Below are 230686 nucleotides of genomic sequence, written 5' to 3' on the forward strand. Positions count from 1 at the left end.
CCGACGCCTGGCCATCCGGTGGGAACGTCGCACCGACATCCACTACGGCCTCCTGAATCTCGGTGCGGCACTGATCTGTTGGCGACGACTCAGCAACCGAACCCGATAGGAGCTCATAGCCACAGGTCGATCGCCGATGCCTACCCGAACTGAAATGCCATGTGCGAGAAGCGCAGAATGTGCAATGATGGCCCGGTCACAACATCCGGTGCGAGGGAGGGAGCGGGATCGTGGAATCGGCCACCGTATACCGCTGGAATATTCGCAACGGCACTGGCGTACTGACTCGACCTGACGGCCCGCCCATCTGGTTCCACATGTCCAGCGTGGAACAGGGCGACGTGCTCGAGATCGCCGAAGGCGACCAGGTCGATGTAGAAATCGAGAACGTTCCTCAGGGGGGATACGAATGCCGCGCGCTATCGGTAAGAAGGCACGTCGAGTAGCCACCGTCCTAACCGCACTCTCAGCTGTCAGCGCAGCTCTACTGGCTTCAGCACCGGGAGCGGCGGCCCAGCCGGGCCACTACGACTTCCATCCGAATGACACCCGCTATCGGTACGAGGGCAAACACGGCACCTTCACCGGCGATGCCGTCTACGCCAGGCAAGACCCTCGCGGTGGCAACCGCCTGATTTGGTCGCTGCGGCTGTCGCCCTACGTCCAGAACATGGTGCAAGGGCCGATGTCATGCGGGGCCGCCGTGGTCGGGAAATCCGGCTACCACGATTCGCACCCGTCGATTCCGGCCGACTACTTTTGGCACTCCACCATCACAGGGTTGCAGCTCGACCGCACCTACACACTGGCCGCGCGCTGCGACTTCACCGCCAACAACGGACACACGACCGCACCCGGCAACGTCCAGTACACCGTGAAGTTCACACTGCATTCGTCCTGATCATGAAAGCCCAGCGAGCAGGAGCGGTGCGAACCGCACGACCAGGGGCAGGCCACCAAATTCGACCGTCTGGCCTGCCGAACAGCTACCGGGCCCGGTATGCCCACATCACCCTGTCCAGGCCCGCTCTCGCCTGGCTCGCTGCCACGAAAGCAACTGCTACAAAAGGGGATACCTCAACTCGATGAAGGCATGATCGCACTCACGGTACCCGAGATCCGCTGCCTCCTCGTCGCGCCGGTCCTGCCCGCTCGGCACGACGCCCGTACCCGGGCCTGGCCTCGATGCGCCGCCGCCGACAACACCGGCCACGAAGGTGGTGACACGCTCGCCGAGGGCCATCACACGGAGTCTCTCGACGCCGCGGTCGAATCGGCCGTGCGGAATCTGGAGAACGGGATCGTCCCGACGTTCGACGAACTGTGCGACTGCGAGCAGTAGGACCCACCGCCAAGAGTCCGAGCGCGGCCCTCGGAAGTCACGGTCGCGACACCGCGCCAACTGTCGATGGCTCCACCGGCTGAGCGCGGGGCGATGGCGTACTCGCCGACCGCCGCGACGCCGATTCCCTCGCCAATGGGGTCGAGCCTGCCGCGGAGAATCTCCGACTGGTAGTTCCCCGGCTTCGGGTCTCCCCGAATCGCTACGCAACTCCCTACCTACCGCTCGGATTACACTGTTGCGGCGGGGCTCTGTGGTCGACTGCGATCGTGGTTTACGCCCTTCGACTCAATCGTCTTCGACCTCGATGTCGTCGGTGGGGAGTTCGGGGACGGGCTTGCCGGCGAAGTGATCGAGGATCCGCTGCCTCGACGATGCGGGCGGTATCAGACTCGGCGTCGGCATATTGTGTGGGTGGGACCACCATCGTCCGGGATGTAGCTCGTCCCATGGTGGACGTCGTCCGTCCTTCCGACGAGCCGCTCCTGGGTCGTGGTTGCCGAATCCGTCGACGACGGAATTCCATACGGGTCGGGAGTCGTTGATCATGACCCCCTCGGCCAGGGCGACGAAGACCTCGATCGCCACCAGGTACCGGACGGTGAAGTCCTTGACCTCCAGGTCGACCGCCTGTTCGATGGACTGCCTGTGCTCGGCGAGCCTGTCCCACAAGGGGCAGCCGTCGTCGAGGGGATCGACATTCCCTTTTCGCGTGCCCTTGGGTCTGGCCTGGCCGACGTAGATCGGTGTCTCGGTGCCGCTGATCGCCTGGTATAGCGAATGGTCGCCGTCGTAGTAGAGCGCGTAGACACCGGCACCGAGCATCAACTCGACGGACCCGAGCTCTTCGGTGTCCCGCAGGAGCAGTTCCCGCTCGACACTCCGTCCGAGGTTGACCAGGTCGAGTGGGTTGTACGGCTGCGGCTTCGTCGCCTTGGCCCGCCAGCCCCTGGGCTTGCGCGGCTTCTTGGGCTTCGGCGGCGGCAGCGGTGGCGTTGTCATCGCGGCTTGGTCTCCCCCGTCGACTGCGATGTTCGTGGCCGGGCGTCCACTCCCGATGAGCGACTCGCCTTTCCGCTGTCGAGGCCACCCGGGCTCGGGGACAACTGGTATACGACGTGGCTCATTCGTCGAAGTCCAGGACGTCCTCGGCGGTGATCTCCTCGGGGCTGGACTCGGGGATCGCCTCGATGACTTCACCGGCTCGGTAGTAGCGCCACGCGCTCTTGTAGTCCAGGTTCTCCTGATACATGATCACGTAGCCCATGAGCGCGGTGATCTGCCAATCCGGGGGCAACACCGCCGAGATCAACCGCAGTGCCTCGTGCGCGGTGAGGTCCGCCGCCGGGATGTCGATGACCACCGACTTCGACCGTGGCGGGAGCGCGAAGCGGAAGACGAAGGGCAGGCCGGCCTTCAGCGTCTTGAGGAAGGAGTCGAGGGAGACCCTCCCGGGACGGACGCCCAGGACCGATACGTCGAGATCGATCGGGAACTCGACGTCGAAGTGCCTCGCCTTGAGGATCGTGGTGTCCCGGCGGCGACCAGGGTCCTTGTTGCCGAAGCCGTTGTTGTTCCACGGCACACCGCCTTCGCCCTTGTGATGGCTGATGAGCAGCTGTTCGGGCGCCAGCGCGGAGAAGTCCTCGGCCACGTACAGGCATGAGAAGGTCACTCGGGTGAGATCGATGTTACGGCGACCGGAGATCTTGCGTAGGTGGTTGCCCAGCCGATCGCGGAGCGACTTGTCGGCTTTGCCGACATAGACGAACTGGCCGTCGAGGTAGAGCTGGTAGACGCCGGGGCGTTCGTCGACACCGACCAGGTTCACCTCGGTGAGCGCGATCGGGACGAGCGCCTCGAGAGCGACGGCGAGTTGATCGCCCAGCGCTTTGGTGATGCTCAACCGGAAATCGCTGTGGTGTGTTCCCCCGCCGCCGATCGCGTTCCGCCTCATCTCGGTCCCCCTTCGGTCACGCCCACGAGAGAACTCTATTGGCTCGATTCGTCTCAGTCGACTCGCCCCGACCGGAACCATTCGTGTCAGATCCCCGCGGTATGGTTCGCGCATGGATGACCAGCCCGGGAACGCGAACAGGACACGGACCAGCGTCGAGTTGTTCGCCGGTGGGGGCGGACTCGCGATGGCCGTGCACCAGGCCGGTTTCCGACCCCTGCTGTTCAACGAGTTCAACAAGCGCGCCTGCGAGACCCTCGTAGCCAGCGCCCGCAAGACGTTGGGCACCGACGGCCTGACCGTGATCGAGGATGTCCGTCCCGAACCGCCGGATGAGGGACAGCCCGCGCCGCTCTACCCAGCCGATGTCCAGGACCTCGACCTCACCGCCTTCGCCGGACGTGTCGACGTGCTCGCCGGGGGGCCGCCCTGTCAACCGTTCAGCGCCGGCGGGGTCGCCAAGGGCGACGAGGACAAGCGCAACATGTTCCCGGCCATGTTCAAGGCCATCCGCGACATGCGCCCGAAGGCGGTCATCTGCGAGAACGTCCGCGGACTCCTCCGGCCGTCGTTCGCTGACTACTTCCAATACATCGTCAACGAGTTGCGACTCCCCCACCAGGAACGCAAGGACTCCTCCCGCTGGCAGGACCACGACGCCCAATTGCGGGACATCCTCGCCGCGCTGCCCGACAACGACAGTGACAGCGATCACTACAAGGTCGTCGTGGTACCGGTCAACGCCGCCGACTACGGCGTCCCCCAAGTGCGCAACCGTGTCGTCATCGTCGCGTTCAGAGCCGACCTCGGCGTGGACGTCGAGGCCTTCGAGAAGCAGGTCAAGACACCCAGGTACTCCGAGGCCGCCCTGTTCCGCTCGATCAGGAACGGCGACTACTGGCGACGACACCCCGATGTCCCCGATCACGTCAAAGCCCGCGTCGAGGCGCGCGTTCCGAAGTTCGTGAAGGAGGACGACTGCCTCCCGTGGCGGACACTGCGCGACGCCATCGCCGGGTACGGCACCGACGCCACACTCCCGAAGCTGCCTCCGGTGAAACTCGATCGGCTCGAGGAGAAGTTCGACTTCGGTGACGAGATCGGCGTCGAACATCACATCGGATGGCCCGGAGCGCGAATCTACAAGGGCCACACCCCCAACGAACTCGACCGCCCCGCCAAGACGGTCAAGGCCGGAGTCCACGGCGTGCCGGGTGGCGAGTCGGTCATGCTGCTCGACGACCGCGTCGCCGACCCCGAATCCCCCGACGGTTGGCGATACCTGCATAGGTACATGACCGTGCGAGAGACCGCGCGTGTGATGACGTTCCCCGACGAATGGCTGGGGTCCGGCCCCAGGGGAGAGCAGATGCGCCAGCTCGGCAACGCCGTACCCGTGGTGCTCGGTGAGTTCTTCGCCTCGGCAGTCGCCAATGCCCTCGCCGCGGCGGAAGCGTCGGAAGCGGCCGCCGGTGACGTGCTCGTCGCAGCACGCTGACGATGATCGCGCGATCCGGGGAACACCGATGGAACGAGCGACTGCCATCCGCGCGGGCTTACAGGCGGACGGAGGGCGCCGTCGCTCCAGCGGTCGAGCAGGATCGCGCGGCCGGTGGGCGGAACCACCGGAACGTGGATCTCGGCGACGGACGATTCGCGCGAGGGTCTGTCTCCTTGCGCGTGTATCGACGCACTCGCCGGATCCGCGCCTACTTGCGTTGGTCGCGTGACGGCAAATCCGAGGAACGCTACATCTGCGAAGTCACACACGACTCGCGCAAGGACAACCTGATCCAGGCGTGGCGCGAGGCCCACTCCCAGAAGTTGGCGGGCGACCTCCCGCTACCTCTCGCGTCGACGGCGTCATCCGCCGCGGTGCGCGCGGTCATGCGCGCGAACCGTAGGCGCGACACCGGCCCGGAGATGGCGTTGCGAAGGGCTCTGTACCGCCGTGGCCTGCGGTACAGGGTTGACGCTCGACCGGTCGCGAAGCTTCGCCGTACCGCCGACATCGTCTTCACAACCGATCGCGTAGCCGTCTTCGTGGACGGGTGCTTCTGGCACGGCTGTCCATCACACCACCGACCCGCGATCAAGAACTCGAAGTTCTGGAACACGAAGATCGCGGCTAACCAGGACCGCGACCGCGATACATCCACAAGGCTCGCAGAGGCCGGTTGGCTCGTGATCCGAGTGTGGGAGCACGAGGATCCTGACGAGGCCGCCGAACGCATCCAAGCCGCGCTCCTCAGCCACCGTCGACCATCCCGTCGCTAATCGGGCGGCGGGAATCGTCGTAATTACGGCCCACCCACGCACGCTCGGGAGATTCCCATCGCTCCGACGGCGAGATCGCGGCGTCCCTCCGTTCGAACCTGCTGGCGATCATTCTGCCGCGCAACCTGATTCGGCGAGATCAGCTGGTCGGCACCGGGCGCCCCGGCTGACCCAGGACCACGGCGGCATGTCGGTGGCGCGAGCTACCCTGTGGCGGCAAGCCACGCCGGGCGGGCAGAAGGGGAGACCTGTGACAGAGCAGTTCGTCAACATCGAGCCGCATCCGCGAATTCTGACCGTCCTAGGGGACATCGAGTTCAGCCCGCTGCAATGCCTGTCAGAACTCGTCGACAACGCGTTCGACGAGTTCCTGTCGAGTCCGGCCGTCGATGGTGAGCGCCCCACCGTGAACGTGAACCTGCCAGGCAAGGAGGGGAACGCGCGTACCGCTGAAGTCTGGGTCACCGACAACGGCCGAGGTATGGACCTCCCGACCCTGAACAACGCCGTACGGGCGGGCTGGTCCGGCAATGCCCGCTACGGTGCGCTCGGCCTCTACGGGATGGGCTTCAACATCGCCACGGCTCGCCTCGGTCGTCTCACGACCATACGGACGACGCGAGCCGGCGACCCGTCTTGGACCGTGCTGGACCTCGACCTCGACGCGTTGGTCAAGGGCGGCAGCTATAACGTGCCAGCCCGTCAGGAACCCAAGGCCTCCCCCGAAGAGCACGGTACTCAGATCATCATCAAGAACCTGAAGACCGACCAGTGGCAGGAACTCGTGCGCCGCGGTGACAAACTGAGGGAACAGTTGGGGGACGTCTATTCCTACCTGCTCCGGGAGCGCGGCTTCCTGATCACCGTGAACGGCAAGAAGACCCAGCCAAGGCTGCCGTGCGTCTGGGATGCCTCGCGGACCGTGACCCGCAAGGGCAACACCATCCCCGCCGTCATCGAGTTCGACGAACGCCTGCTCCCCGCTATGGCTTGCTTCAACTGCGGCTGGTGGAGCCCCAGCGGGGCCGACAAGTGCGACGACTGCGAGAGCACCAACATCCAGGAGCGTGAACGACGGATCTGGGGCTGGGTCGGCATCCAGCGGTATCACCACGCGAACGACTACGGCCTCGATTTCCTGCGCAACGGACGAAAGATCCTCACCCGCGACAAGAAGCTCTTCTCGTGGGAAGACCCCGATGGCATCGAAGGCCCCGACCTCGAATACCCCATCGACAGTATCCGTGGGGGCAAGGGGCGCATCGTCGGGGAGATCCACTGCGATCACGTGCCGGTGTACTACACCAAAACCCGGTTCATCGAGGAAAGCCCCGAATGGATCAAGCTGGTGCGCACGATCCGCGGCACTGTCCCCATGAAGGAGAAGAAAGCACAACAGCTCTACCGGCGAACCAATGACAGCTACCTCGGTCGGCTCTACACGGGATTCCGCCGGGACGACGCCGGCCTGAACTACCTGCTCCCAGGAGCCGGGGGCAAGGTCCTGTTCGACAAGGCCATCGAGTGGGCAGAGAAGTTCCGCAAGGGCGACCCCGACTACCAAACCGACGAAAAGTGGTATGAGGCGGCCTATCTCAATGATCATCCGGTGACGGTCGACCCCGGCGACGTTGATGCGGATCCGTTCGCGGCCATGGGCCTCGGTCAGGGGCCGACCGCTGCGCCCACCAGCGTCTCGCCCTCCCCTGCTCCCGCGACCCCCATTCCCGCTGCCAAGACACTCGATGATCGATTGGCGGACTACCGAGCGGCCGGGTCGCAAGTCGTCGACTTGTCGGGCGAATACGAGGTCAAGGGCCACGGTTCGGTGTCGTTGACCGTATGGGCGGTCAAGGGCGTCGTACTCGCGGACCAGAAGGGGACGAACGTGCCGCTGTTCGCCCACCTTCGCAAAGCTCCCGACGTCGAGATCTTCGTCGACATCACGCATTCCCTGTTCACCGAGTACGGTGTCGATTTCCGCGACATGGCGATGGTGGAACTGGCCGAATGGATCCGAGTCGCGCGTGGCGCGACCAAACCACTCTCGACCGTTCTGATGGACCTGAAGAGCCGCGCCACCGACCAGAAGGTCACCGCCGAAGCGTTGACCGGCCGCGCCACTCGCCTGCTCGACCGTGTCAAGGACGCGATGCAGCGTGAGATCAAGGGTGGGGCGCCCACCGGTTACTGGGACATGCTTCAAGAATCCGAGAAGGTCCGCGCCCAGCAACGATTCGTCGTCGAGGGCGGGAACGGCGGGTGGGAATCCGCCATCGAGGCCGGCGACTTCGTCCCCTTCTTGCCTCCCAATGCCGTCGTGCGACTGCTCGAACTGCGCCCGGACGCGTTTCTCGACGGAAAGGTGTTCCACCGCCCCTACGCCAACCTGACCGACCAGGAATCGCGTGCCTTGGTGCTCACGCGTCTGACCGGCTTGGTGAGCGACCTCGCTGTGATGGCCGAGCACCAGCCGAAACTCGACCTCGACGAACTCGCGCGGATCCGGCTCAGTTGCCTGCTGGTCGAACGCGACCTCGCCGACACCGAATGAGGGCCATCCACCATGACTGACGGATTCCTCGGACCTGGCTTTCTGCGGGAGCTGGGACCCAACCAGTTCCCTCGTCAGATCGAGAGATTGCTGTGGCACATGGGATTCACCGAGGTCGCCAACATCGACGGCTCCGGAGATCAGGGCGGCGACATCCTCGCGAGCGCCTCGGGGCAGGACTGGGTCCTCCAGTGCAAGTGGCGCAAACAAGGCCCGATCTCCGCTGATGGCGTCGACGAGGTCGCCCGGGCCCGCGAACACTACCGTCGAGACAAAGCCGCCGTGGTCACCAACACCGTCCTCGGCGTGGACGCCGAGCGCCGCATCGACCGACTCGCGCTGATCGGCCCGCAGATCCACGAATGGCCCGGCGATACCCTCCGAAGGGCCTGGGCCAAAGTACCTGAACGCTTCGGTGCCGTCACCCCGCGCGATTATCAGCGGATCGCGATCGACAACGCCGTCGGCGGACTGAACGCCACCGGCCGGGCGTTGGTTATCCTGGCCACCGGCTTGGGTAAGACCATTGTCGGAGCGGAGGTTATCGACGAGCACCTTCGTCGGCAGCCGAACGACCTGGTCCTGGTTGTCGCCCACACCAAGGATCTCGTCGATCAACTCGAACGCGCTCTCTGGCGTCACCTGCCCAAGACCGTAAAAACCCGGCTGGTCACAGGAGAGGAACGTTCCGACGATCTGTCCGGCGTCGCCTGCGCCACCCTCGGTAGCGCGCTCTACATGGTTCGGCGGGGGTACCGCCCCGCGCTGGTGGTGGTGGACGAGGCTCACCACGTCGGGGAAGACGGCCAGTACGGCGAGCTGCTCGATCTCCTTACCGACGCCCGACAAATGGGCCTCACCGCGACGCCCTGGCGCGGCGACGAATACGACATCACGCATCGGTTCGGCGAACCTGTCGTGAAGATCGGCATCGAGGAAGGCATGCGCCGGGGCTACCTCGCCCAGGTGGACTACCGCCTCTTCGTCGACAATATCGACTGGGACATGGTCCGGTCGGCCAGCCAGCACGATTACAGCTTGGGCGAACTCAACGCCCGACTGTTCCTCCCCCAACGCGATGAGGCTGTCCGCGACGAACTAGCCGCCGTATGGGGAACCACACCCAATCCCCGGGCTCTGGTCTTCTGCCGCACCATCGACCACGCCGAACGCCTCGCCGACCTCCTGCGCCGCACCCCGAATTGGTCTGGCGCCCTAGCCATCCACGCAGACCTCTCCAAACGCGAACGCCAATCCCGTCTCTTGGCGTTCCGCTCCGGCGAGGTCCCCATCCTCACCTCTGTGGACATCCTCAACGAAGGTGTCGACGTGCCGGATGTCAACATCCTGTGTTTCGCGCGAGTCACCCACAGCCGCCGCATCTTCATCCAGCAGCTCGGCCGCGGCCTACGCCTTCGTGAGGGCAAGGAGCGGGTCGCCGTCCTCGACTTCGTCAGCGACCTCCGGCGCGTGGCGGCGGCACTGAACATAAAGCGCGCGGTCGCCGACTCTGCGGATACCGAGGAGCTCCAGGGCATCACCCCATCCCGTGTCGAGTTCACCGACCAGCGAGTGGCTTCCCTCATGGAAGAATGGATCAAGGACGCCGCCAGCCTCGAGACAGCCTACGACGAGGTCCGGCTCCAGTTCCCAGACCAGACCATGACCAGTCAGCGGTGATCAATGCCCCCGAAAGTGCCCAAGAACATCCAGGTCCAAGTCGCCACCGAGCTCTACCAGCGAGCCGAGGACATCGACTGGGATCTGCTCACCGATCGTGAACGCGCCAACTACTACGCGAGGTGGGTAGATGATGAGAGGATCGGCGGCGTCCTCGTCGCGTACCTCCCTGTTGGCGATGTCCGTGTCTGGATCAAGGATGGGCCGATGAAGGAATACGTCCGAGCGCTGGAAGGGATCGGCACATACGCGTCGTGCGCCACGAAGCGGTTCCCCCCGCACGACACCCTCGTGAAGCAAGGGCTTGGCTCTTCTTGGGATCTGGTGCCAAAGTCTGTGAAGGAAAAGCCCATGCACTGCATGGCTACCGACGGAGAGCACGAGCGCTATGTGTGTTGGGGTGCGCCCCATACTTTCAAGGATCTGATCTGGGCCGCGCTCGGTGCGGCTGTCAGCTCGTCGGAACCGCCTCTGATCATTGTTACGACGCGCACTGGCCATCCGCAGATGACACAGGAAGAGGACTTCCAGAAGTCCGTCGCCAAGCGTTGCGGTCTGCCGATTGCCCACATCAATCGCAAACTGACCCCTACATCCCCCGCAAGCTAGACGGGAGTCACCGTCCCAGCAACGCGGTGAGACTACCGCGACAGTCTCACCGGTAACCCGAGACGACAAATTCTGTTGAGCTTGCCGGTCCCCGACAACGAGCATCGCTGGACCGTGTTCATACCCTCACGATACGAGGAATTCACAAGTGCGCGTTCGGCTACGGAAGACTAAGGTTGAGTTGCTGTGCTAGCTCACGGGCGAATCGGGAGTATCCACGCTCGATCTGATCGCCGCGGTTGTCGACGCCGGACTCGGTGGTGTGCAGTAGGACCGAGCCACGGCTACGTGTGAGTGCTACATAGAAGCTGCGGCGCTCTTCACGGACTTTCGTCTCCGCTGGCGGAACAGGACAACCGTAGTTCCGACCCCAAGGTGGGACGACTCCTTCTGTCAGGGCAGGGAGCAGCACTGCTGTGAACGTTCTCCCCTTTGCCCCGTGATAGGTACCGATTGTCACACGGCCGGTTGACTCAAGGTCATTCGCGATTTCATCAAGCGGTTGTCCATCCTCAGCAGACAAAAGAGTTGCGAGTTCCTCGCGATTGCGGTTGTCGCCGAGTCGGATCGCCAAAGGTTCGAGATCGCAGTCCGCTGCGACGCGTGCGGTCCACGTCGCGACGTCGTATCGGGTTGACCCTGGTTCGACGTCGGTGAGGGTCTTGTGCAGTGCAAGCATCCGCCTGAGAACTGGCATGGTGCTATGTGCGTAGCCAGCCTGGGATCGGAGATGTTCCAGTTCACCGAGCAACACGTCAGCACCTGCTGGAGAGAGCTCCAACGGTGCACTCCCTTGATACGGCTCGGCCACCCGGGTTACGTAAAGTGCACACGACGCCAACCACTTACCGATAGCGCTCTGCAGCGATGCAGATGTGCCTTCGAGACGTGCCTGTATCCCAGCCACGCTAAGCTCCTCGTGAATGAGCGGCCCGAGTGGCGCGCGAAATCGTAAGAGGACCGCGACCTCATTGGGCGCTACGCCCGCCGCAAGAAACCCCCGGACCGCAGTGACAGCTTGCCGTGCCTGCGTTCGCGAATCACCACTCGAGATTCGTATTTCAATTACGCCTGGGTCGTTTCGGGCCGGGTCGGCCTGCCAGCCGCGCGATTCGGCTAACGCGACTTCGGCGGCGGCGATCACTGCGGATCCGCACCGATAGTTCGTCTCAAGACGCGTTTCCGCGAAATCCTCACGCTGGCTCAGTGCGTGCATGTATCGAGGATCACCGCCGGTAAATCCGAAGATGCTCTGGTCCGCGTCACCGACGGCAGTCACAGACACGCCAGAGTCGACAAGCAGTTCAACGAGGCTGTGCAACGCAGCACCGAGGTCCTGGTATTCGTCAATCAGGATCGTCGGGTACTTCGCTTTGACGACTGCCGCCACCACGGGGAATTCGCGCATTAACGCGACTGACTTGAATACGACTGCGTCGAAGTCCCAGATCGACAGCCTGTCACACTCGTACTCATACCGCTGAATGGCGGCCACGTTGGCGGGGTTCTCGTCGCTCACATCCTCCCCCGCTGCCATCCTGCGCCTAAGAGGTGCGAAGACTTCCCGAAGCGCCCACCGATTCGCTCCCGCGACCTCAGCGCATTCGTCACGCAGTTCGTTGATGTCGCGGGACGACATCAACGCATCCCGCCCCGGGAGACTGACGTCCATCAACTCGGCATACGGCAGTACCTGGCTGAGACAGAAGGTGTGGAGGGTGCCTGCAAACAGGCGATGGGGTTCAGAAATGCCGAGACGCGCGAGGCGCTGATGTAGTTCGAGTGCGGCCTGGTTGGTATACGTGATCGCGGCCAGACCACGCAGCGGACTGATGTCGCTGCACAGCAGGTAGCCTGCCCGCGCGACGAGCGTTCGTGTTTTGCCGCTGCCGGGACCGGCGATGACGACGAGATTGCCGACCGTAGTCACCGCAGCCTGTTGATCGTCGTCAAGATCGCGGATGTCATCAGCCAGCATGCGTGGCAGCCGCACAGTCGGTCGCGCATTGTTTCCAGTCACGGACGCACCATCAGCACTCGGCGCCAAACAGGGGATGCTCACGCACGGTTTCGCTTGCCCAGTCGAGAATGCGCAGACAGGCCCGCGCAGTACCTGTTTCACTTAGAAGCTCGGCATCAATCGCCTCCCCGTCCTCGACGCCCAGTTCGACATCTACTTCCAGGGCATCGAGCAATTGCAGAGTGCGTTCTCGCATATCAATCCCGGCGACATGGTCAGCGAGGCGTTGCGCGAGGCGCCCCTTACCGACTCGCTCAATCCGGCCGAGCACCCGACCGATGCGTCCCGCCGAAGTGACTTCTTTCCCCTCTCTGGCTGCGCCCGCTACGAGAGCAGTAGCCGTCGCTTCGAGAAGCGACTCAAGACCGTCCTCGGCCATCAATACCTGAACATCACTGGCCATATTCGCCGAACTGTTGGCCGACGGGGCCAACTCGCTGTAGGCGCTGACCAACTCATTTCCGACCAATGGCAAGAGATCGATTTCGAGAGTCTCGTCACCCACGAAGATCATGTGGCTCGCACAGATGTCCTGCAACGACTGACGAAGATCGAACCCAGCATCTCGATCCTTCTTTTCGAGTTCGATCAGCTGCTTCACACCCTCGGTCACTTGCGTGCGGGCAGGCCCATCACTCAGGAGTTCGGCGGCACGAGCCAAGCCCTGCTCAGGTCGTTTGCTTGTTCGAAGCGGGTCACCGTCGGTGAGGATCGCGTATGGGATCGCGAGTCCGTCCTTGCCCAAGAGTTTGACGTACGGCTTGAAGTCAGTCCCTGCGACGTTGACGATGACGATTCCGTACTCGTCGAGATCGAATCCCGCCGCCGCAGCGATAGCAGGTAGCAGAAAGACCTCTGCGACTCCTTCGACCAATAGCACGACGCGTGCGAACAACAGTTCCGCTCTCGTGACGTCGAGATACCTGCTGATGTCACGGCGCTCCCGAGCATCGAGCCTGGCCTGCAACGCGGTCACTGCCACCGATTCGCCGTCCACAGTGCGCAGCAGTAGCAACGAGTCCAGCGGCGCGACGGCGGCGATATGTGGGCTGTGAGTCGTTAGCAGCAACGAGGGCTCGGTCTCGAGCAGGTGACGGAACAGTCGGCGCTGTAAGCCGACATGCAGGTGGGCCTCCGGCTCCTCAACCCCGATCACGGTAGTTACGAAGGCACTGGCAGCACGCCTCACAGCCAACGCTTCCATCAACAGGCCCAAGTAGAGGACGTTTGCCGCACCAAGGCTGGCATCGGCGACGCTACGAGTCCGAGCGGCATCAATGAACAGCCGCAAACCCCGGAGAAGCGAATCTGGCCTGCTTGAGACGACGCCGATGGTCGGTTCCACGGGCAAACGCGGTCCGACCAGGTCATGCAGCCGCGTCGCTAACCGCTGCTGTAGTCCATCGATCTCAGGCTCGAGAGCCAAGTTTTTCGCTACGACGTCAATATCCGCAGCAACCGCAGCGAGCTTGACAGGGTCGAAATCAAGGTCCTCGAGCAACGTACGCAAGGGGCTGCGATTCCAGCGAGAGAGGTCTGTTTCGGCATCGCGCAGGGCGGGTAGTACCCGGAGACTCACCAGTCGGCGGATGCGGGAGGCATCCGTCGTCGGGTCGTCTTTCTTCATTACCCGGAAGTCATAATCGTTGGGGTTGTATCCCCGTTCTACCTCATAGCCACGATCTGCGAGCACAGTGTCACCGGACAGTTCCAGTATTGCTCGGGGCGCGAACCGGTAGGTCAGTGTGGCGCGCATCGGTCGCTCAAGACGTGTCAATGCACCGGACAACGCTGCGACGGCTTCATCGTCGTCATCGAAGCCGCTGAACTCGACTTCGACCATGACCTCGGCGCCACCACTCAGACCAGGCCCCAGAGGTCCGGTCGCGCCGTCGTGAATGTCCTCGGCCTTCAGCCGTCGCGCCGAGTCAGGAAGATCTGGGTCGAGCACCAACTGCAGCGCGTACAGGAAGTTGCTCTTCCCGACGCCGTTCTCGCCCACGATTACCGCCGGAGCCGGGAACGGGTCGATGTCCAGGTCAGCGAAATTGCGGAAGTTCACTATGTGAACCCGGCTTATGTGCAGTGTCATCGCAGTCCCGCCGCATCAGTGATCGTCTGTGTCGCCGCCAGCGAGGGAGTGCGGCAAAATGATGACCGGCGAACGTTGACCGATGATGCCGCATAGCCTGGCACGGCACGCAATCCTCGAATCATCAAACGCTCCTCCCCTCGCAGTCTGCGCGACGTTAGCTCGGCGACTGCAAATACTGGAAATCCAAGACTGGTTGGTCGACCAAGATGCGGTGACAACTTGTCTGAACCCTCGGCCTGTCTGATGGGACGGTTGCGTGGTCCGGGCTCAGCTGCCCCGTAGCGTGCCGCAGGAGATCGGGCGGGCTGACTCGAGAACCGCCTGTCCACCTGGGGGGGTGACTTGCCCGTGATGTGTCCACCCACTGAGGTTCCCCGCTTTGTCGGAGGGGCTCTGACTGAGGAGAAGGGCGATGGCGACGCAGTCGGCCCTGACACGCCAACCGTCAATCCGACACACGTCCATCGCGGTTCCAACATCCACCACCGCGTGCCTCACGAGAGCCCAAAGGCCAATCGGTCAGCTAGAGCCGCAAGCCATTTCCGCTGTTCCGTGCTCCTCGGTGGGGCAAGTCAGTGGCTACGTCGTCTGCCTGGGATGCCACCGCGCAACGCCCGGATGCTCTGTCCGCCGGTGTCGACGCGGCGAACTATCGATGCTTGCTGTGGCGCAGGCGAGGTGATGTCATCGAGGCGCTGCGGAACGTCGCCGCCTTCCGGCGCTAGTGCAGCCGTCGCGGACTTCTCGCACAACCTCGTCGACGACGGGACGTTGTGCGAGTAGATCATTCCGGTGCGCCGGTTCACACGTGTCCGGCGACCACAGCTCGGACAGGCATGTGCAACGGCATCCACGTAGTCGGCCATATCGCATTCTGGCATTCTTCTTCGGCAGGCACCCGCCCAACGGCGCTGGCCGCATGACGTCACAGGCGCACGACCGGCGAGCGATGTCCAGCGCCCGCGCAACCGTCGGAGCAGGCACGCTGATGACGTCTACTCCAACGACTCCGACACGATGACCCGCGTCGTGCGGTGGCTGCGTAGATCGGCCTCGTGCACTGCGTAAGCGAGCCTTCGACGCCGCGCCGCGATCGAAGCACCAGCTCATCGGCATATCGCACGGGCGCTGGTCCGGCCCTAAGGGGTAGGGCCGGACCAGCATGCGCCTGGGTATTCAGCCTGAGGCATGGCACATCCTCGCCCAGTACGAGGGCTCGGCTAGCGTAGCGGCTCGAGCCGACATGCGGAATGCAGGCAGGTCCTTCTCACCAGATCCGCTAGGGGCGTAGGCGTGGACTCGTCACGAGGTCGAAACCGCGCTTGCTGATAGGGGCCCGACCGATCACTCGTTGCCGTGACACTGTGCGTTCGGATCGGTGGGCACCACCGAACGCACACGTGTCTCTCTTGCAGACGACTACGTATAGCCCGCCGATGCACTCCGACTACGAGCATTGACCGCAGACCAGAAGTCGGTCCACCACACACACAATGCGATCGACTAGCATCCGAGCCCGCGGGTGTCGATAACACGAGTGGGGGATCAGGATGGCTAGTCTCACAACCGGTTTCGTGTACGTACTGACCAATTCAAGGATGCCGGGGCTGGTCAAGATCGGTAAGACGGACCGGCTGATCGGAGACCGCGCCCGAGAGCTGTTCACCACCAGCGTCCCCGTGCCGTTCGACGTTGAGTTCGGCCTGACGACCTCCCACCCGAAAGACGTCGAAGATGCCGCACATAGTCTCCTGGCGGCGTACCGGCTGTCTCGTCGAGAGTTCTTTGAAGTACCCGTTGATCAGGCCGTCGACGCCGTTCGGGCAGCGGCGAGTGAAGTAGCCGGCCAAGCCCGCTGGGCGGGTTCAGGACACGAGCACATGGTAGGCGCAGGTGATCGAATTGCGCTGGCGACTGAAGCAGGTCAGTTGTTCTTGCATGTGCACTATCCAGACTTCCGAGCCGTGCTGAACAACCGCCCCGAGATCGCCGATTGCTGGCAGGCTCACTCCGATGGCGACAGCCTGGAACTGATGGGTACCGACGACGGCGCCCATGTCCTCAGCTTAGGTGACGACGATCCGGACAACAGCTGGACCGACCCGGTGCCCTACATCGACCGGGCGGCGACATTCCCCAACGCGCTGATCAACGGCAAAGAGCGTGCCATGCCGGGGGATCGGATCGTCTGGCTGGGAACCGCTCAGCCAGCAGCGGTGTTCCAATTCACAGATTACTGCCAGGTAATCAGCCGCACCCGGGACTTGAAATCGCTGCCCACCAGCGCTGGAGCCTTCCCGCTGCTGCTGAACCACGTCACCTATGACCGGCCACCCACGGACTTGTTCCTATCCGGCCAGGCCGCGATCGCCGACATGTCTTATCCCGACTGCTGGGCGCCACGAGGCCCTGAAAACACCGACATTCATGGCAGTGCTCCACAGCCGCCCGAGTACTGGATGCCTCCGCTGGCCAAACGCCAACGTCGCCTACGCTAGCCGAGCGGGAGGCACGTCGAATGGCTGCGCCGGTGGATGCAATGCGCAGCCACCACCATCCGCAGATCGGACAGATGAAGGTGGACACGGAATGCGCTGCAATGCAAGGTAAGTCACCTGCCCTTGCCCCCATTGACACTCCCACCATCTAGGTTCTAGCCTCGATGTCAGCTGCGAACCTAAGTCAAATCACACATCCTGAGCTAAAGACATAAGACATCCGGGCATGAAAGCCCCATGACGTAGCCAAAGAACCTTCTTTATTACCACTTGCGAACGCGCAGCCCATCAGGTCTTCCTGCGCCCGCCGGAAGACCCTCCGCCGTTCGACAAGAGGTTCTCCACCATGGGCTCCACCCAACTGCTTACAGTCGCGCTCGATGTCACACAGGGGACATACGTTCGCGCACCTGACAACTCCCGTGATCCGCGCGTGCCTGAGCTTCGCAGCATGGGCTACAGCGGAGATCAGACGTTGGTATGCGCGCTGTGCTACGCCGAAAAGAACGAACTGGTGCCGCTCATCGTCCGGAGCAGACTCGGCGGATCCCGGCGACCGCACTTCGCTCACCCCGCCGGGTCGGGCCCGCCCAGCGGGCGGCACAGCGCCGAATCAGTGTGGCACCTGACCAGCAAGGCTGTTCTCGCGGAGTGGGCGGGGCTGCAGCCGGGCGTCATCGATGTTCGTAACGAAGCGTGGCTGCCCAACCATCAACGTCGCGCAGATGTGCGCATCGTGTTCGACGACGGCCAACAACTCGCCCTAGAGGTCCAAGCCTCCCCGTTGACCGATCAGGAATGGCTACGGCGGCACAACGACTACCGCGGCAACGGCATCACCGACCTCTGGATTTGGCACCCAGACGTCCCGCCGCATTGGGCAGCGCTCACCGCCCCGGACGGCGCCCAACAGTTGTGGACGATGGATCCCGAGCACAGATCCCTCAGCTTGATGGTCGCCAAGCCACACACATCTACGCCCAGCCAGGCAGCACCCGAGAACGACGTTATCCACCGCGTACGACACCTCCCCCCCTGCATCGAGGACGAGCTCGTGCCACATGTGCTTCCGCTCGACGAACTCGACCTCACCTCTCACGGCATCTCGAATCCCGTTGCGTTGCAGCGGGCGTTGGCACTAGACCTACAACATGAGCGTGAACGTATGGCCCGCATGCAGCATCCTCAACCGAAACCAACCCGGCCTCCGACACCATCCCCAATGATCGCAGCGTCCACACCCCAAACCTCTTCTACTCCGACGCAATCGGTGTCACCGCCGCCTCCAGTGGATTCGGCAGCACGATCTCAATCGGCATGGCTTCGACTACAAAACGCCTTCATGGCAGCCGGACACTCGTTCGAGTACGGAGACGCGCCGCGGCTTCAACTCCCCCGTGCACGACGAACCGTGCCCTGCCTCGCCTGTGGCCTCATCCTGTCACCGACCACCAAGCTCGACGACGTCTCGCCCTGCAGTCCTTACGAACACAGCGATCGACCCACAGGACCACGATCGTCGCGTACAAGCAGTTCGTACTACAGCGATCCCGATCATGACCAACTTCCGCTCTTCTAGTGCCTCGCGGCTGCTGCAGGGTGGGTGACACTGTCACCCGATCCTGCAGCAGCCCCCACCGTTCACGACCAGGACCTCGTTCATGGCTGAGTTTTCTGCTTCTTGGTCCTTCCTCGCAAGCCGCCGAGGTTGAGCTGTTGCTTGATGCCGCTGTCGAGTTTGAGCTGATCTGGAGTGCCATTGAAGGCACGGACGGCATCGAGCAATGCCCGATCACGCCGACCGGTCAATTTCGGTGTGATGAGCTCAAGGAGTTCGGCCCACTTTGTCCGCGGTAGCTCATGCTGCAGTCGGCTGGCGATCTTGCTGTCGTCAAAAACGCGCAACGCAATCGCTGCCTGTCCGCCATCGAACTTGCCGATAAGCTCCTTGTAGATGGGATCAGCACTCCACGCCGTGCCGCTGCCGTTGGTGAGGAAGACGTAGACGAGCTGGCGAACATAGGTCGAGCTGATGCGTGCGGGAACCTGACCGTACTTGCCGACCAGATTCAACAGTCTTTGAGCGACGGGCGGTTCCTGATAAAAGTTGTTCCAGCCTTCGTGGGCATTGGTCAGGTCATCGAGGGCCTGGGCGAGCTCGGCCTCCCGGTCAGACTCTGGCAGGTAGGCAGTTCCATCGACGAGGTCGAGCAGATCTCGGGCACGCTGGGCTCGGTCGGCGTCACCGTTGGCGCGGAACCGCGCGAGCTTGATCCCGCACTCGTTGCGCTGGTCTTCCCCGATATAGGGCCAAAGATCGGGCCACAGGTTACGTACATTGTCGAGCGTGTCCGGGGGCGAGCCAGGTGTGTTGAAAATGCCGAATAGACCGGCTCCCAGGTTGTCAGCCTGGTCGGGCGGCAGATTGTCGAAGAACGCCGCGGCGCTGGTCAGTTCGGTCGTGGTCAGGCGCTGTGTCCTGACGTTACTAAGAAGGCGGCCGATCTCAGCGACAACGTTGTCGCGTGGGAGCGTGATGACCTCGCGGATGCAAGTCTCCAGCCATTCCGCCAGCTTCAAGCCTGTCAGCGAAACCTGGTTGGGATGCGCAGCGCTGGCATTGTTGCGCATGTAGCGGATGTGGTCGAGTTGCTTGTAGCCGACGTCGCTGATCAGCTTGATGCGGTTGGCCGCCTCGATTAGCTTGGCGTCGTCGATCTTGGACAGGTCCTCGGGTGTGCGGAGGGTGCTGCGGCGTGTTGGATCCGGCTCAGCGATCTCAAAGAAGTATGCAACGTCGAAGGAGACGACCCGCGCCCGCAGCTCGTTGATCGTCTCGTTCCAGAGGTAGTTCAACGCGGCATCAAACAAGCCCACCGAGGCGGCCAGGATCATCTTCGCGACGTAAGAGGCTCGTGCTCGCTGTGTGCTGTCGAGCCCTTCGAGAGCATCAGGCGTGTTCCGGAGCAGCTTCTCCCGTTCCCGAACGTTGATAATGATGTCCTCGGTCGGCAGGCCCCACTGATGTATCAGGTTGAGCATTAGATCCTCGAACGCCTGCAGGTCCTTGCCCGCCGCGGCGGCGGGCACGGCGGCGGCCGGGTCCGGCCTGACAACCTGGGCGGAATTGCCCTGATTCGGGTCATTGCCGATTCCGTCGCTCATAGATTCCTCTCCCTTTCGATCATTCTCATCAAAGCCAGTCGGTCCAGGTCAGAGGTTCGTTAGCGCCTCGCAGGTCTGAGGACCAGATCGTGATACCACCGTGTCGTGCTGGGAGGGCGCACGTTCTTCGACAACCCTCGGTACGCACGCGCTGCGACGGTCGCGCGCCTGTTGGACAGAGGTTGAACTTGTGGCGGACGATCAACCGCGGGCCATGTCCACAAACCGGCTCAAGTGCATCTGGTGTGCGACGGTGATCGTCGCGGTCGGGCCGTGGCGATGTTTGGCGACGATGACGTCGGCTTCGCCGCCGCGCGGATCGTCTCGTTCCCATGCATCAGGGCGATGAAGCAACACGACTGTGTCGGCAACGTGCGCGATCGTTCCCGAGTCACGCAGATCGGCCAGCGCGGGGAGACGCGGCAGTTGGCGTGGGCCGGGGTTGGAGGACAGTTGGCTCGTCACCACGACCGCGATCTCAAGATCATGTGCCAGCGCCTTCAGTCGGCGAACCACCTCGGAAACCTCACGCTCGCGGTTCTCGTACGGCAGGTCTGTTCGGGCGGTCAGCAGTTGCAACGAATCGATGACGACGAGACGGAGTCCGGTGCGCGCTGCGTCGGTTTCGCTGCGTTCGGCCACCTCGGTGATCAGCTCGACAATGGCGCTGATGTCGCGATCGATCGGTCGATCCACGATCAGTGGCGCCTCTGAGATCTCCGACATGCGTCTGGCCAGTTTGGTCCAGTCGTCGTCGGACATCCTGCCCGAGTGAAGGTCGGCTATTCTGATCTTTGCTTCGGCGCTGAGCAGCCGCTTGACCACGCTCATCGGCTGAGTTTCCAGAGTCAGGAACAGCGTCTCCATTCCGTGCTTCACGGCGCATGAGCGTGCGATGTCGAGCACCAGAGTGCTCGCGCCGACCCCGGGATGAGCCCCCACCACCGTCAGGGTTCCCATTTGTAGACCGTTGGTGAGTTCATCGAGTTCGTTGAAGCCGGTGGGGATACCGAGGGAGATGCCACCGCGGGAAGCGATGGTGTCGGCCTCTTCTATGGCCGGTTGCAGCCAGTCTTCCAAGAAGCGCAGAGCCTCAGGGCTATTGGGGTTCGTCACCGCCTCGTTATACGCCCTCGATCGCACACAGGTCGTCGTTGCTGGATACGGGAGGCCGATGGCCCGCTCGACGACCCAGGTTTGACGTCACTGGGGCCACCGATCCCAGTACGAGGTGGTTGCTGTGGCCGAACTCGTTGTGGCGGGCCTGATATGGCTGGCGAAGCCGATTCTGCTGGTGCTGATGCTGGCGACGTGGGCTGGTGGTTGCGCGAGCCGATCTACCAGCCCGCAGTCATCGTAGGCTGTCGACCAGGCAACCGCAGCTAGGAGGACCTGATGTCAGGCAAGTCTGAGGGATTCGACGAATCCAGCTCGAGCGCAGGCAGCTTGCTGCAACCCGAAGAACGAAGATTCGTTCAGCGACTACGAGCAGTCGAACCGAGATACAGAGCATCCATCGACAGGGTGTTGATGAATGCCGGGATATCAGAACTTTCGGATACCAGCACCGTTGCCTTGCTGCAGGATTCGGTCGCCAAGCTCGACGAACTTATCGGCGACCTCGCCAGCGAGCTCGACAGCTCTGGTCCCGGCGTGCGTTTGTCACGCCCAGCACCTCACCTTGAGGATGTCCCGGTCTCGGACGCAGTTCGCTACATGAAGCAGCTGCGGACTTCGATGGTGCGACGTATCGCCTCCCTCCAACGTCAGGAGCAGATGGAGGAAATCAAGGACGCCGTCGAGGAAAAGGTGGTTGATCCCGACATCCGACGAGAGCTGTCCGAGATGGTCGAGCGAATCTCACAACAGCAAGCGGAGTTGGCCGCGAAGGTTCAGGCACAAGACGAAATCGGCGTCGGTGAGATCAAGCGCCTCAACATCATGAAGCAGCGTTGGGAAGTCCGTAAGGCGATGCTGGAGCGCGAGCCAGCGGCCGTCTTGGTCGGCGCCGTACTACTGATCCTCCTGGCGATTTCACTCATCGTCGCGATGTTCATCCACACCGATGTCCCAGAGATCGTGGCGAGCGGGTTCCTACTGATCCTAGGCTTCTTCTTTGGGCAGAACAGCTCACGCGGCGGATCGTCGAACTGACGCGCGGCTAGCTGGTTGCGCCCGAACATGGGGATCGTCGCGGTCGTAGCCTGCCTCGATCAGCGCTTCGCGGTCTTCGGGAGTCAGATCGGGTTGGACGAACTGTGTTAGCGTCGGGCTCCCGGCAATTCGGACGACTTCCTGCAGATCGCTGCTGCTCATAGGGTACATAGTGCAGATAGGCGGCTTGGTAGCCGATCAGCGTCGAGGCCGGTGCGGGCAGCACCGACAAGGCCCGAGGAACATCGCATCTTCTCTCAGCTCAGGGAGAAATCCGCCTCGACAACCAGTCGGCCAGGACAAATTCCCGGGTCGCCCGCGTTCCCTTCTTCGATGTGCCCCGCCAAGGAATCGAACCTGCGACTACCCGACTGGACCGGCGCCATATCCAGGATCTTCAACCAGTCGGGCTACAGGCCGTCGCGCGCACGGATTTCGAGGGACCGCACGAGCCGTTCGGCTCTCGCGAGGGTGGAATGAAGGCCCTCCGAAAGTGTGCCGAAAGCGCTCTGACCAGGCTCGACTACGGAGCACCAGCCTTTCCGAACTCCTCCCGTTCGGCGACTGCGCTGGTGTATGCAGCCATCAGCGCATCTCGTACTTCCTCCTCCGGTCGGAGTTCGTAGACGAAGTTCAGTAGTTGCTGCCGATTTGGCATCGTCACAGCAGCCATCCAGCCGGGCAGGCCGGTACGTGTCAACTCAGATTGGAACATCTCCGGGGTAACGCCCGCGCTGTGCAGGCACGACCAAATGCGGTGCGCGAGTTGCAGACGCATGTTGTAGTGGGCGGCAGACACACCCATGCTGTCGAGACTGGCTATGAGGTGGTCGTAGGGCTTCTGAGGTGGCTCACCGCCCGTATCGCCCTCTGCCGCCGCAGCAGCGCGAGCCCGATCCAGCTTCGTGGATCGGGCCGGCTGGCGGAGGGGAAGCTCAGTCTGAGGACTACTCACGCGGATGGGCTGTTCCTCAGCGATGAGAGGTTCCTCGTGTAGGTTGCGCTCTTCATGAACACCGAGGCTCCACAGCCTCATCACCTTGTCCACCTCGGACTGGCACGCAAGTGCACCGACAAGCGCCTCGGTCATCGCACGCGCAGGCATCCGTGGGCCGGTCAGCGCCTTGTATACGGTCTGGTGGGAGTATCCGGCCATCCGCCCCAGCTCAGTGGTGGACTTGTCGCCACACTCGGTTATCAGCCGCTGCAAGTACAGGAAGAACGACAACCGGGCACCCGAGGGCACACCCGGCTTCCGGAGACGGCGCTTCGCCATTGACGACCCCTTGGCAACATCTTTTCAACCTGACATCTACTTCACATCAGCGGTGTCTCACCAGTTCAGCAGAGCACCTGAGAAGAGTTTGCCCGGGAAATCCGTTGCTGCCAACCTTGTTTCAGCACGACCACCGAACGCCTATCCGGCACTAAGCACCGTAAACAGACTCAAAGTACGAAAACAGGAGGTAGCAGTGCCACGCCGTTCCCCCCGGGCCGTCCAGCCGCAGCCCGGTGTCGTCAAGAGGGGTACCCAGAGTCCCCCTGTGCCAGTCCCGATGTCGTGGCCCGGCGCGGCCGTCGATCTTCTCGCGCTGACACTGATACTGACCGCATTGGTTGCCCTCGTCGTGTTCGGCAACGCCAATGCCGCGGTTATTGCCGCCGTGGGTGCCGCCACAGCCATCGCGATTCGGGCTTGGCACGGCAGACGTAGCGCCTAACCCATCGCGAGCGGCAGCGGTCAGGCTGACGCCAGACCGACTCCGGACAAGATCTTGTGGCGACTAGTGCCGATTTCGATCCGTCGCAGTGCATCGAACCACGACAAGTTCGGACGGGCCGAATCAATCAGACATACAGCCAAAGCGGGGGGTAACCGGGGGCTGAACCGCAAAAAACAGGTCAGGCCCGGTCTATGACCTGGCCTGACCTGCTATTTCTGTGGAGCTAAGGGGACTCGAACCCCTGACCCCCACACTGCCAGTGTGGTGCGCTACCAGCTGCGCCATAGCCCCGTGTTCTGTTGTTTCAGCCGCTCTCGCTGCTGCCTGAATGAAGTTACACCATCGTTCTCGGCGACTACAAATCGGCTGGTAGACGGCGGAAAGGCAGGGAATCGGGGGTGGGTGGAGTGGTGGGCGGGGCCTGCGGGGGCGGTGAGGGCGGAGTAGAATGTGCCGAACCTCACGCGGGGTCAGGGGGCGAGGGTGATGACCCAGTTCTCGTCGCGCCAGTCGATGGCGTTGGTGCCGTCGAAGATGGCGGGGGTGGCCGATTTGTTGTCGGTGCGGGCATCGAGGTCGGCGAGGTTCTTACTCGCGGCGGTGCGGGCCGGGGCGAGCTGGGCGCCGCCGGTGATGCAGGAGGCGACGGACTCCGGGGCGCCGGATTCGGTGGCCAGGGTGGCAAGGGCGGGGTTGCTCAGGTCCTCGCCGCCCTCGTCGGGCTGCTTTGTGGTGAACAGCGACTCGTGGAACTTGCCGAAGGTGGGACCGGAGCCGGTCTGGGCGACGCAGAGGCTCGCGGCGATGGCGCGGGTGGAGTAGTCCTTGCTCTTGGAGCGGTCGTCGAGGAAGGCGACGAGGTGGTAGTTCACCGCCAGTTTGCCCTCGTCGACCTTCTGGGCGATCTCCTGGCCGAAAGTGGTCTCCATCGTGCCGCAGGCGGGACACAGCGGGTCCTCGAAGATGTCGACGGTCTCGGCGGCCTCGGGGCGGCCAAGCCGGATGACGCCCTCGGGTGTGGCCGTGACCTGCACCGCGGTGTCGCGTACGGCGCCGTAGCCGTCGTTGCGGACCTCGGTGGGTGTCGGCTTGTTCCACTTGAACGCGGCGAACACGAGGAGCCCGATCACGACGAGGGCCACCGCGGCCAGGGCATAGGTGGTGTTGCTGGACACGGGGCGCGGGGTGTGCTTGGAACCGGCGTTGCTCACCTGTCCACTGTGCCTCGAGCGGACGAGGCCGTGCCGCCTGGGCCGCGCAAATCCTGCTCGACCTGCTTGTCCAGCGGGTCGGCGTCGACCGGCCGCGGCGCCATTCCGGTGCGCACCATCGGCACGCCGTCGGGGCAGCCGTCGCCCGTGCATTGCGGGTCGATGCCGTCACCGGCGTGATCGGGGTGTTCCGGATCCTCCGGGTGTTCGATCGTCGACGGCTCCGGGGTGACCAGCCAGGCGGCCGCCGACACCACCAGCACACCGCCGGTTACCGCCATTCCGACGCCGAACGAGGTGCGCTCGGCGATCCAGCCGATCACCACCGGGCCGAGCACGGTGCCGAGATCTGCGGCCATCTGGAACGCGGCAAGCACCGGGCCGCCGCGGGCGCGGGCGCCGATCACATCGGCCAGCGCGGCCTGCTGGGCCGGGCTGAACATGCCGGAACCGAGACCGGCGACGAACGAGGCGACCAGGAACCAGGGCAGCGAGGGCGCGAACCCGAGCACGCCGGTGCCGATCGCGCAGATCGCCGACCCGGCGATCAGGAACGGCTTGCGGCCGAAGCGGTCGGACAACCTGCCCGAGACGAACAGCACCGCGGCATTGCCCGCGGCGAACACGGTGAGCGCGACACCGGCCATCCCCGATTCCTGGTGCAGGGTCTCCACCACCAGCAGCGGCACGAACGCCATCCGCACGCCGAACACCGCAATACCGCCCGCGAAGCTGGACAGCAGCACCGCGCGATAGGCCGGTTCGGTCCATGCCTGCCGGAAGGTGAACGCCGGCGCCGCCGAGCCCTCCTCGGTCCGCAGCACGGGCGATTCGCGCAGCCCGGCGAACACGATGACGCACACGATCAGCAGGGCGACGGCATAGATGACGAACGGCGCGCGCAACCCGAGCCCGGCCAGGCCGCCACCGACCAGCGGCCCGAGCAGCGACCCGATCAGGAAGCTGGTGGAGTAGATGCCGGAGACCCTGCCGCGCGCGGCAGGCGGGGACACCCGGATGATCAGCGCCATCGACGACACCGTGAACATCGTCGACCCGACACCGCCGAGCGAACGCAGCACCAGCAGTTGCCAATACGTCTGCGCCAGCGCGCACGCACCGGTCGACAGCGCGACGATGAGAATCCCGGCCAGATACACCCACCGCTCGCCCAGCTTCTGCACGAGCCTGCCGCTGGCCGGCGCGAACAGCAGCCGCATCAACGCGAACGCGCTGACGATCGCCGAGGCGGCCGCGATGCCGACACCGAACTCGCGCGCGTATTGCGGCAGCACCGGCGCGACCAGACCGAAGCCGAGCGCGATGACGAAGGCCGCCGCGATCAGGACCCAGATCTCGGCCGGTAGCCGGACCTTCGCCTGCGTGCTCACTCGCTCAACGCCTGATTCACCATCTCCTCGGCGGCCGACTGCACTTGGGCCAGGTGCTCGGCGCCGAGGAACGACTCGGCGTAGATCTTGTATTTGTCCTCTGTGCCGGATGGGCGGGCGGCGAACCAGGCGTTCTCGGTGGTCACCTTCAGCCCACCGAGCGCGGCGCCGTTGCCACGTGCGGTGGTGAGGATGCCGGTGATCTCCTCGCCCGCGATCTCGGTGCCGGTGATGGCCTCCGGCGTGAGCGCGGCGAGCTTGGCCTTCTGTGCGCCGGTCGCCGCGGCGTCGATGCGCGCGTAGGCGGGGCTGCCGTATTGGCGTTCCAGCTCGCCGTAGCGGGCCGATGGGGTCTGGCCGGTGACGGCGGCGATCTCGGCGGCGAGCAGCGCGAGCAGGATGCCGTCCTTGTCGGTGGTCCACACGGTGCCGTCCATCCGCAGAAACGACGCGCCCGCGCTCTCCTCGCCGCCGAAAGCCAGGCTGCCGCTGAACAATCCGGGCACGAACCACTTGAATCCGACCGGCACCTCGTAGACGTCACGCCCGAGCACATTGACCACGCGATCGATCATCGACGAGCTGACCACCGTCTTGCCGATCTTGGTGAGCGCGTCCCACCACATCCGGTTGGCGACCAGGTATTCGATCGCGACGGCAAGGAAGTGGTTGGGGTTCATCAGCCCGCCGTCGGGCGTGACGATGCCGTGCCGGTCGGCGTCCGCGTCGTTGCCGGTGGAGATGTCGTAGTCGTCCTTGATCCCGACCAGGGCGGCCATGGCGTGCCGCGAGGACGGGTCCATCCTGATCTTGCCGTCGCTGTCGAGGGTCATGAACCGCCAGGTCGGGTCGACGAACGGGTTGACCACCTCGAGTTCGAGATCGAAGCGCTGGCCGATCTCCTCCCAGTAGTCCACCGAGGCGCCGCCCATCGGATCGGCGCCCATCCTGATGCCCGCACCGCGAATCGCGTCCAGGTTCAGCGCGTTCGGCAGGTCGGCGACGTAGTGGTCGAGATAGTCGTAGCGCTCGACGTGGGTGCGCAGCGCCTGGGCCAGCGGCACCCGCTTGACCGCGGCCAGGCCGCCGCGCAGCAGCTCGTTGGCGCGTTCGGCGATGGCGTCGGTGGCCTTGGTGTCGGCCGGGCCACCGTGCGGTGGGTTGTATTTGAAGCCGCCGTCGCGGGGTGGATTGTGCGAGGGAGTGACCACGATGCCGTCGGCCTGGTGCTTGGTGCCGCCCCGATTGTGGCGCAGCACAGCGTGACTCAGTGCCGGGGTGGGGGTGTAGCCGTCGCGCGCGTCGATCACCGCGGTGACGTCGTTGCCCGCGAGCACCTCGAGCGCGGTGGTCCAGGCGGGCTCGGACAGCGCGTGGGTGTCGCGCGCCAGATAGACCGGTCCGGTGATGCCGCGGGTGGCACGGTACTCGACGATCGCCTGGGTGATCGCCATGATGTGCGCCTCGTTGAACGCGCAATCCTCGCTGGAGCCACGATGACCGGAGGTACCGAACACCACCCGCTGCGCCGGTTCGGCCGGATCGGGAACCCGGCTGTAGTAGGCGGTGACCAGGTGCGCGATGTCGACCAGGTCGGTGGGGCGTGCGGGACGTCCGGCGCGATCGTGGGCCATGGTGGGGATTCCCTTCCGTGTCGGCTGCGCGCGGCTGGTCATGAGGATCATGCGAACAACCAGTGGGTAAGGGACGCCGCGGCGTACACCGCGGTCAGGCTCGCCGCCACACTGAGCACGACATTGCCAACGGCGTACACGTAGGCGCCCTCGGTCACCAGACGAACCGTCTCGTAACCGAACGTGCTGAACGTGGTCAGCGCTCCGCAGAGACCGATTCCGGCGAACGCCAGCAGCGCACTGCCCGCGCTCGCGCCGATCAGGCCACCGAGCAACGCCGAACCGACAATGTTAACGGTTAGCGTCCCCCACGGCAGCCCGGACGGAAAGCGCGAGGTGACCGCCCGGTCGAGCAGGTAACGGGCAGGGGCGCCGAGCATTCCACCCGCGAGCACCAGCGCCGCCGTCATCGCCGCCCTCCCCACCACTCGACCATCCGATGGCACCCTTCCGTCATAGGTTTCCCCTCGGCCGCCCGCGCGCGCCCGCCACCCATCGGGTCGCGAACACTGCGGTGGCCACGGCGCTCAGCCCGGCCAGCACCGACAGGCCGAGGTAGCTCAGCGCCGCGACGACCGCACCGCTGTCGAACAGTGTACGAAGCTCGGCGCTGTAGGTGGAGAAGGTCGTGAAGCCGCCGAGCACACCGATTCCCAGGAACGGCCGGACCAGCCGCGGCGCCTGCCACAGCTCGGTGACCGCCACCATGAGCACCCCGATCGCGAAGCAACCGAGCACATTGACCGTGAACGTCGACCACGGGAAGTCCCCCGGCCGCACCGGCCACAAGTGGCCCGCGCCGAAACGGGCACTCGCGCCGAGCCCACCACCCATCGAGATCGCCGCGAGGACGGCCGGATCCAGCGCCGCGGGCCGCGTTGCCATAGCGCTGCCCTCCCCTGCTGGTCCGACGGTGGTCGTTGCTCATGGTATCGAGACGCACCGACAAGCGGGGAGCCGGGCAAACCTTCAGCATGTGGCGCGGTGCCCCATCCACGACGACGGCCCGGACCGACGATTCGGTCCGGGCCGCTACGGTCTCGGGTCAGTGCGCGAGCACCGGTTCCCCTTCGGCGGGGGCAGGCACCTTGTTCGGCATCAGCACACCGATCACGATCGCGCCGAGGACGAATGTGGCGCTCGCCCACCAGAAGCTGGTGGTGTAACTCTCGATCGCACCCTGGGCCATGGTGAGCGGGCCCGGCTGATGCGAGGACACGTAGTCGGTCATCGCCGAGGCCGCGATAGTGCTCAGGAGCGCGGTCCCGATCGAGCCACCGACCTGCTGGCTGGTGTTGACCATCGCCGAGGCGACGCCGGCGTCCTCGTGCTGCACCCCGGCGGTCGCGCCCTGGAAGGCGACCGACATGGCGCCACCGAGACCGAGGCCGAGCAGGATCAGCGCGGGCAGGATGTGGGTGACGTAGCCGGTGTCGAGCCCGATCCTGGTCAGCCACAACATCCCGGCCGCGGCGACGAGGAACCCGCCGCTGATCACGACCTTGGGACCGACGCGGGGCAGCAGCAGCGACGGCGCGGTGGTCGAGGAGGCCACCATGCCCGCCACCATCGGCAGGAACGCGACGCCGGTCACGATCGGCGAGTACTGCAGCGTCAGCTGCATGTAGTAGGTGAGGAACAGGAAGATCGCGAACATGCCGATGCCCATGATGAACACGGTCAGGTAGGCGCCGCCGCGGGTGCGGTCGGCGACGATACGCAGCGGCAGCAGCGGATGCGCGACCCTGGTCTCGATCCAGGCGAACGCGGCGAGCAGCACCGCACCGCCGATCAGGAACGCCAGCGTCGACGGCGCGGTCCAGCCCTCGGTCTCGGCCTGGGAGAACCCGTAGACGATGCCGAACAGCGCAGCGGTGACGGTGACCGTGCCCGGCCAGTCCAGCTTCGGTCGTGCGCCCATGGTGGTGTGCTTGGCCAGCAGCAGCACCGCGCCGACCAGGGCGACGGCGGCGAAGATCAGGTTCACATACATCGCCCAGCGCCACGAGGCCCACTCGGTGAGCGCGCCGCCGAGCAGCAGGCCGATCGCGCCACCGGCACCGGCGACGGCGCCGAAGATGCCGAACGCCTTGGCCCGCTCACCGGGTTCGGTGAAGGTGACCGTGAGCAGCGACAGCGCGGCGGGCGCGAGCAACGCGCCGAAGACACCCTGACCGACCCTGGCCGCGACGAGCATCTCGAAGGTCGTCGCCGCGCCGCCGACCGCCGAAGCGACGGCGAAGCCGATCAGACCGATGATGAAGGTGTTGCGGCGCCCGAACAGGTCGGAGAGCCTGCCGCCGAGCAGCAGCAGGCTGCCGAAGGCGAGCGCGTAACCGGTGATGACCCACTGGCGATCGGCATCGCCGAAGCCGAGGTCGGCTTGGGCGGCGGGTAGCGCGATGTTCACGATCGTCGCGTCGAGCACGACCATCAGCTGGGCTATGCCGAGCACGGCAAGCACCCACCAGCGCAGGGCGTGCGACCCGCGGCGGCCGGTGCCGCCTGCCGCGGGACGCTGCGTCCCGGTCTCGAGTGTGGCGGTCATAACTCCCCTTGCGTGTCGACGGTCTCGGAATGAGTGGGACAATCGGAGGAAAAGCCTCCGCTTTCCTCGAAGCTACCAGAGTAACGGAGTAACCACCTCCACTTAATCCTCGGATTGATAGGATGTACTTGTGAATCACGCCACGACGACTGCCGCACCACCCCGCCGCTTGCGCGCCGACGCCGCGCGGAATCAGGCACGCATCGTCGCGGCCGCCCGCGAACTCTTCGCCGAACACGGCCTGGAAATCACGCTCGACGATGTCGCCGAGCGCGCCGGTGTCGGCGTCGGCACGGTCTATCGCCGCTTCGCCAACAAGAAGGAGCTCATCGCCGAGGTCTTCGAGCAGCACATCGCCGACTTCGCCGATGTGGCCGATGTGGCGATGCGCAATCCGGACCCCTGGCTCGGTCTGGTCGAGTTCTTCGAGCAGGCATGCAAGCACCTGTCGACCAACCGTGGCTTCGGCGAAGTGATGCTCGAGCTCGAAGAGGACCCGGCCCGCTTCGCCGAGTTACGCGACCGGATCCGGCCGACGGTCGCCGCGATCGTCGAGCGCGCGCGGGCCGCGGGCGCGGTCCACCCCGATGTGACCACCACCGATTTCTTCGCGCTGATCCATATGGTGAACTCCTTCGCCGAGTTCGCCGCACCGGTGAATGCCGAAGTCTGGCAACGCTATATGGCCATCACCCTCAACGGCGTCCGCACCGATTCGGTGCCACGCAGACCCCTGCTCGTCGACCCGCTCACCGACGACGAAGTCGAGCGCGCCAAGTCTGCGGGATGCCTCGGCCGACGGCGCTGAGCAGGAACTCTCCCCTGGTTCAGTAGTGCGGATCACACCCATCCGCTACATTTGGACACATGACCAAGAGCACCTGGGTGAACTGGGCAGGCGAGCAGCGCTGCACACCCGCCGTCGTCGCCGCACCGCGCGGCGTCGAAGAACTGGCCGAGATCGTCACCGCGTCCGCCGCGGCGGGCCGCACCGTGCGCGTCGCCGGATCTGGCCATTCGTTCACCGACGCCGTGCTCACCGACGGCACCCTGATCGACCTCGGCGGCCTGGACAGAGTGCTCGAGATCGACACCGCGACCAACCGGGTCCGGGTCGAGGCCGGGCTCACCCTGCACGCGGCCAGCCCCCTGCTGCACGGCCACGGCCTCGCCTTCCCCAATCTGGGCGATATCGACACCCAGTCCATCGCGGGCGCCACGGCCACCGGCACGCACGGCACCGGGGCCAGGCTGCGCAATATCTCCGCCGCCCTGCATTCGGTGGAGGTCATGCGCGCCGACGGCAACCGGGTGGAACTGAACGAGCAGACCGATCCCGACGGCTGGCGCGCGGCGCGGGTGAGCATCGGCGCCCTCGGTGTCGTCACCGCGGTGACGCTGCAACTGGAGCCGTCGTTCGTGCTCGACCTCGTCGAACGACCGGTACCGCTGGTGGACGTGCTGGCGAATCTCGACGAATTCGTCGACGGCAACGATCATTTCGAGTTCTTCGCCTTCGCCCACAGCGGTGTGGCGATGACGAAGGCGGGCAACCGGACCACGAAACCGGAGCAGCCGCGTAGCGCCCTCAACGCCTGGCTCAACGACGTGCTCCTGTCGAATCACGCGTTCACCGGGATGTGCAAAGTGGGCAGGCGGATCCCCGCCGCCATTCCGGCCATCCACCGCATCGCCACGCAGGCGGGCAGTCACAACCGCAAGATCGACCGGTCCTACCGGGTGTTCGCGACCCCGCGGCTGGTGAAGTTCACCGAGATGGAATACGCGATCCCACGCGAGCACGCGGTCGCGGCGGTCCGCCGGATCGTGGAGCTCACCCAGCGCTTCCGCACACCGATGCCCATCGAGGTCCGCTGGGTGGCACCCGACGACGCGTTCCTCTCCCCCGCGAGCGGCCGCGACACCTGCTATATCGCCGTGCACCAGTACCAGGGCATGGAATGGGAGCCGTACTTCCGCGCCTGCGAAGCGGTGTTCGACGAGTACGCGGGCAGGCCGCACTGGGGCAAACGCCACTTCCAGACGGCCGAGACTCTGCCCACCCGCTACCCGGACTTCGACCGGTTCACCGCCGTCCGCCGCCGCTTCGACCCCACCGGCGTCTTCGCCAACGACTACGTGAACCGGGTGCTCGGGCCCGTCGGCTGAAGGCGAACGGGGCGGACATCGCGGACAACGGTGCCGCCGGTTGTCCCGCACCCGGCACACGCGCGGCGGTGCGGATGGAATGATGGTGACGATAACCCGAAGCGCCACAAGCACTTCGACCCTGCGCCGAAAGGGCGACCATGGCCCACACTCCCAGCGTTCTGTTCGTCTGCGTCCACAATGCGGGCAGATCACAGATGGCGGCCGGCCTGCTCAGGGCCATGGCCGGTGACCGGATCGAGGTGCGCACCGCGGGCAGCGATCCGGCGCCCCAGCTGAACCCCGCCGCCGTCGCGGCGATGGCGGAGATCGGGATCGATATCTCCGGCGAGCAGCCCAAGGCGCTCACCGACGACGCGGTCGGGCTGTCCGATGTGGTGGTCACCATGGGGTGCGGTGAGGTGTGCCCGTACTTTCCCGGCATCAGCTATCGCGACTGGGTACTCGCCGACCCCGCCGGACAGCCGATCGAGGTTGTTCGCGGCATCCGCGACCACCTGCGCATCCTGATCGGCAATCTCATCGCGGAGTTGGTTCCGGTCCCCGCCCGCTGAGGTCCGATTTCTTCAAGACCGCGCCGCGCGGGGCCGCCTACGCTGCGGATATGACTCCACAGCTCGATGTGATCTCGATCGTCGTCTCCGATATGGCCGCCTCGCTGGCCTTCTACCGCAAGCTGGGGCTGGTGTTCGGCGAAGGCGCCGAGACCAGCGGCCACGCCGAGGCCCCGCTCGGCGGTGGTCTACGGCTGGCGCTGGACACCGAGCAGGTCGTCTCGTCGTTCTCGCCCGGCTGGCAGCCGCCGACCGGGCCGGGGCGCAGCGGTCTCGCCTTCCGCTGCGCCGATCCGGCCGCGGTCGACAAGCTCTGGCACGAACTGGTCGACTCCGGCTATCACGGGGAACTGCCGCCCTGGGACGCCGTGTGGGGCCAGCGCTACGCCACGCTCGCCGACCCCGACGGCCAGGGCATCGATCTCTACGCGCCGTTGCCCGGCGAATAGGCCGACCAGGAGCGCGGATCGCGCTGCCGCCGGTCGAAGCGGCCGAGCAGGTCGCGGACCTCGTCGCTGACCGGCGGTTCACCGCTGCGCCTTGCCCACAGGTGGGTGTCGTGTTCGGTCAGCGTCACCGGGCCGGTCGCGGCGACGTCGACGACGAAGGTGAACTGCCTGGTGCGGGCGCCGCTGCCGGACAGATAGTCGAAATCGCCCAGATAGTCCCGGATTCCGGTGACCTGCAAACCGGTTTCCGCCGCCACTTCGCGGATCACCGCGTCGTCGAGCGCCTCGCCCGGTTCGACGACCCCGCTCGGCAACTCCCACCGGCCACTCAACGAATCCGATCGTCGGCGCCGGAGAATGAGGACCCGGTCGTGCCGGACGACGACGGCGCCGACGACAAGTCGACGAACTTCGTCTCGTTCGGCCTCGATGCGGAGCGCGGAGTACACGGATACGTCGATCATGGGGGTCACATCCTCTCGTCGGTGGTGCGGATTTGCCTTACGACGGGGCGTGCCCAGTGAGCATAACTTTTTACCGCGGTGTTGCCGAATGCGACTTTCCGGGCGCCGAGCGGCGGCTCAGCCGGTTTGCAGGCTGCGGACCGAGCATCCGGCCAGGTCACGTAACTCCCTGGACAGGTGAGCCTGGTCGGCGTACCCGGTGACGGCCGCGGTCTCCGCCGCGGGCAGGCCGGTGCGCAAGGCCGCGAGCGCTCGCTGGAAACGCAGAACTCGAGCCAACATCTTGGGGCCGTAGCCGAAGGCCGACAGCGACCGACGGTGCAGCATCCGGGTCGAAATTCCCACGCGCGCAGCGGTTTCCGCCACGGTCGCGCCGGCAGCGATGAAGTCGGCGATGGCCGTGGGCACCGGATCGGCGCGACCCGCGTCGGCGGCGAGCCGCATCGCGAGCGTTTCCAGCGCGTGTTCGCGGTCGGGCGCGTCGTCGATCCGGGCGGCCAGTTCGCGAGCCTGGCGCGACGGCAGCACATCGGCCAGCGGAACACGCTGGTCCAGCAGTTCGCTCGCCGGGAGGCCGAGCAGCCGGGGCGCGGCGCCGGGGGCGAATCGGATGCCGACGTACTCCGAGCCCCCGGACACGGTGTGGAAGGGGCGGCTGTCGGGACCGGCCACCAGCAGGGTGCCCTCGGTCCAGATCAGGTCCATACACCCGTCGGGGAACACGGTGACCGGGCCCGGCGGCGATTCTCGCGTCCAGATCACGGCCCGGTCGAGCCGCGCTATGTGTTCCCGATAGTCCACCACGCCCTCGACGGTAGCGCCGCCTACCGACAGGTAGACCGAAGCCGTCCGGAGCCGCGAGGGCCGCCGCTACTCTTGGATCACCCGTCCAGCTGGACGGGGATTGCGTGCCGGGACAGCGCTGTCCCGTTCTGCGAAGGGAACGACACCGGATGTCCGAGGACGACAATTCGCTGGTCGACATGGTCAACATGGCGATCGAAGCCACGATCCCGGCGGCCGCCTCGATGGGAGTACGCGCGGTCGAGGTGGGGCGCGGGCACGCGGTGACCACGGTGCCGATCGAGGGCAACGGCAACCATTTCGGCGCCATCTACGCCGGTGTGCAGTTCACCGTCGCCGAGGTGCTCGGCGGTGCGATCACCGCCGGCACCTTCGACACCTCGGCGTTCTATCCGCTGGTGAAGTCGTTCGATATCGCCTTCCGCGCGATGGCGCGCACCGATCTGCGCGCCGAGGCCACCCTCGCCGAGGACGAGATCGTCAGGGTCGGCGCCGAGGCCGCCGAACGCGGCAAGGCCGATTTCGTGCTGGAGGCGGTGGTCACCGACACCGACGGCACCACCATCGCCACCACCCGCGGCGTGTACCAACTGCGGGCGTTCGGACGCTGACGTCCTAGGGTCTGCCGGCATGACCGTGTTGCGTTCGATCGTGCTGTTCCTGCTCGCCGCCACCGCCGAAATCGGCGGCGCCTGGCTGGTCTGGCAGGGTGTGCGCGAGCAGCGCGGTCTGCTGTGGATCGGGGCAGGCGTGCTGGCGCTCGGGGCATACGGGTTCGTGGCCACCCTGCAACCGGACGCGAACTTCGGTCGCATCCTCGCCGCCTACGGCGGGGTGTTCGTCGCGGGTTCGCTGGCGTGGGGGATGGTCGTCGACGGGTTCCGGCCGGACCGCTTCGACGTCATCGGCGCGGCGGTATGCCTGGTCGGCGTCGGCATCATCATGTACGCACCGCGCGTCGTGAGCTGACCGGGCAGTCGTAAGATCGGCGCCCACAACGATTCGCACTCGGCGACAGGGGTGGCTCCATGCAACCGGCAGGTTCGGCGCGGCGGCCGCGAGTCACGGGTTTTCCCGGCCTCGATATCGACGACGAACCCGACGTGTGGTCGGGTGCGGCACTCGACGACGACCGGATCGCCGCGTTGGCCGTCGGCGCCTACTACGGCCGCAGTTGGGGCGCGTACTGCGACGGGGTCGCCTTCCTGCCCGAGGAAGACGACAGCCCGGCCACCCGGCGCGAGACCGCCATCGAAGGACTGCACGAATCGTGGGGTGTCGACAACGCCGAGGACGCGCGCGACACCATCCGCAGGCTGCTGGTCGGCATGCACGCGCCGCTGTTCGAGCTCGTCCACCCGCTGGCGGTGGCGGCGGCGACCGAGGCCGGTCGGGTCGACCGGGCGGGACTCGCCGAGGAGCATCGCGAATTCCTGCACACCGTCTCCGGTTTCCGCGGCTACCGCGGACCGGCGGGAATCGACCGCGACTACGACGCGTGGTTACAGGCCATCAAGCTCGGTATCACCGACACCCTGCCGCTCCCGCTGCAAGCCGACGCCACCGCCTGGGACCTGGCCCGGTTGGTGTTCATCGCCCGCGCGGCCAACACCGCGGGCTACCTCACCGAGGACGAGGCCTGGGAGCACCTGCTGAGCGGCCTCGACCGGGCGCGTCAGCACTATCGCAACTGGCGGCAATTCGGTGACGGCTTCCTCACCGGTGCCATCTTCTGGACGGCGACGCAGGACCTGTCCTCGGCGAGCACGCAGATCGCCGAGCGCAGGCGAATGCTGGCCGGCCTGCATCTGCGCCCGTCGAGTCCTTGGCGGCGGGTGGCACTGCATCCTGGCGCGCCGGTGTTCAGCCCGGCAGCGCCAGCATGATGCCGACGGCCTGCCGCCGGAACAGCTCGTCGGCGACCATGCCCAGCTTCCGGCGCTCCACCAGCAGCTGCCATTCGCCGAACAGCTCGGCCGAGGTGGGGGTGGCGGGCGCGATCGATCCGTCGGCGTGCTCGATCTCGCAGGCCAGCCGCAATGCCTCGCCGACCCGGCCGACCTCGCCTGGCGCCCAGTCCAGGAAGTCCAGCTCCGTGCCCGCTCCCCACACGTGCAGGGCCATCGGATTCCCCGGTGCGCCACGCACCTCCGCGCCGGTGACGACCGCCAGCGGCAGCTCGTAGACCGCCGACACCGCCATGAACAGCAGCCGCAGCGTGGTGACCGCGACCAGCCCCCGCACACCCCCGTGCGCGGCCCGGCCCACGTCGAGCACGTACTCGTCCGTGTGGACGCACCCGTGCAGGATCTCGATCTCGAGCCCGGCAGCGTCGCTGCGCCGTGCCGCCATCGTGACATCGGGTCGCAGCGGGCCGACCGGGCCCGGAACCGGTGCTGGGGGAACGAGATCCGGTCGCGGCGGGAACATCCGGCGCAACCCGATCAGATCCCGTTCCACCGCGCGGACCAGCACCTGCGCTTCGGCCCGAACCCCGGTCTCCAAGAACACCGGCACCGGATGGCGATCCGCCGGCACCCCGTCCTCGCCTGCCCGCGCGGACCGCAGGAACAGCAGCAGCGCCAGCTGGTCACCGTCGGTGGCCGCGAGCGCGATCCGCGACAGTTCGGCCACACCGATATCGATTGCCGCCTCGTCATCGGCCCGCAGCGGCGTCGTCACCAGCCGCCCGTCCGAATACCGCACCGCGACCCGCGCACCCCACACCTCGATCACAGCCACCTCCCGGCCAGCCCCCGCTCGGCAGGATCCTACTGACGCCCTCGCACCCGCCCGCGCTCAGGCGGTCCAGTCGACGCGGGCGGCGGCAGCGAGGAGCTTGGCGCGGCGGGTGGGGCTGGTTTCGCCGATCCAGGCGATCCGGCCGTAGACGTGGGCGCGGAAATCGGGGTGGGCGGCGTGGTTCTGGGCGGCCGGGCCGGTGCGCAGGCAGTTGTGCAGCAGGGCGCGCAGGGCGTCGTACTGGTCGCGGGGCGCGGCGGGTCTGGTGTTGACGACCAGGCCCGCGAGGGTCTGACGCTGGTGGGCGCGACGGACGAGCGTCTTGTCGGGGCCGACGGTGAAGCCCTCCGCGCGCGCGATCCGGGTGACCGTCCACACCAGGCGGTCGACATCGGTGCTCGCCGGGCCGGAGAACGCCAGGTCGTCGGCGTAGCGGGTGTAGGTGAGCCCGTGTCTGCCGGCGTAGCCGGTGAGCCTGCGGTCGAGGCCGCGGGCGACGAGATTGGCCAGCCGCGGTGAGGTCGGCGCGCCCTGTGGGAGGTGGCGGGCGGTGAGCAGAGCGCGCTGCGTCGGGGTGAGGCGTCGCAGTTCAAGGTGGCGGCGCTACAGCCCTTTTCGAATCCGTGACAAGCCGGGTGCGCGGGAATGCCGTCGAGACAGTGCCGCAGGACGCGGCGCTGGATCTCGCGCAGCCGCACCTTCGGCGCCTCGACCAAGCGCACCCCGCGCGCCTTCGGCAGCAGCCGATACCGATAGTGCGACAACGGTTGCGACGCGCGACGCAACCACTGTCCGCGGTCGGCGAACCATTCCAGCTCGGCCGGCGTCAGATTCAGCGAAACCGCACGCCAACTCGGCCGCCTGGTCGGCCGACAGCAGTCTCATCGGGACGCGACGGATGCGAGGCGACCGAAATCCTTCGTCCACGGTGCCACGAAGCACGCGTAGCGTGCCGCCTGGCCCCAGACGCTGTGCCCAGCTGACCGTGCACACCCAGGGGTTACCCCTGAGCCGGGTCGTACCGACCCCTCCTCGCCCCGCACCCGCCGCATCGCGTCACTGTCGCACACCGGCCGCCGCCGTCGCCACCGGGACGGGCCGGTAGTTCGCGGCACTGTTGCCGACCGGTGCTTCGGAGTACATTCAGAGGCGCTGATCGGTGCGTTTCCCCCGAGGGAAGGATCGCCGTCATGAGCGCAGCGGGCCGGGTGTGCGTGACCGTCGCGCTGCTGCTCGGCCTGGTCGCCGCCTGCGGTTCCGACGACGACACGCGATCCACGGCCCCGGTGAATCCCGAAGCGGGGCCGATCACCGAGATCGTGCGCACGCGGGTGGCCGAGCAGGACCTCACGTCCGCCGTTTACGGTGTGTGGCGCGGCGGCGAGCAGATCGCGCTCGGCGCGCTCGGCGAATCACCCGTCGGGGTGTCGGCCACGCCCGATATGCGAGTGCGGGTGGGTCAGCCGATGGAACCGATGCTGTCCACGGTGCTGTGGCGGCTCGACGGCGAGGGCGTCGTGGATCTCGACGAGCCCATCGCGCGCTGGCTGCCCGATTTCCCCCGCGCCGACGTCATCACCCCGCGCATGCTCGCCAACAGCACCTCCGGTATCGCCGACTACGTCACCGAGCCGGAGTTCCTGAAGATCTTCGAGGAGAACCCGATTCGGGCGTGGACGGCCGCGCAACTCCTCGACCGCGCCACCGCGCGCCCACCGGTGTTCGAGCCGGGCACCGATTGGGCCTACGCGCACAGCGACCTCGTCGTTCTCGGCGAGGTACTGCAGAACGCCACCGGGAAACCGTTGGGCGCCTTGCTCGCCGAGCACATCTTCGACCCACTCGGCATGCGCGCCAGCGAAGTGGTCCTCGACCCGGTGATCGACGCACCGTACCTGCACGGCTACACCAACGAGCGAAACCTGTTCGAGGACTCCACCTTCTGGAATCCCACCGCCTTCCTGCACAGCGGCAACATGAACGCCCCCGTCGCCGACATCGGCCGCTGGGTACGCGCCCTCGCCACCGGCGAACTCCTCACCCCCGAGCAGTTCGACCAGATGATGGCCCCTTCCACCGCGGGGCTTGGCCCGCTCACCCCCGACCGGTATTTCGCCTTCGGCGTCCTTCATCTCGCCGACTGGATCTACATGAACCCGTCCTACGGCGGCTACTTCGGCGTCGCCCTGCACGACACCCGCACCACCACCACGATCATCGTCTACACCACCCCCGGCCCCACCTCCCCCAGCGACAACACCGCCATCCCCATCGGCACCGCGCTGGCCGGCCTGCTCGTCCCCGACCGCCCACCGGCCGTTCCGGGTGGGTGAGGACCGACATCCTGCGCACCGCGTCCATTGCCGTAACCGACCACGGTTGGCAGGATGACACCGGTATGCAACATCGACCCGATCCAGCTCAGGACAGCCTCGACGGCCTGTCCGTGGGCGACGCACTCGGCGCCCAATTCTTCGTTCCCGGCAGCTCTGTTCCCGATCTTCTCGCCGGACGACCACCCGCAGGCCCGTGGCCGTGGACCGACGACACCGAAATGGCCTGCTCTGTGCACGCCGAGATCCGCACCCACGGCAGTATCGACCGAAGCGCACTCGCCGCGGCCTTCGCCGACCGGTGCGAGCCCTATCGCGGCTACGGCGCGGGAACCGTCGTCGTCCTGCATCAGATCCGTGATGGACGACCATGGGCCGAAGCGGCCGGGGACGTGTTCGACGGACACGGCTCGTGGGGCAACGGCGCGGCCATGCGTGTCGCTCCGCTCGGCGCCCACTTCGCCGGAAAACCCGACCTTGCCGCCGTTCAAGCCGCCAGGTCCGCCGAGATCACCCACCGGCATCCCGAGGCGATACTCGGCGCCATGGCCGTGGCCGTCGCGGCCGCGCACGCCGCAGCAACCCGCGAAACCGGCAGCACACCAGCAGAACTACTAGCCGCCGTCGACCCCTACCTGATCGACGGGCGCACCTCCTCGGGGATTCGCCGTGCCCGAGAGCTGCTCGGACACAGTGTCGCCGAGGCGGCGTACGAACTCGGCAACGGTGCCCGCGTCAGCGCGCAGGACACCGTCCCGTTCGCCCTCTGGGCGGCGGCCGGCTACCTGCACGACTACCCGGCCGCCATCACCGCGTGCGTCGAAGCGGGCGGGGACGCGGATACCACCGCAGCGATAGTCGGCGGAATCGTGGCCGCGCACACCGGCATCGGAAACCGCGCCGATGTCAAGGGCATACCCGGTGATTGGCTCGCCGCCCGAGAACCCCTCCCGTCCTGGGCGATCCGCTGACCAGATAGCCACCGGTTCGTCATCGCCGCTCGACTCAGGCCGCCATGGGTACCGGAACACGTCCGCCCTTCGCCCGATACCTCGGCGATGAGGTCCGAACCCGCCCATCAAGAACTGGACCGATGAGCCACACACGCTGGAAGACCCTCCGGGAACGCAAACTCACCGAGGGCTACACCGAACCTGAAGTTATCGCCGAGACCCGCCGCGCGATCCAGCTCTCCATGGCACTGGCCGAAGCCGTCTACGACCGCCGCACCGAACTCGGACTCACCCAATCCGGCCTCGCCGAACGCGTCGGCCTGACCCAGGCCAAGATCTCGCGTATCGAAGGCTCCGACACCGTGCCGACACTTCCCCTGCTCGCCAGACTCGCCGACGCACTCGCCGCCACCCTCGACATCTCCCTTGACGCCGACTACACCCGAACGTCGACATGGGCAGCGCCGACCTACTCTGGCGGACGCTGGTAAGTGTCGAGCGTGGCCTTGCTGGTGCTCGGGTTCTGCAACACCAGTTCCCACGGACCGGAGTTGATCTCGAAGTCCTTACCGAAGCCGAGCCACTTCCCGGCCAGCCGGTTGCCGGTCGGGTCGGCGAGCAACTGAAGGGCACCGTGGTAGCGGGCGCCGCGGTAGTAGCCGTCCACGGCGGTGCGTTCGGCCCAGGTGCCCGTGGCGACGCTGCCGTCAAGGGAGAGGTCCAGCTCAATCGTCGACGGCGACGATCCGGGCAGGCTACGGACGGTCACCTGGCTCCCATGCTGGAGCACGACGGCGTAGTGCGCCACGGTGAACGATGAGTCGCGCCCACTGGAGTAGTACTCGTACCGCGACAGCCACACGCCGGAGTAGTCCCCGACCGCGCGGGCGGCGGTAACCGCGGCCGAGGACGTCACGCCGATCGGTGATTCGACGTCGTGACTTCGGTCGAGGCTGCCACCCACTTCGCGGCCTGCGCGCACGATGCCGAACCCAAGGGTTTCGATCGGCAGGCCCATAACTTGCTCGAGCGCACGCGCGTGGCTCGGCCTCGGCTGTGTGGTGGCGCCGGATTCCCACCGCTGCACAAGGCGTTTGGTGGCGCTGACGCATCCTGCGTCGCGCAGTGCGCGGGCAAGGTCGTCTTGGCTCATGATCCGGGCGGTACGTGCGGCGCGCAGAGCCGTGTTCGGTGTGCTCCCCATGCCTGCAACGGTAACGCGAATGACGCCGAAATGTCGCCCCGAATAGGGGCCGATTGACGCCGTGGTCGTCGTCGCGCACGCACATCGCCACCCGGCAGTGTTGGCAGTGCTCCCCGGCGTCGGACGCCGCGAAATCTCCGGCGCCGGGTCGAGCATCCAGCCACGGCAGAGAGGTTCGTCATGTGGGGGCAGAAATCGCAGCAGCCGACCGTGTGGGACATCTTGGCGCGGTTGGCCGCCGAAGCAGAGCAGCAGGGCGGCCCGTCGCCGGTGCTCGATCACACCACGCCGGGCGAGCCGCTGACTCACGAGCTGGCGCACCGGGTGCTACAAGATGCACCGGACGTGCGAGCGCTGGTAGTGCCCGCGCAAGGCCGCAGCGTGGGACACGCTCGTTGAAGCCGGCCGGATCGTGCCGCGCCCGACGAACGGGTCGATGTGAGCGGCGAGCAGACCGCGCGAACTCGCTGAGCTCGACGCCGATGCGCTCGCCGCGCTCGCCGCTGTGGCGCCTGAGCCATGCGAACAACCGGCACCGGGTGCCGACATGGCGACAGCCCAGCGTGACCGGCACGCCCACAGCTCGGGGTGGCCCGATCGATCAGCCCGCCCAACACTCGAGTTGGCCGACGGTGTCGGTACTGGCCGACTCGAGCGATTCCCGATCAGTCGTCAGGGCGTGAGAAAAGCCCCCGACCTGTAACTATCAGGTCGGGGGCCTCGAGTGGAGCTGCCGGGAATCGAACCCGGGTCCTCCGCCGCGTCTTCAGGGCTTCTCCGTGTGCAGTTCGCTGTGTCTCTACTTGGATCTCCGGGTCTCGCGAACAAGCTCGGATGACGATCCCAGTCGCTGTTGCATGTTCCGCCGTGACCCGCGACCGGCCCTAGCGGTAAGTCCCCCTAGCTGATGCCAGGATCCGGGTCGAGGGACGAACCCGGTCTGACAGAGACGCCTGCTACTTAGGCAGCGAGGGCGTACTCGCGCTGATTGGAATCGGCGCTTAATTGGTTGCAACGACGCTTACGGTGGTCTCTTGCCTGCACCGACACGCTTCCCCTGAATCAACGTACGCAGTCGAAACCGTTCAGCCCCGTACGTGCCCGCACCTTGCGGGCTAGTCATGTTAACACTCCCGATGCCGGGATTCTTCCCATTATTTTGCCAGCTCCCGGTGGCGTTGTTGTGACACCGCAGCGAACCACACGGTACGGAGTTGTGAGATCGGCGCAACAGGGCCGGTGCGGGCGGGTACTGTTCTCGTTCGGCCGGTTCGGGACGAGCGTGATCCCTGGTGCGGCTGGAACAAGGAGTTACCTGATGGCATTCAGCAGTCGGCTGCGGCGCGCCGCGGCGATTCCCGTCGCCGCCGGTCTGGTCCTCACCGCGGCCTGCTCCTCGGATGGGCCGGGCGAGGCTCCCGGCGTGACCAGCGCCCCCTGTCCCGGCGCGGTCGACAAAGACCGGGGATGCATCTATCTAGGGGTGCTGTCGGATCTGGCGAACGGTCCGTTCACCGCGCTCGGCGCCTCGATGAACGAGGGGCAGCTGGCGTTCTGGAACGCGGTGAACGAGGCGGGCGGCATCGGCGGCTACGACATCGACATCACCACCTACACCCGCAACACCTCGCTCGATCCGCGCACCCACCGCACCGCCTACACCGAGATCGAGCCGCACGTGCTGGCGCTGGCGATGAGTTTCGGCACCGGCCAGACCATCGCCATGCTCAACCAGATGGACGACGACGACATGGTGAGCGTGGCCGCCACCCAGTGGTCGGGCTGGAACTACCGCAGCGCCGACCGCAACCTGGTGCTCAGCGCGGGCTACTCCTACTGCACCGAGGCGGTGACCGGACTGGACTGGTTCGCCGGCACCCACTACGCACCGCGCAATATCGCGGTGGTCGCCTACCGCGGCAACTACGGCGGTGACTACGCCAGCGGCGCGCTGAAGTGGGCGATCGCCAACGGCGCCACCATCGCCGACCGCATCGACACCGGACCCAACGGGGAAGTCGGCAATCAGGACGGACCGGTCGAGGAGATCCTGGCCGCCGACCCGGATCTGGTGATGCTGGCGACCGGACCGGCGGAGACGGCCGAGATCGTCGGCAAGCTGGTGAAATCGGGCTACACCGGCCGGTTCCTCGGCTCCCTGCCCACCTGGAACGCCGCGCTGCTGCAGACCGCGGCGGCGCCCGCGCTCACCGCGCTCTACAACTACACCACCCCGGTCGACAGCTGGAGCGGCAACAGTCTCGGCGCCCAGCACGCCCGCGCGGCCATCGACGGTGAACCGGCCAACTTCGGCTATTCGCTCGGCTGGGCGATCTCCTACCCGCTCGAGGCCCTGCTCACCGCGGCCGCCGACGACGGCGAGCTCACCCGCGCCGGATTGCGCCGCACGATCGTCGGCCTCGAGCCGGACGGCGAGGGGATGGTCGCGATCCATCCCGCGGGCGCGGCCGGACCCGACCCGGCAGTGGAGTGGTCGTCGGTGTTCGAGCCGGACGCGCAGGCGCCGATGGGCGCCAGAGCGCTCGAAGTCGGCTATCAGGGTGACACGCTGGACAAACTGAATCTGAACGAGCCCTGCACGCGGCTGTAACTCAGTTCGCGGCGATCAGTCCGACCGCCGCGAGCGCGAGCACCATCCCCACCTTCTGGGTGGCGCCGATCCGCTCACCGAGCAGAACCATCGCCAGCAGCACGGTCGCCGCCGGATACAGCGAACCGATCACGCTCACGACCGACAGCATGGAGCCGTGGAAGGCGTAGAGAAGGGCGGCGTTGGCGATCACATCGAGCACGCCGACCCACAGGGCGAGCCGCAGCGGTTCGCCGTGCAGGCCACGGAACTCGCCTGCGGCCAGCGCGGAGATCCACACCACGGCGGTCGCGGCGGCACGCTGTCCGAGCAGCGGCCAGAGCCCGGCGCCGGGCTCGGTCTCGTGCAGGAAGAAGAACGCGAAGCCGAAGGCGGCACCGGATCCGACGGTGAGCAGCGCGACCCGGCGGCTGAACCGCAGCCTGCGCCCACCGATGATCTCCTCGGTGGTCTCGTCGGGTGCCTCCCTGCTCACCAGCACCACCGCCACCAGCGCCAGCGCGATTCCGACCACCGCCGCCGGACCCGGCCGTTCGCCGAGGAAGAACCCGGCGACCACCGGGATCCCGGCGACGAGCACCGCCGTCACCGGCGACACCACCGACATCGGGCCGTCGGCGAGCGCGGCGTAGAACCACCACACCGCAAGGCCACTGGCCACCCCGGCGGCCAGCCCCCACAGCATCGACGCCGGATCGGGATCGCCGCCGACCAGCGGCGCGATCAGCACAACGAGCAGTACCGAGAACGGGTACGAGACGACGACCACCCGCAGCGCGGTGACCCGCCGTGCCGCGATGCCGCCGAAGAAGTCACTGACTCCGTACCCCGTCGCCGCCACGAGGGCGAGCAGAACGGAGATCAACGCATGCCTTTGACCCGCCGACCGATCTCACGCGTGACCTCACGCTCGGCCTGCCTGCGGGCCAGGTCCTGCCGCTTGTCGTAGTCCTGCTTGCCCTTGGCCAGGGCCAGTTCCACCTTCACCTTGCCGTCGGAGAAGTACATAGACAGCGGCACCAGCGTCTGGTTGCCCTCGCGCGACTTGCCGACCAGATGCTCGATCTCGCGCCGGTGCAGCAGCAACTTGCGGGTGCGCCGCGGCGCGTGGTTGGTCCAGGTGCCGTGGCTGAACTCGGGAATGTGCAGGCCGCGCAGCCAGACCTCGCCGTTGTCGACGGTCGCGAAGGCGTCGACCAGTGAGGCCTTGCCCTCGCGCAGGCTCTTCACCTCGGTACCGACCAGCGCGATCCCCGCCTCATAGGTGTCGAGGATCGTGTAGTTGTGCCGCGCGCGGCGGTTGGTCGCGATGACCTTCCTGCCCTTTTCCTTCATAACGGTCAACTCTAAGTGACCGCGCCACCGGTTTATTCCGAGGCCACCGCGCCCTCAGCTCGCACGGGCAGCGGCGCGGGCCAGTGCCCGATCCCGCTGCTCCTCGAAGCGGGACGCCTTGATCTCGAGTTCGGTCAGATAGACGTGCAGTTCGTCACGGGCGCGTTCGCCCTCGGCGCCGAAATCGGAGCGCTCGAAGATCCGCCAGGTCCGCAGGACCGGCGCGAGCACCACGTCCAGATGCTGCCGCAGGTCGTAGACGCCATGCTTGGCCAGCAGGACCGCGTTGCGGCGGAAGTTGGGCTGGTTGAGGCCCGGCATCTGGAAACGCAGGATCACGTCGGTGATCGCGCGCATGCTCGCGTCGGGGGTGAGGTCGAGGGCGGCCGAGCACAGTTTGCGATAGAAGACCATGTGCAGGTTCTCGTCGGTGGCGATGCGGGCCAGCATGCGGTCGGCGATCGGGTCCTCGCACAGTCTGCCGGTATTGCGGTGGCTGATCCTGGTCGCCAATTCCTGGAAGGTGACGTAGGCGACGCCTTTGAGGAACTGCGAGCCCTTCTCCGGCTTGGCGATGCCCGCGGTCATGTGCGTCATCCTGGCCTGCTCCAGCGCCACCGGGTCGACGGCCCTGGTCACCACCAGGTAGTCGCGCATGACGATGCCGTGCCGGTTCTCCTCGGCGGTCCAGCGCCCGACCCAGGTGCCCCAGGCGTTGTCGAGGCCGAAGGTGTCGGCCAGTTCCCGATGGTAGGAGGGCAGGTTGTCCTCGGTGAGCAGGTTGGTGATCATCGCGGCCTTGGCGACCTCGCTGAGCCGGGACTGGGTGGGGTCCCAGTCGATGCCGCCCATGGCGGCGAAGTTGCGGCCCTCGTCCCACGGCACGTAGTCGTGCGGGTGCCAGTCCTTGGCCTTGGTCAGGTGGTCGTCGAGATTGGCCTCGGCGACGGGCTCGAGCTCGGCCAGGATGTCGCGGTCGGACAGCTGCAGCGTCATGGATGTTCACCTCGGTGTTGCGGACGGGTCCCCTGCGCCAACCATGAGCGCTCGACCCGGTGGCGGTCGCGCACATGACGAAAACTTGTGTGCGCTCACAGCTCAGTGCCGACGCGGCTATGCCGGGGGCAGACCCGGACCGAACTGATCGATCCGCAGCGGCAGCGCAGGCCACGGGGTGCGGTCGGGCGTGAGCTCGCCCGCGATGGTGACCCCGGCATCGAGGAACGCGGCCCTGGCCCGGTCGATGTGGTCGCTTGAGGTGACCAGAACCGCGTCCGCCAGCTCGTGTTCGGCCATCAGGACCGCGGTGTTGCGGGCATTGGCGACCGTCGACTCCGCGTGCGGCTCACGCAGGATCCGGGCCGGGTCGAGTCCGGCCGACACCAGCCAGTCGGCCATCGCGTCGGCCTCGCTCAGTCCAGCGCGCGGATTGCCGCCGGTGACGATGACCGGCGACCACGGCGCGAACATCGCCTGCACGAGACCGGCCCGCAGGCGCCGGACCAGTTCCGTGCGCAGGGTGCCCTCCGGGGTGAGCCCGTAGCCGAGGATCACCACGGCGGTGTCGGCGCCGTAGGTGGCGGGCAGATCCGGGGTGATGACCCGCTGCAGATCCCGCACCGCGGGCGGTATCGACGGTTCGGCGTTGCCGGTTTGTGGTGCGGCACAGACGAATCCCGCCGCGGCCAGCACCCCGCACACCCCTCGCATCGCCCACTTCTCCCACACCATCGCGTCGCCTCCCGGAAACTGGACCGATCGGCTCGATCGGTCGCCAGGAGGCCAAGGGTGCGCGGGGAGTCACACCGCGGGAAGGGCTTTGACCTGCGGTTACGACAGCTCACATGTGGGCAGCGCCGGTGCTGGGGCGCGGCATCGCAAAGTTTCCGCCTGTCGCGGGGTCAGCCGCCAGGGCGCAGGAACAGATACAGCGCCAGGGCCGAGGCGAACAGCAGGATCAACGCGATCGTGGACCAGCGTGGGCGTCCGCGATGGACCACGCCACGTCTGCTGCCGAGCAGTGCAGGGGCGACGACGGGGTCGATGTGCCGGTGCGGCAACGGCGCTCGCGGCTCGTCACCGCCAGCAGCACTTCCCCCACCCGACGCCTCGCCGTCGGAGTCTTCGCCGTTAGCCATGCCTCGACAGTATCGCGCTACCGCACGATTGGTCGCGGGTTCCTTTTCGTGTGTGCCGGTGGCTATTCCCCCGACAGGGTGGACAGCACCCCCTCCCCGTACTTGGCCAGCTTGTTCTCACCGACGCCGCCGACGGAACCCAGCTCGGCGAGCGAACCCGGCTTGCGCGCGGCGATCTCGCGCAGCGTCGCGTCGTGGAACACCACATAGGCGGGCACGCCCTGCTCCTTCGCGGTGGCCGCGCGCCAGGCCCGCAACCGTTCGAACAGCGGCAGGTCGGCGGCGGGCAGATCCGCGGCGGCCTTGGCGCTCTTCGGGGCGCGGGACGGGCGCGCGGCGCGCTCCGGCTCGCGACGCATGGGGACCTTGCGGCCCTCGAACAGCACCTCGTTGCTCGCCTCGGTCAGCGCGAGCACGCCGTACTCGCCCTGCACCGCGAGCAGTCCGCCGGCGAGCAGCTGGCGCACCACCCCGCGCCATTCGGTGTCGCGCAGGTCGGTGCCGATGCCGAAGACCGACAGCTCGTCGTGCCGGTGCTGGGTGACCTTCGGATTCGATTTGCCGAGCAGGATGTCGACGAGATGACCGGCGCCGAACGACTGCCCCCGTTCACGTTTGAGCCGCAATACCGTCGACAGCAGCTTCTGCGCGGCGATGGTGCCGTCCCACGTCTGCGGCGGATTCAGGCACACATCGCAGTTGCCGCAGGCCTGCCCGGACTGGCCGAAGTAGTTCAGCAGCTGCACCCGACGGCACCCGACCGTCTCGCACAGGGCCAGCATCGCGTCCAGGTGCAGCTGGAGCTGACGGCGGTGCGCGGCGTCGCCCTCGCTGGAGTCGATCATCTTGCGCTGCTGCACGACATCGGCGAGCCCGTAGACCATCCACGCGGTGGAGGCCAGCCCGTCGCGGCCCGCGCGGCCGGTCTCCTGGTAGTAGCCCTCCACCGATTTCGGCAGATCGAGGTGGGCCACGAAACGTACATCGGGCTTGTCGATACCCATGCCGAAGGCGATGGTGGCCACCACGATCAGGCCGTCCTCGCGCAGGAACCTGGCCTGGTTCTCGGCGCGGGTACGGTTGTCGAGGCCCGCGTGATACGGCACGGCGCGCACGCCGTTCTCGTTGAGCATCGCGGCGGTCTTCTCCACCGAGTTGCGGGACAGGCAGTAGACGATGCCCGCGTCGCCGGAGTGCTCGGTGCGGATGAAATCGAGCAGCTGACGATCGGCCCGGTTCTTCGACTCGATCCGGTACTGGATGTTGGGCCGGTCGAAGCTGGAGACGAACTGCTTCGCACCGCCGAGATCGAGCCGCTCGACGATCTCGGCGCGAGTCTTCTCGGTGGCGGTCGCGGTGAGCGCGATGCGCGGGACCTGCGGCCAGCGTTCGTGCAGCAGCGACAGCGCCAGATAGTCGGGGCGGAAATCGTGGCCCCACTGCGACACACAGTGCGCTTCGTCGATCGCGAACAGGGCGACCGTGCCGCGATCCAGCAGGCGCAGCGTGGATTCCAGGCGCAGTCTTTCCGGCGCGAGGTAGAGCAGGTCGAGTTCGCCTGCCACGAACTGTGCTTCGACGGTGCGGCGCTGATCCGGCGACTGGGTGGAGTTGAGGAAACCGGCGCGCACGCCGAGCGCGCTCAGCGCGTCGACCTGGTCCTGCATGAGCGCGATCAGCGGGGAGACGACCACGCCGACGCCGGGGCGAACCAGGGCGGGCACCTGGTAGCACAGCGACTTGCCGCCGCCGGTCGGCATCAGGACCAGGGCGTCGCCTCCGCTGACCACCTGGTCGACGATGGCTGCCTGATCGCCGCGGAAGCTGTCGTAGCCGAAGACCCGGCGCAGCACCTCCTCGGCGGTTTCCGGCCGCGAAGGGGCGGCCACCCGGCCCGGGGTGGCGGGGGCGAGATCGTCGAAGTGGAAGCCGCCGGTGTCGTCGAAATCGTGCTCGGAGACGTAGCCACCGTCGGACGGGTACGCGTCGTCGGGTGGGAAGTCCTCGGGTGGGAAGTCCTCGACATCGGGTGCTGTGGCGCCGGAATTGCTCACCGGGCCATCCTACGAGCGAGCGCCGGTCGCGCGGCCCCCTCCGCCGGGCCCGACGGCGGCGTTCACCGGAATTCCCTCACATGTGGACAACTCGATTTCAGGCGCGCAACCTGGCCAGGACCTCGTCGTGGAGCAGGCCGTTGCTGGCCACCGCGTCGCCACCGTGCGGACCGGATCGCCCGTCCAGGGAGGTGAACGTGCCACCGGCCTCACGGACCAGGATGTCGAGGGCGGCCAGGTCCCACAGCGACACTTCCGGCTCGGCCGCGATATCGACCGCGCCCTCCGCGACCAGGCAGTAGTTGTAGAAATCGCCGTATCCACGGACCCGCCACACCGCGTCGGTGAGGTCGACGAACTTCTCCCGCAGCCCCCGCTCGCGCCAGCCGGACAGGCTGGAGAACGCCAGGCTCGCCGAATCCAGGCCACCCACCGCAGACACCGAGATCGGCTTCGGCGCTCCCGGATGCACCTGCGCCCAGGCTCCCGACCCGGCGGCCGCCCACCACCGCCTGCCCAGCGCGGGCGCGCTGACCACGCCGACCACCGGGACACCGTCCTCGAGCAGGGCGATCAGGCTGGCCCACACCGGGACCCCACGGACGAAATTCTTGGTGCCGTCGATCGGGTCGACCACCCACTGCCGCCCGGTGAACTCCGCGTCCCCACCGAACTCCTCGCCGAGCACCGCGTCGGTGGGTCGTTCCGCGCCGAGCACCCGCCGGATCATCTGTTCCACCGCCAGGTCGGCATCCGAGACCGGGGTCAGGTCCGGCTTCGCATCGACCTTCAGGTCGACGGCGCCGAAACGCACCTTCGAGATCGCGTCGGCCTCGTCGGCCAGTCGCAGGGCAAGGTCCAGGTCAGCGGAGTATGCGGCCACGAAGGGAAGTGTATGGGCACGGCAGGCCCTTGGCCCGAGCGCCCAGCCTCCACCGCGAGCATCGGCGCCGGATCGAATCAGCACCCGCCGCCGCGAGGCCCACGCCACCGCTCCGCTTCCCACTCCGTCCTGCCTCCTCCGTCTGCCGCCCGCACGGCACACACGGCCTTGCGCAGAGCGCGTCCCGCGGCGCACCCGACCAGTCGCTGGATGTCCTGCTCCCCGCCGACGAGGCGAGCGCGTCCGCGCTGGATCGCCTGCTCGGGCGCCGTCCCGGCAGGCTGCGCGCCATCGCGAGCTGAGGCGGGTGTTTCGTGGTGTCGGAGCCGACCGGTAACCTTGGACATCGTGCATCCTGACGTTATCGCCGACCTCGCCGAACTCGACACCACGCTCAAGACGGTCGAGTCGGTCCTCGATGTCGAGGAGCTGCGCCGCCGCATCGACGAGCTGGAGCACCAGGCGGCCGATCCCGAGCTCTGGAACAACCAGGAGCACGCCCAGCAGGTGACCAGCGAGCTCTCGCACGCGCAGAGCGAACTGCGCCGCGTGGAGGATCTGCGCCAGCGGCTCGAGGACATGCCGGTGCTCTACGAGCTGGCCGAGGCCGAGGAGGGCGCCGCCGCGACGGAGGCCGTCGCCGACGCCGACGCCGAGCGCGCCACCCTGCGCGAGGACATCGAGGCGATGGAGGTGCGCACCCTGCTCTCCGGCGAATACGACAAGCGTGACGCGCTGGTCAATATTCGTTCCGGTGCCGGTGGCGTCGACGCCGCCGACTGGGCGCAGATGCTGATGCGCATGTACATCCGCTGGGCCGAGCGGCACAAGTACTCCGTCGAGGTCTACGACACCTCCTACGCCGAGGAAGCGGGCATCAAGAGCGCGACCTTCGCGGTGAAGGCGCCCTATGCCTACGGCACGCTCTCGGTGGAGATGGGCACGCACCGGCTGGTGCGGATCAGTCCGTTCGACAACCAGGGCCGCCGCCAGACCTCCTTCGCCGAGGTCGAGGTGCTGCCGGTGGTGGAGACCACCGACCACATCGAGATCCCCGACGGCGATGTCCGCGTCGACGTGTACCGCTCCTCCGGTCCGGGTGGTCAGAGCGTCAACACCACCGACTCGGCGGTGCGCCTGACCCACATCCCCACCGGCATCGTGGTGACCTGCCAGAACGAGAAGTCGCAGCTGCAGAACAAGATCTCGGCCATGCGGGTGCTGCAGGCCAAGCTGCTGGAGCGCAAGCGGCAGGAGGAGCGGGCCCAGATGGACGCGCTCAAGACCAACGAAGGCGCGTCGTGGGGCAACCAGATGCGCTCCTATGTTCTGCACCCGTATCAGATGGTGAAGGACCTGCGCACCAACTATGAGGTGAACAACCCGTCGGCCGTGCTCGACGGTGACATCGACACCTTCATCGAGTCCGGAATCCGTTGGCGCATGCGGGAACAGGCCGACGCGTAGCCATCTGTTCGCTCGCCCGGTGTGACGATCCTCGCGTTTGACCGGGCACCGTGACCGCGCTGTAACCTTTCTGGTGTGTGTTCGAGCGATCCGGAACTGTGCCAGTGTCCGCCCCGCCCCTGCCCGGCCGGGTCGGCGCGGTGAGCGGCGTCCTCGCGATCGATACCGCACCGACGATCACCGCCTGGTTGCGTTCCAGCGGGCTCGAGATCGTGCTGCTCGTGGTCGGCGCGGTACTGTTCGGCCGCTTCGCCGCGTTCCTGCGCGACCGGGTGACCACCAGGATCGACGCGGGATTCCGGTCGAGCGACGCCCTGGTCCGCACCGAGGCGGCCAAGCATCGGCACGCCCTGGCCCAGGTGATCACCTGGGTGGTGCTGACCATCGTGTACGTGCTGGTCGGCATGGAGGTGCTGCGCAGACTCGGCTTCGCGGTGACCGGCCTGGTCGCCCCTGCGGCGGTGCTCGGCGCCGCGCTCGGCTTCGGTGCGCAGCGCATCGTGCAGGACATCCTGGCCGGGTTCTTCATCATCACCGAACGCCAGTACGGCTTCGGTGACGTGGTGCAGATCGCGGTCCTCGGTTCGCCGGACCCCGCCGAAGGCACGGTGGAGGACGTGACATTGCGCATCACCACCCTGCGCAATTCCGACGGCGAGGTCATCACCGTCCCCAACGGGCAGATTGTGAAAGTGACCAACCTGTCCAAGGATTGGGCGCGCGCCGCCATCGACGTTCCGGTGTCCGCCAAGGCCGATATCAACAAGATCAACGAGATCCTGCACGAGGTGTGCGCCAAGGCCTTCCAGGACCGGCGCCTGAAGCCGCTGCTGCTCGACGAGCCGTCGGTGATGGGCGTGGAGGATCTCTCACTCGATGTGATGAACATCCGGCTGGTTGCCCGCACATTGCCGGGCAAGCAATTCGATGTGCGGCGCGAGCTGCGCGCGCGTGTGGCGGCAGCCCTGCGCAGGGAAGGAATCAGTGAAACTCCACAGTCCGATCAAGCTGCGCACGTCGGTGAAACTTCGTAAGTCGACGGCCGTTCTGCTCGCCGTCTGGATGTCGACGTTCGTGCTGTACGTGTTCGCCAAGCCCGCCGACCCGAAGGATGCCGGTCCGGTGTCGCTGCTCGATGCCGTCCCGACCATGGTCCGCCCGGCGCCGTAGCCTCGCCCGCGCCTCGCCGACGCCGTCACCGGCCAGGTCACGGGCATGGTAGCTGGCTAGACTGGCTCCCCGTGATCACCATGCGCAACGTCACCAAGTCGTACAAGACCTCGACGCGGCCGGCGCTGGACAATGTCTCCGTCGAGGTGGACAAAGGCGAATTCGTCTTCATCATCGGCCCGTCCGGTTCGGGGAAGTCGACCTTCATGCGGTTGCTGTTGAAGGAGGAGACGCCGACCACCGGCGAGATACGGGTCGCCGACTTCCGGGTGGACCGGTTGCCGGGGCGCAAGATCCCGAAGTTGCGGCAGCGCATCGGTTGCGTGTTCCAGGACTTCCGGCTGTTGCAGCAGAAGACGGTGGAGCAGAATGTGGCGTTCGCGCTGGAGGTGATCGGCAAGCGGCGCCAATTCATCGAGCGCACCGTGCCCGAGGTGCTCGACATGGTCGGGCTCGGCGGCAAGGGCACCCGGTTGCCCTCGGAACTGTCCGGTGGTGAGCAGCAGCGGGTGGCGATCGCGCGCGCGTTCGTGAATCGGCCGCTGGTGCTGCTGGCCGACGAGCCGACCGGCAACCTCGACCCCGACACCAGCGCCGACATCATGTCGCTGCTGGAGCGGATCAATCGCACCGGCACCACGGTGCTGATGGCCACCCACGACAACCACATCGTCGACTCGATGCGCAGACGGGTGGTGGAACTCGACCACGGCAGACTCGTGCGCGACGAGGCGACCGGCGTCTACGGGGTGGGGCGATAATGCGACTGAGTTTCCTGTTCACCGAGATCGTCGACGGTCTGCGCCGCAATCTGACGATGACCATCGCGATGATCCTGACCACCGCGGTGTCGCTGATGATGCTCGGCGGCGGCATGCTGTCGGTGCGGATGGCCGACAAGACCGAGAACTTCTTCATCGGCAGACTCGAGGTGCGCTTCTACCTCGACGACGCCGTGTCCGAGACCGACCCCGACTGCGCGGCCGAGCCGTGCAAGTCGCTGCTCGCCGACCTGAAGGCCACCTCCGGGGTGGAAAGTGTGCAGTTCCTCAATCGCGCCGACGCGCTCGAGGAGGCCAAGGAGCTGTTCGCCGACCAGCCGGAGATGGTGCAGTACATCGCCGACTCGCCGCTGCCTGCCTCGCTGCGGGTGAAGATGACCGACGCCGAGCAGTATCAGCACATCTACGACAGCTTCGCGACCAGGCAGGGCGTGCGGATCGTCGCCAACGACAAGGAGTTCGTCGACCGCCTGGTGAGCCTGTTCGACGGGTTGCGCAACGCCGCGTTCGGGTTGGCGCTGGTGATGGCGCTGGCGGCGATGCTGTTGGTGCTGAACATGGTGCAGATCGCCGCGTATACGCGGCGCACCGAGGTCGGCATCATGCGGTTGGTCGGCGCGACCCGCTGGTATACCCAGCTGCCGTTCCTGCTGGAGGCGGTGGTCGCGGCGTTCGCCGGTTCGGTGCTGGCGGTTCTCGGCTTGGTGATCGCGCGACCGCTGGTGATCGATCGCGCGCTCGGCCCGCTGTTCGACAGCAATGTGTTCCCGCGCATCACCGGTGACGACATCGCGGTGGTCGCGTTGACGATCGCGCCCATCGGCATCGTCTTCGCTGGGGTGACCGCCTACCTCACCCTGCGCTTCTACGTCCGCGAGTAGGCCGAAAGACCACCCTGGACAGTTGATCATCAGGCGCTCAGGGATTTTCCTTCTCGGCCGACGCCGCCAGGAAAGCCTGGTGATCGACGGTCCAGTTGGATCATCCCAGCGTGCGCAGGTGTGGCCACAGCTGTGACCAGGGCTGAAGGGGATCGCGGCACAGGGCGAGGGGTTGGCCTTGTTCGTCGTTGTCGATGCCGAGGCCGTTGTCGATGGTGCCGAGGGGTTCCACCGTGGCGCACAGTGCGACGAGCCGATCGTGCGGAATGCCGACGGTGAGGACTTCGGTGGCCGTATCCGGCGGCGGGCCCCACCACCAGTAGGCGTTGTGACCCGAATACGGAGTCGGCAGACCGTATTCGGCGCCGTAGCGCTCGATCGCACCCGCCTCGCCGTAGTTGGCGGTGAGGATGTCGGCGCCGGGCGGGCGGGCCGCCGCGACCTGAGCCACGAACCGGGGCCAGCCGATGGTCTCGCCCGCGTCGTAGTTCACCGCGAGGACCGGGGTTTCCGGGAGATCGGCGACCGGGAACACCGGCAGGAACAGCACCGCCGACATGGCCGCGTTCACCGCGAGCAGCGCGCCGACCGCGACCCAGCGCACGCGGTGCTCGCCCAGCACCGCGGCGAGCCCGACCGACCCGGCGGCCAGCAGCACCGGATACATCCCGCCCAGGTAGTACGCCTTGCCGCCGACGACGCCGAACAGCACGAACAGCACGACGTAGGCCAGCGCGAAGGCCCGGTACGGTGAGCGCCACAACCGCCAGAGCCCGTAGACCCACAGCGGTACCAGCAACGGACTGAACAGCCCGAACTGTAAGAGCACGAACATGATCGGCGAATCGGAGGTTCCCGAGGAACCGCCCGCGATCGCCCGGCTCAGTGTCCACTGCGGCCAGCCGTTGCTCGCCTGCCACCACAGGTAGGGCGCCGTCAGCGCCGCTGCGATACCGATCGCCGCCGGGAAGTACTTGGTGGCGAAGACTTCTCGCCGCCCGGTCAGCAGCAGCGCCAGGGCGAGCACGACCACCGGCACCACGATCAGCACCTTGTTCTGCACCCCGAGTCCGGCCACCACACCGACCGCGAGCCACCACCGCGGGTCGGCGCCGCGCAGCAACTTCAGCACCAACAGACAGATCAGCGACCAGGCGGCCAGATCGAACACGGTGGTCCCGAACAGATGACCCGCCGTCTGCGTCAGCGCCGCGGCCGCCACCGCACCCGCCGCCAGCGCCCGCGCGCCCCTGCCACCACCCAGTTCCCCGGCCAGCAGCCCGGCACACACCACGACAAAGGTGGCCGCCGCGATCGCGGGCAGCCGCAATACCCACAGCGCATCGGGGTCGACGGCCGACATCAGGCGGGCCAGTGCCGGGGTCAGCGGTGGTTGATCGGGGTACCCCCAGTCCAGGTGCCGACCGGCGGTGAGGAAATACAACTCGTCGCGGTGGTATCCGTAGCGCGACGAAGTGATCAACAGAACCAGGGCGAAAACCGACGCGATCACGGTCACTCGTCCAGACTGACACGGATCCCGGGATTTCGCGGACATCGACGAGCTTCTTACTCTGGAGTAAGATAGTCTTACCGAGGAGTAAGATAGCTGGGGTCACAAGCACCCCGGACAGCCGAGGAAATCAGGTGATGATGAGCACTCGAGACAGCGCGACGAAGCGACGTCCGAACGACACGTCCGCGGTCGGCCTCAGCCAGCCCAAGCGGGACTGGATGGGCGCCGCGATGCGCGCTTTGACGACCATTACCGGGTCGGAGCTCGCCGAGAAGTACAACCTGCGCAAGCCCATCGAACGCGTCACCTACGAGGGCACCAAGACCGGGTTCCGTACCCTCGGCGCCGCCACCCGCACCTTCGCCAAGGTCACCGGCGGCGGCCAGCCCAAGCGGCTACCCGACAACGAGGCCAAGACCAAGGACTACTTCGACCTCACTCCGTCCGACGAGCAGCAGATGATCGTCGAGACCGTGCGCGAGTTCGCCGGTGAGATCCTGCGCCCGGCCGCCTACGACGCCGACAACGCGGCCAAGGCACCGCGCGATCTGCTCGAGCGGGCCGCCGAACTCGGTATCACCCTGATCAATGTCCCCGAGGAGCTCGAGGGCGCGGCCGCCGAGCGCGGCGCCGTCACCAACTCCCTGGTGGCCGAGGCCCTCGCGCACGGTGACATGGGACTGGCGCTGCCGATCCTCGCGCCGAGCGGCGTGGCCGTCGCGCTCTCGCAGTGGGGCACCGACGCGCAGCAGCAGACCTACCTGCCCGCCTTCACCGGCGAGAACGTGCCGCAGGCCTCGGTGGTCATCGCCGAGCCGCGCGCGCTGTTCGACCCGTTCGCGCTGCAGACCAAGGCCACCCGCTCCCCCAGCGGCTTCCGGCTCACCGGCGTGAAGAGCCTGGTCCCGGCCGCCGCCGACGCCGAGCTGTTCATCGTTGCCGCCGAACTGGACGGGCGCCCCGCGCTGTTCGTCGTCGAATCCGACACCGCGGGCCTTTCGGTCGAGGCCGATCCGAGCATGGGGCTGCGCGCCGCCGGGCTCGGCAGGCTGATCCTGGACAACGTGGCCGTCGGCGCCGACGCCGTACTCGGCGACGGTGACGCCAAGGCCCGCGCCGAGGAATACGCCGACGCCGTGCAGCTGGCTCGCCTGGGCTGGTCGTCGCTGGCCATCGGCACCGGCCAGGCCGTGCTCGACTACGTGGTCCCCTACGTGAACGAGCGCGAGGCGTTCGGCGAGCCCATCTCGCACCGCCAGGCGGTCGCGTTCATGGTGGCCAATATGGCGATCGAGCTCGACGGTCTGCGGCTGGTGACGCTGCGCGGCGCCTCGCGCGCCGAGCAGGGCCTGTCGTTCGCCCGCGAGGCCGCGCTGGCCCGCAAGCTGGCCACCGACAAGGGCATGCAGATCGGTCTGGACGGCGTGCAGCTGCTCGGCGGCCACGGCTTCACCAAGGAACACCCGGTCGAGCGCTGGTACCGGGACCTGCGAGCCGTCGGCGTCGCCGAGGGCGTGGTGCTCGTGTAGTTGGCGCGCTGGCGCGCGCGGGTTCGCGGCCCTTCAGGCCTCGATTCTTCCCTCCTCCGCTCAGTCGCTTCGCTCCATCGCTCCGTCAGTCCAGAATCAAGGCGGGCCGCGAACGGCCAACTCCCCCCAGGAGACTTGAACATGATCAACCTCGAACTCCCCAAGAAGCTGAAGGCGAGCGCGAACCAGGCCCACCAGGTCGCCGCGCAGATCTTCCGCCCCATCTCCCGCAAGTACGACCTCGCCGAGCACGAGTACCCGGTCGAGCTCGACACCATGGCCGCCATGGTGGAGGGCCTGGCCGACTCCGGTACCCAGAAGATCGGCGGCGCCGCAGGCGGCCGCAACGACGAGGCCGGCGACACCGATATCCTCGCCAATGCCAACGGCGGCAATATGTCCGCGCTGCTCAACGCGCTGGAGACCTCGTGGGGCGATGTCGGCCTGATGCTGACCATCCCCTACCAGGGCCTCGGTAACGCAGCGATCGCCGCGGTCGCCACCGACGAGCAGCTGGCCCGGTTCGGCAAGGTGTGGGCGTCGATGGCCATCACCGAGCCCTCCTTCGGGTCCGACTCGGCGGCCGTCACCACCACCGCCGTGCTCGACGGCGACGAGTGGGTGCTCAACGGCGAGAAGATCTTCGTCACCGCCGGTGAGCGCTCCACCCATATCGTGGTGTGGGCGACCGTCGACAAGAGCCTCGGCCGCGCGGCGATCAAGTCGTTCGTCGTTCCCCGCGACGCTCCCGGCCTTTCGGTGGCGCGGCTCGAGCACAAGCTCGGCATCAAGGCCTCCGACACCGCCGTGCTGCTACTGCAGGACTGCCGCATCCCGGCCGACAACATCCTCGGCTCGCCGGAAGTCAACGTGGAGAAGGGTTTCGCCGGGGTCATGCAGACCTTCGACAACACCCGCCCACTGGTGGCCGCGATGGCGGTCGGCGTCGCGCGTGCCGCGCTCGAGGAACTGCGCACCATCCTCACCGAGGCCGGTGTCGAGATCTCCTACGACACCCCCGCGATGAACCAGAGCGCCGCCGCCGCCGAATTCCTGCGCCTGGAAGCCGATTACGAGTCGGCCTACCTGCTGTCGCTGCGTGCGGCCTGGATGGCCGACAACAAGAAGCCCAACTCGCTCGAGGCTTCCATGTCCAAGGCCAAGGCGGGCCGCACCGGCACCGACGTCACCCTCAAGGCCGTCGAGCTGGCAGGCACCGTCGGCTACTCCCAGCGCCTGCTTCTGGAGAAGTGGGGCCGCGACTCGAAGATCCTCGACATCTTCGAAGGCACCCAGCAGATCCAGCAGCTGATCGTGGCTCGCCGGGTCCTCGGCAAGACCAGCGCCGAGCTGAAGTGAGCTGAGACCTGTTCGGCAGAACCGGTGCGAGCCATCCTGGCTCGCACCGGTTTTCGCGTCTTCGGCCTACAGCGTCGTGGTGTTGTCGGTGTGGAGGTGGCGGTCGAGGCGGTGGGGGTCGATGTCGAGGAGGGGGCGGTCCCAGTTCGCGAGGTCGGCGGCCGCGGCGTAGGTGGTGTCGAGGAAGTGCAGGAGGGTGGCGTCGGGGTCGGCGCTCTCGCGGACGACCTCGTAGGGGAGGACGAATTCGCCGAGGGCGGGGTCCCAGTGGGCGCCGTCGGGGCCCGCGGGGCGGTCGGGGTAACCATCGGGGGCGGGGTAGGTGTAGGCGTAGAACATGCCTTCGGTGCCGCCGGGCCAGAAGCCCGCGCTGGCGCACTCGCGCGAATACCCTTCCTCCATAACCCAGTCCGCGCAGTTCGGGGCACCGCCGGGGTGGAGCGGGGCGGTGCGGCCGGAGAAGCGGGTGCAGGCGAGGTCGAGCGCGCCCCAGAAGACGTGGACGGGGCTGGTCTTGCCCGCGAAGCCGGCGCGCCAGAGCTGGAAGACCCGCTCGATCTGGACCAGCTGGCGCCAGAACGTGGTGACGGCGGTGCCGTCGTAGGACCGGTGGGTGGTGTCCTCGGCGAACGGGATCGCCGGGTCGACCTCGTTCGGTGATGCGTCGATATCGAGGGCGATATCGAGCCGGCCGAGCACCTGACCCACCTCGGCGAAGAAGTCGGCGACCGTGCGCGGGCGCAGGGCGACACTCGCGCGCCGGGCATCACTGGTACGCAGGACGAGTTCGTGGTCGACGAAGTCGAACTCGACGTCGAGCAGGCGCCCGTCGACCGGGATGGCACCCGTGCTCAGCCCACGCGCGTTCACCGCGAAGGTGACGTTCCACCAGTGGTTCACCAGCGGTGTGCCCGCCAGCTTCAGCTTGCCGACGATCTGGGTCCACATATGCAGCGTGTCACGGGTCTCGGACCACGAATCGACGCGCAGGGCAGGCCATTCGGCCTTGGCGGGGGTCAAGCGGGCCATCGGATTCCTCGCTCTCTCGGTGCGCGACCGCGGTGGGTCCGCCCGTTCACAGCCAGGTGCGCTGGCTGACTGGTCAACCGTCCGGCACTTCTCGCGACATCCCATGGTACGTCGGCGCAGGCCGGGCCCCGGCAGGTACCGATCGCGGCACACCCTGTTGCATGGGACTCAGAGTCCCATATAAAGTGAGACCTGCGCCACCACGAAGGAGACATCACCGATGCTGTCAACCGCCCCCAAGAACACCGCGACCGATCCCGAGTACCACGAGATCCTGCGCAACCTGTCCGACGGTTCGGTGAACCGGCATTTCGATCCGTATGTCGATATCGATTGGGATTCGCCGGAGTTCGCGGTGCATTCCGATGATCCGCGCTGGATCATGCCCGATGAGGACCCGCTGGGCCGCCACCCCTGGTACAAGGCGCAGCCGGTGGAGAAGCGGATCGCGATGGGGATGTGGCGTCAGGCCGGGATCGCGAAGGTCGGGCTGGATTTCGAGCAGCTGCTGATCCGGGGGTTGATGCAGTATCTGATCTCGGTGCCCAACGGTGATCCGGAGTTCCGGTATGTCACCCACGAGGCGGCCGAAGAGTGCAATCACACGATGATGTTCCAGGAGATGATCAACCGGATCGGGTATCGCGATGTGGTGGGGATGGGTTCCATCGATCGCAAGCTGACGATGGCCATCTGGCCTGCGGTGAAGTATTTCCCCGAGTTGTTCTTCACGATGATCCTCGGTGGGGAGGAGCCGATCGATCATCTGCAGAAGTCGCTGTTGCGCGGGGGTGTGGATCTGCATCCGATGGTGAACCGGGTGATGCAGATCCATGTGGCCGAGGAAGCGCGGCACATCTCCTTCGCCCACGAATACCTGCGCCGCAATGTCCCCGGCATGAACCCGGTGACGAAAGCCGTTCTGTCGGTGGCCTTCCCGATCGCCATGCGGGTCATGCTCGACATGATCATGACTCCGCCGAAGGAATTCGTGGACAAGTTCGGCATTCCGGCCGAGGTGATGCGCGAGGCGTACTGGAGCGGTGCGGAATCGCAGACCACCATGCGCAATATCTTCGGCGACGTGCGGGCGCTGGCCACCAACAGCGGCCTGATGAACCCGGTCGCCAAGCTCACCTGGCGGCTGCTCGGCATCGACGGGCCGGTCACCCGCTACCGCAGCGAGCCCGCCCGCAAGGCCGCCTGACCCCTCCCCGCGGTGTACACCCCGATGTACAGTGGGATATGGCCGATTACGAGACGGTGCCGCTGACCGAATTACGAGGTCAGCTCGGCAGTGTGCTGGACGGGGTGTCCGCGAGCGGACGGCCGGTGATCGTGACGCGGGAGGGGAAGGAGCTGGTCGCGGTGGTACCCGCGGAGGTATTGCGGCATGGGGCGTTGCCCCCGGCGTACTTCAACGACGATCTGCGTCAGCAGATCCTCGGCGGACTCGACGACCGGATCAAGACGCACACCGCCGCCGAGATCGCCGACGCGGAAGCCAAGCTGGACAAACTCATGAGCGCACTGGACGGCTCGGGCGCGAGCGGCCGGTGAGCGTCGCCGACCACACCGCCCTCACCTCGCTGGCCATGTCCCCGCTGTTCGGGCAGGTGATCATGCGCCAGTTCACCCAGCAGCGCCGGATCATGGTGGTGCCGACGGTGAGCCTGATGGCCGCCATGCGCGCGGTCGACAACATCGACGAACTCGGGCGGCTGCTCGACAATCGCGTCGCCGTGCGCTGGGCCGAGCTGGACGCCGCCACCGCGATCCGCACCGGCACCTCCATCCCGATGGCCGACGACCACACCGAGTGGCCGCTGATCGCGCCCGTCGTCTTCACCGCGCAGAACCTCGATATGCCGGTGCTCACCGCCAAGCCGGAGCTGTATCGCGGCTACAAAGTGCAGGTCGCGCCGATGCCGTGAGGCCGGTGGGTTACCGTGCACAGCAGGCCGACGGCCATGCGATCGATCTTCGCGGCGCCGACCGGCCGGTTCCGGAGCGAACGAATCACCAGGGAAAAGCAGTACCAGGAACACTCGAGGAGAGCTGGTTATGCATCATCTGAGTTTCACGCGTCGCCTCACCACCGCGGTAGCCGCCACCTCGGCCGCCGTCGCCATCGTCTTCGCGGCCCCCGCTGTCGCCGACCCGGCACCGCAGACCACGGTCGACGTGGCCGCCGCCGTCTCGCAGCTGCGCACCACGGTCGCCGACAACCCGGGGGCGTTGGCCGCCCTCGACCAGCTGGTCGAGCAGGGCACGGTCGATGTGGCGCTGCCCGCCCAGCCGTTCCAGATCCCGGCGACCTCCGATATCGGCCAGAACGGCGGCGGCCCCGGCGTCTACGGCTCCGGCATCGCGCTCGACATCGACGGCTTCCGGATGGGCTTCTTCGGCGGGCCTGGCACCATCTCCCCGAACCAGGGCGAGGCCAAGCTCGAGGTCATGTGGCTGAACCTGTCCAACGGCCAGAGCGGCACCGCTGTACTGAACGAGCACCAGGACGTCCCGGTCGACACCACCATCCGGTCCGCGCCGCTGAACACCGGCGGTGGCCTGATCGTGGCCGCGGTCTACGGCAGCCTGTGGCACCGCTGGCAGGTGCCGGTCTCCGAACAGCACCCCGACGGCTACGCCTACCAGCTCGGCCGCATCCAGCAGCCGTCCTTCGGCGCCGTCACGCGCTAGGCGTACCTCCGCCTTCGCTCCGGCCATGCGCGGTCTGATGAGTGCTACGCACGCAGCACTATCAGGCACACCGTTCGCCGCGTCCCGGAATCACTCCGATTCCGGGACGCGCGTTCGTTTCCGGCCCGCCGTGCCGCCACACCAAGGGGCCGCCGTGGCGTAGGTTGGCCGCGTGGATCTGGTCGACCGACTCGAAGAATTGGAACGGCGGGTTGCCGCCCTGGAGGACTCCCGCGCCGACGGTGCTGACGGGCAGCAACTGCCCTGGGCGGTGGCGCGGCTACGGCAGGAGTTCGACGATGCCGCGGTGCGCAACGGCGGAGTACTGATGGCGGGGGCGCTACACCTGCCGACCGGCGAGCGGTTCGATTGGCAGGCCCAGTTCCCGATCGACACCATCGTCGGCGAGGAGTGGACCACCGAGGTCGCCAATTGTCTTGCCGCCCTCGCCGATCCGGTCCGCCTGCGGCTGCTGCGCGAGATCGTCTACGGGCGCCGTACCGCCGCCGATCTGGCCGCCATCTCCGAGCTCGGCTCCTCGGCCGACATCTACCAGCACCTGCGCCAGCTGGCGGCGGTCGGCTGGCTGCAGACCGCGGGCCGCGGCCGGTTCGAGGTGCCGGAGAACCGGCTCATCCCGTTGCTCGCCGCCCTGGCCAGCGCGCAGCGATAGGGCATTTGCCCGAATTTGCCGCTTCAATACTGTGATGTAGTGCACACCTACTGCTACCGTTGGCGTCAGATATCACTGCGCTGGAGGTAGCCGAGTGAACGTGTCTCATCTGCTCGAAACCGTGAAGGCACTCGGGGTGCTGCGTTCGCGCGGGGTCACCGATCCCACCAAGCCGCTCGAAACCCTGCGGACGATGAAGGAATCCAAGATCTACGGCCCGCAGGCCACCCTGGTCCGGCATTCCGCCCGCGTCGCCCCCGAGCAGGTCGCCCTGGCCGACGAGCGCGGCGAACTCACCTATCGCGAACTCGACGAGCAGTCCACCGCGATCGCCCGCGGCCTGCACGACGCGGGCATCGGCGAGGGCATGGTGATCGCCGTGCTGGCCCGCGACCATCGCGGGCTCATCATGTCGATGATCGCGGCGGGCAAGCTGGGTGCGCGGATCGCGCTGATGAACACCGGCTTCGCCAAGCCACAGTTCGCCGAGGTGTGCCAGCGCGAGAAGGTGCGCGCCGTGCTGCACGACAGCGAGTTCATCGGACTGCTCGACGCGCTGCCCGCCGACCTGCCGCGTTTCCTCACCTGGGTCGACGAGGGGGCCGAATTGCCCGAGGGCGCGACGACCTTCGACGATCTCATCGCGGGCAACTCCACCGAGCCGCTGCCCGCGCCGAGCAAGCCGGGCGGCTTCATCATCCTCACCAGCGGCACCACCGGGCTGCCCAAGGGCGCGCCGCGCACCAAGGTGACTCCGATGGCGACCGCCCAGTTCGTCGACCGGGTGCCCTTCCCGAAGCGCGGCACCATGATGATCGTCTCGCCGATCTTCCACAGCACCGGCCTCGGCACCTGGCTGGTCGGCACCATCCTGTCGAACAAGATCGTGATGCGTCGCCGCTTCGACGCCGAGGCCACCTTGGCCGCCATCGCCGAGCACAAAGTGGAGATGCTCGTGTGCGTGCCGACCATGCTGCACCGGCTCACCGAACTCCCCGATGAGGTGCGCGCCAAATACGACACCTCCTCGCTGAAGGTGATCCTGTTCGCCGGTTCGGCGCTCTCGCCGGAGCTGTGCGTGCGCGCCACCGAGGTCTTCGGGCCGGTGCTCTACAACCTCTACGGCTCCACCGAGGTGGCCATCGCGACCATCGCGAATCCGGCCGAGCTGGCCGAAGCGCCGGGCACCTGCGGCCGCTCCCCGATCACCTGCGAGGTCCGCCTCTATGACGACAACGACCAGCGGGTGCAGACACCGGAGACCCCCGGCCGGATCTTCGTGCGCAGCGGCGCGCCGTTCGAGGGGTACACCGACGGCAGGAACAAGCAGATCATCGACGGTTTCATGTCCAGTGGCGACATGGGGCACTTCACCGCGTCGGGACTGCTCATGGTCGACGGGCGCGACGACGACATGATCGTCTCCGGCGGTGAGAACGTGTTCCCGCAGGAAGTGGAGAACCTGCTGGTGGAGCGGCCCGATGTCTTCGATGTGGCCGTCGTCGGCGTCGACGATGTGGAATTCGGCAAACGGCTGCGCGCCTTCGTGGTGCTCGAAGCGGGACACAGCACCGACGCCGCCACGATCCAGGCTCACGTCAAGGAGAATCTGGCCAGGTACAAGGTGCCGCGCGAGGTGGTGTTCCTCGAGGAGCTGCCGCGCAACGCGACCGGCAAGATCCTGCGCCGCGTGCTCGTGGACTATGAGGTTTCACAGTGATCACCGACACCGATGCTTGCTATTGTTAGCACCAGCACTGGATCTCGATGACGCGGTCCGGCCCCGCGCCTCGCCGTGGGATCGGTCTGCCGGAAGGCTGTTCGATGTCTCTTTCCCTGCCCGCGATCGGTGGCACGGCCCGGCGCGCCGGTGATTTCGCGCTCGGCGTCAAGGTGATGATGGATCGCAAGCTGTTCAATCCGCTGCGCCTCGATCACGCCGCCCGCTCGTTCCGCAATGTGTCGAAATTCGGTCCGTTCGCCGGCGTGGTCATGCACGCCGCACAGACCAGGCCCGACGCGGGCGCGATCGTCGACGAGCGGGGCGAGCTGACCTTCGGGATGCTCGACGAACAGTCCACCGCGCTGGCCCGTGGCCTGCGGGCGAACGGGATCGCCGAGGGGGATGTGATCGCCGTGCTGGCCCGCGATCACCGTGGCATGGTGCTGAGCCTGCTGGCCGCCGGCAAGCTGGGGGTGCGCGCGGTCCTGATGAACACCGGCTTCGCCAAGCCGCAGTTCGCCGACGTGGCCGCGCGCGAGCAGGTCAAGGCAGTGCTGCACGACAGCGAGTTCGTCGACCTGATGAGCGCCATCCCCGCCGAGATCCCGCGGGTGCTCACCTGGGTCGATGCCGCCGACGACGTCGACCCGTCGATCCCGACCGTAGACTCGCTGATCGCGGGCCGTTCGGTGGCGCCGCTGACCCCGCCCGCCAAGCCGGGCGGCATGGTGATCCTCACCAGCGGCACCACCGGAACCCCGAAGGGCGCCCCGCGCGACAAGGTGAGCCCGTTCGCCTCGGCCCAGTTCGTCGACCGGGTGCCGCTGCCCAACAACGGCACCATGATCATGGCCGCGCCGATCTTCCACGGCACCGGACTTTCGCAGTTCACCCTCGGCCTCGCCCTCGGCAATCGGGTGATCTTCCAGCAGCGGCGCTTCGACCCGGAGCGCACCCTCGCCAATATCGCCGAGTACCAGGCGGATTCGCTGGTGGTGGTACCGACGATGCTGCAACGCATCCTCGATCTCGACGCGGGAATCCTGGCGAAGTACGACCCGAAGACCATCAAGGTGATCTTCGCGGCGGGCTCGGCCATCGCGCCCGACGTGGTGACCCGCACGCTGGACTACTTCGGCGACAGCCTCTACAACCTGTACGGCTCCACCGAATGCGCCGTGATGACGGTGGCGACCCCGGCGGATCTGCGCAAGGCGCCGACGACGGCGGGAAAACCGCCGGTCGGCATCAGGATCGTGCTGCTCGACGCCGACCGCAAGCCGATCACGGAACCGAACGTCACCGGAACCATCTTCGTCGACAACGGTTTCGCGTTCACCGGCTACACCGACGGCCGGACCAAGGAGATGGTCGACGGCATGATGTCCAGCGGTGACGTCGGCCATTTCGATGCCGACGGGCTGCTCTACATCGACGGCCGCGACGACGACATGATCGTCTCCGGTGGCGAGAACGTCTTCCCGCTCGAGGTGGAGAACCTGATCGCGGGCAGGCCCGACGTGTTCGAGGCGGCCGTGGTCGGCGTGGACGATCGCGACTACGGCAAGCGACTGCGTGCCATCGTCGTGCCAGGTCCCGACTCGGCGCGCGACGCGCAGGAGATCAAGGACTTCGTGCGGGAGAACCTGGCCAGGTACAAGGTGCCGCGCGAGGTGATCTTCCTCGACGAGCTGCCGCGCAACGCCACCGGCAAGCTGCTGCGCAAGCCACTGATGGAGATGGACGTCCAGGAGGGTTGATGCCGGACGGGCGTTCCGTACGGTCGTCTATCATCAGCCGGTGATCATCGAGTTCGCCGCGGCGCCCGCGCCGTCCCGTGCCATCGGCGCGCGACTGCGTGGCGCCTGCGCGGGCTCGATGTCGGGGGCGCTGTCGTTGGCCGCGCACGGGCTGGCTTCCGGCGGCGCGCTGCCGGGCAGCACCACGGTGGCCCTGCTCGGTGTGGTGTCGGCGGCGGTCGGTGCGCTGGTGGCCGGGATCGGCCCGCTGCGCTCGGGTGCGGTCGGCCTGGTTGCGGTCCTGCTCGGCGGGCAGTTGCTCGGGCACACCACAATGAGCTGGTCCGGGCACGCCCATCACGCGGCCGACTCGCTCGGCCTCGGCATGCTCTGCGCCCACCTCGTCGCCGCGGTCGTCGCCGCCGTGCTCATCGTCGGTGTCGAGGCGGCCTACCGGATCGGTGCCGCCGCACTCGGGCGGATGCTGCCGCTGCGCTATCGCGCACCGCGCATACCCGATCCGGCGCCATTGCGCCTGGCCCACCGTGACCGCGTCATCCTGCGGATCCTCGCCGCGTGGTCGCCACGCACCAGGGGCCCGCCGCTCGCGATACCGTTCCGACCCTTTCCCACCCGGTGCACCAATCGTTGTGCACCCGTTCCTCCGTACCACGTCACGGGCTGATCTGCCCACGCAGTGCGGTCGGATGACCGCCGCGCGCACTCGTGCTCGCGGCGGCATCGCCGGTCGCGGCGGGCTGCACGGCACCGTCGTCAGTCGGCGCGAGTGTCAGCTGTACGGCACGAGTCGGCACGACGCCACTGCGCCAGGCCAATCGCTCGACCAGCCGCGGCGCACAGCGCCGTCGGCCGGGAGTTCGTCGGCAAGGCTGCGGTGACGTCCGTCCGTCACGTGCTGGACAGAGCGCCCACCGACCGTGGCTGCAGCCGCTGAGGGCCGGTATCCGGCAGGGCACCATCGCCCAACGGCGGCCTGCAAGCGTTGGCACTGCGGCGGGCACAGCGCCCGGCTCGGTGGTTCGCTGACCCGGCGCACACTGCTCGCCGCACTGGTCACGACGCTCGGCCAGGCACCGCGCCCGGCAAGGCACGGCGCTCGCCAGGCACCGCGCCAGCCAAGGCACGGCACCCGCGCCCGGCAACGCACGGCACCAGCAGGCACCGCGCCAGCCGAGGCACGGCACCCGCCAAGCCACCGCGCTCGCCAACGGACGGCGCTAGCCGAGGCACGGCGCCCGCCTAGGCACGGCGCCCGCCAACGCACCGCGCCCGCCACCACACTGCGCCCGCCGAGGCACGTCGCTCGACTAGCCAAGGCGCGCGGCCACTCGGCTCGCGGTTCGGCACGGCTGGCATGGTCGGCACGCCTGGCACGCCAGCACGGCCGGCACGCCTGGCACGCCTGGCACGCCTGGCACGCCTGGCACGCCTGGCACGCCTGGCACGCCTGGCACGGAGGACGGTGTAGACGATCGCCCGCGCATTCGCGCGCACCGGGGTTCCGATCTGCAGAAACGAATCATCATGAGCATCACGGAAACCCGTTCCGCCGAGGAACCGATCTCGGCATCCACCGATCCCGGGGACCGTCCCCGGCCCGCCGCGCGCCGAGGTGCGCGGCTCTACCCGCTGGCCATGCGCCTGCATTTCTACGCGGGGATCTTCGTCGCCCCGTTCATCCTGATCGCCGCGCTCACCGGCGCGCTGTACGCGATGGCACCGACCATCGAGGGCTTCGTCTCCCGCGACCTGCTCCGGGTGGACACCAGCGGGCCGGAGCAGACGCTGAAGGCGCAGGTCGACGCCGCTGTCGCCACCAAGCCCGAGCTCACCCTCGTCGCGGTCGCGCCCGCCGGCAGCGACGGGGAGACCACCCGGGTGCTGTTCAACGACCCGGTACTCGGCGATTCCGAGCGCCTTTCGGTGTTCGTCGACCCGCACACCGCCCAGCCCGTCGGCGAAGCGGTGGTCTACGGCAGCGGCGGCGCCCTGCCGCTGCGCGCCTGGATCAGCGAGTTCCATCGCAGCCTGCACCTGGGTGACTTCGGCAGGCTCTACAGCGAGCTCGCGGCCTCCTGGCTGTGGGTGATCGCGCTGTTCGGCCTGGTCCTGTGGGTGCATCGGGTGCGCAAGCGCCGGGCCAAGCGGTCGGCGCAGTGGCTGCTGCGGCCCGACCTGTCCGAGCCGAAGCGGCGCAAGCTGAACTGGCACGGTGCGATCGGCGTCTGGATCCTGCCGGTGGCGCTGCTGCTGTCGGTGACCGGCGCCACCTGGTCGACCTACGCGGGCGAGAACATCTCCGCGGTCCGCAAGGAACTGAACTGGACGACACCCTCGGTGAGCGTCACCCTGCCCGGTGCGGCCGAACCCGCACAGGCGGCGGGCAGCGACCACCACAGCGCCGGTCACGTGGCACCGGCGCCGGTCGACCAGGACGCCCGCATCGCCCAGCTCGACGGCGTCTGGGAGACCGCGCGGGCCAACGGCATCACCCAGGCCGCCGAGATCGCGATCCCCGCGACGCCGGAGCAGGCGTTCGGCGTCAAGGAGCTGCGCAAGCCGGGCACATACTCGATCGACTCGGTCGCGATCGACGGTGCGAGCGCCACGGTCACCGATTCGCTCGCCTTCGCCGACTGGCCGCTGATGGCCAAGCTCACCAACTGGGGCATCGCCTTCCACATGGGCCTGATGTTCGGGCTGCCGAACCAGCTGCTGCTGCTCGCGGTGGCACTCGGCCTGTGTGCGCTGATCGTGCTCGGGTACCTGATGTGGTGGCAGCGGCGGCCGACCCGCAAGAACAGCGGGTTCGCGGTCGGCGCCCCGCCGCGGCGCGGCGTGCTGCGGCGGACCTCGCCGTGGATCACCGTTCCGCTGGTGGCCGCGGCGCTGCTGGTCGGCTGGTTCCTGCCGCTGCTCGGGCTGAGTCTGCTCGGCTTCCTGCTCGTGGATGTGGCGCTCGGGTTGGCGGCGCGCGCGAAGAATCCGGTCTAATGCACTCATGACGCTGTCCCGTCGGCAACTCCTGCGCTACAGCCTGACCGGAACGGTCGCGGCGGCGGTCGGAGTGTCGGCGGCGAGCAGCGCGCGCTTCGCCGCGCCGCGCACGCTCGGCGAACCGTTCTCCCTCGGCGTGGCTTCCGGGGAACCGACCGCCGACGGTGTGGTGCTGTGGACCAGGCTGGCACCCGATCCGCTGGCACCCGACGGCTACGGCGGCATGCCGATCGACCCGGTGACTGTCGACTACCAGGTCGCCGAAGACGAACGGTTCACCGAGGTCGTCGCCAGGGGGTCGGCGCTCGCGACGCGGGCGCTCGGGCACAGCGTGCACCCCGAGGTATCCGGGCTGGCACCGGACCGGTGGTACTACTACCGGTTCCGGGCCGGCTCGGCGCTCTCACCCGTCGGCCGCACCCGCACCGCGCCCGCCGCGGGCAGCCCGACCGCGCGGATGCGGTTCGCCTTCGCGTCCTGCCAGTCCTGGAGTTCGGGCTACTACACCGCCTATGAGCATCTGAGCGCCGAGGACCTCGACCTGGTGGTGCATCTGGGCGACTACATCTACGAATCGTCCTGGGTGCTCGCCCGCAGGGGCGCGGCCCCGCCACCGCCGCCCTTCGACTCCGAGGCGGTCGACCTGGCAGGTTACCGGCTGCGCTATGCCCAGGCCAAGGGTGAGGCGCCGTTACAGGCCGCGCATGCCGGGTTCCCCTGGCTGGTCACCTTCGACGATCACGAGCTCGACAACAACTGGGCGGGCGAACAACCGGGACTCGGCTTCGACGTGTACCGGCTGCCACCGCTGTTCCGGCGCCGCAAAGCCGCTGCCTTCCAGGCCATGTACGAACATCAACCGATGCGCCTTGCTCAGCTGCCGGTCGGCCCATCGGTGCACCTGCACCGTCGCTACCGGTTCGGCGACCTGGCCGAGTTCACCATGATCGACACCAGGCAGTACCGCTCGCCACAGGCCTGTTCCGACGGCAGCGCGGTCACCGACTGCGCCGAGCGCTACGCCACCGATCGCACGATCCTCGGTGCGGCGCAACGGGACTGGCTCGTCGACGGCCTCGCCGGCTCGCCCGCGCGCTGGCAGGTACTCGGCAATCAGGTCGCGATGGCGGAGTCCGACTACGACCCGAGTCCCGGGCAGCTGCTCGGCACCGACGCCTGGGACGGCTACATCGCCGACCGCAACACGGTGCTCGGCGCCACCGCCGAGCGCGCGGCGGGCAATCTGGTGGTGATCACCGGCGACCGGCACGAGAACTGCGTGGCCGATCTGCGCCGCGACTACCAGGACCCCGAGTCACCGGTGGTAGCAACAGAATTCATCGGCACATCGATCTCGACAGGCGGCGACGGCGCCGACCTCACCGACACCGGACGCACTCTGCTCGCCGCCAACCCCGACCTGAAGTTCTACAACCGCCAACGCGGCTACGCCAGGGTGGAACTCGATCACGAACAGTGGCGCAACGACTTTCGCGTCGTCCCCTATGTGACCAGGCCCGGCGCGCCGATCAGTACCCGCGCGAGTTTCGTCGTGCGGGATGGTATTCCGGGCGCCGCCGAGGACTAGCGACGCCGATCACCGCGGCGAGACCGCCGCACCGTGCGGGCCATCCCCACCCGAGCCGACGCTCACCTGCGTCGATGCCTCGGATCGCCACGAGTCCGACGGCCGCGATCCCGGTGGCGTGTGGTGACGACCCCGCGCGCAAGACATAGACCGATGACGCCGAGACCGCAGTGCAACGGACCGTAGCGGGCGAAGGCGGTAGCACTGCGTCGGCCGGGCGGAAGTCGCTGGATCCCGGTGCCCGACACAGGCGCGGGCGCGTCGCGCGGCTCCGACGGTCCTCGGTCAGCGCAATCGCCGCGCTCCGGCCGCCGGTTCGACGGTGAAGATCCGCGGCCTCGCGTGTCCGGCGGCCGCGAACCTTCGCTCGATCCGCGCGGTCACCGCAGCGGTGTCGGCGCGGTCGACCAGCGCGAGCACGCTGCCGCCGAAACCGCCGCCGACCATCCGCGCCCCGTGCGCGCCCGCGTCGAGCGCGGCATCGACCGCGAGATCGAGCGCGGGTGCCGAGACCTCGAACTCGGTGCGAAGAGAGCGGTGTGAGGCGGAGAGCAGCGCCCCGAGGGTGCGGGGGTCGGCGCCGGAGCGCAGCAGGTCGGCGGCCGCGACGACCCTGGCGTTCTCGGTGACCACGTGGGTGGCGCGGCGGCGCAGTACCGGATCGGCGAGCCGTGGCAGGTCGGTGTCGGTGACATCACGCAGCGCGGCCACATCCAGTGCGCGCGCCGCTGCCTCGCACTGTGCCCTGCGCTCGGCGTAGCCGCCGTCGGCCAGATCGTGCGGATGACCGGTATCGGCGACGAGTAGCGCGAGTCCCGCCGCGGCGGGGTCGAACGGAATCTGCTCGGCGGCACCGGGTTCCGGTCCACCCGGGGCGGTGTAGGCGCGCACGTCCAGGAATAGTGCGTGCCCGGCCGTACACCGGATGGACGCCGACTGATCGAGGACACCGGTGGGCACCCCGGCGAATCCGTTCTCCGCCGCCCAGGCGATCCCGACCAGGTCGTCGGGGGTGAGCGTGGGCGCGCACAGGTCGCGCAGCGCCACCGTCACCGCGCAACACAGCGCAGCCGACGAGGACAGACCCGCGCCGAGCGGCACCGCACCGTCGATCGCGAGCCGCAGCCCGTCGACCGGATGGCCGCCACGCACGAACTCGTGCACCACCCCCAGCGGATAGCGCGCCCACCGCGGCACCGTGGCTCGCCGCGCGGCGAGCTCACCGACGGCTACCTCGACCGGTTCGCCGGGCCGCTGCGCCGAGCGCAGCCGCACCAGCCCGTCACCGGTACGCTCGGCGGCGCACACCACGCCGAGCGACAGGGCGATAGGCAGCACGAATCCGGCGTTGTAGTCGGTGTGCTCGCCGATGAGGTTCACCCGGCCCGGCGCGATCCACCTGTCCACCGCTACCTCCTTTCGCTGTGTCGATCCCAGCACAGCCGGTGCGCGTGAAAGGTATCGAATCGGTATCCGGAAATTGCCCCGAGCGCACGACACCGCGCCACCGAACGTGTCATGATCGACTGAGTTGTAAAGGGTTTGAGCGTCTCCACGTTCGATCGGCGCTCGGCGCGAGCGCAGCGGATCGAGGGGGACGATGACCACCGACCAGACACGACACCGGAACCGCCACTGGTTCGCGGTGCTGCTCGGCGCCGCCGCTGCCGTCCTGGTCGCACCGCTGTTCGGAGTGCGGTCGCTGTCGTTGCTGCTGCTGATCGTGATCGTCGCGGGCAGCCTGGCAATGATCGGGTACGGGCTGTACCGGTACCGCCCCGCGCATCGGCTGCCTTGGTATCTGCTGTCCACTTCGGTCCCCCTGTTCGCCGCGGGCACGGCGATGCGCGAGCTCGGTCCGCATCCGGCCTGGCACCCGGTCGACGACGCGTGCACCCTCGCGGCCTACCTGTGCCTCGGCCTGGCCGCGGTGTGCTGGCTGCGGCCGCGCAGACTCGGCGGCGGTCGTGACCTGTGGCTGGACTCCACGCTGATCGGGCTCAGCGCGCTGCTGGCCGCCTGGACCTTCCTCATCTCGCCGATCCTGCGCGGCCACCTCGGCATGGACATCATGCCCGCGGCGACCTACCCGGTGATCGACGCGCTCCTGCTGACCGTGCTCGCGCACTCGCTGGCCACCGTGGTCCGCACCGAGGTCGCCTTGCGCCTGCTGCAGGCGGCACTGACCCTGGTGCTGATCGGGGCTGTGCTCGAAAGTCTCACCGCCACGGGAACTCTCAGCATCGGCCAGTTCGCGCTGGTGCCGCAACAGTTGGCGTATCTGCTGGCAGGCGCCGCCGCGCTGCATCCGACGATGGCCGCGCTGCACGAGACCGGCGATGTACACCCGCACCGTTCCCGGCGCCGGGCCGGAGTGATCGCGGTGGCGCTGGTGGCGGCCTCACTGGCCAGCGCGGTCGGCGCCGATCTAGGCACCGGCGACCGGATCGTGATCTGTTTGCTGCTGACGCTGCTGCTGGTCGGCGTGCTCGTGCGCAGCGAGCGCGCCATCGCCCGCAGCCTGCGCAGCGAACGCCGCGCCAAATACCAGGCCGACCACGATCTGCTCACCGGCCTGTACAACCGCTCGGCACTGCTGCGCGCACCACACCGGCACCGGCACGAGTGGGCGGGAAAACCGTTGTGCCTGTTGTTCATCGACCTCGACGGTTTCAAGATGGTGAACGACAGCTACGGCCACGCCGTCGGTGACGAACTCATCGCCGCCGCCGCGGCCCGCATCCGCCGCGCCACCCGCCGCACCGAGATCACGGCCCGCTACGGCGGCGACGAATTCGTCGTGCTCGCCGCCAGATCCCGCCCGGAGGCCGCGATCCTCGCCCAGCAACTGCTCGGCGCGTTCATCCGCCCCTTCGACCTGAGCTGCGGCGAAATCCCGATCACCGCGAGCATCGGCGTCGCATGTCTGAGCACGAGGCCGACGAACTCCACCGTCTACGACCTGCTCCGCGACGCCGACGCGGCGATGTATCACGCGAAGGAATACCGCCTCGGCCTCGCCTTCCACGACGAGCTGCGGCAGAGCACCCGCCGCGGGCTGCGCAGCACCGGCGAACCGACGAGCACGGCGGTATGAGCGCTACTCCCCCAGTTCGGCTAACAGCCTTTTGGCCGCCTCCAGTTCGGCCTGCAACTGGGCCACCTTGGCCTGTTGCACACCACGCGCCGCCTCCAGGATTCCGGCGACGACCTCCTCGACCTCCGGGTGCAGGATCTTGGCGGCCTGGGCGACCGCGCCGCTGCTCACCGCGAGCCCCTTCACACTGCGCTTCTTGCCGTTGACCACGTCGACGGTCCATTCGCCGTCGGCGGTGCCGGTGAGCGTGACGGTGACCTCCGGCGCCTTCGGCTTGCGGGCCGCCGTGGTCTTGGCCGGACGCGGTGACGCGGGTTTGGGCGCGGCGGCCTGCTCGTCGGGAACGGGCGCGGGCGACCGCGGCGCCGGCGGCGGGGTCGCCGCGCTCGGCTGGGTCGACGGCTGGGTCACGGTGTGGTCCTTTCGTTTGCTCGGCTCTGGCACTGGCTCGGGGCGGGTCCGCGTGGAACCGCCCGGCGCTACGGTAGTCGCGCGGGCGGGCTTGGTGAGGGTCACCTCACTCGGACCGAACGACAGCACGTCCTTGGACCCGGTGGGCCGGACCTGCAGGAAGTCGCCGTCGGCCGGGTCGCCGATGGCGACGACCTTGCCCGACTTGCCTTCGGCGACACCGACGGCAGCGGCGGTGAACCAGACCATCGGCGGTTTGCCCGCGGCGAGCTCGTCGGCGATGCGCGCGAGCTCGGCCTCGGACAGTTCCGGCGTTGCTGATCGGCGGGATGCGGACTTGGTGCTCGGCGAGGACATCGTGAACTCCGAAGGGTTGGTGCGTGTGCGGCGTGCTGTGCCTGCGATGATGCCGCACGCCACCGACACGTTCGGAGTCGAGCCCACCGGAGCGGCCCGAAAACCCGTTCGGTGACGGGTTTCCCGGCCCCCGCCGATCAGTGCGTAGTGGCGTTGCCGCGGGTGGTCGGCCGGATGTTGGCGCGTACCGCGGCCACGTCGGGATAGCCGTTGACCGCCATCAGCAGATCGGCTTCGGCCGCGTAGCTGCGCAGCACGTGCACCAGCCCGCGCACTCCGCCAAGGGCCAGCCCGTACACGTACGGCCTGCCGAGCCCGACCATGCTCGCGCCGAGCCCGAGCGCCTTCACCACATCGGCACCGGAGCGCACCCCGGAGTCGAACAGCACAGGTACTCGATCGTCACAGGCGGCCACGACTGCGGGCAGCGTCTCCAGCGCGCTGAGCCCACCGTTGGCCTGACGCCCACCGTGGTTGGAGCAGTAGATGCCGTCGGCGCCGTAGTCGATCGCCTTGCGCGCATCCTCCGGATGGGAGATGCCCTTCAGGATGATCGGCAGATCGGTCAGCGAACGGAGCCAGGTGAGATCGTCCCAGGTCAGGGAGTTGCCGAAGGTCGCGATCCAATGCAGGACGATCAGCTTCGGATCGTCGGAACCGACCATCGCCTGGAAGACCGGGTCGCTGGTGTAGTTCTTCAGCACATGTCCGCGCAGCTGCGGGAAGTTGCCGGAGGCCAGGTCGCGGGGACGCCAGCCGGGGACCCAGGTGTCGAGGGTGACGGTGATGCCTGCGTAACCCGCCGCCTCGGCCCGGCGCACCAGGCTCTCGGCCAGCTCCCGGTTCTTCGGGGTGTAGAGCTGGAAGAACGCCGGGGTGTCGCCCGCGTGCGGGCGCACGTCCTCGAGCGGGTCCTCCATCAGCGTCGAGAACATCGCGGGCACACCGGTTTTCGCCGATGCCTGCGCCACCGCGATATCGCCGTGCCCGTTCTCGCCGACCAGCCCGATCACCCCGACCGGAGCCAGGAACAACGGGCTGGCGAAGGTGTGCCCGAAGGCGGTGACGGTGAGGTCGCGCTCGGTGGCGCCGACCAGCATCCTCGGCACCAGCCCCCAGTCGGCGAAGGCCTCGACGTTGCGGCGCTGGGTGAGCTCGTCGCCCGCCCCACCGGCGATGTAGTTCAGCAGCGAGTCCGGCAGTGCCGCGGTGGCCTTGCGCTCCAGCGCGGCGTAGTCCATGGGAAACTCGGGCTGCACGCCACCCAGTGCGGCCAGGTAGATCTCGTTCTGATAGTCGGCGAACTGACTCATGGCTGAACTCTCGCACGCGCGGTTGGGCCGACTCGCCGCAGGGGCGATGTAAGGTGCGTCATACTACGGAGTAGACAGCGTTCCCTCCCAGCACGTTCCGAGATTGTGAGTGCCCCTGTCGTGACCCTCGTCGAACACTCGGCCGCACCCGCCGACCCGGACGTGCTTCTCGCGCAGCGCATCACCTGCGCGGCCGTCCGCTATCTCACGCTGCTCGCCTGCGGCCTTTCGCAGGATTCGATGGATCTGCTCACCTCGGTCACCGACCGACTACGGGCCGCCGAGGGCGCGCTGCGCGATCCACTCACCGCCGACCTGGGCACCGACTGATCCGGCTCTGATCACCCCTATTCCGGGCGCCGTCGTCGACGGCGTCCGCTTTCGCGTGTCCGCGGTCCATAGTCGACGACAACGATTGTGACTCGGCTCACGAAAACCCATTGACAAACCAACACGAACGGGCATAAAACAACATAAATAAAGATTCCGTGGAGCCGGAGGACCGATGTACGCCGAGGAACGTCAGCAGGCCATCGCCACGATGGTGGGGCATCGCGGGCGCGTGTCCGTCACCGAACTGGCCGACCGGTACGGCGTCACCACCGAGACCGTGCGGCGCGATCTCGCGGTGCTCGACCGCCTCGGGCTGATCCGGCGGGTGCACGGCGGCGCGGTCGGTTCCGGCGCGCTCACCACGATCGAACTCGGCACCGCCGAGCGCGACAACACCCGCGCCGCCGAGAAGGACCGCATCGCCGCGCAAGGCCTGCGCTTCCTGCCGCGCGCAGGCGGCAGCGTGCTGTTCGACGCAGGCACCACCACCGCCAGGATGGTCGCGGCACTGCCGACCGAGCTCGAACTCGTCGCCGTCACCCATTCGCTGCCCATCGCCACCAGGCTCACCGGCTTGGCCGGGGTGCGGGTGCACCTGCTCGGCGGCCGGGTCCGCGGCGTCACCCAGGCCGCCGTCGGTGCCGAAACGTTGCGGCTGCTCGGCGAACTACGGGTCGATGTCGCGTTCATCGGCACCAACGCGCTGACCGTCCGGCACGGCCTGTCGACGCCTGACCCGGAAGAGGCGGCCGTCAAGCGCGCGATGATCGCCGCCGCCGACCGCGTGGTCGTCGTCGCCGACTCCGACAAGATCGGCCGCGAGGACTTCGTCCGCTTCGGCAGCACCGGCGACATCGATGTCCTGGTCACCGATACCGACATTCCGGCCTCCGCCCGCGCGGACCTGGCCGCCACAGGAATCGAGGTCGTGCTCGCATGATCGTCACACTGACCGCCAATCCGAGCGTGGACCGCACGGTCACCCTCACCGAACCGTTGCGCCGCGGACAGGTGCACCGTGCCTCCGGGGTCACGTCCCATCCGGGCGGCAAGGGCGTGAACGTCGCCCGCGTCGTGGCCGCGGGCGGATCACCGACGCTGGCTGTGCTGCCAGGCGCCGAGGACGACCCGGTGGTGGGCGGGCTGCGCGCGGCCAGGATCGAGTATCGGTCGGTGCCGGTGCCTGGCACGCCGCGGACCAATCTCACCATCGCCGAAACCGACGGCACCACAACGAAGATCAACGAGCCGGGCCGTCCGCTCACCGGGCGCGATCTGACCGAGCTCACCGCACTGCTGGTGGAACTCGCGGCGGAGGCGTCGTGGATCGTGCTGTCCGGGTCGCTGCCGCCGGGGGCGCCGGTCGACTGGTACGCCCAGCTCGTCGCCACCCTGGTACCACTCGGCGCCGCGGCGAACGGCGAGCGCCGCACCCGCATCGCGGTCGACACCTCCGACGCGCCACTGCTGGCACTGTTCGCCGAGAGCGACAGCGCCGCACCGGATCTCATCAAACCGAACTCCGACGAACTCGCCCAGCTCACCGGCTCGGACCCGGTCACGCTGGCGGAACCCGGCGCCGCGGCCGCCGCGGCGGCGACGCTGCTCGACCGCGGGGTCGGCGCGGTGCTGGCCACCCTCGGCGCCGCGGGTGCGGTACTGGTGACCGCCGAGGACGCCTGGTTCGCCGCGGCACCACCGATCGTGCCGCGCAGCACGGTGGGCGCGGGCGATTCGGCGCTGGCGGGCTACCTCCTCGCCGACCTCGCAGGCGCCGCGCCCGCCGACCGTCTGCGCACCGCGGTCGCCTACGGCAGCGCCGCCACCGCACTCCCCGGCACCGGTCTGCCCGGCCCGGCCGATCTCGCACTCGACGCGGTGCACGCCCACCCACTGCGTCCAGCCGTCGACCGACCATCGGCTCCGGCATGAGTGTCAGTGCCCGCAAAGGGCATATCGCCGAGCACGGCCCGCGTCTGCCGCTCCCCGCCCGGAATTCCACCGAACCGGGCAGCCGCCGCGGCCCTACCGTGCGTACCACCGATCCACGCCGCACACCGAGGTCCGCATCGTCGACACCGAGGTGGGGCGACCGCGCCACCCAACTCGGCAGGACCGCCACCGATCCGCATGCAAACGCCAAGCCACCCGTGCCGACGAACTGACTTCCCCTCCGCCCGCTCCACCCCCTCTCCCGAAAGACACCACGATGGCCGATTCGATCATCACCACCGACCTGATCACCCTCGACGCCGACCTCGGCGCCGACAAGGACGCCGTGATCACCGCGCTCGCGGGCACTCTCGCGACCGCGGGACGCGCGTCCGACGCCGCCGGGGTGACCAGGGCCGCGCTCGACCGCGAAGCCCAGTCGGCCACCGGGCTGCCCGGTGGTATCGCCATCCCGCACTGCCGATCCGCCGCCGTCACCTCGGCCTCGCTGGCCTTCGCCCGGCTCGCTCCCAAGGTCGACTTCGGCGCTCCCGACGGGCCCGCCGACCTGGTATTCCTCATCGCCGCGCCGGAGGGGGCCGGTGCCGAGCACATGAAGCTGCTCTCCTCGCTCGCCAGGGCGCTGGTGCGACCGGCCTTCGTCGGCGACCTGCGCTCGGCCGCCACACCCGCCGAGGTCGTCGCGCTGGTCGACGGGGTGATCAATCCGCCCGCTGCGGGTGCGGGTGGCTCGGCGGCGGGATCCGCAGGCACTTCGGGTGGTGCAGGTACAGCAGGTGCCCCCACCGGTACCGCAGATACAGCAGGTGCCGCTACGGGTGACGCGGGCACAGCAGGTGCGGCTGGTGTCAGCAGTGCGGGCGCCGGTACTGGTGCCGCTGAATCAACAGCGCGCGAGGGCGCAGCGGGCGTGAGCGCAGCGGGGACTGCTGGTGCGAACGCCGCCGCACCAGGTGGCGTGAGTGCAGCGGCAGCGGGCGCGAGCGGCCTGGGAGCCGGCGCGGCGAGTCAGGCGGCCGGTGCCGGGATGGGGGCGTCGGCCGACGCCGCGACTGCCACCGACAGCGGGACCGAAGCAGGTACCGCCAGCGGCGCGGCGACCACCGGTGCCCCCGCGGCCGACCGGACACAACCCGCCGAGCCCGGCCGACGCAAGATCGTCGCCGTCACGGCCTGCCCCACCGGCATCGCCCACACCTACATGGCCGCCGACTCCCTGGTCGCCGCCGGTGAACGCGCCGGCGTCGAGGTGGCCGTCGAGACCCAGGGCTCCAGCGGTGGCGACACGCTCGATCCGGCCGTGATCGCCGCCGCCGACGCGGTCATCTTCGCCACCGATGTCGGGGTGAAGGACCGGGGCAGATTCGCCGGGAAACCGGTTGTCGAGTCCGGGGTGAAGCGGGCGATCAGCGAGCCCGACACCATGATCGCCGAAGCGGTCACCGCGAGCACCACCCCGGGCGCTGCCACGGTCGGCGGCGCGGCACCGGCGCCGTCGCAGGCCACGACCAAGGGCATCGGCTGGGGCACGCGGCTGCGCCAGATCCTGCTCACCGGCGTGAGCTACATGATCCCGTTCGTCGCGGCGGGCGGTCTGCTGATCGCACTGAGCTTCCTGCTCGGCGGTTACGAGATCGCCGACAGCGCGAAGGACATCGTGCTGAACAACTCGATCACCGACCTGCCCGACGGCGGGCTGGCCACCTACTTCGGCGCGGTGCTGTTCCAGATCGGTTCGCTCGCCTTCAGCTTCCTCGTCCCGGCGCTGGCCGGATATATCGCCTTCGCGATCGCCGACCGGCCCGGTCTGGCACCGGGCTTCACGGCCGGTGCGATCGCGGTGTTCGTCGGTGCAGGCTTCCTCGGCGGCCTGGTCGGCGGTCTGGTCGGCGGGTTCGCGGCACTGTGGGTGTCGCGGCTGCCGGTGCCGGTGTGGGCGCGCGGACTGATGCCGGTGGTCGTGATCCCGCTGCTGGCCTCGCTGATCGTCGGCGTGGCGATGTTCGTGCTGCTCGGCAAGCCGCTCGCCGCCGTGACCAGCGGACTCACCAACTGGCTCAACGGCCTGTCCGGCACCTCCGCGATCGCGCTCGGTGTCATCCTCGGGGTGATGATGTGCTTCGACCTCGGTGGTCCGGTCAACAAGGCCGCGTACTCCTTCGCCGCGGCAGGCCTGTCGGTGACCGATATCGCGACGCTGCGGATCATGGCCGCGGTCATGGCGGCGGGGATGGTGCCGCCGCTGGCCATGGCACTGTCGACGATGCTGCGCCCGCGCCTCTACACCGAGGCCGAACGGGAGAATGGCAAGGCCGCCTGGCTGCTCGGCGCCTCGTTCATCTCCGAGGGCGCGATCCCGTTCGCCGCTGCCGACCCACTGCGGGTGCTGCCGTCGATGATGCTCGGCGGTGCGGTGACCGGCGGTCTGGTGATGGCCACCGATGTCACCCTGAGCGCACCGCACGGCGGGTTCTTCGTCTTCTTCGCGATCGGGCACTTCGCCTGGTTCTTCCTGTCCCTGCTGGCAGGCACCGTGGTCGCCGCGCTCAGCGTCACCCTCGCCAAGGAGTTCACCCGCAAGCAGACCGAAGCCCTCGTCCTGACCACCGCGTAATCGCCCGCACAACAAGGAGAGATCCCATGCCAAGCACCACCGTCACCGTCGGCTCCTCGGTCGGCCTGCATGCCCGCCCCGCCGCCCTGATCGCCGAAGCGGTCGGCGCCGCAGGCGTCCCCGTCACCATCGCGCTCAGCGGCGGCGACCCCGTCGACGCCGGCTCGGCCCTGATGATCATGACCCTCGGCGCGGGCCAGGGCACCGAAGTCGTCATCGCCAGCGACGACCAGCCCACCCTGGACAAGATCGCCGAAATGGTCGCCAGCGACCTCGACGCCTGAGCTCCAGCCGCTCGACGGGTCGGTGAACCTCTGGTTCACCGACCCGTCGGCGCGCAGCGAGCCGGAACCCGCACGAGGTACCTCGCGAACGGTCCGCGCCGCACAACGAGAACGCGCCTGCGGCCCAACGACCGAGCAGACGACCGCGGGGCGCGCACCCGACCGGACACGGCGCCGACGAGCACCGCGTCGACACCGACGGCTGGTACCGTTCCCTCGTTCCGCGCCGGTCGCGCGTCTTCCCTCGCCTCGACCCCCGCCGAGCATGCTCGTGCCGACGGGGTGTGTTCACCCGTCGACCTCGCCGACCAGACACCGGAACTGTGGTGGTGGACGGCGCGTTTCGGGTCGCCGATCTGGCTCGACCCGACCGGCAGCCAGGTCAGGCCCGCGTCGCGGGCGTGGAGCCTGTCCTGGCTCGACCCGGAGTACGTGGAGCTGACCCGTTCCAGCAGCAAGGGTTCTGGACCGATTCGGCAGGCAAGCAGCAGCAGGTAGGCGGCGCGGGCGTCACCACGGTGTACGTGCTCTAGCCCGAGGGCGACCGGATCGTCATCCTCGACCCCTGGCTGCCCGGCAGCGATCCACTGCGCGCGAACAACCCGGATTCGCCGACGACTACAGCTACGAGCTGCCCGGTCCGCTCGACGGGCGATTCCAGGCGATCAATCTGAGCGCGTCGGGGTAGACGACGTTCCTGATCAACGAATTCGGCGACATGTACACCCGGCTGTGGGATTTCGACATCTCCGGCGCCGACACCCTGTTCTTCTCCTACACCTACGGCGAGGACACCGAGCTGGCCGAGGCACCGACGAACTTCGACGCCTGGGTGGGCCAGTTCGAGTTCCTCCGCCCGTTCTTCCCGCAGTACACCGGCATCCACCTGCCGCCGCCGTCGTGGGTTCGCCAGCCCAAGGTTCCCGGGGAGATCACGTCCACCATCAGCATCCACACCACCGGTGGCCGGTCCGACCGGCGCGAACTGCGGATCGAGGGCCGCGAAGACGGCCGGACCAGCTTCTGGCACAAGCCCGTCGACGCGGGCGAGTGGTCGTTCACCGCCATGGACCGCCCGCTGACGACCGATCTTCTGGACAACCGTCCCGACGACATGCCGACCTCGACGATGGTCGGCCCGACCGGCGTGCACTACGACTACCGCGATCAGGCGGGCTCGACGATGGCCCTGCGCGACTACGACTACGCCGACGATTCGATGCCGGTGCGCGTGTGTACAGCCGGTGGTTCCTGCACCGAGCTGTCACTGTTCCTGGCGAGCACCCCGCGTTTCGGCTGGCAACCCGAGGGCTTGTCCGACACACCACGCACCTATCACGGTCTGCTGCACGCCACGCAGGAGCAGTGGGACGCGCTCTCCCCCGGCCTGCGGACCGTGGTCGAGCGCATCACCGGCGCCGACCGCGGCGCCAATGTGGTCGCGACATCGAACACCGGTGAGTTCACCCTGCGCACCACCGAGGGCTTCGAGGCGGTGCTCCGGCGCAGCGCTGGGTGAGCATCGACGCCACCGGTGCCGGGTCATGGGCATGCGGTGGGCGCCGTGACACCCGCGAAGCGCGCGGCCATCAGGATGCCGGAGGCGACGCTGCCGTTGAAGCGCCGGGCAATGGCGGGGTAGTCACTGATCAATCCGCCCATGGCGACACCGGCGACGGCATCGGCGAGATCGGGCGCGTACTCGGGTTGCAGCACAGCGGCGCCGTAGGCGGCGATCGCGCCGCCCGAATAGCCCGCGACGGCGAAGCGGCTGCGCCCGAACATATCCGGGTCGAGGTCGCGCACCGCCCTGATGCCGTCGAGCACTGCATGTCCGGCGACCGTCGGTTCCGCGTACGCCATGAACGGCCCTTCGTGATCGGGCACGAGTACCGCGTGTCCCCGGCTCAGCGCCCATGCGGTCGTCAGCGGGAACAGGTCACCGGAGTTGAACTTCGGGTGTGGCCCGTGCGCCAGGGCGTAGCCGGGCGTGCAGGTGGCGCCGAGCGAGTTGATCGGCAGCCCGCTCGATCCGGGCCATCGATCTCGACGTTTCTGGACACTGCCCAGCCGAACCCGCCGGCAGCCGTAGACCCGGCACAGAACCAGTCCGACGCAGGCGACATCGCGCCACCCATCATCGATGGTCAGTGCAGGACTGCTACCCCAGGCATGCGAAAGGCCCCCGGAGAGTTCTCCGGGGGCCTTTGCCTTTGTAGCGGGGACAGGATTTGAACCTGCGACCTCTGGGTTATGAGCCCAGCGAGCTACCGAGCTGCTCCACCCCGCGTCGGTGAATACAACATTACACACCGGTTAGCGCGGATGCCAAATCGTGAGGTCAGCGGCGGTTTTCGAGCACCGGACCGCAATCTTCGACGGAGCGAGGGGAGTTCGCGGGAGCACGAATGTGACCGGCGTCACCTGGGGCCACACCCTGCGGGCCGCCGGGTCGGTTCTCGGAAAATCCCGTGACCGGCATCACTATCACCGCGTGATCTCACCCACATAACTACCAGATAACAGATCGATTGGAATTGAGGTATTCCCTGGCGCTATCCAGCGTAAACATCGAAAAGGGCGCTATTCCAATCAGAGAATCCCGCCGTTATCAAGATGTGATCGTCATGGATTTCTTGGTTAGCGTCTCCCCCATGACTGAAACCCGGAAATTCCGCACCCGTGCCCTCGGCGCCGCCGCCATCACGGGCGCCCTGGTTGCCGTTCCGTTCAGCCTCGCCACCGGCACCGCCGCCGCCGCGACCCACAACTGGGACGGCGTCGCCCAGTGCGAGAGCGGTGGCAACTGGTCGATCAACACCGGCAACGGCTACTACGGTGGCCTGCAGTTCTCGCAGAGCACCTGGGCCGCGCACGGCGGCCAGGGCATGGCGCACAACGCCAGTAAGGAAGAGCAGATCCGCGTCGCGGAGAACGTGCTCGCCAACCAGGGCATCGGCGCCTGGCCGCACTGCGGCCGGTACCTGCAGGCCGGTGCCTCCGAGCCGGAGCCCACGCCCGCGCCCGAGGTCGTCGAGACCGAGCCCGCCATCGAGCTGCCCGCCGCGGCCCCGACCGATATCCAGGTCGCCGTCGATCAGGCCACCGCCGCCGGCCAGGCCCTGGCCGAGCAGTACGGCTACGCCGACCAGTACCGGGCCCTGCTCGAGGCCAACGCCCCGCTGCTCGCCACCCTCGGCGGCTGATCCTCCCGACCCACTGCACGAGTAGGGCCCCGCCGGTTGGCGGGGCCCTACTTCGTTCATCGCTGAGCGTCTACCGGCCGCCTGCGTCCTGGTACGCCTGCACCGCGGCGTCCAGCTCCTCGAGCGCCTTGCCGAAGTCGGTGAAGTTGCCCGACCGCATCGCCGTGCGCACCGCCTCGATCTTGCGATCCAGTTCGGCGGCCGCGGCCTGCTGGGCGGACGAACCCGTCGGCGGCGTCGTCTCCGGCGGCGGGGTCGTACCGTCGGTCGGTGGCGTGGTGCCCTGGTCGACCGGCGGGGTGACCCCCGGCTTCGGCTTGAGCGCCGGATCGCCGCCGAACGGAGTCGCCAGCGCGCCGGCACCCGGGATCACCTGGTTCAGCGCCCCTGCCAGCGTCGAGTCGTAGCCCACCTTCACACTGCCTGCCGCGTCGCGGTAGCTCACCAGCACGCGCAACAGCTGCGGGAAGGTCGACGATCCGGTGTTGCGTTCGTTGTAGAACGGCTCCACGTAGAGGATCCCGCCGTCGGCCACCGGCAGGGTGAGCAGGTTGCCGTAGCGGATCTTGTTCGAGTTCGACAGCAGGGTCTTCTCCCGCGACACCGCGTCGGCGGTGGTCATCGAGTTCTGGGTCTGCTGCGGGCCCTGCGTCTGGGAGTCCGTCGGCAATTGCAGCACGGTGAACTTGCCGTACCCGTCGGGGTCGGAGCGCACCGAGATGTAGGACGAGAGGAATTGACGGTTGTAGCCGACCATCGCCGAGGTCAGGTTGAACACCGGCTTGTTGGTCTCCGGGTCACCGAGCAGCACGTAGTACGGCGGCTGGTTGAAGGTGCCGCCCTCGATCGTCGGATCGCTCGGCACCGACCAGAAGGCGTTGTTGGTGAAGAACTCACGCGGGTTGTCCACGTGGTACTTGGTGAGCATGTCGCGCTGGACCTTGAACAGGTCCTCCGGGTAGCGGAAGTGGGCCCGCAACTCCGGGGAGATCTCGCTCTCCGGCTTCACCGCGTCCGGGAACACCCCTCGCCACGCCTGGAGCACCGGGTCGTTCGCATCGGTCTCGTACAGGGTGACGGTGCCGTCGTAGGCGTCGACGGTGGCCTTCACCGAGTTGCGGATGTAGCTGACCTCCTTGCGGGGGATCACCCGCCCGGTCCGCTTGTCGATGCTGTCCTCGACCGCGCCGTCCAGTGAGGTGCGCTGAGCGTAGGGGTACTTGTCCAGGGTGGTGTAGGCATCGACGATCCAGACGATGCGTTCGCCGACCACCGCCGGGTAGGCGTTGCCGTCGGCGGTCAGCCACGGCGCGACCTTCTGCACTCGCTCGCGCGGGTTGCGGTTGTACAGAATCTTGGAGTTGTCACCGATGGCCGAGGAGAACAGGATGTTGCGCTCGGCGTACTTGGCCGCGAACGCCAGCCGATTGAACCAGTTGCCGATCGGCACGCCGCCCGCGCCCTCGTAGGTGTAGGAGGCGGTGTCGGAGTCGTACTCGCGCGGGGCCTGACCCTCGGTGGCGCCGACGATGGCGTAGTCGGGGTCGGACTGGGAGATCAGCTCGCCGTAGTAGATCCGCGGCTGGTCGACCTTGAACTGCTGGTCCTCCGGCTTGGTGAACAAGTCGCTCACCATGAACAGTGGGTAGCCGGAGTCGCTGCCGCCCGCGGCGCTCTGCGCGTCGGACTGCGGCTTGTTCACCCGGTTGGCAGGCGCGGCGACGAAACCGTTGCCGTGGGTGTAGACGGTGTGCCGGTTGATCCAGTCGCGCTGGTTGCCAGACAGCGCCTCCGGGTGCAGCTCGCGCGCGGCGACGATGTAGTCCTGGGTCGAGCCGTTGAGCGTGTAGCGGTCGATGTCGAGCGACTCGGGGAACCCGTAGAAGTTCTTCAGCTGCCGCAGCTGGGTGAAGGTGGGCGAGAGAATGTTCGGGTCGAGCAGGCGGGCGTTGCCGATAGTCGCGGCATCGGCCGGGACCTCGAGCGGGCTCTTCGGGCTCTGCCCGCGATAGTCCCGGTACTCGACCTTGTCGTCGGTGATGCCGTACGCCTGGCGGGTGGCCATGATGTTGCGCTCGATGTACGGGCTCTCCTTGTCGGCCGCGTTCGGGCGCACCGAGAACTGCTCGACCACCATCGGCCACACCGCGCCGACCAGGATCGAGGAGAGCACGAGCAGCGCGGCCGCCATCGCGGGCACCCGCAGATCGCGCAGCACGATCCCGGCGAAGAACGCCACCGCGCAGATCACCGCGATCGAGAGCAGGATCAGCTTCGCGGGCAGTACCGCGTTGATATCGGTGAACGACGGACCGCCGAAGGTCGGTTCCTTGCGGGTACTCGACAACAGGTCGTAGCGGTCGAACCAGTAGGCGACCGCCTTGAGCAGTACGAAGATTCCGGCCAGCACGGCCAGCTGCACGCGCGCAGCCCTGGTGAGCGTGCCCTCGCGCCCGGTCAGCCGCAGGCCGCCGAACACATAGTGGGTCACCAGATTCGCGAAGAACGCGATGACGACGGCGACGAACAGCCAGTTCAGCACCATGCGGTAGAACGGCAGGTCGAAGGCGTAGAAGCCGACGTCGAGATGGAACTGCGGGTCCTGCTCACCGAACTCGCCGCCGTTGAGGAACAGCTGCACGGTGGCCCAATTCGATTGCGCCACCAGCCCGGACAGCAAGCCGAGCAGCACCGGGATACCGATGCCGAACACCCGCAACCGGCCCATCACAGTGGTGCGGTAGCGCGCGATCGGGTCGTTGGGTCCGGCCACCGGCACGAAGACCGGCCGCGACCGGTACGCCAGCAGCAGCGCGGCGAACACCACCAGCCCGACGAACACGGCGACGACCGCGAACAGCGCGATCCGGGTGAGCAGGATGCCGAGATAGACGCTGCGATAGCCGACCTCGCCGAACCACAACCAGTTGGTGTAGGTGTCGGTCAGTCGTGGCCCGAGCAGCAGCAGCGCCGCGAGCACGACTGCCGTCACCAGCAGCACCCGGCTGCGTCGGGACAGTGTTGGTAATCCGGTGGGGGGCCGCATGCCCACGGTGCCACTCTCCAAGGGTCCGGCGGTACTCGCGCCGGGTAGATCGGCGCAGACACCGCAGTCCGATGTTGCGGGTGGTCCGTTGCCGGACCGTTGGCGCCCACTCTACGGAAATCGGACACCGTGCAAGTGGCCGGGCCGAAAATGATTGGATGGGCGGGTGACCGATGACCAGCACGCCGAAGTCGTCCTCGCCCGTTGTGTGCGCGAGGTCGTCGAGTTCGCCGACGCCGAGGGCTGGGGAAATCCGCCGCAGATGTTCGCACTGGTGCCCACCGCCGACCTGGTCGCGGCGGAGCCGGCGCTGGAGGACCAGCTCGCCGACGGCAGCGAGCTGACCCCCGTCGCGCAGGAGGCCTTCCCCGACGACATCACCGGCGGATCGATGGCGCTCGACGAATTCCTCGCCACCACCACCTGGCCGCCCGCGGTCGAGGGCTGCGTGCTGGTGCAGGAGATCGTGATGCTGCCGCCCGACGCCGAGAGCGACCTCGACGATGCGCTGGTGCCGCTGCTCGCCGACGCCGACGCCGCCGATGCGGCCGGGCGCGCCGCGGCCCACGCGCACCCGGATCGCCGCGACGCCAGACTCATCGCGGGCGTCCTGCGCCATGGTGCCTCGCTGTGCCTGCTGCAGATCCGGCCCATCGACGACGACGGCTTCGGCGACCTGGACCTGCGCACCTATCCGAACCTGGCGCCCGGCCTCGTCCAGGCGCTGCACCACACGCTGGAGTGATCAGCCGCAGCTGATCGCCTCGCGGCCGGCGTCGATGTCGGCCAGCGAGGTGACGGCGCCGTCGAGGGTGTCCACCTTCACCAGGCGCAGCCCCTCGGGCGCGCGCTGCCGTGCTTCGTTGCAGTTGGCGGCCGGAACGAGGAAGGTCTCGGCCCCGGCCTCGCGGGCGGCGATCATCTTGTACTGGATGCCGCCGATCGGGCCGACCTTGCCCTCCTGGTCGATGGTGCCGGTCCCGGCGACGAACCGGCCGCCGTTGAGTTCACCGGGCGAGAGTTTGTCGATCAGGGCGAGACTGAACATCAGCCCGGCCGACGGTCCACCGATGTCGGCGAGATTGAACTCGACCCGCAGCGGCGGCCTGCCGCCCTCGCCCGGAGTGAGGCCGAGGTAACCCTTCGCTTCGTCGTCGGGGCGCGCGGCGAGGGTGACGGGCGCGGTCTGCTCGGCATCGCCGCGGCGGTAACGGAGGGTGATCGTATCGCCGGGCGCCCTGGTGCCGACGATGTCGACCACGTCCTGCGGGCTGGTGAGCGGGATGTCGTCGACGCTGATCAGCTCGTCGCCGACCTCGAGCACCCGCGCGGCGGGCCCGTCTTCGGTGAGCCCACGCACCAGGACGACCGTCGGCAGGTCGAGGTAGTGCAGCGCGGCGACCTCGGCATCGCTCTCCGAATCCTTGAAGTCCTGCTCGTTGGACTTGTCGATCTCTTCTCTCGACACCCCCGGCGGATACACCTCGGCGCGCGGGACCAGGCCGTGGTCGCCGCTGGCCCAGAAGCCGAACGCCTCGAACAGGTTGAGCCCGTCGCGCACCGAGACGGTCGTCATATTGAGCCTGCCGGTCGTCGGATCCAGCGGTGCGCCCGTGACGTCGACAACCGGCTTGCCGTCGACCTCGCCGAGGGTATCGAAGGTGGGGCCGGGGCCGAGCGCGACGAACGGCACGGTGACCACACTGCCGACCACACCGAGCACGAGCACGGGGACCAGGGCCACGATCAGGGTGAGGATCCGACGATTCACTCCGCCCACAGTAGTGATCACCGATCGGCGCCGACGGCAGTGGCACGCAATTACCCGGTAACCCGGCGCACGCGATTTCGCGAAGCGCGAACACCGAGGGCCCGGTGGTCCCGCGTAACGTTAGAGGTATGAGCGATCTCCCCTTCGGCTTCTCGAACCGCGACGACGACGAGTCGGGCAAGCGTCGCGACGAGACCAACGGTCCCGGCGGTAACGATCCGTTCGGTTTCGGGGCGGCGGGCGCCGGCGGCTTCGATCCGTCACAGCTGGGTCAGATGCTGACCCAGCTCGGTCAGATGCTCAGCGGCATGGGCCAGGGCATGGCGCCCGGCGGCCAGGGCGGCCCGGTGAACTACGACGTGGCCAAGCGCCTGGCCCGCCAGCAGCTGGGCACCACCGTGGCGCCGGTGACGGCCAAGACGGCGTCGGCGGTGTCCGACGCCGCGCACCTGGCCGAACTGTGGCTCGACGGCGCGACAGTGCTGCCCGCGGGCGCCACCAAGACCGTCACGTGGACCGCCAACGACTGGATCGAGGAGACGGTGCCCACCTGGAAGCGGCTGTGCGATCCGGTGGCCGAGCAGATCTCGGGCATGTGGACCGCCCAGCTGCCGGAGGAGGCCAAGCAGTTCGCCGGGCCGATGGTCGGGATGCTCGGGCAGATGGGCGGGCTCGCGTTCGGTTCCCAGCTCGGGCAGGCACTCGGGCAGCTGGCCAAGGAGGTGCTGACCTCCACCGATATCGGCCTGCCGCTCGGCCCTGCGGGCACGGCGGCGCTGCTGCCCACGGCGATCTCCACCTTCAGCGCGGGTCTGGAACAGCCCGAAAGCGAGATCATGGTGTTTCTCGCGGCGCGCGAGGCCGCGCACCAGCGGCTGTTCGCGCATGTGCCGTGGCTGCGCCAGCAGGTGCTCGGCGCGGTGGAGGACTACGCGCGCGGCATCAAGATGGACTTCTCCGCCCTGGAGGAGGCCGCGCAGAACATCGATCCGATGTCGCTGAGCGATCCGGCCAAGCTGGAGGAACTGCTCGCCCAGGGCACCTTCGAACCGCAGACCACCCCGGAGCAGAAGCAAGCGCTGGAGCGGCTGGAAACGCTGCTGGCCCTGATCGAGGGCTGGGTCGACGTTGTGGTGTCCGACGCGGTCGGTGAGCGGCTGCCCGGCGCGAGCGCGCTGTCGGAGACGCTGCGCCGCCGCCGCGCGACCGGCGGGCCCGCCGAGCAGACCTTCGCCACCCTGGTCGGCCTGGAACTGCGGCCGCGCAAGGTGCGTGAGGCCTCGGCATTGTGGCGGCGCCTGACCACCGATGCCGGCATGGAGCGCCGCGACGGCGTGTGGGCGCATCCCGATCTACTGCCCGATTCCAGCGACCTCGACTCCCCCGCCGGGTTCATCGACTCGGTGATCGGCGGCGGCACCGGCGCTTTCGACGATCCGCTGGCCCAGCTGGCCGAGACCGAGGCGCGCGAACGCGACGCCGCCGAGCGCGGCGAGACCGGCGAGGACTCCGGCACCGACAAGTCCTGACCCGGTATGCCGTGGTGCGCGAGAAAATCTGCGCACCGCGGCGGCGCGACACGGTTGTGTACCGAGCACCGACCAGAACACACCGCGCCGACCGGCCGGATCCGAATTGTCCACAGGTCTGCCCAATGATCCCGACACGCCGAAAGCCTGTGGATAACACGGCTTTCGGCGGCGTGACCGCCAGGCAGCGCCGCCGATACTCGGGGCATGACGACCACGACGCCACTGCGCGGACCGATGCTCGACCCCAGGGTGACCACGCTGGTTCGCCCGTCGGGAACGGTGCAGCTCGGCTGGGATCCCGAGCGCGCCCTGCTGCTGGAGACCACCGAACTCGACACCGGGACGGTGCTCGCGTTCCTCGAGTTGCTCGACGGTTTGCAGTCCCGGCCACAGATCATCTGGCGAGCCGGGAAATTCGGCATCACGCCCGAACTCACCGGCGCGCTGCTCACCGCGATCGAGCGGGCCGGGCTGCTGCTGCACCCCGAACGCAAACAGGGCAGGGTGCGCGCCGTCACGGTGCACGGCCTCGGGCCGCTCACGGACGCGGTGACGATCGGTATACGGCGAATGGGGTTGCGGCCTGCCAGATCACGCCCTGACCGACGTGACACCCCGGTGGGCACCGGTGCCGACCTCGTGGTTCTCACCGACGCGCTGATGGTCGATCCGCGGCTGTCGGTGGATCTGGTGCTGCGCCGGATCCCGCACCTGCAGGTCCGGGTCCGCGACGGCGTCGGCATCGTGGGCCCGCTGGTCCTGCCCGGCGAAACGAGCTGTCTGCGCTGCGCCGACCTGATCCGCACCGGTTTCGACGCCGACTGGCCGCACCTGGCGGCGCAACTGCTCGGCCGGACCGGCCACGCCTCCCCGGCTGGGATCGCGGCAACCACCGCGCTGGCCATGGGCGAGCTGGAGGCGATCGTCGCCTGCTCGCCGCGCACCAGGCCGGGAACCCTCGACGCCACCGTCGAACTGGATCTGGATTCCCACGAAGTGCGACAACGCCCGTGGCCACCGCATCCCGACTGCGGCTGCCGGACCCTCGCCGCGGCCGGTTCGGGAACGGGGCGGTGAGCGGTGTGAGCATTCCCATGGCACACCGTCGGCTGGTTCAGCCATGATGGGTAACGTGTCGGAGATCGTGCGCCGCGGTTCCAGCCGCAATGCCAAGTTGGCCAGAATTCCCCTCGGTATCGCGGGCAGGGCCGCCGTCGGGTTCGGGAAGAAGCTCGTCGGCGGTGACAAGCAGCAGATCAACGCCACGCTCAACCAGAAGGCCGCCGAACAGCTGTTCACCGTGCTCGGCGAGCTCAAGGGCGGCGCGATGAAGTTCGGGCAGGCGCTGAGTGTGATGGAGGCCGCGGTTCCCGAGGAGTTCGGCGAGCACTATCGCGAGGCCCTCACCAAACTGCAGGCCGCGGCGCCGCCGATGCCTGCCGAGACCGTGCACCGGGTGCTCGACCAGCAACTCGGCACCAAATGGCGGGACCGGTTCGCGTCATTCGACGACACCCCGGCAGCCTCGGCCAGCATCGGCCAGGTGCACCGGGCGGTGTGGGCCGACGGGCGCGCGGTCGCGGTGAAGGTGCAGTATCCGGGTGCCGACGAGGCCCTGCGCGCCGACCTGAAGACGCTGTCCCGGATGACCGGGCTGCTGTCGTCGGTGATTCCCGGCGCCGATGTGAAGCCGCTGCTGGCCGAGATCACCGAGCGCACCGAGGAAGAACTCGACTATCGCATCGAGGCGGCCAACCAGCGCCGCTTCGCCGCCGCGTTCGACGGGCATCCGCAGATCGTGGTGCCGCGGGTGGTCGCGGGGGCGCCGAAGGTGATCGTCACCGAATGGCTCGACGGCACCCCCGTCTCGGCACTCATCGCCGCAGGCGCGCAGGACCCGGAAGGCACACGGGCGCAACGCAACCGGATCGCCGAGCTGATGGGCACCTTCCACTTCTCCTCCCCGGAGAAGGCGGGCCTGCTGCACGGCGACCCGCATCCGGGCAACTTCATGATCCTGTCCGACGGCAAACTGGCTGTACTCGATTTCGGTGCCTGCGCGCCGATGCCGGACGGCTTCCCCGAGGTCCTCGGCCGGATGCTCGCGCTGGCCGTCGCCGAGGATCACGCCACGCTCACCGAACTGCTCTACGAACACGGCTGGGTGATCCCGGGCCGCACCGTCACCCACGAGGAGATCGCGGCCTACCTGCGCCCGTTCAGCGACCCGATCCGCACCGACACGTTCCACTTCACCCGTACCTGGATGCAGCGGGTGGCGGGCAAGGCCTCGGAGTTCTCCAGCCCGGAGATGAAAACCGCACGGGCGCTGCAACTCCCGCCCGAGTACCTGATGATCTTCCGGGTGCTCGGCGGTTCCGTCGGTATCCTCGCCCAGCTCGACGCCGAACTCGGCTTCATGAATCTGGTCCGTACCTGGGTGCCCGGCTTCCGGGCCGAACAGGCTTCCTGAGGCCAACTACCGGACCAAGCAAAACGAACCGCTCACCGGGACTCGGTGAGCGGTTCGTTTGCGGTACAGCATGCTCGGGCAGCCTACGTGGTTACGCTTCGGCCGCTGCCCACTCATGCCGGGATCGCGACCTTGCGCGGGCGGCCACGGGGGCGCTTGCGGGCGATCACGACACCCTGGTCGAAGATCTCACCGCCCCAGACGCCCCACGGCTCACCGCGGTCGATGGCGGCGGTCAGGCAGCCCTTGCGGATCGGGCAGGCGGCGCACAGTTGCTTGGCCTGCTCGAGGTCGTTCGGGCTCTCGGCGAACCACAGATCGGGGTTGCCTGCCCGGCAGGGCAGAGTCGCCACGGTTCGGCATGTCACGTCAGTAGTGGCCGACGGCCAGTCCTGGGCGGTGAACACGTCGTTCTCCTTCAGCTCGTTGCAGCGGTTGTTCGTTCGGTGTGCGAAACCGGTGCCGACGGCTGAGGAGCCGAATGAAAATGGCCACGGATTTCGCTTCTCGCGATCCGTGGCCAGGAGGTCTGGGAGGAGTTCCCTACCTAGTTCGACATCTCTGTCGAGACCTGATCACGGTCGCTGGGTGGACACGGAGGCGGGTTGCGCCATCGAATGCGGGGACTTTCCCGTAATCGATGGCCGTCGGGGCTGCCGATGCTTCGACAGCGATCGGCTGCCAACCCACGCTGGGCTTGCCCTGGAGACGAATCGGGGTGTGCTGATGGACGACAGTCATCGGCACAGCGGTGGTATCGACGCCGGACAGACCGGTCCCCTGCAGAGCGAGGACCCCCCGGGAGGCCGACACGACGGACACGTTCACCAGAGCGAGATTGCCCATCTCGGTGTAGGTGGTATTGCTGTTCATCTGACTGACCTCCCTCCTGAACTCGTGTGCTGATAGAAACCCGCGCCGAGATAGCTCTCGGTGCGTGTTCTCCACCATAGGCAATGATCGAGAACCGAACAACCTATTTTCTACCTGCGGTTTTGTGTCGTAGCCCGCATTCGCGACGCGACGATCGCGAGCACGTCGGCGCCGTACTGCTCGATCTTCTTCGGGCCGATACCCGCGATCGCCCCCAGCGCCACGTCATCGGTGGGCAGTTGTTCGGCGATCGCGGTGAGCGTGGTGTCGGTGAAGACGACGAAGTCGCGCACGCGCAGCGTCTCGGCCTTCTCGGCCCGCCATTCCCGCAGCGCCTCGAGCAACTGTGGGTCGAGTTCGGCCGGACACCGGCGGCAGCGGCCGAGCATGGTGGCGTAGGTACCGATCAGCGGTTTGGCGCAGACCCGGCACAGCGGGCGCTTGCCGTCGGCGTCCTTGGAGCCGGTGGTGGCGGCTGCGATGCGTGAGGCGGGTGAGTCGTCGGGGACGAGCCCGTTGAGGAAGCGGGAGCGGCGCCGCCCGCGCCTGCCGCCCTCGGTGCGGGCCAGCGCCCACGACACCGCCAGGTGTTCGCGGGCCCTGGTGACCCCGACGTAGAGCAGCCTGCGTTCCTCTTCCAGCGCGGCCTGATCGGACGGGCTGCCGTCGTCGCCGAGAACGTGCTGGATGGGCAGGGTGCCGTCGCTGACTCCGACGAGGAACACCGCGTCCCATTCCAGGCCCTTGGCCGCGTGCAGCGAGGCCAGCGTGACACCGTCGACAGTGGGCGGGTGTTTGGCCTCGGCCCTGGTGATCAGCTCGCGCAGCAGCCCCGTGAGGTCGATCTCCGCGTCATGGCCGACGAGCTCCTCGGTGAGCTGGACCAGCGCGAGCAGCGAAGACCAGCGTTCCTTTGCCTGCGCGCCCGCCGGTTCCTCCGCGGTGAGCCCGACCGGGGCCAGCGCGGCCCTGACCAAGGTGATCAGTTCGGCGCCGCTGCGCGCCTCGTCGGGTAGATCGTCGCGGGCCGCTACCTGGCGCAGTGCCCCGATCGCCTGGCGCACCTCGGGCCGCTGGAAGAACCCTTCGCCGCCGCGCACCTGGAACGGGATGCCGCGGTCGCTCAGTGCCTGCTCGAAGGGTTCGGATTGGGCGTTGATGCGGTACAGCACCGCGATCTCGGCGGCGGGCGTGCCCGCGGCGATGAGTTTTTTGATCTCGGCCGCGACCGCGGCGGCCTCGGCCGGCACATCGGGGTACTCGGCGAACTCGGGTTCGGGGCCGTCGGCTCGCTGCCCGATCAGCGCGAGCCTGGTCCCGGCGATTCGCCCGCGCGCCGCCCCGATCACCCGGTTGGCCAGCGACACCACCTGCGGGGTGGACCGGTAGTCGCGTTCGAGCCGGATGACGGTGGCGTCGGGGAAGCGGCGGGAGAAGTCGAGCAGATAGTTCGGGGTGGCGCCGGTGAAGGAGTAGATGGTCTGGTTGGCGTCGCCGACGACGGTGAGATCGTCGCGTTCGCCGAGCCAGGCGTTGAGCACCCGCTGTTGCAGCGGGGTGACGTCCTGGTATTCGTCGACGACGAAACTGCGGTAGCGGCCGCGGAATTCGTCGGCGACGGCCGGATAGTCCTCCAGCGCGGCGGCGGTGTGCAGCAGCAGATCGTCGAAGTCGAGCAGCAGGCCGTCGGCGGAGGTCTTCATCGATTCGTAGGCCGCGTAGACCTGGGCGACCCGGGTGACCTCGGCCGGCACGTCGCGATGGTGTCTGGCCGCCGCGGCCGGATAGTCCTCCGGCGCGATCAGCGAGGCCTTGGCCCATTCGATCTCGCTGAGCAGGTCGCGGATCAGCTCGGTTGAGGTGCCGAGCCCGGCCCGGTGCGCGGCCTGGGTGACCACCGGGAACCTGCTGTCGAGCAGCCGCCACGGCACGTCGCCGACCACCTGTGGCCAGAAGTAGCGCAGCTGCCGCAGCGCCGCGGCGTGGAAGGTGCGGGCCTGCACCTGCCCGGCTTCGCCGCCGAGCCCCATCGCGCGCAGCCTGCCGCGCATCTCCCCCGCCGCCCGCGCGGTGAAGGTGACGGCGAGCACCTGATCGGCTTTGACGTGCCCGCCTGCGATGAGGTGCGCGATGCGATGGGTGATGGTCCTGGTCTTGCCGGTGCCCGCCCCGGCCAGCACACACACCGGCCCTCGTGGCGCCCGCACCGCGGCGGCCTGTTCCGGGTCGAGGGCGGCGAGATCGAGTGCTGGCACGCGCACCATCATGACAGCGCCCACCGACAACCGGGCCGACGCCCACGGAACACCACGCGCGTGCGCGACGTTGCACCTCCCGTGACTGAAGCAACCACTGATCTGACGATGTACTCGACCACCTGGTGCGGCTACTGCCGTCGCCTCAAGACCCAGCTCGACGAGGCGGGCATCACCTACACGGTGATCGACATCGAGGACGACCCAGCTTCGGCCGAGTTCGTCGGCAGCGTCAACAACGGCAACCACGTGGTGCCGACGATCAAGTACCGCGACGGCTCGACGGCGACCAACCCGAGCCTGTCCCAGGTCAAGGCGGCCCTGGCAGCCCAAGCCTGACCGAACCCACAGGTCGGACCGTCACGCCGATGCCGCATCGAACCGCCCTCTCAGCCACCACGACCCGACCTCGAGGAGGGTCCGCCGCGTCAGCGGCGGTCGCGGCCCGTCCCAGGGGGCCGCGACTCGAGCGCGCCAGCGCTCAAACAGACCCAGCCCAGCTCTCGATGATCGTTCTGGCGATCGAGATCGACCCGGGTACGAGCAGGCGCGCGCCGGTGTCCCTGGCCGACCAGTCACCGGCGTGCAGTGCCGCGCGGACCTCCGCGCGGGTGAACCAGTGCGCCTCGGCGATCTCACCGTCGGAGAACACCAGTTGCTGGGCCGGGTCGCCGACCGCGGCGAAGCCGACCATGAGCGAGCGCGGGAACGGCCACGGCTGGCTGCCGAGATAGCTGATCTCGCGCACGTCGACGCCGACCTCTTCACGGATCTCACGTTCGACGCAGTGCTCGAGCGATTCGCCCGCCTCGACGAACCCGGCCAGCAGCGAGAACATCGTCGCGGGCCAGCTGTGCTGGCGGGCGAGCAGCACCCGGTCGGCGCCGTCGTGCACCAGGCAGATGATGGCGGGGTCGATGCGCGGGAATTCCTCGTCGCCGGTGTCGGTGAGCCGGGACCAACCGCCGCGCGAGACGGTGGTCGCGGTGCCGTCGCCGCCGTGGTATCCGGCGCGGTCATGCCAGTTGAGCAGGGCGTAGGCGGTGGCGAGCAGGTCTGCGGTGAAGTCGTCGACGGCGCCGAGGGCCCGTAGGTCCTTGAGGGTTCCGTCGAGTTCGGGTGTGCGGACCGCCCACAGGTGCGCGCCGTCGGCGACGCCGAGGAATACCGCGCCGGGTCCTGGCTCGGCGGCGACGGCGGTCGCCGCGTCGAGCACGACCCCGGCGTCCTCGACCCGCACCCGGCCACGCACATCGACGCGCAGGACCTTGGCCTTCGCCCAGCCGGTGCGCAGGGCCTCCGGGTCGAGGCGGACCCGCTCGGCCCGGTCGATGATGGAACGCGACAGCAGTGGAACGTCTTTCAGCCGGAACGACACGATCCGAGCCTAGTCCCTGCCGGCTTGGCTCACTTGCGCCGGATGTAGAGCAGTTTGTCGCCGGCCTCGAGCGCGTCCACCGCCGGCTCACCGACCCGGATCAGCTCTCCGGCCCTGACCACGCCGAGCACGATATCGCTGAGGTGCCGCGGCGACCCGCCGATCTCGGCCGGTTCCACCTCCCGCTCGGCCACGGCGAAGCCCTGCTCCGGGGTCAGCAGGTCCTCCATCATCTCCACGACCGTCGGGGTGGTGGTGGCGATGCCGAGCAGCCTGCCCGCGGTCTCCGAGGACACCACCACCGAGTCGGCACCGGATTGGCGCACCAGGTGGGTGTTCTCGGCTTCGCGGATGGCGACGACGATCTTGGCCGTCTTGTTCAGCTCACGCGCGGTGAGGGTGACCAGGACGGCGGTGTCGTCGCGGTTGGCGGCAACGATCACCGAGGAGGCGCGCTGGACGCCGGTCAGCCGCAGCACATCCGATTTGGTGGCCGAGCCGTGCACGGTGACCAGGCCCGCATTGGCCGCGGCTTCCAGCGCGTCGGCGTCGGTGTCGACGACCACGATGTCGGAGGCGGCGATCCCGTCACCGAGCATGGCGTCGATCGCGGTGCGTCCCTTGGTGCCGTAACCGACGACGACGGTGTGATTGCGCACGGTGTGCCTCCATCGCTGGATCTTCAACGCCTGCCTCGACCGTTCGGTGAGCACGCTGAGGGTGGTGCCGACGAGCACGATCAGGAACAGAACGCGCAGGGGGGTGATGACGATCGTGTTGATCAACCGGGCAGACGGGCTCACCGGGGAGATGTCGCCGTAGCCGGTGGTCGAGAGTGAGACGGTGGCGTAGTACATAGCGTCGAGAAACGACAGGTCCCCGCCTGCGCTGTCGCGATAGCCCGCGCGCCCGAGGTAGACCACGGTTCCCGCGGTGAACAGCAGCAGGATCGCGAACAGCACCCGCCGGGTGAGCGAGACCCACGGGCTGATCTGCACCGCGGGGATCCGCAGCAGACCGACCAGCGCGTAGTCCGGGCTGGCGCTGAGCCCGATCGGGCTCCGGTTACCCCCGAACATCGCCAGCTCCTCTCGCTCGGCCCGGCACCGATTGGTCAGGCTCCGGCACAACCGGGGAGCCTACTTCGTCCGGCCGCGGTGGGCTCATCCGACATCCGGGGCCGGAGCGGCGTCGCGGATGAGCTGCGCGAGTTCGGCGGGCCCGGCGAGCTCGGCGGGCGCGATGGTGCGCCCCGACCGCACGTAATGGAATGCGGCGCCGACGCGTTGCAGCATCTGTGCCTCGTCGGCGCCGGTGCGCGCGGCCATCAACCGCGCCCACGCCACCCGGTAGACGGCCAGCTGCATGGCCACCGCGGCTTCGTCGGCGGGGCCTGGTTCGGCGCCGGTCTTCCAGTCGACCACGATCCAGCGTCCGCCCGGTTCGGCGAAGACGGCGTCCATCCGCCCGCGGATGACGGTGCCCGCGATGCTGGTCTCGAACGGCACCTCGACGTCGATGGGGTTGCGGTGCGCCCACGGCGAGCGCCGGAACGCGGCCTGCATGGCGGCGAGTTCGCGGTCGGCGCGGCCGAGTTCGGTGCTGTCGGCGGCACCGGGCAATTCGTCGAGTCCGAGCAGTTGTTCGGTGCCGAACCAGGATTGCACCCAGGCGTGGAAGGCGGTGCCGCGCCGGGCCATCGGATTCGGCGGGTACGGCAGCGGGCGGCGCAGCCTGGCGGCGAGGCGGGTGGGGTCGGCGCGCAGTTCGACCAGCGCGGTGGCTGGCAGCTGGCCGGGCAGTTCCACCTGCTGGTCGGCGAGTTCGGCCGCGGTGAATTCGGCGAGCAGGGCGTCGACGTCGGTGCTCCAGCCGTCGGGATCGTCGGGATCGGCGGAGTCGGCGTAGTCGGCGGGCTCGGATCGCATCCGCTCCAGCGCCGCGCGCACCAGGGCGGCGCCCTGTTCGATGGAGTCGCGGCGGTCGCCGAGCGGGTCGCGCGGCCACTGCGCGGTCGGTGGGTTGTCGGCGAAGGGGTTGACCGCGTCGGGCGGCGGCTGCTCGTCCCAGCGGGCGATGGTCGCGACGCCGAACGCGGGGCTGTCGTGGTCCTCGTTGGCCTGTTTCAGCTCGAGCAGGAACTCCGACGGCCCCTTCTGCGCGGTCCCGGTCTCCGGCCAGTAGTAGGCCGACACCAGCAGTACCCGTTCGGTTCTGGTGAGGGCCACATAGAACAGGCGCCGTTCCTCGTCGAGCCTGCGGCGTTTGAGCGCTTCCTTGTGCTCGGCGATGGTGCGTTCCAGTTCGGCACGGTCGCCGATACCGCTGAGGTCGAGCACCGGCACGCCCTCGGCCGCGTCGGGTTGGGCGCGGTCGCCGCGCAGTGCGGTGGGGAGTTCGGTGAGCGCGCCGAGCCAGGTGCTCAGCGCGGTGGTCGACGGGAACACCGACGCGCTCACGTGCGGCACCGCGACAACCTCCCACTCCAGGCCCTTGGCAGCGTGCACGGTGAGTACCTGCACCCGGTCGCGCGCGACCTCCACTTCGCCCGGCTCCAAACCGTTCTCGACCGATTCGGCGGCGGTGAAGAAGGCGAGCAGACCACTGAGCGACGCGCGCGAATCTGCCGCGTAGCCCGCCACCACCTCGGCGAACGCGTCGAGGTGCTCACGACCGGCGCCACCACCGGCGATCGCGCGCCTGGTCTGGGTTTCCACCCCGACCCCGATGGTGCGCTCGACATCGGCGACGAGTTCGACCAACGGCGCTCCGCTGCGCTCGCGCAGTGCGGCCAGCTCCGCCCCGAGCGCGATGATGCGCTCGTATCCGGCCGCCGAATACTGGTCCGGCGCACCGGGGTCGGCGATGGCGTCGGCGAGCCCGGCCTGCTCGGTGGGTTCGGGGGCCACCTCGCGTAGCGCGCTCGCCAGTCCGGCCGCGTCGGTGATGGCGTTCGCCGTCTCGCCGGACAGGCTGCCGATCGAGAGCATTCTGGCCCGGCGCGCGAGGGCGGCCAGGTCTTTCACCCCGAGCCGCCAGCGCGCACCGGTGAGAATGCGGACAGCCGCGCTGCCGGTCCCCGGCTCGGCGATCAACCGCAGGGTGGCGACGATATCGGCGACCTCCGGCGTGGCCAGCAGCCCACCGAGACCGACGATCTCGACCGGAAGCCCCTGCGCGCGCAACGCCTCGGCCAGCGGCGCGGCATCGGCGTTGCGCCGGATCAGCACCGCCGAGGTCGGCGGGGGACGTTCGGCTTCGCGCGCAGCCGACCATTCGCGGGCGATCCGCTCGGCGATCCAGTCTCGTTCCTGCGCGACGGTTTCGGTGAGCGCGAGCTCCACCGTTCCCGCCGATGCCGCCGGTTTGGCCCGCAGCGCGTCGACCGTGGCGCCACCGGCGGCCCTGGCCCGCCCCCGGAGCGGGTCGGCGACGAGGTTCGCCAACGCCAGCGCCTCCGGCGGGTTCCGCCAACTGGTCAGCAGCGGCAGAATTGGTGCGGGAACGCCTGGTGCCGTGGGGAAATCGGTGGCGAAGCGAGGGAGGTTGGCCGCCGACGCGCCGCGCCAGCCGTAGATGGATTGCATCGGGTCACCGACCGCGGTGACCGCCAATGTCCGGTGCACGCCATGGCGCCGCGCGGCATGGGAGGATCCGTCATCGGCGAACTCGGCGCGCGGTTCGGGCGGGTCGCTCTCGTGCTCCCACAGCGTGTTCTCGGTCCGCACGTCGGCCGCCTTGCCCTGCACCCGGACCGGGCGTCGGCGGTCCTGTCGTACCGCGGCGGCATTGCCGAACAAGGCCGACAGCAGGACCCGCTGAGCATGTCCGGTGTCCTGGTACTCGTCGAGCAGGACCAGCTTGAACCGGCCGCGTTCGGCCGCGGCGACCTCAGGATGGTCGACGGCAAGTTGCGCGGCCAGCGACATCTGCGAACCGAAATCCAAGGCGCCCCTGCGGTTCAACGCCTCGGCGAGCCTGCCGACCAGCGGCAGCAACTCCACCCGTTCCCGCTGCGCGTCGATCACGCCGGTGAGCGCCTTGCTCGGCCCGCCGCGCTGCCGCGGTCCCGCGGGCAGGGTGTAGACCAGTTTCTCCAGCTCCGCGTGCGCTTCGGCGAGCTGCTCCGGTGCCACCAGGTGTTCGGCGAGCTGGCCGGACAGCGCGAGCACCGCCTCGGTGACCGACACCGGGGTGCGTTCGGTGTCGAGGTCACCGTCCCAGGACCGCACCACCTCGTGCGCGAGCTGCCAGAGCTGGGTCTGGGTGAGCAGCGCCGCCGACGGTTCGACCGGGAGCAGCAGGCCGTGCGCGGTGAGCAGCCTGCCCGCGTACGAGTGATAGGTGCTGATCTCCGGTTCGGCGCCGGAGATGCGGGTGCGCAGCCCCCCGCTCGGGTCGAGCTCACGGATCAGCGGTGCGCCGGCCAGCCGGGCGAGGCGGGTGCGGATCCGGGAGGTGAGCTGCTGGGCGGCCTTGCGGGTGAAGGTGAGACCGAGTACCTCGTCGGGCGCCACCAGCTGGTTGGCGACCATCCACACCACCCGCGCCGCCATGGTCTCGGTCTTGCCCGCGCCCGCGCCTGCCACCACCAGTGTCGGGCCGGGCGGCGCGGCGATCACCGCCGCCTGCTCGTCGGTCGGTGGGGGCAGGCCGAGCGCGTCGGCCAACCGCTGCGGGGTGACGCGCACGCCGCTCACTCGTCGGTCACCTGCCGTCCGGTGTCCTGCACCGGGCAACTGCCCACCACCGGGCAGTGCCTGCAGCCGTCGTTGCGCACGGCGAGATAGCCCGGCCCCCTGGTGGCCTCGGCGGCATCGTGGATGGTGTCGCGCCAGGTATCGAGCCCGTCGCCGTCGAGCGCCTCCTGCCCGCGTTCGGCGGCGCCGGTCTTGCGATTCGGTTTCGCCACATAGACCAGCCGCGCCCCTCCCGGTTCGGTCGGGCCCGCGTCCTCGTCGAGCGCGCCGTGCGCGGCCGCCACCTGGTAGGTCGCCAGCTGGGCGTGCTCGGCAGCGGCCTTCTCGCTGACCGGAGTCTTGCCGGTCTTCACGTCGACGATCACGAAGCGCCCCAGCGCATCCCGTTCCAGCCGATCGATGCGCCCCCGGATGCGCACGGCGCGTTCGCTCTCGCCGCGCGCGGGCAGCACACAGTCCACCGGAACCTCGACCCCGGCCTGGGTCAGTTCGCCGCGGGTGGTGCGGATCCAGGCGAGGAAGGTCTCCAGCATGGCTTCGGTGCGGCGCAGCTCCTGCCGGGAATGCCAGCCGGTGGCCGGATCGACGGTCTGCCATGCCTGTTCGAGTGCGGCCTTGACCTGCGCCTGCGGCACCTGACCCGCCAGCGCCTGCACGAGCGTGTGCACGAGATTGCCTTTCACGGCGTGCGGGTTGTCGCCGTCGGTGCCGCCGTGGCGTTCCAGCGCCCAGCGCAGCGGACAGGTGCGCAGCAGTTCGACCGTCGACGGCGACAGTCCGATCGGGGTGTCGTCGTCGTCCCACAGCTCCCGGTTCGAGCTGAGTTCGGCAGTGCCGTACCAGTCGCCGGGATCGGTACCAGGCACGCCGGCGTCGGCGAGCCGGGCCAGTTGCCGCGCGGCCCGCTCCCGCCGCGCCGGATCGCCACCGGGATCACAGACCACACCGCGTAATTCGGCGACGAGGGCGTGCATCACCAGGGCCCGGCCCGGATCGACGACCGGCAGGGCGCCCGGTTCGCCGGTGTCGTCGTCGCCGAGCAGTTCGGTGAGGAACCGCGATGGCACCAGATCCTGGTCACCCGAGGCGGATTCGACGGCCGTGACGAGCAGCGAGGTCTTGGCCCGGCTGCACGCGACCAGCAGCAACCGCCGTTCCTCGGCGAGGATCGGCGCGACTCGGCTCGTCGTGGCGCCGGGGTCGACACCGGCGACGAGGTCGACCAGGTCCTCGGTGTGCAGCAGCGTGCCCCTGGCCCGCGGGTTCGGCCAGATCCCCTCCTGCACGGCGGCCACCGCGACCACTTCCCACTCGCGGCCTGCCGCGGCGTGCGCACTGAGCAGCGACACCGCCTCACCCTCGGTGGCCAGTGGCCTGCCCTGCTGCGGAATCTGCTGGTGCAGCAGATATTCGACGAATCCATCGATGCTGGCTCGTGGCAGCCGGTCGACGTAACCCGCTGCGGCATCGAACAATTCGACCGCGGCGTCGAGATCGCGGTCGGCCTGCATTCCGGCGGCACCGCCACGGCGGGACTGACGGAACCAGCGGCGCTCGAGCCGGGAACTGGTCCACAGCGTCCACAGCACGTCTTCCAGCCCCTGACCGCGTGCCCTGGTCTCGGCGGCTTTGCGCACCGCGCGCAACACCCGCCGCAGCGGCGCGGCCTCTACCTCGGTGAGCCCGTCGAGCAGCCGTTCCTCGCCGACACCGACGATCAGATCGCGCAGCACCTCCGCCGAGGACTGGTCGATCAGCGGCACCGCCGCCGGTTCGGGTTCCGGTCGCGGCGGACCGGCCACGACCGGTGCCACGGCGGGCGCCGGTTCGGCGTCGACGACGTCGATATCGTCCGGGAGGCGTTCGGCGATGTCCCAGTCGGGTTCGGGTTCGGGGCGCAGCGGGTCGTCGGGGTCGGGTGGCAGCCACTCGGCGTCGAGCGGATCCGGTTCGGGCTCAGGCGCTTCCGGCGGCGGTTCGCCCCACAGCAAGAACTGGTCGGCGGAGGCCGGGGACGACTCGGCCAGCGCGCCGGAACGTTCCAGGTCGAGGACCGTGCGCCGGATGCCGCGGCGCAGGCGGCGCAGGGCGATCTGGTCGGCGCCGCCGAGCGGACCGGTCAGCAGGTCCATGGCGTCCTCCGGCGAGAACACCGCGTCGATCGCCCGGCGCGAGCCAGGACGGGACGGGTCACCGGCCAGCAGCACCCGAAGGGCGAGCACCAGCCACGCCGCCCCGCGCCTGCGCGCCAGCGGTTCGGCCACCGCGGGCCTGCGCACCGGCACTCCCGCCGCCAGCAAGGCGCGCCGCAATGGCGCCAGCGACAACGGCACCGACCGCACGATCACCGCCATCGACGACCAGGGCACCCCGTCGGTCAGATGCGCCCGGCGCAGATGATCCGCGATCAGGGCGGCTTCCTTCGCAGGCGTCGCGAGCACCCGCACCCGGACACTCGCCTCCGGCGCGGAGTCCGGCGCACCAGGAGCGCGGTCGTCGGCGTCGCTTCCGGCCGCCACGCCTTCCCCTTCACCTCCGCCACGGGCGAGCTCGGCCTGGTCGTTCTCCTGACCGGGCAGCACGCGATGACGCGAGGTTCCAGGTAGCCGCGCCGCGATCCGTGCCGTGGCCAACCGAATGGGCGCACCACTGCGGTAGTTGTGCCGCAGGGTGATCCGACGCTGCGGCACGGTCTCGAGCTCGGTCAGGAAGGTCGCGTCGGCGCCACGGAAGGTGAATACCGCCTGGTCCGGGTCACCGGTGATCACCGTGCTCGCGGTGCCGCTGCCGATGGCGCGCACCAGGGTCGCCGCCTGTGGGTCGAGGTGCTGGGCATCGTCGACCAGCAGGTATCTGGTGCGATCGCGTTCGGCGGCGAGGAGATTGCGATCGCCCGCGAGCGCGTCGAGGGCCGCACCGACCAGTTCGGCGGCGTCCAGGGCGGGCGCGGTGGCCTCCGGCGCTGTCACGCCGACGGACCAGCGCAGCATCGACGCCTGCTCGTAGCGCTGGAAGAACCGCCCGGCCGCGACCCAGGCGTCGTTGTCGTGCGCCCGCCCGAGCGCCATCAGATCCTCCGGCCCGAGCCCACGTTCGGTCGCCCGCAGGATCAGGTCGCGCAACTGTTCGGCGAAGCCACCGAGCGCCAGCGCAGGCTGGAGCCGGGGCGGCCACAACCCACGGGCCCCCGCCTCGATGTCGTCGAGGTCGCCGCGCAGCATCTCCCGCAGCACGGCGTCCTGCTCGGCGCCGGTGAGCAGCCGCGGCGGCGGATTGCCGTGCAGGTCGGCGTGCCTGCGCAGGACGGAGAACGCGTAGGAGTGCAGGGTGCGCACCATCGGCTCGCGGCTCGCGCCGGGGATTCCCGCGCGCGGGCCGAGCTGGGCGGTGATCGCGTCGCGCAGCGCGGCGGCGGCCTGCTTGGTGTGGGTGAGGACCAGGATCGAGGCGGGGTCGGCGCCGTCGGCGATCCTGGCGGTGACCAGGTCGACGATCAGCGCGGTCTTGCCGGTGCCGGGCCCACCGAGCACCTGCCACGGCCGCCAGCCCGGCCGCGCCGGTGCGGACTCGGCCTGCTCGGCGAACAGCGCGCGCACAGCGGCGCCCCAGGCCCGCGGCCGGGGCGCCCGCGTTGTCCGGCGCACGAGTCGCACCGAGCTATCCGATCGCACCACATCGGCTATTGCAACAGACCAGTCCGACACACCGGCACGGCACCGCCTGGAGGACACGCTGCGGCACCCCTCGCGACCGGCCAGAATGGCAGTCGTGTCTCCGCTACATGTGCACCGCTTCGGCCCCGCCGACGGACCCGTCGTGCTCGCCCTGCACGGCCTCACCGGCCATGGCAACCGCTGGGAAACCCTCGCCACCGAACATCTCCCGCACGCCCGCGTGATCGCTCCTGACCTGCGTGGACACGGCCGATCCAGCTCATTGCCACCGTGGGATTTCGAGACGATCGTGGCCGATCTGGCCGCGCTGGTGCGCGCCGAGGCCGCGGGCCGAGTGGTGGTGGCCGGGCATTCCTTCGGCGGCGCGGTCGGCATCCATCTGGCGCGGCGTCATCCCGAGCTGGTGCGTGCGCTCGTCCTGCTCGACCCGGCGATCGGCATCGACCCGAAGCTCATCGAGCAGATCGCGGTCGCCAATCTGGCCTCCCCCGACTACACCGATATCGCCGAGGCCAGATCGGACAAGCAGCACAGCGCGTGGGCACCCGACGAGGTCGACCCCGCCCTGCTCGAACGGGAACTGGCCGAGCATCTGGTGCCGACCGGGGGCGGCCGGGTGGGCTGGCGGATCGCGCTACCCGCCATCACCTCGTACTGGGGCCAGCTGGCTCGCCCGTTCGTGCTGCCGCCCGCCGACCTTCCCACCGTCGTGGTGCGTGCCGCCAAGGTGGCGCCCCCGTACGTGACGGCGGACTTCCTCGCGGCCATGCGGCGGCATCTCGGCGACCGGCTCACGGTCGAGGTCTGGGAGTGCGACCACATGGTGGCCCAGGCGCGTCCCGCCGAGTCCGCCGCCCTGATCACGGCCTTCCTGTAATGGCGGCGACCACGGAGGAACAGGTGGAACGGGTGCGCGCGCTGGTCGCCGCGATCCCGGTCGGTCGGGTCACCACCTATGGCGACCTGGCCGAGGCGGCCGGGCTGTCCTCGGCCCGCACGGTCGGCTGGATCATGCGTACCGACTCCGCCGACCTCCCGTGGCATCGCGTCATCGGCGCCTCCGGCCGCCCCTCCCCGCACCTGGCCGCCCGCCAGCTCCGGCTGCTCGCCGAGGAGGGCGTCCCCATCGCCGACGGCCGCGTAGACCTCCGCACCGCCCGCCTCTGAGCCCACCTGGACGGCCGATCACCAGGAGCGCCGCCGGGAATCGCCGCGGCGCGGCCGCCACCAACGCCTGATGATCAGCTGTCCAGTGGCGGTTCGTCCGAGTGCGGTTGCCGGATGGTGGGGTCGGAGGGGGCGATCGGGCGACTCGTCGGCGCCGGCCCGCGACCACGGGCGGTGACCGTCGGATCCGCAGGACCGACCGGCCGAGGGCCGGGGACAGCCGGGTGTGGGCCGGGACCAACCGGGCGCGCCGATGGTGTGACGGGAGGCCGAATCATGCTGTCCGCCTGCGTTTCCGCCGAGGGAGACGCGGCGGGCACAGGCGCTCGCCCCGGCACGGAATACCCGGTATTCACCGGGTGACCGGAAGACGTCACGGTGGGGTCCCCTGGACCCACCGGACGAACGCCGGGCCTCGGATCAGACGGTGCCACCGGGCGGGCGGGCGGAGTGACGGGTGGCCGGACCAGACTGTCCACCTGTGTCTGCGCCGACGGCGGAGTTCGTGGCCCGACCCCACGTGGGGACGGCGCCGACACGGGGCGCGACTCGGAGCCTGGCGGGAGTCCAGCCGAGCTCGGCCTATCAGGGGCGTCGGCACGTCCCCCCGAACCCGCGCCACTCCGTGCCGCATTCCGGGCATCCGTCGAAGCGGCCGAGTCCACCGCAGGCTCATCCCGCGGCCTGCGCGAGCCGGCCGGACCGACCGAATCTCGGACACGCGGCGCCACCGGAACAGCACCATGAACCAGCGGCGAACCCGAACCATCCACCTCGGCACCCGGTGACACGTGCGCTCGCGGGGTTCCCCCGACCGCATTCCGCGCGTGCGGAACAACTCCGGGCACCGCCGTTGCGGGCCCGGACACAGGGCGGGCCCGTCCAGCCTGACGCGCCCCGGCCTCGGCCGGACCACCGACCGCGAATCCCGGCGGAACACCGGCCTGCCCATCGGGTCCACCCCGAGCGAGCCGCTGCGGCGCGAAGGGCGTAATCCCGTGTCCACCAGATGGACTCACCCACCGCCGACGCGGCGTCCGCGAGGACTTGATCCACAGGAACACCAGCCCGCCGAGAATCGCGAACACCAGCGACCACACCACGTACACCCCGAGCAGAGCCATCTCCCGCTCGACGAGGCCGACCACCACCCCGGCCGCGCCGAACAGCCCACCCAGCGTGACGAGCACGACCAGAATCCCGCGGACGACGTCCCCGATCAACGTCGGCTGTCCCGATCCACGACCTGCCCCGGACATCCACACCCCTCGCCGACCACGATCACCCGCCGACATCGCCGTCCGAGGCTCGAACCGCGATGCCATACCCCGCTAGCATGACATTCGTGCCGACAACCCTACGCCGAATCCGATGACCTCCGCCGACGCGATCGTGCTCGCCGGTGGCCGCGCCAGCCGGATGGGCGGGGTGGACAAACCCGCGATCGTGATCGGCGGGCGTTCGATGCTCGACGCGGCGCTGGCCGCGGTGCGCGGCTGCGGCGAGATCGTGGTGGTCGGCCCGCACCGCCCGGAGCTCGACACCGGGATAAAGCAGGTGCGTGAGGTCCCGCCGGGTTCGGGCCCGGTGGCCGCGATCGGTACCGGCATGAGCGCGCTCGGCGCGGGTGCTGCGCCGTGGATCGTCGTTCTCGCCGCCGATCTCCCCTTCCTCACCGCCGACACCGTCACCGAATTGCTCCGCCGGGCAAACGAATCCACCACCGAGGCGGTTTTCGCGATCGACGGTTCCGGTCGTCCGCAGTATCTGGTCGGGGTGTGGCGCCGCGATGCGCTCGCGGCCACGCTCGCCAGGCTCGACGCGCTGGTGAATCAGCCGATGAAGGCGATCGTGCCCACCGAGACGACCCTGGTGGAGCTTCCTGGCACCGCCGACTGCGATACCGAGGAGGCGGTCCGCCGCGCCCGCGAGCACCTCGCCTCGGCCCCGCTGACGCTCACCGAGGCCAGGCAGGCGATCGGCGCCGCGCTGTCTCCGCTCGTCCCGTACGAGGCAGCGCTGGGTGAGGTCCCCGGTGCCGCGCTCGCCGCCCCCATCGTCGCCGCGGGCGCGCTGCCCCGGTTCGACGTGTCGGCTATGGACGGCTACGCCGTGTGCGGTGACGGCCCGTGGCGGCTGCGCCGCGATATCGGATTCGCCGGTGGCGCGAGGCCGGTCGGCCTGCTCCCAGGCGAGGCGGTGCGCATCGCCACCGGCGCGCACGTCCCCGACGGCACCAGCAGTGTCCTGCGCGACGAGTTCGCCGCGATCACCGGCGACGAACTGGCCCGCACGCCCGATACCCCGATCCGCGCGGACATCCGCCGCCGCGGCGAGGACCAGCACGTCGGCGACCTACTCGCCCCCGAGGGCACCCCGGTTACCACCGCGCTCCGTTCGGCCGCAGCCTCGGTGGAAATCACCTCCGCGCTGGTCCGCGGCCCGGTGCGGGCCCGCATCGTGATGACCGGCGACGAGATCCGCAGCACCGGCCCGTTGCAGGCCGGCCAGACCCGCGACTCGATCGGCCCGGTACTGCCCGATCTTCTCGCCGGGCTCGGCGTGCACACGGTCGACCGCGTCCATCTGCGCGACACCGCCCACGGTTTCGACGAGATGCTCACCGCCACCGCGGGTTTCGATTTCCTGTTGGTGGTCGGCGCGACCGGCGGTGGCGCCGCCGACCAGCTGCGTGCCGCCCTCACCCGCGCCGGGGCACGGCTGGTCGTCCCGCGCCTCGCCATGCGCCCCGGCGGTTCCACCGTGGTAGCCGAACTCCCCAGCGGCCCCACCGTTCTCGGCCTGCCCGGCAATCCTTTCGCCGCGGTCGCCGTCCTGCTCGCCCTCACACCCACCATCGTCGCCGCCCGCACCGCCGCCCCCACGCCTCGCGGTATCCACGGTCCACTGCACAACGCCGCCGCCATCACGGGCCCCGTCCAGCGGGTCGCCCCTGCCCGCTACACCCCCGAAGGCGGCTGGCTCGGCGACGGCACCGTCCGCACCGCCCACCTGGCCGGCCTGATCAACCGCGACGGCCTCGTCATCGTCCCCCCGAACGCCCCCGACGGAACCACCGTCGAATTCCTGCCACTCCCCCGCTGAACTCGAGCACCAGCCAACTTCGACCAGCGGAAATCACATCCACCTCCCCGATGGATGTCGCCCGCGGTGGCGGAGAATGCCGGCCGGAGGGGACGGAGATTTGGCCTGATCAGGGCATCTGGAGGTCCGGTATAGTGACCGGCCAGAACCCTGGTTCGGGGTCGAGGCGGTCTGGGGACGGGCCGGGATCAGGACGGTGGGAGGGGGAAGTGATTCCGAACATCGACCCCGTCGAGTGGAAGAATCTCGAAGGCCGGGCGACGGCGGGACAATTGACGATCGATCCGGCAGTCGGGGCGAATCTCGCGCGAGTCTGCGACGATCACCTGGACGCGCTCGAGGACGTGCGCGCCATGATTCGGCAGGTGGACCAGGTCGCCGGGTTCGGGTCGTTCAACTCGAGCAAGATCCTGGAGAAGAAGTTCTCCCGCACCGCGTCCGGTGGTGACCGATCCCTCGAGGAGACCATCGACAAGCACATCGAGGCCGTTACGACAGCCAAAGAAGTTGTCCTCGAGGCGATTGCCAACTTCCAGGCCCAAGACACCTACAACGCTGGACAGTTGGACGGTCTCGGGGGGAACTGATGACCTACGAAAGCTACCGAGCAAGAGTTGTTGCCGCGCAGGAACTATGGAATCAGGAGCGGAGCGGGATCTATCTCGCCCAGTTCTTTACGATCTTCGCCGGTGAGACTCAACCGAACCATCTCACCGGAACCGACGACAGTTTCGACCATTTGACGTTGGCCGAGATGCAGAGCGCGGTCGCCGCGATGAAGCCGAGCACGGTCCAGAGCGCGTCCGAGGTGTGGTCGAAGATCAGTAGTGATCTCTCGACGACGCTGCAGACGTTCAACACCGCGTTCGAGGCCGTCAGCACCGGGCCCGACGGGTGGGGTGGGCAGGCGGCGAGTGCGGCCGTGGCCGCGGTGGGGAACTACGTGAAGCAGTCGGCGTCGCTGCCCGCGGCAGCCCTGGCCGTCGGTCTCAAGCTCGCGGAGATGAAAACGGGGCTGGAACAGACCCAGACGTTGATGCCAGGGCTCACCGAGCGTCCGACGCTGACCGACAAGACCCTGCCTGCCGATGGCGAGACGAAACTCGGGGACTACCAAGGGGACGAGGCGGAGCAAGAAGCTCGGCGCATTCTGCGAACTGTCTACGGACAGGCCGCAATGCAGTCCGACACCGGGGTCCCCTTCATGCCGACAGCGCCGAAGATCGTCGATGACAGTGGAGATTCGTCCACTTCCGGCGGAACGACGGGCACGCCGAACCACAGCGAGACTGCCGACACCGGTGGTGCCGCGAGTCGGTAGCCGTCGCCCGCGACGCCCGCGTGCGGCAACGGAAGCCAACTCGAGAATGAGCGGTGGATGACTTCTATGGCCGCAACTTTGCCACAGTCCTGCAGGTGAACGAACCAGTGAGTAATGACAGGAATGCCGAAGACACGCAACACCTGCGTCAGCAATTGCCGACTTCTGGGGTCGCGTCAGCGGAAGAGATCGTGGGATGTTCGGTCAGTGAGCTGGAAGAGATATCGTCCGGCGCCGGCTCCTTTCGCCTACCAGACCAGGACAACGGCGAGCTGCCGACCGGGATCGGCGAGATCACCGGTGGTGCCACGGGTGATCGGTGCCGGGGACGACCCTCCGCGGCGACAACTCGCGGCCACGATGCTCCCGTGGTAGGGCGGATCGGCCTTCCACCTCGTACGGCGACCGATTTCCACGTTTCATGCTTCGTCAAATATTGTTCGGGAATCGAATTCCCGAACAATGAACACGCCGAATTCCGGCCGGTCGGAACATCATTTTCCGCACGCCTCTATCGCACCGCATTTCCGCTGGTTATCGTATCCGCGTTAGGCGAAACACTATCCCTCGGAAAGGACCGTGTGGAGATGGCTGACAAGTCGAAGAAGGCGCCTAAGAAAATGCCCAAGCAGATGTCGCGGCAGCAGCAGCAACAGCGACAGGAGCAGATGGGCGACGAACCACAAGGCATGACGCGAGCGGGCCAGGAAGATCGGCGCGAGCAGCGCCGCCCCGGCCAGCACTGATCCACCCGCACCGACGAGCCGCCGGAGGACCTCCGGCGGCTCGTCCGCGTTTCGGCCCCGGCGCGACGGTCCTCGGCTTCATCGGCTGCTCTGGGTCCTGCGCAGGTAGACGGCCATCCCCGGACCGGGAATTGCGGCTCGGACCTGGTCGGATACCGTTACCGGGCACGACTGGATCGCAGATAGGACGCCGATGGACGACAGCTCGCTCACCTGGGACGAGGACGACGGGGTGCTCGTCACCATCGACCAGCGCGGGTTGCCGCACGAGGTGCGCGAGCTGCGGCTCGGCACCGTGAACGACGTGATCGGCGCGATCGCCACGCTGGCGATCCGTGGGGCTCCGGCGATCGGGATCGCCGGCGCGTTCGGGGTGGCGCTCGCCGCACGGGCGAACCCCGGCGACGTGGGCTCGGTGTGGCTCGAGGCCGATCGGCTCGCCGCGGCACGGCCGACCGCGGTCAATCTGGCCTGGGCGGTCGAGCGGGTGCGGAGCCGGATTCTCGACGGCGCCGACGCGATGCTGGCCGAGGCGCTCGACTTGCTGGCCGAGGACGGCCGGGTGAACCTGGCCGCCGCCACCAACGCCGCCGACCTGGTGCAGCAACTGTGCGGTGAGCAGCCGCTGCGGCTGCTCACCCACTGCAACACCGGACGGCTGGCCACCAGCGCCTTCGGCACGGCGATCGGCGCGCTGCGGATCCTGCACCAGCGCGGCGCGGTCGCCGACGTGCTCGTCGGCGAGACAAGGCCGCTGCTGCAGGGCGCTCGGCTCACCGCATGGGAACTCGCCGAGGCGGGCATCCCGCACCGGCTCACCATCGATTCCGCGGCCGCATGGGCCATGGCGACCGGGCAGGTGGACGCGGTGCTGGTCGGCGCCGACCGGATCACCGCCAACGGCGATGTCGCCAACAAGATCGGCACCTTCGCCCTCGCGCTGGCGGCACGGCACCACGACATCCCGTTCGTGGTGGTCGCGCCGGAATCGACCCGCGACACCACCATGGCCACCGGGGCGCGGGTCATTGTCGAGGAGCGGATCGGGTCCGAGGTCACCAGGTTCGGCGGGGTCGCCACCGCGCCCGCTGGTACCAAGGTGTTCAACCCGGCCTTCGACGTGACTCCCGCCGATCTGATCACCGCGGTGATCACCGAAAACGGTGTGATCTACCAGAATTCGGAGGTGTCAGCGGCGGCAGTGGCAACCGAACCAGCCCCGGCACAGCGCGCCCCGGCTTCGCCCCGCGACCCGAATACCGGGGACGATCGTCCTGCCGGTGCCGACGCGGCCGCGCCTGCCGGTGCCGACGCGGGCGCGCCTGCCGGTGCCGACGCGGGCGCGCCTGCCGGTGCCGACGCGGGCGCGCCTGCCGGTGCCGACGCGGGCGCGCCTGCCCCCACCTCCGGTTCGGGCTACCGGCGGGTGACCGGCACGATGGCGCGGGAGATCCGAGGCAAGGGCGCGGCGATCGCCACCATCGCCCGTCAGCTCCACCACCGTGGCTGGATGCCGGGCACCGCGGGCAATATCTCCGTGCGGATCGGTGACGACGCCCTCATCACCGGCAGCGGGCTGTCCAAAGGCGCGCTGCGCGAAGACGATACGGTGCTCGTCACGGTGGCCGACACCATGCCATGGCCCGGTCAGCGCCGGAAGCCCTCCGCGGAGACCAGCATTCACACGGCGGTCTACCGGACCAGGGCGGCCGGTGCGGTGGTGCATGTGCATTCACCGTTCGCGACCGCGCTGGCGACCACCGCCACCACCCCCGGTGACGCCGTGACCACCCTGCCGATCAGCGGATACGAGCTGCTCAAGGGGTTCGGGCTGGCCGATCCGTCCGAGGTGGCCGTTCCGGTGTTCCCGAACTGGACCGAGGTAGCGCGTATCGGCGCCGACATCGAGACCTACCTGCGGGAAAACCCTTCCGCCCCACCGGTTCTGTGTATTCACGGGCACGGGATCACCGCCTGGGGCGACACTCTCACCCAGGCGCGGGATCGCGCCGAATGTCTGGAAGCCCTGTGCGAGTTGATCACCCGCACCGGGCGCACCGCTGCCACGCCACTCGAGATCGGATAGTTCATGACCCTGCTGCAAGTGATGGCCGCCGACAACGCCGCCGAGATCCGGGTGCGCACCAGCGATTTCGACGAGATCGACGCCGAGCTGGAGAAGCACAGTGTCGGGTTCACCCGCTGGGAGACCCGCGACGACGCGGCGAGTGTCGATTCCGACCTGCTCCTGGCCTCTTACGCACCGTGCATCGCGTCGGTGAACCAATCGGGCCGGTTCCAGCACATCGATATCGTCCGCATCCACCCCGACGACGACAACCCGGAATGGCAGGCCACCGCGGCGAACGCGCGGGCCAAGTTCCTCGACGAGCACCGGCACGCCGAGGCCGAGGTGCGCTGCTTCGCCGCCGGGCGCGGCTGCTTCTACCTGCATGTCGGCGACGAGGTCCTGGCCATCGTGTGCGAGGCGGGCGACGTGCTCGCCGTGCCTGCCGGAACCCTGCACTGGTTCGATATGGGCACCCGTCCCGACTTCGTCGCCATCCGCTTCTTCGAGGAGGCCGACGGCTGGATCGGTGACTTCACCGGCGACAAGATCAGTGCCAGGTTCCCCACCCTCGACGAACTGCTCGCCGCGCCGTGACCGAGGCCGTCGTCCTCGACATCGAGGGCACCACCAGCCCCACCGACTCGGTGCGCGACGACCTCTACGGCTACACCGAGCAGCGGTTGCCCACCTGGCTGACCGAACACGCCGCCGGCGCGGCCGCGCCGGTGCTGACGCAGACCGGCGAGCTGGCGGGCGAGCCCACCGCAGGCCCGGCCAGGGTCGCCGAGCTCCTCATCGGCTGGCTGCGTTCGGATGTGAAGGCCGAACCGCTCAAAGCCGCCCAGGGCGCCATCTGCGCCGAAGGGTTCCGGGCGGGCGAACTGCACGGCCGCTTCTTCCCCGATGTGGTCCCCGCGCTCACGGCCTGGCACGCGGCGGGCATCCCGCTCTACGTCTACTCCTCGGGATCCGAACGCAATCAACGAGATTGGTTCGCCTTCGCCGACTCCGGTGATCTATCCGGTCTCGTCACCGCGCATTTCGACCTGGTCACGGCCGGCCCCAAGCGGGAGCCGGACTCGTATCGGACGATCGCCGAGCGCATCGCCCGTCCCGCTGCCGACATCCTGTTCCTGTCCGATCACGCCGATGAACTCGATGCCGCCTGCGCGGCAGGCTGGCGGGTGGTCGGTGTTCACCGTCCTGGCGAGCCCAACGCGCCGCGGGCACCCCATCGGTGGGTCGGCTCGTTCGCCGAGATCGACCCACTCGGCTGACCACGGGCAGACGACGGCCCGGCTACCTCGGGTAGCCGGGCCGATCGCATCGCCGGGTCAGGACTTGGCCGTGGCCTTGGTCCGCTCTGCCTCCGGTTCGTAGGTCTCCCAGAAGGTGGCGTTCTTGATGTCGAGCGCCACCGGGTCGAAGACGGGGTTCTTGCCCTCGCGTTTCTGGCGTTCGAAATCGCGCAGTGCCTTGTAGGCGGGCTGCTGCAGGATCAGGATGCCGATGATGTTGAGCCAGGCCATCAGGCCGACACCGATGTCACCGAGGGTCCACGCTTCGCTGGCCGTCGACACCGCGCCCGCCGCGACCGACACCAGGATCAGCGCCTGCAGCACCAGGGTGGTGTTGCTGCCGAGGGTGCCGCGCAGCACCGGGATCGGTGTTGTCGCGTACTTGCCGACAAGGAACCGCAGGTTGGTGTCGGCCATGTAGTAGTAGGCGATGATCGTGGTGATGCAGAAGAACGCCAGCGACACCGCGACGAAGGTCGAGCCGAAACCGCCCCACAGGGTGTCGACGGCGTTCTGCGCGTACGCGGGACCGACAGCCACGTCCGAGGGCAGGATGCCGCCGTCGGCCAGCACCTTGCCATCGGCCGATTCGCCCTCGAAGACCCGGTAGGCACCGGTCGACAGGATCAGGAAGCCGGTGGCCGTGCAGATGAACAGGGTGTCGATGTACACGGCGAACGCCTGCACCAGACCCTGCTTGGCCGGGTGCGAGACCTCGGCCGCCGCTGCGGCGTGCGGGCCGGTGCCCTGGCCTGCCTCGTTGGAGTACACCCCGCGCTTGACGCCCCACATCACGGCGGCACCGACGATCGCGCCGAAGGCCGCGTCGGCACCGAACGCGCTGCGCAGGATCAGGGTCAGCACATCGGGCAGCTCGCTCGCGTTGGCGAACACGATGACGATGGCGAGCAGGATGTAGGCGACCGCCATGAACGGCACGACCACCGAGGCGAAGGCCGCGATCCGCTTGACGCCGCCGATGATGACGAACGCGAGCACGATCACCGCGCCCACCGCGACCACCCACTCCGACACGCCCCAGGCCTGGTTCATGGCAGCGGCCATCGAGTTGGACTGCACGCTCGGCAGCAGCAGACCGCAGGCCAGCACCGTCACCGCGGCGAAGATGAAGCCGTAGATCTTGAACGCGGGCGCGGCCTTGGTGTGCGCCATCGCCCTGCTGAAGTAATACGCGGGCCCGCCGCGGTACTCACCGGTCAGCGGGTCGCGCGTCTTGTAGATCTGGCCGAGGGTGCACTCGACGAACGACGTGGAGGCACCGAGGAAGGCCACCGCCCACATCCAGAACAGCGCACCGGGGCCACCGAACGCGATGGCCGTGGCGACACCGGCGATATTGCCGGTGCCGACCCGGCCCGACAGCGACATGGCCAGCGCCTGGAACGACGAGACACCCGCCGCGGACTTCTCCCCGTGCAGCAGCAACCGGATCATCTCCGGGATCTGCCTGACCTGAACGAAGCGCGACCGGATGGAGAAATAGACACCGGCGGCCAAACACAGATAGATCAGCGAGTTACTCCAGATGTACCCGTTGACCGTGGTCAAGAATTCAGCCAATGTTTGCTGCTCCTCATAGCCGTGATTACCGCCAGCTATGGTCGCATACCATGTAACGAGACAGTTGCTAAGTACGTAAAGTTCGCGTAAGTAATCGGTGAGGTCAGCCCACCTGGGCCCGTACCGCACCTAATTTCCCGCGCGAGACGGTGGCGAACACCCGCCGGGCGTGCGCCGCGACCGGACTCGTCGACCACGGCGCGAGGGTGGTGGTGAACATCAGCTCGCACCACGACAGCGCCGGAATCTCGCCTGCCGCCAGCGTGGCGATGAGCGAGAGTTCGGTGTCGTGCCCGAGCCAGGAAGCCACCAGCCAGGAGGCGTCGAAACGGCCGAGGAATTCCTCGGCGTCGACGGGCGGGCCGAGCGGCACGTCGACGGTGAGGTGCACGACGGCGGCGATCGCGTGCCGCATCTTGGCGTCCAGCCCGACCGCGTCGTGCAGCAACAATCCCTCCAGCGCCGCGCGGAGTTCGGTGTAGGGATCGAGTTCCGGATTCGGCATTGCTGCCCCTTCCTGTGCTTCGGTCTGCTGGTCGAGGCCACCGGTGATCGACCGCAGCGCCGGGGTCGGAGTCGGCTCGGCGGGATCGACGAGGTCGGTGAGCGGGCCCGCAGTCCAGTCGAGCCTGCCGAACGCGTGGCACCAGTCCAGGGCCGGGTTGTCGTCGGTGACGACGAGGTCGAGGGCGAGACCGGCCATCGAGGCGGTGCAGGCCAGCGTGACAGCGTCGAGGTCGGTGCTGACCGACAGGTGCAGTGTGGCCTTCTCGACGCCTGCGTCCTCGCGGGCGCGGCCCGCCAGCCAGATCGCGCGCCCCGCCGCGCTCATCCGCGCCGTGGCGCCGTCGCCACGCGGATGGTCGACGTCGGCGTCGAGGAAGGGGCCGTACCAGAGCGCCCTGCCTTCCGCGCCGCACACTGCGAATGTGTCGGAGACGCCGTCGCCCGCGGCGGCCAGCCAGATATGCCTGTCGTCACCGAATTCCGTCACCCTCATCAGTTCTCCCCGAAATGTGCTGATCGAGCCGTGCGTTCCCCTTCCGATCCAAACGGTCGTGAACAGCCGTGTCCACCGGTCGGGGTAATTCGTGACTTCCCCGTGAGGTACATACACTCACCAGGGCAGTCACCACACCGACGGCACACGGAATGGGCGCTACCAGAAATGCCCGTCGGGCGCCCGGAAAACCCTGCCACGCTTATATGTTGCGTTTATGCCCTACGTGTATTCCGATTCGGTGAACATTCATTTCCGCACCGGCACGGGGTCCGGCCCCACCGTGTTGCTCGCGCACGGATTCCTGATGGACGAATCGATGTTCGATCCGGTCCGGAAACTCCTGGCGCACACCGACATCAACGTCGTCGCCTGGGATGCGCGCGGGCACGGGCGCACCGGCTACGGGCGGTCGCCCGCTTTCGACTACTGGGATCTGGCCGAGGACGGGCTGCGGGTGCTCGACGCGATCGGCGCCGAGACCGCGGTGGTCGGCGGAATGAGCCAGGGCGGATACGCGGCATTGCGCATGGCATTGCTGGCACCGGAGCGCGTCAGCGCGCTCGCCCTGCTCGATACCGAAGCCGGGGCCTGCACCAGGACCGAGGAAATCCGGTACGAGGAATTCTTCGACGAATGGTGCGGAACGGGGGAATTGGTGCCGCTGGCCGAACGACTGGCCCCGCAGCTGATCGGTGGGGACCGGCCGGAGATCTGGCGGTGGTGGATCACCCGCTGGCTCACCCACGATCGCGCGGCCATCCACCCGGCCGCCCGTTGCCTGATCGCTCGCGATTCGGTGCTCGGGCGCCTCGGTGAGATCGGGGCGCCCGCGCTCGTACTGCGCGGCGAACACGATCTGACCAGTACCGCGGAGAAGTCGGCCAGGCTGGCGGCGGGGCTGCCGGGTGCGGGCGCGGTGCGCACGGTGCCCGGCGCCGGTCACGGCTGTGCGGTCACCCACCCCGAGCAGGTCGCCGCCGCGCTGCTCGAGCTGGTGGGAACGAGCACCTCGCGCCGGGCGGAGCCGATCGTCGCCGCCGGGATCTAGCCGGCCGGCGGTGCGGCGGGGCCGCGGACGCCGAGGTAGTACTGGATGCGGCCGGGGTGGGCGACGGAGTCGAGGCGGAACATCTGCACCTCGACGGTGTAGTGCTCGCCGGTGTCCAGATCACACAGTCGCATGGCGGTGTGCTCGCGGCCGTAGACGGTGTCGCCGTCGTCCCAGATCCGCCGGAAGTCCGGGTACTCGGCCAGCTCCTCGAGCAGCTCGGCGGACCAGTCGCCACCGCCCTGCTGCCCGATCAGGCCGCGCAGCCAATGCACTGTCAGGCTGGATTCGAGTTCCCACTCGACCATCACCTTGCGGGAGAGCGGATTGCCGAAGAACCAGCGCAGGATATTGGCATCGGAGACCAGACCGGGGAAGGCGCGGTGATAGGACTCGTTGCCCGCCAGTACATTCCAGCGCGTGTCGACGTATGCCGCCAGGTTCGGCTCCTGCAGGGCGAGGGTGCGGCGCATCTCGTCGTTGATCTCGGCCCGCAACTCCTCGACCGACGGGTTGTCGGCGGGGACGAGCCCGGCCAGATCGAACAGATGCCTGCGCTCGACATCGGTCACCGGCTCGATCCGATCCAGGTACCGCACCAGTGCCTCGACCACGACCTGCGTCGGCCGGGCCCGGTCGCCGCTCTCCAAGTGGGTGATGTAACTCGAGCTGACGCCCGCCGCGAAGGCCAGCTTCTCTCGGGAGATCCGGCGGTCGTCGCGCAGCCGCCGCAGCAATCCGCCGAGTGTCGGCGGCTTCGGTGATCCGGCCGGACCGTCGGACGGTGATTTCGGTAGCACGGCAACCCTCCCTGTCTGCACAGGAATCATCCTGGATGACGTTTCAACCACGAACCAATCGCCGAACGGGAAAGTTGCCGTTTCTTTATCTTGACGCGTCGACGATCCTGTGGCTACCGACCGGCAAATCCGATCGGCTCCCTGCGCCACGGACCCGCGGCCGCCGCGAAACGACGCCGCCATTCTGTGCGTGCCGTCACATCCGCGCTGTTCAGTGGGGCTTCCGCATGTGTAAACAAATGTAAACCGCCCGAGAAGCGGCGGTTTCGTAAGCATCACCGCGGCGGCCCCGACACACCACGCGCGAGCCGGTTCGCGCCTGTTCGGCCCGCGTTCACCCTGGTCGGCACCGATTCGCCGGGCGGCTTCCGATCGCGGTCCGTGACCACGAGATTTCGCCGACCTCACAGCTCACAGCGGGCTCGACAAGGATGTGAAAAGTCTGTTTTGCCGATGCTCTTCGCCTCTTTACAGTGGCCGCTATCAGCCCGAATGTACAGCTCGAAGGGGGCGTCGTGGTTAATTCGCGCACTCATGGTCCGTCGCCCACCGATTTCGGCGACACGTTGCTGAATGTCGGTAAGTACTTTCAGCGCGGCGAGGTCTCGCCCGACCACCGGTCGGTGTACAAGGTCGGCGGCCGCGACGCCGACGCCTTCTACCGGGACCGCTGGTCGCACGACAAGGTGGTGCGGTCCACGCACGGCGTGAACTGCACCGGCTCGTGCTCCTGGAAGATCTACGTCAAGGACGGCGTGATCACCTGGGAGTCCCAGCAGACCGACTACCCGTCGGTGGGGTCGGACAAGCCGGAGTACGAACCGCGCGGCTGCCCCCGCGGCGCCTCCTTCTCCTGGTACACCTACTCCCCCGCACGGGTGCGCTACCCGTACGTGCGCGGCACCCTGCTCGACCTGTACCGCAGCGCCAAGGCCGAACTCAAGGACCCGGTGCTGGCCTGGGAGTCGATCGTCGAGGACCCGGCCAAGGCGAAGGCCTACAAGGCCGCGCGCGGCAAGGGCGGGTTCGTGCGCGCCGAATGGTGGGAGGCCGCCGAGATCGCCGCGGCCGCGCACGTCTACACGATCAAGCAGTACGGACCGGACCGGGTGGCCGGGTTCTCGCCGATCCCGGCGATGTCGATGGTCAGCCATGCCACCGGCGCGCGGTTCGTCTCCCTGCTCGGCGGGTACATGCTCTCGTTCTACGACTGGTACGCCGACCTGCCGGTGGCATCGCCGCAGGTCTTCGGCGATCAGACCGACGTGCCCGAGTCGGCCGACTGGTTCGACGCGGGCTACCTGATCATGTGGGGTTCCAATGTCCCGGTGACCCGCACGCCCGACGCGCACTACATGACCGAGGCGCGCTATCGCGGCCAGAAGGTCGTCGTGGTCTCCCCCGACTACGCCGACAACACCAAGTTCGCCGACGAGTGGGTGGCCGCGAGGCCCGGCACCGACGCCGCACTGGCGATGGCCATGGGACACGTGGTGCTCAAGGAGTTCTTCCTGCAGAAGCAGACTCCGATGTTCCTCGACTACATCAAGTCCTACACCGACCTGCCGTTCCTGATCTGCCTCGACGAGGCGGCGGATCAGGGCGGCGCTCTGCCGGGCAAGTTCCTCACCGCTGCCGACCTCGGCCACACCGGCGACGGCGTCGAACACAAGCCGGTGCTGCTGGATCAGGCCGGAAACCCGGTGGTGCCCGGCGGTTCCCTCGGACACCGCTTCAATGAAGCCGACGCGGGCAAGTGGAACCTGAACCTCGACGGCGTCGACCCGCTGCTCACTCTGCTCGGCCATTCCACCGAGGCGCCCGCCACCATTGCCCTGCCCCGGTTCGACACCGACAAGGCAGGCACGATCCTGCGTGGCGTGCCGACGAAAACCATTGCGGGAAAGCGGGTCACAACCGTGTTCGACCTGCTGCTCGCCCAGTACGGTCTCGGCCGCGACGGACTGCCAGGCGAGTGGGCCAAGGGCTACGACGACGCCGAATCGCCGTACACTCCGGCCTGGCAGGAGGCGATCACCGGCGTGCCCGCCGTGCAGGCCGCCCGGATCGGGCGTGAGTTCGCCGACAACGCCGAACGTTCCGGTGGCCGGTCGATGATCCTGATGGGCGCAGGCACCAACCACTGGTTCCACTCCGACCAGATCTACCGCGCGTTCTTCACCCTGACGCTGCTCACCGGCTGCCAGGGCAAGAACGGCGGCGGCTGGGCACACTATGTGGGCCAGGAGAAGTGCCGCCCGGTGACCGGGTGGGCCACGCTGGCCTCGGCCTCGGACTGGCAGCGGCCGCCGCGCCAGATGCAGGGCACGGTGTTCTGGTACCTGACCAACGACCAGTGGCGCTACGACCCGTTCACCTCCGAGTCGTTCGCCTCGCCGCTGGGCAAGGGTAAGTTCGCCGGGCGCACCGCCGCCGACAACATCGCCTTGGCGAGCCGGCTCGGCTGGATGCCGAGCTATCCCACCTTCAACCGCAATCCGCTCGACCTCAGCGACGAGGCGGCAGCGGCGGGTGAGAGTGCGGCGAATCATGTGGTGTCCCAGCTGAAGTCCGGTGACCTGCGATTCGCCTGCGAGGACCCCGACGCGCCGGAGAACTTCCCCCGCGTGCTCACCGTCTGGCGGGCCAACCTGCTCGGCTCCTCCGGCAAGGGCAACGAGTACTTCCAGAAACACCTGCTCGGCTGCGGCTCCAATCTGCAGACCACCGATGCCACCGGGGTGCGCCCGCAGGAGCTGGAGTGGCGCGAAGAGGGCGCCGAAGGCAAGCTGGATCTGCTGCTGGCGCTGGACTTCCGCATGACCAGCACCACGCTGTTCGCCGATATCGTGCTACCCGCCGCCACCTGGTACGAGAAGCACGACCTGTCCTCCACCGACATGCACCCGTTCGTGCACGCCTTCTCTCCCGCGATCTCCCCGCCATGGGAAGCCAAGACCGACTTCGAGGCGTTCCACCGGATCGCCCGCGGGTTCTCCTGGCTCGCCGAGAAGCATCTGGGCACCCGCAAAGACATCGTCGCGGTCCCGCTCCAGCACGATTCCCCGGACGCGCTGGCCCAGGCAGGCGGGCGGGTGCTGGACTGGAAAGCCGGTGAGTGCGAGCCGATTCCGGGCAAGACCATGCCGAAGCTGGTGGAGGTCGAACGCGACTACACCAAGATCGCCGAGAAGCTGGCCGCGCTCGGCCCACTGGTCGACACCCTCGGCGTGACCACCAAGGGCGTCACCACCCATCCCGACGCCGAAGTCGAGTACCTGGCCGGGCAGAACGGCACCATCGTCTCCGGCATCGCCGCGGGCCGGCCCTCGCTGGCCAAGGACACCCACGCCGCCGAGGCGATCCTCGCCTTGTCGGGCACCACCAACGGCAGGCTGGCGGTGGAAGGCTTCGAGGCGCTGGAGCGGCGCACCGGCACCGAGCTGGCCGACCTCGCCAAAGAAGCGGAAGGCAAACGGATCTCGTTCGCCGACACGCAGGCCAGGCCGGTGCCGGTGATCACCTCGCCGGAATGGTCGGGCAGCGAGAGCGGCGGGCGCCGGTACTCGCCGTTCACCATCAACGTCGAGCGGCGCAAACCGTGGCACACCCTCACCGGCCGCCAGCACTTCTACCTCGACCACGACTGGATGATCGAGCTCGGTGAGCAACTGCCCATCTTCCGGCCGCCGCTGGACATGACCGCGCTGTTCGCCGAGCCGTCCATCGGCAACGTGACCGGTGGCGGGGTGACGGTGCGGTACCTGACGCCGCACTCGAAGTGGTCGATCCACTCGGCCTACCAGGACAACCTGCACATGCTCACGCTCTCGCGCGGCGGGCAGACGATCTGGATGTCGGATCGCGACGCGGCCAAGATCGGGGTGGCCGACAACGACTGGATCGAGGCGGTCAACCGCAACGGCATCGTCGTCGCCCGCGCCATCGTCTCGCACCGCATGCCGGAGGGCACGGTCTTCATGTACCACGCGCAGGACCGCGCGGTGGACGTGCCGCGCATCGAGGGCACCGAGCAGACCACCAAGGAAGCCAAGGGCAAGCGCGGCGGTATCCACAACGCGCTCACCCGCGTGCTGATCAAACCGTCGCACCTGATCGGCGGCTACGCCCAGCAGTCCTTCGCCCTGAACTACCACGGGCCGACCGGAAACCAGCGCGATGAGGTCACGACCATTCGCCGCCGCAACCAGAACGTGGAGTACTAATCATGCGCGTAATGGCTCAGCTCGCCATGGTCATGAACCTGGACAAGTGCATCGGCTGCCACACCTGCTCGGTGACCTGCAAGCAGGCGTGGACCAATCGCGGTGGCACCGAGTACGTCTGGTTCAACAATGTGGAAACCCGTCCCGGCCAGGGGTATCCGCGCCAGTACCAGGATCAGGAGAAGTGGAAGGGCGGCTGGACGCTGAACAAGCGCGGCAAGCTCACCCTGAAGTCGGGCTCGCGGTTCAAGCGCCTGATGAACATCTTCGCCAACCCGGACCTGCCCACGGTCGCCGACTACTACGAACCGTGGAGCTACGACTACGACAACCTGCTGGCCTCCCCGCCGTCGGACACCACCCCGGTGGCGCGGCCCAAGTCGCTGATCACCGGCGAGGACACCAAGGTCACCTGGGGCGCGAACTGGGACGACGACCTGGGTTCCGGGCCGGAGCAGGTGGGCAAGGACCCGCTGCTCGGCAAGCTGGAAGACAAGGTGAAACTGGAGTTCGAAGAGACCTTCATGTTCTACCTGCCGCGCATCTGCGAGCACTGCCTCAACCCCTCGTGCGCGGCGTCGTGCCCGTCCGGCGCGATCTACAAGCGCGAGGAGGACGGCATCGTCCTGGTCGACCAGGACAAGTGCCGCGGCTGGCGCCAGTGCATCACCGGCTGCCCGTACAAGAAGATCTACTTCAATCACAAGACGGGCAAGGCGGAGAAGTGCACCTTCTGCTACCCGCGCGTTGAGGTCGGCATCCCGACCGTGTGCTCGGAGACCTGTGTCGGCAGGCTGCGTTACATCGGCGTGATGCTCTACGACGCCGACGCGGTCCAGGAAGCGGCCTCGGTCACCGACGACAAGGACCTCTACCCGTCACAGCTCGGTGTGTTCCTGAACCCGCACGATCCGCGCGTGATCGCCGAGGCCGAGAAGGCCGGCATCTCGCCGGAATGGATTCAGGCCGCGCAGGATTCGCCGGTCTACAAACTGATCGTGGACTACCAGCTGGCGCTGCCGCTGCACCCGGAGTACCGCACCATGCCGATGGTCTGGTATGTGCCGCCGCTGTCGCCGGTGGTGGATGTGCTCACCGAGACCGGCCACGACGGCGAGGACGCGGGAAACCTGTTCGGCGCCATCGACGCGCTGCGCATCCCGATCGAATACCTGGCCGAGCTGTTCACGGCCGGGGAGATCGGGCCGGTGCGCGCCGCTCTGCAACGGCTGGCCGGGATGCGCGCGTTCATGCGCTCGGTCAACCTCGGAGAGGAACCCGAGCCCGGCATCGCGCCATCGATCGGGCTCGAGCCCGAGGAGATCGAGGCCATGTACCGGCTGCTGGCCATCGCCAAGTACGAGCACCGCTACGTGATCCCCTCCGGCGCGACATCCCGCGCGCACGAACTGGATTCGCTGGCCACCGGATGCAGCCTGGACACCGACGGCGGGCCGGGCATGACCGCGTTCGACCAGGTTGTCGAGAAGTTCTCACTGGCCGACACGAATCAGGCCGCGCCCGAAGAGAAGTCGGGCCGGATCAATCTGCTCAACTGGGACGGACGCTCCACCAGCGGCCTGGTACCGACAGCAGCCACGAACGGAAACGGCAATGGGCACAACGGCAACGGCGCCGGCCCCGGTGGTGGCGGCAACGGCGCCGCCACCACCGATTCCGCCGTCAGCGGAGTCACGCCATGAGTCACCGACAACCGGCCCACCCCGCCTGCACCGCCACGTCGTACGACACCGCCGATCGAGGTAACCGGTCCGCCGGACCACACCGGAGCACGGTGCGCGACCATCGCGGATGCGCCGGCCTGCGGCCCCTGGATGCGGCAGCGCCATCAGCCACCGACGCCGACATGCTGCGATCGGCCGCTGTGGCAGCGGCGTCGAGCGTGGGAGGAGCGCGATGAACCTGCTCACGATTCGCAAGCGGCCGCAGCCGGTGCTCGCCTTGGCCGAGCACGACCGTCGCGTCGTCTGGCGGCTGGCGGCGCTACTGCTCGATTACCCGGGCGAGCGGACGTTGTCGCTGCTCGACCAGATCTCGGGAGCGGCGGCAGAGCTGCCCGAGCATGTCCGCACGCACTTCGACGCCGTGCTCGCCTACCTGCGCGACACTCCGTCGATCGAGGTGGCTCAGTCCTATGTCGAGACCTTCGATATGCGGCGCAGAGCCAGCTTGCACCTGACGTTCTACGCCTACGGCGACACCCGCAAACGCGGCATGGCGCTGCTGCGTTTCAAGCACGCCTACCGCCAGGCCGGTGTGGAACTCGGCGACGAGGAACTGCCCGACCATCTGCCGGTGCTGCTGGAATTCGCCGCCACCGTCGACCCGATCGGCGGCGAACGCCTGCTCGGCGAGCACGTGCCGGTACTCGAGCTACTGCGACTGTCTCTGGGCGACAACGACTCTCCCTACAGCGACGTGCTGGCGGCGGTACTGGCCACGCTGCCGCCGGTGACCACCGCCGACCGGCGGCGCATCGCCGAACTCGCCGCGCAGGGCCCGCCCGAGGAGGAGGTCGGGCTCGAGCCCTTCGCCATGGACCCCTCCCTGTTCGACGCCACGGAAGGCCGCCGATGAACGCCACCATCCCACTCCCCGAGGGGCTCTGGCTGATCCTGCCCTATATCGCCGCGACCTCGTTCGTGCTCGGCCACGTGTGGCGGTACCGATTCGACCAGTTCGGGTGGACCACCCGGTCCTCGCAGATCTACGAGTCGCGGATGCTGCGGCTGGGTAGCCCGCTGTTCCATTTCGGCATGCTCGGGGTGTTCGGCGGGCACGTGATGGGTCTGCTGATCCCGCAGTCGTGGACGAGCGCGGTCGGGATCTCCGAACACGCCTACCATCTGCTCGCCGTCGGCGCCGGATCGATCGCGGGCCTGATGGTCGTGGCCGGGGTGGCGATCCTGTGCTATCGGCGCATCGTGGTGCCGTCGGTGCGCAAGGCCACCAGCCGCAACGACGTGCTGATGTACACGCTGCTGACCCTGGCCCTGGTGACCGGCCTGCTCAACACCTGGGGCTCGAACCTGCTCTGGGGCACCTACAACTACCGCACCACCGTGTCGCCGTGGTTCCGCAGCCTGTTCACCATCAGCCCGGAACCCGGCCTGATGGTCGGCGTGCCGTGGACCTTCCAGTTGCACGGTCTGGTGGTGCTGGTGCTGGTGGCGGCCTGGCCGTACACCCGCCTCGTGCACATGTTCAGCGCTCCCATCGGCTACCTGACCCGGCCCTACATCGTCTACCGCCGCAAGGAAGTCGATCTCAAGGACAAGACCCGCTTCGCCAAGGCGTGGGACGCCCCTGTCACGCCTGACCGCTGGTAGTCGCTGATACCCAGCTGAACGCGGGTGCCGAGTCTCGGCTCGGCCCAAGGTCGAGCCCATCTCCGCTCCCGGGGCCGGAGTCACGGGCCAGGCGACGCCGCAGTCGTCCGGCGGACCAGCCGTAGTTCCTGTGCCGAGCCAGGACCGCGCCCCTCGGCGTAGCCGGGTCGCCGGCGCGAGCCGAACCCGACCGCACTCTCGCGCACGTACCGCCTGCCCGGCCCTGGTCATGGCCGAGCCAGGCCATTGCCGTCCAGCCGACCCAGGCCGACTTCCCGATGCCCGGCGGCGGGCCGATGGTATGGCCATCAGCGCACCAACCTGGTCAGCTGATCACCACGCTCCCAGGTAAGGATCCGCGCCGGAGTACCGCCATAGCGGCGTGGTGATCAGGTGCCCAGTTGCTTGCGGAGGGTGGCGAACCAGGTTTGGGTGTCGGGGAGGCCCTTTTCGTTGTCTTTGCGGCCTGCGGTGAAGCCGAAGAGGTCGGCGGCGGTGCGGGACAGGACGGTGGCCTCGGTTTCCTCCAGGTCGGTGAGGACGTCGGTGTCGTTCAGGAGGTAGGCGACCACCGCGACTCGGCCGACCGGCCAGGTATCGCGAAAGTCGGCCCAGCCGTTGGCGCGCACCGCTTTCGCCTTGGCGAGCAGGTCCGCGCGCAGGGCGTCGCGGTCGGCGTCTTTGGGGCGGCGCGGTTTGCCCCAGGTGATCTCCTTCGGGTCCGGCATGGCGTTCCTCTCCGGCAAGCGGCGGTCCGGTGACCGCCGGGGACATAGACGAGCCTGGCAGACGGATCCGCGAGTAGTGCGCACCGGCCTGTGCCCAGCTAGCACACACAGCACCGTGCCCGGCTACTACGCAGCACCGCACCCGACTCGCGCACGGCACCTCGCCACTCAGCCCGCACCCAGCACCGTGCCCGGCTACTACGCAGCACCGCACCCGACTCGCGCACGGCACCTCGCCACCCAGCCCGCACTCAGCACCGTGCCCAGGTCCCGCGTGCAGCACCACTCCCCAATTCGCACACAACACCGCGCCCAGGTCTGCCGCGCAGCACCACGCGCCAGTTCGCACACGGGCATCTCGCCACCAGGCTCACGCCCAGCACCGTCGTCGGCTCCGGTGCAGGGGCCGTGGTCAGCTCGCGCGCAAGAAGCTGCCGACCCGTTCGGTGCCGAGTGCCGGGTCCGCCTTGCCGGCACCGAAGACGTAGCGGCCGTTGACGAAGACGGCGGTGACGGTGTCGTCGTTGCGGTTGACCATCCGTGACAGGTTGCCGAACACCTCGATCGGGTGCTCGGCGTAGGCATCGAGGGATTCGTCCAGGTAGGCCGGATCGATGACCGCGACGTCGGCGCGGTCGCCGACCCGAAGGTGGCCGGTGTCGAGGCCGTACCAGTCGGCGAGTTCTCCGGTGAGCCGGTGCACCGCCCGCTCGACGGTGAGGAACGGCCGATCCTCGCGCTGCGCGTCGTTGACCCGGCGCAGCAACCGCAGCCCGAAATTGTAGAAGGCCATATTGCGCAGGTGCGCGCCCGCGTCGGAGAAACCGACCTGCACCGACGGATCGGCGGCGAGGACGTCGGCGACTTCGGGCCGGTGATTGGAGATGGTGGTGCGCCAGCGCAGCTTGTCGCCGTGCTCGACGACGAGGTCGAGGAACGCATCGACCGGGTGCAGGCCGCCGCGATCCACACCGACCTGGCCGAAGGTCTTGCCGATGACCGACTCGTCTGGGCAGGCCACGATATCGGCGTCGAAGAAGTCGCGGTGCCAGGCGCGTGGGCCGTACTTGTTGTCGTAGTCCTTGCGGAAGGAACGCCGGTACTCCTCGTCCTGCAACAGGTGACGCTGCTGCTCGATCTGATCGGACAGGTGCAAAGCGGCGGCGCCGGAACCGAATTCCTCGAACACCGGTAGGGCGATGCCGTCGGAGTACACCTCGAACGGGACGGGCAGATGCTGCCAGCGGAAGTTGCCGCGCAGCCCGTTGATGATCTTGCCGACAGCGGGGAACATCTTGGCCGCGCCCGGCACCGCCTTCACATCAGCCGCCGACAGCAAGCTCACCTTGAGCGGTTTGCGGAACAGGCCGGTGCTGGAGAGCGCCATGGAAACCAGACTTGTCGGGCTGCCGATGTCGGGGCCGCCCTGGAGCGCCCGGTTTCGGTTGCGCAGGAGGGTGTTGAGCCGGTGGCGTTCTTTGCTTTTCGCGTAGGTGGAGGGCAGGGTGCGCGACCGGCAGACCACGCCGTCGAGCTTGTCGAACATCAGCTGCTGGGAGGACATGCCGACGAAACCGGCGTCGAGTGCCTCGACGAGCATGCGTTCGATCTCGGCGAGTTCGGCCGCGGTCGGCTTCACCTCCTTGCGGGTGGCGCGATCCAGGCCCATTACCGCGGAGCGGATATCGGAGTGCCCGATGAAGGCGGCCAGGTTGGGTCCGAGCGGCAGCTGTTCGAGCGCGTCGACGTACTCGGCGGCATTGGTCCACGACTTCTTCGTCTCCACCGCGCTCACCACGTACTCGCGCGGAATCGCCTCGACCCGGCCGAACAGATCGCCCGCCACCTCGCCGTCGACGTGCACGGTCGACAGCGAGCACGAGCCGAACAGCACCGTGGTGACACCGTGGCGCACCGACTCCGACAGCGCCGGGTCGAGCAGGACCTCCACGTCGTAGTGGGTGTGGATGTCGATCATGCCGGGCATGACCCACTTGCCGGTCGCGTCGATCACCCTGGGGCAGCCGGTTTCGTCGAGCGGGGTCTGCGAGACCTCAGCGACCCTGCCGTCGCGCAGGCCGAGGTGACGGATCGCGGATGGGGCGCCGGTGCCGTCGAACCACCGGCCGCCCTTGATGATGCTGTCGAACATAGCTTTCCGACCCCTCTTACAGCGCGAGCTCGCGTCGCGTGACTTTACCTGTCGCGTTGCGCGGCAGCATGTCCGAAGTGATCCGCCAGCGGGCGGGCACCTTGAAGTGAGCGAGGCGGGCGGCGAGATAGGCGCGCAGCTCCTCGGCGTCCACCGTGCCCGGGTAGTCGGCGACGACCACCGCCGCCACCTCCTGACCGAGATCCGGGTGGTCGACACCGAACACCGCGCATTCGAGAACACCGGGATGCTCGGTGAGCACGTTCTCGATCTCGGTGGGATACACGTTCTCACCGCCGCGCAGGATCAGGTCGGTGCGCCTGCCGGAAACGGTGAGCCTGCCGTCGCGCAACGTGCCGAAATCGCCTGAGCGCAACCAGCGTTCGTCGTCGATGACCGCCTTGGTCGCGGTCTCGTCGTGCCAGTAGCCGAGCATCACGTAGGGGCTGCGGATGCAGATCTCGCCTTCCTCACCGTCGGGGACGACGGTGCCGTCGATGTCGCGGATCCGGATCTCGACACCGAAGATGGCCCTGCCGACGGAGGCATCGTCGGCGGCCAGGTCGAGCGGGGTCGCGACCGTGGCCGCGGTGCCGCTCTCGGTGAGCCCGTAGCTGGTGGTGAGCGAGAACTGCAGCGCCGGGATCTTGGCGCGCAGGGCGGCGAGCAGCGCCGGCGCGGTGGGCGCGGAGTTCAGCGACAGCGCCGTCAGCGAGGACAGATCGTGCTCGGCGACATCGTATTCCAGTAGCCGCGAGGCCATGGTCGGCACGGCCGCCCAGTTGGTGACCCGCTCACGTTCGATCAGGCTCAGCACCCGGCCCACGTCGAACGCGCCGTGCGGGAACACCGCGGCGGCGCCGGTGCGCAGGCGCGGCACCACGAGATTGTGCAGGCTGGCGATGTGGAACAGCGGCGCGGTGACCAGGTAGCGGCGATCGCTCGGAGCATCACTCGGCTGCTGACCAGTGAAGGCGGCGAGCATGGCATCGGTGAACCGGTGATAGTCGCTGACCGCCACCATGTTCCGCTGCGAATGCACCACACCTTTGGGCCTGCCGCTGGTGCCGCTGGTGTAGAGGATGACGGCCGGATCGTCTTCGGCTACCGGGGTGCTCGGGATGGGGCCGCCGTCGAATTCGGCGATCAGCGCGGGCAGGTCACCGTCCATGGTGAGCACCGGGATGTCGGTGTCGGCCGGCAGCCCGGCACGCTTCGCGTCGGCGACGACGACTTTGGGGGTGGTGTGTTCGAGTCCGTAGGCGATTTCCGGTGCCGCCCACCAGGCGTTGTAGCCCACCGGGATCGCACCGAGGCACTGCGCGGCCCAGAAAGTGATGACCCAGTCCGGGCCGTTGGCGGCGAGGATGCCGACCCGGTCGCCCTTGCCGACGCCGTAGCGAGCCGCCAGCGCGGTGGCCAGCGCACCCGCTGCGGCAGCGTGCTCGGTGAAGGAGATGCGCCGGTCCTCGGTGACCAGGTAGTCGCGGTCGCCCCAGCGCAGTGAGTGCTCGAGCAGCTCACGCAGGCTGCGGTAGCGGTCGGCCAGCACCGGGATCGGCACGCCGAGCACCGGTTCCACGGTGAGTTCGAACGGCGCGCCGGGCGCGGTGAGTCCGGCGGCTACCTGGGCCACGAAGTCCTGCGGGTCGGTCATGTTCTGCTCCATCAGGGGATGAGGACGGCGCGGCCACGGATCGCGCCGGAGTCGAGTCGGTCGAAGGCGGTGCGGGCGTCGGCGAGGTCGAAGCATTCGATCTCGGCGCGCACCCGGCCCGCGGTAGCCAGCGCCACCGCATCGATCAGGTTGGTTCTGGTGCCGCCGTACGACTTTCGGACGGTCGCGCCCCACGGCAGGCCAGGCCCGCCTGCCGGGCCGGAGTCGATGCCCGGCACCCCGCCCGCTAGGCCGACCATCCGGTAGGCACCATTGGGCGCGACGCTCTGGACGGCGAGGGTCGCGGTGGCGTCGGAGCCGACGAAGTCGAACACCGCTTCGGCACCGCGCCCACCGGTGTGGTCCAGGATCGCGGCGGCGGTGCCGTCGTCGGCGGCCAGGGTCAGGTCGGCGCCGCACGCGGTGGCCAGCGCGAGTTTGGCCGGGTCCACGTCGACCGCGATGACCGTGGTCTCGGTGAGCGCCTTCAGCAGCTGGACCGCGACATGCCCGAGACCGCCGATGCCGATGGCGACGGCGGTCGCACCCGGCCACAGCTGTTCCATGGCGCCACGGATGGCGTGCATCGGGGTGAGCGCGGCGTCGGCCAGCGGTGCGGCCTGCGCGAAGTCCAGCTCACCGATCGGGACGAAGGAGCGCGCGGGAATCCGCACATACTCGGCCATCCCGCCGTCGGGACCGAGACCGGGACACGGCGGCATGGCGGTGCGCCCGGCGGCCAGGCATACATTCTCGTTGCCGCGCAGGCATTCCCGGCAGGACCCGCACGACCAGCACAGGTACACGATGCCGCGCTCGCCGGGCCGCAGGTCACCGGCCTCGGCGCCGACCGCCTCGATGGTGCCCGCGATCTCGTGGCCGAGGGTGAGGGGGCGCTCGCTCACCGGGAAGGGCAAACCGAGGACATAGGAGTCCGAATGGCAGATGCCCGCCGCGCCGACCCGGAGCAACAGCTCGCCGGGCCCGATCTCGGGGACAGGCACGGTGCGCAGTTCCAGGGTGCCGGGGGCGGTCAGTTGCACGGCGCGCATCATCGGCGCACCCCCTCGAAGGTGGCCCTGAGGTAGGAGTCGCAGCGGTCGGAGCCGATCAGGCCGGTGGCCATGCGATTCATGGTGTAGGCGAAGGTGATCCGGCGATCCAGGTCGTTGACCACCATCGCGCCGCCGTAGCCCGCCCACCAGCAGACCCGGCCGTCGGGGATGTGCGGGAAGGTCTGCGGCCGTGGCAGGCCGTAGCCGATGCCGAAGCGCAGCGGGGAGAGCAGCGCGAGATCGATCCCGTCGGCCTGCTCGCGGAAGATGAGCTCGATCGTGCTGGGCGAAAGGAACTTCCGGCCACCGAGTTCACCGCCGTTGGCGATCACCGACTGGACACGCGCCACCGACCTGGCATTGCCGTGACCGTTGGTGCCGCCGATCTCGGCCGCCCGCCACTGGGGCGTCGCGGTCTCGGCGACATCGAGCCACGGGCTGGTCAGGGTCTTGATCAGCACGCTGTCCTGGTCGAGGGCGCCGAGGTCGAATTCGGGCAGTTCCGGCGGGACGAGGGTGGCGATCCGGTCGGCGTGCTCGGGGCCGGTGCCGATGTGGAAGTCGGCGCCGAGTGGGACGGCCAGCTCCTCGGCGAAGAAGCGGCCGAGCGAGCGGCCGTCGATCCGGCGCACCAGTTCACCGACGAGGTGACCGTAGTTGATGGCGTGATAGCCCGAGGCGGTGCCGGGTTCCCACCACGGGGCCTGGGTCGCCAGCCGGGCCGCCGCCGCCTCGGCGTCGTAGATGTCGGCGAGTTCGATCGGCTTCTCCCAGCCCGAGACCCCGGAGGTGTGCGCGAGCAAATGGCGGACCTCGATGGCGTCCTTGCCGTTGGCGGCGAATTCGGGCCAGTAGTGGGCCACCCGCTGGTCGACGTCGAGGTCGCCGCGCTCGACCAGCAGCAGCGCGCACAGCGCTGTCATCGTCTTGGTCACCGAGAAGACATCGACCAGGGTGTCGGCCCGCCACGGTACGCTCCGGGCCGGATCGGCGTAGCCACCCCACAGGTCGACCACGGGATCACCGTCGACCGTGACACACAGTGCCGCACCGAGTTCCGCGCCGGAGCCGAGGTGTTGGTCGAACGCCGCGCGCACGGCCGCGAAGTCGTCGTGGCACAGGCCCGAGGAAACGCTCATGCCGTCACCTCGCCTGTGCTCGGCCACGGCATGCGCGATGCACGCCCGCACCTGATTCGCTCGCTCATCGCGACACCCCCTCCGCCGCGCGGGCGGGCACCGGCAAGCTGTTGCCCGCGGCAGCGGCACGTTTCGCGCCTCGCGCCATTTCCTTGGTCAGTGCCCGCACGTACGGCTCGAACTCGGTCTGGATGGTGTGGCGGGGCGAATCGTAGTAGCGCCCAGCGCGTTTGGCTTCCTGCGCGGCGAGCACCTCGTCGATCCGGTCGCGCGGCGGCAAGTGGTAGCGGCCGGTGAGATAGGCGGCGACCAGCTTGCTCTGCTGCTCGGCGAAATTGACCAGCGTCGGCATCGGCTGGGCCAGACCGAGATAGAACAGATTGTCCACGCCCGGCTTGTGCATCAGCTGGAACAGCGGGAACCGGTTGTTCGCGTCGGGTGCCAGCTCCGGGTCGGTGAAGAACGGGAAGCTGATGTGGTAGCCGGTGGCGCAGACGATCACGTCGATCTGTTCGCTGCTGCCGTCGGCGAAATGCACGGTGTCACCGTCGAGCCGGGCGATCGCCGGTTTGCATGCCACGTCGCCACAGCCCGCGCGGTGCAGGAATTCCTCGCTCGCCGACGGGTGGGCCTCGAACGGCTCATGATCGGGGGTCGGCAGCCCGTAGTTCGACATCTCGCCACGGTTCTTGCGAACGAAACGCTGCTTGAGTTTGAGCGCGACCTTCGGCGGAATCCACCGCGGGACCGAGGCCCGGTCCCCGACGCGACCCTGCACGTACTTGGGCAGCACCCACACCCCGCGGCGCGCGGAGACGAACAGTTTCGACGCGAGGAAACGCTGCGACAGCTCCGAGGCGATATCGAGGCCGGAATTGCCCATGCCGACCACGACGACCCGCTTGCCGCGCATGTCGATCGGGTCGAAGGGGTCGTTGTAGGCGTGGCTGTGCATCAGTATGCCGTCGAATTCGCCTGGGTAGTCCGGGAATCGGGGGTTCCAGTGGTGGCCGTTGCACACGATCAGCGCGTCGTAGGTCTCGGTGCCGGTCGCGGTGCTCACCCGCCACAGCCCGTCGTCGTCGCGCTCGGCGGCGGTGACCAGGCTGTTGAACCGGATCCGGTCACGCAGGCCGAAATGGTCGACGTAGTCCTTGAAGTACTGCAGCAGTTGGGCGTGGTGCGGGAAGTCGGGCCAGTCCGCGGGTGCGGGGAAGTCCTCGAATTGCAGGCGGTACTTGGAGGTGTCGATGTGCAGGCTCTGGTAGCACGCCGACATGCCGTTGGGGTTCTTGTAGTACCAGTTGCCGCCCACCTCGTCGGAGGCTTCGTAGCAGTCGAACGGGATCCCGTATTCGGCCAGCCTTTTGGCGACGGTGATTCCCGATGGTCCGGCGCCGATGACGCAGACGCGGGGTAGCTCGCGTGAATTCATGCACAACTCCTGAATGTCCCAGGATCATCGATGACCCGTGGTGACCTGGAACACAGGATAGCGACTCGCTGGACATGGTGTCTAGTGAATAGTCGAATCATCTAAGATGAGTTTCATGACGTCCGAACCGACCCGCCGTGGCTCGCTGCGCGAAGAACAGAAGCGCCTCACCAGGGCCAGGATCGTCGAGACCGCGCGCACCCTGTTCGAGACGCAGGGCTACTCCGATGTCCGGGTCGACGACATCGCCGCCGCCGTCGGCTGCAGCCGCGCCACCTTCTACCTGCACTTCACCAGCAAGGGCGAGGTGCTGCGGGCCATCGCCAACGAGGGCACCCTCACCAGCGTGCGCGAGTTCTACGCCGACCTGGACCGGGTGCTCACCACCGGCTCGCGGGAAGCGTTCGCGGAGTGGATGTCCCGCGCGATCGATTGGTTCTTCACCAACAAGGACATGCTGCCCGCCTGGGACGAGGCGACCGCGCTCGAGCCGGAGTTCCGCGCCGTCGCCCGCGAGGGCATCATGACCCTCGCCGATACCATGCCCGCCTACCTCGCCCGCTGGCCCGAACACCGCCGCGACGAGGCCCGCCTGCGCATCGAACTGCTCGTCGCCCAGCTCGAACGGTTCTTCACCCGCTGGGCCATGCAGGGCACCATCGACGTCTCGGCCGAACAGGCCGCCGCCGTGCTCACCGACGTCTGGTTCCCCGCGCTGCAGGCGCCGTGATCAGCGGGTCGGCCAGCCGCCGTTGCGTTTGCGCTGGTCGATCTTGTCGTCGTCGGCGAGACGTTCGATGCCGAGCTTCTCGGCGAACAGGTGCCGCTGGGTGATCCAGCCGAGGACCGAGAGCCCGACCCACGCCAGCGTCGAGGTGACCTGCTGCACACCAGGTTCCGGGTCGCGCAGGAAATGCAGCGAATCGCCCATCCGGCCGAGACCGCTGAGCACCATGCTGGCGCCGCCGATGGAGGTGAGCCACAACAGGGCGCGGGCGCGGAACTTCTGTGCCAGGAAGGCGCCCGCCACGCACACCGCGAGCGCGACGATCATGCTCAGCGCGATGTTCTTGTCGCCCGGCTGGAGCACGGTAGCCAGCTTGGTGCCGATCATGGCGCCGGTGAGGCCGCCGATGAAATAGGACGCGAAGCGGAACACCAGCGAGGTCACCACCCACGACGAGATCGCGCCGATCAGGCCGATCAGCAGCAGCCACCAGAACGAGGCGTTGAACAGGTCGGCGATCAGCCAGCCGAGGCCGAAGCCGATCGCCAGGATGCCGAGATGGACCGAGCGAATGCCGTAGAAGCACAGCAGGACTCCGACCACCGCGACGATGATGCCGTTCATGGCACTCCTTTCCAGGGTCGAGCGTGATCAGGGTTGGGCGGGCAGGTCGGCGGTGGCGGCGGCCACGGTCGGGTAGACACCGATCGGGGTGGCACCCTCGACGGCGGATCCGAGTTCGTCCCCGAACTGGGCCACCGAGCGAGCGATCCGGAAGTCGATGCGGCGGTGCGCAAGGTCCTTGCGCAGGGCGAGCAGGGCCGAGGCGGCGGTGACATCGATCGTCGGTGAGGTCTCGGCGTCGAGGACGACCACGCGGGTCGCGTCGGTGCACAGTTCCTCGATCCGTTCGCGCACGTAGTCGGCGTTGGCGAAGAACAGCCCGGATTCGACACGCACCACAAGCAGGTCCGGTCGGGCGGGCAGGTCGGGGTGCCTGGTCCGGTCCACCCAGAGCGGGCCGCTCTTGGCCAGTGCCGCGACATGCGGCTGGGAGGCGCGATAGACCAGCAGCAGGATCGCCACCCCGATACCGATCAGCAGACCGGGCAGGGTATCGAACAGCAGGACACCGAACATGGCGGCCATCGCGCCGAGGAAGTCGGCGCGCGCGGCGGCACCGTAGATACTGCCGAGCAGTTGGGACCAGACGCGGTAGAGCCGACGCAACGCAGTGAAGTCCACCAGTTCGATGACCGCGGCGATGACCACGGCGGCGAGCGTGGCTTCGGGAAGTTTCTCGAACAGGCCGGTCAGGAACAGCAGGGTGAGTAGGGTCAGCGCGGCCACCACCAGGCCGCTGACCTGGGTCTTTGCGCCCGCACCACCATTGACGGCGGTCTTGGACAGGCTGCCGTTGACGACCATGCCCGACCCGAGTCCCGCCCCCAGATTGGCGGCGCCGAGCCCGATCAGCTCCCGGTTGGGGTCGATGCGGTAACCCGCCTTCGCCGCATAGGTCTTCGCCGCACCGAGCCCCTCGGCGAAGCCGATCAGCAGCACGCCGCACGCCGGGCCGAGCAGGTCCAGGTAGTCGTGGAAGCCGACGCCGGACGGCAGCCCGACGGCGGGCAGCCCGGCGTCGATGTGCCCCACGATCGCGACGCCCTTGTCGTCGAGGCCGAAGATCTGCACGGCCAGGATACCGAGCACCACGGCCAGTAGCGACCCCGGTACCAACGGCAGCCAGCGTTTCACCGCGAGCACGACGGCCAGGCTCACCACGCCGATCAGCAGGGTTCGCCAGTGGGCGTCGCCGAGTTCGCCGAGCACACCCCAGGCCTGGTCGAAGAAATCGCCCTCGTGCTTGTCGACGCCGAGCAGCTTGGGTACCTGCCCGATGATGATGGTCAAGGCCAGGCCGACAATGAATCCCTTGAGCACCGGCTCGGAGATGAACGACGCGGCGAAGCCGAGCCGGATCAGGCCGGCCACCAGCCCGGCGATCCCGGTGGCGACCGCCAAGGCGGTGGACAGTGCGAGGTATTTGCCGCCGTCCGCACCGGCCAGCGGCGCGATGATCGCCGCGGACAGCGCCGCCGTCGCCGACATGGGCGCGACGATCAGATGCCGCGAACTGCCCGCCAGCGCGTAGAGCACCAGCGATGGCACCGCCGCGTAGAGGCCGACGACCGGCGGCACCCCGGCGATCGAGGCGTAGGCCAGGCCCTCCGGCACCAGCACCGCCCATACCGTCAGGCCGGCGAGCACATCCGGCCTGATCCAGCCGCGCTGGTAGCCGCGCAGGGATTCGAAGATCGGGACCGCCATCGTCGTGCTCCTCCTACAGTCCGCCGATCCCCTTGCCGAGCACCACCGCACCCATCACCACCAGCACGATCGCCATCACCGCGTGGTTGTTGTCCTGCAGCCACGTGCGCAGTGAGTTCAGCGCCGGGCCGAGCCGGTCGGCGGCGACGAGATAGCCGAGCACCACCGCGAGCACGGTGAGCGAGGCGAGCAGGGTGAACACCACGATCGCGGTGATCGCGCCGCCCGCGCCGAGCCCGGCCCCGCCGATCGTCAGGCCCGCCGACACACACAGCAGGAGGTTCTTCGGGTTCACCCCCGACAGCAGCGCGCCGAGCCCGGTCGCCTTCACCGTGGTGAGCGTGTCGACCGCCCGCATCCAGGGCGGGATCTCGGTGTCGGAACGCGCACTCCACTGTGTGGCCGCGAGCACGATCAGCCCGGCCCCGACCACGATTTTGATCCACGACACCGCCGCCGACGGCTCCTTGTCGTCGCCGCCGCTCAGTGATCCGGCGATCAGCGTCACCACCACGGTCACCGCCAGGATGCCCGCGACCCACCCCGCGGCGAATCCCTTCGCCGCGCCGCCCGCGTTCTTGGACAGGATCATCAGAATCGCCGCCACGATCGGTATCGGCGAGATCGCCACACCGACCGCGAGCGGAAGCAGATCGCCGAGCACGGGTCCCATGCCATGACGGTAGAAACAGCGGACCGTCCGTACCTCACACCTTCTGGATGAGATCGACGTGCCCGACGGCGGCTGCCTCCGGATTCATCCCATTCGGATGAGGTGCGAATCTCCGAAGGAGCGGATCGTTCTCGTCGCAGTGTCCGCCAGTCTTTCGCCCGGCAACGCGGGCATGCGGGGTCTCGATCATCTCCTGCGTGTGGCCCGACCTGTCGTGCGGATGCGACAGCCGGCACCGAGGCGCCCGTCATCGACCGCGCCGGTGTCCCGAACCCGCATCAGCTCACCGGGTTGACGATGCCACGCACCGCGAACAGGGTGCCGAAACCGAGCAGCACCCCCAGGGTCAAGGCGCGGCTGTGGCCGAGCATCCAGGTCTCCAGTGCCACGAGCCTGCGTTCGGCACGCGCGCCGAAGACGACGAAAAGCCCGATGGGGATCAGGAAGTCGGCAATGGCCGCGATCAGCAGTACGAGGATGGCGAGCAGGGCCGCGCCGACGCTGACCGCCGAACTCGAGATCACGCTCATCCCGGCCAGCATGATGAACAGGTTCGGGTTGAGCACGCCGAGCACCACGCCGAGCGCGAAGGCCTTGCGCGGGCCCGCCGATTCGAGTTCGGCCAGCAGCCCACCCATGTCAGCTCCTCCGCTCGTCGACGCGGATCTCGGCGTCGGCGTAGGCCGACAGGGTCGACTCGCCGACGGTGCTCGACGCCGGGAAGAACTCGATCTTGATGCCCTGACTCTCGAGCAGCTCATCTGTCCATACCGAGCGGATCTGCGGGGCGACCCCGCTGAGGTAGAGGCGCCCGCCCACCGCGTCCAGCCTGCGTGCGTAATCGGCGACGATGTGCAGGAAGGTGGAACTGGCGGTGGTGCGGCCGCGCAGCCGCAGGATGACGACGCAGTTGGTGGCGCCGGTGGGGTCGGGCAGCTGGGACTGCAGCGTGCGCGCGCCCGCGTAGAACAGGCTGCCGTACACGTCCAGGATGACGATCTCGTTGTCGGTCAGCCGTTTCGGGGCAGGCGATTCGACCAGATACTCCCCCTGCACCCGCAATCGCACCACCCGCAGATCCATCGCCTCCTGGTTCATCTGCATCAGCAGCGACACCCCGACACCCACCCCGACCGCCGAGGTCACCGGCAGCACCAGGGTCGCGACGAAGGTGACCCCGAGCGCGACACGGGAGATGTTGCCGCTGCTCCAGATGGCGACGATCTGGTCGATATTCATCGAGCCGACGGCGGCGACGATGAGGATCGCCGCGAGCGTCGGCATCGGCACCCGGCCGACCACCCCGCTGAGCAGAACCAGGATCACCAGGATCCACAATCCCGACCACATCGCCGCCCACCGGGTGCGCGCACCGGAGGTCACATTGATCGCGGTCTGGCCCAGCGAGCCGCCCACCGGCATGCCACGGAACAGGGCGGAGAAGACATTGCCGATGCCCTGAGCCCGGAAGTCACGGTCGGTCTTCGCCCGGAATCCGTCCGGATTGGGCGAGGACTCGGCCACGCCCGCACCCTGCACCAGCACGATGACGGTCACCGCGAGCGCCCCGGCGATCAGCGACGGCGACAGCAGACTGAGCTCCGGCATCTGGGGCACCGGGAAGCCCCTGGGGATCTCTCCCGCGTCCGAGACCGTCGCCACCTGATCCCAGCCGAGCCCGATCACCACCGCCGCGGGCACGATGAGCCCGGCCAGCGAGGCGACGGTCCGGAACCTGGTGCGCGCGACGACCAGGAGCAGGACCACGGCGAGCGCACCGACCAGCGCCGATGGCCAGTGGATCTGCCGTGGATGCGTGATCACGTGCAGCGCCTTCAGCGCCGCCACCGAGCCTTCCGACGGCGCCCCGACCAGCACCGGCAGCTGCCCGAACACGATGTTCGCCGCGACACCGAGCAGGAATCCGGTCATCACCGAATGGGAGACGAACCGGGTGTACCGGCCGAGCCGCAGCGCGCCTGCGACGAGCATGGCGATGCCGGCGAGCAGGGTGAGCACCACCATCGCCGCCGACCGCTGCTCGGGCGCGACCTCGGTGAGCACCGACCCCGCCGCCAGTGCCGACGCGGAGGTCGTGGTGATCACCATCAACCGGGTGCTCGTACCGATGCCGCCGAAGAAGCGCCCGGCCAGACTCGCGTAGAGCCCGTGCACGGGACTCACCCCCGCCAGCAGGCCCGCCGCCATCCCATCGGGGACTCCGCCGATCGCGCCGGGAACCCCGGCTACCACATCTGCTTTGGTCATGCGCTGGCCCGCGAATGGGTTACGCATGCACGCTCCTTCGGGCCGGTGGAAGGGTCCGGGTCCGGCGATCATCGCAATCCGGTGGGACGCCGCGCATCATCCGAACCGGGTGAGGTCGATGCCCCGCGACGGGCGTTCCGGTCACGCGGCCGCCGGAAGCCCGCGACCGATCCGCCGACGGGCGCGCACACTCGACGCGGCCCCGATGGCGCCGTCGCCGCCCGGCGCGCGGAACCGGGAGCGCGGGCTCGGATGATCGCCGGCCTCGGTCTTCACCCGAATCGGATGAGGCGGCGCGCGGGAGATCAGCGCACCATCACCCCATGGGATCAACACCTGTACTCGGCCCGGTCGAATTCGTCGTCCTCGCCTTCCCCGGCACCTCCATCGACGTGTCCGTCACCGACGCGATCGCCGAGATCGTCGGCAACGGGCTGGTGACCTTGCTCGACATGGTGGTACTCACGATGGACGAGGCGGGCAATGTCACCGAGTCCGAGATCGATGACGACGTGACCGAGGTCGGTCACACCGGGCTCACCGCCGCCGATATCGACCTCGTCAGCGACTCCGATGTCGAGGTCGTGCGCGCATCGCTGGTGCCGGGCAGTAGTGCCCTGATCCTGGCGTTCGAGCAGACCTGGGCGGTGCGCCTGGCCTCGGCGGTGCGCGGGGTCGAGGGCGAGGTCGCCATGCAGGTGGCGGTGCCGCGAGATGTCGTCGAGGCCGCGGTGTCCGCCGCGGCGACGGCCTAGGAAGGAGCAGACATGCCGCTACGACGGGGCCGCATCGGGCGGCCGGGACTCCTCGGGACGGTGGCGCGGACGGCGGTGGTCGCCGGCACCGCGACCGCGACCTCCAACGCGATCAACAATCGGGCCGCCCGCCACTCGGCGCAGCAGCAGGCCTATGCCGACCAGCAGGCGGCCCAGCAGCAGGCCTACGCGCAGCAAGCGGCCCAGCAAGCCGCGCAACAGCAGGCCGCGTACGCGCAGCCGCCCGCTGCCACACCGCAGGCCGCCGCGCCGGTGGACATGGTCGAGAAGCTGAAGCAGCTGAGCGAATTGCACTCGGCCGGTGCGCTTTCCGATGCGGAGTTCGCGGCGGCGAAGGCGCAGTTGCTCGGCTGAGCCGGTTACGAAAACGCAGCGCGCCGCCGGACCTGTCCGGCGGCGCGCTGCGTTGCGGCACTACTCACCCTGAAGTCTGGCTCCGACCGTGTGCACGACGACCACCCTCGGGTCGAACGGCACGACATCGTTCACGGCTCGCTGCAACTCGTCCACCGGTGGCAGCTGCTGCGGGCCGAGCACCGAGATCGTGGCCGTGTCGCTGTGCAGCGAGACATCGATGACCTGCGCGCCCGGCGCGTCACCCAACCAGTCCTCGGTCACATCGGCGATCTGCCTGGCCCACAGGCTCGACAGCGAGTTGATCACCATCGGGATCGCCACCAGCACGAGCGCGATGCCGAGCACCAGGTACGCGCGACCCCGCCGGGCACCCGACGCCTCGGCCTCCCGCGCGTAGCCCGCGATGAGCAGCACCGCGGTCACCGTGATGATCATCGCCACCACATTGGAGGCGAACAGCACGAAGGCGCCGAGCGCGAGCGAGGGCGCACCCGAACCGAGACACACCCCGACCACGCCGAGCGGCGGCACCAACGAGATAGCGATCGCCACGCCGGGCAGTACGTCACCGACGTCGCGGCGGGTGATGGCCACCGCCGCAACGAGCCCCGTGGCCAGCGCCGCGGTGAGATCCATCAGTTTCGGTGAGGTGCGGCCGAGGACCTGCCCGTTCGATAACACATTGACCGGATTCGGCAGCACCTGCGCGAAGACGAAGCCGAGTGCGACGACGACCAGAATGCCTGCCAGCACCAAGATCAGGCTGCGTCCGACCAGCGGTGCCCGGCCGGTGACCACACCGAGCGCGACACCGAGGATCGGCACCGACAGCGGCGCGACGATCATCGCGCCGATCACGGTGGCGGTGGAGTCGCCGACGACGCCGGAGATCGCGATGACCGCCGAGAGCACCAGCATGATCCAGAACGCGGAGCGTTTCGCCGTCACATCACCGACGGACAGGTCCAGCTTGTCGGTGAGCTCGTCTAGCGTGCGACGCTGCTGGTCGGGAACCAGGAATCCGAGCATCGGGTGTCCTTCCGGAGAGCGGGCTCGCGAACGCGGTACCGGCCGCCCGACGATCGGACGGCCGGTACCGTGCGTCGCTCATGGCGTGACGATCGAGAAGTCCGGGTCGGGTTCATCGAGGTAGCCGACGAGTTCGGTGAGCTTGCTCGCGTCACCGTCGACGGTGACGCGGCCCGCCGCGATCAGGTCCGGCAGCGATTCGCCGCCGAGCAGGGCCGCGTGCAGATCTTCCGTGGAGAGGGTGAACGTCGCGTCGGCGGGCGGGAACTCACCGTCGAGGTCGAAATGGACGAGCAGCCCGTTGCGCAGCTGGGTCCGATGCACCGGACCGCCCTCGACCCGCCAGTCGATGACGATCGACGCCCCCCACGCCTTGGGACCGTCGACACGAAGGGCGATGGCGTCGAACAGCTGCTCGACGGACAGGGCCGCCGCGATATCGGGGGCGGCGGCCACCGTCGGCGTCCCGACCTTGCCGTTGCGCAGTTCGTAGGCGCCCATCAGGAAGAAGTTGCGCCAGGTGCCGTTCTCCGCGCCGTAGCCGAGCTGTTCGAGCGTATTGGCTTGCAGCGCTTTCGCTTCCGCGTTGTCGGGGTCGGCGAAGATGACGTAGTTGAGTACCTGGGCGGCCCAGCGGAAGTCGCCCTCGTCGTAGGCCTTGCGTGCCTTGGTGAGAACTTCGTCCGCACCGCCCATGAAGTCCACGTGGCGGCGGGCCGACGCGACCGGCGGGTGCTGCCACAGGGTGGCCGGATTGCCGTCGAACCAGCCCATATAGCGCTGGTAGATCGCTTTGACATTGTGGCTCACCGAGCCGTAGTAGCCATGGGTGGACCACGAGGTCTCGATCGCCGGCGGCAGCTGGATGTCCTCGGCGATCTCGATGCCGGTGGCGCCCTTGTTCAATGCCCGCACGGTCTGGTCGTGCAGATAGCCGTAGAGGTCGCGCTGGATCGACAGGTATTCGGTGAGCCGTTCGGTGCCCCAGGTCGGCCAGTGGTGCGAGGCGAACACGACATCGGACCGGCTCGCGTACCTGTTGATCGCCTCGGTCAGATACTTCGACCACACATGCGGGTCGCGCACCAGCGCGCCACGCAGGGTCAGCAGATTGTGCAGGGTATGGGTGGCGTTCTCGGCCATGCACAGCGCTCGCCGGTCCGGGAAGTAGAAGTTCATCTCCGAGGGTGCCTCGGTTCCCGGGGTCATCTGGAACTCGATGGTGACCCCGTCGACGGTCACGGTCTGGCCGGTGTGATCGATGGAGACCGTGGGCAGGATCAGCGTCGGCGTTCCGGTCGAGGTGGTCGGTCCGAGTCCGGCGCCGACCGCGCCGAGCGGCCCGGCGGGCAGGGCCGCGCCGTACATGTAGGCCGCGCGGCGGGCCATCGCGGTACCCGCGTAGACGTTCTCCTCCACCGCGTGTTCGGTGAACCCCACCGGCGCGATGACCGGGCATTTCCCCGCATCCACCGCGTCCTGGGTGGTGACACCTTTGACGCCGCCGAAATGGTCGATGTGGGAGTGCGAATAGATCACCCCGGTCACCGGGCGATCCCCGCGCTGCTCGCGATACAGCGCGAGCCCCGCCGCAGCGGTTTCCTCGGAGATCAACGGATCGATCACGATGACCCCGGTATCGCCTTCGATCAGCGACATGTTCGACAGGTCGAGCCCGCGGATCTGATAGATACCGGCACTCACCTCGTACAGCCCCTGCATCACCACGAGTTTCGACTGCCGCCACAGGCTCGGGTTGACCGTCGGCGGGCACTCGTCGTCGAGGAAGGAGAACGCCCCGCTGTCCCACACCACCGCACCGTCGTCATTGCGCACCACCCCCGGCGACAGCGCGGCGACGAACCCGCGCCCGGCGTCGTCGAAGTCCCGGGTGTCGCCGAACGGTAGTGTGCGCGCGGCCTTCTCGTTGCCCGCTTCGATACTGGCCGAGGCTTCCTGCTGACTGGTCATCAGTTCCCTTCCCACGACAGTTGAGCGACCGCGTCGACCCCGCTCCGAGTCGGCCGCCCCCGCAGCGTGCCATCGCAAGACGGACGGAACTTCACCCAAAGCGGGTGAAGTTGGGGCGGTGGCTATGGGTCGAAGTCGCCCCGCTTCCCACGACGGAGTCGTGATAGATCGCCTCGGCCCGAGATACCACCGCTCGTCTCCGGTCCGGCGAGGACCGCCGTATTACTCGCTGCGTCGCGCATCGCCGACGGCGATGGTGAAACGGACGAAGGCAATACCCCGCCGCGACGCCAGCGCGTTCACCTCCGGGTCAGATCACGCCGAGCCCACGGGCCCTGACGATGGCGTCGGCACGCGAGTTGACGCCGAGTTTCTGATAGATGCCGCGCAGATGGGTTTTCACGGTGTTCACCGACACGCCCATCCCCGCCGCGATCGTCACCGCGGTCATCCCGGACGGCAACTGGCGCAGCACCGCCAGCTCGGTATCGGTGAGTGGTGGCGCATCGGTCGCGGGACCGCGGTGGGCCCGGACGCGGTCGGCGAAAGTGTCGTACCGGCCGAAACTGCCGCCGAGCCGGTCGAGCAACTCGACCGCGCCGGGCACATCGAGGAACGGGCGGATCAGCTGATCGCCGCCGGCGACGGCGAGGGCGTGCGCGAACGCGTCGTCGACCTTGCGCGGCCGGTCGAGCCGGTCGGCGGCGACCGCGACCAGCAGCCAGGCCGTCACCGCGTGGCCGGAGTGCCATCGCGGCGGACCGGCCAGCATCGGCTCCAGCACTCCCAGCGCCGCCGCCGGACGCTGGGTGGCCAGCGCGAGGCCTGCCATCGCGACCAGTATCTCCGGCGTCTCACCGAGCGCACGGGCCGCATGCTCGACCAGTTGCTGTGCGTCGGTCTTCGCCTGCACCCGCAGCAGCGGCCACAGCACGTCGGGCACGAGCGCGTCGGTGCCGGGCAGGACCGGGGATTCATCGATCAGCCGATGCAGTTGCCTGCCGAGGGCGGTCGCCGCCACGGCCCGGTCGGGTGCGGTGTCGAAGGCCACGATGCCCGCGATGATCGCGGCCTGCCGCACCGGCGCCGGGGTGGCGATCTCGAATTCGGCGTCGCCGGGCAGCGCGCCGAGCGGCCGGGTGGTCGCCATGCCCTGCTGGTGGGCGGCGTGCGCGCCGATCACCCCGGCGAACACCGCCTCGGCCGCGCCGGTGAGGCCGTAGCGGTCGGCGCAGTCCAGCGCCGCGTCGGCGAGCGCGCGCTGCTCGCCCACCCGGCCGGCGTAGCCCGCCGCGACGGCGAGGGCGGTTCTGGCGCGCACCGCCGTGCGGCCGAGTCCGGCTTCCTCCGCGTGTACGAGGGCGTGTCGCAGCGTCGCGACCCCGCCGTCGGCCTCCGTGCGCGCGACCTCGGCATAGCCACATTGCAGCGCGGCGTAGCAGTCCAGATCGGGTTGCCCGGTAGCGGCGGGCAGCGGCCACCGCGTCGAGGCCGAATCACCCACCAGCACGGCGACTCCCGCGCTGACCGCGTGGTCGAGCGCCGCCGTCCAACCCGGCGGGACGAGCCGGGAGGTCTGCTCGGCACCGACGTGCGCGGTCTCGAGATACACCTCGGCGGCGGCGATCTCGCCCGCCTCCACCGCCACCGCCGCGCGCAGCAGCCGCACGTAGGTGTCGTCGGCCAGCTCGGGCAGGTGTTCCACCGCGGCGAGCAACCGATGACCGCCGCCGTCGAGGACCAGGCGCATCCCCCAATCCCGCAGGAACGTACCGAGGTGCGGGGTGCCCGGTTCGGCGAGCACGTGGTCGAGCGCCCGGCCCGGCTGCGCGGCGGCGCCGAACCAGGCGGCGACCCTGCGGTGCAGCGCGGGCAGCCGGTCGGCCCTGCTGTGCGCGGCCTCGGCCAGCAGGTAGGCGCGCAGCAGCGGATGGTAGGTGTGCCAGAGCTCGCCGCCGTCGGCGACGGTGTGGATGGGGAAGTTGGCGCGCAGCAGTTCGTCGACGATCCGGGCCGCGTGCTCGCCCGCCAGCTCCTCGGCCAGCGGCAGGCAGAACCGCTCGGGGATCGCGGTGACCAGCAGGAAGTCCAGTGTCCGGGCAGGCAGCGCGGCCATCAGCTCGGCGACGAGGAAGTCCGCCACGGCGTGCGACGGCCTGGCCAGTGCGGTGAACGCGGTGTCGCGGTCGTCGGTATGGGCGGCCAGGTAGATCGCGGCGATCCGCACCAGCGCGGCCCAGCCGCGGGTGAGGGTGTGGACGACGGCGAGTTCGGCGTCGTCGAGCCGGCAGCCGTGCTGGGCGAACAGCCGCGCGATCCGTTCCGGCGAGAGCGCCAGATCGGGGGCACCGAGCCGGGTGAGCCTGCCGTCCAGGTCGAGCGCGTGCCAGCGCAGCGGCGGATCGAACCTGGCCGCGATCAGCGCGGTCACGGTGGCGGGCAGGTGGGTGAGCAGGTGTTCCAGACCCGCGAGTTGCAGCGGGTCGGTGATCAGGTGGGCGTCGTCGAGGACGAGGACTGTCGGCTCGGCGTCGGTCAGCGCCGCGACGAGGTCGGCCGCTTGGTCGACCGGAGTGCACAGGGCTCCGTCGGCGACCAGATCGGCCGGTCGGCCGAGCGCGCGGGCGATCGCGGGCAGCAGGGCCCCGGCGGCAACCTGTTCGGTGACGGTGAGCCAGCCGAGAGCAGCCGCGCGGGTGCGACGCGACCGCGTGACCCAGTCGACCAGCGCGACGGTCTTGCCGATGCCCGCGGGCCCGCACAGCAGCACGGTCTGTCCGGCACCGACCCGGTCCAGGCACGCGGTCAGCTCGCCGGAGCGGATCGAGGTGAAGGACAACTCCGGGATCTGAGCTGACGCGGCACGCTCAGCTATCGCACGGTACGAGGTAGCCACCACCCACACTCCTGCGCTCGTCGGCTGCTCTCCTGGTCGATCCGTTCGCAGGTACGACGGTAGGCCAATCCTGAACTACGCGTTTGCCGGTGAGCCCGCGGCGGGGTGCTCGTTATCAGATCGACGTCATCGTGACCACAACCCACGATCCAGCTAATTCACGGCTATCAGTCGGGTAGTCGGGACATGCCGAGCAGGGTGAGCCCGAGGGCGTCGATCTTGGCCAGCACGCTCCGCATGGCGGTGTTGTCGGCGAGCTCGCCGTAGAGGGTGGTGGTTCCGGTCGCCGAATGCGCGCTGCGCCGCAGCTCAGGGAAGGCCGCGACGGCACGCTCGGTGAGTTCGCCCTCGATGACGAACTGGTAGCGAACCTGACCCGGCGTCGGCATGTCCCCAGTGTCCGCCGACCGCGCGGGCCGCCGCCTCACCCGCTCCGGGTGAAGCTGCGCGCGGTGGCGGACCTGGACCGCTCAGGCCTGGTCGTAGGCTCGCCGCAGCGCGGCGATATCCAGCTTGGACATCGCGCGCAGGGCCGTGCCGACTGCGATCACCCGGTCCGGTTCGCCACCGAGCAGCGTGGGCAGGGCCGCGGGCACGATCTGCCAGGAAACCCCGAACCGGTCGGTGAGCCAGCCGCATTCGCCGGGCTTGCCGCCGTCGGCGGTGAGCGCCTCCCACAGCGCGTCGACCTCGGCCTGGGTCTCGACGATCACCTGCAGCGAGGCGGCATCGGTCTGCGGGTGGCCCGGTCCGCCGTTCATCAGGGTGACGGCATGCCCGTCGAGCTCGATGGTGACGATGAACGCCGACCCGTCACCCTGCCGGGTGACCTCGACGATCCGGGAGTTCGGCACGGTCGCGGCGTAGAGCTCGGCCGCGGCCTCGGCCTCGGTGTCGAACCAGAGGAAGGTGTTGACGGACATGATGTGCTCCTCGAGGAGTGGTTACTACTGCTGACACCACACGGTCGGAGCCGGGATCGCCGTCTCGACACACTTCTCCTACTTTCTCGCGCCGGATTTCTTCGGCGGCAGGGTGCCCGCGAAGCCGACACCACGTTCGACCCAGGAGCGCAGGGCCGCGTCCTCGGCCACCGCGGCCGTGCTGACGCGCAGCCAACCGCGCATCTCCCGTCCGCCCATCACCATGGGTGCCACCGCGTCACCGTCGACCAGCTCGGCGGAGTCGGCCGGGTCGACGCGGACCATCAGCCCACCCTTGCCGCTGGCGGCGACCGCCATATTGCCGCCGATCAGGAAGGCGAGGCCACCGAACATCCGCTGCTCGGTGACCGCTTGCCCGGGGTAGACGATCTCCCGGATGCGCTCGGCGAGTTCTTCGTCATAGGCCATAGCGACAGTGTGCGCCGTGGTACCGACAGATTCAGACGCCGAGGGCGGCGGCGAACATGGGCCACGAGTCGTGCACGTCGTCCTGCCAGTACGGCCAGGCGTGGGTGCCCGCCGCGCGGAAACGCACGTCGGCGGGAATGCCCAGCTGGGACAGGCGGGCGGCCATCGGTGCGGTGCAACTGCCTGCCACCGCCTCCATGGTGCCGCCGACCAGCAGCCGGTCCACCAGCACGGCGAGATCGCCCGCGATGCTCGGATCGTGGAAGGCTTCGTGCTGACCCGGCAGGCCGTTGCCCGCGGACAGGTAGATGGCCGTGCCGCGCAGCCGTTCGGCGTGCACGAGCGGATCGTTGGCCGCCCACGCCGGATCGCCAGGTAGGCCCCACATATTGGTGGCATCGGCGGCGAACAGCGCGAGCTGGGCTCGGACCAGGGCCTGGGCCAGCGGATTCGCCGTCTGGGTGCAGCCGCTGAACGCGCCGACCGCACGGTAGCGCCCCGGCGCGGCGATGGCGAGATTGAGCGCTGAGGTGGCCGACATCGACAGACCGGCGATGGCATTGGCGCCGGTCATCCCGAAGCGGGCGTCGAGCAGCGGCGGGAGTTCCGCGGTGAGGAAGGTGGTCCACTTGTTGCGACCGAGCACCGCGTCCTCGCGCTGCCAGTCGGTGTACATGCTGGCCCGGCCGCCGATCGGCACGATCACGTTCACCGGTTTGTCGGCGAAGAAACCGGCCACATCGGTGCGCCGCATCCACGGCCCGCCGCTCTCCCCACCGTCGACGGCGTTGAGCAGGTACAGCGCGGGCGCGCCGGCGCCGGGATGCGACATCCACAGGGTGATCGGGCGGTCCATCGCCGCCGAATACACCACGACTTCCAGCTGCCTGCCGCCGAGCGGCCGCACCGTGACGATCCCCGGCTCCGCCGACACCGCGGGCGCCGCGAGGAACCCACAGCCGAGCACCACGAGCACACAGCACAGGAGCTGACGCATCCTGTCAGCATGCCGCACCAGACCGTGGATATCCGGCATTTATCCGCCCGTCCGGGTGTCTGGCAAACCAGGGGCATCCGTCAGATCCGCGCCGCCCGCTCGGGCAGTACGCCGGCGAACACCTCGTCGATGGACGAGGCGGTGACCCCGAAGGTGGTACGCAGGGCCGAATCGTCGACCACGAATTCGCGGTGCGACATGTGCTCGGTCTCGAACAGCTCGGCCCAGAACGGATCGTCGGCGGCCAGCGCGGTGATCTCGGCGTCCGAGAGTACCGCCAGCTCCGGGACCGGGGCACCGGCCAGCTCCGCCAGCCGGTTCGCGACCGCGCGGACGGTGGTGGTGAGCATCGGGGCATGCCAGGCGCGGCCCCACGCCCGATCGTCACCGGCGACCGCGACCAGGGCGGCGGCGGCGTCCCCGATCGCGGTGAACGAATGCGCGAGGTCGAGTTCCTGCGGCACCCGCGCCGGTCGGCCCGCGAGGACGGCGGGCTGGACCAGCAGTGAGAAGATCGACACCGCACCCGCCCCGAGGAACTGTCCGGCCCGCACCTCGGTGACCCGCAGCCTGCCCGACTCGTGCGCGGACAGCGCCTCGCGCCACATCCTCGCCCGCACCTCGCCTTTGCGGCCGGTGGCGGCCAGCGGCATCGTCTCGTCGAGGACGCCGTCGACCGGGCCGTAGCCGTACAGGTTGCCCAGCATCACCAGGTTCGCGCCGACCGCCTCGGCGGCGGCCAGAATCGAACCGAACAGCGGCGGAACGGTTTCCGGCCAGGTGTGGTACGGCGGCATGGCCAGGTTGAAGACCGTCGCCGCGCCGGTGGAGTGCGCGATCACGGCGGCGGTGTCGAGGGCGTCCACGGCGACCCGATGGATGCCGGGATGGTCGGGGCCGAGGCCGCTGCGGCTGATCATCGTCACCCGATCACCGGCTTCGGCGAGTGCAAGGGCGGTGGCCGACGCGGTGCCACCGCGGCCGATCACGACATGGGAATCCATATGAATCACCTTTTCCGGCAAGATATTTCGTGGCGACCGCGCATTGCGGCCGCATATCGAGACTGCCGTGGCGACCCCGACTACACTAGTGGCCGGATTGCCAGCTATCCCAAGGATCAGGCCATGAAGACCGTTGCCGTCGTCGCCGTCCCGCCGGTGAAATCATTCGATCTGGCCATGCCGGGCACCCTGCTCGAATCGGCGGTGGTCGACGGCGCGCCCGGCTACCGCGTGCTCGTGTGCACCGCGGAACCCGGCGTGGTTGCGGCGAATGCGGGTGGCTTCGACGTAGTCGTCCCGCGTGGGCTGGAGGTGCTCGAGGCCGCCGATATCGTGATCGTGCCGAGTACCGGCAGCCGCGGTGACGCCGACGCGGCCACTCTGGCAGCGCTGCGCGCGGCGGTCGAGCGCGGCACCCTGGTCACCTCGATCTGCACCGGCGCGTTCGTCCTCGCTCAGGCCGGGCTGCTCGACGGCCGCACCGCCACCACCCACTGGGCACTGGCCGACGAGCTGGCCGCGGCCTTTCCCACGGTCACGGTGCGCGCCGACGCGCTGTTCATCGAGGACGGCCCGGTGACCACCTCGGCGGGCGCCGCGGCCGGAATCGACCTGTGCCTGCACCTGATTCGCACCGACTACGGCGCCGCCGTGGCGAACGCGGCGGCGCGGGCCGCGGTGGTGACACCGGTGCGGCCCGGCGGCCAGGCCCAGTTCGTCGACACCGCGCTGCCGCCCGACGACGACCTCTCGCTCTCGGCCACCCGCACCTGGGCGCTGCAACGCCTCGACACTCCGCTGTCGCTGCGCGAACTGGCCGGGCACGCCAACACCAGCGTGCGCACCCTGACCCGCCGCTTCCACGCCGAGACCGGGCTCAGTCCGCAGAAATGGCTGCTGCATCAGCGGTTGCAGCGGGCGAGAGACCTGCTGGAATCGACCTCGCTGCCGATCGAGCAGGTGGCGCGGCACAGCGGGATCGGATCGGCGGAATCGTTGCGCCAGCACATGATCCGGCACCTCGGCGTACCGCCGAGCACCTACCGGGCGAACTTCACCACTGCCCGGTAGGCGCGAAGGGCTGGTATCCGGCGGGTGGCGCCGGGGCGAAGAACGGTGCCGAGCGCGGCTGCCACAGCAGGATCACCACGGCCAAGCCGATCAGGAACGTCACGCCGGTGAAGATCAGCGACTGCCAGTCGCTCCCCCCGGTGCCGAGGCTGGGGGCGAACACGACGCCGAGCACACCGATCAGCGAGAACAGCACATTGACGCCGAAGAACACGGTGCCGGTGATCCTGGCCCAGTTCTTGCCCGCCCGGCAGGCGAACGCCATCCACACCCACAGCCCCGCCGTGACCGCCGTGGTGAACAGCCCACCGGCGATCCCGGCGTACACCACCATGTCCAGATCGTCCCCGCGCAGCACCCCACCCGAGGCGTCGAGCGCCTCCGACCGGATCTGATCGATGGTGGTGAGCATGTACGCGGCGCTGAGCACGGTGACCACGGCACCGGCGAGCATCAGGAAGAACGCCATCCGCACGCTCTCGGGCAGCACCCTCGGCCCGGCGTCAACCGCCATGGCCTGCGGCTGCCCGGGAGCAGGAGCGCCACCGCTGTACGGCTGAGCAGGAACAGGAGCACCGCCGGGATACGGCTGACCGGGAACCGCCACGCCACCGGGATACGGCGGTTGTCCCGGGACCGGAGGCTGCGGTCCGCCCGCCCCCGGCGGCGGCCCCCAGACCGCCGCCGGATTCTGCCCGGTGCCGGGCACCGGAGAAACGGGCGGCTGACCCAGCCCTGGAAACGGCTGCCCACCGGGCGCACTCGCGACCGGCGGCAGCGCCGAGATCGACGGCTGGCTGGGCGCCTGTTGCGGCTGTCCGCCGGGAGCAGCAGGCGCAGCACCTGCCTCCGCACTCATCGGCTGACCCCAAGCCGCGACAGGGCCCGATGCGGGCTCGGCTGCCGGCACCGGTGATGTACCCGCGGTCGACTCCGGCGCCCCTGGGTCCGAGGTCGCGGGCTGCGGGTGTCCCGCATCGGCGCCCTGGCTCGACGAGGGTGGGATCGGCTGCTGACCGGGCACCGGATCCGACGCCCCAGCGGGAACCGGTGGCTGACCGGGTACCGGGTACGGCTGCCCAGCGGGGACTCCCGAATACGGCGGCCGGCTTGGTGCCTCTAGCTGCTGTCCGCCGGGTACCGGCGACGAACCAGGTGCCGGATAGGCACCGGGTACCGGCGGCGGACCGGGTGTCGGGTGGGGCTGGGCACCGGGTACCGACGGCGAACCGGGTATCGGGTACGCCTGTCCGCCGGTGACCGGCGGGTACGGCCCGGAGGCGGCAGGCGGCGCGGGGAACGGCGGGTGGGCGACCTCGTCGGGATACGACGTCAGCTCGTCACGGTGTTCCCGCGGATGTTCGTGCTCTGCGGACGAATCTGGCACGGTGCCTGCCCCCTCCATGTGAAAGTCAGGCCAACTCTAGTCGCCGGACCCACGGCGAGCCGACCGGCGACAAGCGGCCGTGACCCAGCCCATCCACGCCTACCGACGTGACGGTCGCCGCACGCGACCGCGCTGATGACGTTCGGCACAAGCACGTCACCGAACTCGACGGGGCCGGACAACGAACTGTCTCCCCGATTACCGACGCGCGGACGATCCGGATTCAGCGCGCGCGGACGAGCTCCACGGCCGCGGTGCGGTAGCGGTCGGCGATGAGGCGGACGACGGCGGGATGAACGCCGATCGGTTCGGCGACGCCGTCGGCGCCCGCGTCGTGCAGGCGCTGGTGGAACAGGCCGTGGGCGAGCAGGTACGAGGCGACGAACACCCGCCCCGAACCCGAGGCGCGCAGGTCGGCTACCACGTCGGGGACTCTGGGGGCGCCGGTCGCGACATAGGCGATGCGGACCGGGGTGCCGAGCTGTTCGGCCAGCATGCCCGCAGCGCGGCGCACGTCCTGGCGGGCGCGGGCGTCGGAGGAACCCGCGGCGGCGAAAACCACCGCGTCACCGCGACGCCAGCCCGCGGCCCGCAGCCGGACCGCCATGATCCGGGTGAGGGCCGGGTCGGGGCCCATGGCCGCGGTCACCGCGACCGAGGGATGACCGCTCTCGGCGACCTCCCGCGGCACATCCTGATACACGTGATACCCGGACGCGAGGAACGCCGGCACCACCACGGCCGGGCCGTCGAGATCGCGCAGTACCTCCGACGGGGACGGGCCGAGCACGTCGACGAACGCGGTACGCAGCGCCGGATTCGGCGCCGCCCCCGCGGTTTCCGCCGCGGACACCGTGGCGCCGAGCTCGGCGGCCACCGCATCGGCGAGCGCGGCGATCATCTCCACCCCGCGTGCACTGCGGGTGCCGTGCGCGACGAGTACCAGAGCCGGCTCACCCGGCCGCGCGGCACTCACCAGACCCCGATCGTCTGCGCGGGCCGCGGCGACCGGGCCGGTGTGCCGATCCCGGCCTGATGCGGCGGCTGCACCGGCGGACGTCCCGGCGGCGGGTCGGCGCAATCGGCGGCGTCGAGCGCGAGCCGGTAGCCACGCTTGACCACGGTCTGGATCGCCTTCGGCGTGCCGAGCCCGGCCCGCAGCCGCGCGATCGCGGTCTCCACCGCGTGGGTGTCGTCACCGCCACCGGGCAGCGCGGAGAGTAGGTCTTCCCTGGAGACGACCCGGCCCGGCTGACGTGCCAGCGACCGCATCAACGCCATCGGCGCCGGCGCCAGCTGGCGCACCTCACCGTCGACGACGACGCACCCGCCACGCACGCTGATCAGGTGCCCGGCCGCGTAGATCCGGCTGGCCCTGCGCGGCAGTTCCTCGGCGACATGCCGTGCCAGCGCACCGAGACGTGCCCGCCCCGGCATGGTGGTCGGCACGCCGAGCTCTTCCAGCGGCGCCGCGGTGATCGGGCCGACGCAGGCCGCCAGCACTCGCCCGCGCAGGGCGTGCAGCAGCGACTCCAGCAGACCGGTTTCCTTGGCGCGCATCAGCATCGACGCCACAGCGGGCGCGCTGGTGAAGGTGACGCAGTCGAGACTGCCGGAGATGACCGCCTCGATCATGGTGTCCATCGGGCCGCGGTCGGCGGGCGGCTCCCACCGGTAGACCGGCACCGGAACCACGTCGGCGCCCGCGCAGCGCAGCACCTCGCAGAAGTCGGGAACCGGCTCCCATTCGGTGGTGGCGCCGTGCAGCTGCACCGCGATCCGCACGCCTTCGACACCCTCGGCGAGCAGATGGTCGAGGACCTCGGCCGAGGACTCCGAGGCGGGCGACCATTCCTCCCGCAGTTCGGCGGCGCGGATCGCGCCCTTGGCCTTGGGGCCGCGGGCCAGCATCCTGGTCGAGGCGAGGGTGTCGCGCAGCGACTCGGCCAGGCCCCAGCCCTCGGCCGCCTCCATCCAGCCACGGAAACCGATGCCGGTGGTAGCCACGGTGATCTGCGGCGGATCGGCGATCAGCTGTTCGGTGACGCGAGCGAGCTCGGTGTCGTCGGCCAGCGGGATGATCCTGATGGCGGGCGCCGAGACGACGGTCGCGCCCTTCCGGGTGAGCAGGGTGCCGAATTCCTCGGCGCGACGGGCGGCGGTGACTCCGATGGTGAAGCCGGCCAGCGCGGGGCCGACGTCGGTGGGCAGCGTCATGGACTCACCGGTTCGTTCGAGACGGCGACCACGCCACCGTCGAGGCGAACGGCGTACACCGGCAGCGACTGGGTGGCGTCGTCGAGGCAGCGACCGTCGATCAGGGAGAACGCCTGCTTGAGCAGCGGCGAGGCGACGACGGGCACCCCGCCGCGGTCACCGACGATGCCGCGCGACATCACCGCGGCCCGGCCGATCGGGTCGATATTGCCGACCGCGGCCAGCGTTCCGTCGGCGAGCAGGAACAGCGCGGCTTGCTTGCCGCCGGCTAGCAGCACGGCGACGCCGCGTCCGGGGATCAGGAAGTCGAGTCGGCACGCCTGCGTCCAGGTCGTGGTCTCGGTGGTGCTGGATGGTGTGTCGATAACGGTCATCGGGTTCCTCCTCCGAACGCCTTACCTATTGGTACAGGCGCCCTGTTTCCGCAGCGTTAAGTGCCTATTTCCCGGCCGCGGCTGTGTCCGAGCCAACACCGGCGGGCATCGGAGGCAAGCCGAGAAGCACCGGTACCTTGCGCTCGCCGCTGTCGTCGAACGAGATGGTCGGGTCGGCGGCGTCAGGGGCATTGACGAAGGAGACGAACCGCGACAGCTTGTTCTCGTCCTCGAGCACCGCGGCCCACTCGTCCTTGTAGCCCTCGACGTGCTTGGCCATGGCGGCCTCCAGGTCGGCCGCGATGCCGAGACTGTCGTCACAGACGACGGCCTTGAGGTAGTCCATGCCGCCTTCGAGCGCCTCCTGCCACGGCGCGGTGCGCTGCAGCCGGTCGGCGGTGCGGATGTAGAACATCAGGTAGCGGTCGATGTAGCGGATCAGGGTCTCGTCGTCGAGCTCACCGGCGAGCAGCACGGCGTGCTTGGGGGTGAGGCCGCCGTTGCCGCCGACGTAGAGGTTCCAGCCGTTCTCGGTCGCGATCACGCCGACGTCCTTGCCGCGGGCCTCGGCGCACTCACGGGCGCAGCCCGACACCGCCAGCTTCAGCTTGTGCGGCGAGCGCAGACCCCGGTAGCGCTTCTCCAGCAGCACGGCCATGCCGACCGAGTCCTGCTGGCCGTAGCGGCACCAGGTGGACCCGACGCAGCTCTTCACGGTGCGCAGCGACTTGCCGTAGGCGTGGCCGGACTCCATGCCGGCGTCGACGAGGCGCTGCCAGATCAGCGGCAGCTGCTCGACCCGCGCGCCGAACAGGTCGATGCGCTGACCACCGGTGACCTTGACGTAGAGCCCGAACTCCTTGGCCACCTCACCGATGACGATCAGCTGCTCGGCGGTGACCTCACCACCGGGCATCCGCGGCACCACCGAGTAGGTGCCGTTCTTCTGCAGGTTGGCCAGGAAGTGGTCGTTGGTGTCCTGCAGCGCGGCCTGCTCGCCCTCGAGGATGTGATCGCTCGAGGTGGAGGCGAGGATGGAGGCGACGGTCGGCTTGCAGATATCGCAACCGGTGCCGGTGCCGTGCTTGGCGATCAGCTCGGAGAAGGTGCGGATGCCGGTGACGGCGACGATGTCGAACAGTTCGGCGCGCGACTGCGCGAAGTGCTCGCACAGGGCCTTGGACATCTCCACGCCCGACTGCTCGAGCAGCTTCTTGATCATCGGCACACAGCCACCGCAGGAGGTACCGGCGTTGGTGCAGCTCTTGACGCCGGGGATGTCGCAGGCGCCCTCGGCGATGGCGCCGCAGATGGCGCCCTTGCTCACGTTGTTGCAGGAGCAGATCTGCGCGTCGTCGGGCAGCGCGTCGGCGCCGAGTTCGGCACCGGCGGGCGAGATGAGCGCGGCGGCGTCGGCGGGCAGCGGACGGCCGACCAGCGGGCGCAGCGCCGCGTACTGGCTGGCGTCGCCGACGAGGATGCCGCCGAGCAGGGTCTGCGCGTCGTCGGAGACGACGAGCTTGGCGTAGGTGCCCTTGGCGGCGTCGTGCAGCACTACCGACAGCGCGCCTTCGGTGCTGCCGTGCGCGTCGCCGAAGGACGCCACGTCGACACCCATCAGCTTGAGCTTGGTCGACATGTCGGCGCCGGGGAACTCGCCCGCGCCCCCGAGCAGCCGGTCGGCCACGATCTCGGCGGTGGTGTAGCCCGGCGCGACCAGGCCGTAGCAGACACCCTCGACCGCGGCGCACTCACCGATCGCCCAGATGCTGGGGTCGGAGGTCTGCAGCGAGATGTCGGTCAGGATGCCGCCGCGCGGGCCGAGCTCGAGCCCGGCGTCCTTGGCGACGGCGTCGTGCGGCCGGATGCCCGCGGAGAACACGACCAGCGAGGCGTGGATCTCGGACTCGTCGGACAGGTGCAGCCGCACCCCGCCCGCTTCCTCCTCGATGGATTCGATCTTGGCGGTGCCGACACCGGTGTGCACGTTCAGGCCGATATCGCTGACCAGCTTCTCCAGGATCGCGCCGCCGCCGGCGTCGACCTGGGCGGGCATCAGCCGGTCGTTGTATTCGATGACGTGCGGGGTCATCCCCATCAGCCGCAGCGCGTTGGCGGCTTCGAGGCCGAGCAGACCGCCGCCGATCACCACGCCGTGCGCGCCGGGGCCTGCGGCCTCGGCGGCCGCGCGGATCCCGTCGAGGTCATCGATCGTGCGGTACACGAAGCACTCGGGCAGATCGTGGCCCGGCACCGGCGGGACGAAGGCGTAGGACCCGGTCGCCATGACCAGCGCGTCGTAGGCGATGACCTCGCCACCGGAGGTGGTGACGGTCTTGGCCGCACGGTCGATGGTCTCGCCGCGCTGGCCGAGCCGCAGCTCCACCAGTTCGTCGCCGTCGTAGGTGTTGCCCGACAGCGCCAGCTCGTCGGGGTTCCAATTGCCGACGTAGTAGGACAGGCCGACCCGGTCGTAGGCGGGCAGCTTCTCCTCGGACAGGACGATTACGCGCCACTGCCCGGCATCGTCACGGGAGCGCAGGGCTTCGACGAAGCGGTGCCCGACCATGCCGTGGCCGACCACGACCACTGTCTTACGCGTGCTGTTCATGAGGGTGGCCTCCTTGGTGCTGGTCGCCGCGTCAGCCGCGAGCCGACGAGGTGGTGGACTGTTCGGCCGCGAGGACCAGGTTCTCCGCCTCGACCACGACGTCGGAGTCGGACAGGGTGGTGCTGGGGCGGCGCAGGAACACCAGGTAGGTGACCGCCGCGCAGATCACGTAGAAGACCAGGAAGGCCCAGAACGCGGTGGTGGCCGACTGGGTCGCCGAGTACGACGACTTCAGCGCGATATTGATGCCGACGCCGCCGAGGGTGCCGATCGCGCCGACGAAGCCGATCAGGGCGCCGGAGGTGTTGCGCGACCACGCGGCCCGCTCCCCCGCGCTGCCCGGCCTGCTCTGCGACTTGGCCTCGAACACCGACGGGATGATCTTGGTGACGGCACCGTTGCCGAAACCGGACAGGATGAACAGGGCGATGAAGCCGACCACAAGCACCGCCATCACGGCACCGTCGGCGACTCCGCCGTTGCGGTCGCTCAGCGTGCTGGCCACGATCACCAGCGCGGTGGCGCCCATCATGGCGAAGAAGGTGCCGATGGCGACCTTGCTGCCACCGATCCGGTCGGCGAGCTTGCCGCCGTAGGGACGCGAGAGCGAGCCGAGCAGCGGGCCGATGAAGGCGATCTGCGCCGCGTGCAGCGAGGCCTGCACCGCGGAGTCACCACCGGCGGCGAAGTTGATCTGCAGGACCTGGCCGAACGCGAAGCTGTAGCCGATGAACGAGCCGAAGGTACCGATGTAGAGGAAGGCGATCGCCCAGGACTGCGGCACCCGCAGCGCCTCGACCATGGACGACATATCGGCCTTCTGGCTCTTCAGGTTGTCCATGTAGAGCGCGGCGCCGATACCCGTCATCGCGATCAGGACCAGATAGACCAGGCAGACCACCGAGGCGTATTCGGCGCCGAGGGTCGCCAGCACCAGCAGGCCGAGCAGCTGGATCACCGGGACGCCGATATTGCCGCCACCGGCGTTGATGCCGAGCGCCCAGCCCTTGAGCCGCTGCGGGTAGAAGGCGTTGATATTGGTCATCGACGAGGCGAAGTTGCCACCGCCGATACCGGCGAACGCCGCGATGATCAGGAACGTCGTGTACGACGTGCCGGGCTGGTTGATGAAGTACAGCGCCAGCAGGGTCGGCACCAGCAGCATGCCCGCGCTGATCATGGTCCAGTTGCGGCCGCCGAACTTCGCGGTCGCGACGGTGTAGGGGATGCGCAGGAAGGCGCCGGTGAGGGTGGAGACCGCGACCAGGAAGAACTTGCCGCCCGCGTCGATCTGGAACTGGTCGTAGGGCATGAACAGCACCATGACCGACCAGATCGACCACACCGAGAACCCGACATGCTCGGCGATCACCGACCAGATCAGGTTGCGCTTGGCGATGTCCTTGCCGCCGGCCTCCCAGGCCGCGACATCTTCGGCATCCCAGTGCTCGATGTCGTGGTTACGCTTCAGCGTCGTCAAGTTGGGCCTCCCAGATATGCGATGGCCCAACGGTAGGAAATGGGTATTGCCGGAATGCTGCGGGAAATGTCGCCTGAATCAACGGTTTCTCACGATTCCCCGGTCAGGGACGTGAGATCGACTCGTTTGTTACCGCCAGGTAACGCAACGGTTTCCATGGGTAAGAAGGCGGCGAGAAATCGGCGTAAACGCCGGTGAGGTGTGACCTGGGACGCCCCACAGAGACTTTATGCCAAACTCACCCCGGTCGCATCTCGACGGTGAGGAATTCGCCGCGGCAGACGATTACCAGGTGTCCTCGAGCATGCGCGGCTTGCACGCCTGCCAGGCACCGGCCAGCAGCACGCCGAGCGCGACGAGCAGCATGGCGAACGGGACCGCCCAGCCACCGGTCCAGGTGTGCAGCATGCCGAACAGCAGGGGGCCGACACAGGCCACCGCGTAGCCGACGCCCTGGGTGAACCCCGACAGCGCGGCCGAACCACGCGGGGTGCGGGTGCGCAGGTTGATCAGGGTGAGCGCCATCGGGAAGGTGCTCGGGCCGAGGCCGAGCAGCACCACCCACAACACGGGCGCGCTCATCGGCGCGAGCAGCAGTCCGGCGAAGGCGATGACGAACAGCACCATGCAGCCCACGACGACCGGGAACGGATTGCGCATGCGCGAGACCACGGTGGGCGCGGCCAGCGCGGGGATCAGCCCCATCAGCGCGAACAGCCCGACCATGCTGCCGCCGAAGCCGGCACTCGCGCCCGCGTCGGACAGGATCTTGGGCAGCCAGGCGAACATGGCGTAGGTGGTCAGCGAGGTCATGCCGAACATGGCCGCCATGCCCCAGGCCAGCGGCGAGCGCCATGGCCGACCGACGGCCGGAGCGGGCTCGGCGGGCAGCGCGCTGACATCGACGAGGTCGCGCCCCTTGCGATCGCGCAGGACGAACAGCCACGGCACCGCGGCCGCGAAGCCGACCAGCGCCCACACGCCCATCGAGATCCGCCACCCGTGTTCGTCGGCGAGCGGCACCGCGACGAACGCGGGCACGACCGTGCTGAGCTGCACCATGACGATGTAGAGGGAGCTGATCGCGGCCAGCCGGTCGGCGAAATACCGCTTCACCAGCGGCGGGATGACCACATTGCCGATGCCCATGCCGAGCAGGACCACCCCGGAATAGGCGAGCAGCTCGCCGGTGCTGTGGGCGAACACGCGGGTCAGCGACCCCACGCCGGCCAGCAGCATGGCGACGAGCACCGTGCGCTCGAGCCCGTACCGGCGCACCAGCAGCGGCGTGACCAGCCCGGCGACGGCGAACATGGCGGTCGGCAGCATGCCGAACACCCCGACGATCGCCGTCCCGTACCCGATATCGGCGCCGATCTCCTCCGCGAGCGGACTGAACGCCGTCACCGCCGCCCGCAGGGTGAGCGCCGACATGACGATGGCCGCCAAGACGAGCAGGCGGCCCTCGAGCAGCGCGCGGGCACGACGGCGCGTGCCGACCTCGGGCAGGGATCGGGTTTCGGGGAGGGTCGCGGTCACCCACGAATCATAGGATGACCCGATGACTGAAGCCAAGTGTTTGTGAGCCATCTCCACACGGATGAGTACGCTTGCTGCGTGCAACCCGTCCGGCGAACCAGCCTCATCGCTCAGGTCACCGAACAGCTTCGGGCCGAAATCCGTTCCGGCCGTTGGCCAGTCGGCCAGCGGATCCCCACCGAACCGGAGCTGACCGAACTCACCGGGACCGGGCGCAATACCGTCCGCGAAGGCGTGCAGGCCCTCGTGCACGCGGGCATGCTCGAACGCCGGCAAGGCTCGGGGACCTATGTGATCGCCACCTCGGAGGTCGGCGGCACCCTGGCCAAATACTTCGCCGACGCCGAGGAGCGCGACATCCTCGAACTCCGGCAGGCCCTCGACACGACCGCCGCGGGCCTGGCCGCGCGCCGCCGCGACGACACCGATATCGCCAATCTGCGCAGGCTGCTGGCCGAACGCAGCAACCGCAGCTGGAACGAGCCGGATCCGGTGGCCATCGCCGCCGACGTGGAGTTGCACCGCGCGATCGTCGTCGCCAGCCACAACGCGGTATACCTGGAGTTCTACGATTCGCTGCTGCCGATCATCGAACAGGTGATCCACGCGCGCACGTCCCGCTCCGACGACGCCTACGACACCGAGCACGCCGAACTCGTGCAAGCCGTCATCGACGGCGACGCCGACAAGGCGATGCAGGCCACCCGCTGTTTCCTGGCCTCGCTCATCGCCGACTATCCCGACCGCTGATATCCGAACAGCCGCCTCTTCTACATCCAGGTAACCGGACAGTCACCGGCGGCCGATCGCGGCGGTGAGCCCGAATTGGCTGGAACGTCACCTGAGGCCATTGGTACGCAACAACGGCTTTCTACGGTTGTCTCGACCCCGCACCATGTGCTCGATCGAGAGGAAGCCGATGACCGCGATTGCCGCCACCGGCCAGCAGACGGAAACTCCGTCCTTCGAATTTCAGAAAAAGGGTCGCTGGTTGACCCACTGGGAACCGGACAATCCGGAATTCTGGGCATCAGGCGGTGAGCGCACCGCCAAGAAGAACCTGTGGTTCTCGGTGTTCGCCGAGAATCTCGGCTTCAGTGTGTGGGTCCTGTGGGGCTCCATCGTCACCGCCATGGGCGCCGCGGGCTTCACCTTCCTCGAGGGCCTCGGCAAAGGCAACCCGACAGCGGTGGCCAACGCGCTGCTGCTGACCTCGGTCCCCAGCCTGGTCGGCGCCACCCTGCGCATCCCGTACACCTTCGCCATCCCCCGCTTCGGCGGGCGGGCGTTCACCGCCTTCAGCGCCGGCCTGCTGCTGGCACCGACGCTGGGCATGGCGTTCTTCGTCAACCAGCCGGACACCCCGATGTGGGTCTTCGTGCTGCTCGCCGCACTGGCAGGCGTCGGTGGCGGTAACTTCTCGTCCTCGATGGCCAACATCTCGTTCTTCTTCCCCGAGGGCAAGAAGGGCGCCGCGCTCGGCATCAACGCCGCAGGCGGCAACCTGGGTGTCGCCCAGACCCAGCTGGCGGCGCCGCTGCTGGTCACCCTCGGCACCCACCTGCTGGCCAAGGACGCCGCCGGCTACCGGCTCGGCATCACTCTCGCGATCCTGCTCTGGGTGCCGTTCATCGTGGTGGCCGTGGTCGGCGCGCTGCGCTACATGGACTCGATCGTCTCGGCCAAGGCCGACGGCAAGTCTTACAAGCTGGCGCTGACCAACCGCAACACCTGGATCATGGCGTTCCTCTACATCGGCACGTTCGGTTCGTTCATCGGCTTCTCGTTCGCCTTCCCGACCCTGATCAAGGCCAACTTCCCGCACCTGGCCCAGATCGGCTGGATCACCATGGTCGGCAACCTGGCCTTCCTCGGCGCGTTCGTCGGTTCCTTCAGCCGCCCGGTCGGCGGCTGGATCGCCGACAAGGTCGGTGGCGCCAGGATCACCGTGTACGTCTTCACCGGCATGGCGGTCTCGGTCGCGCTGATCATGGCCGCGCTGTCGATGAAGAGCTTCCCGCTCTACCTCACCGCGTTCCTGCTGCTGTTCGTGCTCACCGGCATCGGTAACGGCTCGACCTACCGGATGATCCCCTCGATCTTCGGCGCCACCACCAAGCAGTACGCGGCCGAGAACGGCCTCGACGCGGCCGAGACCGCGGCCACCGCCCGCCGCCAGGCCGGTGCCGCGATCGGCGTGATCGGCGCGGTCGGCGCCTTCGGTGGCTTCATCCTGCAGCAGGCGCTTCGCCTGTCCAACATCAACTTCGGCTCCATGGCCCCCGCGTTCTGGGGCTACGCCGTCGCCTTCCTGGTGATGGCCGCCGTGACCTGGTGGTGCTACCTGCGCACCTCGTTCGCCGTCGAGCGGATGCCGTCGCTGGCCTACGCCAACGTGTAACGACACGGTCCAACTCCGCAGCCACGCCCGGGTTCTCTTGCCCGGGCGTGGCTGTTACAGCACCAGCCGCACCATGTCGGCCGTGCGGGCGAGGCCAGGGAAGGCCTCCGGGGTGGAGCGTGGGTGCAGGGCGTGTACGGCCAGGCGGAAGATCAAGGCGCGCAACAGCATCTGTGGCCATTCGGGCAGTGTCGACCAGCGTTCGAGCAGTCCGTCGTCACCGCCGCCCCAGGCGAGAGCGTCGACGACGACCACGCCGGCGGCCCAGGTGGCGGGTCGCCAATAGGGGGTGATGTCGGTGAGCCCCGGGGTGTGCGCGCCGGCGAACAGGACGGTCCCGAACAGATCGCCGTGGACCAGCTGATCCGGGCTGCGCACCGGCTTGCGCAGGGTGGCGAGCTGGCCGATCAGTTCCAGGCTGCGCTGCCCGTCGGGAGTCGGGGCGATGGGCACTCCGCCCGCGCGCAGGCTGCGCAGTGGCACCGATTCCCAGGCCGCGCGATCGGCGGCGACGAACACGTCGACGTCCACCCACGGCGCGACCGGTGGTTGCACGAGGAACCGCGGCCGCTCCAACTGCGAAGTGGCCTTGTGCAACCGCAGCGACACCGAGACCACCTCGTCGTGACGCGGCTCCGGCGCACCGTCGATATAGGTGTCGGCGCGCCAGCCGGAAACCACGTATCTGCCGTCGGTGGCACGCACAGGGCGGGCCAAACGCACCCCGTCGACGGCGAGCGTTTCCCTGACCTTCGCCGACCAGGCGGCCCGCGCGTGATCGGCCACCGGGCTCAGCACCACCTCACCCAGCCGCCAGCCACCGTCCCAGTCCCCGAGGGACACCGGTGTCACTTCGCGAAGCCCGAATGTGGCTCGCACATGTTCGGGAGGTTCGACTGAGGTCACGGCCGTACCGTAACCCCGCAGCCACCGCCGAAGCCCGCAGGCACGCTGGCACACAGGCACTTCGCGACCTCGCCGCAATCTTCGGCGAGGTCGGCAACAGCGCAGTTACCGGGTCAGTAGACCGGCAGCGACGGATCGACCTGCTTGGCCCAGGCCACCACGCCACCCTGCAGGTGAGTGGCGTCGGCGAAACCGGCGCGCTTGAGCGCGGCCAGCGCCTCGGCCGACCGGATCCCGGTCTTGCAGTGCAGCACGATCGGCTTGTGCTGCGGCAGTTCCGAGAGCGCCTCGCCGGAGAGGATGCGGTCCTTGGGGATCAGTGTCGCGCCCTCGATGTGCACGATCTCCCACTCGACCGGTTCGCGCACGTCGACCAGCTCGATCTTGTCGGCGTCGAGCAGATCCTTCAGCTCGGCGGCGGTGATCGTGGACCCGGCCGCGGCGGCCATGCCTTCGTCCGAGACCACACCGCAGAACGCCTCGTAGTCGATCAGTTCGGTGATCGGTTGGCGCTCGGGATCACGGCGCAGCTTGATGGTGCGGTAGTTCATGTCCAGTGCGTCGTAGACCATCAGGCGGCCGAGCAGCGTCTCACCGATCCCGGTGATCAGCTTGATCGCCTCGGTCACCATCACCGAACCGATCGAGGCGCACAGCACGCCGAGCACGCCGCCCTCGGCGCACGACGGCACCATGCCCGGCGGCGGAGCCTCCGGGTACAGGTCGCGGTAGTTGATGCCTCGGCCGTCGGGGGCGTCCTCCCAGAACACCGACACCTGGCCCTCGAAGCGGTAGATCGAACCCCACACGTACGGCTTGCCCGCGAGCACGGCGGCGTCGTTGACCAGGTAGCGGGTGGCGAAATTGTCGGTGCCGTCGACGATCAGGTCGTATTCACCGAACAGTTCGACGGCGTTGTCCGGCTCCAGCCGGATCTTGTGCAGCCGCACATCGATCCCGGAGTTGATCTCCAGGATGGAATCGCGGGCGCTGTCGGCCTTGGAACGGCCGATATCGGATTCGCCGTGGATGACCTGGCGCTGCAGGTTCGACATGTCGACCTCGTCGAACTCGACGATGCCGAGCGTGCCGACCCCGGCCGCGGCCAGGTAGAGCAGCGCGGGCGAACCGAGCCCGCCGGCGCCGATCACGAGCACCTTGGCGTTCTTCAACCGCTTCTGACCGTCCACGCCCAGATCGGGAATGATCAGGTGCCTGCTGTAGCGAGCGACCTCGTCCTTGGTCAGTTCCGCGGCCGGCTCCACGAGCGGCGGCAGAGACCCGTTGAATGACACGTCAGAGCTCCTGTATCTATGGCGGCTGGCGCCGCGGGTTTTCGGCCTCGTGACCTCGCCGCCCAGGGGCGATTCTCCGGCTTCGCCGTTACGCCTCGCCCCTCGGCGGCGAGGCGGCCGAAAACCGTGCGGGTTGGCACCGTTGACAACGTCGCCCGTCGCGTGGTTCTTCCCGTCCATGGTCGCGCATCGCTCGTGGCCTCAGCCCCTCGGGTACGGCCAGGGGTTGAAACGGCAGGTCTTGCCGTCGGCGGGCACCACGCCGTGCGGGTCGAGCGCGGCGATGTCGTTGTTCCTGGTGCCGAAGGTCTGCTGCATCATGATCGGGGCCAGGCCGCCGTCACTCTCGCACGGCTGGTGACTGTGGTAGCCGATGGCGTGGCCGACCTCGTGATTGATCAGATATTGCCGGTAGGAGCCGATGTCGCCGTCGAAGGCCAGCGCACCGCGCACCCAGCGCACCTCCGACAGCACCACCCGGTCGATACCGGCGTTGTAGCAGGACGAGTCGATCGGGATCTCGAAGCCACAGGCGGCACGGGTACTGTCGCGCGAGGTGAGCGAGAGCCGGAAATCCGGCTCGCCCGTATCGATCCGCTGGAAGCCGAACTTGGGGTCGTTGGTCCAGCTCTTCGGGTTGGCCAGAGTGGTCTCGATCATCGTCGCCACCGCGGCGTCGCCGCCGAACGGGGTGGTGTCGACGCCGTCCTCCACCTCGACGGTGTAGCGGAACACCCGCTCGGTGCCCGCGCCGACCTGAGGGCCCGTCCCCGGCACCACATGCCAGGTGCCCGCGCCGCGCTCGGCGAATTCGCCACCGTCGGGCAGCGCGCCGAGCGGCAGATCGGCGGGGAACTTCCCGTCACCGGGCGGTGCGCCGATGATGCCGGCCTCCGCGGTCCCCGGACTGAGCGCGCCGAAGCCGGGATCGGCGGCGGGCGGCGCCGGTCTGGTGCGCATGGCGTCGACGACAACGAACACAGTGACCGCGAGCAGCACCGGCAGCGCGTAGGCCCGCCAGCCGTAGCGGGAGACGAAACGGCCGAGCGCGCTCTGCTTCTTGGCGTCACGCTGCGGGCTGCGCGGGCGGCCGTTGTCGGTCTCGGTGGGATTCCAGCGGGCACGCAGCGGCTGACGGGAGCGGTCGGCGGGCTGGTACAGCCCCAGCGGGTCGTAGACCTCGAGTTTTCGCCCTGCTGGCGCCGACGTCACGGAACCTGACTCGGTGGGTGGAATGGGGCGAGCGGCATCGCGCCCGCCGCCGGAGGGTCGTTCCGGGCGGTCGGTCACTCCACCAGATTCTCACAGTGAGCCTCCGGGCACACGCGGCGGCCGCGTGCGATCGGCCGGTTACGGCCCGACGAACCCCGCGGCCTGGTACTACAGTTCCAGGGCGAAACTTATCCGGAACACCAGGCGGGTATCGTTCGTGGCACACCGGTGAAGCGCCAAGGCCCGGACATAATCGACAAAGAGAGCCGAGATGACAGACCTCGTGGACCGCATGACCTCGCGCCGATCGGTGCCGGAAACGGTCCCGGCCAAGCGCGGCACCCGGCTACCCCGCGACGAGCGGCGTCAGCAACTGCTGCTCGCGGCCAGCGAGGTGTTCGTGCAGCGCGGCTATCACGCCGCCGGGATGGACGAGATCTCCCAGGTGGCCGGGGTCAGCAAGCCGGTGCTCTACCAGCACTTCACCTCCAAGCTCGAGCTGTACCTGGCCGTGCTGCAGAACTACGTCGACATCCTGGTGTCGAGTGTGCGGCAGGCGCTGCGCTCCACCACCGACAACAAGCAGCGCGTGCGCGCCGCGGTGGCGGCCTACTTCGATTTCGTCGACAACGAGATGCAGGGCTTCCGTCTGGTCTTCGAATCCGACCTCACCTCGGAGCCGCAGGTGCAGCGCCGGGTCGAGCAGGCCACCGAGGCGTGCGTCGACGCGGTCTTCGATCTGGTCGCGCACGACTCCGGTCTCGATCCCTACCGCGCCCGCATCCTGGCCGTCGGCCTGGTCGGCGCGAGCCAGTTCACCGCCCGTTACTGGCTCGAGGCCGACCGCCCCATCCCCAAGGACGAGGCCGTCGACACCACGGTCGCCCTCGCCTGGGGCGGCCTCAAGCACGTGCCGATCCGCCTCTCCGCGTCTTGAGGCCAGACCCGAGCGCGGGGCGGGTCGCGTGGGCGGTCGGCCCCCCGTGCTGGCCCGGTTAGCCGGTACCCGGCGAGTTACCCATGTCGATACGAGCTCAGGTGTCTCGTCGCCATGCCGAACGCCCCACGATCAATTGATCGTGGGGCGTTCGATGTTTCGGGGTTCTATCAGACCGTGGCGAAGCCGACGCGGCCGACGGCGGGCGAGCCGATCTCGACGTAGGCGACCTTGGCGGATTGGATCAGGAACTTGCGCCCCTTCTCGTCGGTGAGCGCGACGACGCCGCTCGCGCCGCTGAGCGCCTCGGTCACCAGCGCCTCGATCTCCTCAGGGCTCTGCGCGCTGTTGATGACGAGCTCACGCGGGCTATCCGAAATACCGATCTTGACCTCCACGGCCAACCTCCGAACGTAAGAGTCCTGTGTTGTCGGTTCCAGGCTAGTCGAGGCCGACGACACCGGTACCACTCCGCCCTGCGCTGTGAGCGAACGTCAAGCGGGCTCGATCAGCTCGATCTCGAGTTCGATCTTCACCGCGTCCGACAGCATGCCGGGCATCGGGCCGCCGACGCCGAAGTCGGTGCGCTTGATCGAGCCGGTGGCGGAGAAGCCCGCGTGCCTTGTGCCGTCCATGAAGGGGGCGACGCCTCCCCATTCGGCCTCGAGGGTCACCGGCTTGGTGACGGCGCCGAGGGTGACCTCGCCGGTGACGGTGAACGATTCGGCGATCGTCACCGGTCCGCTGGCACGGAAGGTGAGGGTCGGGCGGTTGGCGACATCGAGGAAGTCGGCGTTGCGGATGTGGGCGTCGCGGTCGGCGTTGCCGGTGTCGAAGGAGTCGAGGTCGATGGTGGCGCCGATGGTCGCCGCCCCGTTCTCGTCGACGACGAACTCGGTCTCGAAGCGGGTGAAACCGCCGCGGACCTTGGCGATGCCGAGGTGACGCACGGTGAAGGCCACCGTGGAGTGGCTGGCGTCGAGCGCCCAGGATCCGGCCTTCAGCTGCTGGGTCTGTGTCGAGGAAGTCATGCCACCACCCTGACCGGACCGTGGTCCGGTAACCAGACCGCCCCTATCCTGGACCCGGCAGGGCGTGGCTGGCGGGGCGGGGAACGGGAACGATCGAGACATGGCAGGTGCAGGAATGACGGACAAACCGGGTGCGCGATCGGCCTTCGCCGAAGTGCTCGTCGCCCGCCGCGCCGAGCTGCGTCCCGAGGACGTCGGCCTGCCCGCGGGCGGGCGGCGCCGCACGCCGGGACTGCGCCGCGAAGAGGTCGCGGTACTCGCCGGGGTCAGCGCCGACTATCTGGCCCGGCTCGAACAGGGCCGCGACACCAATCCCTCGATGGCGGTGGTCGACGCACTGGCCACCGCGCTGCGCTTCAACGACACCGAGCGCTCCCACTTCGGTTGGCTCGCGCTCACCTCCAGCGCGGAATCCCGGTGCCCGAGTACCGCTTTCGACCCCGCACTGGACCAGGTTCCGGCGGGGCTGCGCGGCGTCATCGACGCCATCGCACCCACCCCGGCCTTCGCGCTCGGTCCCCGCGCGAATGTGCTGGCGTTCAACGACGCCTGGGAGGACCTGGTCGCGCCGCTCGGCCTGCTCGACGACCGCGAGGAGGTGAACCTGGCCGTGTGGGCGTTCCGGCATCCACTGGCCCGCAGCACCGTCACCGACTGGCCCCAGTTCGCCGATCTGCTCGCCGACCAGCTCGCCCGCACCAGGTTGCGCCGCCCCGACGACGAACGGGTCGCGGCGATCATCGCCTTCCTGTGCGGCGAACCCGAGTTCGCCCGCCGCTGGCAGCCGCACCGCCTGGCCGAGGACATCCCCACCCTGCTCGGGATCGAGCACCCCACCCGCGGCACCCTCACCTTCACCGTGCAGACCCTGACCGCCGAACGCGATCAGCAGGTGACGATCTGGCTGCCGCGCGAGACCGCGGCCCGAGCACCGGAGTTGCGGCTGGTGCAGGGCAGGGCCGCGGGCGAGTAGGGCTACAGCCCGAGTTCGGCCATCCGGGCCGCGTGCCGCTCCTGCATGCGGTCGAACAGGGTGGCGATGCCGTTGAGGTCGCCGGTGGCGGCCAGCACCAGTTCGGCGAGTTCGTCGCGCTGGGCCATCACGTACTGCGCCTGGGTGATGGCCTCGCCGAGCAGCCGCCTGCCCCACAGGGTCAGCCGATCGCGCTCGGAACGGCTGGCCGCGACCGCGCGACGGACCTCGTCGACGACGAACTGCGAGTGCCCGGTCTCGGCGAGCACCTCACGCACGATCCCCGCGACCTCGGTGGGCAGCACCCCGACGATCTCGGAGTAGAAGTCGGCGGCGAGCCCGTCGCCGACGTAGAACTTCACCATCGACTCGAGCCAGGTCGAGGGATCGGTGGAGGCGTGGTAAGAGTCGAGCGCGCCCTGGTACTGCGCCATCGCGGCCTCGGCATCGGTCCCCCGCGCACGCAGGGCCTCCGCCAACACCTCGAAGTGGGACAGCTCGGCGGCGGCCATCTTGGCCACCGCCACCCGCCCGTGCAGCGAAGGAGCCAGCTTGGCCTCTTCGGCCAGGCGGTAGAACGCGGAGACCTCACCGTAGGCGAGGACCGCGAAGAGTTCGGTCACCCCGGAATGATCCGCGGCGAGCGGTTCGGTCGAGACAACATCCGGCCCGGCAGAGGTCTGTGCTCCCATGGGTACCAACTCTAATCCCGATCGGCGTTCAGTCGCGCTCCGCCAGGAACTTGTCGAGATAGGTCCAGGTGGTGTGGCGCGCGTCGGGTCCGGCCAGGATGCCGAGATGACTGCCCGGCGCCACCTCGTAGGTGACCGACGGCGACCCGGTGAGCGTGCGCAGGCCCGCCTCGACGGCGGCCTTGGGCGTGATCACGTCGGCGGTCCCGCCGACCAGCAGCACCGGCACCCGCACGTCGGCCAGTTCGACGGTGCGATCACGCAGCCGCAGCCTGCCCTTGCCGATGTCGTTGGCGAGAATGAACCTGCCCCAGATCTGGCCGTAGAAACGACCGGGATATCCCGGCATGGCCGCCTGGAAACGGTCGATGGATTCCATTCTGGCCAGCGTTTCGGTGCGCGCGATATTGCTCGCGACGAACAGCGGCCGCGCGATTTCCCGGTCGATCGCGGCGACCCGGTACGCGAGTTTGGTCAGCGGCGCCGGAATACCGCCCGCGGCGCGCACGAACGTGGTCATGGCCCGGCCGCCGGTCAGGCTCGCGACCGCGCGCACCTGCGGCATCCCGAGCATCTTGTCGTAGTCGAGCGGGGCGCCGACACCGGTGACCGAGCGGATCGGCAATTCCGGATTCGCGGCCGCGGTGAGCAAGGCGAACACGCCGCCGATGGACCAGCCGACGAGATCGACCGGCGCGCCGCCCCGATCGGCGCTGGTGCGCAGGATGGCCTCGGGCAGGATGTTGGTGACCCAGTCCTCGAAGCCCATCGCGCGGTCGGCGAAGGAGATGTCGCCGTAGTCGACCAGATAGGTCGGGCGGCCCGCGGCGACGAGATGACGGGCAAGGCTCTGGTCGGAGCTCAGGTCGAAACAGGTGGCGGGCGCGGCCAGCGGCGGCACCAGAAGTACCGCGGCATCCGTTGTAGCCGAAGCACTTTCGTGCTCGTAGCGACGCAACAGCCGATGCGGTTCGTCCCACAGCACGGTCGACGGGGCCGGGTCGGGCGGCGCGATGCCCGCGCCGAAGCTCAGCGCCCACGCGTTGCGCGCTGCGGTGGTGACGGTCTCCGCGATGCTCATGACAAGAATGTCTCATACCCGGTACCGGCGGTACCAAGTGAGTTCTGTTACATCGCCGGACACGCGCGGTAATCCGGGCCGCCGAATTGTGCTGTGACACAGCATCCGAACGACGAAAGCGAAGGTCACGCCAGATTTCGCGAGGTCGCCCGCCGGGGCGGAATTCGGGCTGCGCACATTATCACGCTACAATCACCGTGGACAACGCTAGTTTCCTCGCCCCGGCAGACTCTGCGGGCGCGGCAGGCGTTGCCTCCACCGGCGCTACCGCGCGGGCGGACGGCGGCAGCGAAGTCCACGGAAAATGTGCGCGCACCGAATCCGCATCGCCGATGTGCCGCGCCGATGACGCGTCAGCGCTCGGTGCAGGCCCGGTGAATATCACAGGCGGATATGTGGTCGTCGCGGGCCGTCCGGCCCGCCCCACCTCGTGCGTGCGTAATGCGATGACGAGGAAGGCACGAACCCTGAGCAAGATCACTGTCGAACAGGAACCCGGTTTGACCGACACCCTGCTGACGGCCGAACTGGACAACACCCACACCCCCCCGAGCTTCGCCGAATTGGGGGTTCGCGACGAAATCGTGCGCGCGCTCGGCGAGATCGGTATCGAACGCACTTTCGCGATCCAGGAACTCACCCTGCCGCTGGCGCTGGCGGGCGAGGACCTCATCGGTCAGGCCCGCACCGGAATGGGCAAGACCTTCGGCTTCGGTGTGCCGCTGCTGCACCGGATCGCCACCGCCGACACCGGAACCACCCCGCTCGACGGCACCCCGCGCGCACTTGTCATCGTGCCGACGCGCGAGCTGTGCATCCAGGTCACCAAGGATCTGGAGAACGCGAGCAAGTACCTCACCAACCACCAGGGCGCGCTGAAGGTCGCCGCCATCTACGGCGGCCGCCCGTACGACACCCAGATCGCCGCGCTGCGCGACGGTGTCGACGTGGTCGTCGGCACGCCGGGCCGGCTGCTCGACCTGGCCAACCAGAACCACCTGATCCTCGGCAAGATCGGCGTGCTCGTCCTCGACGAGGCCGACGAGATGCTCGACCTCGGCTTCCTGCCCGATATCGAGCGCATCCTGTCGATGGTGCCCGACGCGCGCCAGACGATGCTGTTCTCGGCCACCATGCCGGGCCCGATCATCACCCTGGCCCGCACCTTCCTCACCCGGCCGACCCACATCCGCGCCGAGGAAGCGAGCGATTCTGCGGTGCACGACCGCACCGAGCAGTTCGTCTACCGCGCGCACGCGCTGGACAAGAGCGAACTGGTCGCGCGGGTGCTGCAGGCGGAAAGCCGTGGCGCCACCATGATCTTCACCCGCACCAAGCGCACCGCGCAGAAGGTGGCCGACGACCTGGCCGAGCGCGGATTCGCCGTCGGCGCCGTGCACGGCGACCTCGGCCAGATCGCGCGTGAGAAGGCGCTGACCAAGTTCCGCAAGGGCACCATCGACGTGCTCGTCGCCACCGACGTGGCCGCGCGCGGTATCGATATCGACGACGTCACCCACGTCGTCAACTACCAGTGCCCCGAGGACGAGAAGACCTACGTGCACCGGATCGGCCGCACCGGCCGCGCCGGGCGCACCGGCGTCGCGATCACCCTGATCGACTGGGACGAGCTGCACCGCTGGGAGTCCATCGACAAGGCGCTCGGGCTCGGCATCCCCGACCCGGCCGAGACCTACTCCCGATCACCGCACCTCTACACCGATCTCGGCATCCCGGAGGGCGTCACCGGCGTCATCCGCAAGCCGAAGCCGGCCCGCGAGGAGGGCGACGTGGTCGAGGAGCGGCCGGAGCGGCCCAAGTCGACCCGGACCCGCCGTCGCACCAGGGGTGGCAGGGCGGCCGAGCCGACGACCGCCGATGGCGCGGCAGCACCGGCCGATGGCACCCCGGAAGAGGGTGAGGCCGGTGCCGACGCGGACAAGCCCGCCCGCCGCAGGCGGCGCCGCCGCAAGCCCGCCGACGGCGCCGAGTCCACCACGACCGAGTCCACCGACTCACCAGCCGACGCCGACGCCGGCGAGGCCAAGCCTGCCCGCCGTCGCCGCAGGCGCAGGCCCGCCACGTCCGACAGCCCGGCGAGCCCGGTCAGCGTCGACGCCTGATTCCCCTCGGCCACGCCGACGTGGCGGTGGACACCCGCTGTGGCACCACAAATCGCGTCAATGGTCTCGTTTGCGACCGAAACGCGTGATTGTGTGCGCTCAGCGTGGTGTTGCAGCCAGGATCGTGGACACCAGGGGGCCGCGACTCGAGCGCGCCAGCACTCGAAATACACTGCTGCCGTGCTCGCACCCGAGCGGCGCACGCGCGCCGATATCCTTGCCGCAGCAGCGATCGCCGTCACCCTGGTGGTGGCGGCGGTCGTGGTGTGGGCGCGGTCCGATGCCACCGGGACCGATTCTGTCACCGCGGGCTCGCCCGCACCGACGATCACCGCGGCAACCCAGCTGCCCGCCTCGCTGCACGAGCTGTGGCATGCCGCGGACGCGGCGAGCTCGAGGGCGCTCATCTCCGGCAATGTGGTGGTGACCGGCGATGCCGGGACCGTCAGCGGCCGGGATCCGGTGAGCGGAGAGCAGCTGTGGTGGTATCGCAGGGACATGCCGCTGTGCGCGGTGGAGTCCCAGTACGGCACCGTGATCGCCACCTATCGCGATCAGCGCGGATGCAGTCAGACGACGATGCTCGACGCCGCCACCGGGGAGCGGGAGGCCGCGCGCAGCAGCTATATGGACGACGCCATCCGGGTCAGCGGCGACGGCACCTACCTGCTCGCCATGGGCACCGACCGGTTGGAGATGTGGCGCTCCGATCTGGTGCGCACGCTCGAGTACGGATACGTCGACGCGCCGATCAACCCGAACTACCAGCCACGCAGCGGGTGTTCGTTCGCCTCGGCCGCGTCGAGTTCGTCGCGGCTCGCGGTGCTGGAACACTGCCCGGACGATCCGTCCGCCCGGCTCACGGTGCTCGATCCGGCGCCGAAGGAGGCCACCAAACCCGAGGAGCACGGTTCGCGGGTGCTCACCGCGGCCGGAGCCGAGTCGCCCGGGGTGCGCGTGCTCGCGGTATCGGACGACAAGGTCGCGGTGTACTACCCGCCGACCACCGCCACCGCCACCCAGCCGGGCAGGGGGCCGCGGATCGCCGTGCACGACGGCACCGGCAACGAGATCGCCGTGCATCAGCTCGCCGCGCCGTGGGGCGAACACGCCACCGTCACCCGGCTCGGCTCGGCCGTCTACGTCTTCACCGGCGAGAGCCTGATCGCCTTGAGCGCGGCCACTTTCCAGCCGGTCTGGACCGTGCCCGATGCCATCGGCACCCCGGCCCTGATGGCGGGCAGACTGCTCGTCCCGGTCGCCGACGGCCTGGTGGCGGTGGACACCGGCAGCGGCGCGACGGTCGCCACGATCCCGGTCCAGCGCACCGACCACAGCGGCGGCACCGTCTCCACCGCGGTCCTCGGCGATACGGTGCTGGAACGCCGCGACGGTAGGCTCTACGCCCTCGGCTGAGCGGGCGCGCCTGCCATGATGGACCCATGTCCACACCCGATGCCCGAGTGGTTCTGCTGCGCCACGGCGAAACCACCTGGTCCATGCAGCGACGGCACACCAGTCACACCGACCTGCCGCTGACCCCGCGTGGCGAGGCGCAGGCCCGCTCGGCAGGGGTCCTGCTGAAGGCGCTGGCCCTGCGTGATCCGCTCGTCGTCAGCAGCCCGCGCCTGCGTGCCCGCCACACCGCCGAGCTGGCCGGGCTCGGGCCCGCCGAGATCGATCCCGACCTGGCCGAATGGGACTACGGCGACTACGAGGGCATCACCACCACCCAGATCCGCGAGACCGTCCCCGGCTGGACGGTGTGGACCGCCCCCACTCCCGGCGGCGAGACCGCCGAGCAGGTGGGTGCTCGCGCCGACCGGGTGCTGGGCCGGGTGGAGCCACTGCTGGCCGAGCGTGACGTGGTGCTCGTCGGCCACGGCCATTTCTCCCGAGTGCTCATCGCCCGCTGGGCCGAACTGCCGGTGGCCGAGGGCCGCCGCTTCGCCATGACCACCGGCGCGCTCAGCGAGCTCGGCTACGACCACGGCGCCCACACCATCTGGGGCCACAACCTCACCACCCGCACCGAACCGGCCGAAGGAGCGACGCGATGAGCGCCCGGATCCGCCGTGCCACGCCCGCGGATGTGCCCGCGCTGGTGGAGTTGGTGCACGAGCTGGCCGACTACGAGAAGGCGCCGGAGGAGTGCACGCTCACCACCGAGCAGCTCGGTGCTGCGCTGTTCGCAACGGCACCCGCCCTGTTCGCGCATGTCGCCGAGCTCGACGGCGAGGTGGCCGGTTGTGCGATCTGGTTCCTGAACTATTCGACCTGGGACGGGGTGCACGGGATCTATCTGGAGGATCTGTACGTGCGGCCGCGCACGCGCGGAACCGGGCTCGGTAAGGCACTGGTGGCCGCGCTGGCCGCGGAGGCGGTCGAGCACGGGTACAGCAGGGTGTCCTGGTCGGTGCTCACCTGGAACACCCCGTCGATCGCCTTCTACGAATCCCTAGGGGCCGCACCGCAGGACGAGTGGATGGGCTATCGGCTCGCCGGTGCCGAACTCACCGCGCTGGCGGCGAGTGCTCAGTCGCGATCGTCGGGGATCTCGCCGTAATCCTGCGCCATGTACCGGCTCGACGCGGGCGCGAACAACGCACCGAGCGCGGTGACGACGACGATCGCCAGCAGTGTTCCCAATACCGGCTGGTGCGAATCGGTCAGCAGCGACCAGGCCACCGGCAACAGCAGCACCTGCGCGATGACCGCGATGGCCCGGCCCCAACGCTTGCCGAGCAGCAGCCCGATGCCTGCCGCGAGCACACCGCCGAACAGCACGCCGAACCAGATCGCGGTGCCGCCACCGCTGGCCACCGACTGATCGTGCCCGGTCAGCGCACGCACCACGAGCACGATCGCGGTGCCGACGCCGGCCAGCCCCTCCAGCGTCACCAGCGCACCGGCGACGCGCACCGCCGTCGGAATCCCGGACGCCGGGCGCCCGCCGCCTGCCTGCTTGTCATCGGTCACGTCGCGCTCCACCACACTGCCAAGCCTACGACGCGGCCGTCGGCACCACCTCGCCCGAGGCGCACCGTGCCGGGGTGTTCACGATCTCCCATTACGCTCGACTCGTGCGGACGCTGCTCATCGTCAATCCGAATGCCACTTCGACCACCCCGGCCACCCGGGATCTGCTCGCGCACGCGCTGGAGAGCCGGACGCAGCTGACAGTTGCGCACACCCAGCATCGCGGTCACGCGGCCGAACTGGCGCAGTGGGCATCGACCCAGGAGATGGACCTGATCGTCGTGCACGGTGGCGACGGGACGGTCAACGAGACCATCAACGGTTTTCTGCCGCTGCCGCAGGTCGCCGACGATCAGCTCTGGCGGCCTCGTCTCGGCATCATTCCCGGCGGCTCGGCCAATGTGTTCGCCCGCGCGCTCGGCATCTCCCCCGACCCGGTCACCGCGACCAATCAGCTCATCGATCTGCTCGCACGCGACGCCGATCGCCGGATCGGGCTCGGGCTCGCCGACGACCGGTGGTTCACCTTCAGCGCGGGCGTCGGGCTGGACGCCGATGTGTGCGAGTCGATCGATGTCGCCCGCGCGAAAGGCCGCAAGGCGACCCCGGCACGCTATCTGCGCACCACCGTGCGCCAGTTCTTCCGTGCCCGCCGCGAAGAACCACGCGTCACCGTCGAGGTGCCGGGACACGATCCGGTGGAATCGGTGTATTACGCCTTCGTCACGAATTCGAGTCCGTGGACCTATCTCGAGGACCGCCCGATTCGCACGAATCCCGGGACGACGTTCGAAACGGGGCTCGGGGTGTTCGCGGTCCGTTCGATGAGTGTGACGCGCACCCTGTTGCTCGCCCGCCAGTTGCTGACTGAGAATGGAAATCCACAGTCGGACAAGCTATTCCGCGTCGACGATGTACCGTCGGTGCGGATCGAGGCCGATGGTGAGATCGGCCTGCAAATCGATGGCGATTTCCTCGGAAAACGCAAGATGGTGCTTTTCACATCGGTGCCCGGCGTCCTCGACGTGGTGGCCCCGAAACCCTCCTGAGCTCGGGACACGCGGAAAAATCTCCCGGTTGCGCTGCGAAAATCGGGAGACGCGAGTACAAAGGACCGGGCAGGTCCCCCGCGAGGGCCCTCTAGAGCGTGAGCTTCCCCACGGTGCGCCGGACACCTATTGACATCTACGGTGTTCGTGAAAGCATTCACAAGCAACCGTGCGGAAACATTCGAGTCGCACAAGTGAACGATCCACTAACCAGCGGTGCCCTTGTGGCGCCCATGCAAAGGAGCAGAGGAATGGACTGGCGCCACAAGGCCATCTGTCGCGACGAGGACCCCGAGCTGTTCTTCCCGGTGGGTAACAGCGGTCCTGCGCTCGCGCAGATTGCCGATGCCAAGCTGGTCTGCGCCCGCTGCCCCGTCACTGCCGATTGCCTGTCGTGGGCCCTGAAGTCGGGCCAGGATGCCGGCGTGTGGGGTGGAATGAGCGAAGACGAGCGGCGCGCGCTCAAGCGGCGCAACGCGCGCACCCGTACGCGCACCTCCGTCTAGTCGACGAGGAGGCGTTGCCGGGCCAGCAGCCCCGGCCCGGTAACGCGTGTGAGAACCCGGCACCCTGCGGTGCCGGGTTTATTGTTGTCCCACAGCGGTTTTCACGTCGTTGTCAGCGCGCCGAACGCCGCCCCAGCGGCACCCGCAGCACCGCGTCGGTACCGACGTCGGCACCGGGGTGCAGGCCGATCGAACCGCCGAGTTCCGAGGTCACCAGGGTGCGCACGATCTGCAGCCCGAGCCGATCCGACCCCTCCAGGCTGAAGCCGGCAGGCAACCCACGGCCGTCGTCGCTGATGATCACGTCGAGCCAGCGAGCCGACCGTTCCGACCGAATCGTCACGGTACCGTCCTCGCCCGGATCGAAGGCGTGCTCGATCGCGTTCTGCACCAGCTCGGTCAGCACCATCACCAGCGGTGTGGCGCGCTCGGCCGAGAACACTCCGAGCGAACCAGCCCTGCGCACCTTGATCCGCGCGGTATGCACCGTGGCAACGTCGGCCATGATCGGCAGCAACCGGTCGACGACCTCGTCGAGATCGACTTCCTCGTCCACCGACATCGACAGCATCTCGTGCACCGAGGCGATCGAGGTGACCCGGCGTACCGACTCGGTCAGCGCCACCTGCGCCTCCGGGTTCTCGGTGCGCCGCGCCTGCAGCCGCAGCAGCGCCGCCACCGTCTGCAGGTTGTTCTTCACCCGGTGGTGGATCTCCCGGATCGTCGCGTCCTTGCTGAGCAGCGCGCGGTCGCGGCGCTTCACCTCGGTGACGTCACGCACCAGCACCGCGGGCCCGGCCAGTTCGCCACCTGGACGCATCACCAGCGTGCGCAGCAGGACGGTCGCCCCGCGTGCCTCCACCTCCATCCGGCGACCGGTACGCCCGGCCAGCGCGGCCTGGATATCGGCGACGACCTCCTGCGCGTCGAACGGATCGGTGATCAGCGAGCGCGTGGTCACCGCCAGATCCTGACCGACCAGATCGGCCTGCATCCCCATCCGGTGGTACGCCGAGAGCGCGTTCGGGCTGGCGTAGACCACGATGCCCTGCGTGTCGAGCCGGATGAAACCGTCGCCGGCCCGCGGGCTGGAATGGGTGGCCGCCCGATCCTCCGGGGTGGGGAAACTGCCGTCGGCGATCATCTGGCACAGGTCGTCGGCGCAGGACACATACGCCTGCTCCAGCGTGCTGCGGACCCGGGAGCGGGCCAGATCGGAGTCGCGGCTCAGCACCGCGATCACATCGTCGCCGCAGCGCACCGGGATGGCCTCGCGCACGGCATGTACCGGACTGGGGTGATATACCCCGCTCACCTCGACCTCGGTGTCGGTGCGCACCGTGCGGCCGGTCAGCAGGGCATCGAACACCTGGGAGAAGTCCGCGCGCGATGCCCTGGTGTCCACCTTGTCGTCGAGGTGGACGGTCGGTGCGGTGGTCGGGCGGATCTGGGCGACGCACACCACGTCGGCGCCGTCGGCGACCGGGCCCGCGCCCACCCACAGCAGCAGATCCGAGAAGGACAGGTCGGCGAGCAACTGCCAGTCGCCCACCACCCGCTGCAGGTGGTCCACGGCGGTGCCGGGGAGATCGGTGTGTTCGGCAAGAAGCTCACTCAGTGTTGCCACGGGGGATCTACCGCTCCGGCGCTAGGCGATGGTGGCGATCAGGTCGCCAGCCTGGAGGACCTGTCCCGGGGCCACATCGATCGAGGTGATATCGCCCTCGACCTCGGTGAGCACCGGGATTTCCATCTTCATCGACTCGAGCAGCACCAGGGTCTGATCGACCGTCACGTGCTGACCGACCGCGACCTCGACAGCGAGCACGGTCGAGACCATCTCCGCGCGCACTTCTTCAGGCATGGCACCCCGTTCATGTAGTCATCGGCCACCGCGCGGCGGCGCCGGCCGTATCCGCCGGAAGTACAGCCAATCACACGTGGGACAATGACCGTCGATCAGACCGAAGAAGGGAGCCACCTATGGGTAAGCGTGGACGTAAGAAGCGCAGCCGCAAGGGCAACGCGGCCAACCACGGCAAGCGGCCCAACTCCTGAGCCGCGCTCAGAAGCTGAAAAAGGGGCACCCGTTCGAACGGGTGCCCCTTTTTTGTGCCGGTGCGCTCGGGTGCCGGTGCGCTCAGCCCTCGGTGCGCTCGATCCTGGTGACCGTGATCGACCGGTGGATCTCCAGCTTCAGCCGCTCCCGCAGGCCCTGCGGCGCGTGCTCACCACCGCACTTGCGGCTGAGCAGACTCTTGATCTTCTCCTCGATACCGTAGGCCTCGATGCACGGGCTGCAGTGATCCATGTGCTGCTGCAGCCGGTCACGGGTGGCCTGATCGCATTCGCCGTCGAGCATGAGCCACACGTCGGCGAGAACCGCCGTGCAGTCCATCTCCATATCGGGGTCGCTCACTTGCTTACCTCCTGGCGTTCCCCACGGTCGAATCCACGGTCGCGCGCCACATCGGCGAGCAGACCCTTCAGTTGCTTGCGGCCGCGATGCAGCCGGGACATCACGGTACCGATCGGGGTGCCCATGATGTCGGCGATTTCCTTGTACGGGAAACCCTCGACGTCGGCGTAGTACACCGCCATCCGGAATTCCTCCGGCAGCTGCTGCAGCGCGGCCTTGATCTCGTCGTCGGGCAGCGCGTCCAGCGCCTCCACCTCGGCCGAGCGCAGGCCGGTCGAGGAGTGTTCGGCGGTGGCGGCGAGCTGCCAGTCGGTGATCTCGTCGGTCGGGTACTGCGCGGGCTGGCGCTGCTTCTTGCGGTAGGAGTTGATGTAGGTGTTGGTCAGGATGCGGTACAGCCAGGCGCGCAGGTTGGTGCCCTCCTTGAAGGACTTGAACCCCTGGAACGCCTTGACATACGTCTCCTGAACCAGATCCTCGGCATCGGCCGGGTTCCTGGTCATCCGCAGGGCGGCGCCGTAGAGCTGGTCGAGCATCGGGAGCGCATCGCGCTCGAACCGTGCCGCCAGCTCGGTTTCGTCGACTCCTGAGCCGGATGCCCCGGCAGGCACCACGTCATCGTCGCTCGTCACACCAATCCCTTCGATCGCCGTAGTAGCCGAATCTACCGGCAGCACGGAATCGAAGGGCAATCGCGCACCCCCGGGCGAGCTGGGACGCTCCTCGAGCAGCAGTGTCACGCTCTCTCCTTCACGGGTCGTGGTGGGCGCTTGTCATTCGTGTGCAACATGAGCCCCCGGATCGGTGTTCCCGCCGATGCGGAAAATCGTTTGCCGTCGGGGGCGCCCGCCTGGCTACTGTGACGCCCATGGCATCGACTCCGGCGATCAAGGCCCTCACCGCGGCGGGGATCGCGCACCGTGTGCACAGCTACCATCACGATCCGCGGGCGGAGTCCTACGGTGACGAGGCGGTCGACGCGCTCGGCGCCGAGCTGGGGGTGCGGGCCGAGCAGATCTTCAAGACCCTGGTGATCGAGCTGTCCACCGGCGCGCTGGCTGTCGCGGTGTTGCCGGTGCCCGCCAAGCTGTCACTCAAGGCCGCCGCCGCGGCACTCGGCGCGCCGAAGGCGAGCATGGCCGACAAGACCAAGGCCGAGCGAACCACCGGCTATGTCCTCGGCGGGGTGTCCCCGCTCGGCCAGCGCAAGAAGCTGCCGACGGTGCTCGACGCCTCGGCGCTGGACTGGGACCTGGTGTTGTGCAGCGCGGGCAAACGCGGCCTCGAGATCGAGCTCGCGCCTGCCGATCTGGTGCGCGCCGCCACCGCGGTCACCGCCCGGATCGCCAGCTGAGCCCATCCGATCGCGACTTCGTTCCGAATCCACTCCCGACGCACTCCGCGCCCGGTACGACCGATTCGACCCGAGGATGTGATGCGAGAGATGTCCACTCGTTCGACGATCGCCACCCTGTCCGGTGCACTTGTCCTTGCCTTCGGCGCCGTCACCTTCGCCGCGCCGGCCACCGCCATTCCCCCGGTGGCCCCCACCCATCCCACCGAGCCAGGCGATTTCCCGCTCAACGGCAACGGCACGGCGCCCAAGAACTCCCCGCAGGCCGCGCCGGAGCGGGACGAGAAGGCCGAGAAGGCGGAGAAGCTCGGCGGCGGCGTCGTCACCGAGCTGATCGACCTGGCCACCGGAGTCATCAAGTGCGGCCTGAACATCGCCACCGATTCGGTGCCCTGCAAGCTCTGATCGCCTGCCGACGGCCGGGCCGGATCACTCGCGGATCCCGCCCGGCCGTTCCGTGCGCGCGGTCAGAACAGGGCGTCCGGCGCGGTATCGGGGTCGGCGCTCAGCAGTTCGGGGCCGTTGTTGCCGACATTGTTGACGAGGGTGGAGACCGGGCGGGCCACGATGGCGGCCACCTCGGTGGGGGACGCGCCGGTGAGCAGGTCGGCGGGGGCGGGGCGGTCGGGGTCGAGCCAGGCGTCCCAGTGTTCGCGCGGCATGGGCAGTGGCATGCGGTCGTGGATGCGGGCCAGGTCGCCGACGGCGTCGGTGGTGAGGATCGTGCACGACAGCAGCGGGGCGGCGTCGGGAACGTCGCGGTCGCGCCATACCGACCACAGCCCGGCCATGTACAGCCGTGATCCGTCGGCGTGTGACATGTAGAACGGCCGCTTGACGGCCTTGCCCTTCGCCGTCGGCGCCGGCTCGACCAGCCATTCGTACCAGCCGTCCATCGGGACGAGGCAGCGCTTGTGCTTGGCCGAGTCGCGGAACGAGGGCGCGCTGATCGCCCGGTCGGCGCGCGCGTTGAACAGCGGCTTGCCCTTCGTGGGCACGCCCGGCTCGCCCGCCTTGGTCCAGGCCGGGATCAGGCCCCAGCGCATGCGCCGCACCCGCAGCCGCGGATCGTCGTCGGGCGCGCCGTGCTCGTGGCGTTCCACCACGGTCAGCACCTGGCTGGTCGGCGCCACGTTGTAGCTGACCGCGGCGGCGGGGTCGCTCGCGTCCAGATCGGTCTCGTCGACGGCGTCGAGCTCGGCCGCGAGGCGACCCGGATTGGTGGTCGTCGCATATCGTCCGCACATAAGTGTCATCGTCGCACCGCCGTCCGACAACTACCGACCACGCCGAATTCCGCACCACCCGTGTGTCCCGGACGCACATGCGCGAAGATGGGCGAGTGAGTTTCTGGCCAGCGCCCCATATCGAGGTCCCCGTCCACGCCACCGTCACCCTGCCCGGATCGAAGTCCATCACCAATCGCGCGCTCATCCTCGCCGCGCTCGCCGATGGCCCGTCCACCCTCACCGGTGCGCTGCGCAGCCGCGACACCGACCTGATGATCACGGCACTGCAGGGCCTCGGTACCGAGATCGTCGGTGACGCCGAGACCCTCACCGTCACGCCCGCCCCGCTGCGCAGCGCGGCCGTCGACTGCGGCCTGGCGGGCACCATCATGCGCTTCCTGCCGCCCGCCGCCGCGCTGGCGACCGGTGACGTCGCCTTCTTCGGCGACGAGCAGGCCAAGCACCGCCCGCTCACCACCATCCTCGACGCGCTGCGCAAGCTCGGCCTCGACGTCGACGGTGACGCGCTGCCGTTCGTCGTGCACGGCACCGGCAGTCTGCGCGGTGGCGCCGTCACCATCGACGCGTCCGGCTCCTCGCAGTTCGTCTCCGGGCTGCTGCTCTCGGCCGCCCGCTTCGAGGAGGGCATCACCGTCCACCACGACGGCAAGCAGCTGCCATCGATGCCGCACATCGAGATGACGGTGGAGATGCTGCGCCGCGCCGACGTGCGCGTGCAGACTCCCGCCGACTCACGCAGCGCGCAGACCTGGACCGTGGAGCCGGGCCCGATCCGCGCCGTGGACTGGGAGATCGAACCCGACCTGTCCAATGCCACCCCGTTCCTCGCCGCGGCCGCGGTCACCGGCGGTGAGGTGAGCATCCCGATGTGGCCGCGCGGCACCACCCAGCCCGGTGACGTGATCCGCGAGATCCTGGTGCGGATGGGCGCGGAGGCGCGGATCTTCGACGGCGTGCTCACCGTGCGCGGCCCGGATCGGCTGGCGGGCATCGATATCGACCTGCACGACGTCGGCGAGCTCACCCCCACCGTCGCCGCGCTGGCCGCGCTGGCCGACTCGCCCTCCTCGCTGCGCGGCATCGCGCATCTGCGCGGCCACGAAACCGACCGGCTCGCCGCGCTGTCCGCCGAGATCAACCGGCTCGGCGGCGCGGTCACCGAGACCGACGACGGCCTCGAGATCGTGCCCGCCCCGCTGCACGGCGGACAGTGGCACTCCTACGCCGATCACCGGATGGCCACCGCCGGCGCGATTCTCGGCCTGCGGGTGCCCGGGGTGGCGATCGAGGACATCAGCACCACGGCCAAAACGCTGCCGACTTTCGTCACCTTGTGGGAGCAGATGCTGGCGCCCGCGTTATCGGGTGAGGGAGCGGCGCACTGAGCCGCCGCGGCCGCACCGCAGCCAGCTACGACGAATCCGATGTGCGGGTCCGTCCCGGCAAGGCCTCGCGTCCACGCACCAAGACCCGCCCCCAGCACACCGACGCCGAGGCCGCGATGGTGGTCTCGGTGGATCGCGGGCGCTGGGGGTGTGTGCTCGACGGTGACGCCGAGCGCCGCATCGTCGCCATGCGTGCGCGCGAACTCGGCCGCACCCCGATCGTGGTGGGCGATCAGGTCGACGTCGTCGGCGATCTGACCGGCAAACCCGACACCCTCGCCCGGATCGTGCGGGTCGCCGAGCGCGGCACCGTACTGCGCCGCACCGCCGACGACACCGATCCGTTCGAGCGGATCGTCGTCGCCAATGCCCAACAGTTGTTCATCGTGGTCGCGCTGGCCGATCCGCCACCGCGCACCGGATTCGTGGAGCGGGCGATGGTCGCCGCGTACGCCGGTGGGCTGGAACCGATTCTGGTGCTCACCAAGCGGGATCTGGCGGCGGAGTCCGAATTCGCGGCCGCCTTCGACGGTTTGGATCTGCGGATCATCTATGCCGGGATCGACGATCCGATCGAGCCGGTGCGCGACCTCGCCGACGACCGGCTGACCGCCCTGATCGGACACTCCGGGGTCGGCAAGTCGACGATGGTGAATCGTCTTGTGCCCGACGCGTATCGGGCGGTCGGCGAGGTGTCCGGCGTCGGCAAGGGCAAGCACACCTCCACCCAGTCGGTGGCGCTGCCGCTGCCCGACGGCGGCTGGGTGATCGACACGCCCGGTGTGCGCTCGTTCGGCCTCGCGCACATCACCCCCGACGACGTGATCGCCTCGTTCACCGATCTCGCCGACGCCATCGAGGACTGCCCGCGCGGCTGCACCCATCTCGGCCCGCCCGCCGATCCCGAGTGCGCGCTCGACCAGCTCCCCGGCACGGAACGGCGCGTCGCCGCGATCCGTCAGCTGCTCGCCGCGCTGATCTCCAACGAGACCTGGTAGCAACCGATTCCGTGCCGGGATCCGGGCTCAGAACCCGAGCGAACCGGTGCCGCTGCCGGTATCGACGCCGCCGCCGTCGCCGGGATCGGTCGGCACGTCGGCCACGGTGACGACCTTGGTCGTCGACGAGCTCGCCACGCCGCTGCGCCCGGAGAAGGTCGCGCCGATGGTGTATGACCCGGCCGCGCCGGGCGTCCAGACGATCGTGGCCGTGCCGTTCGCGTTGACCGGGATGTCGCCGAGAACCTGGTCGCCGGCCTTGAACTGGACCGTGCCACCGGCACCGGGCGGGCTCACGCTCGCTTCCAGTGTGACCGCCTTGCCGACCTGCGCGCCGGTCACATCGGTGAGCACCGTGCTCGACACCGCATCGCTGGACACCGTGATCGCCGGGCCCTTGCCCTGGTAGATGCCGTCGCCGAGCGAGCCGCCGTAGTGCATGGAGGTCGGCAGCGGGACGTCGCGGGCGCAGTTCACGCCCACCTTGTACTGCACTTCGAAGGTCTGCGATTTCGGCTGGATGTTCGGGTACACCGGGTATTTGGTGATGCCGAACTCCGCGCGCACCCAGTCCGAGGACGAGGTGTCAAGGGTGACCACGTCACCGCCCATCTTCGCCGACCCCGGTACCGGGGTGAGGCACGCCGGGTGCAGATCCTTGATGTTGTAGATGTATTCGACCGGAATCCCGGTCCGCTCGAACTTCGTGGTCACGGTGATCGTGTCGCCGACGACCGGGGTGGTGTTCGAGACGGTCCGGGTGAACTTGCTGTTGCCGTCTGTCCAGACGACCGACCCCGGCGCGGCGGTGGCGGTGCCGGGCACGGCCGCCACCGCGAAGCCCGCCGCCACCGCGAACGCGGCCAGAGATCCGGCCACCCGCTGCATTCTGCTGTCCACCATCGTTGTCTCCCACATGGCCGCGGACGGCGCCCGACTCCGGCGTCGGTGCGCGGTCACGCCCGCGTCGGCAGCAGTAGATCACGATATGGTTCCGCACGGAGGTAAATAAGAAACATGTATCAGTCAGATTGCGAATCGGCCTCACGTTCACTCGCGCACCCGGCAACGGACACCAGGCGCCGGTACCGTCTACCCCCATGAAGCCACCGGCGATCGGGTATCTGCGCCGCGACATCTCAGGTGTCGCCCAATCCTGGGACGAAACGCAGATCCGTTCCCTAGCCGAACGTCTCGGCTACCGCTTCACCAAGACCGTGGTGTTCAGCGACCGCACCACCGACCCGATCGGCAGGCTCCTCGACGTGGTCGGCACCACCGAGGCCGCCGCCGTGGTCACCCCCGACCTCGGCCACCTCGGCGACCACGCCGAGGTGGTACTCGCCGCCTGCGACGTCATCACGGTCTCGCCGGAGACCACGCACGCCCGTCCGGCGGCCCCAGCGCTGCCCCGCTAGGTTCCGCGCGGCCCGCGGCTGGGACTCAGCCCCGTCCCGGCGGCGCGTGCCAGGTTCCGCTGAGCTCCATGAGTTCCCGGTACGCGGCGCGATCGGCGGAAAGGCGCTGCGCGGCCGCGGCGATCGTCGCCGGGGTGAAGTCGCCGGCCCCGAGCGTCGCCTGATGCTCGACGGCCTCGTCCGCGAGCGCGACGAGCAGATCCGCGAGCCTGCCGATCTGCTGCTCGACCGAACCCGAGCGGCGTCCACCCAGCTGGTCGGTCATGCCGTCGGCCACGCCGAGTTGATACAGGCGATTCATCGAATCGGGCAGCCCGCGCGTGCTGTCGGCGTCGACCCAGCCCTTGTGCTGGAGTTCGGTGACGACATTCCAGGCCTGGGTGAGTCGGTTCCACTGGCCTTGCAGGCGTGGTGGTAGTTGCGGGGGTGGCGGGCCGACCGGGGTCGGTGGACGAACAGGCATCGGCGGCATCGGTATCCGGCCACCATGCAGACGATCGTGCCGCTGTTCCAGCGCCTGGTCGTAGTTGAACACCGCGACGAAGGGCGCGGCGCCGACGAAGACGGCGATCAGGACAACCGTCTTTGAGTCGACCACAGCGCCACCGAGGATGGCCGCCGCGATACACAGCGCGAACCAGAATCCCGCGAATGCCCACGCCCAGAGCACCGAATCCGGCCGTTGATACTTCATCCCTACCCCCGCCCACCGGTTCGACTCCCCACATTATGCCCGGCGGCCATCCGGGCCCCGATCCGGGAAGCCCCACCCGAACATAGCCCTTCCTATCGTCTGATCGAGGTGTCCATCGACACCGACCGGGCGGCCACGCAAGCGCGACGATGAACCTCGCAAAACGCCCACTGTTCGCGCGCCAGGAGGCTGTGCCGATGTGTTCCGAGATTCTCGAGCTGGACGCTGTCGACGTCGATCCCGACGACTACGTCCGGGCGTTGATGACCTGGCATTTCGATGCCGCGACGGGAAGCCCGTACTGGCTACGGCGGGCCGAGCTGCTGGATTTCGATCCGCGCGCCGATGTGCGGACCTTCGCGGATTTGCGCCTGTTCCCCAACGTCATCGACGAGTTCCGTGATGTCGCGGTGGAGGACCTGATTCCGCGCGGGCTGACCGGAGCGGACCGGGAGATCGCGGGGATCTTCGAAAGCGGCGGAACCACGGGGGCACCGAAGCGGTTCGTGATGTTCGAACCGTGGATGGAGTTCGCGCTGTCCTGGGACGAACACCACTACGCCGAGCTCGGCACGATGAACACCCTGGCGATCGCGCCGAGCGGCCCACACATGTTCGGCGAATTCGCTTCCCGGCGAGCCCGCAGGCACGACGGAGTGAAGTTCACCGTCGATCTGGATCCCCGCTGGATCAAGCACCTGATCGGCTCCGGGGACACCGAGGGCGCCGACCGCTACGCCGAACACCTGATCGATCAGGCCGCCGCCATTCTGACCACCCAGTCCGTCGGCATCCTCATCGCGACGCCGCCGCTGCTCGAGCGCCTGGCCCGGCGCCCCGAACTGGTCGACGCGGTGCGCAAGCAGGTGAAGTTCCTGTGCTGGAGCGGCGCGCACATGGACGCCGACACCAGGGATATCCTGCGCCAGGAGGTCTTTCCCGGCATCCCGCTCAAAGGTCTGTACGGCAGCACCACCATTCTCGGCATGTCCCGCGAGCGCGACGAGGAACGCGCCGACGGGCTCGCGGTCTTCGATACCCCGAGCCCGTTCATCGCCTTCCGGGTGGTCGATCCGGCCACCGGCGACGACGTCGCCTACGGCGAGCGCGGTCAGGTCGTGATGAACCACCTCACCAAATACGCACTGCTGCCGAACAATCTGGAACGCGACACCGCCGTGCGCGCCGAACCGGCACCGGGCGCGCTCGGTTGCGCGGTCGCCGATGTGCGTCCGGTGACGACCTTCGCCGAGAAGTCCGTCATCGAGGGGGTGTACTGATGATCGAGATCGACGCGCTCGGCCCCGCTGGCGACTACCGCGCCAGGCAGCGTATTCCGATCACCGCGCTCGACGGCACCGAAGTCGGCTCGCTCGGCCAGGTTCCGGCGCTGTTCGTGCGGCGCGCGCTCACCGCCATGCGGGCCGCGCCCACCGTCCCCGTCGCCGAACGCCTCGCCCTGATGAGCAAGGCCGCCGAGCTGTTCACCACCGCCACGATCGGCGGGCTCGACCCCGAGGACTACGTGCGGATCGTCTCGACCGTATCCGGCGTGCCGCGCCAGGTGGTGCGTCAGTCCGCCGACTGGGTCGCCGAAGTCCTTCGGTCCCAGGCCGACACGATGACGCTGGCCATGCCGCGGGGCGCGGTGCCCGAATGGCAGGACGAGCCGACCCGCACCGGCGCCGCGGTCTGGGTGCGCAAGGGCGAGGTGTTCGCCGTCCACGCGGCGGGCAACACCCCCGCGGTGCACGGGCTCTGGCCCGAGGCGCTGGCGCTCGGCTACAAGGTGGTGGTCCGTCCGTCGGCGCGCGAGCCGTTCACCGCCGTCCGGCTGGTGAGCGCGCTGCGCACGGCCGGGTTCCCCGCCGAGTCGGTCGTACTGCTGCCCACCGACTACGCGGCGGCCGACGTGATCATCGCCGAGGCCGACTACGCGATCGTCTACGGCGGACAGGACGTCGTCGACAAGTACGGCGCGAGCAGGCGGGTGCTGACCCAGGGTCCGGGCCGGTCGAAGATCCTGATCACCGCCGAGGTGGACTGGCGCGAGCACCTCGACGTGATCGCCGATTCGGTGAGCCATCTCGGCGGCACCGCCTGCACCTGCACCACCGGGATCCTGGTCGAGGGCGACCCGGAACCGCTGGCCACCGCGCTGGCCGAGCGGCTCGACCGCATTCCCAGCCTGCCCGCCGACCACCCCGACGCGCTGCTCACCGTGCAGCCGTTGCCCGCGGTGACCGCGCTGGACGAGTATCTGCACGAGGTCGCGGGCAGTGCGGTGCCGCTGCTCGGCGGCGAGAGCATCGTCGACGAACTGCCGTCCGGCGGCGCGGTGCTGCGCCCGGCCGTGCACCTCCTCGACTCGGCGACCGCACCGCAACTCGGGGTCGAACTGGCCTTCCCCTGCGCCTGGGTCGGACCGTGGCAGCCGTCGGACGGTGTTGCGCCGCTGCGTGATTCACTGGTCCTCACCGCCATGACCACCCGCGCCGAGCTCGTTGACGAACTGCTGAACGAACCGAGCATCACCAACCTGTACCTGGGCGACAACCCGACCACCTGGCTGCGCCCCGGCGTCCCGCATGACGGCTACCTGGCCGAGTTCCTCATGCGCTGCAAGGGGATGATCCGCTCGGGCATCTGATCGTCCGGGCACTGCGCGGTCGCCGCTCGCCTGCGCACGCTGTCGATGCTCGGCGGCTCTGCAACCTGCTCCGGGCGGTGGCCGTCCTGATGATCGTGCGCAGGCGGATCCTGAATTCCGCCGCGCGACAACCGATCAGCCGTGTCCCGCGCCGATGGTGTGCAGGATGTCGTGGATGACCGGGTCGGCGAGGCGGTTGGCCACCGTGCGACCCTCGCGGCTGGAGACGACGCAGCCTTCGGTGCGCAGTACGCGCAGCGCCTGGGAGATGGCGTTCTCGCTGCGGCCGACGGCGGCGGCGAGTTCGCCGACACTGATGCCGGGACTGCGGTGCAGGCACAGCAGGATCTCCAGGCGGTTCGGATCCGCGAGCAGGGCGAAGCGCTGGGCCCATGCGGCGATCTGGACATCGCCGATCGCGCGGCGGCCCAGTTCGACCGGCGATCCATCCAGCGTGCGCGGCTCTCCCATGGCGTCATTCAGCTTACAACTCGTCTATCATCTGTCCACCTGTTCAGATAGACATGAGTTGGGATTGATGAATGAGGCTCCGCACTCGGCCGCTGTTCGCCCTCGGAGCCGCGGGCGCGCTGGCCGTCTCGCTCGCCGCGTGTTCGGCGCCGAGCGGCGGATCCGACGACGCGCTCGTCCTCGCCGACGCCTACGAACTGGGCGGATACAACCCGATCGCGGGCTACGGCGCGGCCGGTGAGGCCAAGATCTACGACGGCCTGCTGCGCCTGACCGGCGGCGACGGCATGCCGGGCTTCGCCCCCGCACTGGCAACCGAACTGCCGACACCGAACGCGGACGCCTCGGTGTGGACCGCGCCGCTGCGCTCGGGTGTGCGCTTCAGTGACGGCTCCGACTTCGACGCCGCCGATGTAGTGGCCACCTACCGGGCGATCCTGGATCCGGCGTCGGCCTCGGAGGCACGCTCGTCGTTCTCGATGATCGAGCAGGTGGAGGCCGTCGACCCGGCGACGGTCCGGTTCACCCTGCGCCACCCGTACGCGGCGTTCCCGACCAAGCTGCTCATCGGCATCGTCCCGGCGGAGTCGGTCGCGACGCCGGGCCCGGCCACCGACTCCCCGCTCAACACCGCGCCGATCGGCACCGGGCCCTACCGGCTCGACACGCTCGACCCGACGCGTGCGGTGTTCGTGGCGAACGAGGACTATTGGGGCGGCGCGCCCGCGGTGAAACGGCTGACGCTGCTGTACGTCCCCGACGACAACACCCGCGCTCAGCGCATGGCCGCGGGCGAACTCGACGGCACCACACTGCCACCGCTGCTCGCGGCGACCTTCGCCGATCGGCCCGCGATGTCGGTGCGCGCCAACACCTCCGCCGATTGGCGCGGTGTCTCGATGCCGGCCGCCGACCCGGTGGCGGGTGACCCAGCGGTGCGGCTCGCCCTCAACCACGCGGTCGACCGGCAGGCGATGATCGACAACGTGCTCGGCGGCTACGGCCGTCCCGCCTACACCCCGATTCCCGAGGTGTACGGCGAATCCCACAATCCGGCAGTCACTTTCGCCTTCGACCGGGCCGAGGCCGAGCGGATCCTCGACAGCGCGGGCTGGCGGCTCGGCGCCGACGGCGTCCGCGCGAAAGACGGGGTGCGCGCACGGTTCACGGTGATGTACAACTCCACCGATACCCTGCGACGTGACCTCGCGATGGCCTTCGCCTCCGATGCCAAACGAGTCGGCGTCGAGGTGGACTTGGAGGCGCTGTCCTGGGATCGGATCGAGCCGCGCATCGAGAAGGCGGGCATCCTGCTCGGCGGTGGCAGCGAACCCTACGATCCCGACACCCAGGCCTACCGCACTCTGCACTCCCCCGCCGCCGACCCGGCCGCGAGCAGCCCGTACGACAACGCGAGCAGGCACACCGACGCGGAGATCGACACGCTGCTCGACCAGGCCCGCCGCACGACCGACCCGGCCGCACGGGCGAGCGCCTACCGCGCGGTGCAGGCCGAGTACGCGCAGGACCCGAGCCATGTGTTCCTTGTCCATCTCGATCACACCTACGTGGTGCCCGAATCCGGGTGGTCGATGTCGGGCCCGATCCTCGAACCGCACACCCACGGGGTGACCTGGGGTCCGTGGTGGTCGTTGCAGACCTGGACGCGCCGATGACGCGCAGCCGGTTCCGCGATCGCGGTATCGGCGCGATGGTCGGGCTGCGGCTGGCGACCTTGGTCCCGGTGCTCGTCGTGGTGTCGGCGGCGCTGTTCGCCGCGGCCGCGGTCTCACCGTTCGACCCGCTCGTCGGCTATCTCGGGGCCCGCTACGAGTCCACCAGTGCCGCCGACAGAACCCTGCTCACCGAGCAGCTCGGACTCGACGCGCCCTGGTATCAGCTCTACGGCCGCTGGCTCGCGGCTTTGGGCACCGGCGATCTCGGGATCTCGCGCAGTTTCGCGCAGCCGGTGGGTGAGCTACTCGCCCAGCGTATTCCGTGGACGATGCTGCTGGTGCTCGCCGCCATGGGAGTGGCCGTCACGGTCGCGCTGATCGCCGGGGTGTGGTCCGGGATGCGGCGCGGCGGTGTCGTCGACCGGATCGTGACCGCGAGTTGTGTGGCGATGCAGGGGCTGCCGCCGTTCGTGGTGTCGCTGGCTGCGATCGCGGTCTTCGCGGTCGGGCTCGGCTGGCTGCCACCCGCCGGGTTGACCGACGCGGGCGCCGACGCCGGATTCGGCCAGGTGGCACGGCATCTCGTGCTGCCCGCCGCCGCGCTGGCCGTCTCCCAGGTGCCGTGGCTGTTGCTCGCCGTGCGGGAGTCGGTGTCGGACCGGCGCGGGGAGGATTTCGTCGTCGGCGCGGCCACCCGCGGCATCGACACCGCCACCATCACCCGCAGGCATATCCTGCCGACCTCGCTCGCGCCGTTCGTGACGATCCTCGGCGCGCGGTTGCCCGAGGTCGTCGTCGGCGCGGTGCTGGTGGAGGAGATCTTCTCCTGGCCGGGCGTGGCCGGGGCGTTCGTCCAGTCGGCGAAGGATCTGGACATGCCCTTGCTCGCGGTGCTCACCGTGGGAACCACCTGCGCGGTCATGCTCGGTTCGCTGCTCGCCGATGTGGCCGTCGTCGTGCTCGATCCACGGGTGCGGGCCGATGGCTGAGCGGCGGCTGATCCTCGCGCTGGCGGTGCTGGCCGCGGTCGTGCTCTACGCGATCGGTGTGCCCTGGTACAGCGGTGTCGACGATCGGCTCACCGATTTCGCGACCGCGCGGCAGGCCCCGTCGGGGCAGTGGTGGTTCGGCACCGACTCCGCGGGTCGCTCACTGTTCGTCCGGATCGCGGCGGCGCTGCGCACCTCACTGCTGGTCGCCGCGTGCGCGGCGGCGGTCTCGACGGTGCTCGGTGTGCTGATCGGCGCGCTTTCGGCGCTGGCGGGCGGCTGGGTCGACCGGGCCGTCATGCGGTTCGCCGACACCGCCAACGCGCTACCGCATCTGCTGCTCGGCATCGTGATCGTGGCGCTGTTCCGCGGCAACGCGCTGGCGGTGGTGCTCTCCATCGGGCTCACCCACTGGGTGCAGGTGGCGCGGATCGTGCGTGCGGAGAGCCTGAGTCTGCGCGAACGCGAATACATCTCGGCGGCGGTGCTGGCGGGAGCCAGCCGCGCGCATCTGCTGCTGCGGCACCTACTGCCCGCGGTGGCTCCGCAAGCCCTGATCGCGGTGGTGCTGTTGCTGCCCCACGCCATCTGGCACGAATCCACCCTGTCGTTCCTCGGTTTCGGGCTGCCGCCGCACGAACCGAGCCTGGGCACGCTGCTAGAGGAGGCCCGTTCATCGCTGCTGCTCGGCGGCTGGTGGACCCTGGTCTTCCCCGCCGGGCTCCTGGTACTCACCACGGTGGCGGTCGCCGTCGCCGGATCGTCGCTGCGCACCCTGCTACTACCACCGAAACCGTCGAGGATGCCGCGATGAGTCTGACGATCGAGGGGCTGACCGTGCGCATCCCGGTGCGCGGCGACGCTGTCGTGCACGCGGTGACCGACGTGTCGCTCACCGTGCCCGAGGGCACGGTGAGCGCGCTGGTCGGCGAATCCGGGTGCGGGAAGTCGGTGGTGGCAGGCGCGGTGCTCGGGGTGCTGCCGCCGTCGGCCGTGGTGACCGGTTCGGTGCGCGTCGATGTGGGCGAGCTGGCTTTCGATGTGCTGGACCAGCCACTCGGCTCGGGCCGAATACCCCGACGCCGTGGGACTTTCGGGTGGCGCGGCTGGGTCGGCCGCCGCGACGGGCATGCCGGTCCGCCCACCCGTAACGCGGTCACCGCCGATCCCGGCCACGCGACATCCCCGGCCGCGGCCGCGCACAGCCGCGCACCGCGAACCGACGCGGCCGCCCACCGATTCCGTGGGCGCACAATCGCCCTGATCCCGCAGTCGCCCGGTACACATTTCACCCCTGTCCGCACGATCGGTTCACAGCTGACCGAGACGATCGCGACGCTGGGCACCGACCACACTCCCGCCGACCTGCTTGCGCTGGCCGGACTGCCCGCGTCGGCGCTGGAGCTGTATCCGCACGAGCTGTCCGGCGGGATGGCGCAGCGGGCGGCCGTGGCGGCGGCGCTGGCCGGTGACCCGGCGGTGATCGTCGCCGACGAGCCGACCTCGGGACTCGACCGGGATCGCACCGACCAGATCGGTCTGCTGCTGCGCGCCTGCGCCGATCGCGGCGCGGCCGTCCTGCTCATCACCCACGACCTGGGTCATCTGCTGCGCGCCGGGATCGCCGACACGGTGGCGATCATGTACGCCTCGCGGCTGATGGAGGTCGGCCCGGCCCCGCAGGTGCTCGCCGACCCGTGGCACGACTACACCGGCGATCTGCTCGCCGCCCTGCCCGAACGTGGCCTGCGCCCGCTGCCGCATCCGCCGCTGGCACTGACCGACCTGTCCGACGACTGCCCGTACGCGGGCGGTCCCACCGTGCTGCGCCGCGAGGGCCCGCGCCTGATCCGCCGAGCGAGGTCCTGATCCCATGCTCATCGCCGACGCCGTCACCACCGGGTACCACCCCGACACCCCCGTGCTCCGCGACATCGGCCTGCGGATCGCCCCCGGCGAGATCGTCGGCGTCACCGGCGATTCCGGCTCGGGGAAGACCACGCTGGCCCGCACCCTCGCCGGTCTGCTCACGCCGAGTTCGGGACACGTCACCGTCGACGGCCGGTCACCGCGCGCGGCTCGTGGCGACATCGCCATGGTCTTCCAGAACCCCCGCGCCGCAACCAATCCCCACTTCACCCTCGCCGAGATCATCACCGAACCGGCGAAGATCCGCCGCCTGCCACCCCCCGACCTCGCCGCCCTCACCGCGGCCGTCGGCCTCACCCCCGACCTCCTCGACCGCCGCCCACACGCCCTGAGCGACGGCCAGCTCCAACGCGCCTGCGTAGCCCGCGCCCTCACCCAATCCCCCCGCTACCTCATCCTCGACGAACCCACCGCCATGCTCGACGCCGCCACCACCGCCACCATCACCCACCTCATCACCACCCGCGCCCCCGACACCTTCGGCGTCGTCCTGATCACCCACGACCACGCCTTGCTCGAAGCCACCTGCACCCGCATCGCCACCGTCGCCGAGGGCACTGTGAACACGTGAATCCCGGTATGTGCCGAACGATCAGAGCAGTTTGTGCTTGCGCGCCCACCCGGCGAATTCGGGTCCAGTGCAGGGCAGCCGCATGCCGGAGTCCGCGAGCATCTCGATGAGGGTAGAGACCTCGCCAGTACCCATCTTCCCCAAACGACACGACCTCGCGAGGAGCCAAAGTGTGCCGTGAACCTCGAGACCGTGTTTCCGTGCGACCTTCGTCGCCGCGCCGTCGTCGGTGATCGCGATCGCGCTGTTCAGCTGGGCTGCGGCGAACACGCTCGCCTCACCGATATCACGCGTGCCCGACCCGATGCGACTGGCCCAGCGTTCGAATGTCATCAAAGCTTCGACCGTATCCAGTTGGTCGACTTCCACCCAGTCGGCTTCGAGCGCCGCGGCGATCTCCGGGTGGTGCGCGAGGCCTTCGCGCAATTCCGCTCGCACGAATTCGGTTGTAGTACACGAGCAGTCGACCAGTTGATGACCGAGAACATCCAGTCGGTCGATCCGCGAGAAATGATTCAGGCACATTGCATCGAACACCAACCTCAGCTCGGAAGTCATGGGTCGACGACATCCTCCTCATCGATGACAGCGAGGTCATCAATGGCAAGCTGCCCGTGCAGTAGTTCGATAGCTCGGCGCGCGGTCACTTTCCGCTCCCGCCAAGCAGCGAGCACAGCATCAGCGTAGTCCGGTGGCACACGAACGTTCTCGAGGTCGGGCTGCGGCGCCCATCCGACTGCTTGCATCAACTCGGCGCGAGTGGGTTTCGGTGCACCTCGCCAGCGGCTGAGGTCCCTCTTCTCGATGAGGCCACCGGCCAGCGCTTGTCGCAATGTCAGCGTCCACGACGTGCGGTATCTCGCGGAGCCCGTGACCAGTCCGGCGCGGAGGTCGTTGTCACCGACCACCGTTCGCAGGGCATCTGCGGGCAGCAGGAACTCCGCGGCGAAGGCATCGATGACGGCTTCCCGATCCGACTTGGCGGCAGCAACGCCGCCGCCGAGATCGCTCGAGTACTCGTCACCGAGCACCATATGGCCGAGCTCATGCGCCGCGGTGGCCCGCCGTCGACCGGGGTCTCCTACCCTGCTCACGACCGCTACCGCGACATCGCCGTCGATTACGGAGGCGCCGTCACCCGGCACATCGACGACCAGAACCAGCTGCCCCGCTGCTTGACACGCTGCCATCATCGTGGGAATCGGTTCCGCACCGTATCCCAGACGCTGCCGGACCCATTGCGCAGCCGCCCGCGCGTCTTCGGCAGTACCGACCTGCTCGCCGTACTGCAGACGCTCCGCAATTCGCAGCTCGCCGACATCGCGGACGTCAGCTACATCCCGCAGCCATCCCGCCAGCGTGGCTTCCATCCGATAGGACTCCCGAGCCGCGACGGTGGTTGTGTCCTCGTCCAACGGCGACCGGCGCGAGACAACCGTCGGGCGCGGGTAGAGGAAATGCCCGAGTGGCATGTCGAGGGCCGTGGCCAGCTTGGTCAGCTCGACAGCATTGATCTGCCGGGTTCCCGCTTCGATCTTCGCGATCTTGCTCCGCTCGGACGAAGCTCTGCGGGCCAGCTGTTCTTGGGACAGACCCGCAGCGATGCGGCTCTCACGCACACGGTCGCCGATCTCGACCCAGACACTGTCGTCGGACATAGTGCGATTTTCGCACATTACCGCCTCGATGTCACCCACCCGCGACGACAATGCGATCCCACCGAGCCGTGTCGCTCAGCAGAATACTTCTCACAGCGGCCCTTGGAAGGAGGCAGGACCATGGCCGAATGCACCGATAGCGACTACGAAGCGTTCGCCACCAGCTACGAGTCGTCGCCACCGACGCCGGACGAGATCGCGGGCACGGTTGTTGTCACTCCCGGTCGGCTACGTACTGGCCGGCCGAGCAAGGGAACGAGCGAGTCGGAAAGACACCGGTGACGACCGCGCGACTCCCCAGACACATCCGCGCAGAACTCATGCCTGCGACTCGTGCTCAATCCGTGAGCCGGATGCGGAGTGTTTCGTAGGTGGGGATGAAGACATTGCGGCGGTAGCGGCGCTCGACGATGTCCCAGGGTTTGCCCGCGGCGGTGAGGGAGTGGAGCAGGGCGGTGAGTTCGGAGTGCACGAGCTGGGCGCCGAGGCACAGGTGGCGGCCGCCGCCGAACCACAGCTGGCGGGTTTCGGGGTTGTAGTCGCGGGCGATGTCGAACTCGCCCGCGGCGTTGTTGATGGTCCAGGTGAGGATCTTGACGTGCTCGCCCGCGCGCAGGGCCCGGCCCGCGACGGTGACGTCGGCGGTGACCGAACGACCGACCAGGTAGGCGGGGCTGGTGACGCGCAGGGTCTCGCGGACCGCGTCGGGCAGCCGGTCGGGCGCGGCGAGCAGGGCACGATGCTGGCCGGTGTCGTGCATGATCGCGACCATCCTGGTCATGGCACTGGCCAGGGTGTCGGTGCCTGCCACGGCCATCAGGATCGCCAGCCCGGCCGCGTGCTCCACCGGGAGACCGAGTTCCCGGCAACGGCCCAGTGTGGTGTCGGGATCGGCGCGGGCATAGGCGGTAGGGACATCGACAGCCAGCTGGGTGGCCAGCTCCCGCGCCCGCGTCACCGCGACCGGGTCGAGGGTGGTCGAGGCCATGGTGCCGAAACCCAGGTTGACCAGCTCCTCCACATGGTGGAACAGCCGCAGGAACAGGTCGTCGGTGTCGTCGGTCGCGGCGCCACCGATGGCGGCGGCGATGTCCTCGGGCCGCATCCCGACCAGGTCCGACACGCTGCGGCCGACCAGGATCTGTGCGCGGGTGGCGATGTCGACGGTCTCGCCCCGAGCCAGCCGTTCCTGAAGAACTCGCAAGTCAGGACCGATCACGCGCTCGACGAGCGCGTCGGTGTGCGCGAGGGTGAACAGGTCGCGCACCTTGGTCCGCAATTCGGTGTGCCCCGGCCCTTCGAACAGGTCCTCGACCCACTCCCCGATGACCTGGGCCCACCAGTGCCCGGCCGCGCCCTCGGAGACGATGCTGAAGTGGGTGCTGTCGTTGTAGATCTGGCGCGCGACCAGCGGATCGGCGACGAACCAGCCGAGCGTGGGGATCTTGCGGATCGGCCGGGCGACGCGCCCCAACAGCAGAACTGCGGGCAACCAGGGCTGACCTGCGGCGAGTAGGGTGAGTTCATGGCGTCGGGCAGCGCTCCACACCCCGGCACAATCTAGTCGAGTGTGACCGAATAGTGAAGGTCTGTGACTAGGATCGGCGAGATGCGCTGATGGAGGACTCCGCATCACGCGCGATATCCGGAAGTGAACTGGCACATGGTGAGATCCACAATCGAAGCGGTCGGCGCGTACCTGCCCGCCCGCGAAGTGACCACAGCGGAATTGATGAGCCGGCTGGCCGTCGACGCACCGCTCGACCTGGAGAAAGTGAGCGGGGTGGCGGCACGGCGCGTCCGCGGCGTCGATGCCGATGGCGCCTCGGAGGACTCGTTCAGCATCGCGCTGGCCGCGGCCCGCGGCGCGCTGGCCAATTCCCGCTACACCGCGGCCGAGCTCGATGTGATCATCTCCTGCTCGATCACCCGCACCCGCGGTGACGATTTCTGTTTCGAGCCGTCGTTCGCGCTGATGTTGCGCAACACGCTCGGCGCCACCAGAGCGATCCACTTCGACGTGTCCAACGCGTGCGCGGGGATGCTCACCGGAGTCCTGTTGCTGGACAGGATGATTCGCTCCGGCGCGGTCCGGCGCGGCATGGTGGTCTCCGGTGAGTGCATCACCCCGATCTCCGACACCGCGGTGCGGGAGATATCGCAGCGCTATGATCCGCAGTTCGCCTCGCTCACCGTCGGCGACGCGGGCGCGGCCGTGATTCTCGACGGCACCGACGGGCCAGGACTCGACTACGTGGAGCTCAATACCAGCGCCGCGTTCGCGAAGCTGTGCCTCGGTATGCCGAGCGATCAGAGCCCCGGTGTGGCGCTCTACACCGACAATCGCGCGATGCACAACGAGTCCAGATACCTGCTGTGGACGTCGCGGCAGCGTGAATTCCTCGCCGCCCGCGGCACCGATTTCGCCGCCGAGGGCTACGACTACCTGATCCATCATCAATTCAGCGGTCCCGCGGTGGAACTGATCGACAAGATCGCCGAACGCGAGTTCGATTCGGCGATGCCACCGCGACTCGCCGTACTGGACAGATATGGCAATACGGCGTCGACCTCGCATTTCGTGGTGCTGCACGACGCGCTGCGGCGGGGCCGGATCGCACCGGGGTCGAAGGTGCTGCTCGTGCCTGCCGCCTCCGGGGTGGTAGCCGGATTCCTCTCGGTGACAATCGGCGATCTGCGGGTATAGGACAGTATGGGAATCATCATTTCTGCGGCCGCGACACAGACCGGCGGGGTCAGCTCGGTGAGCCAGGCCGCCGCGGCGGCGCTGGCCGCGCTCAGCGACGCCGGTTGCGCGCCGGAACGAGTCGACGCGCTCATCAACGTCGGTGTGTATCGCGACGCCAACCTGGTCGAACCTGCCGTGGCGGCACTCATCCAGCAGGCCGCCGGGATCGGCCTGGAGTACCGGCCCGGCGATGTGCCGTGTCTGTCGTTCGACCTGATGAACGGCGCGTGCGGGCTGGTGAACGCGGTGGGAGTCGCCTCCTCGCTGCTGGCCGACCTGCCCGCCGGGAATGTGGTCGTGGTCTCCGGTGACGCGCATCCGTCCGGCCGGGCCGACGCCGAGTTCGCCTTCGAACCCGTCGGTGCGGCGCTGGTGCTGGAGAACCGTGCCGCCGCAGCCGGTTTCGGCGGTGTGCATGTCAGCGCCGGTGACACGCCGCCCGATCCGCAGGGCTATGTGACACTGTCGGCGATGGGCGCCACCGGGCGCTCGGCGCTCACCATCGAGCTCGACACCAGGACGAGCGAACTCGTCGAGCACGCGGCCGCCGCGGCGCGCGAGGCACTGGCTGCCGACGGACTAGACGTCGAGCAGGTGGTGCTGGTGTGCGGCAAGCCGACGCCGGAGTTCGCCGAGCTGCTGGCCGCCGAACTCGGCGTCGGCACCGTGGTCACCGACGACTTCGCCGGTGACGCGCACACCTCCGCCCTGACCGCCGCCTACGTGGCCGCGCGCGCGGCCGGGTTGATCGACCGCCCGTTGCTGTTCGTCGCCGCCGACGGCGGGCCGACCGCCGCGGCGGTCACCTATCGCGGACCGGAGGTGCGGTGATGGCCATGCACGCGATCCCAGGCGCGGACGACGACGGACGGGTCTGGACCCTGGATCCCCCGCGGCACGGGCAGGCGCGCCATCGCGCCGAACCGCAGGGCGCGCCGAGCCGGACCACGGTCCTCGCGCTTCGGTCGATCCCCGTATTCGGCTGGGCGTTTCTGCTGCTCGGCGTGTTGCGCCCGTTCCGGTCGCGGCTGCTGAAGGTGGCGTTCTGGATCGATGTGGTGCTCAGTGTCGGGGTGCACGCGGCCCAGATCCCGGCCGCACGGCGGGTGGCCGCCGAACGTGGCATCGCGCCCGGCCGGGCCGCCGTGATGACCATGCTGTTCGGCGCCACCTGGTGGAAGACCCTCGGCGATCATGACGGTTCCGCGTCACCACGCTCGTAGGCTGACACCCATGACGGTGCTGGTGACAGGCGCGAGCGGGTTCGTCGGCGGAGCTGTCGTCCGCGGCCTGCGCGCTCGTGGCGTGCCGGTCAGGGCGATGGTCCGCGACGCGGCCACCGCGCCGGCGGATGCCGAGATCGCGGTGGCCGATCTCGCCGACGCAGGGGCGCTGGCCGCCGCGGTGGCCGGGACGTCGGCCGTGGTGCACGCGGCGGCGCGGCTCGGCGAGTTCGGGCGGCCGGCGGAGTTCTTCGCGACGAATGTCGCCGGAACCGACCGGCTGATGCAGGAGGCCGCGGCGGCCGGGGTGAAGCGGTTCGTGTTCGTCGGCAGCCCGAGTGCCCTGACGGCGCCCGACGGCAGCGATCAGCTCGGGATCGACGAGTCGCAGCCGTACCCGTCGCGGTTCCTCAACAGCTATTGCGAGACCAAGGCGGTGGCCGAGCAACTGGTGCTCGCCGCCGATTCCCCGGAGTTCACCACCTGCTCGCTGCGGCCACGCGCGGTGTGGGGCCCCGGCGACCGGAGCGGACCCGTGGTGCAGCTGCTGGCCAAGTTGCGGGCAGGTCGGCTGCCGGATCTGTCCGGCGGCAAGGACGTACGGGCCTCACTGTGCTACATCGACCACCTCGTTCAGTCGGTGGCGCTGGCGCTCGACGCCGAGACCATCGGTGGCCGTGCGTATTTCGTCGCCGACGCCGAGCCGATCGCGGTGTGGCCGACCCTGACCGCGGTCGCGCGGCGGTTCGAGCTGCCCCCGCCGAGTGTCACCGTGCCCGCCCCGATACTCGGTGGCGCGCTGGCGGCGATCGAGACCGTGTGGCGCATCCCCGCGGTCGCGCAGCGGTGGACGCCGCCGCTGTCGCGGTACGCGGTCGCGCTGGTCACCCGGTCGGCGACCTACGACATCTCCCGCGCCGAACGCGAACTCGGCTACCGGCCGACGGTGTCGTTCGACGACGGCCTCGACCGCTTCTACACCTGGGTCACCGAAACCGGTGGTCTCGACCGGCTGCTGGCGGGCCGATGAGCACGTTGTGGGTCGTGATCCCCGCGTTCGACGAGGAACGCGGTATCGAGGCGACCTTGGCCGCCGTCTGCGCGCAGCGCGATACCGACTTTCGCGTGGTCGTGGTGGACAACAACTCCACCGACGGCACCGCGGCGGTGGTCGCGGCCTACGCGGCCGCGCACCCGGTCCCGCCGATCGAGGTGATCACCGAGCAACAGAAGGGCACCGGTGCCGCCGCCGATACCGGAATGCGGTACGCGATCGCCAACGGCGCGACACTGCTGGCCCGCACCGACGCCGACTGCCTGCCCGCGCCCGACTGGACCGAGCGGATCAAGGTCGCCTTCGGTTCGGGATTGCGGCTGGTGAGCGGCCAGCTCATTCCCCGCACCGACGAGGACGTTTCCTGGCGGGACCGCACGATCATCCGGGTGGCGCTGGAACTCGCGTCGACCTTCGGGAAGGTGCGTCCGGGCAATCGCGATCCGAAGTATCTGGGCCCCTATGTGATGACACCGGGGTGCAATATGGCGATCACCGCCGAGCTGTACCTGGCCGCAGGCGGCTTCCCCCGCACCGCGATCGAGGACCTGCACGAGGACCGGGCACTGGTGAACGAGGTGCGCACCATCACCACCGACTACGGATTACGCAGGGATGTCCGGGTTTTCGGGTCGAATCGGCGAGTGCGAGCCTGGGGTATCCGCAAGACACTGGCCTGGTACGCCGATCACCGGTACCGGCCCGAGGTCGTCGACATCCGATGAGCATCGACTTCATCGAGCACCTGGCCGTTCAGGCCGACCGTATCCCGGACGCCTCGGCACTCGGCACGGTCGGCCACCGCGCACTCACCTATCGGGAACTGTCGGACACGGTCGATCGGGTGGCCGCCGGTCTCGATGCGGCCGGGTTCCGGCCCGGCGACCGGATGCTGTTCTCGATCCGGCCGAGTGTGGCGTCGGTGAGCCTGATCTTCGGCGTGCTCGCGGCGGGTGGGGCCATCGTGTTCGTCGACCCGGGGATCGGGCCCGAACTGTTCGCCCGCCGGGTCGAGCTGGTCGAACCGAGATGGGCTGCGACGGAATCGCTGCTGTACGCGGTGAGTGGACCGCTGGCCGCGTTCGGGCGGCGGCGTGGCTTGAGCCTGCCGCGATTCGGGTCGCTCGCGGTGCGGCACATCCACAGCGGGCCGTGGTTGCCCGGCACCCCCCTCCACTCGATTCCGCTGCGCCGCTTCACCGATGGCACGGCGAGCAGAACCGGTCAGGGGTACAGCCGTCCCGCGGCCGACCCCGACGCACCCGCGCTCATCGTCTTCACCTCCGGCACCACCGCGGAGCCGAAAGCCGTTGTGCACAGCCGCGCGTCACTCGGCGCCGGCCTGAGCGCGATGGCCGGACGCACCACCCTCGCCCCCGGCGCGTTCCTGCACACCGAACAGCTGATGATGGGTCTACCCGCGCTGATGGCGGGAGCTCGCTGGGCCATGCCGCGATATCCACGTTTCGGCACCCATATCGACCCGGTCGGGTTCACCGCGGGGATGCGCACCGCGACGCACGCGTTCTACACCCCCGCCGACCTCGCCGTCGCCCTCGACGCGCTCGAGTCGGGACGGGTCGGTATGCCACCCTACCTGCGGCAGGTCGCGCTCGGCGGCGCACCCGTCACCACGGCATTGCTGCGGCGCGCCCGGAAGTCCTTGCCGTACACCGAATTCCTCGCCATCTACGGAATGACCGAGATTCTGCCCGTCGCGGTCACCAACGACACGGCCAAGCTCGCGCATTCCGGCGATCTGCTCGGCGCACCGGTGCCAGGGGTGCTGGCGCGCATCGCCGACGACGGTGAGCTGATGCTGTCCGGCCCGAACCTGTGCCGCGGCTATCTGGGCGCCGAACCGCTGGCCGAGGTCGACACCGGCGACCTCGCGCGCTGGGACGACGGCCGGCTCGTGCTGACCGGCCGCAAGAAGGACATGATGATCCGCGGCAAGACCAACATCTATCCCGGACTCTACGAACCGGCGATCAACGCCGAGGACGGGGTACGCGAGGCGGTCATGGTCGGCTTGCCCGACGAGATCGGCGACGAGCGGATCGTCCTCGCGGTTGTCCCCGAACCCGGCGACAACGGAGTCGTCGACCGCCTGCGCACTCGATTGCCACAGCTCATCGACACGACGGCCGTGCCGGACGACATCGTGCTCATCGACCGCATCCCGGTCAGCGGTCGCACCAGCAAGCCCGACCGCACCGCCCTGCGCGCCCTGCTGCGCGAACGACTCGGCCGGTAGGCACAGCGCATCCCCGAGGCGTTCCGTAACAATCAGTACACCCCCTAGCATCTTTATAGAATTGTTGCATGAAGCGGATCCAGCAACGCGATCTTCGTAACGACAGCGGCAAGGTACTCGCCGCTGTCGAGGCGGGCGAGAGCTTCATCATCACCCGCAACGGCAACCCGGTCGCAAAGCTCGAGCCACTCGTGCGACGGACCTTCGTCCCGGTCAGCGAGCTGGCTCGAACCAGCGCCGCCCTCCCGCACGTCGACTACGCGCAGTGGCGCGCCGATCTCGATGCTTTGATGGATCCGGAGATCCCCGGCCGTGAATGAGCGCGCGGAGCCGCTCCACATCCTGCTCGACACATCGGTCCTGATCGACTACGCCGAAATCCACACCGAGTTGCCCAGCGATGCCGATGCCGCGATCAGCGCCGTCAGCCTGGCGGAACTCGCCGCCGAGATCCACGCGACCAGGGACCCGGTGCGCCAGTCCAACGGCAGCTCCCATTCCAATGGGTCACGAGATCATTCGATCCACTGGCATTCGACGCCGAGAGCGCTCTGGTTTACGGATCGCTGACGTTGCTCGTCGAGCGCATCGGACGCAAGCCTCATGAACGAGTGGCGGATCTCCAGATCGCGGCCACCGCGATACAACACGCGCTTCCGCTGTATACCCGCGATCCCGATGACTTCAAAGGGACTCTGAGCGCTGCTCAACGTTGTCTCGGTATGAACCCGCGCCGGTCACCAGCGCAGGACCGATGCCACGGTGCGGTCGGCGAGTAGTTCGATGGCGGAGTGGGGCACCAGGGTGTCGACGTAGCAGAAGGTGATCGACAGGGTATCGCCATGGGTGGCGACCGCGACAGTCATGGCACTGGCGCAGGAGTTGGTGCCCGCGACGGTGAGTGCGGTGATCCGCAGGGGCTCGGGGGTTTCCGGGGTGGCGAGCCGACCGAGGTTGCTGAGCGTGATGTTCCATGGCGCGCGGCGGTCGACGAGTTCGATGGCGCGCTTGCCGGATTCGAGCGTTCGTGGGCATCCGTAGCGGATGGCGGCGAGCGCGGAGAGGTCGGTTCCACGGTGAATATGCCGGGACAGTTGGCTTTTCACCGCCCACGCCGCGTCGTGGACTGACCGTCGTCGACCGAAGGGGACGAAAGTCGGTACGACGGCGGTGAACATGCCCGGCTCGTCGGCGGCGGGGGCGGGGCGCAGCCTGGACCGGACGTCCACCGGGATGCCGATCCCCGCGAAGCCGGTGCCGCCGGGACGGAACAGCTCACCCATCGCGGTGGCGAGCGCGGCGACCAGGGCCGAATTGACGGTGACGTCCTCGGTTCGGCATCGGTCCCGCAGTGCCACGAGCTCGGCGCCGTCGATCGTGCGGTGCACGGTGCGGGTGCGGCGCACCGGAAGCGGCGGCGGCTCCCCCGGAATGCCGAGCGCGCGCCGTCCGAGTGCGCCGAGCTGACCGGCGAGATTGGCTCGCAGACAGGGCACGACGCCGGTGTAGCGGGGCGGGATCATGGCATCGGCGGGCAGGATCGGCGGGCGCGCACCCGCGCCTGGGGCAGCGCCGACGGCGTTGGCCAGCAGCCGCGATGCCAGCGATGCCAGCGAACGGCCGTCGATCAGCACGTGGGAGAAGACCACGATGACATCGTGGAATTCCGCGGAGGTGGCCGGGCGCCAGGCGAGATCGATGATCCGGCCTGGCGCGGTCGCCAGGTCGACCGGTTCGTTGAGCTGCTCGTCGAAGACCTCACGCCACTCCTGCGTCCCGTCCACCACGCGATGCACCACCGGCAGATGCGGATCGGCAGACGGCTCGAATCGCGGTCCCTCCCGCACCACCGCGCGCAACAGCGGAAACTCGGCGACCAATGCCGCGGCGGCCTCCTCGAGCCGGTACGCCCCGATCGCACCACGCACCCGGATCCGCACCACGCAGTTCGCCGGCGACAACTGATCGATCAGCCAGAACCAGCGCTCCCCCGCCGACAGTTCCCTGCGCACCTCGCCGCGCATGCGGACTGTCACCAGATATCGGTCCGTACCGGAAGTTTCACGACTTCCACCATGGCACTGTTCTCGCCGACCGCGACGCGAATCGGCGATCCGATCGCGTGGTATCGAGGGCCCGGGTTGCGGTTCCGGGTGCGACCCGCTACATTTACATGCATGCACATGAAACCAACTCCAGGGGGTGCCCAGCCCGCGGACGTCACCGCCGAAACCTGGTTTCGGGCCACCACCGCGGTGACGTCGGTCAATGCGCAACTCGGCGCCTGGCTGACCGAGCGACATCGCGTCTCGCTCAGCGAATACCGCGCCCTGCGCTACCTCAGCACGATGCCGGACCTGGAGGCCAGGGTCAGCGAACTGGCCCACCGGATCGACCTGAACCAGAGCTCGGTGACCCGCCTGCTCGGCCGCCTCGAGGCGCGCGGACTCACCCGTCGCGACCTGTGCTCCGAAGACGGCCGCGGAGTGTACGCGGTGCTCACCGATGCGGGACAAGCGCTGGTTCGCGATGCTCGTGAACCGTTTCTCGCCCAGCTCGAGCGCGCACTCCAGGACGCAGGCGACCTCCGGCACGAACTCGACACGCTGCTGCCCGCCGCCGACTGACCAGGCGGGCCGCCGGCACGGCCGAGCCCTCCGCTCCGCCGAACTCTTCTCAACTATCTGCATGTACATTCATCTTCTAGGAAAGGCACTCTCATGCACTGGGTCCACCTCGCCATCGCGGTCGTCTTCGAGATCGCCGTCGCCATCTCCGCGGGCAAGGCCGCCGGCTTCACCAACCTGCCGTGGACGGCAGCCACTCTCATCAGCGGCGGCATCGCCACCTACTTCCTGAGCTTGGCTCTGCTCACCTTCGACGTCGGCGTCGGATACGCGATCTGGACCTCGGTGGCCGGGGTGGGGATCGTCCTGCTCGGCACACTCCTGTTCGGCCAGCGTCTCGACTGGCGCAAGGCCGCGGGGATCGCCGTCGTCATCGTCGGCGTGGCGGGCCTCCAGCTCAGCGGCGCCGCCTGAGCACCACCGACAACACCGAAACGAAGGATTCCGTCATGAGCACCGCAACCATCGAAACCACCCGGCGCAACACGACCACCGCCTGGATCACCCTCGGGCTGGCAGGCGCGTTCGAAATCGGCTACGCCCTCGCCGTCGGCGGCAGCCAGGGCTTCACCGTCGCGACCTGGTCGCTGGTGGCCGTCGTCTTCTTCCTGCTCACCCTGTTCGCCCTCAGCGTCGCGCTGCGCACCATCGAAGTCGGGATCGGCTACGCGGTCTGGGCAGGCATCGGCGCGGTGGGTGCCGCGCTGCTCGGCCCAGTCTTCTTCGACGAAACACTCACCCCGCTCAAAGGATTCTGGCTCGCGGTGGTGATCGCCGGCGTCGTCTGGCTCAAACTCGCCGACCGTGCCGCCGACGCCTGATCCGTCGCGCCAAGACCGGCTACCGCCCCGGTAGCCGGTCTTTCGCGGACCCAGGCTCAGCGACTTCCCAGGAAATTACTACGTGCGTATTATGAACTTATGGGTTTCGAGTGGCCTGATTGGGCGATCGCTCACCTGATCGGTATCGAACCCAGCGAGGTTCGGCAGGTCCTCGCAGCGTCTCGACGCTGGCCGCGACCGGCACACGCCGGTGACGTCGCCGTCCTGACGATGTGGGGGCGCACCACGGCCGGACGCCCGCTGATCGTGGTGACACGGCGGCGCGACGACTGGACGTGGGTGATCATCGGCGCACGTGCGATGCGCGCCGAGGAGCTGGCGCAATTCGAGCAGTGGGAAAGTGGGAATCAAGCATGAGCGATCAGGACTTTCCGTCCAGCAGCGAAGAACTCGCCGACTTCATGGACCGGCTGAGTTTCTCCGACGAGCCCGCCGATGCCCCGCCCCGCCTGCCCGCCAACGAGGACATCATGGTGACCACCTCCATCCGGTTGCCCCTCGGCTTGCATTCCCGGCTCAAAGACCTGGCCGACGAACGCCGCGTAGGAGTGTCGACACTGCTGCGCGAATGGGCCGAAGCCGCCGTCGCCGACCTCGACGACGAAGACCAGTTGATCTCGTTGGCCGAAGCCAAACGCGCCCTCTCCCGCGTCCACCCGATTCATCGCGCGAGCTGAGGATCTTTCCGCCGCGATCGGCTCGGCAGATAGCAGTTTGCGACCCCGGCAGATTGCAGACGATCGTTCACCGGGTATGTGCGCACCATCGTCGAACGCGATATCACCGAGTTCGCCGATGTTCGACATGCCGAGGCCCTACCACGACTGGCGGTAATGATCGCTGCCCGCGCAGGCCGCCCCTTCGTCGCCACCGATGTGGGCAACGGCTTCTCACCGCGAGCGCGCCGGCGTGGTCGACAATCTCGTCACCGACTGACCAAGGCTCCCAAGGTGTTTCTCACCGAGTCAGGTGTGGCGGCGAACCTCACGAACACCGACGTCGACTCGCTCCGTCGCCCGGGACAGCGCAGCCTCAGTGCGCTGACGGAAACCTTCGTCTTCAGTGAATACCGCGGGCATCGTCCTCCACCTGGGCAGGGTCATGCTCCGTTACGGACCAGCTGAGGGCCCGAGTGTCGGCCACGTCGGTCCACGATGAGCGGCGGTCAGCACGCGGACCGTGCAGGTGATGCCCGGCGCGTTCGCCAGCCTCGAGTCGGTGGTGAGTAGGTCGCAGCCGTAGGCCTCGGCCGCGGCGATGTAGGCGGCGTCGTAGGCGGTCAGGTTGTCGTGCAGTTCCCAGATTCTCGGGACGAGTACGCGGGTGACCGGAACTTCTGGATCCAGCTTTTCCGATGCGGCGACAGCTCGAGTCGCTTGCTCGGTGGTGATCGTGCCCGCGCGGGCGAAACGGCGGACTACGGACAGCACCTCGACAGTCCAATGCGCCGGGGCGATCCAGCGGTTGTCTGCCTCCAACGCATCGCGGCAGACCACACCGAGCGGGTCGGGGTTCAGGAGCGCGTGAACGAAGACCGAGGCATCGACCACGATCACTCGTCGACCCCCGGAACGTCCGACACCGCGTCCCGCTCGGCCCGTTCGGCATCCAAGGCCACCACCACGTCGCGAGCAGTGAACGCGACATCCCAGGTAGCAGGACTGAACTGCTTCAGAACCGCGATGTTGTCCTGCCGCCGGGCCTCGTCTCGCACCAGGTCGAAAAGGAACGCCTGCAGCGACTGGCCGCGCTGCCGTGCCAACGCGACAAGCTGGTCCCGGAGAGGCTCCGGAACGTCTCGAATCTGCAGGGCGACCATGCATGCGATTGTACATGCACGACCATTACAGTGCAGGTTCCCACGGAAACCGCGGGAGCCTGCACTGTTCGAGACGTCAGCGGCGGCGCTTGCCCTTGGTCTCCGCGCGGGCGGCCTCGCGGCGCTCGCGGCGGGTGCCGGACTGCTGGCGGCCACCGTATTCCTGGGCGTCGGAATGGGATTGGGCGCGGCCGTCCTCGGCGGGGCCCGAGTAGTTCAGGCCGCGCGGAGTGGAATCGCCGATGCCCTTGGCGCGCAGGGCCGGTGGCGCCTGGGTTTCGGCGGGGGCGGCATCCTGGGGGCGGCTCGTGCCGACCGGGGAACGCAGACCCGCGCCGACCGAGACACCTTCGGGCTGGGCCTGCTGCACCTCGACCTGCAGGTTGAACAGGAAGCCGACCGACTCCTCCTTGAGACCCTCCAGCATCGCCGCGAACATGTCGAAGCCCTCGCGCTGGTACTCGACCAGCGGATCGCGCTGGGCCATCGCGCGCAGGCCGATGCCCTCCTTGAGGTAGTCCATCTCGTAGAGGTGCTCGCGCCACTTGCGGTCGAGCACCGAGAGCAGGACCTGGCGCTCCAGATTGCGCATCGCGCCCTCGCCCGCCAGTCCGTCGATCTCCTTCTCGCGCTTCTCGTAGGCGTTGTGCGCGTCGGCGAGCAGGGCATCGCGGAGTTCGTCGCGGGTGAGATCGCCCGCCTCACCGGTGGCGGTCTCACCGGCGAGCTCCTTGTGATCGAGGCTCACCGGGTACAGCGACTTCAGCGCGGTCCACAGCTTGTCCAGATCCCAGTCCTCGACATAGCCCTCGGCGGTGGCGCCGTCGACATAGGCGGTGACCACGTCGGTGATCATGTTCTGGACCTGACCCTCCATGTCCTCGCCACGCAGGATCCGGTTGCGCTCGCCGTAGATGACGGTGCGCTGCTGGTTCATCACCTCGTCGTACTTCAAGACGTTCTTGCGGATCTCGAAGTTCTGCTGCTCGACCTGGGTCTGCGCGCTCTTGATGGCCTTGGAGACCATCTTCGCCTCGATCGGCACATCGTCGGGCAGGTTCAGGCGGGTCATGATCGCCTCGAGCGCGGCGCCGTTGAAGCGGCGCATCAGCTCGTCACCCAGCGACAGGTAGAAGCGGGACTCACCCGGATCGCCCTGGCGGCCGGAACGACCGCGCAACTGGTTATCGATGCGGCGCGACTCGTGCCGCTCGGTGCCGAGCACGTAGAGGCCGCCCGCCTCGCGCACCTTGTCGGCGTCGTCCTCGGTCTGCTTCTTCACCTGCTCGAGCGCCGAATGCCAGGCGGCCTCGTACTCGTCGGGAGTGTTCACCGGGTCGAGGCCCTGCTTGCGCAGCAGGATATCGGCGATGATGTCGGCGTTGCCGCCGAGCACGATGTCGGTACCACGACCGGCCATGTTGGTAGCCACGGTGACCGCGCCGGGCCGACCGGCCTCGGCGATGATCTGGGCTTCCTGCTCGTGGAACTTCGCGTTCAGCACCGAGTGGGCCACCCCGCGCTTGGTGAACTGCTTGGACAGGTACTCCGAGCGCTCGACGCTGGTGGTACCGATCAGGACCGGCTGGCCCTTCTCGTGCCGCTCCACCACATCGTCGACGACCGCGTTGAATTTGGCCTCTTCCGACTTGTAGATCAGATCGGCCTGGTCCTTGCGGATCATCGGCTTGTTGGTGGGGATCGGGACGACGCCGAGGTTGTAGATCGAGTGCAGCTCGGCGGCCTCGGTCTCGGCGGTACCGGTCATACCGGACAGCTTGTTGTAGAGGCGGAAGTAGTTCTGCAGGGTGATCGTGGCCAGGGTCTGGTTCTCCGGCTGGATCTCGACCTTCTCCTTGGCCTCGATCGCCTGGTGCATGCCCTCGTTGTAGCGGCGGCCGACCAGGATGCGGCCGGTGAACTCGTCGACGATGATGACCTCGCCGTCGCGGACGATGTAGTCCTTGTCGCGGGTGTAGAGCTCCTTGGCCTTGACGGCGTTGTTCAGATAGCTCACCAGCGGCGAGTTCGCGGCCTCGTAGAGGTTGTCGATGCCGAGCTGGTCCTCGACGAACTCCACCCCGGCCTCGTGCACACCGATGGTGCGCTTCTTGATGTCGACCTCGTAGTGCACGTCCTTCTTCAGCAGCGGCGCGATGCGCGCGAATTCGGCGTACCACTTGGACGAGGCGTCGGCCGGGCCCGAGATGATCAGCGGGGTGCGGGCCTCGTCGATGAGGATGGAGTCGACCTCGTCGACCACGGCGAAGTTGTGCCCGCGCTGGACCAGATCGTCCAGCGAGTGCGTCATGTTGTCGCGCAGATAGTCGAAGCCGAACTCGTTGTTCGTGCCGTAGGTGATGTCGGCGGCGTAGGCGACCCGGCGCTCGGCCGGGGTCATGCCGCCGAGAATCACGCCGACCTCGAGCCCGAGGAAGCGGTGCACGCGGCCCATCCACTCGGCGTCGCGCTTGGCCAGGTAGTCGTTGACGGTGACGACGTGCACTCCGTCGCCGGAGATCGCGTTCAGGTACGCGGGCAGCACACAGGTCAGGGTCTTGCCCTCACCGGTCTTCATCTCCGAGATGTTGCCGAGGTGCAGCGAGGCGCCACCCATGATCTGCACCTTGTAGTGCTTCTGGTTGAGGACCCGCCAGGACGCCTCACGAGCCACCGCGAACGCCTCGAGCAGCAGGTCGTCGAGCGTTTCACCGTCGGCGTGGCGCTGCCGGAACTCGTCGGTCTTGGCGCGCAGCTCGTCGTCGGTGAGCGACTCGATCTCCTCGCCGTACCCGATGACCTCGTCGGCGAGGTTCGACAGCCGCTTGACCATGCGGCCTTCACCAATCCGTAGCAACCTCGTCAGTGTCAGCGCAGGCACGGGTCTCGTCAGTCCTCTGGTCGGAGTGTGTTCGGCTAGTGAGCCACGGTGTTATGGGCCATCGTAGTCCGCAGACCACCGTACCCGGCCCGCAGTACCCGTGCCTGGCGTACCGGGCGATGCCATCCGCCCAGGTCACACCCGCCGATGAGGCGCATTGCCCAACACTGTGATTCGCCTACGGTGACGTAGGATGAGGCACGTGCCGGATCTGCGCGGTGCGGCAGCGGAAGGAGCTTCGGAGCGCGTGATCACGAGATTGACGCCGCAGGACGCGTCGTTCTACCGGCTCGAATCGAGCAGCAACCCGATCCACATCGGATCTCTCGCGATCCTGAAGAACTCCGTGCCAGGTGCGCCCGAACCGGTCCTCGACTACGAAAGGCTCATCGAACTGGTCGAATCCCGTCTGCCCATGGTGCCGCGCTACCGCCGCAAGGTGCGGGAGATCCCGCTCGACCTCGGCAGGCCGGTCTGGGTGGAGGACAGCAGGTTCGACATCAGCTACCACATCCGCCGCTCCGCGCTGCCAGGTCCTGGCAGCGACGAACAGCTCTACGACCTCGTCGCCCGGCTCGCCTCCCGCCCGCTGGACCAGGGTCGGCCGCTGTGGGAGATGTACCTGATCGAGGGTCTGACCGAGGGGCGAAGCGCGGTGTTCACCAAATCGCACTCGGCGCTGGTCGACGGCGACACCGCGCTCGAGATCGGGCACGTGATCCTGGACAACAGCCCGATGCCGAGGGAGCTGGCGGACACCGCGTGGCGGGCACCCCGCGAGCCCTCCGACGTGGAGCTGCTCGCCGGTGCGCTCAGCCAGCTCGCCGCGCAGCCGAGGGAGGCCTACAAGGTGGCCCGCGACGCGGGCGCCGATGCGTTCGGGCTGGTCCGTGGCACCAGGATGGCGGTGCAGGCGGCGGCCAACGCGGTGCGCGCCGCGACCTCCGGTGTCGCCGACAGCCCACTCAACGCCCGCACCTCCCGCAGCCGCCGGTTCGACGTGGTGCGCACCGACCTCGAGGACTACCGCACCATCCGGCGCCATTTCGACTGTTCGATCAACGACACCGTGCTGGCCGTGGTCACCGGCGCCCTGCGCAACTGGCTGCTGTCGCGCAACGAGGCGCTGGTCGAGTCGACCAATCTGCGGGCGGTGGTGCCGATGTCGGTCTACGTCGACAGCGGCGACCAGCCGACCCCGGCCAGCGAGGTGTCCTCGTTCCTGATCGACCTGCCGGTGGGTGAGCCGAACCCGGTGATGCGGCTGTCGCACATCTCGCACGCCACCGAGGCCGCGGGCAGGCAGCGCCGCGGCGTGCGGGCACGCACCCTGGTCCACCTTGCCGGGTTCGCGCCCGCGAGCCTGCACGCGATGAGCGTGCGCTCGGCGAGTACCTTCGCCGACAACACATTCAACCTGGTGATCACCAACGCGCCGGGTCCACAGACCGCGATGTACATCGGCGGCGCGCGCATGCTGGAGATGTATCCGGTCTCGCCGCTGCTGCGCAATCAGACGTTGAGTTTCGGACTCACCTCGTACGACGGTCAGGTCTTCTACGGACTCAACGCCGACCGCGACGCCATGGCCGATATCGACGTTCTCGCGGCGTCGGTGCACGAATCGATGGAGGAGTTGCTCGGTGTCTGTCTCTGAGAACGGCAAGATGCGCGTCTACATCCCGGCGACCATCCCGATGCTGCGGCAGCTGGTGGCCGAGCGGGAGCTGTTCCCGCTCGGCGCCACCGCCTTCGCGGTGACGCCGGCGCTGCGGGAGGCCTACGCCGCCGGTGACGACGACGAACTGGCGGAGGTCGCGATGCAGGAGGCGGCGCGGGCGTCGCTGCGGCTGCTCGCCGCCGACCGCGACGTCGACGACGAGACCGAGGCCGACGACGCGGCCGCAGGCCCGGGCAGCCCGGTGTACCGGCGTGCGGTGATCGCCGCCGACGTCACCGGCGCCAAGCTGCGTCCCGATCTGGACGACGCCGTGGTGAAGCTGGCCGGGCCGATCACCTACGACCAGGTCGCCTCGGTACACGTCGACCTGGTCGAGGCCGAACCGCAGGTCGCCAAGGCCGTCGACGTGATCGACGCCGCCGACCTCGGCGATCCCGACGCCGAGTTCGTGCTCGGCGACGCCGAGGACCATCAGCTGGCCTGGTACGCCACCCAGGAGCTGCCGTTCCTGCTCGATCTGCTCTGACATCGACCACTAACCTACGATGCCGTAACCTGGCTGCGAGCGAGCCACCTCATGGCCGCTCTCGGGCACGACAGGGAGACAACGGCAAGCATGGTCATGAACAAGTTCCGGGAATGGCTCGAAGCGCCCGCGGCGCAGGTCGCCGACCGCGGCGGCAAGCTCAACCTGCTGCGTGGCGCGGTGGCCCGGGTGACCACTCCCCTGCTGCCGGACGACTACCTGCACCTGGCCAACCCGCTGTGGTCGGCGCGGGAACTGCGCGGGCGGATCGTCGAGGTGCAGAAGGAGACGGCCGACTCGGCGACGCTGGTGATCAAGCCGGGCTGGGGCTTCGACTTCAAGTACCAGCCTGGCCAGTACATCGGCATCGGCGTGCTGGTCGACGGCCGCTGGAACTGGCGGTCGTACTCACTGACCTGCCCGCCGGACTGGACCGGCGAAGGCGGCAAGCGACTGATCTCGATCGCGGTGAAGGCGATGCCGGAGGGCAAGCTGTCCAGCCACCTGGTCAACGGGGTGCCCGCGGGCTCGATCGTGCGGCTGGCCGCGCCACAGGGCGGGTTCGTGCTGCCGGAGCCGACCCCGGCCAAGGTGTTGTTCCTCACGGCAGGCAGCGGCATCACCCCGGTGATGTCGATGCTGCGCACGATGGACCGCCGCGACGGCGTTACCGACGTGGTGCACGTGCACTCCGCGCCCACCGACGCCGATGTGATGTTCGGCGCGGAGCTGCGCGCGCTGCACGACAAGCACCCCAGCTTCGTCTCGCACCTGCAGCTCACCGACGCGTACGGCCTGTTCTCGCTGGCGAGCCTCGACGAGCTCTACCCCGACTGGCGCGAACGCGAGACCTGGGCGTGCGGTCCGGCACCGATGCTGGACGCGATCGAACAGCACTGGAAGACAGCGGGAGTCGCGGAGAAGCTGCATATCGAGCGCTTCGAGGTGGAGCGCTCGGCGATCGGCGAGGGCGGCACCGTCACCTTCGGGACCACCGGGCGCAGCCTGACCGTCGACGGAGCGACCAGTCTGCTGGAGGCAGGCGAGTCGGTGGGTGTGCAGCTGCCGTTCGGCTGCCGGATGGGCATCTGCCAGACCTGCGTTGTCACCCTGTCGGCAGGCCATGCCCGCGATCTGCGCAACGGCGACGAGCGCCAGCCCGGCGACAAGGTGCAGACCTGCATCTCCGCCGCCGCTGGCGACTGCACGCTCGACATCTAGCTCGACGCGGCGGCGCGGGCCTGCGGGTACCCTGATGGCGTGCGCCAGGCACCGACACGGTTGCACCCAGTCCGTTTTCGGCCGCCTCGCCGCCGAAGGGCGAGACGTCACGCCGAAGGCGCAGTGTCGCCCCTCGGCGGCGAGATCACGAGGCCGAAAACCCGCGGCGCCAGCCGCCGATAAACACAGGAGGACCCCGGTGGCCATCACCGATATCCAGGCCTTCGCCCATCTCACGGCGGCCGACATCGAGACCCTGGGGAAAGAACTCGATTCGATCCGCCGTTCCGTCGAGACCTCCCGCGGGGAGCGCGACGCGAAGTACATCCGGCGCACCATCGCCGCCCAGCGCACACTCGAGGTGGCGGGCAGGGCGGTCCTGTTCGGCAGCCGTAACCGCTGGGCGTGGCTGACCGGCACCGCCCTGCTCTCGGTCGCCAAGATCATCGAGAACATGGAGCTCGGGCACAACGTGAGCCACGGGCAGTGGGACTGGATGAACGATCCGGAGATCCACTCCACCAGCTGGGAGTGGGACATGACCGGAACCTCGGCGCAGTGGCGCCGGGCCCACAACTACTCGCACCACACCTACACCAACGTGCTCGGCAAGGACGAGGACCTGGGGTTCGGCATTCTGCGGATGACCCGCGACGAGACCTGGCATCCGAAGCATCTGGTGCAGCCCGCGGCGAATCTGCTGCTGGCGGCGACGTTCGAGTGGGGCATCGCGCTGCACGATCTCGGGATCGAGAAGGAGCTGGCAGGCATCCCCCCGAAGCAATTGCTCTCCGAGCCGAACAAGGAGTTCGCGCGCAAGGCGGGCCGCCAGGTGGTGAAGGATTTCGTGCTGTTCCCGGCGCTCACCGGCCCGGCGTGGAAGTCGACACTGAAGGCCAACGCCACGGCCAATCTGGTCCGCAATCTCTGGGCGTACGCGGTGATCTTCTGCGGGCACTTCCCGGACGGTGCGGAAAAGTTCACGATCGAGCAGCTCGACGGGGAGACCCAGGGCGAGTGGTACCTGCGCCAGATGCTCGGCAGCGCCAACTTCAAGGCGGGCCCCGCGATGGCCTTCCTGAGCGGTAACCTCTGCTATCAGATCGAGCATCATCTGTTCCCCGACCTGCCGAGCAACCGCTACCCGGAGGTCGCGGTGCGGGTGCGCGAACTGTGCGACAAGTACGATCTGCCCTACACCACCGGCTCGCTCGGCAAGCAGTATCTGCTCGCCTTCCGGACCATCCACAAGCTGGCCCTGCCCGACCGGTTCCTCAAGCGCACCGCCGACGACGCGCCCGAGACCTCCTCCGAGCGCAAATTCACCGGCATCGCCCTGCCCGAGCGGCTGCGGGTCGACCCGGAGACCGGCAAGCGCTTCGGCCTTCGCTCGGCCATGCACGATGTGAAGGTCACCTTGGAGGCCAAGGCCAGGCACGAGAAGGAAGTGCTGCGCGAGGCCAAGGCGGCCCTCAAGGTGCGGGCCAGGCAGGAGAAGCTCGCGCTGCGCGAGGCCAGGCGCGCGCTGAAGGAGCGGGCCGCTCAGGAGCGGGGAGCGCTGCGGGCCATGGCGGCCCGGCGACGCGGCGCGCCGGCGTGAGGTAACATCTCGATTTCGATTACGCAATAGGACTTATCACACATTCTGGCCCCGAATTCACCAACCTACGCTCTCGTAACCTACGGTAGTGTAACCGGCATGGCGATCTCGGATGTCAAGGAATACGCGCACCTCACCGCCGCGGATGTCGAAGCTCTCGGTGCTGAGTTCGACGCGATCCGCCGCGAAATCGAATCTTCGCGGGGGGCTGCCGACGCGCGCTACATCCGCAACGTCATCCGCTTACAGCGAGCGCTGGAGATCAGCGGTCGCACGGTGCTGTTCGCCAGCTTCCTGCCGCCCGCCTGGCTGGCCGGAGTCGCCCTGCTCGGGACCGCCAAGATCATCGAGAACATGGAGATCGGGCACAACGTCATGCACGGGCAGTGGGACTGGATGAACGATCCGGAGATCCACTCCACCTCCTGGGAATGGGACAACGCGGGTCCGTCCGCGCACTGGAAGATCACCCACAACTTCCTGCACCACAAGTACACCAATGTCCTCGGCATGGACGACGACATCGGCTACGGCCTGCTGCGCGTCACCCGCGACCAGCGCTGGATGCCGTTCTACCTCGGCAACCCGGTCTACAATCTGCTGCTGCAGATGCTGTTCGAGTACGGGGTGGCCGTCCAGCACCTGGAACTCGGCAAGGTCGCCAAGAAGAAGTGGGCCAAGGACTCCCCCGAGTGGCAGCAGTTCGACGCCGACCGCAAGCTGGTGCTGAAGAAGATCGGCAAGCAGGCCGCCAAGGACTACCTGATCTTCCCGCTGCTCACCGGCCCGTCGTTCTTCTCCACCCTCACCGCCAACCTGGCGGCCAACGTCGTGCGCAATGTGTGGACCAACGCGGTGATCTTCTGCGGCCACTTCCCCGACGGCGCGGAGAAGTTCACCAAGGCCGACATCGACAACGAGACCCAGGGCGAGTGGTACCTGCGGCAGATGCTCGGCAGCGCCAACATCAGCGGCGGCAAGGTCATGCACTTCATGACCGGCAACCTCAGCCACCAGGTCGAGCACCACCTGTTCCCCGACCTGCCGAGCAACCGCTACGCCGCTATCGCGGTGCGGGTGCGCGAACTGGCCGACAAGTACGACCTGCCCTACACCACCGGCTCGCTGCCGGTGCAGTACTTCAAGTCGTGGCGCACCATTCTCAAGCTGTCGCTGCCGAACAAGTACCTGCGCCACACCACCGACGACGCGCCGGAAACCAAGTCGGAGAAGCTGTTCGGCGGGAACGCGGTCGCCAGCATCGATCCGGCCACCGGTCGCCGTCGCGGGCTGCGCACCGCCCTGGCCGCCGGTCGCAAGCTGGCCCGCCGCTCGGTGGCCTGACCGGCTGAGGTTGACTGGTCGACGTGTGTGCCGACCAGCTCAGCGTCTACGACGCGATCCACCTGCGCCGTGATGTGCGCGCCGAATTCAGCGGCGACCTCGTCGACGACGAGACACTGCTGCGTATCCTCGATGCCGCCCACCGCGCGCCGAGCGTCGGCAATTCCCAGCCGTGGGACTTCGTTGTGGTCCGCCGGGCCGACACCCTGCGCCGGTTCGCCGAGCACGTCGCGACCAAGCGCGCGCAGTTCCGGGATTCGCTGCCCGCCGACCGAGCCGCGACCTTCGACCCGATCAAGATCGAGGGCATCGTCGAGAGCGGCACCGGCATCGTGGTCACCCACGATGACCGGCGCGGTGGGCCACAGGTGCTCGGCCGGGCGAGCGTGCCCGCGACCGGCGTGTACTCGACCGTCCTCGCCATCCAGAATCTGTGGCTGGCCGCCACCGCGGAGCGGGTCGGTGTCGGCTGGGTGTCGTTCTACGATCCGGAGTTCCTGCACGCGCTCGTCGGGCTGCCTGCCGGCATCGAACCGGTCGCCTGGCTGTGCGTCGGGCCGGTCGACGAGTTCCAGCGGGTACCCGATCTGGAACGGTTCGGCTGGCGTTCCGGGCGGCCGCTGGCCGACGCCGTGCACCACGAAACTTTCGGGGGCTGAACAACATCCGGGCACCCGCTCGACGCGGGTGCCCGGACTGGCTCGACGGATTCAGGCCAGTCGGATCAGGCCGTAGTCGAAGGCATGCCTGCGGTAGACGACCGAGGGGCGGTCGGTCTCGCGATCGTGGAACAGGAAGAAGTCGTGCCCGACCAGTTCCATCTGGTAGAGCGCGTCGTCGACCGACATCGGGGTCGCGGTGTGCACCTTGGTGCGCACGATATGACCGGGACCGCTCAGGTCCTCCGATTCCTCTCCGTGGTCGTGCGCGAGCGCGCCGTTGGGCGGGGTGAACAGGGAATCGTCCACGAGCGCGGCGGTGGCCTGGGCGACCGAGACCGGGGTCTTGTCGCCGTAGTGCACGACGCGCCGCTTGTCCTTCGTCCGGCGCAGCCGGCTCTCGATCTTCTGGGTGGCCGACTCGAGGGCGGCGTAGAAGCTGTCGGCGCAGGCTTCGGCGCGCACGATCGGGCCACGGCCACGCGCGGTGATCTCCACCCGCTGGCAGGCCTTGCGTTGACGACGGTTGCGTTCGTGGAACAGTTCCACATCGAAGAGGAAAATCGACGGATCGAAGCGCTCGAGCCGAGCCAGCTTCTCCGCGACATGGATTCGATAGTGGTCGGGGACTTCGACATTGCGACCGGAGACCACCACTTCGGCGCTTGGGCTCTGGGTCGAATCGACGGCGCCGTCCTCGAGCGCCGTTGGGTCAGCATCTCGTACTGATGCCCGTGCAGAAGTCGTCACGCGTACCTCCCGGATATGGCTGTACACGGTCGAATGTGTACAGCGGGATTGAGCTGTGCCGATCGGGAATCGCTCGGCACCAGATGTCCGCGGCGCCACCTCCCAGAACTTGTTGTTCGGTGTGTGATCGCGACGCTAGTACGCCACGGGCAAGTCCGCCACTGTTCACGCAAATTTCGCGGCGTCAAGCCGCGCAGGTCACCAAAACCGCCCGTGGCCGTGCGCCGATTCGGCTAAGCACCCGGACCGACTCGGCCGCGGTCGCCCCGGTCGTCAGCACGTCGTCGACCAGCACGACCTCGGCATTCGCCGGGATACCCGCCATGTCGGCACCGTGGCGGATCACCATGATCCGGCCCCGCAGGTTGTGGGCTCGCTCATGGGTGCGCAGGCCGACCGAATCGCGCACACCCCGGCCCATCCGCAGCAGCGTGACCGTCCGGCAATCGATCAGCCAACCCGCCGCGACACCCGCCGCACGCGCCACCGGATCGCCGCCACGGCGCCGGGCGGCCACCGCCCTGGTCGGGGCCGGAACCAGCACCAGCGGCCGATCCAGGGCCCGCAAACCGGCAAGCACGGTCGCCATGGCCAGGCCGAGCGGGCCGGCCAGGTCACGCCTGCCGTGTTCCTTGGCCGCGACGACGGCCCGGCCCGCAGGCCCGGCGTAGGGCCCGACGGCCCAGCACGGGACGCCCGGATCGGTCCGCGGACGCACGCGTACCGGACCGCGGGCCAGCTCGGCCGCGCACTCTCCACACCACCCGGTGCCCGGCCGCGCGCACCCACCGCACCGGGCGGGCAGCACCAGATCCAGCAGTGTCTTCATAGCGACCGAGTATCACCTCGGCCACCGACAACTCAGCTGGGCAGCACCGGGATCACGCTGTCGCCGGTGAGCCCTGGCACCTCGCGCCAGAAGCGGTCGTTGCGGGTCGGGTCGGCGGTCTGCAACTGCAGCACCGCCCGGGAATCGGCGACGTACTGGCTCGACGGCGCCGCCGTCACCACCCGCACCGGCGGGGTCAGGTTCTGCGAGGTCACGGGGCTGAGCTGGGAGCCGTCGACGGACACGGTGAACACCGGGTCGACATTGCCCTCGCGCGCCACCATCAAGGTGTCACCGCTGGCCCAGCTCAGCGAGACCGCGTCGCTGCTGAGCCCGAGTGCCACCGGAACCGGGGTGGTGAGCGCGTACCTGCCGTCGCCACGGCGTTCGATCACCGCGACGTAGACCTTGCCGTCGGCGATCAGCGCCGCGCGCACACCGGTGCGCGAGACCACCACCTCGGTGACGGGCGCCCGTGGCGCGGCCGACCCTTCGAACAGCGCGGTGGTGTCGACGTCCTGGAGCGAGACGTTGCCGGTGGCGCGATCGGTCACCGCCCGGACGACCCGTTCGCCGTCGAGCACCGTCCAGGCCGCGCCGCCGTCGGCGGTCCACGACGGCCTGGCGATGCTGGCGCCCTCGACCACCGCGAACGCCTTGGCGCCGTAGTTGCCGATGAGCAATGATTTGGCCGGTTCCGGAGCAGGCCGTCCGGTGTCGGCGACGGCGGCAACGAACTGGCCGTCGGCGGAGATGCCGACCGACTCGAGATTGGTGGCCTCGCCGAAGGACCCGCTCGGGGTGACGATGCCGTCCTGCGTCACCTGGACCAGGGTGCCGTCACGCAGCGCGTGCAGCCCGACCCGGTTCTGGCCGGGCGCCGAGGCACTGAACCGGTCGAGATCGGCGACCGACCAGCCGTTGGCATAGCGCTCGTCGAGTGGGCGCCCGTCGGCGAGCAGCTCGTACGGGCCGAGGATGTCGGCGCCCGCCAGGGTCAGCACCACCTGGGCGGCGAGCAGTTCGCGTTCACGCTGGTCCAGATTGCCCGCGCCGGCGAAGTCGATCCGTACGCCGCCGATGCCGACGCCCACCTCACCCGGCTCGTTGTTGGCCTTGACGATCGGGCCGCGCAGGGTGATCGGCGGGGCGAGCTGATTGTCCACCACCGGCGCGATGGTGGCCTGCGGACCGGCACCGAGCAGGCCGATCAGCTGTGCGGTCAGCTCGCCGCGCGGCACCGCGAGCCACCGCGGGTCGGGCACGAGCACGTCGCCCGCCGGGTCGATGTACTGCAGGACATAGCGCCCATAGGTACGCTCGAAGGCGCCGGAATCGAAGACCACACCGTCGGGCAGCTCGGTGATCCGCCACTCGCCGTCGATCTTGCTCATCTCGATCTTGTTCTCGACCGTGCCCTCGACGGCACGGTAGCTGCCGTTGTCGGCCAGCTCGCCCACCTTGCGGGCGCGGATCACATAGCTGGCCTTGTCGCTGGAGCGCGACTCGCGCAGGGTGTCGGGGCGGTCGACGATGGTAGTGCTCGCCTCGTCGTCCCATTCGGCCGCGGCCTCGGTGGCGATGTACTGCCGCGCCGCGGCGTGCCGATTGGCCGGGTCGGCGCTCGCGGTGAGGAAGTCGCCGACCAGCAGATCGGGATCGCGGCCGGGCTGCGGCGGTGGCGGCCCCGCCGAGGTCGGCGCGCGGTTGATGGTGCCGAGCGCCTGCGGGGCCGAGGACTCCGGCAGGCTGGCGCACCCGGAGAGGACGAGCAGCCCCGCCAGCACCGCCGCGAGCAGCGCGGCGCCACGCGCGTTCGTCATGACTGTCGTTCTCCGGTCTCGGTGGACATCGGCTCCTCGTCCTCGGCGGCGGGGCGGCCGTCGGTCGCCTGCGGCTCGGTGGGGTCGGTCTCGACGGGCGGCGCGGCGGACGGCTCCGGCGGCGCGGCATCGGCCCGCTCGTCGGCGTCGGGGTCGTTGTTCTGGCCGAGTTCGGGCAGCGCGGGCACCTTGCGCAACATGGGTTCGAGGGCGAGCGGGCTCGCGCCCAGTTTGCGGCCGCGCACCATCGGCAGCAACAGCCGGAAGCTGGCGCCGACGCCGGGGTCACCCCACGCTTCCAGCCTGCCCTCGTGCAGGTTGGCGTCCTCGACACTGATCGACAGGCCGAGCCCGGTGCCACCGGAGCGGCGCACCCGCGAGGGGTCCGAGCGCCAGAAGCGGTTGAAGACGAGCTTCTCCTCGCCGGGCCGCAGGCCGACGCCCTGATCGCGCACCACGGTCGCGACGGCGTTGGCCTCGGCGTCACCGCGCATCCTGATCAGGACCGGTTTGCCCTCGCTGTGGTCGATCGCGTTGGCGAGCAGGTTGCGCAGCACCCGCTCGACCCGGCGCGGGTCGACCTCGGCGACGACCGGGTCCTCCGGCAGGTCGATGACCAGCTCGACCCCGGCTTCCTTGGCCAGGTGCCGCACCGTGGTGATCGCCGCCCGCGCGCACATCCGCATGTCCAGCGATTCCACCTGCAGCTCGGCGACGCCCGCGTCGTGCCGGGAGATCTCGAGCAGATCGTTGAGCAGGCCCTCGAACCGGTCCAGCTCGTTGACCAGCAGTTCGGAGCTGCGCGCGAGTGCCGGATCCAGGTCGTCGCTCGACCCGTGGATCAGGTCGGCCGCCATCCTGACCGTGGTGAGCGGGGTCCGCAGCTCGTGGCTGACGTCGGAGGTGAACCGGCGTTGCAGATTGCCGAACTCCTCCAGCTGGGTGATCTGGTTCGACAGGCTCTCGGCCATCTCGTTGAACGCCTGCGCGAGCCGGGCCATGTCGTCCTCGCCGCGCACCAGCATGCGTTCCTTGAGCCTGCCGTCGGCGAAGCGGCCCGCGATCCGCGCCGCGGACCGGATCGGCAACACCACCTGCCTGGTGACCAGCGCGGTGATCGCGGCCAGCAGCACCAACAGCACGACACCGCCGATGAGCATCGTGCCGCGCATCAGCGACAGGCTCGACTCCTCGCTGGCCAGCGGGAAGATCAGGTAGATCTCCAGGGTGGTGACCTCGGCGCTCGGGCTGCCGATGATCAGCGCGCGGCCGCGGTAACCGTCGGGGTCGGCGACGGTGGTGAACTGGTAGGACACCTGGTTGCGCTGCACGAACCGGCGCAGCTCCGGCGGCACCTCCGAGATGGAGGCGGTCGCGATCTCCTGCGGTGGCGCGCCGCCGACCATCGCCAGCGCCGAGTCGAAACTACCGGCGGCGCCGCTGGACTGACCGCCGCTGCGGCTCGACAGCGCGGCGCGCGCGTCGGCGAGCTGCTGCTGCTGGCTGGTCGCGTCGTGCACGCCGGAGAGAATGTTCTCGACGGTGGCGCGCGCCCGGTCCATCTCCTCGACCGCCGCGTTGATCTTGGCCTCGAGCAGCCGGTCGGTGATCTGACCGGTCAGCACCACACCGAGGATGGTGATGACGATCAGTGAGAGCGTCAGCGTCGACACGATGACACGCAGCTGCAGCGACCGGCGCCAGAGGTGACCCAGCGCGTTCCCGACAGCCTGGAACCAGGCCATGAAGGGGGTCGCCCATCGCCGCAGCCGCGCGACGAAGGATCGCGCACGATCGTCGTGCGCTGGAGGCGCCGGCGCGGTGCCGACAGGTTGACCGTTGGTCACCGCGGCGCCTCACCTGAACCGATCACGGCGGTCCGGCCTTGTACCCGACGCCACGCACGGTCAGCACGATCTCCGGATTCTCCGGGTCCTTCTCGACCTTGGCGCGCAGCCGCTGCACGTGCACGTTGACCAGGCGGGTATCGGCCGCGTGCCGATAGCCCCAGACCTGCTCGAGCAGCACCTCGCGGGTGAACACCTGCCGCGGCTTGCGCGCGAGGGCGACCAGCAGGTCGAACTCGAGCGGGGTGAGCGAGATCTGCGTGCCGCCGCGGGTCACCTTGTGCGCGGGCACGTCGATGACGATGTCGGCGATCGAGAGCAGCTCGGCAGGCTCGTCCTCGGTGCGGCGCAGCCGCGCCCGCACCCTGGCGACCAGCTCCTTCGGCTTGAACGGCTTGACGATGTAATCGTCGGCACCGGACTCGAGGCCGAGCACCACATCGACCGTGTCCGTCTTGGCGGTGAGCATCACGATGGGGACGCCGGAATCGGCCCGCAGCACCCGGCACACGTCGATGCCGTTCATGCCGGGCAGCATCAGGTCCAGCAACACCAGGTCGGGGCGGATCTCCCGCACCGCCGACAGGGCCTGCGTGCCGTCGCCGACCACGTGCGGGTCGAACCCTTCCCCGCGCAAGACGATGGTCAGCATCTCAGCGAGCGCCATATCGTCGTCGACGACCAGAATCTTGGGCTTCATAGTCCTATGTTGTCATCTCCCAGGCCAGGATCGGGCCGCCACGCCATTAATGGTGTCAACCCGTCGTCTATCCAACCCTATCCGGCAAGTATTTCCGCGCAGAGGGTGAGTAGCGCGGGCCGGTCGTCATCGGATCGGTATGTCCACCACCGGCCGTGCCAGTCTCGCTCGGCGAGTTCACGATAGACCGCACCGGTGCGCCGCTGCAGCCCGCCGTCGCGCTCGTAGGCGTCGAGGGCGCGGGCCGCGTCGAGTTCACCACGGCGCCGGGCACGTTCGGCCGCGACGTCGTCGCCGGGATCGATCAGCACGGTCAGTTCGGGCACCGGCAGGGCCAATCTGCCGAACTCCAGATCGCCCACCCAGCCGACGATTTCACCGTCGGCGTCCTGCTCGGCGCGCGCCGCCGAGTAGGCCGCGTTGGAGGCCACCCAGCGGTCCAGGATGACGATATCGTTGGCGTCCAACAGATTCGACACCTCGGCCCTGGCGTCGGCGCGGTCGAGGGCGAACATGATCGCCATCGCGTTGATCGACCCGGCCAGGTCGCCGTGGCCACCACGCAGCGCCTCGGCCGCCAGATCGGCGTGGATCGAGCGGCCGTATTGCGGGAAAGCAAGGCTGCCCGCCCGCAGGCCCTTCGCGGACAGTTCGGTGATCAGTCCGTCG

At 68.6% G+C, this 230686-nt stretch carries 214 protein-coding genes, 2 tRNA genes and 1 other RNA gene (1 of these 217 cut by a window edge); 115 read left to right on the top strand and 102 right to left on the bottom strand.

The window, feature by feature from the left end; all coding sequences use genetic code 11:
• Positions 1 to 230: 230 nt before the first annotated feature.
• From ACFOW8_RS09675 to ACFOW8_RS09685, 3 genes are all read left to right on the top strand, one after another.
• Complete coding sequence (locus tag ACFOW8_RS09675; RefSeq protein WP_167659902.1) at positions 231 to 446, top strand: cold-shock protein; 216 nt, start codon at positions 231 to 233, stop codon at positions 444 to 446.
• A complete protein-coding gene (locus ACFOW8_RS09680) occupies positions 410 to 901 on the top strand; it encodes a hypothetical protein (RefSeq protein WP_378548844.1) in 492 nt (163 codons plus the stop codon). The genes ACFOW8_RS09675 and ACFOW8_RS09680 overlap by 37 nt, the downstream gene beginning before the upstream one ends.
• 192 nt (positions 902 to 1093) lie before the next feature.
• A complete protein-coding gene (locus ACFOW8_RS09685) occupies positions 1094 to 1342 on the top strand; it encodes a hypothetical protein (protein WP_378548847.1) in 249 nt (82 codons plus the stop codon).
• Positions 1343 to 1630: 288 nt separating this feature from the next.
• Here ACFOW8_RS09685 and ACFOW8_RS09690 read toward each other — a convergent pair whose 3' ends face one another.
• Positions 1631 to 2344, bottom strand: a complete 714-nt coding sequence (locus ACFOW8_RS09690; protein ID WP_378548849.1) for an Eco29kI family restriction endonuclease — start codon at positions 2342 to 2344, stop codon at positions 1631 to 1633.
• A gap of 121 nt (positions 2345 to 2465) precedes the next feature.
• Complete coding sequence (locus ACFOW8_RS09695) at positions 2466 to 3299, bottom strand: GIY-YIG nuclease family protein (protein WP_378548851.1); 834 nt, start codon at positions 3297 to 3299, stop codon at positions 2466 to 2468.
• A gap of 112 nt (positions 3300 to 3411) precedes the next feature.
• On the opposite strand from ACFOW8_RS09695, the gene ACFOW8_RS09700 reads away from it, so the two are divergent.
• The 5 genes from ACFOW8_RS09700 (at position 3412) to ACFOW8_RS09720 (ending at position 10419) form a co-directional block, all read left to right on the top strand.
• Complete coding sequence (locus ACFOW8_RS09700) at positions 3412 to 4797, top strand: DNA cytosine methyltransferase (protein WP_378548853.1); 1386 nt, start codon at positions 3412 to 3414, stop codon at positions 4795 to 4797.
• A 377-nt stretch (positions 4798 to 5174) separates the two neighbouring features.
• On the top strand, positions 5175 to 5576 hold the full coding sequence (locus ACFOW8_RS09705; RefSeq protein ID WP_378550669.1) for a very short patch repair endonuclease: 402 nt from the start codon (positions 5175 to 5177) through the stop codon (positions 5574 to 5576).
• 250 nt (positions 5577 to 5826) lie between these two features.
• The gene (locus tag ACFOW8_RS09710; RefSeq protein WP_378548855.1) at positions 5827 to 8130 is read left to right on the top strand and encodes an ATP-binding protein; all 2304 of its coding nucleotides are present in this window, start codon (positions 5827 to 5829) and stop codon (positions 8128 to 8130) included.
• Positions 8131 to 8142: 12 nt separating this feature from the next.
• Positions 8143 to 9810: a DEAD/DEAH box helicase family protein gene (locus tag ACFOW8_RS09715; RefSeq protein ID WP_378548858.1), complete on the top strand. Its 1668-nt coding sequence runs from the start codon at positions 8143 to 8145 to the stop codon at positions 9808 to 9810.
• A 15-nt stretch (positions 9811 to 9825) separates the two neighbouring features.
• Positions 9826 to 10419 (top strand): hypothetical protein, encoded by a 594-nt coding sequence (locus ACFOW8_RS09720; protein WP_378548861.1) that lies wholly within the window; start codon positions 9826 to 9828, stop codon positions 10417 to 10419.
• 160 nt (positions 10420 to 10579) lie between these two features.
• Here the strand turns inward: ACFOW8_RS09720 and ACFOW8_RS09725 are convergent, their stop codons facing one another.
• Complete coding sequence (locus tag ACFOW8_RS09725) at positions 10580 to 12439, bottom strand: UvrD-helicase domain-containing protein (protein ID WP_378548864.1); 1860 nt, start codon at positions 12437 to 12439, stop codon at positions 10580 to 10582.
• 10 nt (positions 12440 to 12449) lie between these two features.
• Positions 12450 to 14531 carry an ATP-dependent nuclease gene (locus ACFOW8_RS09730; RefSeq protein ID WP_378548867.1) on the bottom strand — a complete coding sequence of 694 codons (2082 nt, stop codon included), beginning with the start codon at positions 14529 to 14531 and terminating at the stop codon, positions 12450 to 12452.
• A gap of 578 nt (positions 14532 to 15109) precedes the next feature.
• Between ACFOW8_RS09730 and ACFOW8_RS09735 the strand changes: the two genes are divergently transcribed.
• The 3 genes from ACFOW8_RS09735 (at position 15110) to ACFOW8_RS09745 (ending at position 18611) form a co-directional block, all read left to right on the top strand.
• The gene (locus tag ACFOW8_RS09735; protein ID WP_378548870.1) at positions 15110 to 15259 is read left to right on the top strand and encodes a hypothetical protein; all 150 of its coding nucleotides are present in this window, start codon (positions 15110 to 15112) and stop codon (positions 15257 to 15259) included.
• An 849-nt stretch (positions 15260 to 16108) separates the two neighbouring features.
• A complete protein-coding gene (locus ACFOW8_RS09740; RefSeq protein ID WP_378548873.1) occupies positions 16109 to 17032 on the top strand; it encodes a GIY-YIG nuclease family protein in 924 nt (307 codons plus the stop codon).
• A 346-nt stretch (positions 17033 to 17378) separates the two neighbouring features.
• A complete protein-coding gene (locus ACFOW8_RS09745; RefSeq protein ID WP_378548876.1) occupies positions 17379 to 18611 on the top strand; it encodes a competence protein CoiA family protein in 1233 nt (410 codons plus the stop codon).
• Positions 18612 to 18691: 80 nt separating this feature from the next.
• On the opposite strand, the gene ACFOW8_RS09750 is transcribed toward ACFOW8_RS09745, so the two are convergent.
• Positions 18692 to 20197 carry a hypothetical protein gene (locus ACFOW8_RS09750; RefSeq protein ID WP_378548879.1) on the bottom strand — a complete coding sequence of 502 codons (1506 nt, stop codon included), beginning with the start codon at positions 20195 to 20197 and terminating at the stop codon, positions 18692 to 18694.
• A gap of 201 nt (positions 20198 to 20398) precedes the next feature.
• Positions 20399 to 21313 carry a DnaB-like helicase C-terminal domain-containing protein gene (locus tag ACFOW8_RS09755; RefSeq protein WP_378548882.1) on the bottom strand — a complete coding sequence of 305 codons (915 nt, stop codon included), beginning with the start codon at positions 21311 to 21313 and terminating at the stop codon, positions 20399 to 20401.
• A 279-nt stretch (positions 21314 to 21592) separates the two neighbouring features.
• Here ACFOW8_RS09755 and ACFOW8_RS09760 point away from each other — a divergent pair, with 279 nt between their 5' ends.
• Positions 21593 to 22351, top strand: a complete 759-nt coding sequence (locus ACFOW8_RS09760; protein WP_378548885.1) for a hypothetical protein — start codon at positions 21593 to 21595, stop codon at positions 22349 to 22351.
• Here ACFOW8_RS09760 and ACFOW8_RS09765 read toward each other — a convergent pair.
• From ACFOW8_RS09765 to ACFOW8_RS09805, 9 genes are all read right to left on the bottom strand, one after another.
• Positions 22328 to 22513, bottom strand: coding sequence for a hypothetical protein (locus ACFOW8_RS09765; RefSeq protein ID WP_378548888.1), 186 nt, complete (start codon positions 22511 to 22513; stop codon positions 22328 to 22330). The two genes, ACFOW8_RS09760 and ACFOW8_RS09765, sit on opposite strands and share 24 nt — an antisense overlap.
• 361 nt (positions 22514 to 22874) lie before the next feature.
• A complete protein-coding gene (locus ACFOW8_RS09770) occupies positions 22875 to 23579 on the bottom strand; it encodes a hypothetical protein (RefSeq protein ID WP_378548891.1) in 705 nt (234 codons plus the stop codon).
• A gap of 714 nt (positions 23580 to 24293) precedes the next feature.
• Positions 24294 to 24366 (bottom strand) — tRNA-Ala (locus ACFOW8_RS09775).
• Between the two features lie 179 nt (positions 24367 to 24545).
• Positions 24546 to 25286 (bottom strand): DsbA family protein, encoded by a 741-nt coding sequence (locus ACFOW8_RS09780; protein WP_378548894.1) that lies wholly within the window; start codon positions 25284 to 25286, stop codon positions 24546 to 24548.
• Complete coding sequence (locus ACFOW8_RS09785) at positions 25283 to 26677, bottom strand: MFS transporter (RefSeq protein WP_378548896.1); 1395 nt, start codon at positions 26675 to 26677, stop codon at positions 25283 to 25285. The genes ACFOW8_RS09780 and ACFOW8_RS09785 overlap by 4 nt, the downstream gene beginning before the upstream one ends.
• Positions 26674 to 28311, bottom strand: a complete 1638-nt coding sequence (gene pgm / locus ACFOW8_RS09790; protein ID WP_378548899.1) for a phosphoglucomutase (alpha-D-glucose-1,6-bisphosphate-dependent) — start codon at positions 28309 to 28311, stop codon at positions 26674 to 26676. The genes ACFOW8_RS09785 and pgm overlap by 4 nt, the downstream gene beginning before the upstream one ends.
• 47 nt (positions 28312 to 28358) lie before the next feature.
• Positions 28359 to 28721: a fluoride efflux transporter FluC gene (locus ACFOW8_RS09795; RefSeq protein WP_378548902.1), complete on the bottom strand. Its 363-nt coding sequence runs from the start codon at positions 28719 to 28721 to the stop codon at positions 28359 to 28361.
• A 43-nt stretch (positions 28722 to 28764) separates the two neighbouring features.
• Entirely contained in the window at positions 28765 to 29196 is a 432-nt protein-coding gene (crcB, locus tag ACFOW8_RS09800) for a fluoride efflux transporter CrcB (protein ID WP_378548905.1), read from the bottom strand.
• 160 nt (positions 29197 to 29356) lie between these two features.
• Positions 29357 to 30859 carry an MFS transporter gene (locus ACFOW8_RS09805; protein ID WP_378548908.1) on the bottom strand — a complete coding sequence of 501 codons (1503 nt, stop codon included), beginning with the start codon at positions 30857 to 30859 and terminating at the stop codon, positions 29357 to 29359.
• Between the two features lie 130 nt (positions 30860 to 30989).
• On the opposite strand from ACFOW8_RS09805, the gene ACFOW8_RS09810 reads away from it, so the two are divergent.
• From ACFOW8_RS09810 to ACFOW8_RS09825, 4 genes are all read left to right on the top strand, one after another.
• Positions 30990 to 31667, top strand: coding sequence for a TetR/AcrR family transcriptional regulator (locus ACFOW8_RS09810; RefSeq protein ID WP_378548911.1), 678 nt, complete (start codon positions 30990 to 30992; stop codon positions 31665 to 31667).
• A 59-nt stretch (positions 31668 to 31726) separates the two neighbouring features.
• A complete protein-coding gene (locus ACFOW8_RS09815; RefSeq protein ID WP_378548914.1) occupies positions 31727 to 33028 on the top strand; it encodes a D-arabinono-1,4-lactone oxidase in 1302 nt (433 codons plus the stop codon).
• 140 nt (positions 33029 to 33168) lie between these two features.
• Positions 33169 to 33582 (top strand): arsenate reductase ArsC, encoded by a 414-nt coding sequence (locus ACFOW8_RS09820; protein WP_378548917.1) that lies wholly within the window; start codon positions 33169 to 33171, stop codon positions 33580 to 33582.
• 50 nt (positions 33583 to 33632) lie between these two features.
• Positions 33633 to 34031, top strand: coding sequence for a VOC family protein (locus ACFOW8_RS09825; RefSeq protein WP_378548920.1), 399 nt, complete (start codon positions 33633 to 33635; stop codon positions 34029 to 34031).
• Here ACFOW8_RS09825 and ACFOW8_RS09830 read toward each other — a convergent pair.
• The gene (locus ACFOW8_RS09830) at positions 34007 to 34495 is read right to left on the bottom strand and encodes an NUDIX hydrolase (protein ID WP_378548923.1); all 489 of its coding nucleotides are present in this window, start codon (positions 34493 to 34495) and stop codon (positions 34007 to 34009) included. The two genes, ACFOW8_RS09825 and ACFOW8_RS09830, sit on opposite strands and share 25 nt — an antisense overlap.
• Positions 34496 to 34612: 117 nt before the next feature.
• Positions 34613 to 35299, bottom strand: a complete 687-nt coding sequence (locus tag ACFOW8_RS09835) for a DUF6597 domain-containing transcriptional factor (RefSeq protein WP_378548926.1) — start codon at positions 35297 to 35299, stop codon at positions 34613 to 34615.
• A 149-nt stretch (positions 35300 to 35448) separates the two neighbouring features.
• Between ACFOW8_RS09835 and ACFOW8_RS09840 the strand changes: the two genes are divergently transcribed.
• Genes ACFOW8_RS09840 through ACFOW8_RS09850 form a run of 3 tightly spaced genes read left to right on the top strand, consistent with a single transcriptional unit; the run spans position 35449 to position 37185 of the window.
• Positions 35449 to 35910, top strand: coding sequence for a YiiD C-terminal domain-containing protein (locus ACFOW8_RS09840; protein WP_378548929.1), 462 nt, complete (start codon positions 35449 to 35451; stop codon positions 35908 to 35910).
• Positions 35911 to 35929: 19 nt separating this feature from the next.
• Positions 35930 to 36268, top strand: a complete 339-nt coding sequence (locus tag ACFOW8_RS09845) for a YnfA family protein (protein WP_378548932.1) — start codon at positions 35930 to 35932, stop codon at positions 36266 to 36268.
• A gap of 59 nt (positions 36269 to 36327) precedes the next feature.
• Entirely contained in the window at positions 36328 to 37185 is an 858-nt protein-coding gene (locus ACFOW8_RS09850; protein ID WP_378548935.1) for a DUF1266 domain-containing protein, read from the top strand.
• Here ACFOW8_RS09850 and ACFOW8_RS09855 read toward each other — a convergent pair.
• Positions 37163 to 38035 carry a hypothetical protein gene (locus ACFOW8_RS09855; RefSeq protein ID WP_378548938.1) on the bottom strand — a complete coding sequence of 291 codons (873 nt, stop codon included), beginning with the start codon at positions 38033 to 38035 and terminating at the stop codon, positions 37163 to 37165. The two genes, ACFOW8_RS09850 and ACFOW8_RS09855, sit on opposite strands and share 23 nt — an antisense overlap.
• Before the next feature lie 63 nt (positions 38036 to 38098).
• A complete protein-coding gene (locus ACFOW8_RS09860; protein ID WP_378550671.1) occupies positions 38099 to 38629 on the bottom strand; it encodes a reverse transcriptase domain-containing protein in 531 nt (176 codons plus the stop codon).
• Positions 38630 to 39231: 602 nt separating this feature from the next.
• On the opposite strand from ACFOW8_RS09860, the gene ACFOW8_RS09865 reads away from it, so the two are divergent.
• The 3 genes from ACFOW8_RS09865 to ACFOW8_RS09875 all read left to right on the top strand — a co-directional run bounded on the left by ACFOW8_RS09865 (position 39232) and on the right by ACFOW8_RS09875 (position 41818).
• Positions 39232 to 40374, top strand: coding sequence for a serine hydrolase domain-containing protein (locus tag ACFOW8_RS09865; protein WP_378548941.1), 1143 nt, complete (start codon positions 39232 to 39234; stop codon positions 40372 to 40374).
• A 65-nt stretch (positions 40375 to 40439) separates the two neighbouring features.
• A complete protein-coding gene (locus tag ACFOW8_RS09870; RefSeq protein ID WP_378548944.1) occupies positions 40440 to 41345 on the top strand; it encodes an ADP-ribosylglycohydrolase family protein in 906 nt (301 codons plus the stop codon).
• Positions 41346 to 41467: 122 nt separating this feature from the next.
• Positions 41468 to 41818 (top strand): helix-turn-helix domain-containing protein, encoded by a 351-nt coding sequence (locus ACFOW8_RS09875; protein WP_378548947.1) that lies wholly within the window; start codon positions 41468 to 41470, stop codon positions 41816 to 41818.
• Here the strand turns inward: ACFOW8_RS09875 and ACFOW8_RS09880 are convergent.
• Both ACFOW8_RS09880 and ssrA read right to left on the bottom strand, forming a co-directional pair.
• Positions 41797 to 42531, bottom strand: a complete 735-nt coding sequence (locus ACFOW8_RS09880) for a helix-turn-helix domain-containing protein (RefSeq protein ID WP_378548950.1) — start codon at positions 42529 to 42531, stop codon at positions 41797 to 41799. The genes ACFOW8_RS09875 and ACFOW8_RS09880 overlap by 22 nt on opposite strands.
• 722 nt (positions 42532 to 43253) lie before the next feature.
• Positions 43254 to 43624: a transfer-messenger RNA gene (gene ssrA, locus ACFOW8_RS09885) on the bottom strand.
• 225 nt (positions 43625 to 43849) lie between these two features.
• Here ssrA and ACFOW8_RS09890 point away from each other — a divergent pair.
• Positions 43850 to 45142: an ABC transporter substrate-binding protein gene (locus ACFOW8_RS09890; RefSeq protein ID WP_378548953.1), complete on the top strand. Its 1293-nt coding sequence runs from the start codon at positions 43850 to 43852 to the stop codon at positions 45140 to 45142.
• Position 45143: 1 nt separating this feature from the next.
• On the opposite strand, the gene ACFOW8_RS09895 is transcribed toward ACFOW8_RS09890, so the two are convergent.
• The 7 genes from ACFOW8_RS09895 to hisN all read right to left on the bottom strand — a co-directional run bounded on the left by ACFOW8_RS09895 (position 45144) and on the right by hisN (position 51552).
• A complete protein-coding gene (locus ACFOW8_RS09895) occupies positions 45144 to 46007 on the bottom strand; it encodes a DMT family transporter (protein ID WP_378548956.1) in 864 nt (287 codons plus the stop codon).
• Positions 46004 to 46477 carry an SsrA-binding protein SmpB gene (smpB, locus tag ACFOW8_RS09900; RefSeq protein WP_378548959.1) on the bottom strand — a complete coding sequence of 158 codons (474 nt, stop codon included), beginning with the start codon at positions 46475 to 46477 and terminating at the stop codon, positions 46004 to 46006. The genes ACFOW8_RS09895 and smpB overlap by 4 nt, the downstream gene beginning before the upstream one ends.
• Before the next feature lie 54 nt (positions 46478 to 46531).
• Positions 46532 to 47473, bottom strand: coding sequence for an acyl-ACP desaturase (locus ACFOW8_RS09905; protein ID WP_378548962.1), 942 nt, complete (start codon positions 47471 to 47473; stop codon positions 46532 to 46534).
• A 117-nt stretch (positions 47474 to 47590) separates the two neighbouring features.
• Positions 47591 to 48208: a YdcF family protein gene (locus tag ACFOW8_RS09910; RefSeq protein ID WP_378548965.1), complete on the bottom strand. Its 618-nt coding sequence runs from the start codon at positions 48206 to 48208 to the stop codon at positions 47591 to 47593.
• Positions 48209 to 48378: 170 nt separating this feature from the next.
• On the bottom strand, positions 48379 to 48615 hold the full coding sequence (locus ACFOW8_RS09915) for a hypothetical protein (protein WP_378548968.1): 237 nt from the start codon (positions 48613 to 48615) through the stop codon (positions 48379 to 48381).
• A gap of 62 nt (positions 48616 to 48677) precedes the next feature.
• Positions 48678 to 50669 (bottom strand): DNA helicase RecQ, encoded by a 1992-nt coding sequence (gene recQ / locus ACFOW8_RS09920; protein WP_378548971.1) that lies wholly within the window; start codon positions 50667 to 50669, stop codon positions 48678 to 48680.
• 97 nt (positions 50670 to 50766) lie between these two features.
• The gene (gene hisN / locus ACFOW8_RS09925; RefSeq protein WP_378548973.1) at positions 50767 to 51552 is read right to left on the bottom strand and encodes a histidinol-phosphatase; all 786 of its coding nucleotides are present in this window, start codon (positions 51550 to 51552) and stop codon (positions 50767 to 50769) included.
• Positions 51553 to 51900: 348 nt separating this feature from the next.
• Here hisN and prfB point away from each other — a divergent pair, with 348 nt between their 5' ends.
• The 5 genes from prfB to ftsX all read left to right on the top strand — a co-directional run bounded on the left by prfB (position 51901) and on the right by ftsX (position 55852).
• The gene (gene prfB, locus ACFOW8_RS09930; RefSeq protein WP_378548976.1) at positions 51901 to 53019 is read left to right on the top strand and encodes a peptide chain release factor 2; all 1119 of its coding nucleotides are present in this window, start codon (positions 51901 to 51903) and stop codon (positions 53017 to 53019) included.
• 140 nt (positions 53020 to 53159) lie between these two features.
• On the top strand, positions 53160 to 54053 hold the full coding sequence (locus tag ACFOW8_RS09935; RefSeq protein ID WP_378550673.1) for a mechanosensitive ion channel family protein: 894 nt from the start codon (positions 53160 to 53162) through the stop codon (positions 54051 to 54053).
• Positions 54040 to 54189 (top strand): hypothetical protein, encoded by a 150-nt coding sequence (locus tag ACFOW8_RS09940; protein WP_378548979.1) that lies wholly within the window; start codon positions 54040 to 54042, stop codon positions 54187 to 54189. The genes ACFOW8_RS09935 and ACFOW8_RS09940 overlap by 14 nt, the downstream gene beginning before the upstream one ends.
• A 71-nt stretch (positions 54190 to 54260) precedes the next feature.
• Complete coding sequence (gene ftsE, locus ACFOW8_RS09945; RefSeq protein ID WP_378548982.1) at positions 54261 to 54950, top strand: cell division ATP-binding protein FtsE; 690 nt, start codon at positions 54261 to 54263, stop codon at positions 54948 to 54950.
• Entirely contained in the window at positions 54950 to 55852 is a 903-nt protein-coding gene (ftsX, locus tag ACFOW8_RS09950; RefSeq protein ID WP_378548985.1) for a permease-like cell division protein FtsX, read from the top strand. The genes ftsE and ftsX overlap by 1 nt, the downstream gene beginning before the upstream one ends.
• Before the next feature lie 100 nt (positions 55853 to 55952).
• On the opposite strand, the gene ACFOW8_RS09955 is transcribed toward ftsX, so the two are convergent.
• Positions 55953 to 57371 carry a glycosyltransferase family 39 protein gene (locus ACFOW8_RS09955; RefSeq protein WP_378548988.1) on the bottom strand — a complete coding sequence of 473 codons (1419 nt, stop codon included), beginning with the start codon at positions 57369 to 57371 and terminating at the stop codon, positions 55953 to 55955.
• A 131-nt stretch (positions 57372 to 57502) separates the two neighbouring features.
• Here ACFOW8_RS09955 and ACFOW8_RS09960 point away from each other — a divergent pair, with 131 nt between their 5' ends.
• Together ACFOW8_RS09960 and ACFOW8_RS09965 are read left to right on the top strand one after the other, a co-directional pair.
• Positions 57503 to 58897 (top strand): acyl-CoA dehydrogenase family protein, encoded by a 1395-nt coding sequence (locus tag ACFOW8_RS09960; protein ID WP_378548991.1) that lies wholly within the window; start codon positions 57503 to 57505, stop codon positions 58895 to 58897.
• 141 nt (positions 58898 to 59038) lie between these two features.
• Positions 59039 to 60256, top strand: coding sequence for an acyl-CoA dehydrogenase family protein (locus tag ACFOW8_RS09965; RefSeq protein ID WP_378548994.1), 1218 nt, complete (start codon positions 59039 to 59041; stop codon positions 60254 to 60256).
• Positions 60257 to 60322: 66 nt separating this feature from the next.
• Here the strand turns inward: ACFOW8_RS09965 and ACFOW8_RS09970 are convergent, their stop codons facing one another.
• Complete coding sequence (locus ACFOW8_RS09970) at positions 60323 to 61285, bottom strand: DUF5996 family protein (protein WP_378548997.1); 963 nt, start codon at positions 61283 to 61285, stop codon at positions 60323 to 60325.
• A 220-nt stretch (positions 61286 to 61505) separates the two neighbouring features.
• Between ACFOW8_RS09970 and ACFOW8_RS09975 the strand changes: the two genes are divergently transcribed.
• From ACFOW8_RS09975 to ACFOW8_RS10010, 8 genes are all read left to right on the top strand, one after another.
• Positions 61506 to 62492 (top strand): AurF N-oxygenase family protein, encoded by a 987-nt coding sequence (locus ACFOW8_RS09975; RefSeq protein ID WP_378549000.1) that lies wholly within the window; start codon positions 61506 to 61508, stop codon positions 62490 to 62492.
• A 38-nt stretch (positions 62493 to 62530) separates the two neighbouring features.
• Positions 62531 to 62845 (top strand): type II toxin-antitoxin system Phd/YefM family antitoxin, encoded by a 315-nt coding sequence (locus tag ACFOW8_RS09980; protein WP_378549003.1) that lies wholly within the window; start codon positions 62531 to 62533, stop codon positions 62843 to 62845.
• Positions 62842 to 63219, top strand: a complete 378-nt coding sequence (locus ACFOW8_RS09985; RefSeq protein WP_378549006.1) for a hypothetical protein — start codon at positions 62842 to 62844, stop codon at positions 63217 to 63219. Before ACFOW8_RS09980 ends, ACFOW8_RS09985 begins: the two co-directional genes overlap by 4 nt.
• Before the next feature lie 130 nt (positions 63220 to 63349).
• Complete coding sequence (locus ACFOW8_RS09990) at positions 63350 to 63985, top strand: hypothetical protein (protein ID WP_378549008.1); 636 nt, start codon at positions 63350 to 63352, stop codon at positions 63983 to 63985.
• A gap of 172 nt (positions 63986 to 64157) precedes the next feature.
• Complete coding sequence (locus ACFOW8_RS09995) at positions 64158 to 64658, top strand: ArsR/SmtB family transcription factor (RefSeq protein WP_378549011.1); 501 nt, start codon at positions 64158 to 64160, stop codon at positions 64656 to 64658.
• Positions 64659 to 64752: 94 nt separating this feature from the next.
• Positions 64753 to 66378 carry an acyl-CoA synthetase gene (locus ACFOW8_RS10000; protein WP_378549014.1) on the top strand — a complete coding sequence of 542 codons (1626 nt, stop codon included), beginning with the start codon at positions 64753 to 64755 and terminating at the stop codon, positions 66376 to 66378.
• Between the two features lie 104 nt (positions 66379 to 66482).
• Positions 66483 to 68141, top strand: a complete 1659-nt coding sequence (locus ACFOW8_RS10005) for an acyl-CoA synthetase (RefSeq protein WP_378549017.1) — start codon at positions 66483 to 66485, stop codon at positions 68139 to 68141.
• Between the two features lie 40 nt (positions 68142 to 68181).
• Positions 68182 to 68805, top strand: a complete 624-nt coding sequence (locus ACFOW8_RS10010) for a hypothetical protein (protein WP_378549020.1) — start codon at positions 68182 to 68184, stop codon at positions 68803 to 68805.
• On the opposite strand, the gene ACFOW8_RS10015 is transcribed toward ACFOW8_RS10010, so the two are convergent.
• Complete coding sequence (locus ACFOW8_RS10015) at positions 68795 to 68935, bottom strand: hypothetical protein (RefSeq protein WP_378549023.1); 141 nt, start codon at positions 68933 to 68935, stop codon at positions 68795 to 68797. The two genes, ACFOW8_RS10010 and ACFOW8_RS10015, sit on opposite strands and share 11 nt — an antisense overlap.
• Positions 68936 to 69665: 730 nt before the next feature.
• On the opposite strand from ACFOW8_RS10015, the gene ACFOW8_RS10020 reads away from it, so the two are divergent.
• Together ACFOW8_RS10020 and ACFOW8_RS10025 are read left to right on the top strand one after the other, a co-directional pair.
• On the top strand, positions 69666 to 71135 hold the full coding sequence (locus ACFOW8_RS10020) for a PepSY-associated TM helix domain-containing protein (protein WP_378549026.1): 1470 nt from the start codon (positions 69666 to 69668) through the stop codon (positions 71133 to 71135).
• A gap of 7 nt (positions 71136 to 71142) precedes the next feature.
• Entirely contained in the window at positions 71143 to 72726 is a 1584-nt protein-coding gene (locus ACFOW8_RS10025) for an alkaline phosphatase D family protein (RefSeq protein WP_378549029.1), read from the top strand.
• Between the two features lie 285 nt (positions 72727 to 73011).
• Here the strand turns inward: ACFOW8_RS10025 and galK are convergent, their stop codons facing one another.
• Positions 73012 to 74133: a galactokinase gene (gene galK / locus ACFOW8_RS10030; protein ID WP_378549031.1), complete on the bottom strand. Its 1122-nt coding sequence runs from the start codon at positions 74131 to 74133 to the stop codon at positions 73012 to 73014.
• Positions 74134 to 74326: 193 nt separating this feature from the next.
• Here galK and ACFOW8_RS10035 point away from each other — a divergent pair, with 193 nt between their 5' ends.
• Entirely contained in the window at positions 74327 to 75823 is a 1497-nt protein-coding gene (locus ACFOW8_RS10035) for a diguanylate cyclase (RefSeq protein WP_378549034.1), read from the top strand.
• A gap of 3 nt (positions 75824 to 75826) precedes the next feature.
• Here ACFOW8_RS10035 and ACFOW8_RS10040 read toward each other — a convergent pair whose 3' ends face one another.
• Both ACFOW8_RS10040 and ACFOW8_RS10045 read right to left on the bottom strand, forming a co-directional pair.
• Positions 75827 to 76591: a DUF6319 family protein gene (locus tag ACFOW8_RS10040; RefSeq protein WP_378549037.1), complete on the bottom strand. Its 765-nt coding sequence runs from the start codon at positions 76589 to 76591 to the stop codon at positions 75827 to 75829.
• Positions 76592 to 76728: 137 nt separating this feature from the next.
• Positions 76729 to 77904, bottom strand: a complete 1176-nt coding sequence (locus ACFOW8_RS10045) for an alpha-hydroxy-acid oxidizing protein (protein ID WP_378549040.1) — start codon at positions 77902 to 77904, stop codon at positions 76729 to 76731.
• A 105-nt stretch (positions 77905 to 78009) separates the two neighbouring features.
• Between ACFOW8_RS10045 and ACFOW8_RS10050 the strand changes: the two genes are divergently transcribed.
• The 7 genes from ACFOW8_RS10050 (at position 78010) to ACFOW8_RS10080 (ending at position 84607) form a co-directional block, all read left to right on the top strand.
• Positions 78010 to 78234 carry a hypothetical protein gene (locus ACFOW8_RS10050; RefSeq protein WP_378549043.1) on the top strand — a complete coding sequence of 75 codons (225 nt, stop codon included), beginning with the start codon at positions 78010 to 78012 and terminating at the stop codon, positions 78232 to 78234.
• A gap of 175 nt (positions 78235 to 78409) precedes the next feature.
• A complete protein-coding gene (locus ACFOW8_RS10055) occupies positions 78410 to 79177 on the top strand; it encodes a DeoR/GlpR family DNA-binding transcription regulator (RefSeq protein WP_378549046.1) in 768 nt (255 codons plus the stop codon).
• Positions 79174 to 80169, top strand: coding sequence for a 1-phosphofructokinase family hexose kinase (locus ACFOW8_RS10060; protein WP_378549049.1), 996 nt, complete (start codon positions 79174 to 79176; stop codon positions 80167 to 80169). Before ACFOW8_RS10055 ends, ACFOW8_RS10060 begins: the two co-directional genes overlap by 4 nt.
• A gap of 277 nt (positions 80170 to 80446) precedes the next feature.
• Positions 80447 to 82804 carry a PTS fructose transporter subunit IIABC gene (locus tag ACFOW8_RS10065; protein WP_378549052.1) on the top strand — a complete coding sequence of 786 codons (2358 nt, stop codon included), beginning with the start codon at positions 80447 to 80449 and terminating at the stop codon, positions 82802 to 82804.
• Positions 82805 to 82830: 26 nt separating this feature from the next.
• Positions 82831 to 83088 (top strand): HPr family phosphocarrier protein, encoded by a 258-nt coding sequence (locus ACFOW8_RS10070; protein WP_378549055.1) that lies wholly within the window; start codon positions 82831 to 82833, stop codon positions 83086 to 83088.
• Between the two features lie 329 nt (positions 83089 to 83417).
• Positions 83418 to 83621, top strand: coding sequence for a hypothetical protein (locus tag ACFOW8_RS10075; RefSeq protein ID WP_378549058.1), 204 nt, complete (start codon positions 83418 to 83420; stop codon positions 83619 to 83621).
• A gap of 185 nt (positions 83622 to 83806) precedes the next feature.
• On the top strand, positions 83807 to 84607 hold the full coding sequence (locus ACFOW8_RS10080; RefSeq protein WP_378549061.1) for a hypothetical protein: 801 nt from the start codon (positions 83807 to 83809) through the stop codon (positions 84605 to 84607).
• 23 nt (positions 84608 to 84630) lie between these two features.
• Here ACFOW8_RS10080 and ACFOW8_RS10085 read toward each other — a convergent pair whose 3' ends face one another.
• A complete protein-coding gene (locus ACFOW8_RS10085; RefSeq protein WP_378550675.1) occupies positions 84631 to 85239 on the bottom strand; it encodes a lipase family protein in 609 nt (202 codons plus the stop codon).
• Between the two features lie 65 nt (positions 85240 to 85304).
• Positions 85305 to 85378, bottom strand: a tRNA-Met gene (locus ACFOW8_RS10090).
• 364 nt (positions 85379 to 85742) lie between these two features.
• Between ACFOW8_RS10090 and ACFOW8_RS10095 the strand changes: the two genes are divergently transcribed.
• On the top strand, positions 85743 to 86294 hold the full coding sequence (locus ACFOW8_RS10095; RefSeq protein ID WP_378549063.1) for a transglycosylase family protein: 552 nt from the start codon (positions 85743 to 85745) through the stop codon (positions 86292 to 86294).
• Between the two features lie 70 nt (positions 86295 to 86364).
• Here ACFOW8_RS10095 and ACFOW8_RS10100 read toward each other — a convergent pair whose 3' ends face one another.
• On the bottom strand, positions 86365 to 89346 hold the full coding sequence (locus ACFOW8_RS10100; RefSeq protein WP_378549066.1) for a UPF0182 family protein: 2982 nt from the start codon (positions 89344 to 89346) through the stop codon (positions 86365 to 86367).
• Between the two features lie 160 nt (positions 89347 to 89506).
• Between ACFOW8_RS10100 and ACFOW8_RS10105 the strand changes: the two genes are divergently transcribed.
• Positions 89507 to 90085: a PPA1309 family protein gene (locus ACFOW8_RS10105; RefSeq protein WP_378549069.1), complete on the top strand. Its 579-nt coding sequence runs from the start codon at positions 89507 to 89509 to the stop codon at positions 90083 to 90085.
• Here the strand turns inward: ACFOW8_RS10105 and ACFOW8_RS10110 are convergent, their stop codons facing one another.
• Positions 90086 to 91111, bottom strand: a complete 1026-nt coding sequence (locus ACFOW8_RS10110) for a YlbL family protein (RefSeq protein WP_378549072.1) — start codon at positions 91109 to 91111, stop codon at positions 90086 to 90088. It abuts the gene before it with no gap.
• 128 nt (positions 91112 to 91239) lie between these two features.
• Here ACFOW8_RS10110 and ACFOW8_RS10115 point away from each other — a divergent pair, with 128 nt between their 5' ends.
• The 3 genes from ACFOW8_RS10115 (at position 91240) to ACFOW8_RS10125 (ending at position 95116) form a co-directional block, all read left to right on the top strand.
• Positions 91240 to 92640 (top strand): zinc-dependent metalloprotease, encoded by a 1401-nt coding sequence (locus ACFOW8_RS10115; protein WP_378549075.1) that lies wholly within the window; start codon positions 91240 to 91242, stop codon positions 92638 to 92640.
• Positions 92641 to 92847: 207 nt separating this feature from the next.
• On the top strand, positions 92848 to 93720 hold the full coding sequence (locus ACFOW8_RS10120) for a TOMM precursor leader peptide-binding protein (RefSeq protein ID WP_378549078.1): 873 nt from the start codon (positions 92848 to 92850) through the stop codon (positions 93718 to 93720).
• A gap of 46 nt (positions 93721 to 93766) precedes the next feature.
• On the top strand, positions 93767 to 95116 hold the full coding sequence (locus tag ACFOW8_RS10125) for an ABC1 kinase family protein (protein ID WP_378549081.1): 1350 nt from the start codon (positions 93767 to 93769) through the stop codon (positions 95114 to 95116).
• Positions 95117 to 95229: 113 nt separating this feature from the next.
• On the opposite strand, the gene ACFOW8_RS10130 is transcribed toward ACFOW8_RS10125, so the two are convergent.
• Positions 95230 to 95484, bottom strand: coding sequence for a WhiB family transcriptional regulator (locus ACFOW8_RS10130; RefSeq protein WP_378550677.1), 255 nt, complete (start codon positions 95482 to 95484; stop codon positions 95230 to 95232).
• 615 nt (positions 95485 to 96099) lie between these two features.
• Positions 96100 to 98256 (bottom strand): ATP-dependent DNA helicase UvrD2, encoded by a 2157-nt coding sequence (locus tag ACFOW8_RS10135; protein WP_378549083.1) that lies wholly within the window; start codon positions 98254 to 98256, stop codon positions 96100 to 96102.
• A gap of 96 nt (positions 98257 to 98352) precedes the next feature.
• Here ACFOW8_RS10135 and ACFOW8_RS10140 point away from each other — a divergent pair, with 96 nt between their 5' ends.
• The gene (locus tag ACFOW8_RS10140) at positions 98353 to 98583 is read left to right on the top strand and encodes a mycoredoxin (protein WP_378550679.1); all 231 of its coding nucleotides are present in this window, start codon (positions 98353 to 98355) and stop codon (positions 98581 to 98583) included.
• 142 nt (positions 98584 to 98725) lie between these two features.
• Here the strand turns inward: ACFOW8_RS10140 and nudC are convergent, their stop codons facing one another.
• From nudC to ACFOW8_RS10160, 4 genes are all read right to left on the bottom strand, one after another.
• A complete protein-coding gene (gene nudC / locus ACFOW8_RS10145; protein ID WP_378550681.1) occupies positions 98726 to 99625 on the bottom strand; it encodes an NAD(+) diphosphatase in 900 nt (299 codons plus the stop codon).
• A 26-nt stretch (positions 99626 to 99651) separates the two neighbouring features.
• Entirely contained in the window at positions 99652 to 100701 is a 1050-nt protein-coding gene (locus ACFOW8_RS10150; protein WP_378549086.1) for a potassium channel family protein, read from the bottom strand.
• A gap of 84 nt (positions 100702 to 100785) precedes the next feature.
• Positions 100786 to 104322, bottom strand: coding sequence for an ATP-dependent helicase (locus ACFOW8_RS10155; protein ID WP_378549089.1), 3537 nt, complete (start codon positions 104320 to 104322; stop codon positions 100786 to 100788).
• Positions 104319 to 107966, bottom strand: a complete 3648-nt coding sequence (locus tag ACFOW8_RS10160; protein WP_378550683.1) for an ATP-dependent helicase — start codon at positions 107964 to 107966, stop codon at positions 104319 to 104321. The genes ACFOW8_RS10155 and ACFOW8_RS10160 overlap by 4 nt, the downstream gene beginning before the upstream one ends.
• A gap of 115 nt (positions 107967 to 108081) precedes the next feature.
• Between ACFOW8_RS10160 and ACFOW8_RS10165 the strand changes: the two genes are divergently transcribed.
• The 9 genes from ACFOW8_RS10165 to mtnC all read left to right on the top strand — a co-directional run bounded on the left by ACFOW8_RS10165 (position 108082) and on the right by mtnC (position 117683).
• A complete protein-coding gene (locus ACFOW8_RS10165) occupies positions 108082 to 108873 on the top strand; it encodes an alpha/beta fold hydrolase (RefSeq protein ID WP_378549092.1) in 792 nt (263 codons plus the stop codon).
• Complete coding sequence (locus ACFOW8_RS10170) at positions 108873 to 109163, top strand: MGMT family protein (RefSeq protein ID WP_378549095.1); 291 nt, start codon at positions 108873 to 108875, stop codon at positions 109161 to 109163. The genes ACFOW8_RS10165 and ACFOW8_RS10170 overlap by 1 nt, the downstream gene beginning before the upstream one ends.
• 1371 nt (positions 109164 to 110534) lie before the next feature.
• A complete protein-coding gene (locus tag ACFOW8_RS10175; protein ID WP_378549098.1) occupies positions 110535 to 112268 on the top strand; it encodes an NTP transferase domain-containing protein in 1734 nt (577 codons plus the stop codon).
• Positions 112269 to 112477: 209 nt separating this feature from the next.
• Positions 112478 to 112855 (top strand): hypothetical protein, encoded by a 378-nt coding sequence (locus ACFOW8_RS10180; protein ID WP_378549101.1) that lies wholly within the window; start codon positions 112478 to 112480, stop codon positions 112853 to 112855.
• Entirely contained in the window at positions 112855 to 113589 is a 735-nt protein-coding gene (locus tag ACFOW8_RS10185; protein ID WP_378549104.1) for a hypothetical protein, read from the top strand. The genes ACFOW8_RS10180 and ACFOW8_RS10185 overlap by 1 nt, the downstream gene beginning before the upstream one ends.
• 53 nt (positions 113590 to 113642) lie before the next feature.
• On the top strand, positions 113643 to 114335 hold the full coding sequence (locus ACFOW8_RS10190) for a hypothetical protein (RefSeq protein ID WP_378549107.1): 693 nt from the start codon (positions 113643 to 113645) through the stop codon (positions 114333 to 114335).
• Positions 114336 to 114528: 193 nt separating this feature from the next.
• Positions 114529 to 116421 (top strand): S-methyl-5-thioribose-1-phosphate isomerase, encoded by a 1893-nt coding sequence (mtnA, locus tag ACFOW8_RS10195; RefSeq protein ID WP_378549110.1) that lies wholly within the window; start codon positions 114529 to 114531, stop codon positions 116419 to 116421.
• Between the two features lie 3 nt (positions 116422 to 116424).
• The gene (locus ACFOW8_RS10200) at positions 116425 to 117000 is read left to right on the top strand and encodes a 1,2-dihydroxy-3-keto-5-methylthiopentene dioxygenase (RefSeq protein WP_378549114.1); all 576 of its coding nucleotides are present in this window, start codon (positions 116425 to 116427) and stop codon (positions 116998 to 117000) included.
• Positions 116997 to 117683: an acireductone synthase gene (gene mtnC / locus ACFOW8_RS10205; protein ID WP_378549117.1), complete on the top strand. Its 687-nt coding sequence runs from the start codon at positions 116997 to 116999 to the stop codon at positions 117681 to 117683. Before ACFOW8_RS10200 ends, mtnC begins: the two co-directional genes overlap by 4 nt.
• A 57-nt stretch (positions 117684 to 117740) precedes the next feature.
• Here the strand turns inward: mtnC and ACFOW8_RS10210 are convergent, their stop codons facing one another.
• Both ACFOW8_RS10210 and ACFOW8_RS10215 read right to left on the bottom strand, forming a co-directional pair.
• Positions 117741 to 119285, bottom strand: a complete 1545-nt coding sequence (locus ACFOW8_RS10210) for an alanine/glycine:cation symporter family protein (protein ID WP_378549120.1) — start codon at positions 119283 to 119285, stop codon at positions 117741 to 117743.
• Between the two features lie 103 nt (positions 119286 to 119388).
• Positions 119389 to 120285, bottom strand: coding sequence for a hypothetical protein (locus ACFOW8_RS10215; protein ID WP_378549123.1), 897 nt, complete (start codon positions 120283 to 120285; stop codon positions 119389 to 119391).
• A 217-nt stretch (positions 120286 to 120502) separates the two neighbouring features.
• Here ACFOW8_RS10215 and ACFOW8_RS10220 point away from each other — a divergent pair, with 217 nt between their 5' ends.
• Positions 120503 to 121336, top strand: a complete 834-nt coding sequence (locus tag ACFOW8_RS10220; protein ID WP_378549126.1) for an alpha/beta fold hydrolase — start codon at positions 120503 to 120505, stop codon at positions 121334 to 121336.
• Here the strand turns inward: ACFOW8_RS10220 and ACFOW8_RS10225 are convergent.
• Entirely contained in the window at positions 121333 to 122136 is an 804-nt protein-coding gene (locus ACFOW8_RS10225; protein ID WP_378549129.1) for a helix-turn-helix transcriptional regulator, read from the bottom strand. The two genes, ACFOW8_RS10220 and ACFOW8_RS10225, sit on opposite strands and share 4 nt — an antisense overlap.
• Positions 122137 to 122651: 515 nt before the next feature.
• Here ACFOW8_RS10225 and ACFOW8_RS10230 point away from each other — a divergent pair.
• From ACFOW8_RS10230 to narI, 4 genes are all read left to right on the top strand, one after another.
• Positions 122652 to 126362: a nitrate reductase subunit alpha gene (locus ACFOW8_RS10230; protein WP_378549132.1), complete on the top strand. Its 3711-nt coding sequence runs from the start codon at positions 122652 to 122654 to the stop codon at positions 126360 to 126362.
• 11 nt (positions 126363 to 126373) lie between these two features.
• Complete coding sequence (gene narH / locus ACFOW8_RS10235) at positions 126374 to 128065, top strand: nitrate reductase subunit beta (protein WP_378550685.1); 1692 nt, start codon at positions 126374 to 126376, stop codon at positions 128063 to 128065.
• 214 nt (positions 128066 to 128279) lie between these two features.
• A complete protein-coding gene (gene narJ / locus ACFOW8_RS10240) occupies positions 128280 to 128960 on the top strand; it encodes a nitrate reductase molybdenum cofactor assembly chaperone (protein ID WP_378549135.1) in 681 nt (226 codons plus the stop codon).
• A complete protein-coding gene (gene narI, locus ACFOW8_RS10245) occupies positions 128957 to 129712 on the top strand; it encodes a respiratory nitrate reductase subunit gamma (protein ID WP_378549138.1) in 756 nt (251 codons plus the stop codon). Before narJ ends, narI begins: the two co-directional genes overlap by 4 nt.
• Positions 129713 to 130101: 389 nt before the next feature.
• Here narI and ACFOW8_RS10250 read toward each other — a convergent pair whose 3' ends face one another.
• The 6 genes from ACFOW8_RS10250 to ACFOW8_RS10275 form a co-directional block, all read right to left on the bottom strand.
• A complete protein-coding gene (locus ACFOW8_RS10250) occupies positions 130102 to 130440 on the bottom strand; it encodes a hypothetical protein (RefSeq protein ID WP_378549141.1) in 339 nt (112 codons plus the stop codon).
• Between the two features lie 412 nt (positions 130441 to 130852).
• A complete protein-coding gene (locus tag ACFOW8_RS10255) occupies positions 130853 to 132592 on the bottom strand; it encodes an N-acyl-D-amino-acid deacylase family protein (RefSeq protein ID WP_378549144.1) in 1740 nt (579 codons plus the stop codon).
• 16 nt (positions 132593 to 132608) lie between these two features.
• Positions 132609 to 134249 carry a class I adenylate-forming enzyme family protein gene (locus ACFOW8_RS10260; RefSeq protein WP_378549146.1) on the bottom strand — a complete coding sequence of 547 codons (1641 nt, stop codon included), beginning with the start codon at positions 134247 to 134249 and terminating at the stop codon, positions 132609 to 132611.
• A gap of 11 nt (positions 134250 to 134260) precedes the next feature.
• A complete protein-coding gene (locus ACFOW8_RS10265; protein ID WP_378549149.1) occupies positions 134261 to 135301 on the bottom strand; it encodes an NAD(P)-dependent alcohol dehydrogenase in 1041 nt (346 codons plus the stop codon).
• Positions 135301 to 136443, bottom strand: coding sequence for a serine hydrolase domain-containing protein (locus ACFOW8_RS10270; protein WP_378549152.1), 1143 nt, complete (start codon positions 136441 to 136443; stop codon positions 135301 to 135303). The genes ACFOW8_RS10265 and ACFOW8_RS10270 overlap by 1 nt, the downstream gene beginning before the upstream one ends.
• Before the next feature lie 64 nt (positions 136444 to 136507).
• Complete coding sequence (locus ACFOW8_RS10275; RefSeq protein WP_378549155.1) at positions 136508 to 137878, bottom strand: flavin-containing monooxygenase; 1371 nt, start codon at positions 137876 to 137878, stop codon at positions 136508 to 136510.
• 115 nt (positions 137879 to 137993) lie between these two features.
• Here ACFOW8_RS10275 and ACFOW8_RS10280 point away from each other — a divergent pair, with 115 nt between their 5' ends.
• Positions 137994 to 138608, top strand: coding sequence for a TetR/AcrR family transcriptional regulator (locus ACFOW8_RS10280; protein WP_378549158.1), 615 nt, complete (start codon positions 137994 to 137996; stop codon positions 138606 to 138608).
• Here the strand turns inward: ACFOW8_RS10280 and ACFOW8_RS10285 are convergent, their stop codons facing one another.
• The 5 genes from ACFOW8_RS10285 to ACFOW8_RS10305 form a co-directional block, all read right to left on the bottom strand.
• On the bottom strand, positions 138609 to 139229 hold the full coding sequence (locus ACFOW8_RS10285) for a DUF4203 domain-containing protein (RefSeq protein ID WP_378549161.1): 621 nt from the start codon (positions 139227 to 139229) through the stop codon (positions 138609 to 138611).
• 27 nt (positions 139230 to 139256) lie between these two features.
• The gene (locus tag ACFOW8_RS10290; RefSeq protein ID WP_378549163.1) at positions 139257 to 140936 is read right to left on the bottom strand and encodes a SulP family inorganic anion transporter; all 1680 of its coding nucleotides are present in this window, start codon (positions 140934 to 140936) and stop codon (positions 139257 to 139259) included.
• Positions 140937 to 140949: 13 nt separating this feature from the next.
• Positions 140950 to 141609, bottom strand: a complete 660-nt coding sequence (locus tag ACFOW8_RS10295) for a GAP family protein (RefSeq protein WP_378549166.1) — start codon at positions 141607 to 141609, stop codon at positions 140950 to 140952.
• 278 nt (positions 141610 to 141887) lie between these two features.
• Positions 141888 to 142247, bottom strand: coding sequence for a GAP family protein (locus tag ACFOW8_RS10300; protein WP_378549169.1), 360 nt, complete (start codon positions 142245 to 142247; stop codon positions 141888 to 141890).
• 1 nt (position 142248) lies between these two features.
• Entirely contained in the window at positions 142249 to 143904 is a 1656-nt protein-coding gene (locus ACFOW8_RS10305; protein ID WP_378549172.1) for a SulP family inorganic anion transporter, read from the bottom strand.
• 296 nt (positions 143905 to 144200) lie between these two features.
• Between ACFOW8_RS10305 and ACFOW8_RS10310 the strand changes: the two genes are divergently transcribed.
• Positions 144201 to 144632 carry a DUF6325 family protein gene (locus tag ACFOW8_RS10310; protein ID WP_378549175.1) on the top strand — a complete coding sequence of 144 codons (432 nt, stop codon included), beginning with the start codon at positions 144201 to 144203 and terminating at the stop codon, positions 144630 to 144632.
• 12 nt (positions 144633 to 144644) lie between these two features.
• Entirely contained in the window at positions 144645 to 145007 is a 363-nt protein-coding gene (locus ACFOW8_RS10315; protein ID WP_378549178.1) for an SHOCT domain-containing protein, read from the top strand.
• A gap of 60 nt (positions 145008 to 145067) precedes the next feature.
• Here the strand turns inward: ACFOW8_RS10315 and ACFOW8_RS10320 are convergent, their stop codons facing one another.
• The 8 genes from ACFOW8_RS10320 to ACFOW8_RS10355 all read right to left on the bottom strand — a co-directional run bounded on the left by ACFOW8_RS10320 (position 145068) and on the right by ACFOW8_RS10355 (position 154259).
• Positions 145068 to 146039 (bottom strand): DUF389 domain-containing protein, encoded by a 972-nt coding sequence (locus ACFOW8_RS10320; RefSeq protein ID WP_378549181.1) that lies wholly within the window; start codon positions 146037 to 146039, stop codon positions 145068 to 145070.
• Positions 146040 to 146117: 78 nt separating this feature from the next.
• Complete coding sequence (locus ACFOW8_RS10325) at positions 146118 to 148010, bottom strand: alkyl/aryl-sulfatase (protein WP_378549184.1); 1893 nt, start codon at positions 148008 to 148010, stop codon at positions 146118 to 146120.
• Between the two features lie 310 nt (positions 148011 to 148320).
• The gene (locus ACFOW8_RS10330; RefSeq protein ID WP_378549186.1) at positions 148321 to 150906 is read right to left on the bottom strand and encodes a LuxR C-terminal-related transcriptional regulator; all 2586 of its coding nucleotides are present in this window, start codon (positions 150904 to 150906) and stop codon (positions 148321 to 148323) included.
• A gap of 167 nt (positions 150907 to 151073) precedes the next feature.
• A complete protein-coding gene (locus ACFOW8_RS10335) occupies positions 151074 to 151295 on the bottom strand; it encodes a hypothetical protein (protein ID WP_378549189.1) in 222 nt (73 codons plus the stop codon).
• Between the two features lie 81 nt (positions 151296 to 151376).
• Entirely contained in the window at positions 151377 to 151829 is a 453-nt protein-coding gene (locus tag ACFOW8_RS10340) for a VOC family protein (protein WP_378549192.1), read from the bottom strand.
• Positions 151830 to 151907: 78 nt separating this feature from the next.
• On the bottom strand, positions 151908 to 152258 hold the full coding sequence (locus tag ACFOW8_RS10345) for a TfoX/Sxy family protein (protein ID WP_378549195.1): 351 nt from the start codon (positions 152256 to 152258) through the stop codon (positions 151908 to 151910).
• Positions 152259 to 152289: 31 nt separating this feature from the next.
• Positions 152290 to 153255: an alpha/beta hydrolase gene (locus tag ACFOW8_RS10350; RefSeq protein ID WP_378549198.1), complete on the bottom strand. Its 966-nt coding sequence runs from the start codon at positions 153253 to 153255 to the stop codon at positions 152290 to 152292.
• An 80-nt stretch (positions 153256 to 153335) separates the two neighbouring features.
• Positions 153336 to 154259 carry an NAD-dependent epimerase gene (locus ACFOW8_RS10355; protein ID WP_378549201.1) on the bottom strand — a complete coding sequence of 308 codons (924 nt, stop codon included), beginning with the start codon at positions 154257 to 154259 and terminating at the stop codon, positions 153336 to 153338.
• 123 nt (positions 154260 to 154382) lie between these two features.
• On the opposite strand from ACFOW8_RS10355, the gene ACFOW8_RS10360 reads away from it, so the two are divergent.
• Positions 154383 to 155330 carry a GlxA family transcriptional regulator gene (locus ACFOW8_RS10360; protein ID WP_378549203.1) on the top strand — a complete coding sequence of 316 codons (948 nt, stop codon included), beginning with the start codon at positions 154383 to 154385 and terminating at the stop codon, positions 155328 to 155330.
• On the opposite strand, the gene ACFOW8_RS10365 is transcribed toward ACFOW8_RS10360, so the two are convergent.
• From ACFOW8_RS10365 to ACFOW8_RS10395, 7 genes are all read right to left on the bottom strand, one after another.
• Entirely contained in the window at positions 155314 to 155844 is a 531-nt protein-coding gene (locus ACFOW8_RS10365) for a hypothetical protein (protein WP_378549205.1), read from the bottom strand. The genes ACFOW8_RS10360 and ACFOW8_RS10365 overlap by 17 nt on opposite strands.
• Before the next feature lie 1096 nt (positions 155845 to 156940).
• On the bottom strand, positions 156941 to 157618 hold the full coding sequence (locus ACFOW8_RS10370; protein WP_378550687.1) for a sirohydrochlorin chelatase: 678 nt from the start codon (positions 157616 to 157618) through the stop codon (positions 156941 to 156943).
• Positions 157619 to 157689: 71 nt separating this feature from the next.
• On the bottom strand, positions 157690 to 158934 hold the full coding sequence (locus ACFOW8_RS10375) for a uroporphyrinogen-III synthase (RefSeq protein WP_378549207.1): 1245 nt from the start codon (positions 158932 to 158934) through the stop codon (positions 157690 to 157692).
• Complete coding sequence (gene nirD, locus ACFOW8_RS10380) at positions 158931 to 159308, bottom strand: nitrite reductase small subunit NirD (protein ID WP_378549209.1); 378 nt, start codon at positions 159306 to 159308, stop codon at positions 158931 to 158933. Before nirD ends, ACFOW8_RS10375 begins: the two co-directional genes overlap by 4 nt.
• Before the next feature lie 64 nt (positions 159309 to 159372).
• A complete protein-coding gene (nirB, locus tag ACFOW8_RS10385) occupies positions 159373 to 161919 on the bottom strand; it encodes a nitrite reductase large subunit NirB (RefSeq protein ID WP_378549211.1) in 2547 nt (848 codons plus the stop codon).
• A 31-nt stretch (positions 161920 to 161950) separates the two neighbouring features.
• Positions 161951 to 163399, bottom strand: a complete 1449-nt coding sequence (locus ACFOW8_RS10390) for a nitrate/nitrite transporter (RefSeq protein WP_378549213.1) — start codon at positions 163397 to 163399, stop codon at positions 161951 to 161953.
• Positions 163400 to 163684: 285 nt separating this feature from the next.
• Complete coding sequence (locus ACFOW8_RS10395; protein WP_378549215.1) at positions 163685 to 164938, bottom strand: CynX/NimT family MFS transporter; 1254 nt, start codon at positions 164936 to 164938, stop codon at positions 163685 to 163687.
• Between the two features lie 78 nt (positions 164939 to 165016).
• Here ACFOW8_RS10395 and ACFOW8_RS10400 point away from each other — a divergent pair, with 78 nt between their 5' ends.
• On the top strand, positions 165017 to 165688 hold the full coding sequence (locus ACFOW8_RS10400; RefSeq protein WP_378549216.1) for a FadR/GntR family transcriptional regulator: 672 nt from the start codon (positions 165017 to 165019) through the stop codon (positions 165686 to 165688).
• Positions 165689 to 165857: 169 nt separating this feature from the next.
• Positions 165858 to 167339 carry an MFS transporter gene (locus ACFOW8_RS10405; RefSeq protein ID WP_378549218.1) on the top strand — a complete coding sequence of 494 codons (1482 nt, stop codon included), beginning with the start codon at positions 165858 to 165860 and terminating at the stop codon, positions 167337 to 167339.
• Between the two features lie 54 nt (positions 167340 to 167393).
• Here the strand turns inward: ACFOW8_RS10405 and ACFOW8_RS10410 are convergent, their stop codons facing one another.
• The 3 genes from ACFOW8_RS10410 to ACFOW8_RS10420 form a co-directional block, all read right to left on the bottom strand.
• The gene (locus ACFOW8_RS10410) at positions 167394 to 168245 is read right to left on the bottom strand and encodes a TIGR02569 family protein (protein ID WP_378549220.1); all 852 of its coding nucleotides are present in this window, start codon (positions 168243 to 168245) and stop codon (positions 167394 to 167396) included.
• A gap of 113 nt (positions 168246 to 168358) precedes the next feature.
• Entirely contained in the window at positions 168359 to 169540 is a 1182-nt protein-coding gene (moeZ, locus tag ACFOW8_RS10415) for an adenylyltransferase/sulfurtransferase MoeZ (protein WP_378549223.1), read from the bottom strand.
• 201 nt (positions 169541 to 169741) lie between these two features.
• Positions 169742 to 170830, bottom strand: coding sequence for a DUF3152 domain-containing protein (locus ACFOW8_RS10420; protein ID WP_449289766.1), 1089 nt, complete (start codon positions 170828 to 170830; stop codon positions 169742 to 169744).
• Between the two features lie 193 nt (positions 170831 to 171023).
• Here ACFOW8_RS10420 and ACFOW8_RS10425 point away from each other — a divergent pair, with 193 nt between their 5' ends.
• Complete coding sequence (locus tag ACFOW8_RS10425) at positions 171024 to 171689, top strand: TetR/AcrR family transcriptional regulator (protein WP_378549226.1); 666 nt, start codon at positions 171024 to 171026, stop codon at positions 171687 to 171689.
• Positions 171690 to 171859: 170 nt separating this feature from the next.
• Here ACFOW8_RS10425 and ACFOW8_RS10430 read toward each other — a convergent pair whose 3' ends face one another.
• Both ACFOW8_RS10430 and ACFOW8_RS10435 read right to left on the bottom strand, forming a co-directional pair.
• A complete protein-coding gene (locus ACFOW8_RS10430) occupies positions 171860 to 172087 on the bottom strand; it encodes a DUF3107 domain-containing protein (protein WP_378550691.1) in 228 nt (75 codons plus the stop codon).
• Positions 172088 to 172183: 96 nt separating this feature from the next.
• Positions 172184 to 172720 (bottom strand): YceI family protein, encoded by a 537-nt coding sequence (locus tag ACFOW8_RS10435; protein WP_378549229.1) that lies wholly within the window; start codon positions 172718 to 172720, stop codon positions 172184 to 172186.
• A gap of 115 nt (positions 172721 to 172835) precedes the next feature.
• Here ACFOW8_RS10435 and ACFOW8_RS10440 point away from each other — a divergent pair, with 115 nt between their 5' ends.
• Positions 172836 to 173693, top strand: coding sequence for a helix-turn-helix transcriptional regulator (locus tag ACFOW8_RS10440; protein WP_378549232.1), 858 nt, complete (start codon positions 172836 to 172838; stop codon positions 173691 to 173693).
• A 2-nt stretch (positions 173694 to 173695) separates the two neighbouring features.
• Here ACFOW8_RS10440 and ACFOW8_RS10445 read toward each other — a convergent pair whose 3' ends face one another.
• Together ACFOW8_RS10445 and ACFOW8_RS10450 are read right to left on the bottom strand one after the other, a co-directional pair.
• Positions 173696 to 174385, bottom strand: a complete 690-nt coding sequence (locus tag ACFOW8_RS10445; protein WP_378549235.1) for a ferritin-like fold-containing protein — start codon at positions 174383 to 174385, stop codon at positions 173696 to 173698.
• Positions 174386 to 174413: 28 nt separating this feature from the next.
• Positions 174414 to 175466 carry an alpha/beta fold hydrolase gene (locus tag ACFOW8_RS10450; protein WP_378549238.1) on the bottom strand — a complete coding sequence of 351 codons (1053 nt, stop codon included), beginning with the start codon at positions 175464 to 175466 and terminating at the stop codon, positions 174414 to 174416.
• 446 nt (positions 175467 to 175912) lie between these two features.
• Here ACFOW8_RS10450 and ACFOW8_RS10455 point away from each other — a divergent pair, with 446 nt between their 5' ends.
• From ACFOW8_RS10455 to ACFOW8_RS10470, 4 genes are all read left to right on the top strand, one after another.
• Positions 175913 to 177589, top strand: a complete 1677-nt coding sequence (locus ACFOW8_RS10455; protein ID WP_378550693.1) for a DEAD/DEAH box helicase — start codon at positions 175913 to 175915, stop codon at positions 177587 to 177589.
• A gap of 180 nt (positions 177590 to 177769) precedes the next feature.
• The gene (locus ACFOW8_RS10460; protein ID WP_378549241.1) at positions 177770 to 179005 is read left to right on the top strand and encodes an Rv3212 family protein; all 1236 of its coding nucleotides are present in this window, start codon (positions 177770 to 177772) and stop codon (positions 179003 to 179005) included.
• 26 nt (positions 179006 to 179031) lie between these two features.
• Positions 179032 to 179649: an acid phosphatase gene (locus tag ACFOW8_RS10465; RefSeq protein WP_378549244.1), complete on the top strand. Its 618-nt coding sequence runs from the start codon at positions 179032 to 179034 to the stop codon at positions 179647 to 179649.
• Positions 179646 to 180155 (top strand): GNAT family N-acetyltransferase, encoded by a 510-nt coding sequence (locus tag ACFOW8_RS10470; RefSeq protein WP_378549247.1) that lies wholly within the window; start codon positions 179646 to 179648, stop codon positions 180153 to 180155. Before ACFOW8_RS10465 ends, ACFOW8_RS10470 begins: the two co-directional genes overlap by 4 nt.
• On the opposite strand, the gene ACFOW8_RS10475 is transcribed toward ACFOW8_RS10470, so the two are convergent.
• A complete protein-coding gene (locus tag ACFOW8_RS10475; RefSeq protein WP_378549250.1) occupies positions 180125 to 180568 on the bottom strand; it encodes a hypothetical protein in 444 nt (147 codons plus the stop codon). The genes ACFOW8_RS10470 and ACFOW8_RS10475 overlap by 31 nt on opposite strands.
• Before the next feature lie 104 nt (positions 180569 to 180672).
• Between ACFOW8_RS10475 and ACFOW8_RS10480 the strand changes: the two genes are divergently transcribed.
• On the top strand, positions 180673 to 181617 hold the full coding sequence (locus ACFOW8_RS10480; protein ID WP_378549253.1) for a diacylglycerol/lipid kinase family protein: 945 nt from the start codon (positions 180673 to 180675) through the stop codon (positions 181615 to 181617).
• A 251-nt stretch (positions 181618 to 181868) separates the two neighbouring features.
• Positions 181869 to 182123 carry a WhiB family transcriptional regulator gene (locus ACFOW8_RS10485; protein ID WP_022567051.1) on the top strand — a complete coding sequence of 85 codons (255 nt, stop codon included), beginning with the start codon at positions 181869 to 181871 and terminating at the stop codon, positions 182121 to 182123.
• Positions 182124 to 182235: 112 nt separating this feature from the next.
• Here the strand turns inward: ACFOW8_RS10485 and ACFOW8_RS10490 are convergent, their stop codons facing one another.
• A complete protein-coding gene (locus ACFOW8_RS10490; RefSeq protein ID WP_378549258.1) occupies positions 182236 to 183750 on the bottom strand; it encodes a sensor histidine kinase in 1515 nt (504 codons plus the stop codon).
• A gap of 21 nt (positions 183751 to 183771) precedes the next feature.
• Complete coding sequence (locus tag ACFOW8_RS10495) at positions 183772 to 183987, bottom strand: biotin/lipoyl-binding carrier protein (RefSeq protein WP_378549261.1); 216 nt, start codon at positions 183985 to 183987, stop codon at positions 183772 to 183774.
• Positions 183988 to 184106: 119 nt separating this feature from the next.
• Here ACFOW8_RS10495 and ACFOW8_RS10500 point away from each other — a divergent pair, with 119 nt between their 5' ends.
• Complete coding sequence (locus ACFOW8_RS10500; protein ID WP_110293457.1) at positions 184107 to 184181, top strand: 50S ribosomal protein bL37; 75 nt, start codon at positions 184107 to 184109, stop codon at positions 184179 to 184181.
• Positions 184182 to 184263: 82 nt separating this feature from the next.
• On the opposite strand, the gene rsrA is transcribed toward ACFOW8_RS10500, so the two are convergent.
• Both rsrA and ACFOW8_RS10510 read right to left on the bottom strand, forming a co-directional pair.
• On the bottom strand, positions 184264 to 184527 hold the full coding sequence (gene rsrA, locus ACFOW8_RS10505) for a mycothiol system anti-sigma-R factor (protein ID WP_378550695.1): 264 nt from the start codon (positions 184525 to 184527) through the stop codon (positions 184264 to 184266).
• A gap of 11 nt (positions 184528 to 184538) precedes the next feature.
• On the bottom strand, positions 184539 to 185180 hold the full coding sequence (locus tag ACFOW8_RS10510) for a sigma-70 family RNA polymerase sigma factor (protein WP_378550697.1): 642 nt from the start codon (positions 185178 to 185180) through the stop codon (positions 184539 to 184541).
• Positions 185181 to 185410: 230 nt separating this feature from the next.
• Between ACFOW8_RS10510 and ybaK the strand changes: the two genes are divergently transcribed.
• Together ybaK and ACFOW8_RS10520 are read left to right on the top strand one after the other, a co-directional pair.
• Entirely contained in the window at positions 185411 to 185896 is a 486-nt protein-coding gene (ybaK, locus tag ACFOW8_RS10515; protein WP_378549264.1) for a Cys-tRNA(Pro) deacylase, read from the top strand.
• A gap of 90 nt (positions 185897 to 185986) precedes the next feature.
• Complete coding sequence (locus tag ACFOW8_RS10520; RefSeq protein ID WP_378549267.1) at positions 185987 to 186301, top strand: hypothetical protein; 315 nt, start codon at positions 185987 to 185989, stop codon at positions 186299 to 186301.
• Positions 186302 to 186363: 62 nt separating this feature from the next.
• On the opposite strand, the gene ACFOW8_RS10525 is transcribed toward ACFOW8_RS10520, so the two are convergent.
• Positions 186364 to 187143 carry an SOS response-associated peptidase gene (locus ACFOW8_RS10525; protein WP_378549270.1) on the bottom strand — a complete coding sequence of 260 codons (780 nt, stop codon included), beginning with the start codon at positions 187141 to 187143 and terminating at the stop codon, positions 186364 to 186366.
• A 77-nt stretch (positions 187144 to 187220) separates the two neighbouring features.
• On the opposite strand from ACFOW8_RS10525, the gene aroA reads away from it, so the two are divergent.
• Positions 187221 to 188531: a 3-phosphoshikimate 1-carboxyvinyltransferase gene (gene aroA, locus ACFOW8_RS10530; RefSeq protein WP_378549273.1), complete on the top strand. Its 1311-nt coding sequence runs from the start codon at positions 187221 to 187223 to the stop codon at positions 188529 to 188531.
• Positions 188528 to 189529, top strand: a complete 1002-nt coding sequence (gene rsgA, locus ACFOW8_RS10535) for a ribosome small subunit-dependent GTPase A (protein ID WP_378550699.1) — start codon at positions 188528 to 188530, stop codon at positions 189527 to 189529. Before aroA ends, rsgA begins: the two co-directional genes overlap by 4 nt.
• Positions 189530 to 189556: 27 nt before the next feature.
• Here rsgA and ACFOW8_RS10540 read toward each other — a convergent pair whose 3' ends face one another.
• Entirely contained in the window at positions 189557 to 190432 is an 876-nt protein-coding gene (locus ACFOW8_RS10540) for an Ig-like domain-containing protein (RefSeq protein WP_378549276.1), read from the bottom strand.
• A gap of 197 nt (positions 190433 to 190629) precedes the next feature.
• On the opposite strand from ACFOW8_RS10540, the gene ACFOW8_RS10545 reads away from it, so the two are divergent.
• The gene (locus ACFOW8_RS10545) at positions 190630 to 190947 is read left to right on the top strand and encodes a hypothetical protein (RefSeq protein ID WP_378549278.1); all 318 of its coding nucleotides are present in this window, start codon (positions 190630 to 190632) and stop codon (positions 190945 to 190947) included.
• Positions 190948 to 190972: 25 nt separating this feature from the next.
• Here the strand turns inward: ACFOW8_RS10545 and ACFOW8_RS10550 are convergent, their stop codons facing one another.
• Positions 190973 to 191641, bottom strand: coding sequence for a hypothetical protein (locus ACFOW8_RS10550; RefSeq protein WP_378549281.1), 669 nt, complete (start codon positions 191639 to 191641; stop codon positions 190973 to 190975).
• A gap of 197 nt (positions 191642 to 191838) precedes the next feature.
• Here ACFOW8_RS10550 and ACFOW8_RS10555 point away from each other — a divergent pair, with 197 nt between their 5' ends.
• Both ACFOW8_RS10555 and ACFOW8_RS10560 read left to right on the top strand, forming a co-directional pair.
• A complete protein-coding gene (locus ACFOW8_RS10555; protein ID WP_378549284.1) occupies positions 191839 to 192921 on the top strand; it encodes an AMP-binding protein in 1083 nt (360 codons plus the stop codon).
• Complete coding sequence (locus tag ACFOW8_RS10560; RefSeq protein WP_378549287.1) at positions 192921 to 194291, top strand: aldehyde dehydrogenase family protein; 1371 nt, start codon at positions 192921 to 192923, stop codon at positions 194289 to 194291. The genes ACFOW8_RS10555 and ACFOW8_RS10560 overlap by 1 nt, the downstream gene beginning before the upstream one ends.
• Positions 194292 to 194426: 135 nt before the next feature.
• Here ACFOW8_RS10560 and ACFOW8_RS10565 read toward each other — a convergent pair whose 3' ends face one another.
• Complete coding sequence (locus ACFOW8_RS10565; RefSeq protein ID WP_378549290.1) at positions 194427 to 194762, bottom strand: ArsR/SmtB family transcription factor; 336 nt, start codon at positions 194760 to 194762, stop codon at positions 194427 to 194429.
• A 71-nt stretch (positions 194763 to 194833) separates the two neighbouring features.
• Between ACFOW8_RS10565 and ACFOW8_RS10570 the strand changes: the two genes are divergently transcribed.
• From ACFOW8_RS10570 to ACFOW8_RS10590, 5 genes are read left to right on the top strand one after another with little or no spacing between them, the layout of a single operon-like run.
• On the top strand, positions 194834 to 196438 hold the full coding sequence (locus ACFOW8_RS10570; RefSeq protein WP_378549293.1) for an ABC transporter substrate-binding protein: 1605 nt from the start codon (positions 194834 to 194836) through the stop codon (positions 196436 to 196438).
• Positions 196435 to 197427 carry an ABC transporter permease gene (locus tag ACFOW8_RS10575; protein WP_378549297.1) on the top strand — a complete coding sequence of 331 codons (993 nt, stop codon included), beginning with the start codon at positions 196435 to 196437 and terminating at the stop codon, positions 197425 to 197427. The genes ACFOW8_RS10570 and ACFOW8_RS10575 overlap by 4 nt, the downstream gene beginning before the upstream one ends.
• Complete coding sequence (locus tag ACFOW8_RS10580; RefSeq protein ID WP_378549300.1) at positions 197420 to 198241, top strand: ABC transporter permease; 822 nt, start codon at positions 197420 to 197422, stop codon at positions 198239 to 198241. The genes ACFOW8_RS10575 and ACFOW8_RS10580 overlap by 8 nt, the downstream gene beginning before the upstream one ends.
• Positions 198238 to 199296 (top strand): ATP-binding cassette domain-containing protein, encoded by a 1059-nt coding sequence (locus tag ACFOW8_RS10585; RefSeq protein WP_378549303.1) that lies wholly within the window; start codon positions 198238 to 198240, stop codon positions 199294 to 199296. The genes ACFOW8_RS10580 and ACFOW8_RS10585 overlap by 4 nt, the downstream gene beginning before the upstream one ends.
• A gap of 4 nt (positions 199297 to 199300) precedes the next feature.
• Entirely contained in the window at positions 199301 to 199927 is a 627-nt protein-coding gene (locus ACFOW8_RS10590) for an ABC transporter ATP-binding protein (RefSeq protein WP_378549306.1), read from the top strand.
• A 21-nt stretch (positions 199928 to 199948) separates the two neighbouring features.
• Here ACFOW8_RS10590 and ACFOW8_RS10595 read toward each other — a convergent pair whose 3' ends face one another.
• The 3 genes from ACFOW8_RS10595 to ACFOW8_RS10605 form a co-directional block, all read right to left on the bottom strand.
• Positions 199949 to 200485 (bottom strand): hypothetical protein, encoded by a 537-nt coding sequence (locus ACFOW8_RS10595; protein ID WP_378549309.1) that lies wholly within the window; start codon positions 200483 to 200485, stop codon positions 199949 to 199951.
• Complete coding sequence (locus ACFOW8_RS10600; RefSeq protein ID WP_378549312.1) at positions 200482 to 201585, bottom strand: helix-turn-helix domain-containing protein; 1104 nt, start codon at positions 201583 to 201585, stop codon at positions 200482 to 200484. The genes ACFOW8_RS10595 and ACFOW8_RS10600 overlap by 4 nt, the downstream gene beginning before the upstream one ends.
• Before the next feature lie 337 nt (positions 201586 to 201922).
• Positions 201923 to 203077 carry a cytochrome P450 gene (locus ACFOW8_RS10605; protein ID WP_378549315.1) on the bottom strand — a complete coding sequence of 385 codons (1155 nt, stop codon included), beginning with the start codon at positions 203075 to 203077 and terminating at the stop codon, positions 201923 to 201925.
• Between the two features lie 171 nt (positions 203078 to 203248).
• Here ACFOW8_RS10605 and ACFOW8_RS10610 point away from each other — a divergent pair, with 171 nt between their 5' ends.
• From ACFOW8_RS10610 to ACFOW8_RS10645, 8 genes are all read left to right on the top strand, one after another.
• The gene (locus ACFOW8_RS10610) at positions 203249 to 204292 is read left to right on the top strand and encodes a 3-oxoacyl-ACP synthase III family protein (protein ID WP_378549318.1); all 1044 of its coding nucleotides are present in this window, start codon (positions 203249 to 203251) and stop codon (positions 204290 to 204292) included.
• Positions 204293 to 204298: 6 nt separating this feature from the next.
• Positions 204299 to 205165, top strand: coding sequence for a hypothetical protein (locus ACFOW8_RS10615; RefSeq protein ID WP_378549321.1), 867 nt, complete (start codon positions 204299 to 204301; stop codon positions 205163 to 205165).
• Complete coding sequence (locus ACFOW8_RS10620; protein WP_378549324.1) at positions 205165 to 205557, top strand: hypothetical protein; 393 nt, start codon at positions 205165 to 205167, stop codon at positions 205555 to 205557. Before ACFOW8_RS10615 ends, ACFOW8_RS10620 begins: the two co-directional genes overlap by 1 nt.
• Before the next feature lie 10 nt (positions 205558 to 205567).
• Positions 205568 to 206587: an NAD-dependent epimerase/dehydratase family protein gene (locus tag ACFOW8_RS10625; protein ID WP_378549327.1), complete on the top strand. Its 1020-nt coding sequence runs from the start codon at positions 205568 to 205570 to the stop codon at positions 206585 to 206587.
• Positions 206584 to 207336 (top strand): glycosyltransferase, encoded by a 753-nt coding sequence (locus ACFOW8_RS10630; RefSeq protein ID WP_378549330.1) that lies wholly within the window; start codon positions 206584 to 206586, stop codon positions 207334 to 207336. The genes ACFOW8_RS10625 and ACFOW8_RS10630 overlap by 4 nt, the downstream gene beginning before the upstream one ends.
• Positions 207333 to 208868, top strand: a complete 1536-nt coding sequence (locus ACFOW8_RS10635) for a class I adenylate-forming enzyme family protein (RefSeq protein WP_378549333.1) — start codon at positions 207333 to 207335, stop codon at positions 208866 to 208868. The genes ACFOW8_RS10630 and ACFOW8_RS10635 overlap by 4 nt, the downstream gene beginning before the upstream one ends.
• Positions 208869 to 208936: 68 nt before the next feature.
• A complete protein-coding gene (locus ACFOW8_RS10640; RefSeq protein ID WP_378549336.1) occupies positions 208937 to 209188 on the top strand; it encodes a type II toxin-antitoxin system Phd/YefM family antitoxin in 252 nt (83 codons plus the stop codon).
• Positions 209181 to 209438 (top strand): hypothetical protein, encoded by a 258-nt coding sequence (locus ACFOW8_RS10645; protein WP_378549339.1) that lies wholly within the window; start codon positions 209181 to 209183, stop codon positions 209436 to 209438. Before ACFOW8_RS10640 ends, ACFOW8_RS10645 begins: the two co-directional genes overlap by 8 nt.
• A gap of 167 nt (positions 209439 to 209605) precedes the next feature.
• On the opposite strand, the gene ACFOW8_RS10650 is transcribed toward ACFOW8_RS10645, so the two are convergent.
• Positions 209606 to 210904: a phthiocerol/phthiodiolone dimycocerosyl transferase family protein gene (locus tag ACFOW8_RS10650; RefSeq protein ID WP_378549342.1), complete on the bottom strand. Its 1299-nt coding sequence runs from the start codon at positions 210902 to 210904 to the stop codon at positions 209606 to 209608.
• 141 nt (positions 210905 to 211045) lie between these two features.
• Here ACFOW8_RS10650 and ACFOW8_RS10655 point away from each other — a divergent pair, with 141 nt between their 5' ends.
• The 6 genes from ACFOW8_RS10655 to ACFOW8_RS10680 all read left to right on the top strand — a co-directional run bounded on the left by ACFOW8_RS10655 (position 211046) and on the right by ACFOW8_RS10680 (position 213461).
• Positions 211046 to 211495, top strand: coding sequence for a MarR family winged helix-turn-helix transcriptional regulator (locus ACFOW8_RS10655; protein WP_378549346.1), 450 nt, complete (start codon positions 211046 to 211048; stop codon positions 211493 to 211495).
• A gap of 93 nt (positions 211496 to 211588) precedes the next feature.
• Positions 211589 to 211909 (top strand): DMT family transporter, encoded by a 321-nt coding sequence (locus ACFOW8_RS10660; RefSeq protein WP_378549349.1) that lies wholly within the window; start codon positions 211589 to 211591, stop codon positions 211907 to 211909.
• A gap of 35 nt (positions 211910 to 211944) precedes the next feature.
• The gene (locus tag ACFOW8_RS10665) at positions 211945 to 212316 is read left to right on the top strand and encodes a DMT family transporter (RefSeq protein WP_378549352.1); all 372 of its coding nucleotides are present in this window, start codon (positions 211945 to 211947) and stop codon (positions 212314 to 212316) included.
• A 99-nt stretch (positions 212317 to 212415) separates the two neighbouring features.
• Positions 212416 to 212694, top strand: coding sequence for a hypothetical protein (locus tag ACFOW8_RS10670; RefSeq protein WP_378549355.1), 279 nt, complete (start codon positions 212416 to 212418; stop codon positions 212692 to 212694).
• Complete coding sequence (locus ACFOW8_RS10675) at positions 212691 to 213014, top strand: hypothetical protein (RefSeq protein WP_378549357.1); 324 nt, start codon at positions 212691 to 212693, stop codon at positions 213012 to 213014. Before ACFOW8_RS10670 ends, ACFOW8_RS10675 begins: the two co-directional genes overlap by 4 nt.
• A 78-nt stretch (positions 213015 to 213092) precedes the next feature.
• The gene (locus ACFOW8_RS10680) at positions 213093 to 213461 is read left to right on the top strand and encodes a hypothetical protein (protein WP_378549360.1); all 369 of its coding nucleotides are present in this window, start codon (positions 213093 to 213095) and stop codon (positions 213459 to 213461) included.
• Here the strand turns inward: ACFOW8_RS10680 and ACFOW8_RS10685 are convergent.
• From ACFOW8_RS10685 to secA, 3 genes are all read right to left on the bottom strand, one after another.
• Positions 213447 to 213887 (bottom strand): type II toxin-antitoxin system VapC family toxin, encoded by a 441-nt coding sequence (locus ACFOW8_RS10685; protein ID WP_378549363.1) that lies wholly within the window; start codon positions 213885 to 213887, stop codon positions 213447 to 213449. The genes ACFOW8_RS10680 and ACFOW8_RS10685 overlap by 15 nt on opposite strands.
• 2 nt (positions 213888 to 213889) lie before the next feature.
• Positions 213890 to 214156 (bottom strand): hypothetical protein, encoded by a 267-nt coding sequence (locus ACFOW8_RS10690; RefSeq protein ID WP_378549366.1) that lies wholly within the window; start codon positions 214154 to 214156, stop codon positions 213890 to 213892.
• Positions 214157 to 214232: 76 nt separating this feature from the next.
• A complete protein-coding gene (gene secA / locus ACFOW8_RS10695; RefSeq protein ID WP_378549369.1) occupies positions 214233 to 217037 on the bottom strand; it encodes a preprotein translocase subunit SecA in 2805 nt (934 codons plus the stop codon).
• A gap of 247 nt (positions 217038 to 217284) precedes the next feature.
• Here secA and ACFOW8_RS10700 point away from each other — a divergent pair, with 247 nt between their 5' ends.
• From ACFOW8_RS10700 to bluB, 6 genes are all read left to right on the top strand, one after another.
• On the top strand, positions 217285 to 218694 hold the full coding sequence (locus ACFOW8_RS10700) for a WS/DGAT/MGAT family O-acyltransferase (RefSeq protein WP_378549372.1): 1410 nt from the start codon (positions 217285 to 217287) through the stop codon (positions 218692 to 218694).
• A 10-nt stretch (positions 218695 to 218704) separates the two neighbouring features.
• Positions 218705 to 219244 carry a DUF6912 family protein gene (locus ACFOW8_RS10705; RefSeq protein WP_378550701.1) on the top strand — a complete coding sequence of 180 codons (540 nt, stop codon included), beginning with the start codon at positions 218705 to 218707 and terminating at the stop codon, positions 219242 to 219244.
• A gap of 90 nt (positions 219245 to 219334) precedes the next feature.
• A complete protein-coding gene (locus ACFOW8_RS10710; RefSeq protein WP_378549375.1) occupies positions 219335 to 220465 on the top strand; it encodes a ferredoxin reductase in 1131 nt (376 codons plus the stop codon).
• Between the two features lie 199 nt (positions 220466 to 220664).
• Entirely contained in the window at positions 220665 to 222065 is a 1401-nt protein-coding gene (locus ACFOW8_RS10715) for a fatty acid desaturase family protein (protein ID WP_378549378.1), read from the top strand.
• Positions 222066 to 222164: 99 nt separating this feature from the next.
• On the top strand, positions 222165 to 223409 hold the full coding sequence (locus ACFOW8_RS10720; RefSeq protein ID WP_378549381.1) for a fatty acid desaturase family protein: 1245 nt from the start codon (positions 222165 to 222167) through the stop codon (positions 223407 to 223409).
• Positions 223410 to 223432: 23 nt separating this feature from the next.
• Complete coding sequence (bluB, locus tag ACFOW8_RS10725; protein WP_378549384.1) at positions 223433 to 224068, top strand: 5,6-dimethylbenzimidazole synthase; 636 nt, start codon at positions 223433 to 223435, stop codon at positions 224066 to 224068.
• 51 nt (positions 224069 to 224119) lie between these two features.
• Here the strand turns inward: bluB and hpf are convergent, their stop codons facing one another.
• The 6 genes from hpf to ACFOW8_RS10755 all read right to left on the bottom strand — a co-directional run.
• Positions 224120 to 224818 (bottom strand): ribosome hibernation-promoting factor, HPF/YfiA family, encoded by a 699-nt coding sequence (gene hpf / locus ACFOW8_RS10730; RefSeq protein WP_378549387.1) that lies wholly within the window; start codon positions 224816 to 224818, stop codon positions 224120 to 224122.
• 184 nt (positions 224819 to 225002) lie between these two features.
• Positions 225003 to 225647, bottom strand: a complete 645-nt coding sequence (locus ACFOW8_RS10735) for a ComF family protein (RefSeq protein WP_378549390.1) — start codon at positions 225645 to 225647, stop codon at positions 225003 to 225005.
• 32 nt (positions 225648 to 225679) lie between these two features.
• Entirely contained in the window at positions 225680 to 227470 is a 1791-nt protein-coding gene (gene lpqB / locus ACFOW8_RS10740) for an MtrAB system accessory lipoprotein LpqB (protein WP_378549392.1), read from the bottom strand.
• A complete protein-coding gene (gene mtrB, locus ACFOW8_RS10745; RefSeq protein ID WP_378549395.1) occupies positions 227467 to 229215 on the bottom strand; it encodes an MtrAB system histidine kinase MtrB in 1749 nt (582 codons plus the stop codon). Before mtrB ends, lpqB begins: the two co-directional genes overlap by 4 nt.
• A gap of 124 nt (positions 229216 to 229339) precedes the next feature.
• A complete protein-coding gene (gene mtrA / locus ACFOW8_RS10750; RefSeq protein ID WP_067491393.1) occupies positions 229340 to 230017 on the bottom strand; it encodes an MtrAB system response regulator MtrA in 678 nt (225 codons plus the stop codon).
• 77 nt (positions 230018 to 230094) lie between these two features.
• Positions 230095 to 230686: the 3' portion of a dTMP kinase gene (locus ACFOW8_RS10755; RefSeq protein WP_378549400.1), read on the bottom strand. The gene runs 56 nt beyond the window's last position; the window shows 592 of its 648 coding nt (coding positions 57–648); its start codon lies beyond the right edge, outside the window — the gene reads right to left on this strand; its stop codon occupies positions 230095 to 230097.

It is taken from the genome of Nocardia rhizosphaerae (assembly GCF_042650365.1).
GTDB classification, from domain to species: Bacteria; Actinomycetota; Actinomycetes; order Mycobacteriales; family Mycobacteriaceae; genus Nocardia; species Nocardia rhizosphaerae.

Coding starts and splice junctions, on each gene's coding strand:
- ACFOW8_RS10350 (WP_378549198.1), bottom strand. CDS start 153,255: ATGCGTCAGCTCCTGTGCTGTGTGCTCGTGGTGCTCGGCTGTGGGTTC.
- ACFOW8_RS10315 (WP_378549178.1), top strand. CDS start 144,645: ATGCCGCTACGACGGGGCCGCATCGGGCGGCCGGGACTCCTCGGGACG.
- ACFOW8_RS10320 (WP_378549181.1), bottom strand. CDS start 146,039: ATGCTCGGATTCCTGGTTCCCGACCAGCAGCGTCGCACGCTAGACGAG.
- lpqB (WP_378549392.1), bottom strand. CDS start 227,470: ATGACGAACGCGCGTGGCGCCGCGCTGCTCGCGGCGGTGCTGGCGGGG.
- ACFOW8_RS10080 (WP_378549061.1), top strand. CDS start 83,807: ATGTACACCCGGCTGTGGGATTTCGACATCTCCGGCGCCGACACCCTG.
- ACFOW8_RS10655 (WP_378549346.1), top strand. CDS start 211,046: ATGCACATGAAACCAACTCCAGGGGGTGCCCAGCCCGCGGACGTCACC.
- ACFOW8_RS10435 (WP_378549229.1), bottom strand. CDS start 172,720: ATGACTTCCTCGACACAGACCCAGCAGCTGAAGGCCGGATCCTGGGCG.
- ACFOW8_RS10575 (WP_378549297.1), top strand. CDS start 196,435: ATGACGCGCAGCCGGTTCCGCGATCGCGGTATCGGCGCGATGGTCGGG.
- ACFOW8_RS10365 (WP_378549205.1), bottom strand. CDS start 155,844: ATGGCGGTTGACGCCGGGCCGAGGGTGCTGCCCGAGAGCGTGCGGATG.
- ACFOW8_RS10040 (WP_378549037.1), bottom strand. CDS start 76,591: ATGTCCTCGCCGAGCACCAAGTCCGCATCCCGCCGATCAGCAACGCCG.
- ACFOW8_RS10630 (WP_378549330.1), top strand. CDS start 206,584: ATGAGCACGTTGTGGGTCGTGATCCCCGCGTTCGACGAGGAACGCGGT.
- ACFOW8_RS10670 (WP_378549355.1), top strand. CDS start 212,416: ATGGGTTTCGAGTGGCCTGATTGGGCGATCGCTCACCTGATCGGTATC.
- ACFOW8_RS10260 (WP_378549146.1), bottom strand. CDS start 134,249: ATGACCGACCCGCAGGACTTCGTGGCCCAGGTAGCCGCCGGACTCACC.
- narJ (WP_378549135.1), top strand. CDS start 128,280: ATGAACCTGCTCACGATTCGCAAGCGGCCGCAGCCGGTGCTCGCCTTG.
- ACFOW8_RS10065 (WP_378549052.1), top strand. CDS start 80,447: ATGGCCGATTCGATCATCACCACCGACCTGATCACCCTCGACGCCGAC.
- ACFOW8_RS09910 (WP_378548965.1), bottom strand. CDS start 48,208: ATGGTGTGGGAGAAGTGGGCGATGCGAGGGGTGTGCGGGGTGCTGGCC.
- ACFOW8_RS10170 (WP_378549095.1), top strand. CDS start 108,873: ATGGCGGCGACCACGGAGGAACAGGTGGAACGGGTGCGCGCGCTGGTC.
- ACFOW8_RS10295 (WP_378549166.1), bottom strand. CDS start 141,609: ATGGGACCCGTGCTCGGCGATCTGCTTCCGCTCGCGGTCGGTGTGGCG.
- ACFOW8_RS10565 (WP_378549290.1), bottom strand. CDS start 194,762: ATGGGAGAGCCGCGCACGCTGGATGGATCGCCGGTCGAACTGGGCCGC.
- ACFOW8_RS09845 (WP_378548932.1), top strand. CDS start 35,930: ATGACCGTGTTGCGTTCGATCGTGCTGTTCCTGCTCGCCGCCACCGCC.
- ACFOW8_RS09965 (WP_378548994.1), top strand. CDS start 59,039: ATGATCAACCTCGAACTCCCCAAGAAGCTGAAGGCGAGCGCGAACCAG.
- ACFOW8_RS09840 (WP_378548929.1), top strand. CDS start 35,449: ATGTCCGAGGACGACAATTCGCTGGTCGACATGGTCAACATGGCGATC.
- ACFOW8_RS10595 (WP_378549309.1), bottom strand. CDS start 200,485: ATGACTTCCGAGCTGAGGTTGGTGTTCGATGCAATGTGCCTGAATCAT.
- ACFOW8_RS10305 (WP_378549172.1), bottom strand. CDS start 143,904: ATGCGTAACCCATTCGCGGGCCAGCGCATGACCAAAGCAGATGTGGTA.
- ACFOW8_RS10485 (WP_022567051.1), top strand. CDS start 181,869: ATGGACTGGCGCCACAAGGCCATCTGTCGCGACGAGGACCCCGAGCTG.
- ACFOW8_RS10675 (WP_378549357.1), top strand. CDS start 212,691: ATGAGCGATCAGGACTTTCCGTCCAGCAGCGAAGAACTCGCCGACTTC.
- ACFOW8_RS10635 (WP_378549333.1), top strand. CDS start 207,333: ATGAGCATCGACTTCATCGAGCACCTGGCCGTTCAGGCCGACCGTATC.
- ACFOW8_RS10425 (WP_378549226.1), top strand. CDS start 171,024: ATGACAGACCTCGTGGACCGCATGACCTCGCGCCGATCGGTGCCGGAA.
- ACFOW8_RS09730 (WP_378548867.1), bottom strand. CDS start 14,531: ATGACACTGCACATAAGCCGGGTTCACATAGTGAACTTCCGCAATTTC.
- ACFOW8_RS10060 (WP_378549049.1), top strand. CDS start 79,174: ATGATCGTCACACTGACCGCCAATCCGAGCGTGGACCGCACGGTCACC.
- ybaK (WP_378549264.1), top strand. CDS start 185,411: ATGGCATCGACTCCGGCGATCAAGGCCCTCACCGCGGCGGGGATCGCG.
- ACFOW8_RS09805 (WP_378548908.1), bottom strand. CDS start 30,859: ATGACCGCCACACTCGAGACCGGGACGCAGCGTCCCGCGGCAGGCGGC.
- ACFOW8_RS09970 (WP_378548997.1), bottom strand. CDS start 61,285: ATGGCCCGCTTGACCCCCGCCAAGGCCGAATGGCCTGCCCTGCGCGTC.
- aroA (WP_378549273.1), top strand. CDS start 187,221: ATGCGCGAAGATGGGCGAGTGAGTTTCTGGCCAGCGCCCCATATCGAG.
- ACFOW8_RS09765 (WP_378548888.1), bottom strand. CDS start 22,513: ATGAGCAGCAGCGATCTGCAGGAAGTCGTCCGAATTGCCGGGAGCCCG.
- ACFOW8_RS10360 (WP_378549203.1), top strand. CDS start 154,383: ATGAAGACCGTTGCCGTCGTCGCCGTCCCGCCGGTGAAATCATTCGAT.
- ACFOW8_RS10560 (WP_378549287.1), top strand. CDS start 192,921: ATGATCGAGATCGACGCGCTCGGCCCCGCTGGCGACTACCGCGCCAGG.
- ACFOW8_RS10690 (WP_378549366.1), bottom strand. CDS start 214,156: ATGGTCGCCCTGCAGATTCGAGACGTTCCGGAGCCTCTCCGGGACCAG.
- ACFOW8_RS10300 (WP_378549169.1), bottom strand. CDS start 142,247: ATGGGTGGGCTGCTGGCCGAACTCGAATCGGCGGGCCCGCGCAAGGCC.
- ACFOW8_RS10545 (WP_378549278.1), top strand. CDS start 190,630: ATGAAGCCACCGGCGATCGGGTATCTGCGCCGCGACATCTCAGGTGTC.
- pgm (WP_378548899.1), bottom strand. CDS start 28,311: ATGGCCCACGATCGCGCCGGACGTCCCGCACGCCCCACCGACCTGGTC.
- ACFOW8_RS10140 (WP_378550679.1), top strand. CDS start 98,353: ATGTACTCGACCACCTGGTGCGGCTACTGCCGTCGCCTCAAGACCCAG.
- ACFOW8_RS09890 (WP_378548953.1), top strand. CDS start 43,850: ATGGCATTCAGCAGTCGGCTGCGGCGCGCCGCGGCGATTCCCGTCGCC.
- ACFOW8_RS10610 (WP_378549318.1), top strand. CDS start 203,249: ATGGTGAGATCCACAATCGAAGCGGTCGGCGCGTACCTGCCCGCCCGC.
- ACFOW8_RS10035 (WP_378549034.1), top strand. CDS start 74,327: ATGACCACCGACCAGACACGACACCGGAACCGCCACTGGTTCGCGGTG.
- ACFOW8_RS10265 (WP_378549149.1), bottom strand. CDS start 135,301: ATGCGCGCCGTGCAACTGACCGCCCCCGGCACCCTGGAACTGCGCACC.
- ACFOW8_RS09875 (WP_378548947.1), top strand. CDS start 41,468: ATGAGCCACACACGCTGGAAGACCCTCCGGGAACGCAAACTCACCGAG.
- ACFOW8_RS10055 (WP_378549046.1), top strand. CDS start 78,410: ATGTACGCCGAGGAACGTCAGCAGGCCATCGCCACGATGGTGGGGCAT.
- ACFOW8_RS10440 (WP_378549232.1), top strand. CDS start 172,836: ATGACGGACAAACCGGGTGCGCGATCGGCCTTCGCCGAAGTGCTCGTC.
- ACFOW8_RS09905 (WP_378548962.1), bottom strand. CDS start 47,473: ATGACGCTGCAGCTGTCCGACCGCGACATCCTGGCCGAGCTCGAGCCC.
- ACFOW8_RS09865 (WP_378548941.1), top strand. CDS start 39,232: ATGAGCGCAGCGGGCCGGGTGTGCGTGACCGTCGCGCTGCTGCTCGGC.
- ACFOW8_RS10470 (WP_378549247.1), top strand. CDS start 179,646: ATGAGCGCCCGGATCCGCCGTGCCACGCCCGCGGATGTGCCCGCGCTG.
- ACFOW8_RS10555 (WP_378549284.1), top strand. CDS start 191,839: ATGTGTTCCGAGATTCTCGAGCTGGACGCTGTCGACGTCGATCCCGAC.
- ACFOW8_RS09795 (WP_378548902.1), bottom strand. CDS start 28,721: ATGACGGCGGCGCTGGTGCTCGCGGGTGGAATGCTCGGCGCCCCTGCC.
- ACFOW8_RS10215 (WP_378549123.1), bottom strand. CDS start 120,285: ATGAGGGTGACGGAATTCGGTGACGACAGGCATATCTGGCTGGCCGCC.
- ACFOW8_RS10280 (WP_378549158.1), top strand. CDS start 137,994: ATGACGTCCGAACCGACCCGCCGTGGCTCGCTGCGCGAAGAACAGAAG.
- ACFOW8_RS09815 (WP_378548914.1), top strand. CDS start 31,727: ATGACCAAGAGCACCTGGGTGAACTGGGCAGGCGAGCAGCGCTGCACA.
- ACFOW8_RS10355 (WP_378549201.1), bottom strand. CDS start 154,259: ATGGATTCCCATGTCGTGATCGGCCGCGGTGGCACCGCGTCGGCCACC.
- ACFOW8_RS10340 (WP_378549192.1), bottom strand. CDS start 151,829: ATGTCCGTCAACACCTTCCTCTGGTTCGACACCGAGGCCGAGGCCGCG.
- ACFOW8_RS10120 (WP_378549078.1), top strand. CDS start 92,848: ATGACGACCACGACGCCACTGCGCGGACCGATGCTCGACCCCAGGGTG.
- ACFOW8_RS10550 (WP_378549281.1), bottom strand. CDS start 191,641: ATGAAGTATCAACGGCCGGATTCGGTGCTCTGGGCGTGGGCATTCGCG.
- ACFOW8_RS09830 (WP_378548923.1), bottom strand. CDS start 34,495: ATGATCGACGTATCCGTGTACTCCGCGCTCCGCATCGAGGCCGAACGA.
- ACFOW8_RS10200 (WP_378549114.1), top strand. CDS start 116,425: ATGACCCTGCTGCAAGTGATGGCCGCCGACAACGCCGCCGAGATCCGG.
- ACFOW8_RS10495 (WP_378549261.1), bottom strand. CDS start 183,987: ATGCCTGAAGAAGTGCGCGCGGAGATGGTCTCGACCGTGCTCGCTGTC.
- ACFOW8_RS09960 (WP_378548991.1), top strand. CDS start 57,503: ATGATGAGCACTCGAGACAGCGCGACGAAGCGACGTCCGAACGACACG.
- ACFOW8_RS10175 (WP_378549098.1), top strand. CDS start 110,535: ATGACCTCCGCCGACGCGATCGTGCTCGCCGGTGGCCGCGCCAGCCGG.
- ACFOW8_RS10590 (WP_378549306.1), top strand. CDS start 199,301: ATGCTCATCGCCGACGCCGTCACCACCGGGTACCACCCCGACACCCCC.
- ACFOW8_RS10620 (WP_378549324.1), top strand. CDS start 205,165: ATGGCCATGCACGCGATCCCAGGCGCGGACGACGACGGACGGGTCTGG.
- narI (WP_378549138.1), top strand. CDS start 128,957: ATGAACGCCACCATCCCACTCCCCGAGGGGCTCTGGCTGATCCTGCCC.
- ACFOW8_RS10125 (WP_378549081.1), top strand. CDS start 93,767: ATGGGTAACGTGTCGGAGATCGTGCGCCGCGGTTCCAGCCGCAATGCC.
- ACFOW8_RS10585 (WP_378549303.1), top strand. CDS start 198,238: ATGAGTCTGACGATCGAGGGGCTGACCGTGCGCATCCCGGTGCGCGGC.
- ACFOW8_RS09880 (WP_378548950.1), bottom strand. CDS start 42,531: ATGGGGAGCACACCGAACACGGCTCTGCGCGCCGCACGTACCGCCCGG.
- crcB (WP_378548905.1), bottom strand. CDS start 29,196: ATGGCAACGCGGCCCGCGGCGCTGGATCCGGCCGTCCTCGCGGCGATC.
- mtrB (WP_378549395.1), bottom strand. CDS start 229,215: ATGGCCTGGTTCCAGGCTGTCGGGAACGCGCTGGGTCACCTCTGGCGC.
- ACFOW8_RS10185 (WP_378549104.1), top strand. CDS start 112,855: ATGACCTACGAAAGCTACCGAGCAAGAGTTGTTGCCGCGCAGGAACTA.
- ACFOW8_RS10450 (WP_378549238.1), bottom strand. CDS start 175,466: ATGAGCATCGCGGAGACCGTCACCACCGCAGCGCGCAACGCGTGGGCG.
- ftsX (WP_378548985.1), top strand. CDS start 54,950: ATGCGACTGAGTTTCCTGTTCACCGAGATCGTCGACGGTCTGCGCCGC.
- ACFOW8_RS09825 (WP_378548920.1), top strand. CDS start 33,633: ATGACTCCACAGCTCGATGTGATCTCGATCGTCGTCTCCGATATGGCC.
- ACFOW8_RS10570 (WP_378549293.1), top strand. CDS start 194,834: ATGAGGCTCCGCACTCGGCCGCTGTTCGCCCTCGGAGCCGCGGGCGCG.
- ACFOW8_RS10335 (WP_378549189.1), bottom strand. CDS start 151,295: ATGCCGACGCCGGGTCAGGTTCGCTACCAGTTCGTCATCGAGGGCGAA.
- ACFOW8_RS10445 (WP_378549235.1), bottom strand. CDS start 174,385: ATGGGAGCACAGACCTCTGCCGGGCCGGATGTTGTCTCGACCGAACCG.
- ACFOW8_RS10025 (WP_378549029.1), top strand. CDS start 71,143: ATGACGCTGTCCCGTCGGCAACTCCTGCGCTACAGCCTGACCGGAACG.
- ACFOW8_RS10580 (WP_378549300.1), top strand. CDS start 197,420: ATGGCTGAGCGGCGGCTGATCCTCGCGCTGGCGGTGCTGGCCGCGGTC.
- mtrA (WP_067491393.1), bottom strand. CDS start 230,017: ATGAAGCCCAAGATTCTGGTCGTCGACGACGATATGGCGCTCGCTGAG.
- ACFOW8_RS10660 (WP_378549349.1), top strand. CDS start 211,589: ATGCACTGGGTCCACCTCGCCATCGCGGTCGTCTTCGAGATCGCCGTC.
- narH (WP_378550685.1), top strand. CDS start 126,374: ATGGCTCAGCTCGCCATGGTCATGAACCTGGACAAGTGCATCGGCTGC.
- ACFOW8_RS10710 (WP_378549375.1), top strand. CDS start 219,335: ATGGTCATGAACAAGTTCCGGGAATGGCTCGAAGCGCCCGCGGCGCAG.
- ACFOW8_RS10640 (WP_378549336.1), top strand. CDS start 208,937: ATGAAGCGGATCCAGCAACGCGATCTTCGTAACGACAGCGGCAAGGTA.
- ACFOW8_RS10285 (WP_378549161.1), bottom strand. CDS start 139,229: ATGAACGGCATCATCGTCGCGGTGGTCGGAGTCCTGCTGTGCTTCTAC.
- ACFOW8_RS10135 (WP_378549083.1), bottom strand. CDS start 98,256: ATGATGGTGCGCGTGCCAGCACTCGATCTCGCCGCCCTCGACCCGGAA.
- ACFOW8_RS10540 (WP_378549276.1), bottom strand. CDS start 190,432: ATGGTGGACAGCAGAATGCAGCGGGTGGCCGGATCTCTGGCCGCGTTC.
- ACFOW8_RS10165 (WP_378549092.1), top strand. CDS start 108,082: ATGGCAGTCGTGTCTCCGCTACATGTGCACCGCTTCGGCCCCGCCGAC.
- ACFOW8_RS10735 (WP_378549390.1), bottom strand. CDS start 225,647: ATGAAGACACTGCTGGATCTGGTGCTGCCCGCCCGGTGCGGTGGGTGC.
- ACFOW8_RS09715 (WP_378548858.1), top strand. CDS start 8,143: ATGACTGACGGATTCCTCGGACCTGGCTTTCTGCGGGAGCTGGGACCC.
- smpB (WP_378548959.1), bottom strand. CDS start 46,477: ATGAAGGAAAAGGGCAGGAAGGTCATCGCGACCAACCGCCGCGCGCGG.
- ACFOW8_RS10070 (WP_378549055.1), top strand. CDS start 82,831: ATGCCAAGCACCACCGTCACCGTCGGCTCCTCGGTCGGCCTGCATGCC.
- ACFOW8_RS10525 (WP_378549270.1), bottom strand. CDS start 187,143: ATGTGCGGACGATATGCGACGACCACCAATCCGGGTCGCCTCGCGGCC.
- ACFOW8_RS10455 (WP_378550693.1), top strand. CDS start 175,913: ATGACGAGGAAGGCACGAACCCTGAGCAAGATCACTGTCGAACAGGAA.
- ACFOW8_RS10325 (WP_378549184.1), bottom strand. CDS start 148,010: ATGACCAGTCAGCAGGAAGCCTCGGCCAGTATCGAAGCGGGCAACGAG.
- ACFOW8_RS10250 (WP_378549141.1), bottom strand. CDS start 130,440: ATGCCGGACCCGAAGGAGATCACCTGGGGCAAACCGCGCCGCCCCAAA.
- ACFOW8_RS09990 (WP_378549008.1), top strand. CDS start 63,350: ATGCATCATCTGAGTTTCACGCGTCGCCTCACCACCGCGGTAGCCGCC.
- ACFOW8_RS10255 (WP_378549144.1), bottom strand. CDS start 132,592: ATGTTCGACAGCATCATCAAGGGCGGCCGGTGGTTCGACGGCACCGGC.
- ACFOW8_RS09690 (WP_378548849.1), bottom strand. CDS start 2,344: ATGACAACGCCACCGCTGCCGCCGCCGAAGCCCAAGAAGCCGCGCAAG.
- ACFOW8_RS10045 (WP_378549040.1), bottom strand. CDS start 77,904: ATGAGTCAGTTCGCCGACTATCAGAACGAGATCTACCTGGCCGCACTG.
- ACFOW8_RS10345 (WP_378549195.1), bottom strand. CDS start 152,258: ATGGCCTATGACGAAGAACTCGCCGAGCGCATCCGGGAGATCGTCTAC.
- ACFOW8_RS09820 (WP_378548917.1), top strand. CDS start 33,169: ATGGCCCACACTCCCAGCGTTCTGTTCGTCTGCGTCCACAATGCGGGC.
- nirD (WP_378549209.1), bottom strand. CDS start 159,308: ATGACCGTTATCGACACACCATCCAGCACCACCGAGACCACGACCTGG.
- ACFOW8_RS09850 (WP_378548935.1), top strand. CDS start 36,328: ATGCAACCGGCAGGTTCGGCGCGGCGGCCGCGAGTCACGGGTTTTCCC.
- ACFOW8_RS10615 (WP_378549321.1), top strand. CDS start 204,299: ATGGGAATCATCATTTCTGCGGCCGCGACACAGACCGGCGGGGTCAGC.
- nirB (WP_378549211.1), bottom strand. CDS start 161,919: ATGAACAGCACGCGTAAGACAGTGGTCGTGGTCGGCCACGGCATGGTC.
- ACFOW8_RS10150 (WP_378549086.1), bottom strand. CDS start 100,701: ATGTTCGGGGGTAACCGGAGCCCGATCGGGCTCAGCGCCAGCCCGGAC.
- ACFOW8_RS10220 (WP_378549126.1), top strand. CDS start 120,503: ATGCCCTACGTGTATTCCGATTCGGTGAACATTCATTTCCGCACCGGC.
- ACFOW8_RS09695 (WP_378548851.1), bottom strand. CDS start 3,299: ATGAGGCGGAACGCGATCGGCGGCGGGGGAACACACCACAGCGATTTC.
- ACFOW8_RS10465 (WP_378549244.1), top strand. CDS start 179,032: ATGTCCACACCCGATGCCCGAGTGGTTCTGCTGCGCCACGGCGAAACC.
- ACFOW8_RS09915 (WP_378548968.1), bottom strand. CDS start 48,615: ATGGCTAACGGCGAAGACTCCGACGGCGAGGCGTCGGGTGGGGGAAGT.
- ACFOW8_RS10625 (WP_378549327.1), top strand. CDS start 205,568: ATGACGGTGCTGGTGACAGGCGCGAGCGGGTTCGTCGGCGGAGCTGTC.
- ACFOW8_RS09700 (WP_378548853.1), top strand. CDS start 3,412: ATGGATGACCAGCCCGGGAACGCGAACAGGACACGGACCAGCGTCGAG.
- ACFOW8_RS10520 (WP_378549267.1), top strand. CDS start 185,987: ATGTCCACTCGTTCGACGATCGCCACCCTGTCCGGTGCACTTGTCCTT.
- ACFOW8_RS10020 (WP_378549026.1), top strand. CDS start 69,666: ATGAGCATCACGGAAACCCGTTCCGCCGAGGAACCGATCTCGGCATCC.
- ACFOW8_RS09980 (WP_378549003.1), top strand. CDS start 62,531: ATGGCCGATTACGAGACGGTGCCGCTGACCGAATTACGAGGTCAGCTC.
- ACFOW8_RS10005 (WP_378549017.1), top strand. CDS start 66,483: ATGTCTCTTTCCCTGCCCGCGATCGGTGGCACGGCCCGGCGCGCCGGT.
- ACFOW8_RS10095 (WP_378549063.1), top strand. CDS start 85,743: ATGACTGAAACCCGGAAATTCCGCACCCGTGCCCTCGGCGCCGCCGCC.
- ACFOW8_RS10405 (WP_378549218.1), top strand. CDS start 165,858: ATGACCGCGATTGCCGCCACCGGCCAGCAGACGGAAACTCCGTCCTTC.
- ACFOW8_RS10310 (WP_378549175.1), top strand. CDS start 144,201: ATGGGATCAACACCTGTACTCGGCCCGGTCGAATTCGTCGTCCTCGCC.
- ACFOW8_RS10275 (WP_378549155.1), bottom strand. CDS start 137,878: ATGAATTCACGCGAGCTACCCCGCGTCTGCGTCATCGGCGCCGGACCA.
- ACFOW8_RS09745 (WP_378548876.1), top strand. CDS start 17,379: ATGGGCTCCACCCAACTGCTTACAGTCGCGCTCGATGTCACACAGGGG.
- ACFOW8_RS09870 (WP_378548944.1), top strand. CDS start 40,440: ATGCAACATCGACCCGATCCAGCTCAGGACAGCCTCGACGGCCTGTCC.
- ACFOW8_RS09685 (WP_378548847.1), top strand. CDS start 1,094: ATGATCGCACTCACGGTACCCGAGATCCGCTGCCTCCTCGTCGCGCCG.
- ACFOW8_RS10375 (WP_378549207.1), bottom strand. CDS start 158,934: ATGACGCTGCCCACCGACGTCGGCCCCGCGCTGGCCGGCTTCACCATC.
- ACFOW8_RS09750 (WP_378548879.1), bottom strand. CDS start 20,197: ATGAGCGACGGAATCGGCAATGACCCGAATCAGGGCAATTCCGCCCAG.
- ACFOW8_RS09680 (WP_378548844.1), top strand. CDS start 410: ATGCCGCGCGCTATCGGTAAGAAGGCACGTCGAGTAGCCACCGTCCTA.
- ACFOW8_RS10600 (WP_378549312.1), bottom strand. CDS start 201,585: ATGTCCGACGACAGTGTCTGGGTCGAGATCGGCGACCGTGTGCGTGAG.
- ACFOW8_RS09975 (WP_378549000.1), top strand. CDS start 61,506: ATGCTGTCAACCGCCCCCAAGAACACCGCGACCGATCCCGAGTACCAC.
- rsrA (WP_378550695.1), bottom strand. CDS start 184,527: ATGGAGATGGACTGCACGGCGGTTCTCGCCGACGTGTGGCTCATGCTC.
- ACFOW8_RS10665 (WP_378549352.1), top strand. CDS start 211,945: ATGAGCACCGCAACCATCGAAACCACCCGGCGCAACACGACCACCGCC.
- ACFOW8_RS09760 (WP_378548885.1), top strand. CDS start 21,593: ATGTCAGGCAAGTCTGAGGGATTCGACGAATCCAGCTCGAGCGCAGGC.
- ACFOW8_RS10270 (WP_378549152.1), bottom strand. CDS start 136,443: ATGAGCGTTTCCTCGGGCCTGTGCCACGACGACTTCGCGGCCGTGCGC.
- ACFOW8_RS10290 (WP_378549163.1), bottom strand. CDS start 140,936: ATGGCGGTCCCGATCTTCGAATCCCTGCGCGGCTACCAGCGCGGCTGG.
- ACFOW8_RS10720 (WP_378549381.1), top strand. CDS start 222,165: ATGGCGATCTCGGATGTCAAGGAATACGCGCACCTCACCGCCGCGGAT.
- mtnA (WP_378549110.1), top strand. CDS start 114,529: ATGGACGACAGCTCGCTCACCTGGGACGAGGACGACGGGGTGCTCGTC.
- ACFOW8_RS10705 (WP_378550701.1), top strand. CDS start 218,705: ATGCGCGTCTACATCCCGGCGACCATCCCGATGCTGCGGCAGCTGGTG.
- ACFOW8_RS10115 (WP_378549075.1), top strand. CDS start 91,240: ATGAGCGATCTCCCCTTCGGCTTCTCGAACCGCGACGACGACGAGTCG.
- ACFOW8_RS10370 (WP_378550687.1), bottom strand. CDS start 157,618: ATGATCGCCGCGCTCGCCGATGCGGTGGCCGCCGAGCTCGGCGCCACG.